This window comes from Saccharopolyspora hattusasensis (assembly GCF_050972075.1).
In the GTDB taxonomy this organism is placed as follows: Bacteria; Actinomycetota; Actinomycetes; order Mycobacteriales; family Pseudonocardiaceae; genus Saccharopolyspora; species Saccharopolyspora hattusasensis.
Map to the genome: position 1 here is coordinate 2,287,041 of NZ_JBPCDC010000001.1, position 228,344 is coordinate 2,515,384.

General features: G+C 69.2%; 212 protein-coding genes, 4 tRNA genes and 3 riboswitches (2 of these 219 cut by a window edge). Of the genes, 95 read left to right on the forward strand and 121 right to left on the reverse strand.

Annotated features, from left to right (window positions below; genetic code table 11):
• The 3 genes in view from ACRXBZ_RS10020 to ACRXBZ_RS10030 are tightly spaced (at most 19 nt apart) and all read left to right on the forward strand, a layout consistent with a single transcriptional unit that may run on beyond the window.
• Positions 1-104, forward strand: the final stretch of a protein-coding gene (locus tag ACRXBZ_RS10020; RefSeq protein ID WP_433878864.1) for an IS607 family transposase. Its footprint begins 514 nt before the window's first position; 104 of the gene's 618 nt are visible here — the last part of the coding sequence; its start codon lies beyond the left edge, outside the window; the stop codon is at positions 102-104.
• Positions 101-1,507, forward strand: a complete 1,407-nt coding sequence (locus ACRXBZ_RS10025; protein ID WP_433878865.1) for a zinc ribbon domain-containing protein — start codon at positions 101-103, stop codon at positions 1,505-1,507. Before ACRXBZ_RS10020 ends, ACRXBZ_RS10025 begins: the two co-directional genes overlap by 4 nt.
• A gap of 19 nt (positions 1,508-1,526) precedes the next feature.
• Entirely contained in the window at positions 1,527-2,939 is a 1,413-nt protein-coding gene (locus ACRXBZ_RS10030) for a lipase maturation factor family protein (protein ID WP_433878866.1), read from the forward strand.
• Between the two features lie 163 nt (positions 2,940-3,102).
• Here ACRXBZ_RS10030 and ACRXBZ_RS10035 read toward each other — a convergent pair whose 3' ends face one another.
• The 5 genes from ACRXBZ_RS10035 to ACRXBZ_RS10055 form a co-directional block, all read right to left on the reverse strand.
• Entirely contained in the window at positions 3,103-7,071 is a 3,969-nt protein-coding gene (locus ACRXBZ_RS10035) for a tetratricopeptide repeat protein (RefSeq protein WP_433878867.1), read from the reverse strand.
• A gap of 22 nt (positions 7,072-7,093) precedes the next feature.
• Positions 7,094-7,576, reverse strand: a complete 483-nt coding sequence (locus ACRXBZ_RS10040; RefSeq protein WP_433878868.1) for a VOC family protein — start codon at positions 7,574-7,576, stop codon at positions 7,094-7,096.
• A gap of 137 nt (positions 7,577-7,713) precedes the next feature.
• Complete coding sequence (locus ACRXBZ_RS10045) at positions 7,714-8,943, reverse strand: class I SAM-dependent methyltransferase (RefSeq protein ID WP_433878869.1); 1,230 nt, start codon at positions 8,941-8,943, stop codon at positions 7,714-7,716.
• A 127-nt stretch (positions 8,944-9,070) separates the two neighbouring features.
• Positions 9,071-10,450, reverse strand: a complete 1,380-nt coding sequence (locus tag ACRXBZ_RS10050) for an FAD-binding oxidoreductase (protein WP_433878870.1) — start codon at positions 10,448-10,450, stop codon at positions 9,071-9,073.
• Positions 10,451-10,818: 368 nt separating this feature from the next.
• Entirely contained in the window at positions 10,819-10,965 is a 147-nt protein-coding gene (locus tag ACRXBZ_RS10055) for a hypothetical protein (RefSeq protein WP_433878871.1), read from the reverse strand.
• A 185-nt stretch (positions 10,966-11,150) separates the two neighbouring features.
• Here ACRXBZ_RS10055 and ACRXBZ_RS10060 point away from each other — a divergent pair, with 185 nt between their 5' ends.
• From ACRXBZ_RS10060 to ACRXBZ_RS10070, 3 genes are all read left to right on the forward strand, one after another.
• The gene (locus ACRXBZ_RS10060) at positions 11,151-12,602 is read left to right on the forward strand and encodes an amino acid permease (protein ID WP_433878872.1); all 1,452 of its coding nucleotides are present in this window, start codon (positions 11,151-11,153) and stop codon (positions 12,600-12,602) included.
• 422 nt (positions 12,603-13,024) lie between these two features.
• On the forward strand, positions 13,025-13,957 hold the full coding sequence (gene coaA / locus ACRXBZ_RS10065; protein WP_433878873.1) for a type I pantothenate kinase: 933 nt from the start codon (positions 13,025-13,027) through the stop codon (positions 13,955-13,957).
• A 119-nt stretch (positions 13,958-14,076) separates the two neighbouring features.
• Complete coding sequence (locus ACRXBZ_RS10070) at positions 14,077-14,340, forward strand: hypothetical protein (protein WP_433878874.1); 264 nt, start codon at positions 14,077-14,079, stop codon at positions 14,338-14,340.
• 67 nt (positions 14,341-14,407) lie between these two features.
• Here the strand turns inward: ACRXBZ_RS10070 and ACRXBZ_RS10075 are convergent, their stop codons facing one another.
• Positions 14,408-16,063, reverse strand: coding sequence for a PucR family transcriptional regulator (locus tag ACRXBZ_RS10075; protein ID WP_433878875.1), 1,656 nt, complete (start codon positions 16,061-16,063; stop codon positions 14,408-14,410).
• A gap of 147 nt (positions 16,064-16,210) precedes the next feature.
• On the opposite strand from ACRXBZ_RS10075, the gene pruA reads away from it, so the two are divergent.
• From pruA to ACRXBZ_RS10100, 5 genes are all read left to right on the forward strand, one after another.
• Positions 16,211-17,839, forward strand: coding sequence for an L-glutamate gamma-semialdehyde dehydrogenase (gene pruA, locus ACRXBZ_RS10080; protein WP_433878876.1), 1,629 nt, complete (start codon positions 16,211-16,213; stop codon positions 17,837-17,839).
• A gap of 173 nt (positions 17,840-18,012) precedes the next feature.
• Positions 18,013-18,942 carry a proline dehydrogenase family protein gene (locus ACRXBZ_RS10085; protein WP_433878877.1) on the forward strand — a complete coding sequence of 310 codons (930 nt, stop codon included), beginning with the start codon at positions 18,013-18,015 and terminating at the stop codon, positions 18,940-18,942.
• 78 nt (positions 18,943-19,020) lie between these two features.
• Positions 19,021-19,479 carry an IS3 family transposase gene (locus ACRXBZ_RS10090; protein ID WP_433878878.1) on the forward strand — a complete coding sequence of 153 codons (459 nt, stop codon included), beginning with the start codon at positions 19,021-19,023 and terminating at the stop codon, positions 19,477-19,479.
• Positions 19,480-20,144: 665 nt separating this feature from the next.
• On the forward strand, positions 20,145-22,895 hold the full coding sequence (locus ACRXBZ_RS10095) for a DEAD/DEAH box helicase (RefSeq protein WP_433878879.1): 2,751 nt from the start codon (positions 20,145-20,147) through the stop codon (positions 22,893-22,895).
• The gene (locus ACRXBZ_RS10100; protein ID WP_433878880.1) at positions 22,892-23,665 is read left to right on the forward strand and encodes an SWIM zinc finger family protein; all 774 of its coding nucleotides are present in this window, start codon (positions 22,892-22,894) and stop codon (positions 23,663-23,665) included. The genes ACRXBZ_RS10095 and ACRXBZ_RS10100 overlap by 4 nt, the downstream gene beginning before the upstream one ends.
• Positions 23,666-23,673: 8 nt before the next feature.
• Here ACRXBZ_RS10100 and ACRXBZ_RS10105 read toward each other — a convergent pair whose 3' ends face one another.
• Entirely contained in the window at positions 23,674-23,874 is a 201-nt protein-coding gene (locus tag ACRXBZ_RS10105; RefSeq protein WP_433878881.1) for a Clp protease/crotonase-like domain-containing protein, read from the reverse strand.
• Between the two features lie 236 nt (positions 23,875-24,110).
• Between ACRXBZ_RS10105 and ACRXBZ_RS10110 the strand changes: the two genes are divergently transcribed.
• The 4 genes from ACRXBZ_RS10110 (at position 24,111) to istB (ending at position 27,439) form a co-directional block, all read left to right on the forward strand.
• Positions 24,111-24,401, forward strand: coding sequence for a hypothetical protein (locus tag ACRXBZ_RS10110; RefSeq protein ID WP_433878882.1), 291 nt, complete (start codon positions 24,111-24,113; stop codon positions 24,399-24,401).
• A gap of 475 nt (positions 24,402-24,876) precedes the next feature.
• A complete protein-coding gene (istA, locus tag ACRXBZ_RS10115) occupies positions 24,877-26,382 on the forward strand; it encodes an IS21 family transposase (protein ID WP_433878883.1) in 1,506 nt (501 codons plus the stop codon).
• A 2-nt stretch (positions 26,383-26,384) separates the two neighbouring features.
• Positions 26,385-26,669: a hypothetical protein gene (locus ACRXBZ_RS10120; protein WP_433878884.1), complete on the forward strand. Its 285-nt coding sequence runs from the start codon at positions 26,385-26,387 to the stop codon at positions 26,667-26,669.
• Positions 26,666-27,439: an IS21-like element helper ATPase IstB gene (gene istB, locus ACRXBZ_RS10125; protein ID WP_433878885.1), complete on the forward strand. Its 774-nt coding sequence runs from the start codon at positions 26,666-26,668 to the stop codon at positions 27,437-27,439. The genes ACRXBZ_RS10120 and istB overlap by 4 nt, the downstream gene beginning before the upstream one ends.
• A gap of 335 nt (positions 27,440-27,774) precedes the next feature.
• On the opposite strand, the gene ACRXBZ_RS10130 is transcribed toward istB, so the two are convergent.
• The 5 genes from ACRXBZ_RS10130 to ACRXBZ_RS10150 form a co-directional block, all read right to left on the reverse strand.
• A complete protein-coding gene (locus ACRXBZ_RS10130; RefSeq protein WP_433878886.1) occupies positions 27,775-28,200 on the reverse strand; it encodes an SsgA family sporulation/cell division regulator in 426 nt (141 codons plus the stop codon).
• Between the two features lie 370 nt (positions 28,201-28,570).
• Positions 28,571-28,645: transfer RNA gene (locus ACRXBZ_RS10135), tRNA-Val, on the reverse strand.
• A 1-nt stretch (position 28,646) separates the two neighbouring features.
• A tRNA-Cys gene (locus tag ACRXBZ_RS10140) sits at positions 28,647-28,718 on the reverse strand.
• Between the two features lie 47 nt (positions 28,719-28,765).
• Positions 28,766-28,838: transfer RNA gene (locus ACRXBZ_RS10145), tRNA-Gly, on the reverse strand.
• 140 nt (positions 28,839-28,978) lie between these two features.
• The gene (locus tag ACRXBZ_RS10150) at positions 28,979-29,404 is read right to left on the reverse strand and encodes an SsgA family sporulation/cell division regulator (RefSeq protein ID WP_433878887.1); all 426 of its coding nucleotides are present in this window, start codon (positions 29,402-29,404) and stop codon (positions 28,979-28,981) included.
• Between the two features lie 979 nt (positions 29,405-30,383).
• Between ACRXBZ_RS10150 and ACRXBZ_RS10155 the strand changes: the two genes are divergently transcribed.
• Both ACRXBZ_RS10155 and ACRXBZ_RS10160 read left to right on the forward strand, forming a co-directional pair.
• Positions 30,384-30,734 (forward strand): TIGR02611 family protein, encoded by a 351-nt coding sequence (locus ACRXBZ_RS10155; RefSeq protein ID WP_433883839.1) that lies wholly within the window; start codon positions 30,384-30,386, stop codon positions 30,732-30,734.
• A gap of 57 nt (positions 30,735-30,791) precedes the next feature.
• A tRNA-Val gene (locus tag ACRXBZ_RS10160) sits at positions 30,792-30,863 on the forward strand.
• 373 nt (positions 30,864-31,236) lie between these two features.
• On the opposite strand, the gene ACRXBZ_RS10165 is transcribed toward ACRXBZ_RS10160, so the two are convergent.
• The 7 genes from ACRXBZ_RS10165 to ACRXBZ_RS10195 form a co-directional block, all read right to left on the reverse strand.
• Positions 31,237-32,187 carry a C39 family peptidase gene (locus ACRXBZ_RS10165; protein ID WP_433878888.1) on the reverse strand — a complete coding sequence of 317 codons (951 nt, stop codon included), beginning with the start codon at positions 32,185-32,187 and terminating at the stop codon, positions 31,237-31,239.
• 519 nt (positions 32,188-32,706) lie between these two features.
• The gene (locus ACRXBZ_RS10170) at positions 32,707-33,393 is read right to left on the reverse strand and encodes a LysR substrate-binding domain-containing protein (RefSeq protein ID WP_433878889.1); all 687 of its coding nucleotides are present in this window, start codon (positions 33,391-33,393) and stop codon (positions 32,707-32,709) included.
• 154 nt (positions 33,394-33,547) lie between these two features.
• Positions 33,548-33,952, reverse strand: a complete 405-nt coding sequence (locus tag ACRXBZ_RS10175; RefSeq protein WP_433878890.1) for a type II toxin-antitoxin system VapC family toxin — start codon at positions 33,950-33,952, stop codon at positions 33,548-33,550.
• A complete protein-coding gene (locus tag ACRXBZ_RS10180; protein WP_433878891.1) occupies positions 33,945-34,223 on the reverse strand; it encodes a type II toxin-antitoxin system Phd/YefM family antitoxin in 279 nt (92 codons plus the stop codon). Before ACRXBZ_RS10180 ends, ACRXBZ_RS10175 begins: the two co-directional genes overlap by 8 nt.
• A 148-nt stretch (positions 34,224-34,371) precedes the next feature.
• Positions 34,372-35,115, reverse strand: coding sequence for an ESX secretion-associated protein EspG (locus ACRXBZ_RS10185; RefSeq protein WP_433878892.1), 744 nt, complete (start codon positions 35,113-35,115; stop codon positions 34,372-34,374).
• Positions 35,116-35,237: 122 nt separating this feature from the next.
• Positions 35,238-35,627, reverse strand: coding sequence for a phage holin family protein (locus tag ACRXBZ_RS10190; protein WP_190822645.1), 390 nt, complete (start codon positions 35,625-35,627; stop codon positions 35,238-35,240).
• Positions 35,628-35,741: 114 nt separating this feature from the next.
• A complete protein-coding gene (locus tag ACRXBZ_RS10195) occupies positions 35,742-36,707 on the reverse strand; it encodes a Ppx/GppA phosphatase family protein (RefSeq protein ID WP_433878893.1) in 966 nt (321 codons plus the stop codon).
• 250 nt (positions 36,708-36,957) lie between these two features.
• Between ACRXBZ_RS10195 and ACRXBZ_RS10200 the strand changes: the two genes are divergently transcribed.
• Positions 36,958-38,004 carry an LLM class F420-dependent oxidoreductase gene (locus ACRXBZ_RS10200; protein ID WP_433878894.1) on the forward strand — a complete coding sequence of 349 codons (1,047 nt, stop codon included), beginning with the start codon at positions 36,958-36,960 and terminating at the stop codon, positions 38,002-38,004.
• 217 nt (positions 38,005-38,221) lie between these two features.
• The gene (locus tag ACRXBZ_RS10205; RefSeq protein ID WP_433878895.1) at positions 38,222-39,001 is read left to right on the forward strand and encodes a cupin domain-containing protein; all 780 of its coding nucleotides are present in this window, start codon (positions 38,222-38,224) and stop codon (positions 38,999-39,001) included.
• Here ACRXBZ_RS10205 and ACRXBZ_RS10210 read toward each other — a convergent pair.
• Positions 38,949-39,368, reverse strand: a complete 420-nt coding sequence (locus ACRXBZ_RS10210) for a hypothetical protein (RefSeq protein ID WP_433878896.1) — start codon at positions 39,366-39,368, stop codon at positions 38,949-38,951. The two genes, ACRXBZ_RS10205 and ACRXBZ_RS10210, sit on opposite strands and share 53 nt — an antisense overlap.
• A 405-nt stretch (positions 39,369-39,773) precedes the next feature.
• On the opposite strand from ACRXBZ_RS10210, the gene ACRXBZ_RS10215 reads away from it, so the two are divergent.
• Positions 39,774-40,181 carry a hypothetical protein gene (locus ACRXBZ_RS10215; protein ID WP_433878897.1) on the forward strand — a complete coding sequence of 136 codons (408 nt, stop codon included), beginning with the start codon at positions 39,774-39,776 and terminating at the stop codon, positions 40,179-40,181.
• A 217-nt stretch (positions 40,182-40,398) separates the two neighbouring features.
• Positions 40,399-41,898, forward strand: a complete 1,500-nt coding sequence (locus tag ACRXBZ_RS10220) for an amino acid permease (RefSeq protein WP_433878898.1) — start codon at positions 40,399-40,401, stop codon at positions 41,896-41,898.
• 65 nt (positions 41,899-41,963) lie between these two features.
• Here the strand turns inward: ACRXBZ_RS10220 and ACRXBZ_RS10225 are convergent, their stop codons facing one another.
• Positions 41,964-42,233, reverse strand: a complete 270-nt coding sequence (locus tag ACRXBZ_RS10225) for a UBP-type zinc finger domain-containing protein (protein WP_433878899.1) — start codon at positions 42,231-42,233, stop codon at positions 41,964-41,966.
• A gap of 104 nt (positions 42,234-42,337) precedes the next feature.
• Here ACRXBZ_RS10225 and ACRXBZ_RS10230 point away from each other — a divergent pair, with 104 nt between their 5' ends.
• Positions 42,338-43,903: a Na+/H+ antiporter gene (locus ACRXBZ_RS10230; protein WP_168584670.1), complete on the forward strand. Its 1,566-nt coding sequence runs from the start codon at positions 42,338-42,340 to the stop codon at positions 43,901-43,903.
• 307 nt (positions 43,904-44,210) lie between these two features.
• On the opposite strand, the gene ACRXBZ_RS10235 is transcribed toward ACRXBZ_RS10230, so the two are convergent.
• Positions 44,211-44,954 carry an IclR family transcriptional regulator gene (locus ACRXBZ_RS10235; protein ID WP_168584671.1) on the reverse strand — a complete coding sequence of 248 codons (744 nt, stop codon included), beginning with the start codon at positions 44,952-44,954 and terminating at the stop codon, positions 44,211-44,213.
• Between the two features lie 219 nt (positions 44,955-45,173).
• Here ACRXBZ_RS10235 and ACRXBZ_RS10240 point away from each other — a divergent pair, with 219 nt between their 5' ends.
• Positions 45,174-46,361: an NAD(P)/FAD-dependent oxidoreductase gene (locus tag ACRXBZ_RS10240; RefSeq protein WP_433878900.1), complete on the forward strand. Its 1,188-nt coding sequence runs from the start codon at positions 45,174-45,176 to the stop codon at positions 46,359-46,361.
• Between the two features lie 36 nt (positions 46,362-46,397).
• On the opposite strand, the gene ACRXBZ_RS10245 is transcribed toward ACRXBZ_RS10240, so the two are convergent.
• The 4 genes from ACRXBZ_RS10245 to ACRXBZ_RS10260 form a co-directional block, all read right to left on the reverse strand.
• Positions 46,398-47,027 (reverse strand): sarcosine oxidase subunit gamma, encoded by a 630-nt coding sequence (locus ACRXBZ_RS10245; protein ID WP_433878901.1) that lies wholly within the window; start codon positions 47,025-47,027, stop codon positions 46,398-46,400.
• A complete protein-coding gene (locus ACRXBZ_RS10250; RefSeq protein WP_433878902.1) occupies positions 47,014-49,848 on the reverse strand; it encodes a 2Fe-2S iron-sulfur cluster-binding protein in 2,835 nt (944 codons plus the stop codon). Before ACRXBZ_RS10250 ends, ACRXBZ_RS10245 begins: the two co-directional genes overlap by 14 nt.
• The gene (locus tag ACRXBZ_RS10255) at positions 49,845-50,111 is read right to left on the reverse strand and encodes a sarcosine oxidase subunit delta (protein ID WP_433878903.1); all 267 of its coding nucleotides are present in this window, start codon (positions 50,109-50,111) and stop codon (positions 49,845-49,847) included. Before ACRXBZ_RS10255 ends, ACRXBZ_RS10250 begins: the two co-directional genes overlap by 4 nt.
• Positions 50,112-50,328: 217 nt before the next feature.
• Positions 50,329-51,552: a sarcosine oxidase subunit beta family protein gene (locus ACRXBZ_RS10260; RefSeq protein ID WP_433878904.1), complete on the reverse strand. Its 1,224-nt coding sequence runs from the start codon at positions 51,550-51,552 to the stop codon at positions 50,329-50,331.
• Between the two features lie 84 nt (positions 51,553-51,636).
• On the opposite strand from ACRXBZ_RS10260, the gene ACRXBZ_RS10265 reads away from it, so the two are divergent.
• The 5 genes from ACRXBZ_RS10265 (at position 51,637) to ACRXBZ_RS10285 (ending at position 59,090) form a co-directional block, all read left to right on the forward strand.
• Positions 51,637-52,293 carry a GntR family transcriptional regulator gene (locus ACRXBZ_RS10265; RefSeq protein WP_433878905.1) on the forward strand — a complete coding sequence of 219 codons (657 nt, stop codon included), beginning with the start codon at positions 51,637-51,639 and terminating at the stop codon, positions 52,291-52,293.
• 224 nt (positions 52,294-52,517) lie between these two features.
• Complete coding sequence (locus ACRXBZ_RS10270) at positions 52,518-54,989, forward strand: GcvT family protein (protein ID WP_433878906.1); 2,472 nt, start codon at positions 52,518-52,520, stop codon at positions 54,987-54,989.
• 329 nt (positions 54,990-55,318) lie between these two features.
• On the forward strand, positions 55,319-56,515 hold the full coding sequence (locus ACRXBZ_RS10275) for a glycine cleavage T C-terminal barrel domain-containing protein (RefSeq protein WP_433878907.1): 1,197 nt from the start codon (positions 55,319-55,321) through the stop codon (positions 56,513-56,515).
• A 38-nt stretch (positions 56,516-56,553) separates the two neighbouring features.
• The gene (locus ACRXBZ_RS10280; RefSeq protein WP_433883840.1) at positions 56,554-57,396 is read left to right on the forward strand and encodes a methylenetetrahydrofolate reductase; all 843 of its coding nucleotides are present in this window, start codon (positions 56,554-56,556) and stop codon (positions 57,394-57,396) included.
• Entirely contained in the window at positions 57,393-59,090 is a 1,698-nt protein-coding gene (locus ACRXBZ_RS10285) for a formate--tetrahydrofolate ligase (protein ID WP_433878908.1), read from the forward strand. The genes ACRXBZ_RS10280 and ACRXBZ_RS10285 overlap by 4 nt, the downstream gene beginning before the upstream one ends.
• Before the next feature lie 62 nt (positions 59,091-59,152).
• Here the strand turns inward: ACRXBZ_RS10285 and ACRXBZ_RS10290 are convergent, their stop codons facing one another.
• Together ACRXBZ_RS10290 and ACRXBZ_RS10295 are read right to left on the reverse strand one after the other, a co-directional pair.
• Positions 59,153-59,350 (reverse strand): DUF397 domain-containing protein, encoded by a 198-nt coding sequence (locus tag ACRXBZ_RS10290; protein WP_433878909.1) that lies wholly within the window; start codon positions 59,348-59,350, stop codon positions 59,153-59,155.
• Positions 59,351-59,355: 5 nt separating this feature from the next.
• Positions 59,356-60,207, reverse strand: coding sequence for a helix-turn-helix domain-containing protein (locus tag ACRXBZ_RS10295; protein ID WP_433878910.1), 852 nt, complete (start codon positions 60,205-60,207; stop codon positions 59,356-59,358).
• 135 nt (positions 60,208-60,342) lie between these two features.
• On the opposite strand from ACRXBZ_RS10295, the gene ACRXBZ_RS10300 reads away from it, so the two are divergent.
• The 7 genes from ACRXBZ_RS10300 (at position 60,343) to ACRXBZ_RS10330 (ending at position 64,139) form a co-directional block, all read left to right on the forward strand.
• Positions 60,343-60,567, forward strand: coding sequence for a hypothetical protein (locus ACRXBZ_RS10300; protein WP_433878911.1), 225 nt, complete (start codon positions 60,343-60,345; stop codon positions 60,565-60,567).
• Positions 60,564-60,905, forward strand: coding sequence for a hypothetical protein (locus tag ACRXBZ_RS10305; RefSeq protein ID WP_433878912.1), 342 nt, complete (start codon positions 60,564-60,566; stop codon positions 60,903-60,905). The genes ACRXBZ_RS10300 and ACRXBZ_RS10305 overlap by 4 nt, the downstream gene beginning before the upstream one ends.
• A 125-nt stretch (positions 60,906-61,030) precedes the next feature.
• The gene (locus ACRXBZ_RS10310) at positions 61,031-61,432 is read left to right on the forward strand and encodes a helix-turn-helix domain-containing protein (protein ID WP_433878913.1); all 402 of its coding nucleotides are present in this window, start codon (positions 61,031-61,033) and stop codon (positions 61,430-61,432) included.
• A 179-nt stretch (positions 61,433-61,611) separates the two neighbouring features.
• Positions 61,612-61,710 carry an alpha/beta hydrolase gene (locus ACRXBZ_RS10315; RefSeq protein WP_433878914.1) on the forward strand — a complete coding sequence of 33 codons (99 nt, stop codon included), beginning with the start codon at positions 61,612-61,614 and terminating at the stop codon, positions 61,708-61,710.
• Positions 61,711-62,102: 392 nt separating this feature from the next.
• Positions 62,103-62,681 (forward strand): hypothetical protein, encoded by a 579-nt coding sequence (locus ACRXBZ_RS10320; protein ID WP_433878915.1) that lies wholly within the window; start codon positions 62,103-62,105, stop codon positions 62,679-62,681.
• A 32-nt stretch (positions 62,682-62,713) separates the two neighbouring features.
• On the forward strand, positions 62,714-63,502 hold the full coding sequence (locus ACRXBZ_RS10325) for a hypothetical protein (protein WP_433878916.1): 789 nt from the start codon (positions 62,714-62,716) through the stop codon (positions 63,500-63,502).
• Between the two features lie 298 nt (positions 63,503-63,800).
• Complete coding sequence (locus tag ACRXBZ_RS10330; protein ID WP_433878917.1) at positions 63,801-64,139, forward strand: YnfA family protein; 339 nt, start codon at positions 63,801-63,803, stop codon at positions 64,137-64,139.
• A gap of 9 nt (positions 64,140-64,148) precedes the next feature.
• Here ACRXBZ_RS10330 and ACRXBZ_RS10335 read toward each other — a convergent pair whose 3' ends face one another.
• From ACRXBZ_RS10335 to ltrA (ACRXBZ_RS10345), 3 genes are all read right to left on the reverse strand, one after another.
• The gene (locus tag ACRXBZ_RS10335) at positions 64,149-64,493 is read right to left on the reverse strand and encodes an ArsR/SmtB family transcription factor (RefSeq protein WP_168584687.1); all 345 of its coding nucleotides are present in this window, start codon (positions 64,491-64,493) and stop codon (positions 64,149-64,151) included.
• 134 nt (positions 64,494-64,627) lie between these two features.
• Entirely contained in the window at positions 64,628-65,902 is a 1,275-nt protein-coding gene (gene ltrA, locus ACRXBZ_RS10340; protein ID WP_433878272.1) for a group II intron reverse transcriptase/maturase, read from the reverse strand.
• Between the two features lie 657 nt (positions 65,903-66,559).
• The gene (gene ltrA, locus ACRXBZ_RS10345; protein WP_433878918.1) at positions 66,560-68,068 is read right to left on the reverse strand and encodes a group II intron reverse transcriptase/maturase; all 1,509 of its coding nucleotides are present in this window, start codon (positions 68,066-68,068) and stop codon (positions 66,560-66,562) included.
• A gap of 476 nt (positions 68,069-68,544) precedes the next feature.
• Here ltrA (ACRXBZ_RS10345) and ACRXBZ_RS10350 point away from each other — a divergent pair, with 476 nt between their 5' ends.
• Positions 68,545-70,443: a heavy metal translocating P-type ATPase gene (locus tag ACRXBZ_RS10350; protein WP_433878919.1), complete on the forward strand. Its 1,899-nt coding sequence runs from the start codon at positions 68,545-68,547 to the stop codon at positions 70,441-70,443.
• Positions 70,444-70,516: 73 nt separating this feature from the next.
• A complete protein-coding gene (locus tag ACRXBZ_RS10355; RefSeq protein WP_433878920.1) occupies positions 70,517-72,244 on the forward strand; it encodes a hypothetical protein in 1,728 nt (575 codons plus the stop codon).
• On the opposite strand, the gene ACRXBZ_RS10360 is transcribed toward ACRXBZ_RS10355, so the two are convergent.
• From ACRXBZ_RS10360 to ACRXBZ_RS10370, 3 genes are all read right to left on the reverse strand, one after another.
• Positions 72,239-74,320 (reverse strand): tetratricopeptide repeat protein, encoded by a 2,082-nt coding sequence (locus ACRXBZ_RS10360; RefSeq protein ID WP_433878921.1) that lies wholly within the window; start codon positions 74,318-74,320, stop codon positions 72,239-72,241. The genes ACRXBZ_RS10355 and ACRXBZ_RS10360 overlap by 6 nt on opposite strands.
• 145 nt (positions 74,321-74,465) lie before the next feature.
• Positions 74,466-75,125, reverse strand: a complete 660-nt coding sequence (locus ACRXBZ_RS10365) for a DUF1349 domain-containing protein (RefSeq protein WP_433878922.1) — start codon at positions 75,123-75,125, stop codon at positions 74,466-74,468.
• A 130-nt stretch (positions 75,126-75,255) separates the two neighbouring features.
• Positions 75,256-77,784 (reverse strand): DEAD/DEAH box helicase, encoded by a 2,529-nt coding sequence (locus ACRXBZ_RS10370; protein WP_433878923.1) that lies wholly within the window; start codon positions 77,782-77,784, stop codon positions 75,256-75,258.
• 157 nt (positions 77,785-77,941) lie between these two features.
• On the opposite strand from ACRXBZ_RS10370, the gene ACRXBZ_RS10375 reads away from it, so the two are divergent.
• From ACRXBZ_RS10375 to ACRXBZ_RS10405, 7 genes are all read left to right on the forward strand, one after another.
• Complete coding sequence (locus tag ACRXBZ_RS10375) at positions 77,942-78,142, forward strand: DUF8847 domain-containing protein (RefSeq protein WP_433878924.1); 201 nt, start codon at positions 77,942-77,944, stop codon at positions 78,140-78,142.
• Between the two features lie 67 nt (positions 78,143-78,209).
• Positions 78,210-78,470: a type II toxin-antitoxin system Phd/YefM family antitoxin gene (locus ACRXBZ_RS10380; protein ID WP_433878925.1), complete on the forward strand. Its 261-nt coding sequence runs from the start codon at positions 78,210-78,212 to the stop codon at positions 78,468-78,470.
• Positions 78,467-78,727 carry a type II toxin-antitoxin system RelE family toxin gene (locus tag ACRXBZ_RS10385; RefSeq protein WP_168584693.1) on the forward strand — a complete coding sequence of 87 codons (261 nt, stop codon included), beginning with the start codon at positions 78,467-78,469 and terminating at the stop codon, positions 78,725-78,727. Before ACRXBZ_RS10380 ends, ACRXBZ_RS10385 begins: the two co-directional genes overlap by 4 nt.
• Positions 78,728-78,895: 168 nt before the next feature.
• Complete coding sequence (locus ACRXBZ_RS10390; protein ID WP_433883841.1) at positions 78,896-80,815, forward strand: methylmalonyl-CoA mutase subunit beta; 1,920 nt, start codon at positions 78,896-78,898, stop codon at positions 80,813-80,815.
• A complete protein-coding gene (gene scpA / locus ACRXBZ_RS10395) occupies positions 80,812-83,031 on the forward strand; it encodes a methylmalonyl-CoA mutase (protein ID WP_433878926.1) in 2,220 nt (739 codons plus the stop codon). Before ACRXBZ_RS10390 ends, scpA begins: the two co-directional genes overlap by 4 nt.
• Before the next feature lie 2 nt (positions 83,032-83,033).
• Positions 83,034-84,020, forward strand: a complete 987-nt coding sequence (gene meaB, locus ACRXBZ_RS10400) for a methylmalonyl Co-A mutase-associated GTPase MeaB (RefSeq protein WP_433878927.1) — start codon at positions 83,034-83,036, stop codon at positions 84,018-84,020.
• 24 nt (positions 84,021-84,044) lie between these two features.
• Positions 84,045-84,401 carry a GntR family transcriptional regulator gene (locus ACRXBZ_RS10405; protein ID WP_433878928.1) on the forward strand — a complete coding sequence of 119 codons (357 nt, stop codon included), beginning with the start codon at positions 84,045-84,047 and terminating at the stop codon, positions 84,399-84,401.
• A gap of 968 nt (positions 84,402-85,369) precedes the next feature.
• Here ACRXBZ_RS10405 and ACRXBZ_RS10410 read toward each other — a convergent pair.
• Complete coding sequence (locus ACRXBZ_RS10410; RefSeq protein ID WP_433878929.1) at positions 85,370-86,005, reverse strand: DUF305 domain-containing protein; 636 nt, start codon at positions 86,003-86,005, stop codon at positions 85,370-85,372.
• Between the two features lie 141 nt (positions 86,006-86,146).
• Between ACRXBZ_RS10410 and ACRXBZ_RS10415 the strand changes: the two genes are divergently transcribed.
• Positions 86,147-87,592: an LVIVD repeat-containing protein gene (locus tag ACRXBZ_RS10415; protein ID WP_433878930.1), complete on the forward strand. Its 1,446-nt coding sequence runs from the start codon at positions 86,147-86,149 to the stop codon at positions 87,590-87,592.
• Positions 87,593-87,884: 292 nt separating this feature from the next.
• On the opposite strand, the gene ACRXBZ_RS10420 is transcribed toward ACRXBZ_RS10415, so the two are convergent.
• The 10 genes from ACRXBZ_RS10420 to ACRXBZ_RS10465 form a co-directional block, all read right to left on the reverse strand.
• On the reverse strand, positions 87,885-89,840 hold the full coding sequence (locus ACRXBZ_RS10420) for a putative bifunctional diguanylate cyclase/phosphodiesterase (RefSeq protein ID WP_433878931.1): 1,956 nt from the start codon (positions 89,838-89,840) through the stop codon (positions 87,885-87,887).
• Positions 89,841-90,007: 167 nt separating this feature from the next.
• Complete coding sequence (locus ACRXBZ_RS10425) at positions 90,008-90,910, reverse strand: oxidoreductase (RefSeq protein ID WP_433878932.1); 903 nt, start codon at positions 90,908-90,910, stop codon at positions 90,008-90,010.
• Between the two features lie 46 nt (positions 90,911-90,956).
• On the reverse strand, positions 90,957-91,664 hold the full coding sequence (locus tag ACRXBZ_RS10430) for a M50 family metallopeptidase (RefSeq protein WP_433878933.1): 708 nt from the start codon (positions 91,662-91,664) through the stop codon (positions 90,957-90,959).
• A gap of 55 nt (positions 91,665-91,719) precedes the next feature.
• Complete coding sequence (locus ACRXBZ_RS10435; RefSeq protein WP_433878934.1) at positions 91,720-93,051, reverse strand: M20 family metallopeptidase; 1,332 nt, start codon at positions 93,049-93,051, stop codon at positions 91,720-91,722.
• Positions 93,052-93,086: 35 nt separating this feature from the next.
• Positions 93,087-93,854 (reverse strand): EI24 domain-containing protein, encoded by a 768-nt coding sequence (locus tag ACRXBZ_RS10440; RefSeq protein WP_433878935.1) that lies wholly within the window; start codon positions 93,852-93,854, stop codon positions 93,087-93,089.
• A 144-nt stretch (positions 93,855-93,998) separates the two neighbouring features.
• A complete protein-coding gene (locus ACRXBZ_RS10445) occupies positions 93,999-95,243 on the reverse strand; it encodes a dihydrolipoamide acetyltransferase family protein (RefSeq protein WP_433878936.1) in 1,245 nt (414 codons plus the stop codon).
• A 164-nt stretch (positions 95,244-95,407) separates the two neighbouring features.
• On the reverse strand, positions 95,408-96,403 hold the full coding sequence (locus tag ACRXBZ_RS10450; RefSeq protein WP_433878937.1) for an alpha-ketoacid dehydrogenase subunit beta: 996 nt from the start codon (positions 96,401-96,403) through the stop codon (positions 95,408-95,410).
• Positions 96,404-96,514: 111 nt separating this feature from the next.
• The gene (pdhA, locus tag ACRXBZ_RS10455; RefSeq protein WP_168584709.1) at positions 96,515-97,615 is read right to left on the reverse strand and encodes a pyruvate dehydrogenase (acetyl-transferring) E1 component subunit alpha; all 1,101 of its coding nucleotides are present in this window, start codon (positions 97,613-97,615) and stop codon (positions 96,515-96,517) included.
• A 241-nt stretch (positions 97,616-97,856) separates the two neighbouring features.
• Positions 97,857-99,317, reverse strand: a complete 1,461-nt coding sequence (gene lpdA / locus ACRXBZ_RS10460) for a dihydrolipoyl dehydrogenase (RefSeq protein ID WP_433878938.1) — start codon at positions 99,315-99,317, stop codon at positions 97,857-97,859.
• A 367-nt stretch (positions 99,318-99,684) separates the two neighbouring features.
• Positions 99,685-101,022 (reverse strand): PucR family transcriptional regulator, encoded by a 1,338-nt coding sequence (locus ACRXBZ_RS10465; protein WP_433878939.1) that lies wholly within the window; start codon positions 101,020-101,022, stop codon positions 99,685-99,687.
• 80 nt (positions 101,023-101,102) lie between these two features.
• Here ACRXBZ_RS10465 and ACRXBZ_RS10470 point away from each other — a divergent pair, with 80 nt between their 5' ends.
• Together ACRXBZ_RS10470 and ACRXBZ_RS10475 are read left to right on the forward strand one after the other, a co-directional pair.
• The gene (locus ACRXBZ_RS10470; protein WP_433878940.1) at positions 101,103-101,837 is read left to right on the forward strand and encodes a GntR family transcriptional regulator; all 735 of its coding nucleotides are present in this window, start codon (positions 101,103-101,105) and stop codon (positions 101,835-101,837) included.
• A gap of 97 nt (positions 101,838-101,934) precedes the next feature.
• Entirely contained in the window at positions 101,935-102,087 is a 153-nt protein-coding gene (locus ACRXBZ_RS10475; protein ID WP_433878941.1) for a hypothetical protein, read from the forward strand.
• Here the strand turns inward: ACRXBZ_RS10475 and ligD are convergent.
• A complete protein-coding gene (gene ligD / locus ACRXBZ_RS10480) occupies positions 102,084-103,079 on the reverse strand; it encodes a non-homologous end-joining DNA ligase (protein ID WP_433878942.1) in 996 nt (331 codons plus the stop codon). The genes ACRXBZ_RS10475 and ligD overlap by 4 nt on opposite strands.
• A gap of 173 nt (positions 103,080-103,252) precedes the next feature.
• On the opposite strand from ligD, the gene ACRXBZ_RS10485 reads away from it, so the two are divergent.
• The 4 genes from ACRXBZ_RS10485 (at position 103,253) to ACRXBZ_RS10500 (ending at position 105,987) form a co-directional block, all read left to right on the forward strand.
• On the forward strand, positions 103,253-104,011 hold the full coding sequence (locus tag ACRXBZ_RS10485) for a DsbA family protein (RefSeq protein ID WP_433878943.1): 759 nt from the start codon (positions 103,253-103,255) through the stop codon (positions 104,009-104,011).
• Between the two features lie 35 nt (positions 104,012-104,046).
• Positions 104,047-104,637, forward strand: coding sequence for a vitamin K epoxide reductase family protein (locus tag ACRXBZ_RS10490; protein ID WP_433883842.1), 591 nt, complete (start codon positions 104,047-104,049; stop codon positions 104,635-104,637).
• 94 nt (positions 104,638-104,731) lie between these two features.
• Entirely contained in the window at positions 104,732-105,172 is a 441-nt protein-coding gene (locus tag ACRXBZ_RS10495) for an ATP-binding protein (RefSeq protein ID WP_433878944.1), read from the forward strand.
• The gene (locus ACRXBZ_RS10500; RefSeq protein ID WP_433878945.1) at positions 105,169-105,987 is read left to right on the forward strand and encodes an RNA polymerase sigma factor SigF; all 819 of its coding nucleotides are present in this window, start codon (positions 105,169-105,171) and stop codon (positions 105,985-105,987) included. The genes ACRXBZ_RS10495 and ACRXBZ_RS10500 overlap by 4 nt, the downstream gene beginning before the upstream one ends.
• A gap of 168 nt (positions 105,988-106,155) precedes the next feature.
• On the opposite strand, the gene ACRXBZ_RS10505 is transcribed toward ACRXBZ_RS10500, so the two are convergent.
• On the reverse strand, positions 106,156-106,941 hold the full coding sequence (locus ACRXBZ_RS10505) for a M23 family metallopeptidase (RefSeq protein ID WP_433878946.1): 786 nt from the start codon (positions 106,939-106,941) through the stop codon (positions 106,156-106,158).
• An 865-nt stretch (positions 106,942-107,806) separates the two neighbouring features.
• On the reverse strand, positions 107,807-108,976 hold the full coding sequence (locus ACRXBZ_RS10510) for an NAD-dependent epimerase/dehydratase family protein (RefSeq protein ID WP_433878947.1): 1,170 nt from the start codon (positions 108,974-108,976) through the stop codon (positions 107,807-107,809).
• A 171-nt stretch (positions 108,977-109,147) separates the two neighbouring features.
• Between ACRXBZ_RS10510 and ACRXBZ_RS10515 the strand changes: the two genes are divergently transcribed.
• Positions 109,148-109,639, forward strand: coding sequence for a GtrA family protein (locus ACRXBZ_RS10515; protein ID WP_433878948.1), 492 nt, complete (start codon positions 109,148-109,150; stop codon positions 109,637-109,639).
• A 24-nt stretch (positions 109,640-109,663) separates the two neighbouring features.
• On the opposite strand, the gene ACRXBZ_RS10520 is transcribed toward ACRXBZ_RS10515, so the two are convergent.
• From ACRXBZ_RS10520 to ACRXBZ_RS10550, 7 genes are all read right to left on the reverse strand, one after another.
• Positions 109,664-110,260 (reverse strand): hypothetical protein, encoded by a 597-nt coding sequence (locus ACRXBZ_RS10520; RefSeq protein ID WP_433878949.1) that lies wholly within the window; start codon positions 110,258-110,260, stop codon positions 109,664-109,666.
• Positions 110,257-111,213, reverse strand: a complete 957-nt coding sequence (locus ACRXBZ_RS10525; RefSeq protein WP_433878950.1) for an NAD-dependent epimerase/dehydratase family protein — start codon at positions 111,211-111,213, stop codon at positions 110,257-110,259. The genes ACRXBZ_RS10520 and ACRXBZ_RS10525 overlap by 4 nt, the downstream gene beginning before the upstream one ends.
• 55 nt (positions 111,214-111,268) lie before the next feature.
• Positions 111,269-111,706 (reverse strand): SRPBCC family protein, encoded by a 438-nt coding sequence (locus tag ACRXBZ_RS10530; RefSeq protein WP_433878951.1) that lies wholly within the window; start codon positions 111,704-111,706, stop codon positions 111,269-111,271.
• Positions 111,707-111,717: 11 nt separating this feature from the next.
• Positions 111,718-112,548: a phosphoenolpyruvate hydrolase family protein gene (locus ACRXBZ_RS10535; RefSeq protein ID WP_433878952.1), complete on the reverse strand. Its 831-nt coding sequence runs from the start codon at positions 112,546-112,548 to the stop codon at positions 111,718-111,720.
• On the reverse strand, positions 112,545-113,759 hold the full coding sequence (locus ACRXBZ_RS10540; protein WP_433883843.1) for a Tm-1-like ATP-binding domain-containing protein: 1,215 nt from the start codon (positions 113,757-113,759) through the stop codon (positions 112,545-112,547). Before ACRXBZ_RS10540 ends, ACRXBZ_RS10535 begins: the two co-directional genes overlap by 4 nt.
• Positions 113,760-113,769: 10 nt before the next feature.
• Positions 113,770-113,967, reverse strand: coding sequence for a ribbon-helix-helix domain-containing protein (locus tag ACRXBZ_RS10545; protein WP_433878953.1), 198 nt, complete (start codon positions 113,965-113,967; stop codon positions 113,770-113,772).
• Between the two features lie 120 nt (positions 113,968-114,087).
• Positions 114,088-114,243 carry a hypothetical protein gene (locus tag ACRXBZ_RS10550; protein ID WP_168584725.1) on the reverse strand — a complete coding sequence of 52 codons (156 nt, stop codon included), beginning with the start codon at positions 114,241-114,243 and terminating at the stop codon, positions 114,088-114,090.
• Positions 114,244-114,658: 415 nt separating this feature from the next.
• A riboswitch (glycine riboswitch) is annotated at positions 114,659-114,767 on the forward strand.
• A riboswitch (glycine riboswitch) is annotated at positions 114,768-114,869 on the forward strand.
• 115 nt (positions 114,870-114,984) lie between these two features.
• Between ACRXBZ_RS10550 and gcvT the strand changes: the two genes are divergently transcribed.
• The 3 genes from gcvT (at position 114,985) to ACRXBZ_RS10565 (ending at position 118,987) form a co-directional block, all read left to right on the forward strand.
• Positions 114,985-116,088 (forward strand): glycine cleavage system aminomethyltransferase GcvT, encoded by a 1,104-nt coding sequence (gcvT, locus tag ACRXBZ_RS10555; protein ID WP_433878954.1) that lies wholly within the window; start codon positions 114,985-114,987, stop codon positions 116,086-116,088.
• A 25-nt stretch (positions 116,089-116,113) separates the two neighbouring features.
• Positions 116,114-117,394, forward strand: a complete 1,281-nt coding sequence (gene glyA, locus ACRXBZ_RS10560; RefSeq protein WP_433878955.1) for a serine hydroxymethyltransferase — start codon at positions 116,114-116,116, stop codon at positions 117,392-117,394.
• 210 nt (positions 117,395-117,604) lie between these two features.
• Positions 117,605-118,987, forward strand: coding sequence for an amino acid permease (locus tag ACRXBZ_RS10565; protein WP_433878956.1), 1,383 nt, complete (start codon positions 117,605-117,607; stop codon positions 118,985-118,987).
• Between the two features lie 60 nt (positions 118,988-119,047).
• Here the strand turns inward: ACRXBZ_RS10565 and ACRXBZ_RS10570 are convergent, their stop codons facing one another.
• From ACRXBZ_RS10570 to ACRXBZ_RS10585, 4 genes are all read right to left on the reverse strand, one after another.
• Complete coding sequence (locus tag ACRXBZ_RS10570) at positions 119,048-120,400, reverse strand: HNH endonuclease signature motif containing protein (protein ID WP_433878957.1); 1,353 nt, start codon at positions 120,398-120,400, stop codon at positions 119,048-119,050.
• Positions 120,401-121,292: 892 nt separating this feature from the next.
• Positions 121,293-121,964, reverse strand: a complete 672-nt coding sequence (locus ACRXBZ_RS10575) for a DedA family protein (protein WP_433878958.1) — start codon at positions 121,962-121,964, stop codon at positions 121,293-121,295.
• Positions 121,965-122,085: 121 nt separating this feature from the next.
• On the reverse strand, positions 122,086-123,687 hold the full coding sequence (gene dacB, locus ACRXBZ_RS10580; protein WP_433878959.1) for a D-alanyl-D-alanine carboxypeptidase/D-alanyl-D-alanine endopeptidase: 1,602 nt from the start codon (positions 123,685-123,687) through the stop codon (positions 122,086-122,088).
• Between the two features lie 113 nt (positions 123,688-123,800).
• Entirely contained in the window at positions 123,801-124,409 is a 609-nt protein-coding gene (locus ACRXBZ_RS10585; protein ID WP_433878960.1) for a LysE family translocator, read from the reverse strand.
• 91 nt (positions 124,410-124,500) lie between these two features.
• Between ACRXBZ_RS10585 and ACRXBZ_RS10590 the strand changes: the two genes are divergently transcribed.
• The gene (locus tag ACRXBZ_RS10590; protein ID WP_190822475.1) at positions 124,501-125,013 is read left to right on the forward strand and encodes an Lrp/AsnC family transcriptional regulator; all 513 of its coding nucleotides are present in this window, start codon (positions 124,501-124,503) and stop codon (positions 125,011-125,013) included.
• Here the strand turns inward: ACRXBZ_RS10590 and tesB are convergent, their stop codons facing one another.
• Together tesB and pyk are read right to left on the reverse strand one after the other, a co-directional pair.
• Positions 125,014-125,952, reverse strand: coding sequence for an acyl-CoA thioesterase II (tesB, locus tag ACRXBZ_RS10595; RefSeq protein ID WP_433878961.1), 939 nt, complete (start codon positions 125,950-125,952; stop codon positions 125,014-125,016).
• Between the two features lie 70 nt (positions 125,953-126,022).
• Positions 126,023-127,444 (reverse strand): pyruvate kinase, encoded by a 1,422-nt coding sequence (gene pyk, locus ACRXBZ_RS10600; RefSeq protein ID WP_433878962.1) that lies wholly within the window; start codon positions 127,442-127,444, stop codon positions 126,023-126,025.
• A gap of 74 nt (positions 127,445-127,518) precedes the next feature.
• Here pyk and ACRXBZ_RS10605 point away from each other — a divergent pair, with 74 nt between their 5' ends.
• Entirely contained in the window at positions 127,519-127,881 is a 363-nt protein-coding gene (locus tag ACRXBZ_RS10605; protein WP_433878963.1) for a VanZ family protein, read from the forward strand.
• On the opposite strand, the gene ACRXBZ_RS10610 is transcribed toward ACRXBZ_RS10605, so the two are convergent.
• Positions 127,859-128,524, reverse strand: coding sequence for a DUF2461 domain-containing protein (locus ACRXBZ_RS10610; protein ID WP_433878964.1), 666 nt, complete (start codon positions 128,522-128,524; stop codon positions 127,859-127,861). The genes ACRXBZ_RS10605 and ACRXBZ_RS10610 overlap by 23 nt on opposite strands.
• Positions 128,525-128,780: 256 nt before the next feature.
• Between ACRXBZ_RS10610 and ACRXBZ_RS10615 the strand changes: the two genes are divergently transcribed.
• The 5 genes from ACRXBZ_RS10615 (at position 128,781) to ACRXBZ_RS10635 (ending at position 137,915) form a co-directional block, all read left to right on the forward strand.
• The gene (locus ACRXBZ_RS10615; protein WP_433878965.1) at positions 128,781-129,641 is read left to right on the forward strand and encodes a lamin tail domain-containing protein; all 861 of its coding nucleotides are present in this window, start codon (positions 128,781-128,783) and stop codon (positions 129,639-129,641) included.
• A gap of 140 nt (positions 129,642-129,781) precedes the next feature.
• Positions 129,782-132,130: a LuxR C-terminal-related transcriptional regulator gene (locus ACRXBZ_RS10620; protein ID WP_433878966.1), complete on the forward strand. Its 2,349-nt coding sequence runs from the start codon at positions 129,782-129,784 to the stop codon at positions 132,128-132,130.
• Between the two features lie 101 nt (positions 132,131-132,231).
• Positions 132,232-133,023, forward strand: coding sequence for a transglycosylase SLT domain-containing protein (locus ACRXBZ_RS10625; protein ID WP_433878967.1), 792 nt, complete (start codon positions 132,232-132,234; stop codon positions 133,021-133,023).
• An 80-nt stretch (positions 133,024-133,103) separates the two neighbouring features.
• A complete protein-coding gene (locus ACRXBZ_RS10630; protein ID WP_433878968.1) occupies positions 133,104-135,449 on the forward strand; it encodes a HelD family protein in 2,346 nt (781 codons plus the stop codon).
• Positions 135,450-135,500: 51 nt separating this feature from the next.
• On the forward strand, positions 135,501-137,915 hold the full coding sequence (locus tag ACRXBZ_RS10635) for a helicase-associated domain-containing protein (protein WP_433878969.1): 2,415 nt from the start codon (positions 135,501-135,503) through the stop codon (positions 137,913-137,915).
• A 136-nt stretch (positions 137,916-138,051) separates the two neighbouring features.
• On the opposite strand, the gene ACRXBZ_RS10640 is transcribed toward ACRXBZ_RS10635, so the two are convergent.
• Together ACRXBZ_RS10640 and gltB are read right to left on the reverse strand one after the other, a co-directional pair.
• Positions 138,052-139,554, reverse strand: a complete 1,503-nt coding sequence (locus ACRXBZ_RS10640) for a glutamate synthase subunit beta (RefSeq protein ID WP_433878970.1) — start codon at positions 139,552-139,554, stop codon at positions 138,052-138,054.
• A complete protein-coding gene (gene gltB / locus ACRXBZ_RS10645; RefSeq protein ID WP_433878971.1) occupies positions 139,547-144,097 on the reverse strand; it encodes a glutamate synthase large subunit in 4,551 nt (1,516 codons plus the stop codon). The genes ACRXBZ_RS10640 and gltB overlap by 8 nt, the downstream gene beginning before the upstream one ends.
• Before the next feature lie 540 nt (positions 144,098-144,637).
• Between gltB and ACRXBZ_RS10650 the strand changes: the two genes are divergently transcribed.
• From ACRXBZ_RS10650 to ACRXBZ_RS10670, 5 genes are all read left to right on the forward strand, one after another.
• On the forward strand, positions 144,638-145,663 hold the full coding sequence (locus ACRXBZ_RS10650) for an ABC transporter substrate-binding protein (RefSeq protein WP_433878972.1): 1,026 nt from the start codon (positions 144,638-144,640) through the stop codon (positions 145,661-145,663).
• Positions 145,660-146,691 carry a FecCD family ABC transporter permease gene (locus ACRXBZ_RS10655; RefSeq protein WP_433878973.1) on the forward strand — a complete coding sequence of 344 codons (1,032 nt, stop codon included), beginning with the start codon at positions 145,660-145,662 and terminating at the stop codon, positions 146,689-146,691. The genes ACRXBZ_RS10650 and ACRXBZ_RS10655 overlap by 4 nt, the downstream gene beginning before the upstream one ends.
• 136 nt (positions 146,692-146,827) lie before the next feature.
• Positions 146,828-147,601 (forward strand): ABC transporter ATP-binding protein, encoded by a 774-nt coding sequence (locus tag ACRXBZ_RS10660; protein WP_433878974.1) that lies wholly within the window; start codon positions 146,828-146,830, stop codon positions 147,599-147,601.
• Positions 147,602-147,853: 252 nt separating this feature from the next.
• A complete protein-coding gene (locus ACRXBZ_RS10665) occupies positions 147,854-148,156 on the forward strand; it encodes a type II toxin-antitoxin system RelE/ParE family toxin (RefSeq protein ID WP_433878975.1) in 303 nt (100 codons plus the stop codon).
• A gap of 1 nt (position 148,157) precedes the next feature.
• On the forward strand, positions 148,158-148,502 hold the full coding sequence (locus tag ACRXBZ_RS10670; protein ID WP_433878976.1) for a helix-turn-helix domain-containing protein: 345 nt from the start codon (positions 148,158-148,160) through the stop codon (positions 148,500-148,502).
• A gap of 23 nt (positions 148,503-148,525) precedes the next feature.
• Here ACRXBZ_RS10670 and lgt read toward each other — a convergent pair whose 3' ends face one another.
• From lgt to ACRXBZ_RS10700, 6 genes are all read right to left on the reverse strand, one after another.
• A complete protein-coding gene (gene lgt, locus ACRXBZ_RS10675) occupies positions 148,526-149,647 on the reverse strand; it encodes a prolipoprotein diacylglyceryl transferase (protein ID WP_433878977.1) in 1,122 nt (373 codons plus the stop codon).
• An 82-nt stretch (positions 149,648-149,729) separates the two neighbouring features.
• The gene (trpA, locus tag ACRXBZ_RS10680; protein WP_433878978.1) at positions 149,730-150,524 is read right to left on the reverse strand and encodes a tryptophan synthase subunit alpha; all 795 of its coding nucleotides are present in this window, start codon (positions 150,522-150,524) and stop codon (positions 149,730-149,732) included.
• Positions 150,521-151,789, reverse strand: a complete 1,269-nt coding sequence (trpB, locus tag ACRXBZ_RS10685) for a tryptophan synthase subunit beta (RefSeq protein ID WP_433878979.1) — start codon at positions 151,787-151,789, stop codon at positions 150,521-150,523. Before trpB ends, trpA begins: the two co-directional genes overlap by 4 nt.
• Positions 151,790-151,840: 51 nt before the next feature.
• A complete protein-coding gene (gene trpC, locus ACRXBZ_RS10690) occupies positions 151,841-152,650 on the reverse strand; it encodes an indole-3-glycerol phosphate synthase TrpC (RefSeq protein WP_433878980.1) in 810 nt (269 codons plus the stop codon).
• Between the two features lie 277 nt (positions 152,651-152,927).
• A complete protein-coding gene (locus ACRXBZ_RS10695; RefSeq protein ID WP_168584752.1) occupies positions 152,928-153,548 on the reverse strand; it encodes a Trp biosynthesis-associated membrane protein in 621 nt (206 codons plus the stop codon).
• On the reverse strand, positions 153,526-155,103 hold the full coding sequence (locus ACRXBZ_RS10700) for an anthranilate synthase component I (RefSeq protein WP_433878981.1): 1,578 nt from the start codon (positions 155,101-155,103) through the stop codon (positions 153,526-153,528). The genes ACRXBZ_RS10695 and ACRXBZ_RS10700 overlap by 23 nt, the downstream gene beginning before the upstream one ends.
• An 89-nt stretch (positions 155,104-155,192) precedes the next feature.
• On the opposite strand from ACRXBZ_RS10700, the gene ACRXBZ_RS10705 reads away from it, so the two are divergent.
• Entirely contained in the window at positions 155,193-155,816 is a 624-nt protein-coding gene (locus ACRXBZ_RS10705) for a TetR/AcrR family transcriptional regulator (protein WP_433878982.1), read from the forward strand.
• Positions 155,817-155,819: 3 nt separating this feature from the next.
• Here ACRXBZ_RS10705 and hisI read toward each other — a convergent pair whose 3' ends face one another.
• From hisI to ACRXBZ_RS10740, 7 genes are read right to left on the reverse strand one after another with little or no spacing between them, the layout of a single operon-like run.
• Positions 155,820-156,170, reverse strand: coding sequence for a phosphoribosyl-AMP cyclohydrolase (gene hisI / locus ACRXBZ_RS10710; RefSeq protein ID WP_168584755.1), 351 nt, complete (start codon positions 156,168-156,170; stop codon positions 155,820-155,822).
• Entirely contained in the window at positions 156,167-156,940 is a 774-nt protein-coding gene (gene hisF, locus ACRXBZ_RS10715; RefSeq protein ID WP_168584756.1) for an imidazole glycerol phosphate synthase subunit HisF, read from the reverse strand. The genes hisI and hisF overlap by 4 nt, the downstream gene beginning before the upstream one ends.
• Positions 156,941-156,986: 46 nt before the next feature.
• Positions 156,987-157,718 (reverse strand): bifunctional 1-(5-phosphoribosyl)-5-((5-phosphoribosylamino)methylideneamino)imidazole-4-carboxamide isomerase/phosphoribosylanthranilate isomerase PriA, encoded by a 732-nt coding sequence (gene priA / locus ACRXBZ_RS10720; protein ID WP_168584757.1) that lies wholly within the window; start codon positions 157,716-157,718, stop codon positions 156,987-156,989.
• A gap of 32 nt (positions 157,719-157,750) precedes the next feature.
• Positions 157,751-157,951, reverse strand: a complete 201-nt coding sequence (locus ACRXBZ_RS10725; RefSeq protein ID WP_433878983.1) for a hypothetical protein — start codon at positions 157,949-157,951, stop codon at positions 157,751-157,753.
• Entirely contained in the window at positions 157,948-158,577 is a 630-nt protein-coding gene (gene hisH / locus ACRXBZ_RS10730) for an imidazole glycerol phosphate synthase subunit HisH (protein ID WP_168589784.1), read from the reverse strand. Before hisH ends, ACRXBZ_RS10725 begins: the two co-directional genes overlap by 4 nt.
• A 51-nt stretch (positions 158,578-158,628) precedes the next feature.
• Positions 158,629-159,561, reverse strand: coding sequence for a transketolase family protein (locus ACRXBZ_RS10735; protein WP_433878984.1), 933 nt, complete (start codon positions 159,559-159,561; stop codon positions 158,629-158,631).
• A complete protein-coding gene (locus ACRXBZ_RS10740; protein ID WP_433878985.1) occupies positions 159,558-159,995 on the reverse strand; it encodes a thiamine pyrophosphate-binding protein in 438 nt (145 codons plus the stop codon). Before ACRXBZ_RS10740 ends, ACRXBZ_RS10735 begins: the two co-directional genes overlap by 4 nt.
• A 95-nt stretch (positions 159,996-160,090) precedes the next feature.
• Here ACRXBZ_RS10740 and soxR point away from each other — a divergent pair, with 95 nt between their 5' ends.
• The gene (soxR, locus tag ACRXBZ_RS10745) at positions 160,091-160,549 is read left to right on the forward strand and encodes a redox-sensitive transcriptional activator SoxR (RefSeq protein ID WP_168584758.1); all 459 of its coding nucleotides are present in this window, start codon (positions 160,091-160,093) and stop codon (positions 160,547-160,549) included.
• A gap of 89 nt (positions 160,550-160,638) precedes the next feature.
• Here soxR and ACRXBZ_RS10750 read toward each other — a convergent pair whose 3' ends face one another.
• Together ACRXBZ_RS10750 and ACRXBZ_RS10755 are read right to left on the reverse strand one after the other, a co-directional pair.
• A complete protein-coding gene (locus tag ACRXBZ_RS10750) occupies positions 160,639-161,319 on the reverse strand; it encodes a response regulator (RefSeq protein ID WP_433878986.1) in 681 nt (226 codons plus the stop codon).
• Positions 161,316-162,950 (reverse strand): sensor histidine kinase, encoded by a 1,635-nt coding sequence (locus ACRXBZ_RS10755; protein ID WP_433878987.1) that lies wholly within the window; start codon positions 162,948-162,950, stop codon positions 161,316-161,318. The genes ACRXBZ_RS10750 and ACRXBZ_RS10755 overlap by 4 nt, the downstream gene beginning before the upstream one ends.
• A gap of 142 nt (positions 162,951-163,092) precedes the next feature.
• Between ACRXBZ_RS10755 and ACRXBZ_RS10760 the strand changes: the two genes are divergently transcribed.
• Positions 163,093-164,463: a cation:dicarboxylate symporter family transporter gene (locus ACRXBZ_RS10760; RefSeq protein WP_433878988.1), complete on the forward strand. Its 1,371-nt coding sequence runs from the start codon at positions 163,093-163,095 to the stop codon at positions 164,461-164,463.
• Between the two features lie 134 nt (positions 164,464-164,597).
• On the opposite strand, the gene ACRXBZ_RS10765 is transcribed toward ACRXBZ_RS10760, so the two are convergent.
• The 3 genes from ACRXBZ_RS10765 to ACRXBZ_RS10775 all read right to left on the reverse strand — a co-directional run bounded on the left by ACRXBZ_RS10765 (position 164,598) and on the right by ACRXBZ_RS10775 (position 166,133).
• Complete coding sequence (locus ACRXBZ_RS10765) at positions 164,598-165,023, reverse strand: Imm1 family immunity protein (protein ID WP_433878989.1); 426 nt, start codon at positions 165,021-165,023, stop codon at positions 164,598-164,600.
• Positions 165,024-165,090: 67 nt separating this feature from the next.
• Positions 165,091-165,267, reverse strand: a complete 177-nt coding sequence (locus ACRXBZ_RS10770) for a DUF397 domain-containing protein (protein WP_433878990.1) — start codon at positions 165,265-165,267, stop codon at positions 165,091-165,093.
• Complete coding sequence (locus ACRXBZ_RS10775) at positions 165,267-166,133, reverse strand: helix-turn-helix domain-containing protein (RefSeq protein ID WP_433878991.1); 867 nt, start codon at positions 166,131-166,133, stop codon at positions 165,267-165,269. The genes ACRXBZ_RS10770 and ACRXBZ_RS10775 overlap by 1 nt, the downstream gene beginning before the upstream one ends.
• 144 nt (positions 166,134-166,277) lie before the next feature.
• Here ACRXBZ_RS10775 and ACRXBZ_RS10780 point away from each other — a divergent pair, with 144 nt between their 5' ends.
• On the forward strand, positions 166,278-166,490 hold the full coding sequence (locus ACRXBZ_RS10780) for a hypothetical protein (RefSeq protein ID WP_433878992.1): 213 nt from the start codon (positions 166,278-166,280) through the stop codon (positions 166,488-166,490).
• A gap of 59 nt (positions 166,491-166,549) precedes the next feature.
• On the opposite strand, the gene hisB is transcribed toward ACRXBZ_RS10780, so the two are convergent.
• The 3 genes from hisB to hisD are packed head-to-tail and all read right to left on the reverse strand — an operon-like array spanning position 166,550 to position 169,627.
• Positions 166,550-167,167: an imidazoleglycerol-phosphate dehydratase HisB gene (gene hisB, locus ACRXBZ_RS10785; protein ID WP_190822400.1), complete on the reverse strand. Its 618-nt coding sequence runs from the start codon at positions 167,165-167,167 to the stop codon at positions 166,550-166,552.
• Positions 167,164-168,282: a histidinol-phosphate transaminase gene (locus tag ACRXBZ_RS10790; RefSeq protein WP_433878993.1), complete on the reverse strand. Its 1,119-nt coding sequence runs from the start codon at positions 168,280-168,282 to the stop codon at positions 167,164-167,166. Before ACRXBZ_RS10790 ends, hisB begins: the two co-directional genes overlap by 4 nt.
• Positions 168,283-168,310: 28 nt before the next feature.
• On the reverse strand, positions 168,311-169,627 hold the full coding sequence (gene hisD, locus ACRXBZ_RS10795; RefSeq protein WP_433878994.1) for a histidinol dehydrogenase: 1,317 nt from the start codon (positions 169,625-169,627) through the stop codon (positions 168,311-168,313).
• A 208-nt stretch (positions 169,628-169,835) separates the two neighbouring features.
• Between hisD and ACRXBZ_RS10800 the strand changes: the two genes are divergently transcribed.
• From ACRXBZ_RS10800 to ACRXBZ_RS10810, 3 genes are all read left to right on the forward strand, one after another.
• Positions 169,836-171,101 carry a M14 family metallopeptidase gene (locus tag ACRXBZ_RS10800; protein ID WP_433878995.1) on the forward strand — a complete coding sequence of 422 codons (1,266 nt, stop codon included), beginning with the start codon at positions 169,836-169,838 and terminating at the stop codon, positions 171,099-171,101.
• A 79-nt stretch (positions 171,102-171,180) separates the two neighbouring features.
• On the forward strand, positions 171,181-171,864 hold the full coding sequence (locus ACRXBZ_RS10805; RefSeq protein WP_433878996.1) for a YqeB family protein: 684 nt from the start codon (positions 171,181-171,183) through the stop codon (positions 171,862-171,864).
• A gap of 237 nt (positions 171,865-172,101) precedes the next feature.
• Positions 172,102-173,394, forward strand: coding sequence for a hemolysin family protein (locus ACRXBZ_RS10810; RefSeq protein WP_433878997.1), 1,293 nt, complete (start codon positions 172,102-172,104; stop codon positions 173,392-173,394).
• A gap of 116 nt (positions 173,395-173,510) precedes the next feature.
• On the opposite strand, the gene ACRXBZ_RS10815 is transcribed toward ACRXBZ_RS10810, so the two are convergent.
• The 7 genes from ACRXBZ_RS10815 to ACRXBZ_RS10845 all read right to left on the reverse strand — a co-directional run bounded on the left by ACRXBZ_RS10815 (position 173,511) and on the right by ACRXBZ_RS10845 (position 179,527).
• Positions 173,511-173,669, reverse strand: coding sequence for a hypothetical protein (locus ACRXBZ_RS10815; protein ID WP_433878998.1), 159 nt, complete (start codon positions 173,667-173,669; stop codon positions 173,511-173,513).
• Positions 173,670-173,736: 67 nt separating this feature from the next.
• A complete protein-coding gene (locus ACRXBZ_RS10820) occupies positions 173,737-174,378 on the reverse strand; it encodes an ABC transporter ATP-binding protein (protein ID WP_433878999.1) in 642 nt (213 codons plus the stop codon).
• Entirely contained in the window at positions 174,372-175,316 is a 945-nt protein-coding gene (locus ACRXBZ_RS10825) for an ABC transporter ATP-binding protein (RefSeq protein ID WP_433879000.1), read from the reverse strand. The genes ACRXBZ_RS10820 and ACRXBZ_RS10825 overlap by 7 nt, the downstream gene beginning before the upstream one ends.
• Positions 175,313-176,203: an ABC transporter permease gene (locus ACRXBZ_RS10830; RefSeq protein ID WP_433879001.1), complete on the reverse strand. Its 891-nt coding sequence runs from the start codon at positions 176,201-176,203 to the stop codon at positions 175,313-175,315. The genes ACRXBZ_RS10825 and ACRXBZ_RS10830 overlap by 4 nt, the downstream gene beginning before the upstream one ends.
• Before the next feature lie 14 nt (positions 176,204-176,217).
• Positions 176,218-177,192: an ABC transporter permease gene (locus ACRXBZ_RS10835; RefSeq protein ID WP_433879002.1), complete on the reverse strand. Its 975-nt coding sequence runs from the start codon at positions 177,190-177,192 to the stop codon at positions 176,218-176,220.
• Positions 177,189-178,778 carry an ABC transporter substrate-binding protein gene (locus tag ACRXBZ_RS10840; protein WP_433879003.1) on the reverse strand — a complete coding sequence of 530 codons (1,590 nt, stop codon included), beginning with the start codon at positions 178,776-178,778 and terminating at the stop codon, positions 177,189-177,191. The genes ACRXBZ_RS10835 and ACRXBZ_RS10840 overlap by 4 nt, the downstream gene beginning before the upstream one ends.
• Positions 178,779-178,900: 122 nt before the next feature.
• The gene (locus tag ACRXBZ_RS10845) at positions 178,901-179,527 is read right to left on the reverse strand and encodes a GntR family transcriptional regulator (protein WP_433879004.1); all 627 of its coding nucleotides are present in this window, start codon (positions 179,525-179,527) and stop codon (positions 178,901-178,903) included.
• Positions 179,528-179,757: 230 nt separating this feature from the next.
• On the opposite strand from ACRXBZ_RS10845, the gene ACRXBZ_RS10850 reads away from it, so the two are divergent.
• The 3 genes from ACRXBZ_RS10850 to ACRXBZ_RS10860 all read left to right on the forward strand — a co-directional run bounded on the left by ACRXBZ_RS10850 (position 179,758) and on the right by ACRXBZ_RS10860 (position 181,528).
• On the forward strand, positions 179,758-180,549 hold the full coding sequence (locus ACRXBZ_RS10850) for a carbon-nitrogen hydrolase family protein (protein ID WP_433879005.1): 792 nt from the start codon (positions 179,758-179,760) through the stop codon (positions 180,547-180,549).
• A gap of 269 nt (positions 180,550-180,818) precedes the next feature.
• The gene (locus ACRXBZ_RS10855; RefSeq protein ID WP_433879006.1) at positions 180,819-181,394 is read left to right on the forward strand and encodes a Uma2 family endonuclease; all 576 of its coding nucleotides are present in this window, start codon (positions 180,819-180,821) and stop codon (positions 181,392-181,394) included.
• Positions 181,391-181,528 carry a hypothetical protein gene (locus ACRXBZ_RS10860; RefSeq protein ID WP_433879007.1) on the forward strand — a complete coding sequence of 46 codons (138 nt, stop codon included), beginning with the start codon at positions 181,391-181,393 and terminating at the stop codon, positions 181,526-181,528. Before ACRXBZ_RS10855 ends, ACRXBZ_RS10860 begins: the two co-directional genes overlap by 4 nt.
• Here the strand turns inward: ACRXBZ_RS10860 and nadC are convergent, their stop codons facing one another.
• The 3 genes from nadC to nadA are packed head-to-tail and all read right to left on the reverse strand — an operon-like array spanning position 181,529 to position 184,991.
• Complete coding sequence (gene nadC, locus ACRXBZ_RS10865; RefSeq protein ID WP_433879008.1) at positions 181,529-182,377, reverse strand: carboxylating nicotinate-nucleotide diphosphorylase; 849 nt, start codon at positions 182,375-182,377, stop codon at positions 181,529-181,531. It lies immediately after the preceding gene.
• Positions 182,374-183,978: an L-aspartate oxidase gene (locus ACRXBZ_RS10870; RefSeq protein ID WP_433879009.1), complete on the reverse strand. Its 1,605-nt coding sequence runs from the start codon at positions 183,976-183,978 to the stop codon at positions 182,374-182,376. The genes nadC and ACRXBZ_RS10870 overlap by 4 nt, the downstream gene beginning before the upstream one ends.
• On the reverse strand, positions 183,975-184,991 hold the full coding sequence (gene nadA / locus ACRXBZ_RS10875) for a quinolinate synthase NadA (protein WP_433879010.1): 1,017 nt from the start codon (positions 184,989-184,991) through the stop codon (positions 183,975-183,977). Before nadA ends, ACRXBZ_RS10870 begins: the two co-directional genes overlap by 4 nt.
• A gap of 151 nt (positions 184,992-185,142) precedes the next feature.
• On the opposite strand from nadA, the gene ACRXBZ_RS10880 reads away from it, so the two are divergent.
• The 3 genes from ACRXBZ_RS10880 to ACRXBZ_RS10890 all read left to right on the forward strand — a co-directional run bounded on the left by ACRXBZ_RS10880 (position 185,143) and on the right by ACRXBZ_RS10890 (position 187,637).
• Positions 185,143-185,793 (forward strand): NUDIX hydrolase, encoded by a 651-nt coding sequence (locus ACRXBZ_RS10880; protein ID WP_433883844.1) that lies wholly within the window; start codon positions 185,143-185,145, stop codon positions 185,791-185,793.
• A 63-nt stretch (positions 185,794-185,856) separates the two neighbouring features.
• Entirely contained in the window at positions 185,857-186,534 is a 678-nt protein-coding gene (locus ACRXBZ_RS10885) for an LON peptidase substrate-binding domain-containing protein (protein WP_168589788.1), read from the forward strand.
• 113 nt (positions 186,535-186,647) lie between these two features.
• The gene (locus ACRXBZ_RS10890) at positions 186,648-187,637 is read left to right on the forward strand and encodes a DUF8017 domain-containing protein (RefSeq protein WP_433879011.1); all 990 of its coding nucleotides are present in this window, start codon (positions 186,648-186,650) and stop codon (positions 187,635-187,637) included.
• A 93-nt stretch (positions 187,638-187,730) separates the two neighbouring features.
• Here the strand turns inward: ACRXBZ_RS10890 and ACRXBZ_RS10895 are convergent, their stop codons facing one another.
• A complete protein-coding gene (locus ACRXBZ_RS10895; RefSeq protein WP_433879012.1) occupies positions 187,731-188,351 on the reverse strand; it encodes a DUF2567 domain-containing protein in 621 nt (206 codons plus the stop codon).
• Positions 188,352-188,503: 152 nt separating this feature from the next.
• Here ACRXBZ_RS10895 and ACRXBZ_RS10900 point away from each other — a divergent pair, with 152 nt between their 5' ends.
• Entirely contained in the window at positions 188,504-190,495 is a 1,992-nt protein-coding gene (locus tag ACRXBZ_RS10900; protein ID WP_433879013.1) for an arabinofuranosyltransferase, read from the forward strand.
• Here the strand turns inward: ACRXBZ_RS10900 and ACRXBZ_RS10905 are convergent.
• From ACRXBZ_RS10905 to ACRXBZ_RS10915, 3 genes are read right to left on the reverse strand one after another with little or no spacing between them, the layout of a single operon-like run.
• Positions 190,471-191,340, reverse strand: a complete 870-nt coding sequence (locus tag ACRXBZ_RS10905) for a hypothetical protein (RefSeq protein ID WP_433879014.1) — start codon at positions 191,338-191,340, stop codon at positions 190,471-190,473. The genes ACRXBZ_RS10900 and ACRXBZ_RS10905 overlap by 25 nt on opposite strands.
• 37 nt (positions 191,341-191,377) lie before the next feature.
• Entirely contained in the window at positions 191,378-191,542 is a 165-nt protein-coding gene (locus tag ACRXBZ_RS10910) for a response regulator transcription factor (RefSeq protein WP_433879015.1), read from the reverse strand.
• Between the two features lie 17 nt (positions 191,543-191,559).
• On the reverse strand, positions 191,560-191,685 hold the full coding sequence (locus ACRXBZ_RS10915; protein WP_433879016.1) for a hypothetical protein: 126 nt from the start codon (positions 191,683-191,685) through the stop codon (positions 191,560-191,562).
• A 241-nt stretch (positions 191,686-191,926) separates the two neighbouring features.
• Here ACRXBZ_RS10915 and ACRXBZ_RS10920 point away from each other — a divergent pair, with 241 nt between their 5' ends.
• On the forward strand, positions 191,927-193,237 hold the full coding sequence (locus ACRXBZ_RS10920) for an IS701 family transposase (protein WP_433877961.1): 1,311 nt from the start codon (positions 191,927-191,929) through the stop codon (positions 193,235-193,237).
• Between the two features lie 60 nt (positions 193,238-193,297).
• Here ACRXBZ_RS10920 and ltrA (ACRXBZ_RS10925) read toward each other — a convergent pair whose 3' ends face one another.
• The 3 genes from ltrA (ACRXBZ_RS10925) to ACRXBZ_RS10935 form a co-directional block, all read right to left on the reverse strand.
• Positions 193,298-194,782, reverse strand: a complete 1,485-nt coding sequence (gene ltrA, locus ACRXBZ_RS10925; RefSeq protein ID WP_433879017.1) for a group II intron reverse transcriptase/maturase — start codon at positions 194,780-194,782, stop codon at positions 193,298-193,300.
• A 7-nt stretch (positions 194,783-194,789) separates the two neighbouring features.
• Complete coding sequence (locus ACRXBZ_RS10930) at positions 194,790-195,005, reverse strand: hypothetical protein (protein WP_433879018.1); 216 nt, start codon at positions 195,003-195,005, stop codon at positions 194,790-194,792.
• A 242-nt stretch (positions 195,006-195,247) separates the two neighbouring features.
• Positions 195,248-195,574, reverse strand: a complete 327-nt coding sequence (locus ACRXBZ_RS10935) for a hypothetical protein (RefSeq protein ID WP_433879019.1) — start codon at positions 195,572-195,574, stop codon at positions 195,248-195,250.
• Between the two features lie 119 nt (positions 195,575-195,693).
• Here ACRXBZ_RS10935 and ACRXBZ_RS10940 point away from each other — a divergent pair, with 119 nt between their 5' ends.
• Positions 195,694-196,830 carry an IS630 family transposase gene (locus tag ACRXBZ_RS10940; protein ID WP_433879020.1) on the forward strand — a complete coding sequence of 379 codons (1,137 nt, stop codon included), beginning with the start codon at positions 195,694-195,696 and terminating at the stop codon, positions 196,828-196,830.
• Between the two features lie 32 nt (positions 196,831-196,862).
• On the opposite strand, the gene ltrA (ACRXBZ_RS10945) is transcribed toward ACRXBZ_RS10940, so the two are convergent.
• Together ltrA (ACRXBZ_RS10945) and ACRXBZ_RS10950 are read right to left on the reverse strand one after the other, a co-directional pair.
• Positions 196,863-198,179 carry a group II intron reverse transcriptase/maturase gene (gene ltrA / locus ACRXBZ_RS10945; protein ID WP_433879021.1) on the reverse strand — a complete coding sequence of 439 codons (1,317 nt, stop codon included), beginning with the start codon at positions 198,177-198,179 and terminating at the stop codon, positions 196,863-196,865.
• A gap of 671 nt (positions 198,180-198,850) precedes the next feature.
• Entirely contained in the window at positions 198,851-200,065 is a 1,215-nt protein-coding gene (locus ACRXBZ_RS10950; RefSeq protein ID WP_433879022.1) for a cytochrome P450 family protein, read from the reverse strand.
• Positions 200,066-200,323: 258 nt separating this feature from the next.
• Between ACRXBZ_RS10950 and ACRXBZ_RS10955 the strand changes: the two genes are divergently transcribed.
• From ACRXBZ_RS10955 to ACRXBZ_RS10970, 4 genes are all read left to right on the forward strand, one after another.
• Positions 200,324-201,355 carry an Lrp/AsnC family transcriptional regulator gene (locus tag ACRXBZ_RS10955; RefSeq protein ID WP_433879023.1) on the forward strand — a complete coding sequence of 344 codons (1,032 nt, stop codon included), beginning with the start codon at positions 200,324-200,326 and terminating at the stop codon, positions 201,353-201,355.
• Between the two features lie 249 nt (positions 201,356-201,604).
• Complete coding sequence (locus ACRXBZ_RS10960) at positions 201,605-202,705, forward strand: NAD(P) transhydrogenase subunit alpha (RefSeq protein ID WP_433879024.1); 1,101 nt, start codon at positions 201,605-201,607, stop codon at positions 202,703-202,705.
• A gap of 76 nt (positions 202,706-202,781) precedes the next feature.
• Entirely contained in the window at positions 202,782-203,087 is a 306-nt protein-coding gene (locus tag ACRXBZ_RS10965) for an NAD(P) transhydrogenase subunit alpha part 2 (protein WP_433879025.1), read from the forward strand.
• A complete protein-coding gene (locus tag ACRXBZ_RS10970; protein WP_433879026.1) occupies positions 203,084-204,463 on the forward strand; it encodes an NAD(P)(+) transhydrogenase (Re/Si-specific) subunit beta in 1,380 nt (459 codons plus the stop codon). Before ACRXBZ_RS10965 ends, ACRXBZ_RS10970 begins: the two co-directional genes overlap by 4 nt.
• Before the next feature lie 48 nt (positions 204,464-204,511).
• Here ACRXBZ_RS10970 and ACRXBZ_RS10975 read toward each other — a convergent pair whose 3' ends face one another.
• The 12 genes from ACRXBZ_RS10975 to ftsZ all read right to left on the reverse strand — a co-directional run bounded on the left by ACRXBZ_RS10975 (position 204,512) and on the right by ftsZ (position 217,414).
• Positions 204,512-204,811, reverse strand: coding sequence for a hypothetical protein (locus ACRXBZ_RS10975; RefSeq protein ID WP_433879027.1), 300 nt, complete (start codon positions 204,809-204,811; stop codon positions 204,512-204,514).
• 43 nt (positions 204,812-204,854) lie between these two features.
• Positions 204,855-205,739: an RluA family pseudouridine synthase gene (locus ACRXBZ_RS10980; RefSeq protein WP_433883845.1), complete on the reverse strand. Its 885-nt coding sequence runs from the start codon at positions 205,737-205,739 to the stop codon at positions 204,855-204,857.
• Positions 205,740-205,780: 41 nt separating this feature from the next.
• Positions 205,781-206,431 carry a signal peptidase II gene (gene lspA, locus ACRXBZ_RS10985; protein WP_433879028.1) on the reverse strand — a complete coding sequence of 217 codons (651 nt, stop codon included), beginning with the start codon at positions 206,429-206,431 and terminating at the stop codon, positions 205,781-205,783.
• A gap of 116 nt (positions 206,432-206,547) precedes the next feature.
• The gene (locus tag ACRXBZ_RS10990) at positions 206,548-207,885 is read right to left on the reverse strand and encodes an aminotransferase class V-fold PLP-dependent enzyme (protein WP_433879029.1); all 1,338 of its coding nucleotides are present in this window, start codon (positions 207,883-207,885) and stop codon (positions 206,548-206,550) included.
• A gap of 39 nt (positions 207,886-207,924) precedes the next feature.
• Positions 207,925-208,040: riboswitch (SAM riboswitch) on the reverse strand.
• A 412-nt stretch (positions 208,041-208,452) separates the two neighbouring features.
• Positions 208,453-211,623 (reverse strand): isoleucine--tRNA ligase, encoded by a 3,171-nt coding sequence (gene ileS, locus ACRXBZ_RS10995; RefSeq protein WP_433883846.1) that lies wholly within the window; start codon positions 211,621-211,623, stop codon positions 208,453-208,455.
• A 354-nt stretch (positions 211,624-211,977) separates the two neighbouring features.
• On the reverse strand, positions 211,978-212,397 hold the full coding sequence (locus ACRXBZ_RS11000; RefSeq protein WP_433879030.1) for a hypothetical protein: 420 nt from the start codon (positions 212,395-212,397) through the stop codon (positions 211,978-211,980).
• A gap of 130 nt (positions 212,398-212,527) precedes the next feature.
• Entirely contained in the window at positions 212,528-213,361 is an 834-nt protein-coding gene (wag31, locus tag ACRXBZ_RS11005; RefSeq protein WP_168584794.1) for a DivIVA-like cell division protein Wag31, read from the reverse strand.
• 47 nt (positions 213,362-213,408) lie between these two features.
• Positions 213,409-213,693 carry a YggT family protein gene (locus tag ACRXBZ_RS11010; protein WP_010306574.1) on the reverse strand — a complete coding sequence of 95 codons (285 nt, stop codon included), beginning with the start codon at positions 213,691-213,693 and terminating at the stop codon, positions 213,409-213,411.
• Between the two features lie 19 nt (positions 213,694-213,712).
• Positions 213,713-214,345: a cell division protein SepF gene (locus tag ACRXBZ_RS11015; RefSeq protein WP_433879031.1), complete on the reverse strand. Its 633-nt coding sequence runs from the start codon at positions 214,343-214,345 to the stop codon at positions 213,713-213,715.
• Between the two features lie 68 nt (positions 214,346-214,413).
• Positions 214,414-215,148 (reverse strand): YggS family pyridoxal phosphate-dependent enzyme, encoded by a 735-nt coding sequence (locus ACRXBZ_RS11020; protein ID WP_433879032.1) that lies wholly within the window; start codon positions 215,146-215,148, stop codon positions 214,414-214,416.
• Complete coding sequence (gene pgeF, locus ACRXBZ_RS11025; RefSeq protein WP_433879033.1) at positions 215,145-215,864, reverse strand: peptidoglycan editing factor PgeF; 720 nt, start codon at positions 215,862-215,864, stop codon at positions 215,145-215,147. The genes ACRXBZ_RS11020 and pgeF overlap by 4 nt, the downstream gene beginning before the upstream one ends.
• A 107-nt stretch (positions 215,865-215,971) precedes the next feature.
• Positions 215,972-217,414, reverse strand: a complete 1,443-nt coding sequence (ftsZ, locus tag ACRXBZ_RS11030; protein ID WP_433879034.1) for a cell division protein FtsZ — start codon at positions 217,412-217,414, stop codon at positions 215,972-215,974.
• A gap of 563 nt (positions 217,415-217,977) precedes the next feature.
• Between ftsZ and ACRXBZ_RS11035 the strand changes: the two genes are divergently transcribed.
• Entirely contained in the window at positions 217,978-218,895 is a 918-nt protein-coding gene (locus ACRXBZ_RS11035; protein WP_433879035.1) for an SDR family oxidoreductase, read from the forward strand.
• A 49-nt stretch (positions 218,896-218,944) separates the two neighbouring features.
• On the opposite strand, the gene ACRXBZ_RS11040 is transcribed toward ACRXBZ_RS11035, so the two are convergent.
• Positions 218,945-219,931 carry a helix-turn-helix transcriptional regulator gene (locus ACRXBZ_RS11040; protein WP_433879036.1) on the reverse strand — a complete coding sequence of 329 codons (987 nt, stop codon included), beginning with the start codon at positions 219,929-219,931 and terminating at the stop codon, positions 218,945-218,947.
• Positions 219,932-220,344: 413 nt separating this feature from the next.
• Entirely contained in the window at positions 220,345-220,659 is a 315-nt protein-coding gene (locus tag ACRXBZ_RS11045) for a hypothetical protein (protein ID WP_433879037.1), read from the reverse strand.
• A gap of 493 nt (positions 220,660-221,152) precedes the next feature.
• Here ACRXBZ_RS11045 and ACRXBZ_RS11050 point away from each other — a divergent pair, with 493 nt between their 5' ends.
• From ACRXBZ_RS11050 to ACRXBZ_RS11080, 7 genes are all read left to right on the forward strand, one after another.
• Positions 221,153-221,461: a helix-turn-helix domain-containing protein gene (locus ACRXBZ_RS11050; protein WP_433879038.1), complete on the forward strand. Its 309-nt coding sequence runs from the start codon at positions 221,153-221,155 to the stop codon at positions 221,459-221,461.
• 69 nt (positions 221,462-221,530) lie between these two features.
• Positions 221,531-223,057 (forward strand): aromatic amino acid ammonia-lyase, encoded by a 1,527-nt coding sequence (locus tag ACRXBZ_RS11055; protein WP_168584802.1) that lies wholly within the window; start codon positions 221,531-221,533, stop codon positions 223,055-223,057.
• Positions 223,058-223,915, forward strand: coding sequence for a 3-methyl-L-tyrosine peroxygenase-related protein (locus ACRXBZ_RS11060; protein ID WP_433879039.1), 858 nt, complete (start codon positions 223,058-223,060; stop codon positions 223,913-223,915). It abuts the gene before it with no gap.
• On the forward strand, positions 223,912-224,595 hold the full coding sequence (locus tag ACRXBZ_RS11065; protein ID WP_433879040.1) for an O-methyltransferase: 684 nt from the start codon (positions 223,912-223,914) through the stop codon (positions 224,593-224,595). Before ACRXBZ_RS11060 ends, ACRXBZ_RS11065 begins: the two co-directional genes overlap by 4 nt.
• The gene (locus ACRXBZ_RS11070) at positions 224,519-225,016 is read left to right on the forward strand and encodes an AMP-binding protein (RefSeq protein WP_433879041.1); all 498 of its coding nucleotides are present in this window, start codon (positions 224,519-224,521) and stop codon (positions 225,014-225,016) included. The genes ACRXBZ_RS11065 and ACRXBZ_RS11070 overlap by 77 nt, the downstream gene beginning before the upstream one ends.
• Positions 225,017-225,043: 27 nt before the next feature.
• The gene (locus ACRXBZ_RS11075) at positions 225,044-225,454 is read left to right on the forward strand and encodes a hypothetical protein (RefSeq protein ID WP_433879042.1); all 411 of its coding nucleotides are present in this window, start codon (positions 225,044-225,046) and stop codon (positions 225,452-225,454) included.
• 8 nt (positions 225,455-225,462) lie between these two features.
• A complete protein-coding gene (locus ACRXBZ_RS11080) occupies positions 225,463-225,663 on the forward strand; it encodes a hypothetical protein (RefSeq protein WP_433879043.1) in 201 nt (66 codons plus the stop codon).
• 98 nt (positions 225,664-225,761) lie between these two features.
• Here ACRXBZ_RS11080 and ACRXBZ_RS11085 read toward each other — a convergent pair whose 3' ends face one another.
• The 3 genes in view from ACRXBZ_RS11085 to murG are tightly spaced (each overlapping or abutting the next) and all read right to left on the reverse strand, a layout consistent with a single transcriptional unit that may run on beyond the window.
• Positions 225,762-226,508, reverse strand: coding sequence for a cell division protein FtsQ/DivIB (locus tag ACRXBZ_RS11085; RefSeq protein ID WP_433879044.1), 747 nt, complete (start codon positions 226,506-226,508; stop codon positions 225,762-225,764).
• The gene (murC, locus tag ACRXBZ_RS11090) at positions 226,505-227,974 is read right to left on the reverse strand and encodes a UDP-N-acetylmuramate--L-alanine ligase (protein WP_433879045.1); all 1,470 of its coding nucleotides are present in this window, start codon (positions 227,972-227,974) and stop codon (positions 226,505-226,507) included. Before murC ends, ACRXBZ_RS11085 begins: the two co-directional genes overlap by 4 nt.
• On the reverse strand, positions 227,971-228,344 hold the final stretch of the coding sequence (murG, locus tag ACRXBZ_RS11095; protein WP_168589793.1) for an undecaprenyldiphospho-muramoylpentapeptide beta-N-acetylglucosaminyltransferase. The gene runs 742 nt beyond the window's last position; only the last 374 of its 1,116 coding nucleotides appear in the window; its start codon lies off the right edge, out of view; it ends in the stop codon at positions 227,971-227,973. Before murG ends, murC begins: the two co-directional genes overlap by 4 nt.

A 228,344-nucleotide genomic window follows, 5' to 3' on the forward strand; every position in this document is an offset into this window, starting at 1 on the left:
TGCTGGCGATCGTGCACACCTTCTCCTGTCGTCTGTACGGCCTGCGCCGCTACGAGAAGCAGATCAAGGCCGACCGCGACCTCACCGACGGTGGTTCGTGGTGAAGGTCACCAGGATTGCCTACTCCGACAAGCTCAACGCGGGTAAGTACGCCACGTTGGATGAGCAAGCGCGTCGTCTTGGTCGTGTGCGGTCAATGGTGTGGAACCAGTTCGGTTCCGTCGCCGGGGTCGGAGTCTCGGACCGCACCGTCCGCGACAAGTGGATGGCCGACGGAACTGCAGCGTCTTTCGGTGTCCCCGCCAACGCATGGAAGGAAACCGTCCGCGACGCGGTGGCTGACATCCGCGCACACCGCGACGCCGCCAAGGTCGAAGTGCGCCGGAAGATCGCCCGCCGCGACCTCACCGACGCCGAGAAAAAGCACCTGTACACGCTGCTGAAGCGCGACCGGTGGACCGACGATCCGATGCTGCGCCGGTGGATGCGGCAATGCTGGAAACGCGGCCACAGCCACACCACGAACCAGATCATCATCCGTTCCGACAAGGTGCGCACCTACACGCTCACCAACGGTGGCAACGTGTGGCTGAAAGTCCCCGGAATCGTGGCACGTGAGTCGATCGCGGTACCGCTGAACACCACCATCGCCCCCGAGAGGACGCTGCGTCTGATCCTGCGCGGTGGTCGGGTCGAGGTGCACCACCAGATCGACGACCAAGCCATGAAGTCCAGCCACCGGCCCTCCGGAGACCGGACGATCGGCGTCGACAAGGGATACACCGAAGTACTCACCGACTCCGACGGACGCCACCACGGCACCGAGTTCGGCGAGATGCTGCGCATCCGATCCGACGAACTCAAGGACCGCAACGCCCGGCGAGCGAAGCTGCGCTGGGTCGCGAACACCGCCGAGAAACGCGGCAACCACGCCAAGGCCGACCGGATTCGCCGCAACAACCTAGGAACGGTCAAAAAGCACCGCCAGGACCGGGCGTGGAAAACCCGCGTTCGGGACACCACGTACCGGGCGGTGCACGCTGTCGCTGACGACGCCGCCGTGATCGTCGCGGAAGACCTGACTCGGCGCATCAGTGGCCGGAGCTTAGGCAAAAACACCAACCGGCGGTTGGCGGCCTGGACAAAGGGCGTTACCGCGCAAGCACTTCACGACGTGTCGGAACGACGAGGTTCGTCGTTGCGGCTGGTCAACCCTGCCTATACGTCGCAAGTCATCCCCGGAACGTCGACCCTCGGTCGTCGTGCTGGGGACCGGCTTCACTGCCCCCACGGGGGCGGGGTCGTGTGGCAAGCCGACCATGCTGCCGCGATCAACATCCTGGAACGAGACGGAGACCCCGACATCTCCCTGTGGACCCCGCATAAGCAGGTCAAGCAGATCATCCAGGAGCGAGATCGCCAACGGTCCAGACTGCCGGACCAGGACTCCAACACCGCAGGTCAATGTAGGTGTGGAGAGCGAATTATCCGTTCTGATCAACAGTGATCAACGAATAGGAAGCAGGATGTGGGACTGGGTTTCGGCACCCGACTACTGGGCCGCGCGGTTCGCGGTCCAGCACCTGATCGCGGTCGGATACCTGCTTGGTTTCACCAGCGCGCTGCGCCAGTTCCGGGGCCTGCTGGGAGAGCGCGGCCTGACGCCGATCCCCCGGTTCCTGGCCCGGGTCCCGTTTCGCGGCTCGCCGAGCCTGTTCCACCTGCACTACTCCGACCGGTTCTACGCGGGCGTCTGCTGGGTCGGGGTCGTCGGGAGCCTGTTGGCGCTGGTCGTCGACCTCGCGCCGTTGTGGGCGTGGATCGCGCTGTGGCTGGTGTTGTGGCTGCTGTACCTGTCCATCGTCAACGTCGGGCAGGTCTGGTACTCGTTCGGCTGGGAATCGCTGCTGCTGGAAGCGGGATTCCTGGCGATCTTCCTCGGCCCCGGATCGGTCGCCCCGCCCGCACCGGTGCTGTGGCTGCTCACCTGGCTGCTGTTCCGCGTCGAGTTCGGCGCCGGGCTGATCAAGCTGCGCGGCGACTCCTGCTGGCGGGACTTCACCGCGCTGTACTACCACCACGAGACCCAGCCGATGCCCGGCCCGTTCAGCCGCTGGTTCCACTGGTTGCCGCGGCCGCTGCACAAGGTCGAAGTCATGGCCAACCACGGCACGCAGCTGGTGGTGCCGTTCATCCTGTTCGCCCCGCAGCCCGCCGCCACGGTGGCCGCGCTGATCGTCGTGGTGACGCAGGGCTGGCTGATGCTGAGCGGCAACTTCGCGTGGCTGAACTGGTTGACCATCACGCTGGCGTTCTCGGCGATGGGCTCGTGGCTGCTGCGCTGGGTGACGCCCACCCCACCGCCGCTGACCGCCCCGCCGCCGTGGTTCGTGGCCGCGGTGCTCGCCGTGACGGTGGGTTTCGTGGTGCTCAGCTACTGGCCGGTGTGGAACATGCTGGGGCGGCGGCAGGTGATGAACCGCAGCTTCAACCGGCTGCACCTGGGCAACACATACGGCGCCTTCGGCAGCGTCACGCGAACCCGCTACGAGGTGATCATCGAGGGCGCGGCCGACGCGGACGGCGGCTGGCTGGAGTACGAGTTCAAGGGCAAGCCCGGCGACCCGGGCCGGCGTCCGCCGCAGGTCGCGCCCTACCACCTCCGCCTGGACTGGCTGATGTGGTTCCTGGCGATCTCCCCCAGCTACGGCCGGACGTGGCTGCCGAACCTGGTGGCAGCGTTGCTGCGCAACGAAGAACACGTGCTGCGCCTGCTGCGCCGCAACCCGTTCCCGGAGTCGCCGCCGATGTTCGTGCGGGCGCACCTGTACCGCTACCGCTTCGCGACCCGCGCCGAACGCCGCGAGACCGGCGCATTCTGGATCCGCAGTCGCGTCGGCGACTTCATCCCGCCCCTGACCCTGGAGGACCTGGTGTAGCGGCTGCGCGGATTGGCGTGAGTATCGCCGCGGTCCCGCTCCTCACGGGGTCGCTGGGTGGCGCGAACGGACCATTCGCCTCGTGGGGCGGCGCGAACTGTCCGTTCGCTCCGCCCCACCAACATCGCGGCGCGGGGCGATCCCATCCTGCGCGCCCTCTTCGTCAGCTGCGGCCGGAGAGCTCCCCGCGCGGACCTTCGCTGAGCGATGCCGGGCGGGAGCGCGCCTGCTCGTTGCGCCGACCCCCGTAACGCCCGGCGCCGAGGGTGACCTCACCGGTCGGCCCGGAGGAAACCTGGTGCAGGCTCGCGGAAAGATCGGCCTCCAGACCGCCCGGCAGCTTCAGCCGGACCAGCAGCGGCAGCAGGAAACCGATCGCCACCATCGCCACGAGCACCGGCGTCAAGGTGCCGAGCAGCACGGTCGGCACCTGGTACCGCAGGAAGAACGCGCCCCACATCAACGCCAGCATCACCAGCGACACGGTGATCAGCGCGGTGCTGCCGACGACGCTCGAGCGGGCCCGCCGGATGCGCTGCTGCGCGAGCACCCGGACCCGGTGCGCCTCGGAGTGCCGGCTGTCGAACTTCTCCACCCGGCGCAGGTAGCGCATCGCCCGGCGGAAGTGCAGCGACGAGAGTTGCACGTCGCCGCTCTCCCCGATCTTGTACGCCGCGACACCGGCCACGAAGTACGGTTCGGCCTGGTCCGAGGCCGAACCGATCGCTTCCCGGGCTACCGCCAGCGCCTCCAGGTAGAGGTCCTCGCTGCCGGTCGCGTCGCCGCGCTGGACCAGCAGCCGGGCCAACTCGACCTGCAGGCGCCAGTTCGGCAGGTCGCAGTCGGACCGGTCGAGCACGTAGCGCAGCGGCTCCTCCGCGCTCACCAGGTCCCCGGCGGACCGCACCACCGAGCGCGCCAGGCCGATCGCGGCCGTCCCGTTGCCCGGATCCAGCACGGTCGCCTGGCGGAACTGCTGCGTAGCCCGCCCGGCCCACTCCCCCGGCTCCCCGCCGTCGACGTCCCGCTGGAGGTAGACGTTGCCCAGTTCGACGTGCGCCTGCACGTCGTACCAGTCCCGTTCGACGGCCTGGTCCAGCAGCTTCTCGGCCTCGTCGAAACGCCCGAGCTGGCTGTACAGCGCGGCGAGGTCGACGTGGGCGCCGGCGTAGGGGTCGAGTTCGGTGGCGGTGCGCAGGTGGTGCTCGGCGGCGGCGTGGTTGCCGCGCCGGAAGTTCAGCACGCCCAGCAGCGCATGCGCCTCGTCGTCGCACGGGTCGTCTTCGATGACGCCCAGGCACAGCCGTTCCACCTCGTCGTGCTGCGCTGTTCCGACGTCGCGCAGCAACGCGGCGGCCAGCGAGAGCCGGGTTTCGTCGTCGCGCGGGTCGATCTCCAGTGCGGCCCGGAAATGCCGTTGCGCCTTCTGGATGTCGTTGCCGCGCAACGCCACCCGGCCCAGGCCCACGAGCGCGTCGCCTCGCTCGTCCGGTCCGAACGCGTCGTCGAGCAGTGCCGAGAAGTGCTTCTCCGCCTCGGTGAACCGCTGCTGGTCGAGCTCAATCCAGCCCAGCTCGACCAGCAGCGACCGATCACCCGGGAATCGCCGCAGGTAACCGCGCACGACGTGCTCCGCTTCGCGATACCTGCGCTGCTTGCGCAGCACACCGGTCTTCAGCACGACGGCGTTCAGGCTGAGCGGCCTGAACGCCAGAATCTTGGCCACACAGGACAGCGCCTGATCGAGGCGGTAGGTGTCGACGTAGATCTCGCCCAGCAGGCGCAAGAAGTCCAGGTCGTGGGGGAACCGCTCGATCGCGGCCAGCGTGGCTTCCTCGGCCTCCGCGGCCAGGCGCATCCGCCGCAATGCGACGATCTCGTCCCACATCGCCACCCGGGAATGCGGCTCCGCCCGCTTCGCCCGGCGCGCCAGCCGCAAGGCGTCCTCGAACAGACCGGCTTGCCGGAACGTCCGGCTCAGTTCCACCAGGAGGAACCGCGAATCCGGGTCCTGCGCCAGCTCCCCGCGCAGCAACGCGACGGCTTCGTCGTAACGATCGGCGATGCGCAGCGCCCTGACGTGATCCTGCAAGGCAAGCTTGGAATCGTCGCTGCTGGAATTGCGACGGAAGAACTCGATCGCCGCATCGATGCGGCCGAAGCGAACCTCTCGCCATCCGAGGGTGCGGATGACGTCCTCATCCGCACCGAACTCCTCGGCCATTCGGGCGGCGACGGCCTCGGCCTCGCCGAACCGGCGCAGCTCCATCAAGACGTCGTAGCGTTCCAGCAAGGCCGGCACGTTCCCGGTGTCCGATCGCAACGCATGATCGGTGGCCTGCAACGCTTCCTCGTAGCGGCCCTGGCGGACGTACTCCGCGATCAGCGCCTGGCGCAGGTACCAAGTCTCGCCGCATGCCTCGAGCCCGTCTTCCAGTGCAGCGACCGCAGCGTCGTACCGGCCCTGGCAAGACAGCGCCAGGGAGAGTTCCTCATGCAGTTCGGGGGCGAGCGGGGCTTCGCGCAGCCCCTCCCGGGCGGCCTGTTCGGCTCGGTCGAACCGGCTGGTCAGGCGGAGGACGATGGCCTTGGACTCCAACGCCCCGACGTGGCCCGGCGCCACGTCCAGGGTGCGTTCCACCCACGGAAGTGCGGCGTCGTAGTCCGCCCGGGCCCGGTGGATTCGCCCTAACAGGTAGCGCAGCGCCGGTACGTCCGGGAACCGGCGCTGTGCTTCGTGCGCCGCCGCCAGCTCTTCGTCGTAGCGGTACAACCCGTTGAGCAGGTTGCACCTGGCGAGGATCAGGTCGATGTCGTACGGGTCGTCGTCCAGGAAGCGGACGCACTCCTGCAACGCCTCATCGGTCCGGCCCTGGGCGTTGAGCGAGTTGACCAACCCGAGCCGCAGCGGTCGGTGGGTGGGGAACTGCCGCAGCGCTTCCCTGGCCGCTTTCCCGGCGTCTTCCGGCCGACCTGCGCTGCGCAGCAGGATGACCTCCATGCTGCGGGCTCGTGGCAGGTACTGATCAATCCGCGCTGCGGTCCGCGCCAGCTCGATCGCCTCGTCGAGGCGGCCCTGGGCGTCGCGCAGCCACACCTGCTCGAGCAGCAGCCGGGGAGATTCCGGGTTCGCGGCCAGGGCCGCGTCAAGCACGGTTTCGGCGTCTTCGGGCCGCTTCGCGTCCCGGAGCAACGTCGCGTACCAGTCGGCGAGGAACGGGTTGTCCGGGTCCGCTGCGGCGGCCCGCCCGATGCGCTCGACGGCCAGCTCGTCCTGGCCTCGCCGACTGGCGACCAGTGCGTGCTCGCAGACCAGATCCGGGGAATGCGGCAGCCGGGTGAGCGCCTCGGAGGCCGCCTGCTCGGCTTGCTCGAACCTGTCCAGCAGCCGCAAGAGGAAGATCTTGCGTTCATGGGCGAGCTCGTGCCACGGGTCCAGTTCGAGCGCGCGGTCCACGGTGCGCAACGCCGCCTCGTAGCGGAGCTCCTCGACCTCTAGGAAGGCCAGCAGGTCCACGAGATCTGCCTCGTCCGGGAATCGGCGCAGCGCTTCGCGCGAGGTGGCAACGGCGGCGTCCAGGTCGCCGGCCGCGTGCAGCGCGAAGCATCGCCATTCGATGGCATTGACGTCATCCGGGGCGATCGCGAGCGCTTTCTCCAGGTGGCGCGTCGCATCGTCGGGCCGTTGCATCTCGATGAGCAGGCGCCCGATCGCCACGCGGACGAACACGCCTTCCGGGAACCGCTCAAGCGCGGACTCGGCGAACTCCAGCGCCTCGGCATAGCGGTAGCTGCGCTCCAACGCGGCGATGCGCCACGCGTGCGCGCGTTCGGATGCCGGGTCGAGTTCGAGCGCGCGCTCGAACTCCTCCAGCGCGGTTCGGATGGCGATCCGGCCCAACGCCACCCTGCCTCGCAGGATGCGCAGTTCGGCGCTGTCGCCCCGGGCGAGGGCCGAATCGGCGGCCTGCTGCGCCGCGCCGAAGTCGCAGCGGCGTCGGAGCAGGTCGATATCGCTGAAGTCGCGCACTTCCCTGGAAATCTCGCTCACCCCTCGCCCCGCGTTCGCTGCCAGCGGCAGTTTGCCAGCACCGAACACCAGCCCGGGGAAGAACGCGCAGATCGCCGTCACCCGTCGCCGACGCTGGGGGCGCTCAGCCTTCGGCTGCTGCTTCAAGGGTGGCGATGTCGAGCTTGCCCATGCTCAGCATCGCCTTCATCGCTCGCTGGGCCTTGGCCTCGTCCGCAGCGGTGATCAGTTCGTACAGACGGCGCGGGACGATCTGCCAGGACAGGCCGTACTTGTCCTTCAGCCAGCCGCAGGGGCCGGGCTCGCCGCCCTCGCCGAGCTGCTGCCACAGCCGGTCCACCTCGTGCTGCGAGTCGCACAGGACCTCCAGCGAGATGGCCTCGGTGAACTTGAAATGCGGCCCGCCGTTGATGCCCACGAACTGCTGCCCGGCCAGCTCGAACAGCACGGTCATGACCGTTCCCGGCTCGCCCGGCCCCGCCTCGCCGTAGCGCTGCACGTGCACGACGCGCGAGTCGTCAAAGATGCCGGCGTAGTACCGCGCGGCCTCCTCGGCCGCGGTGTCGAACCAGAGGTTGGTGATGATCTTCTGCTTGATCTCGTACATGCCCGTCTCCCGTCTCGTCGCCATCATGCTGGCCGCAGACAGGTAGACCGGCCGCCGCGGCAGAACTCATCGCGGATGCGAAGTCCGTCCTTCCCCATGTCCTCACGGGCACTGCATGGATGACCGGCATGGAGCGGTTACCAGGTCGGACGTAGCGGGTAGTGGGCGTCGGTGCCGTCCAGGCGGACGCCGAGGACCTGGTGCAGTTGGACCATGTTGCGCTCGAAACCCAGCTGGCAGGCCGCCATGTAGAGCCGCCACACGCGCGCCCGGTCGAAGCCGACCTCGACGACCGCCTCGTCCCAGTGCTCCTCCAGGTTCCGGCACCAACCGGCCAGCGTCAGCGCGTAGTGCTCCCGCAGGTTCTCGTCGTGCCGCACCTCGAAGCCGTTGTCGTTCATCGCCGACACGAGCGTGCCCACCGGCTCCAGCTCGCCGTCCGGGAAGACGTAGCGGGCGATGAACTTGCCCGGCCGCGACCCGTGGCTGCCGTCCGGCCGGGTGATGCAGTGGTTGAGCAGCCGACCACCGGGGCGCAGCTTGCCCGCCAGGAACGAGAAGTAGCCCGGCAGCTGCGCCAGGCCGATGTGCTCGGTGAGCCCGATCGAGCTGACCGCGTCGAATCCGGTCTCGGTGACGTCGCGGTAGTCCAGGTGGCGGATCTCGGCGAGGTCGGCCAGCCCGCGTTCGGCGATGGTCTTCTGCGCCCACTGCGCCTGCTGCCGGGACAGCGTCACGCCGAGCGCCCGCACCCCGTAGTGCTCGGCCGCATGCATCACCATGCCGCCCCAGCCGCAGCCGACGTCCAGCAGCCGCATGCCTTCCTGCAGTCCGAGCTTGCGCGCCACCAGATCGTGCTTGGTGAACTGCGCCTCCTCCAAAGTGGACGTCGCCTCGGGGTACACCGCGCAGGTGTAGGCCATCGACGGACCCAGCACCCACTCGTAGAACCGGTTGGACACGTCGTAGTGGTACGAGACCGACTTGCTGTCGCGGCGCTTCGAGTGCCGCCAGCCGCGCGGGCGGTGTTCCACCGCCGGCGGTCGCACCGGCCACCACAACCGGTACCCGGCCAGCTTCACCGCCAGTTCGCGCCGCAGGCTCGGCGAGATGTCGTTGAGCGCCACGCTGGGGAACGCGGTCAGCGCGGTGTACATGTCGCCGTGCACCTCGATCGCCCCGGTGACGTAGGCGCGCGCCAGGCCGAGCTCGCCCGGCGCGGCGGCGAGATGCGAAAGTGCGAGCGGCGAACGGATTTCCACGCACACATCCGCCCCGGCACGTCCGGCGCGACTGCCGTCGAACGCGCGGACCTCTACCGAGACGTCGCTTCCGAGGATGCGCGTGAACGCCTCTGCCCAGCCCATCAGCGGATCTCCTTCCTGCCGCTCAGTTCGAGGGCCGCGTGGGATTTGCTTTTATGCCCGAAGGGCATTCGAGCGATGTGCCCGGCCTGCCAAAAACGACGTGACCATGACTCAAGCTGCGTAGAAATCATCTTTCCCCCACGCATTTCTCGTATAGCCCGGGAAGCCGGTCCTTCGGGTCGTACCTCTCCTTCAACTGCTGGTAGGCGGGGCGGTTGTAGAGCTGCCAGAACTCCGCTTCCTCGAAGTAGGAGTTGGAGTACAGCGACTTGTGCCCGCCGAGTTCGGTCACCGCGCGCTCGATAGCCCGGTTGTGCCGCCCCGGCGCCTCGCCCGGCTTCAGCGGCACCGTGGCCCAGAAACCGACGTTGACGTACAGCGTGTCCGGGTCCATCGGGTACAGCGGCCAGCCCTCGCGGTCGCGCAGTTGCACCGGGCACAGCCAGACCGGGGAGATCCCGATGTCGCGGTGGAAGAACTCCAGGAACTCCGGCAGCCGGACCACCGGGATCTCCACGTCCTGGATCACCGGCTCGTTGAGGCCCTTGCCGCGCAGCACCGCGATCCGGTCGGTGACCGAGTGGCGGCGGTCCCAGGCCACGATCCGGCGGTAGACGTCGGAGCGGCGGTACTGCTGCGGCCAGAAGCGGCGGACCAGCGGGTGCTGCGCGCCGAGCGCTCGGGAGCACCAGAACCAGTCGGTGTCCCAGCGCCACAGGTAGTCGTGGATGCCCAGGTAGTCGACCTGCCGCTGCTGGATGGACCGGTAATAGACCTGCTGCCCGGTGTAGTCGCTGGTGAACGGCGCCTTGTCCACATAGGACCCCAGCGTCAGATACTGCTCGCGTGGGCTGAACACGGTGCCGTCGAGGAAGTCGACCGGCTCCCCGTCGAAGCTGCGGTCGCGGCAGATGTCGGCGATCGCCGTGGCGCATTCCCGCGCCGAGCCGAAGCGCACGTGCCGCAACCGGACGTACGGCTTGACCTGCTCCAGCTCTATCTCCAGCCGCAGCGCATAGCCCAGCGTGCCGTAGGAGTTCGGAAATCCCCGGAAGAGGTCGGCGTGCTCGTTGTCCGGCCGGGCCCGGACCACCTCACCGGCGCCGGTGAGGATCTCCATTTCCCGCACGGATTCATGCGGGAGACCGCTGCGGAAGGAGGTGGATTCGATGCCCAGCCCGGCGACCGCACCGCCGAGCGTGATCGTCTTGAGCTGGGGCACCACCAGCGGGATGTGCCCGGACGGCAGCAGCGCGTCGACGATGCTCTCGTAGGTCGCCATGCCCTGCACCTGCGCGGTGCGGCCGGCGGAATCCAACTCCAGCACCCGGTTGAACCGCCCGACGTCCAGTCCCGGCCCCTGCGACGGCGCGCGGAAGCGGAAGAGGTTCGAGGTCGGTTTGGCTAGGCGCACTGGCGCGCCGGCCGGCAACCGGCCGTACTGCACCACCAGAGCGGATACTTCGTCGGAATGGCTTTCTGCCACGACTGTTCCCCGATCGGCCATGCCTCGACTCTATTGCTGGTCCAGCCCCCAGGCATCCCGTTTTACGTGGACCGAACGTGGCCGCAACGCGGGTGAAAGGGGTAAATCAACCAGGCAGGACCGTCGGCGACGGTCGTCGAGGATCGCAAAACGCCAGGTGATCGACGTAGAACCGGTGCGCTATCAAAGATTCTTGCTTGCCGCATGCAAATGCAGCGGGATTTCGGTCACATCGGCACCGGGCCGGTGCCGCACGCCGACCGTGAGCCTTCTGGGCGGCAACAGCAACCCGAAAGACTCATGGCCGACGATGCGACTTCACCACGAACGGCGCAGCGCCCAGGCGCGCAGGCCGCGGAAGCCCTGCACCTTGGTCGGCCCCACCGAGATCAGCCGGTACTCCGGGTGCCCCGCAACGCGGCCGCCAGCTCCCGCTTCACCAGCACCGAGGCCGGGCGCGCCACCGACGCGAAGTTCTCGATCTTCGTCGCCTCCGCCCCGCGGGCCGACCACCGGCCGTTTGTCCGCTCGACCAAACGAGGCTCGAAACTCTCATCCGACCCCACAACCAAGTGACGCGTCGGCGGCGCGTAGGTTTCGCCGCGACGTGCAATCCCTTCGGTGATGCAGGACACGGACGACGTTGCGCGGGACGTCCACCGGGCCGGATCACGCGATGTACGTACCCTTTCGCGCAGGACGAACGCATTCGGGAGAATCCGTGACCACACCAAGCCTGACCCCAGGGCGGGGGATATTCCGCCGCAAGCCGATCGACTCGATCGTCGAGGACGACGGAGAGACCGGGCTCAAGCGCTCGCTGGGCCTGTGGCAGCTCACCGCGATCGGCGTCGGCGGCATCATCGGCGCCGGCATCTTCTCCCTGGCCGGCGCCGTCGCCAACGAAAAAGCCGGACCCGCGGTGTTGATCTCCTTCCTGATCGCGGGTATCGCCAGCGCGGCCGCGGCGTTCTCCTACGCGGAGTTCGCGGGCATGATCCCCAAGGCCGGTTCGGCCTACACCTACGGATACGCGGTGCTCGGCGAGGTCGTCGGCTGGCTGATCGGCTGGGACTTGCTGCTGGAGTACACCGCGATCGTCGCGGTGGTCGCCATCGGCATCTCGGGTTACTTCAACGAGTTGCTCGGCTTCCTGCACATCGATCTGCCGCTGTGGATGATGGGTGCGCCGGGCACCGAGGACGGCGCCGCCCCAGCGGGTAGCTACAAGATCAACCTGTTCGCGGCGCTGCTGTGCCTGCTGATCGCCTTCATCCTCAACCAGGGCATGAAGAGCGCGGCGCGCTTCGAGACGCTGCTGGTGTACCTGAAGGTCGCCGTGGTGCTGGTCGTGATCGTCGTCGGCGCGTTCCACATCAACACCGGCAACTACAACCCGTTCTTCCCCTTCGGCATCAGCGGCGCGTTCGCCGGCGCGGCAACGGTGTTCTTCGCGGTGTTCGGCTACGACGCGATGAGCACGGCGGCGGAGGAGTCCAAGGACGCCCAGCGGCACATGCCGAAGGCGATCATGTACTCGCTGGCCATCTCGATGGTGCTCTACGTGCTGGCCTGCCTGGTGCTGACCGGCATGATCCCGTACCAGCAGATCAGCGCCGAGAGCGCGTTCGCCACGGCCTTCGCCGACGTCGGTCTGCCGGTGCTGGGCGCGGTCATCGCCGTCGGCGCCATCCTGGGCATCCTCACCGTGCTGTTCACCTTCATGCTCGGTGTGACCCGGGTGGGCTTCGCGATGAGCCGGGACGGCCTGCTGCCGAAGTGGTTCTCCAAGACCCACCCGGTGCGCAAGGTGCCGAGCCGCTTCACCTGGCTCATCGGCATCGCCTCGGCGCTGATCGCGGGTCTGCTGCCGATCGGCGAGGCCGCGGAGCTGACCAACATCGGAATCCTGCTGGCGTTCGTGATCGTGTGCGCCGCGGTCATCGTCCTCCGCTACAAGCGGCCGGAGCTGCCGCGCGCGTTCAAGTGCCCCGGCATGCCGATCGTGCCGGTCATCGGGATCGTGTTCTCGATCTGGCTGGTCACCTTCCTCGACCCGGTGACGTGGTTGCGGTTCGCCGTCTGGTTCGCCATCGGCCTGGTGATCTACTTCGCCTACGGCTACCGGAAGTCGAAGCTCAACGAGCTCTCGTCCACCGACCCCCAGAAGTGAGCCGTTGACCCCGGTCGGAGGACCGGGAACCCGGAACTCGGAACGCCGGACGTCGTCCCCCTACGACGTCCGGCGTTCCGGCGTTCCGACGTCGTTCCTACGTCCCGGCGTCCCGGCGTCCCGACGTTCCGGCGTTCCGGCGTTCCGGCGTTCCGGCGTTCCGGCGTTCCGGCGTTCCGGCGTTCCGGTAGTGCGATTTCAATGGAAATCGAAGGTCCGATTTCCATTGAAATTGCTGGAAATGGAATTTGGTGTCCGCGAAGCGGAAGACCTCGCGATCGATCAAGGGTGTTCGCTGCGTCTCAGCGTGCACTGGGTCACAGCGTCGCACGGCATCGGCGTCCTAGGGTTTTTCCCAGCGCCGCCGGAAATCTCCCGGGGGCGTCTGAGTTCCTACCGGGCCTCAATGCCGAGGGGTGCCTGTGACGCGCGTTCGCGAACTGAGCCCGTATGTCGAGTTGCACCGCGCGCAGTGGCGGGAACTACGCGACTCCCTTCCCCTGCCGCTGACCGAGGACGAGCTCGTCGCCCTGCGCGGGCTCGGCGAGCCGGTTGACCTCGCCGAAGTCGCCGACGTCTACCTGCCGCTGTCGCGGCTGATCAGCCTCCAGGTGGCCGCCCGCCAGCGGCTGCACGAGACCACCACGACGTTCCTGGGCGAGGAGACCCGCGGCACGAAGGTGCCGTTCGTGATCGGCATCGCGGGCAGCGTCGCGGTCGGCAAGTCGACCACCGCGCGGATCCTGCGCACGCTGCTGGCCCGCTGGCCCTACCACCCGCGGGTCGACCTGGTCACCACCGACGGCTTCCTGTACCCGAAGGCCGAGCTGGTGCGCCGCGGCCTGATGCACCGCAAGGGCTTCCCCGAGAGCTACGACCGGCGGGCACTGCTGCGCTTCGTCACTGAGGTGAAGTCCGGGGCGCCGGAGGTGGCCGCGCCGGTCTACTCGCACGTCGCCTACGACATCCTGCCCGGCGAGCAGCACGTGGTCCGCAAGCCGGACATCTTGATCATCGAAGGGCTTAACGTGCTGCAGCCCGCGCCGAGCCTGGCCGTGTCGGACCTGTTCGACTTCTCGATCTACGTCGACGCGCACACCGACCACATCGCCCGCTGGTACACCGACCGCTTCCTGACGCTGCGCAGCACGGCGTTCGCGAACCCGAACTCGCACTTCCACCACTTCGCCGAGCTCTCCGACGACGAGGCGCGCGCCGAGGCCGAGCACCTGTGGCGCACGATCAACGAACCGAACCTGGTGGAAAACATCCTCCCGACCCGCCCCCGCGCAACCCTGGTGCTGCGCAAGGACATCGACCACTCGATCAACCGGGTCCGCCTCCGCAAGCTCTGACGCCGGATGCCGACCCCCAGATAGCGCAACGAAAAGCCCAGGTCACCGCGTTTGCCGCCGGTACGATCATGAGATCGGCGGTGGATCTGGAGGTCCGGCGATGATACGGCAACGGGTTCATGTTCAGTTCGTTCAATCCGCGCAACGCACGACTGCACCTCGCCGACCAGGAACACCAGCGCAGGGAGCGGGCCCGAGCTCGGGGGCTGGCACGCATCCGCGCGGACAAGGTGGCCTTGGTGGTGCTGCTGGTGCTGATCGTCATGACCTCAGTCCTCGCCTTCCTGTGGCCCCGGTCAGGTCGTGAGTGCATAAACGGGTGGGAGCCCGCTTGCGCACTCACGACTGACCGCGTACGGCTGGTGGCCCGGCGACGGTGCTGATCCGGCGCCCTACGACGACTTCGCCTTGCTGGTGGCGAGCATCCGCGAGGACGCCGTCGAGCGGCCGTCAGCGGCGGGCGGTCCGGCGGGCGAGCAGTAGTTGCAGGTGGGCGCTCAGGCGTTCTGTCGGGTTGGCGAAGTCGATGCCCGTGATCTCACCGGCCCGGCGGACCCGGTAGCGGAGGGTGTTCGGGTGGACGTGCAAGCCGTCGCTGGCCGCGCGGACGTCGCCGAACGCCTCCAGGTACGCCAGCAGCGAGCGAGCCAGGTCGGTTCCGTGCTCACCGTCGTGCTCGTGCAGAGCCGCCAGGCGGGAGTCGCGGAACTGCTCGTTGCTATGCAGCACCGTCAGGATCTCGCTGATCACCACCTGCGCCCGCACATCCGAGATGGTGGCGATCTCCGCGTGCAGGTCGTGGGTCATCGCGTCGAGGACCCGGTCCGCCTCGGTGCGCGACTCCGCCACCTCGTCCAGCGTCCGGACCGCCGATCCGACGCCCACCTGCACCCGCGCCCGCAGGTGCTGCTTGGCCGCCGCCACGATCTCCCTGGTCAGGCCCAGCGCGGACGCCACCGCCGAGCGTTCCGGCAGGTCCGGCAGCAGCACGTACACCCGTGAACCGATCGTGGTGACCAGCGCGCTGCGCCGGTAGGCCGAGGCGTGCACCGAGATCAGGCCGGTCATCTCGGACCGCTGCAACTCCAGTTCGGAGCGGTCCGCGCTGGCGTCCGACGGGCGCAGCGTGAACACCACGACCACCGCCGGCTTCGCCGGATCCGCACCGATGTTGCCGGCCACCGACTGGGCGTCGATGAGGCCGTCCAGCAGACCCGTCAGCAGGTTCTCCCGGAACCGTGGCCCGGCCGTGGCCTCGGTGCGCTGCCGGATCAGCTGCAGCGCCGCCACGCGCGCCGCGCCCAGCAGCGCCCGCTCGGAATGCTCGGACAGCGGCCGCTTGCCCTCCTGCACCCAGATCGTGCCCAGCGGTTGGGCGCCCGCGTGGATGCCGACCGCCATCCGGCGGCGGATGCCCAGGTCCGGCCGCTCGTCGATGCGCACGACGTCCTCACCGGCGCGCAACCGCTGGTAAACGCCCCATTCCCGGAGCATCGCCAGGTACGGCTCCGGCCCCTGCCGCCCCAGGATCGACAGGCGGCGCAGCTCGTCGACCTCGTCGTCGGAGCGCGAATACGCCAGCACGCGGCTCGCGGTGTCCTCGATCGCGACGATGCCGTCGGTCATCGCCGCCACCGTTTGGGCCAGCGAGAACAGGTCGCCCAGCGCCTCGCCCAGGTCCGCGTCGGTGGTCAGCCGGGCGTTATCGACGGCCGAACGCGCGAAGGACTCCAGCTGCTCCCAGCGGACCTCGGGCCGCACGCCGAGCAGCGCGATCCGGCAGTCGATCGCGGTGTCGCGCAGGGCCCGCGCGTCGGTTTCGGAATCGACCTTCACCGCCACGGCAGCCGCCCCGTCGCGGGCCGCGGCGCGCACCAGCCGGGCGGCCGCCCTGCCCCGCGCGCCGATGACCAGCACGAAATGGCCGCTGCGACCGCTGCCGGACTCCTCCTCCGGGTCGACAATTACGACGTCGCGCACCTCGACGTCGAAGCCGCGCGGCGCCGCGAGCACGTCGACCAGCGGTTCCCCCACTGCGATCAGGAGTTGGCGCAACGGCACGCCCACCACGGCAACGCCCACGGCGTCAACTTCGACCTCGTGCAACCCAAGGACCCCACTTGTCCAACCGAACAATCCAACAATGTCAACGATAGCCGAACGGACAAGCCCGGGGCGCTAACGAAACCTTAACCTCCCAAGTGAGAGACCCTTTCCCCGACAGCGACTTCCCGCAAGGAGGCGAAATTGGCCATGGACGCCATCACTTCGGTACCGGTGCCTTACAACGAGCCGGTCAAGGGCTATGCGCCCGGCTCGCCGGAGCGGGAGTCGCTGCAGAAGCGGGTCGCGGAGCTGGAGTCCGAGCGCATCGACCTGACCCAGACCATCGGTGGCGTGCAGCGGCTCGGCGGCGGCGAGCGCTTCGACGTCGTTCAGCCGCATGACCACCAGCACGTGCTGGGCACCGCCGCGCAGGCCACCACCCAGGATGTCGCCGACGCCGTGCAGGCCGCCAAGGACGCCGCCCCCGCCTGGGCCGCGACGTCGTTCGACGAGCGCGCCGCGGTACTGCTGCGCGCCGCGGACCTGTTGGCGGGGCCGTGGCGGGACACCATCAACGCCGCCACCATCCTGGGCCAGTCCAAGTCGGCGCAACAGGCCGAGATCGACGCCGCGTGCGAATTCATCGACTTCCTGCGGTTCAACGTCCACTACGCCCGGCGGATCATCGCCGAACAGCCGCGGTCGGTGCCCGGCGAGTGGAACCGCATGGACTACCGCCCCCTGGACGGGTTCGTCACCGCGATCACGCCGTTCAACTTCACCGCCATCGCCGGCAACCTGCCCACCGCCCCGGCGCTGATGGGCAACACCGTGGTGTGGAAGCCGACGCCCTCGCAGCAGTTCGCCGCGCACTTCACCATGCGCCTGTTCGAGGCCGCCGGCCTGCCGCCCGGGGTGATCAACCTGGTCACCGGCGACGGCCAGGCCGTCAGCGAGGTCGCGCTGACCGACCCCGGCTTCGCCGGCCTGCACTTCACCGGCTCCACCGCCACCTTCAAGAAGCTGTGGCGGATCATCGGCGACAACCTCGACGCCTACCGCTCCTATCCGCGCATCGTCGGCGAGACCGGCGGCAAGGACTTCATCGTCGTCCATCCCTCGGCCAACCCCACCCCGCTGGCGGCGGCGTTCGCCCGGGGCGCGTTCGAGTACCAGGGCCAGAAGTGCTCCGCCGCCTCCCGCGCCTACGTGCCGCGCTCCATCTGGGAGGGCGGGCTGCGCGATGAGCTGGCGGAGCTGACCAGCACCATCCACTACGGCGACGTCACCGACTTCTCCCACTTCGGCGGCGCCGTCATCGACCGCCGCGCCTTCGCCAAGCACAAGGCAGCGCTGGACCGAGCGGCCAAGACCGACTCCATCGAGGTACTCGTCGGCGGCGGCTACGACGACGCCACCGGCTACTTCGTCGAGCCCACCGTGCTGGTCTGCGACGATCCCGGCGACGAGGTGTTCACCACCGAGTATTTCGGGCCGATCATCGCCGTGCACGTCTACGACGACGCCAAGTACTCCGACATCCTCGACGTCGTCGACGCCTCCAGCCCCTACGCGCTCACAGGTGCGGTGTTCGCCACCGACCGCAGCGCCATCGGGCTGGCGCACCAGAAGCTGCGCGGTGCGGCCGGCAACTTCTACGTCAACGACAAGCCCACCGGATCCATCGTGTCCCGCCAGCCCTTCGGCGGCAGCCGCGGCTCCGGCACCAACGACAAGGCCGGTTCGCTGCTGAACATCCAGCGCTGGACCAGCCCCCGGGCCATCAAGGAAACCTGGGACGCCCCCACCCACATCGGCTACCCGCACATGGGCTGAGGACTGGCCGGAACACGATTCACTCCGGACCCTTCGCCGGTGCGCCTCCGGCGAACCGCGGCACGCAATTTCGACTGCAGCCAACTTCGATTGCAGCCAACTTCGATTGCAGCCAACGCGGAAGGCAGGAGATTCCCGAACACCGAGCACAGCTGCGAAGAAGGAGACCGACGATGCTGCGCAGCACCCTGCTGGCCGCGGCCCGTTCCCGGGGCGTGCGCCGACTCGTGGAGGCCAACCCGCTGACCAAGCCGGTCGTAGCGCGGTTCGTCGCCGGCACCACGCCCGAGGACGCGGTCCGGGCTACCCGAGCCCTGCGTGACCAGAACATGTACGTCACGCTCGACCACCTCGGCGAGGACACCCTCGCTGCGCAGCAGGCCTCCGACACCGTTCGCGCCTACCAGCAGATGCTGCAGGTGCTCTCAGCCGAGGGCCTGGCCGACCGGGCCGAGGTCTCGGTGAAGCTCTCCGCGGTCGGGCAGTTCCTGCCCGCCGACGGCGAGAAGATCGCCCTGGACAACGCCCGCCTGATCTGCGAGGCCGCGGCCGCCGCCGGGACCACGGTGACCCTCGACATGGAGGACCACACCACCACGGACTCGACGCTGGGCATCCTCCGCGACCTGCGGGTCGACTTCCCGTGGGTCGGCGCGGTGCTGCAGGCCTACCTGCATCGCACCGAGCAGGACTGCCGCGACCTGGCGGGCGAGGGCTCCCGGGTGCGGCTGTGCAAGGGCGCGTACTCCGAGCCGGCTTCCGTCGCCTACCAGGACAAGGCCGGGGTGGACCGCTCCTACGTCCGCTGCCTGAAGATCCTTATGGAGGGCGACGGCTACCCGATGGTGGCCAGCCACGACCCGCGAATGGTGGCGATTGCCGCCGACCTGGCCGCGCGGTCCGGGCGCAGCGCGGACAGCTACGAGTTCCAGATGCTGTACGGCATCCGGGCCGAGGAGCAGAAGCGGATCGCGTCCGAAGGCAACAAGCTGCGGGTTTACGTGGCCTACGGCGACGAGTGGTACGGCTACTTCATGCGTCGCCTCGCCGAGCGCCCGGCCAACCTCGTCTTCTTCCTGCGCTCGCTGCTGTCCCAGAACTGACCCGGGCGCCCCGGAAGGCTGAACTGCTTCCCGGAAGTTGGACTGAGAAATTCAGTTCTGACCTTCGGGAACAGTTGCATGGCAGGGCCAAGTTCGTTGACCGTGGAGCAGCGTGCCGCGGCGATAAAGTTGTTCGATGACGGTTGGGCGAGGAGGTCGGTCGCGACCAGGCTTGGTGTGTCTGTCTGGGCGGTTGGCCGGTTGTATGACCTGTGGCGGGTGCGCGGGGGTGCGGCACTGGTGAGGAAACGTCGAAGCGATCGTTCTCCTTCGAGTTCAAACTCGAGGTGGTGCAACGGTTCCTGGCTGGTGAGACGAAGCTCGACCTCGCCTGTGAGTTCGACCTATCGTCGCCGTGATCGAAAGCTTCTTCGGACACCTCAAGGTGGCAATGTTCCACCACACCCGCTACCTCAACCTCGAGGCTTCACGACCACGCTGGACGACTACATCACCTGGTTCAACACCAGCCGGGGCCACTCACACTGTGAGGTTCTGAGCCCGGTGCAATACCGGGCCCAGACCCTGGCGGCCTAGACTCTTACTTAACGAGTCCAACTCCCGGAGACCCCAGCCCGAGGCCTGAACGGGCAGCGTGAGCTTCGAGGACACCCGCGAGGTGGTGGCCCGGCTCGACCCCCGAGGACGAACCGCGGGGAACCTCGTTGGCATTGCTCGAATTTTTTTCGGGTAGTCCGAACCCGTCGGCGACGGCCCACAGATCGTCCGCTTCCAGCGAGCACGACTCGCGCCGCTCACGATCAAGTGCCGTGAGTACTTTTCGGTGCTATAGCGCCGAAAAGTACTCACGGCCGTTCACCAGCCAATCGGATCCGTAATCACCAGTCCGCCAAAATTGTCGAAAACGAGCGTTAACGCCCTCAAAAGGGAATCCACGACACGCCAGGGCGAGACGGAACCGCAGGTCAGCGACACCCTTGGAAGGCATCGGAGGTGATTTGTCAAGTCGGTCGCGGCAACAGGATCGGCGAGTTGTCAAATAGCGCGCTGAACTGGATTTCTGGGCAGCACAATGATTTTTGTGTACCGTTTGCCGGCAGCGGGGAAATCGTGACATCGCGGTCGGGGACAACTGCGCCCATCGACCGGCCTGAACGGAGGACACCATTACGGCTCCGGCACGCACCAGACGATCCGGTATCCCGACCCGGCTCCAGGCGACCTTCCACCCGGACGGCCCGTTGCCGTCCGCCGGGCACCTGGCCCTGTGGGGCACCGACGACCCGCCCGCAGCGGCGAGCGACCTCGGGTTTCCGCTTGGGGCGCAAGGAGAACTGCCGACCGTCCGGAAAGCCGGGCGCAAGGTCGCGGCGGCCGACGTGCCCGCCGTACTGGTCCCGATCGGCGACGCGCTCGCTCCCCTCGCGGCCCTGCCGACGCCGGATCGGTGGCTGGGCTGGCGCCGACCCGGCGACTCACTGATCGCCTGGAGCGTTGCCACGAAACTGGCCCTGGAGCACGTCGCCGCCGGACATCTGGTGCCCGAGGTGCGCGACGACGTCGCACGCTGGCGGCTGGCGAACCTCCACGACGGCCGGCTTGCCGCGCTAGCCGAGGCCATGCCACCGGCCGCACACGCGCTACGCCGCGACGACGGACTTTGGACCGCACCGGCGTTGCTCGCCGCCTTCGGCGACGCCGTCGCGGATGTGTGCGCGCGAGGCACTGCCATCGCCGGCAACGGCTCCTGGGGCGGGACGTGGGTCACCGCGCTGACCGGCCCCGACGCGACCGTGCGTCTCGACGAGCAGGTCAGGGCCGAGCTCCAGGAATGGGCCCGCCCGCTGCCGGCGGGCCCGGCCGGTCCGCTCGGCGGTCGGCTCCGGCTGCGCCTGGAAGTCCCCGCCGATGGCGAAACGCCGTGGGCGCTGAGCTTCCACCTCCACGCCGCGGCCGACCCGAAGGTGGCGGTGCCCGCCGAGCGTGCTTGGTCCGCGGGCAGCGCGACCCTCCAGTTGCCGGGCTGTTCCATCGGCGCACCGCAGGATTCGCTGGTGCGTGGGCTGGCCGAGGCAGCCCGCATCTTCCCGCCGCTGGACGCGGCGCTGTCGGAACGGCAACCGACCGAGGCCCGGCTGGACGTCGCGCAGGCGGCGGAGTTCCTGTCCACCGGCGAACCGGCGCTGACCGCGGCGGGCATCGCGGTCGACGTGCCGACGGACCTCACCGGGGTGGGCCGCCTGCGGGCCCGGCTGCGGTCCCTGGATTCCGCCCAGTTCCGCTGGGAGGCCGCGATCGGTGACCATGCGTTGAGCGCGGACGAGCTCGACGAGCTGATCGCATCGGGCCGGCCGCTGGTCCGCTGGCACGGCCGGTGGGTGCGCATCGACCTGACCGAGGCGAAGAACGTCCGCGCCGTGCTCGGGAAGACGCAGTCGCTGTCGGAGTCCGAGGCGCTGGCGGCGGTGCTGGAAGGACGTCGGTCAACCGAGCTCGGCGAGGTCGAGGTGTCGGCCGGCGGACGGCTGCGGATGCTGGTGGAGCGGCTCGGCAAGCCCGCGCGGGAGCCGCAGCTGGTCGGCATCGAGGCGACCCTCCGCGACTACCAGCATCGCGGCGCGGCCTGGCTGCAGGACATGGCGGAGCTGGGTTTCGGCGCGGTCCTCGCCGACGACATGGGCCTCGGCAAGACGCTGCAGACCATCACGCTGCTGGCGGCCCGAACCGGTGCCCGCCCGCAGTTGGTGGTTTGCCCGACCTCGGTGGTGGACAACTGGCAGCGCGAACTCCACCGGTTCGCCCCGAAGCTGCAGGTGGTCCGGCACCACGGCCCCCGGCGCCCCACCACGGCCGGCGCGTTCACCCCCGGCTCGGTCGTGATCACCACCTACCCGCTGCTGCGCGCCGATGCCACTCTATTGTCCGAAGTGGACTGGGACGTCGTGGTGCTGGACGAGGCGCAGCAGATCAAGAATCAGGCCGGGCAGACCGCGCAGGCCGCAGGCCGGCTGCGCGCCGGAGCCCGGGTAGCGTTGACCGGCACCCCGGTGGAGAACCGCCTCGCCGAGCTGTGGTCGATCATGCACTTCGCGAACCCCGGACTCCTGGGCCGTTTCCCCCGCTTCAAGGAGCGGTTCGCGATACCGATCGAGCGCTGGCACGACAACGACGCCGCACGGCGGCTGCGCTCGGTCGTCGCCCCGTTCCTGTTGCGCCGCCTCAAAACCGAGGTCGCCACCGACCTGCCCCCGAAGGTCGAGTCGGTGGTGGCCTGCGCGCTGACCGATGAGCAGGCCCGCCTGTACCGGAGAACGGTGCGGGACACCTTCGACGACGGGCTCGGCAGCGGCATCCGGCGGCGCGGACGCATCCTCAGGCTGCTGACCGCGCTCAAGCAGATCTGCAACCATCCCGCGCACTTCCTCCGCGAACCCGGGCCGCTGCCCGGCCGCTCCGGGAAGCTCACCCGCGTCACCGAGATGCTCGCCGAGGTGGTGGCGGCCGACGACCGGGCGCTGGTGTTCACCCAGTACCGGGTGATGGGCGGGCTGCTCGCCGCACACCTGGCCGCCGAGCTGGACCTGCCCGCGGTCCCGTTCCTGCACGGCGGCGTCGGCACGGCACATCGGCAGGCGATGGTGGACGCCTTCCAGCACAACGACGCGGCCCCACCGCTGCTGATCATCAGCCTGAAGGCGGGCGGCACCGGCCTGAACCTGACCCGCGCCACGCACGTCGTGCACTACGACCGGTGGTGGAATCCGGCGGTGGAGGACCAGGCGACCGACCGGGCGCACCGGATCGGCCAGTCCCGCCGCGTGCACGTCCACAAGCTGGTCACGCACGGCACGCTCGAAGAGCGGATCGCCGATCTGCTGGAGCAGAAGAGAGCCCTGGCCGACTCGGTGATCGGCAGCGGCGAGACCTGGCTGACCGAACTGACCGACGACGCGCTGCGCGAAGTGGTCGAACTGTCCACGGAGGACTCATGAGCGGCACGGGCTTCGGAGCGACATGGTGGGGGCGGCGCTGGCGGCGCACGCTGGAGTCGCTCGGCGCCACCTACCCCAATCCCCGGCTGCCGCACGGACGAACGCTGGCGCGAAGAGGCGCGGTGCAGGACCTGGCCGTCGAGCCGGGAACGATCCGTGCCCGGGTGCACGCGCGCAGCCAGGTCCACGATGTCGTCCTGACACTGCCGGTTTTCACCGACGCCGACTGGGAAACCGCCGTCGAAGCGCTGGCCGGTCAGCTCCGGCATGCCGCCGCCCTGCTGCAAGGCGAACTACCGGAGGATGTCGACGACACCCTGCGCAACGTGGATCTGTCGCTGTTCCCACAAAGCGGCGAGCTCGACTCGACGTGCGCCTGCACCAGCAAGATCGAGCCCTGCGCGCACGCCACGGCGATGCATTACGTGCTCGCTCCGATGCTGGACACCGACCCGTTCCTGCTCACCAGGCTGCGCGGCCGGGACCGCGAGCCGCTGCTGGCCGCGTTGCTCGCGGCGCGCTCCGGCGGCGCGGTCGAATCGGAGCCAGAGCGGTTGACGATCGACCAGCTCGACCCGGAAGCGCTGTTCACGGCGCGCGGAGACCTCGCCGCCATCGCGGTCCACCCGCACCAGCCCGACGGCCGGGTGCCGGAGGCATTGCGAGTGCTCGGCGAGATCCGTGGCATCGACCGGGAAACCTGGCAGCACCTGGTTGCGGCCGGCCAACGCGCCCGAACCCGCGCATGGGACCTCGCCGAGGGCTCGTGACAGCTGGCTCAAGAACGCTTGCGGTTGAGGAACTCCGTTATGAACCGCTGCGGTTCACCGGTGTCGAAGGCCGCGCCGAACTCGGTGACGCTGTTCGCGACGGCCTGGTCGATCGGCAGATCTTCCCAGGAGCGCAGGAGTTTCTTCTGCTCGGCCGCGGCCGGGCCGAACTCGACACGAATCGACCATGGCCAGTCCCCTCGGAGCACGAGACATGCGCACCCCGTCAAGTTTCGGGCGCTTTCCGTAGCAATTGCGTCAAGACCCCTGGCCACGGGTTCCCGGCGAGCTTGACTGGGTTGGTAACCGCCTGCGAACGAAGGCAGGGGACGTGGTGATGCGAAGTTTCCGGAGTTGGGGCCCGGCTCGTCGGTGCGTGGCAGGGCCCGCGACGTCGTCGGCAGTGGGCTTCTTCGTCGTAGCGGCCGGGACGGTGGCTGCCGGCGTGACTGCTTGGTGGTCGGGCGCGTCGGTGGCCGGGTTGGTCGTGCTCGGCCTCGTCGTCGGCGGATACGCCGCCGCGATCCGCAATGCCCCGGGCGCACTGGGCACCGCGGTGTTGGGCTGGATGTTCCTGAACGGCTTCGTGTTTACAGTCGCGGGGATCTCGCATGGGAAGGCTTCAGCGACGCCGTGCGGCTGGGCGCGCTCGCGGGTGCCGCGCTGGCGGTCACGAGCACGGCCTGGCCGGGTGGGTTGCCTCGAAACCAACCCCGACCGCCTCGCCACCTGCTGACCGAAGCCGGCATGGGCTACCGCTTCCAACCCTGAGAAACCGAGCGTGCGCGGGGAATCCCAGCTTGGGCCTCCGGGCCGGCGATGCGCGGGATGGGGCGGGCAACCCCCAACGGTCACCCGCCCCTTTCCCGACTCCTGGCGATGTCCCCGAAACCTCACCAGGCACATGCGCCCCCTGGTCCCGAAATCAGCGACGCATGTAGAAACAGCGTGGCGAGCTGCCAGCCGGTCGCGCAACCGGCGGAAGAAAACTCTGCGTTTCGCTGAACCACGCCACCTGTCGGCGGCCACGAGAAACTGCCCAGTGACGGCCATTTAACTGCCCGCTGGCGGTCATGAAACCTGCTCGTTGGCGGTCACGAGATCTGCCCATGTCTTGTTGATTTACCCGCGCGCCTTCGGGGTGTGGGGTCCCTCCTCGGGTGTGCTCGCCCTCGTCTGTGTTGTTCGAGCACGTTCCCGAGGAGGGATGCGTGAAGTCTGACGAGGAGATCATGGAGATCTTGGAAGCGTATGACTTGACCGGCTCGTGTCGCGCTGCGGCGGAGTTGGCGGGGTGTTCGCATCACACGGTCGCGCAGTATGTGGCGGCGCGTGAGGAGGGCCGGTTGACGCCGGGTCGGGCGCAGCCGCGGCCGATGCTGATCGATGCGTTCCTGCCGAAGATCGAGGAGTGGGTCGAGCGGTCGAAGGGCAAAGTTCGCGCCGATGTGGTGCATGAGCGGTTGCTGCCGCTGGGCTATGCGGGCTCGGAGCGCACCACCCGTCGGGCGGTGGAGCGGGTGAAACGGTCCTGGCGGGCTGGTCACCGGCGGGTGCACCGGCCGTGGGTCCCGGAACCGGGTATGTGGTTTCAGTATGACTACGGCACCGGCCCACTCGTGGCTGGGACGGCGACGCAGCTGTTTTGCGCGTGGCTGGCGTGGTGCCGGTTCCGGGTGGTGCTGCCGCTGCTGGACAAGACGCTGCCGTCGGTGATGGCCGCGATCGACCAGGCCCTACGGGCGTTCGGTGGTTGTCCGACCTACGCCCTGACCGACAACGAGAAGACCGTCACCGTGGAGCATGTGGCCGGGATCGCGGTGCGCAACCAGCAGATACTGGAGTTCGGCAAGCATTACGGGCTGACCTTCGCGACGTGTGTGCCAGCTGACCCGGCCAGCAAGGGCGGCAGCGAGAACGCGGTCAAGATCGCCAAAGCCGATCTGGTGCCCACCGACGCGAACCTGCTGCCCGCCTACGGCAGCTTCGCCGAACTCGAAGAGGCCTGCCGGGTGTTTTGCGAGCAGGTCAACACCCGTCCGCACCGCATCACGCGGCGTGCGCCGGCCGAGATGCTGGCCGAGGAACAACAGCGGCTGCACCCGTTGCCGGAACACCCGTACACGGCGGCGTTCGGGGTGACCCGCACCGTGCCGACCAACACCCCGATGATCGCGTTCGACACCTGCCAGTACTCGGTGCCACACGAGTTGCTCGGCGAGACGGTGTGGGTGCGGCCCCATGGCGATCAGGTGGTGATCGTGCACGTCAGGGTGGACGGCCCGGTCGAGGTCGCCCGCCACGTCCGCACCACCCCCGGCAACCCACAAGTGGTGGACGAGCATTTCCCGCCGCAGCCGGAGGGTCCGCTACACCGTAGGCCACGCGCAAGGACGGTCGCGGAGGCGGAATTCCTCGCGCTGGGTGAGGGTGCCGGGTTGTGGCTGGTTGAGGCCGCCGCAGCGGGCGCGCATCGGATGCGGGTCAAGATGGCCGAGGCGGTCGATCTGGCCGCGCTGCACGGCCGGGCCGCCGTGGACTGGGCGCTGGGGCATGCGGCCACCGCGGGCCGGTTCGGGCACGGTGACTTGGCCGCCATCCTCACCCACGGCGTCACCGCGGCCGGTGACGCAGGCGTGCAGCGGGCCGGTGAGGGCAACAGCCTGGCCCAGGGCACCGCCGGGTGGGCCGGGCTCGGCGAGCAGGGGGTGAACTGACCATGCGCACCGTCAACTCCCCGTCGAAGATCGCCCAGATCATGCGCAGTCGCGACGGCGCCGCCGACCCTGACCAGCTCGTCGGCGTCGCCGCCGGGGAACTGTTCGAGTGGCACTGGCTGCTGGCTGAGCTGGCCGACTGGCTCGACCACTCCGACCCGGCGACCCGCGCGGACTTCGACCGGTTCTTCGGCGGGTTCCGTGCCCCGGAGAAGGTGACGCTGTTCCTGGCGATGATCAGCGAACGCATCGGCAACCTGCTCGACGGTGATCGGGGACAACCATGACCGCCCCCACCGCGCCGCCGCTGGATTCGGAGCTGGAACGGCTACTCAAGCGGATGCGGCTGCCCTACATCCGCAAAGCCGCGCCGGAGGTGCTGGCCACCGCCAAGGCACAACGCTGGGACCCGACCGAGGTGCTCAAAGCGCTGCTGGCCGAGGAGGTCGCTGGTCGGGACCGGTCCTCGCTGGCCACCCGCCGCGCTCGGGCCGGGTTCCCCACCGGCAAGACGTTCGACGCCTGGGATGAGAAGCTATCGTCGATCCCGGCACCCACCCAACAGGCGCTGCGCACCCTGGAATGGGTGCACCGGCGGGAGAACCTCGTGGTCTGCGGCCCCTCGGGCACCGGCAAGACTTTCCTGCTCGAAGCGCTCGGCCAGCAGGCCGTCGAGACAGGGCTGAACGTCGCCTGGTTCACCCTGGAATCGCTCGGGGTGCTGGTGCGGCGGCACCGCGCCGATGACACCGTCACCAAGGCCATCGGCCGCATCCTGCGCGCCGACATCGTCATGGTCGACGACATCGGGCTGCTCCCGGTCGGCGCGGACGCTGCCGAAGGGCTCTACCGGTTGGTGGATGCCGCCTACGAGAAGCGGGCCGTCGCGGTCTCATCAAATTTGCACCCGGCCGGCTTCGACGAGCTCATGCCCAAAACGCTGGCCACCGCCACCGTCGACCGGCTGCTCCACCACGCCCACGTCTGCCAGACCAACGGCGACAGCGTCCGGCTCTCCCAAGCCATGAACGGACAAGGGGTGATCGCGTTGAACTAGCCAGCCCGGGCACATCTGGTGGCCACGAGCGGGCAGATCTCGTGGCCACCACCGGGCAGCTTTCGTGACCGTCTATGGGCAGATCCTCATGTCCCTTGACAGCCACCAACCAAAACACACAGAAAACCACTCTTTTTCGGCGAGAAACAAACCGAACGAAGTGCTCTGCTGTCCCAGAAAAACATCAACACAACACTCGAGCAACAGCGCTGCGCCTCCGGGCCGGGCGGATTCCCGGCTCGGAGGCGCAGCGTGACGGAGTTTTCAGGTGGTGTTCAGCGCCGCCAGGTCCCGCGGCTGGGCCGCCTGGCGTGCGGCGCGGGAGAACCGGGCCACTACAGGTTGTGCGAGAGCAGCCGGCTCAGCGCCTCGTCGACGTTCATCCACCGGTGTTCGTCACCGGGTGCGACCGCGTCGTAGGTGTCGTTCAAGAACTCCGCAAGCTGATCGGCATTCACTTCGAAGGCGGCCTGCCCTGACGGCGAGCTCAACTCGATCACGACCAGCCCCGGATCGTCCAGTCGAGGGCGGATTCGCACGTCGCCTTCGCCCGCCTCGGCGACCAGCCCGTCGGCCAGCAGGTCGCGGGCGATCACCCAATCCACCTGACCGGCCTTGCCCACGTTGAGCTTCATGCTGACCTCGTACGGGTTGCGGCTGTCGTACCCCAGTTCCACGCCAACCGGCGCGATCACACCCGCCGGGGCTACCAGGTTGAAGACCATGGTGGCGAGCACCGTGCCGTGATCGTTTGCCATCATGTCCGCACTCCCAAGCGTCGGCTTCACTTCCTAGATACCAGCATGCCCAACCCGGGTTCATGTCTTCTTCACGATGTCTTCAGATCCCTGGTGGCAATCCACCCCCGGGCTCCCAGCGAGGAACCTTCACTCGCACCGAACCCACGGGACTCGATGCGTCCCGGCAGCAGACGCCGGGCGACCACACTGACCAGGTGCTGCGGGCACTCGGTGACGACCAGACGACGAACCGCCAACAGCCCCGGTCCCGGTCCCGGTCCCGGTCCCGGTTTCTCCGCGCTGATGCTGCCTTTTCGCTGCCTCAACAGCTTATAACGATCAAAGCCCCTGCCGGAAGATCACCGACAGGGGCTTTGACCTGCTGAAACAATGGTGCGCGATACTGGGATTGAACCAGTGACCTCTACCGTGTCAAGGTAGCGCTCTCCCACTGAGCTAATCGCGCGAGGCGGAGGCGGGAATCGAACCCGCGTACAGGGCTTTGCAGGCCCTTGCCTAAGCCACTCGGCCACTCCGCCGGACTCCGCATCCATACCGAAGCCGGCTGGACCGCCAGAGAATCCAGAGCGGACGACGGGATTCGAACCCGCGACCCTCACCTTGGCAAGGTGATGCGCTACCAGCTGCGCTACGTCCGCCTGCCTGCGACTTCAAAGTCCGGGATCTTCCGGCCCGTCCGCCGCGTTGCACAGTGAACTCTAGACCACTCCCACGACCACGATCAAAGGGGGGTCCACCCGGCCGGAACGAGACCAAGCCGAGTTGGCGTTCGCCCAGATCAGCCCAGGTCGTGGGGCAGCAGCCGGGTCAGCGCCTCATCCACGTCGACCCACAGGTTCTCGTTGCCCGGCACCACGACGTCGTAGGTGCGGTCAAGGAAGTCGGCCAGCTCCTGTGCCGAGGCCTCGAACACCGCGTGGCCCGACGGCGAGCTCAGCTCGATCGCCACGACCTCCGGGGCGTCGAGGGCCGGGCGGATCGTCACGTCGCCCTCGCCGGCGTGCGCGATCAGACCGTCGGCGAGCAGGTCGCGGGCGAACACCCACTCGACCCAGCCGACGCGCCCGGTGCGGAACGCAGCCACCACCGCGTACGGGTCCCGGGTGTCGTAGCGCAGCTCGACCTGGACCGGCACGGCCGGTGTCTGCGGAGCCAACAGATCGAACACAGCTGTCGAACGCAGTGCCACATGATCGTTACGCATTGTCCTCCCCTTCCTGCTCCTCCCGGTCCCCTTATCGACCGAGCAACATAGTTGTGACGCCTCATCGGGCCGATACGCTCGCAACTACCGCATAGACCACCCATACGGGGCAGGCCCAACTTCGCTGGGCAATCACGCGAACGCACAGCGTGTTCAACCCGGCTCCGGTACCGGAGCGGACCGCAGGTTGGCCGCCCCATTGCGAGACGGACCGGATCCGTTGTCCACACCGGAAGAAGATCCGTCGCGAACAAACCCGACAGAGGACGTTGAGTCGCAGGACCGGCACCTACCAAGTGACCAAGCTCCGCTACATTCCATAACCGAACGAACCGCGGGTTGCACCGAGCCTTCGATTCCGCCGCCCTCGCCTTGCGGAACTCGCCGCCGCGCCCGGCTGACCACCGGGTTTCCCACTTCGTCGAGCTCGCCTGACGTCCACTCGAGAATAGGCGACCGAACCGCTCGCCATTCTCGCAGCGCGACCAGCCGGTGAGACGCTCGCCACCACAGTTCCCCATATCGGGCTAATGGCTTGCATCTCCTCCGTAACCAACCACGCGTACGTCGAACAGCCTGTCGAGAGCGACGTCACAATGTGACCAGGATCGAAGGACCACAACAGGGCCGAAAGGCCCAACGTCGAGCACAACCGTCGATGATCCCGATCACACTTCGGAGGGCCTGGCAAAGCCGCGGCGCCCGAGTGCCCGCTTGACACGCGGTGACCCACGGCACGGTCCCCACCCGGACAAGGCCCGTATTCTGGCCCTGACCGGACACCGCGAGCGGCGCGGTTACAACCGGCAGAACATGACGAACGTTCGTAACCGGCAGGTGGACAACCCTGAACGAGACAGCCGAGTCGGACCCCCGCAACACCAGGACGGAACCCGCCGACCGCCAGCACACGCCCCGGCTGCACGCCATCCGGGAAGGCCTGCACGCCTTCCGCGAACGCATCCGCCGCAAGCCCGGGCTGAACACCAGCTACCGGATCGCGCTCGGCGTCTTCGGCACCTTCGTGCTCGTCGCCGGCATACTGATGATCCCCTATCCCGGCCCCGGCTGGCTCGTCGTCTTCGCCGGCCTCGGGATCCTCGCCACCGAGTTCCACTGGGCCCACCGCGTCAACACCTTCGCCAAGCGCCACTACCAGCGCTGGGTGCGCTGGCTCGGCCGCCAACACCTCGCCACCAAGCTCGCCGTAATGGGCGCCACCTGCCTCGTCGTCCTCACGACGCTGTGGTTACTGGGCGTGTTCAACACCGTCGGCGGCTGGCTAGGCCTGCACTGGACCTGGTTGGCCTCCCCCCTGTTCGGGGCCTGAAAACGATCGTGTATTGTTCTTCTCGTCCCCGGGAACGGGGACGAAACAACAGAACAAGGGCGATTAGCTCAGGGGGAGAGCGCTTCGTTCACACCGAAGAGGTCACTGGTTCGATCCCAGTATCGCCCACGCGAAAATTGGAAAGGCCCCGCCTGCCGAGCGCAGACGGGGCCTTTCTTGTTGATCATTCTGGGGTCGACCCCCCAAGCCCCCCACAGTGCGGTGGAGATCCCAAGTGGCTTTCTCGGATGAAAGATCAGGCAGGCTGGTCCTTGTCCGACGCGAGCCAGACAACTTGAAGTTTTGCCGGGTGACCGGAATCGAGATACCCCGAGAATTGTGACCGCAATCGGCTCTTCTGGCGACGGTCCCGGCGATTTCAACAATCCGACGGCGCAGGCTGCTGGAATGCGAGGTCTCGCGACGGCCTCGCCCGCGCACCGAGGAGTGAAGGCCCGCCGGACGGGCGGGCCTTCATTTCTTACGCGGCATGCGGTTTTCGTCAGGCGGCGTAGCCCTTGGACTGGATCAGCGAGGCGATCTGGTCGAGGCTCAGCCAGTAGTCCTCGATTCCGCTGAACCGGGCGGGGTCGGAGATGTGCACCGTCTTGTCCGCCGCGTTGTAGCCGATGATCGCCACGTAGTGGTAGATCGTCTCGCTCGACGGGTAGCCGGGTGGCTGGTTGCCGGACTTCGCGACGATGTTGGCGACCATCGCCTTGCCGGCGTCGATGTCGCGGACCGTGTCCGACCACAGCTGCTGGGTCATCTCCGGAGTCAGTGGGCGGTCGCCCCAGTCCCGGGTGACGTATTGGATGCCGGTTCCTGCCAGCTCCCTGTTGAGCCCGTCGACGACCTGGCCGATGTGGTCCGTGCCGTTCTCGGTGGTGCCGAGTTCGGTCGCGAGCGAACCCTGGTCCGGCAGCTTGTCGGTCTTGCTGGACAGCGCGATCCGGGTCGCCGTGGGGCCACACCAGTAGCTGGTCTGCTGCGCCTGGTAGTCCACTGGGACGGACTTGGAGACGGCCTGGGGAACGACCGCTGGAGCGCTCGGTGCCTCCGCTGCCGCCGGGGCCGGAGGAGCCGCCGGAGCCGGAGCATCAGCAGGAGCCGGAGGAGCCGGAGCATCAGCAGGTGCCGGCGGAGCCGCCGGCGCTGCCGGAGCGGGAGGCGCTGCCGGAGCGGGAGGCGCTGCCGGAGCGGGAGGCGCTGCCGGAGCCTGCACCGCGGTGTCGGCGGCGCGGACCTGGGCGGGCGCCGGAACCGGAGCCGCGCCCGCTACCAGCGGATGGCCGACCGCCACGATCGCGCCACCGGCGACGACCACCGAGAGGACCTTGCCGGACACCTTGCGAGACGGAGCGCCACCGCCCGAGTTCGGGTGGAACCTGTCAACGAGTGCGCGGATCGCGGCCTTCGGGGTGTGACCGCCCGCGTTGCGATGCTTGTGCACGTATGCCTTTCCACGTCGGGGAGATCCGGTCGCCACCGCCGGGGGTGCGGTGTCCTCTCGCGGGTCGAGACCTCGTGACCGGATCGTGATGCACTGCCGCTGACCGTAACTAAGTGTTATGGATGCTTCAACCGCTTCACCTGATCGGACCAGCGATTACCTCTTGATTGGCTCCTCTCCGTAGCAATCGCCGCTGATGCGGGAAATCGCCGAACGGGAGCCGAGCAGGCGCCGGAGCAAGCGCGCCAGATCCGGCCACCGAGCCTTTTACCGCTACGGATCCGGGCGGCATTTACGCTGATAACGGGCGTGCACGCGACGTGGGGACAATCAAGGCGCACCGGGCGAAACCGGCACCCGGCAACGATGGGCGGCACCTGCCCTCAAGCCATCCGGGCCCAGATCGACTTCCCGCTCACCCCTTCGCGAAGATCGGCTAAAACGCGACCGTGAGGCTCGGCACAAGGCCCCGAGCAGCTAGTTGATGATATTGGGAGCCCCCGGCAGCCGCTCTCGGCTTCAGGTTGCGCGGGCTGTTTCCCGGAGCTCTCTCGTGAAGGCCCGGGCTTGGGGCGTTTCGTCGGCCTTCTTCGTCGCCGCCAGGATGTTTCTCGTTGCTGCCGGTTCGCAAGGGAGCAGCGTTACGCCTGGTGGGGTTGGGGTCGCGACCATCTCCGGGATCAGGGCTACCGCTAGGCCTGCCGCCACCAGTCTCAGCTGAGTAGCACCGTCCGCCACGTAGTAGCGGACGTCGATCTCGTGGTGGTCGTTCGTCCGCAGTAGTTGGACCAGGGCCTCGTAGGTGTCCGTGTCTGGTGGGCACGTGGCCCACAGCTGGTCTTGCAGGTCCGCCAGGTTCGCCGACCTCAGGTTGGCGTGCGGGTGGTCTGCTGGGACCGCTAGCAGCGCGTGCTCGTGCAGCACCCTTTTGACTTGGACTCCCTTCGGGATCGGCGTCGGGCAGTGGGTCCAGCTCTCCAGGACCACAACGTCAAGTTCTCCGTTGCACAGCGCGGGAAGCATCTGTACCGCTTCTCCGTCGTGCACCTCCGGGGCGACGCGCTCGCGCCCAGGTACGGCGTGCCGCCGCGGACGGCTTCGCGCAGCGCGGTGACCAGGCCGCCCGTCGCAGCTGATCAGGCCGGCACGCCACCAGAAGTCGAATCCTGCCAACCGCAGGCACGCCGCGTCCAGGTCGTCGCGCACCTGGCCGCTTGGCGATCTCCTGGGCGGCGGCCCAGAACTCCTGCTCGGACGGCAGTTTCCCGGCCAGCGCGGGCGTGGCGCCGGTGATCCCGATCGGCATCACCGGGGCGACCCTCAGCACCGCACCAGACGACCGAGGCCTCACAGGCACAGGTCAGACTGCTACCACGGCGACCATGCTCTCCAGCCCCTTGAAATCATCAGCATTGCGCGTATATAGCGGCAAACCATGCGCTGACGCGATAGCAGCGATCATCAAATCCATCTTGCGCGGACGGGGATTTCGGTTCGCCGCCAACATCAACGCGACCAACGTTCCATAGCGCGCAGCCGCTTCACCATCGAACGGCAGCGGATCGAATCCGAGAATGGCTACCCCCAGCCTCTCCATTCGAGCCGCCCTGTCCAAGGGACCCTTCGCCATCGCTACGCCCTGATGCAGCTCGGCCATCGAGACCGCGGTGAGCTCCGGCTCCACGGGCAGGACAGCAGGATCGAGCAGCTCAAGATCGATGAAAGTGCAGGTGTCCAGCACGCCCGAGTGATGGCGGTCAACCACGGCTGCGCTCCCAGGGGTCATCGTCGCCAACCCGGTCCTCGCTGCCGAAGAACTCGTCGGTTTCCTGCCGCATGCGCGCGTAGTCGACACGAGGTAGCTTCCGAAGCCGCTCGATCAGTTCTTCCGTGGTCAAACGACGCCGACGATGAAGAGGACGCAGCTCCGCAACTTCCACACCATTGCGAGTGATGTGATAAGTCTCCCCCGCCTCCACCGCATCCATCACGCCAGCAGAGTTATTGCGGAACTCCCGCTGCGAAATAATCTTCACGCCGCTAGGGTAGCGCGGCGTAGCACACGGGGCTACGACGCGGCGCCGGGGAGTCCGAAGGTTTCGGGGCCGAAGGCGCCCAGGGCTTCCGGCGTCCACATCGCCGGCGGCGTGGCGATCGGCCGCCGAGAGGAAGGTTCGGACGGGCCTAGCGCGGCCGCGGTTGGGTGCGTTCGCTGGTGTTCGCCCACAGGCTCTCGACGTATTCCTGGAGCGTCCGGCCGAGCAGGTAGGCACCGGCCGGGGCGACCACGGTGAACTTGTCGTCGGGTGTCTCCGGGATCAACGCGGCCCGACCGGTCGGCGCGTGGTGCACCTCGATCTCGGACGGTCCGCTGCGGACCGCGCCGGCCGCCACGCGCAAGCCCACGGAGAGCCTGGCGGCCATCCCATCCGCCCGCCGCATCAGGCCCCCCACGGCTTGCGCGTCCGCCGGGGGAACCTGGCGGCGCTTGAGCTCGTAGGCGAGCCAGTCCACCTGGCGGTCCTCGCGCTTCGCGGCCTCGGCGCGCGCCTCGGCCAGCACCCGGGTGGGCACGGTGACCTCACAGCCCCCGGCCGGTTCGCGGTCCGGCAGGCAGCCCACCAGCGCGGGCCACGGCGCATCGGGGCGAACCTGCTGTGCGGTCACCGACTCGCCCCGCACCAGCACACGCGCCGCATGGTGGTTGCCGACCGCCACGACGGCCCGCAAGTCCGCTTCGCCGGGGTTGCTGACCTGCGCGAATCCGAACACCGATGCGCGGGCCAGGTTCGCGGCCAGTCCGGCCCACCGCTCGTCCCGCGGCCCGGCGGAGGCCGCCTGCGGCTCCGCGATCAGGAACGCCGCGATCTCCGGCCCGACCTCGCTGTCACGCAGCAGGCCGTCGAACTCCCGAAGGCTGCATCGCATCGCCGGCTCCGTGGTTCACCGAGATCCCCTGAAGTCGGAGATCCCCTGTGGTCGGACTTGATCAGCAGGATATCCGGCGCGCCGCCCGGTTCGCTGCGTTTTGGCAGCGGTCCACTCCAACGTCAGCGTTCCTCCACCCGCGGCCTGGTGCGGCGCACGATGCCGGCCAGCGCGCTGCTGACGATCGTGACTATCAGCGCGCCCCAGAACGCCGGCCAGAAGCCGTCGACGTGGAACGGCAGGCGGAGCTCCCCGGCCAGGTAGCTGGTCAGCCAGAACAGCAGCGCGTTGACCACCAGGCCGAACAATCCGAGAGTCAGCAGGTAGAGCAGGCAGCCCAGCGTCTTGGCGATCGGCTTGAGCACCACGTTGACGATGCCGAAGATCACCGACACCGCCAGCAGCGTGAGGATTTTCGCCGTGGTGTCCTCGCCTTCCAGGGTGATCCCGGGCAGCGCGGTGGTGATCCACACCGCCACCATGGTGATCAGGATGTGCAGCAGAAGTGCCACTACGCGTCCCCTCCCTGCGGGTGTCCGCCACGAACATCAGACGCTACCGGCGTCCAGGGGTGCTGCGCTCACAGCGCGGTGCGATCTCCGGGTGATCCCGGGGTGATCTCAGGGTCAGCTGAAGAGCGTGGCCACCAGCTGGAGAGCGTCGCCGTCGGTGTCGTCGTGCGCTTCGGCGAACCGGAAGACCAGGCCTTCGCGCAGCCCCCACGGGCAGATCTCCAGCTCGTCCACGCCGATGGTGCGCAGGATCAGCTCGGCGACGATGGCGCCGGCCAGGATGCGGCGGGCGCGGCTGCGCGACACGCCGGGCAGCGCCGCCCGCTGCTTCTGGTCCAGCTCGGCGAGCTTCGGGATCCAGGGGCGGAGCTTCGCGCGGGACAGCCGGTCGGGGTGGCGGGCCACCTTGCCCGGCGAGCTTTCGGTGAGCACCGCGAGCTGGCGCAGCACCTTGGACAGCGCCACCGGGTGCCCGAGGTCGCGGTCGGCGAAGGTGCGCAGCGAGGACGGGATGGTGCCGCGGACCGCCGCGACGAGCTTGTCGACGTGCCTCGACCGCGGCGGGTCGTCCGGCAAGTACTGCCTGGTCAGCCGGGCCGCGCCGAACGGCAGCGAGACCACGTCGGAGGGCTCGCCGCCGATGCCGGTGGCCACGTCGATGGTGCCGCCGCCGATGTCCACTGTGGTCAGCGTCGGGCCGCAACGGCCATGCCAGCGCCGGGCGGCGTGGTAGGTGACGGCGGCTTCGTCGCGCGGGCTGAGCACGCCGATCCGCTCCCCGGCCGCATCGCTGAGCCGCTGCCGCAGTTCCGCGCCGTTGGCCGCGTCCCGCACCGCCGAGGTGCCGTAAGCGACCAGCGCGTCGGGGCGCTGATCCGCGGCCGCGTGCACGCAGTGCTGCACCGCCCGAACCGCGAACTCGACGCCTGCCTCGGTGACAAGTCCGTCCGCCCCGGTGTGCTCGGCGAGCCTGGTCCGGGCCTTCACGCTCCAGTCGGCGCGCGGCATGCGGGACCGGTCGAGGTCGACGATCTCCAGGCGCGCAGCGGTGGACCCGATGTCCAGCAGAGCCAACTTCATGCCGCGACCACCCGCGCGCCACGCGGCTCGTGGAGCGGCGCGGTGGACTCGATGGACGGCATGTCCCCATTGTCGGGGTCATTTCGACCGAAAATCCCGCTACACCGGGGTTTTCTTGAGATGTGTGTCACAAATTGGGGTCCTAGTGAGACTCCCGGCGACGTTTACCCGGCGGTAACCTCGGGACACTCTCGGCGGCGCGGCCGACGCCCCGGCATCGCCGCTGCCACAGACCGGAAAGGTTCGGCCCATGCGCATCGGGATGCCGCTGAACTACAGCGGAGGTTTCAAGGAGACCGTCGACGACCTGGCCACCTACGAGAAGGCCGGGCTGGACATTGTGTACGTCCCGGAGGCCTACTCGTTCGACGCGGTGAGCCAGATGGGCTTCATCGCCGCCCGCACCGAACGCCTGGAGATCGCCTCCGGCATCCTGCAGATCTACACTCGCACGCCGACGCTGACCGCGATGACCGCGGCGGGCATGGACTTCGTCTCCGACGGCCGCTTCACGCTCGGCATCGGCGCGTCCGGACCGCAGGTCATCGAGGGCTTCCACGGGGTGCCCTACCACGCGCCGCTGGGCCGCACCCGCGAGATCGTCGACATCTGCCGGCAGGTCTGGCGCCGCGAGAAGGTGCAGCACGAGGGCAGGCACTACAGCATCCCGCTGCCCGCCGACCGGGGCACCGGGCTGGGCAAGCCGCTGAAGCTCATCAACCACCCGGTGCGCGACCGGATCCCGATCATGATCGCCGCGATCGGTCCGAAGAACGTCGAGCTGGTCGCCGAGATCGCCGAGTCCTGGGAGCCGATCTTCTACCTGCCGGAGCGGGCGGCCGAGGTGTGGGGCGAGCCGCTGGCGGCTGGCAAGGCGAAGCGCGACGCGTCGCTGCCGCCGCTGGACGTGGTCGCCCAGGCACCGCTGGCCATCGGCGAAGGCCTCGACGACCTGCTGGACTTCGCGCGGCCGTACCTGGCGCTCTACGTCGGCGGGATGGGCGCGAAGGGCAAGAACTTCTACAACAACCTGGCCCGCCGCTACGGCTTCGAGGCGGAGGCCGAGCTGATCCAGGACCTCTACCTCAGCAGCAAGAAGGAGGAGGCCGCCGCGGCGGTTCCCCGCGAGCTGCTGGAGAAGACGTCGCTCGTGGGCCCGGTGGGCCACGTCAAGGAGCGGCTGGCGGCGCTGAAGGAGTCCGGGGTCACGACCCTCAACGTCACGCCGCTGGCGGGCGACGCGGCCGGCCGCGCCAAGCTCATCGAGCAGGTCAAGCAGCTCGCCGCCGACGTCTGATCGGCACGAACGTTGAAGGGCACCTCCGAGCAGCAGTCATCGACAGACTCCCGCCGGCTTTGGCGACTGGAGACCAAGATCAAATTCAGCCGACTGGTTGGTATGCCCGTGATGTGTGTCGCCGCCTCAGTGCCCCATTTGCACTATCAGCTGGTTACGTCGGAGCAACGCGGGTGGTAGATCGCGTCGACCCAACCAATCAGGAGAGACTGTCGGGGTGACTGGATCGACGCTGCTGCACCTGTTGCCGCTGAACACGTTCCACGCCGACCGCGATTCCCCGATCCGCGCCGCGAGCCTCGACACCGAGGGGTTCGTGCACTGCTCCCCGGACTTGCGCACGACGCTCGCCGTGGCGAACACCCTCTACCGCGACGAGACCGAACCGATGATCGCGCTGGAGCTGGACCCGGCGAAGCTGTCCGCGCCGGTGCGATGGGAGGCGGCGAACCCGACGCCTCCCGAAGGCGTGCCGGCGGACGCGCTGTTCCCGCACGTGTACGGGCCGCTGGAGCGGGAATCGGTGATCGGCGTCCGCTACGCGCGGCGCGATGTCGCGGGCCGGTTCCTGAGCTTGGAGACGCGCAGCCGCACCGCCGAGGAGTTCGACCTGCTGCCGCATCCGGAGGGCGGCTGGTACCGGCGGACCTGGGCCAGCCCGGCCGGGATCGAGCACAACGGTGGCCTGCGGCCGACCGCCACGATGATCTACTTCCTGCTCCCGCCCGGACAGCAATCCGCATGGCACACCGTCGCTTCCGACGAGCTGTGGCTGTGGCACCGGGGCGGGCCGCTGACGCTTTCGCTAGGCGGGGACGGGCCGAACCCGGTCGCCGAACCCGAGCAGGTGGTGCTCGGCGCGGGTGCCGGTCAGGCGCCGCAGGCGGTCGTCCCGGCCGGCACCTGGCAGCGCGCGTACGCGGCGGCGACCGTGGAAACGCTGGTCAGCTGCGTAGTTTCGCCCGGTTTCGACTTCGCCGACTTCCGCGTCCGGTAGGCCGGTCGAACGAGTGCCGGGGTCCGGGGCGGCGCATCGCGCCCGGCCCACCGGCCGCCGCCATGCGCCGGGCCGGCATCCGCACCGCGTTTCCGGCGGAGCAGCGGGCGAGCAACGCCGTGACCACGGTGAAGAGCACCGGAACGTTGCGCCGGATTCGCGGGCGCGCACCGAGAACGGCGCGCTGCTGCCGGTATTCGGCGACGAGCCTGCTGGTTTCGCGATGTCGGCCGTGCACGGATTCGCGGCGCGGCACGCCGGACCCGAGCATCCTCCGCTCCACCCAGGACATCGCGATCAACATTCCGATGATCGCCCCGATGCCGACCGTGGCCGCCAATGCGAACCCAGCCAGTGAATTGATCACCGGCACCACCCCCCCGAAACGCAGCGGACCACCACTTCCGCGCGACTTTTGCCGTCGGCGCGAACCGGCACCGCACCAATGCCGGTTTCGCTGTGGCCCTGGGGATTCACCGTAATTCGTGACTCTCATGACCGCCGGGCGCTAACGGCGCTGCTCGCCCGAACAGGTGAAAAGTGATCAGATCAGGTTGCGCCGTGCTGTGATCGGGCGTACTGGTCTTGATCGGGCAAACCGCGCTGATCCGCAGCTACCATCGGATTCGGTCCGACCACTTCCGGCACGCAACCGCGTGACCCGGCGCATGCCCGGGCAACCCGCCGCGAACGGCGCGCGTGTTCCGCAGAGGTCCGGTGCTCGCAACCGGAATCGTCGACGGACCGCGATTTCAGGGGAGGTTGTCGGGCCGTGAGGGGTTACGCCGTCCATCTGCTGTTCCATCTGCTGGCGATCGCAGCCGGCGCCGCCTGCGGGGTCGCGGGCTGGCTGTGGTGGTTCGGCGGTGACCCGAGCAGCCTGCGGCTGGCGATCGGCGCGCTGGTCGTCGGGATCATCGTGCTGGTGTTGGAAGCCCTCTACATCCGCGCCGAGCAGCCGCCCGCGCCGCCGCGTTCCCGACCGCGGCCGCAACAGCCGCAACGGCCTCGCGAACGCACCCGACCCGATCTCGAACCCGTGGCGGCACCGTCGTCGGACACCTTGCTCCAGCCGTCCCCCGACGCCGGCAAGGCCATCGACCAGGAGACCAAGACCTCGGCGCTCGACGCGCTCAACGAGCTCGGGAGGAGCACCAACCCGCCGGGCCGCCAGAACTGATCGCTCGGCGAGCTGGCGTCTACAGCAGCCGTCGGCGGCAGCCCCGGACCGGCCCGCAGCGCCCGCGCCGCCGCGGCCGTGCTGATCACGGCCGCCCCACGGAGCGCCGCGCCGCCTTGCCCGGAGTGATTTGAGACACAATCCTGTCCTAAGGTACGCGGATGCAGCGCGAGCGGGCCAACAGGCCCACCGTGGCACTCGGGTGGGGAGGTCACTCATGTCAATCATGCGTGTCAAATCGGTCGAACAGTCCATCCGCGATGCCGAAGCCCCGGAATTCCGCCTGCGCCGCGTGCTGCGCGCGGTGGACCTGCTGGGCATTGGCATCGGCGCGATCATCGGCACCGGCATCTTCGTGCTCACCGGCGTGGCCGCGGCCACCGACGCCGGGCCGGGCATCGCGATCTCGTTCGTCTTCTCCGGCATCGCGTGCGGTCTGGCGGCGCTGTGCTACGCCGAGTTCGCCTCGGTCGTGCCGGTGGCCGGCTCGGCGTACACGTTCTCCTACGCGTCGATGGGCGAGTTCCTGGCCTGGATCATCGGCTGGGACCTGATGCTGGAGTTCGTCGTCGGCGCTTCCACGGTGTCGGTGGGCTGGTCACGATACTTCGTCGCGGCGCTCAACTCGATCGGACTGGGGCTGCCCGAGGCGCTCACCGCCGCCCCGGGAGCCGGGGGCGTGGTGAACCTCCCCGGCGCGATCATCGCGCTGATCCTGACCGGGGTCCTGGTGGTCGGCATCCGGCTGAGTGCTTCGGTGACCAACGTGGTCGTGGCGATCAAGCTCGCCGTGGTGCTGTTCTTCATCATCTTCGGCGCGTTCTTCATCAAGGCCGCCAACTGGAGCCCGTTCATCCCACCGCACCAGCCCGCGGCGCCCGGTGCCGCCGGGGCGGCGCTGGAGGAACCGCTGGTCAACGCGATCTTCGGGCAGACCGGCTCGTTCGGGCTCAGCGGCCTGGTGGCGGGTGCCGCGCTCGTGTTCTTCGCCTACATCGGCTTCGACATCGTCGCCAGCGGCGCGGAGGAGACCCGCCGGCCGCAGCGCGACATGCCGATCGGCATCCTCGGCTCGCTGGCCATCTGCTCGATCCTGTACGTGCTGGTGTCCCTGGTGATGACCGGCATCGTCAAGTACGACCAGCTGGACACCGCGGCGCCGATGGCCACCGCGTTCCAGGCGATCGGCGCGTCGTGGGCGGCCGGGCTGGTCTCGCTGGGCGCGATCGCCGGGCTGACCACGGTGATCCTCATCCTGATGCTGGGTCAGGCCCGGGTCGGCTTCGCGATGAGCCGGGACGGCCTGCTGCCGGTGTGGTTCGCCAAGGTGCACCCGAGGTTCCGCACGCCTTACCGGATCACGGTGATCACCGGGATCGTCGTGGCGGCCGTCGCCTCGCTGACGCCGATCAACGTGCTCGCCGAGATGACCAACATCGGCACCCTGTTCGCGTTCGTCCTGGTGTCCATCGGCGTCCTGGTGCTGCGCCGCACCCGGCCGGACCTGCCGCGGGCCTTCCGGGTGCCGTGGGTGCCGGTGGTCCCGATCCTGGCTGCGGCCGCCTGCCTGTACCTGATGCTGAACCTCGTCGGCTGGACCTGGATCCGGTTCGGCATCTGGATGCTGATCGGTTTGGTCGTCTACTTCATGTACAGCAGGAAGAACAGCAGGCTCGGCAAGAGCGAGACCGTCGGGGAGGGCGCCGACGAGGCCTGAGTCTCGTGAGTGGTCGTTCCGGTTCAAGACCGGTTCTTCCCGGAACGACCACTCACGAGCCCGGCTCACCCGAGCTGTTCGTCCAGGTAGCACCAGCTCCAGGACTCGCCCGGTTCGAAGGAGCGGATGACCGGGTGGGCGGTCTGGTGGAAGTGGGCCGTGGCGTGCCGGTTCGGGCTGGAGTCGCAGCACCCCACGTGCCCGCACTGCGTGCAGACCCGCAGGTGCGCCCACACGTGCAGGCCGGCCGCGAGGCAGTCCTCGCAGCCGTCCTCGCGACTGGGCACAGGCTTGCGGTCGGCCGCGGCCTGCAAGTGCGCACAACTGCCGGACATTCGGAACCTCCAGGTGGTGAGCGCGCGGTCTGAGGCTCGAACGACAATGTGCTTTCGAACGTAACCATCGGCTGCGGCATCCGCAGACGTTGACCGGAGAGAGCATGCACGACCTACCCGCGTTGATGGCCCTGCTCGCCGGGGCGCTCGCCGTGACCGCCCTCGCCCGCCGGATCGGGTTCTCCGCGCCGCTGGCGCTCGTCGTGGTGGGCCTGGCCGTGTCGTCCATACCCGGCGTGCCGGACTACACCATCGATCCGAACGTGGTGCTGCTGCTGATCTTGCCGCCGCTGCTGTACTCGGCCGCGCTGAACAGCTCCACCATCGGGATTCGCGCCAACCTGCGGCCGATCGGGCTGCTCGCGTTCGGGTTGGTGCTGTTCAGCACGGCCGTCGCCGGGGTGATCGCCTGGTGGCTGGTGCCGGGCATGCCGCTGAGCGTGGCGCTGGTGCTCGGCGCGGTCATCGCGCCGCCGGACGCGGTCGCGGCCACCTCGATCGGCCGCCGGCTGGGGCTGCCGCGCAAGATCATGACGGTGCTAAGCGGCGAGAGCCTGGTCAACGACGCCACCGCGCTGACCGCCTACCGGGTGGCCGTGGCCGCCGCGATCGGCACCGGCTATTCCCTGCTGACCGGGGTCGGCATGTTCCTGCTGGCCGCGGTCGGCGGCGTGGTGATCGGCTACGTCATCGGCTGGGTGGTGCACCGGGTCCGGCGGCTGCTGCGCGACGACATGCTGGAAAGCGCGGTAGGACTGATCGTGCCGTTCTTCGCCTACCTGCTCGCCGAGGAGGTGCACGCCTCCGGGGTGCTGGCCGTCGTGGTGGCCGGGCTGTACCTGGGGCATCGCTCGCCGTCCGGCAGCGCCGCGACGCGGCTGCAGGACCGGGCGGTGTGGAACGCGGCGGACACGCTGCTCGAAGCGGTCGTGTTCGCGTTGATCGGCCTGCAGCTGCGCAGCGTCGCGGAGAGCGTGTCGACCGACTTCGGGCCGCTCGTCGCCGCCGGGCTCGCGCTCACCGCCGGGGTGGTGCTCGCGCGCGGCGCATGGGTTTTCCTGGTGATGTACCTGCCGGAACTGCTCCGCCGCCGCAGCCCGGACTGGCGGCTCAAGGTGATCGTGTCGTGGGCGGGGATGCGGGGCGTGGTGTCGTTGGCCGCCGCCTCCGCGATCCCCACGGTGACGCTGACCGGTGCGCCGTTCCCGCACCGCGACGAGGTCCTGTTCCTGACGTTCTTCGTGACGCTGGCGACGCTGCTGCTGCACGGCACGACGCTTCCCTGGCTCATCGGCTTCTTCGGGGTGCGGGGCACCGAGGACTACACCGACGCGCTCGCCGAGGCCGAAGCCCAGCACAACGCGGCCCGCGCCGGGCGGGAGCGGCTCGACGAACTCACCGCGGAAGCCGAGCCGCCCGGCGACGTCGCGGAGCGCCTGCGCCGCTCTGCGCAGCAGCGCAGCAACCAGGCGTGGGAGCGGCTGGGCCGGTCGGCCGACGAAGTCGGCGAGAGCCCGACTGCGGCGTACCGCCGCCTGCGGGGCGAGATGCTGGCCGCGGAGCGGGCGGTCTTCGTCCAGTTCCGCGACAACCGCCGCATCGACGACGAGGTCCTGCGCCGCGTCATGCACCAGCTCGACCTAGAAGAACTCTGGCTCTCCCGCGAGTAAAACGAATATCCGGCTCATTTTGCGTGGCGGCGCGGGTAGCGGAACCTCAGCCGAACCGGCACGTGGGCACTTCCCGGTTCGGGCCACGCCGCTAAGGCCTGTTTCGAAAGTGGTTTGCGTAGGGGTGCGGGTAGCGGAACCTCAGAGGCCTTCTCGCTGCGGGATCCCCGACATCATGAATGCCAATTCACCACGTCGGGGACTGGCCTCGCCGAGAGCCCTTCGGCGGGCACAGCCCCTGAGACCCCGCGGCGGTGCCAGTTGAGTCCCACACCGCAAGCGGCTGCCGCCGCTTATAAAACACGTCCTAGGCCAGAAAGCCGAGTTGGGACGAGAGTTCCTTGGCGGCGATGCGCATCGCGCCCACGACTTCGCGCATGCGCTTGCGGGAGAAGCGGTAGGACGGGCCCGAGGCGCTGAGCGCGGCGATCACATCGCCCTCGTGGTTGTAGACCGCGACCGCCGCGGCATTGAGCCCGAGCTCCAATTCCTCGTAGCTCGTCGCATAGCCGTCGCGGGCGATCAGCTCGAAGTCCTTGCGCAACTCGCCGGCATTGGTGACAGTTCGCGTTGTGTACCGCTCCAGCGGCCTGACGAGAAGTTCCTCCTGGTCCTCCTGCGGCGCGTACGCCAGCAGCACCTTGCCGCTGGACGTCGCGTGCAGCGGGGTGCGCTGCCCGACCCAGTTGTGCGCCGTTACGGCGGCGGTGCCGCGGGCCTGGCTGATGTTGATGGCGACGTCGTTGTCCCGGATCGCGATGTTGACCGTCTCGCCCAGGTCCGCGGCGAGCGACTCGCAGAACGGACGGCCCAGCCTCGGCAGGTCCATTCGCTCGGTCGCCGCCCCGGCCAGCCGCACGATGCCGAAGCCGATCGCGTACTTGCCGCGCTCCCCCAACTGCTCCACCAAGCCTCGTGCTTCCAGCACGCTCACCAGCCGGGAGGCCGTCGACTTGTGCACTCCCAGCTCCCCGGCGATCTCGGTGATACCGGCTTCTCCGTTGCGCGCCAGCAGTTCCAAGACGGTCACAGCCCGATCGACGGACTGCACAAGAGCGCCAGAACTCCTTCCGCGTGACTCAGCTGCGCTACCCACCGGTCAACCGTATCCGTTCGAGGTGCACATATCGGAACCATCCGTTGTCCCTCTTGACGTTGTCGCAACAAAAGGGTCAGATTTGTTGCACATGCTACGCGGTGTTCCTCATTGTGCAACGGAGGTTGGCTTGTTGTCATTCATCGGGGCCACCGCACCGGCCGCGGTCGAGGCATGAACACGGTCGCAGTCGTCGGCTCGTCGGTGGCGGGCTGGCGCGCCGCGCAGGAGCTGCGCGAACAGGGCTTCGACGGGCGGCTGGTGATCATCGGGGCGGAACCGCACCGCCCGTACGACAGGCCGCCGCTGTCCAAGGAGTTCCTGGCCGGGAAGCTGCAGCTGGAGGAGCTCGCGCTGGGCAGCGAGCAGGAGGAAGCCGACCTCGCCGCGGAGTGGCGGTTGGGGGTTCCGGCGGCGCGGCTGGACACCAGGCGCGGCGCGGTGGTGCTCGCCGACGGCAGCGAGGTCCGCGCCGACGGCGTCGTGCTGGCCACCGGGTCGGCCCGCCTGAGCCTGCCGGGCACCGCGGAAGCCCCCGGCTGCCACCGGCTGCGGACCGTCGACGACGCGTTGGCGCTGCGCGGCGATATCCGCGCCGGGGCGCGGGTTGTGGTCGTCGGTGGCGGGCTCATCGGCACCGAGATCGCCTCGACCTGCCGATCCCTGGGCGCCGAGGTGACACTCGTCGACGCCCAGCACCTGCCGCTGGCGCGCACCCTGGGCATCGAGCTGGCGCCGCTTTGCTTCGCGCAGCACGAGGATTACGGGGTGCGGGTGCGGTGCGGGACGCCCGCAACGCGCGTTCTCGCGGAGGGCCGGGTCACCGGCGTGGAGCTCGCCGATGGCCGGGTTATCCCGGCCGATGCGGTGGTCGTCGAGGTCGGCGCCGAGCCCGCCACCCGTTGGCTGCGCGGCTCCGGGCTGAAGCTCCGCGACGGCGTCGTGACCGACTCCGGGTGCGCGACCTCGCTGCCGAACGTGGTGGCGGTGGGCGACATCGCCCGGTACCAGCCGGTGCACTGGTCGCGCACCGTGCGCAGCGACCACTGGTCGACGGCGATGAACCAGCCGCCGGTCGCGGTGCGCAACCTGCTCGCCGGGCAGACCGTCGACACCTACGCGGGAGTGCCGCACTTCTGGTCGCGGCAGTACGATTCGACGCTGCAGTTCGCCGGCTACGCCGGGCCGAAGGACCGGATCACGGTGGTGGACGGCTCGTTGAAGGCCCGCCGCTTCGTCGCGACCTACCAGCGCGGCGGCCGGACGATCGCGGTGTTCGCGATGAACAGCCTCAAGCAGTTCGCGGTCCACCGCCGCCGCCTCGTCGCGTCCCTGTCGGCGCCGGTCCTGTCGCGCCGCTGATCCGCCGCGGTCAGCTCTTGAGGAACGCGCTCACCGTCAGGGCGCGGCGAACTCCCGCATGGCGTCGAGGAGCAAGTCCGCCAGGTAGTCGGCGAAGGAACCGCGGACGAGGATCCGGTAGGTGGGTTCCGGGTCGAGTTGCCAGAGGATCGCTTGGGTTCGGCCGAGGAGGGTCTGGGCGCAGCGGCCCGGAGTGAAGGCGCGCGGGTGCAGGTCCAGCGAGCAGATCTTCTCCAGGACCTCGCGGGCCGCCGGGCCGGAGAGGCGCAACGTCGTCCGGTTCGCCGACACGTCCACTGTGGATCCCAAGGAGTCCGACAGGGCGCTTCGGACCGAGCCGACCAGCCGGTCCGCGTGGCCGTCCGGGGCGACCAGGAGCCATTCGTCCGGGCCGAGCCACAGCGCCGCGCCGTTCTCGTCGCCCGAGACCAGGTTCGGTTCCTGATGCGGGAGCGCCAGGTCCAGGGCGTGCTCGATGCGCGCCACCGCCGGGCTGCCCGGGTGCACCCGCAGGTTCACCTGGGTCAGGAACGTCTCTTCGGCCAGCCGGACACCGAGCGGACCGCCGGCGCCGTGCGCGGCGAGCTCCGCCGCGCGGTCGGCCAGCGGGCTGCGGCGCAGGGACAGGGCACCGACCCGGGAGTGGGCGGGGCTAGCGACCGTCACGGCGGGCTCCTTCCACGTCGTAGAACACCGGTTGGGTCACCTCGACCGGGATCGACCGGCCGTCTACCGGCACGTGCAGCACCTCGCCGATGCGCTGCTGTCCGTTGCGCACCAACGCCATCGCGAACGTCCGGTCCAGGATCGCGCTGCGGTAGCTGGAGGTGACGTGCCCGAGCATCGGCACCGGCGGCTCCAGCGGGATGCCGGGCTCCACCAGGTGCGCGCCCTCCGGCAGCAGCTCCGCCGGGTCCACCGGCAGCAGCCCGACCAGCTGCTTGCGGTCGGCGCGCGCGGTGTCGGGGCGGGCGAACGAGCGCTTGCCGACGAAGTCCTTGCGCTTCGAAACCACCCAGTCCATGCCCAGGTCGTGCGGGGTCACGGTGCCGTCGGTGTCCTGCCCGACGATCACGAACCCCTTCTCGGCCCGCAGCACGTGCATGGTTTCGGTGCCGTAGGGCGTGATGCCGAAGTCCTGGCCGGCCTCGTGCACCGCCTCCCACACCGCCATGCCGTACCAGGCGGCCGCATTGATCTCGAAGGCCAGCTCGCCGGAGAACGAGATGCGGGAGATCCTGGCCGGAATCCCGTTGCCCAGCACGGTTTCCCGGAACTCCATGAACGGGAAGGCCTCGGCCGAGACGTCCAGGTCCGGTGCCACGCGGCCCACCACTTCGCGGGAGTCCGGCCCGACCACCGCCACCGCGGCCCACTGCTCGGTCACTGAGGTGCAGTGCACCGCCAGGTGCGGCCACTCCGTTTGCAGCCACTCCTCCAGCCACTCCAGCACCGCCGCCGCGTTGCCGGTCGTGGTGCTCATCAGGTAGCGGTCCTCGGCCAGCCGCATCGACACACCGTCGTCGAGGACCATCCCGTCGGCCCTGCACATGACGCCGTAGCGGGCCTTGCCGACCGGGAGCTTGGCGAAGGCGTTGGTGTAGATCCGGTTCAGGAACTCCGGTGCGTCCGGGCCGACGATCTCGATCTTGCCGAGCGTGGTGGCGTCCTGCATCGCCACCCCGGTGCGCGCCGCCAGGCATTCGCGGCGCACCGCGGCGGCCATGTCCTCGCCCGGGCGCGGGTAGTACCAGGGCCGCTTCCACTGGCCGACGTTCTCGAACTCCGCGCCGTGCGCGACGTGCCAGGAGTGCATCGGCGTGGTCCGCACCGGGTCGTGCAACCGGCCCCGGTCGCGCCCGGCCAGCAGCGCGAACGACACCGGCGTGTAGGGCGGCCGGAACGTCGTGGTGCCAACCGCACCCGGCGATTCGGCCAGCAGCGCGGCGGCGATGACGCCGATGGCGTTGACCGCGGCGGTCTTGCCCTGGTCGCTGCCGGTGCTGATGGTGGTGTAGCGCTTGACGTGTTCGACCGAGCGCATCCCCGCGCCGACCGCGCGCCACACGTCGGCGACCGTGGAATCCCGTTGCAGGTCAACGAAGTGATCTGTCCACTGTGCCGGGTCACCGGACTCCGCAGGGACCAGCCACAGCGGGCGCGGCTGGGCGACCGGCCGGTCGCCGGTCACCGGCGGCACGGGCGGCGCGGCGACCCGGAAGCCGCTCGCGGTCGCCGCCTCGGCCCCGGCCGCCAAGCCCTGGGCGAGGCATCCGGCCAGGTCGTAGGTGCCGCGGGCGGCCCCGATCACCTTGGGCAGCCCCGTTTTCTGCACCGGCACGAACGCGGACACCAGCTGGTCCCAGCGCACCTCGCCGCCGGCCTGGCTGAACAGGTGCACGGCGGGGCTCCAGCCGCCGCAGACCGCCAGCAGGTCGCAGTCGACGTCCACCGGCGTGCCGGTGAGCAGCCCCTCGTCGTCGATCCCGGCGATCCGCGCGGACGACACCCGCCGGTCCCCCGCCGTGCCGATGACGGCCGAGCCGGTGAACACCTGCGCGCCCAGCGAGCGGGCTTGCTCGACGAGCCGCTGCGGCGGTTGCGGCCGGGTGTCGACGACGGCGCGGACGTGCCCACCTGCGGCGGCCAGGTCGAGGGCGGTCAGGTAGGCGCTGTCGGAGGTGGTGACCACGACGGCCGCCCGGCCCGGCAGCACCGCGAAGCGCTTGAGGTAGCTGCGAACCGCCGAGGCGAGCATGATGCCGGGCCGATCGTTGTCGGCGAATACCATCGGCCGCTCGTGCGCGCCGGTGGCCAGCACGACCCGCTGGGCGCGCACGTGCCACAGCCGCTTGCGGTCGCCCCGGTTCTCGGCGACGAGCAGGTAGTTGTGGTCGTAGTGGCCCACGGCGGTGGCGCGGGTCAGCACCCGCACCTCCGGTGAGTCGACGAATTCCCTTGCCGCGCGCGAGATCCACTCGCTCGCGGGACGGCCGTCGATGAGCTCGCCGCCGTCGAGCAGCGACCCGCCGAGCTCGCGGCCCTGCTCGACCAGCACCACCCGCGCGCCGCCGCGCCCGGCGGCGAGCGCGGCGGCGATCCCGGCGGGCCCGGCACCGACCACGACGACGTCGGCGTGCACGTACTTCTTGTCGTGGACCGCGGAATCCGGCGCGTCGCTGAGCCAGCCGACGCCGGAAAGGCTCGCGACCTGCAAGCCGTCGTAGAGCTCCAGCTGCGTGGCGGGCACCAGCGGCTCCGGCCTGCCACCCAGCACCTGCACGAGCGCGTTCGGTTCGGTGCAGTCGGCCGTGACGATGCCGCGCGGCCGGTCCCGGTAGATCGACGGGCCGACCTCGATCCGGCCGCTGGCCAGCAGCGCGGAGGCGAGCGTGTCGCCGGGGTGCCCGGTGAGTTCGATGCCGTCGAAGGTGAACCGCAGCGTTCGGGTCCGGTCGATGCGACCGCCCGTGCCGAGGCGTGTCATGGCGCCACCTTTCCGGCGGTCTCGGGGTGGATCTCGTTGGTCGCGGTGTCGCGGACGACGTTGAACCAGCGCCGGCAGCCAGCGGTGTGCGACCAGCGCTCGTGGAACAACCCGCGCGGGTTGTCGCGCAGGAACAGGTACCCGGCCCAGTCGGCGTCCCCCATGTCGTCCGGGTTGTCCGGGTAGTCGACGTGGGCCTGGCCGCCGTAGTGGAACTCCGTCTCATCCCGATCCCCGCACCAGGGGCAATGGATCAGCAGCATCAGGGACTCCAAACCTGATCAAGATCTTTGGGTCCGCAATTTCCATTGAAATCGAAGATCCGATTTCAATGGAACTTGCGGAAAACTGGGGACCGGGCGACCTCCTCTGTGGGCGACCTCCTCTGTGGGCGACCTCCTCAGTGGGCGACCTCCTCAGTGGGCGACCTCCTCAGTGGGCGACCTCCTCAGTGGGCGACCTCCTCAGTGGGCGACCTCCTCAGTGGGCGACGGCGGCTGCGCCGTGTTCGTCGATCAGGGCTCCGGTGGTGAACCGGTCGAGTCCGTAGGGCTCGTTGAGCGGGTGCGGACGGCCGGTGGCGATGGTGTGCGCGTACACCCAGCCCACGCCGGGAGTCGCCTTGAAACCGCCGGTCCCCCAGCCGCAGTTGAGGAAGAGGTTTTCGTACGGGGTCGGCCCGATGATCGGCGACGCGTCCGGCGTGACGTCCACGGTGCCCGCCCAGGTCCGGATCACATGCGCCTGCGCGAAGATCGGGAACAGCTCCAGCGCCGCGGCCATCTGGCGTTCGATCACGTGTACCGAGCCGCGCTGGCCGTAGCCATTGTAGGTGTCGATGCCCGCGCCCAGCACCAGTTCGCCCTTGTGCGCCTGGCTGCAGTAGACGTGCACGTGGTTGGACATCACCACGCACGGGTGGATCGGCTCCAGCAGCTCCGACACCAGGGCCTGCAGCGGATGGCTCTGCAACGGCAGCCGAAGCCCGAGCGTGTCGGTCAGCAGCGTCGTCCGCCCCGCCGCCGCGAGCGCCACCCGCCCCGCGCCGATGGGTCCGAGCGAGGTCTGCACCCCGGTCACCCGGTCGCCGTCGGTCCCGAATCCCGTTACCTCGCAGCCCTGGACGAGGTCCACACCCATCTCGTCGGCCTTGCGCGCGAACGCCCACGCCACGTGGTCGTGCTTGGCGATCCCGCCGCGCCGCTGCAGCGTCGCGCCCAGCACCGGGTACCGGATGTCGTCGGAGAGGTTCAGGATCGGGCAGAGCTCCGCGATCCCGGCCGGCTCCACCCATTCCGCGTCGACCCCGTTGAGCTGGTTGGCGAACACCCGCCGCCGGGAGTCCCGGACCTCCTGCTCGGTGTGCGCGAGGTTGAGCACGCCCCGCTGGCTGAACAGGAAGTCGTACTCCAGCTCGGCGGGCAACTGCTCCCACAGGTCCAGCGCGTGGTTGTAGAGCGCCGCGCTCTCGTCGAAGAGGTAGTTGGAGCGGATGATCGTGGTGTTGCGGGCCATGTTGCCGCCGGCCAGCCAGCCGCGTTCGAGCACCGCGACGTCGCGGATGCCGTGGTTGCGCGCCAGGTAGTAGGCCGTCGCCAGACCGTGGCCGCCGGAGCCGACGATCACCACCTCGTAATGGCGCTTTGGTTCCGGACTGCGCCACAGCCGCGGCGGCGGCTGCGGCAGGACGGGAAGTGGGGCCATGCCAGCCTCCGGGACGCCCGGGAAAATCTAGGGTAGAAGTTCGACGACAACTGGTATATCAGTCTTTCGGGTAGGCTACGAGACGTGTCCGCAGCCGTCAATTCCCGATCCGGCGACAGCCCGCCCCAGGCTGAGCGCGCGTACCTGACCCTGCGCGACCTGATCCTGACTTTGGAGCTGCCGCCCGGCGCACCGGTACGGGAGGAGCCGCTGATCACCGAACTCGGCATCGGCCGCACCCCCTTCCGGGAGGCCGTCAAGCGACTGGAGGCCGAGTCGCTGGTGGCGATCTACCCGCGCCGCGGCAGCTTCGTCACCGAGGTCAACATCACCGATCACGCCCTGATCGCCGATGTGCGGCGCCGCCTGGAGGGCCACGCCGCCCGGCGCGCCGCGGAGCGCGCCACCGACGCCGAGCGGGCCGAGCTCGACGAGCTGCGGGCACTGGTCGAGGACCTCGGCGGCGAGCAGGCGGCGATCATGGACGTCGACTCGCGGGTGCACCGCACGATCTACCGCTGCACCCACAACCGCTACCTCGAAGGCACCCTTAACCAGTACTACAACCTGGCGCTGCGGATCTGGCACCTGTTCTTCGACCGGCTGCCGAAGGTCTCCGATCACGTCGGGGAGCACGCCGAGCTACTCAAGGCGCTCATCGCCGCCGACGCCGACCGCGCCGACCGCATCGCGGTCGCGCACGTCGACCACTTCGAGCGGGCCATCCGCCAGTTGATCTGAGCCGAACCCCCTTTGCCCGCAACGAGATCCGGTTGATCCTTTCGGGCCCGCCGTCCCCCGGACGGCATCTTCGGCAAACACGCTACGTCGCCAATCGACCACTCCGCGCCGCGGTCGGCCCCACGTCGAAATTGACTCGCGCGTGTCCTTGACGCGGCCCCGGGACGAAGTGCACTGTTGCGTTTAACGCAGAGAGTTGTCGTAGGCGCAACAAGGCGGCAGCGATGGTTTCGAGCGTCCGAGTTCTCCTCGTCGGGGCCGGCATCGTGGGATGCAGCACCGCATATCACCTTGCGCGCCTCGGGATCACCGACGTCCTGGTCGTCGAGCAGGGCCCGCTGTTCGCCACCGGAGGCTCCAGTTCCCATGCGCCGGGCCTGGTTTTCCAGACCAACCCGTCGGAGACGATGAGCCGCCTGGCCGCCCGCACGGTCCAGTGCTACTCCGGGCTGGAGCTCGACGGGCAGCCCTGCTTCTACCAGGTCGGCGGGATCGAGGTCGCAGCGACGCCGCAACGCTGGGACGACCTCAAGCGCAAGCTCGGGTTGGCCACCGCGTGGGGAATCCGGGGCGAGCTGCTCGACCCGCAGCAGGTGCACGACCGCATCCCGCAGGTCGACCCGGCGCGCATCCACGGCGGCCTGCACGTGCCCACCGACGGGATCGCCAAGCCGGTCCGCGCGGCGGAAGCCATGGCCCGCGAAGCGAAACGGCTCGGCGTGCGGTTCGCCGGTAACACCGAGGTGATCGGCTTCGATGTCCAAGGTGGAAGGGTCCGCGCCGTTCGCACCTCGCAGGGCGAGGTGCCGGTGCAGACCGTGCTGTGCTGCGCGGGGATCTGGGGCCCGAAGATCGGCCGGCTGGCCGGGGTGTCGATCCCGGTGCAGCCGCTGGCGCACCAGTACGCCGTGACCGGCCCGGTGCCGGGCCTGGAACCGGGCACCGACGAGGTGCGGCAGCCGATCCTGCGACACCAGGACAGCTCCATGTACTTCCGGCAGATCCGCGACCGCTACGGCATCGGCTCCTACCAGCACCGCGCGATTCCCGTGCACAGCAACGATCTGCTGCCCACCGCCGCGCCGGGCGCGGGCGCCGAGGCGCCGTCGGAGGGCGGCGGTTGGAAGGGCATGGCGTCGGTGCAGCCGTTCACCCCCGAGGACTTCGCCGGGCCGTGGGCGGACGCCCGTGAGCTGCTGCCCGCGCTGAACCGCACCGATATAGCCGAGGGCATGAACGGCCTGTTCCTATTCACCGCGGACGGGATGCCGGTGCTGGGGCCGTCCAACGAGATCGACAACTTCTGGGTCGCCGAGGCCGTCTGGATCACCCACGCCGCCGGGGTCGGCCGCGCGATGGCGCAGTGGCTGGCCGGCGAGGTGCCCGACATCGACCTCCGGCAGGCCGATCTCCGCCGCTTCGAGGACTTCGCGCACAGTCCGTCCTATGTGGGCGAACGCGGTGCGCAGAGCTTCCGCGAGGTCTACGACATCATCCACCCGCAGCAACCGCCGGAACACCCGCGCCCGCTGCGCACCAGCCCGTTCCACGACCGCCAGCGCGAGCTCGGCGCGGTGTTCCTGGAAGCCGCCGGCTGGGAACGACCGCACTGGTACGAGAGCAACAAGCCCCTGGTCAACGGCCGGGAAATCGTCGAGCCCGGGCCGTGGGCGGGACGCTACTGGTCCCCGATCGTCGGCGCCGAACACCAGGCCACCCGGGAGCGAGTTGCGATGTACGACATGACTTCCCTCCCCCGAGCGGAAGTCCGCGGTCGCGGCGCGCTGGACCTGCTGCAGCGGCTGACCACCAACCAGCTCGACCGCCCGCCCGGCTACGTCACCTACACGCTGATGCTGGAACCGACCGCGGGCATCCGGGCCGACATCACGGTCGCCAGGCTGGGGCGCGACTCCTTCCAGGTCGGCTGCAATGGTCCGCGCGACATCGCCTGGCTGCGCCGGCACGCCGACGAGACCGTGCAGGTCCGCGACATCACCGGCGGCACCTGCTGCATCGGCCTGTGGGGCCCGCGGGCCCGGGACGTGCTCGCCGAACTGGCCGACCGGGACGTCTCGCACGAGGCCTTCCGGTTCTTCCGCGCGAAGCGGTTGTACGTCGGCGAGGTCCCGGTGCTCGCCCTGCGACTGTCCTATGTGGGCGAACTCGGCTGGGAACTGTACTGCTCGGCGGAGTTCGGCCGGCGGCTGTGGGACCTGCTGGCCGCCGCCGGTGCCGAGCACGGCATCTTCCCCGGCGGTCGCGGCGCGTTCAACGGACTGCGCCTGGAGAAGGGATATCGAGCCTGGGGGGCGGACATGTGGAGCTTGCACGACCCCGATGAAGCCGGTCTGTCCTTCGCCGTGAAGGCCGGCAAGGGCGAGTTCATCGGACGAGACGCGCTGCTGCGGCGCCGGGAAAGCGGCCCGCGGCGGCGGCTGTGCTGTCTGACGATCGACGACGGCACCGTGTTGATGGGATCCGAGCCGGTGTTCGCCGACGGCACCCCCGTCGGTTTCACCACGAGCGCCGGTTATGGGCACAGCGTCGGAGCGAGCCTCGCCTACGCGTGGCTCCCGGCCGACCTGTCCGATCCGGGCACCCCCGTGCGGGTGTCCTACTTCGACCAGCGACATCCGGCCACGGTCGTCGCTGACCCCGTGTTGGACCCCGAGATGAGCAGAATGCGCCGCTGATCGGCGCATTCCACCCGCCAGACCTGCAGAACGCCCGGCCGAGGCGATCGGCCAGCGGTGTGGGTGCCGTCTACCCACCCGCACCCCGCACTTAAAGGAGTTTGCCGTTGAAATCGACTTGGCTCTTGTCTTTGAAGCGGCGAAGCCGCTTAGCCCACCCTCGCACCCGGCACCGCCGCGGGTTCTCAGGTGGTGTCTCGCGAGGACAGCCCCGACGTGGCGTATTGGACATACATGAGTCGGGGATCCCACAGCGAGACGCCACCTGAGGTTCCGCCACTCGCACCGCCAAGCAAAACGACCACGAACCAGTCAAGGAGGAACCAGCCATGAGCATCAGCCCGAACTCCGGCGTCCTGCTCTACCCGCGCCTGCGCAAGTCGCCGTTCTTCTACGCGTCGCGGCGGCACGGCGTCGGCCTCTACAGCGTGTACAACCACACCTACCACGCCCGCCACTACGGCGACCCGATCGGCGAGTACTGGGCGCTGCTGGAAGGCGTGACGTTGTGGGACGTCGGCGTGGAGCGCCAGGTGGAGATCACCGGACCCGACGCGTTCGAGTTCACCAACATGCTGGTGCCCCGCGACCTGACCAAATGCAAGGTCGGGCAGTGCAAGTACGTGTTCGTCACGGCGGAGGACGGCGGCATCATCAACGACCCGGTGCTGCTGCGGCTCGGCGAGAACCACTTCTGGCTGTCGCTGGCCGACAGCGACGTGCTGCTGTGGGCGAAGGGCCTGGCGCACAACCTCGGGATGGACGTTCAGATCCGGGAACCGGACGTCGGACCCGTGCAGGTCCAGGGGCCGAAGTCGCGGGACGTGATGGTCGACCTGTTCGGCGAGTCCATCCTGGACGTGCCCTACTACTACGCCATCGACCGCGAGCTGGACGGCATGCAGGTGGTGGTGTCGCGCACCGGCTACACCGCCGAACTCGGCTACGAGATCTACCTGCACAACGCCGGCCGCGACGGCGTGAAGCTGTGGGACACCATCTGGGAGGCCGGGAAACCGCACGACCTCAAGGTGATCGGGCCCTGCCACATCCGGCGCATCGAGGCCGGCATCCTGTCCTGGGGCTGCGACATCACCTACGACACCAACCCGTTCGAGGTGGGCTACGGCTTCGAGAAGACCTGGATGGTCGACCTGGACCAGGAGACCGACTTCATCGGCAAGGCCGCCCTGCGGCGGATCAAGAGCGAGGGCATCAGCCGCAAGCTGGTCGGCGTGGAGATCGGCGGCCCGAGCGTGGGCTCGTTCAACGACGGCGAGATGATCGACACCTTCGCCGTGCACGACCCGCACGGCCTGCACATCGGCGAGGTCACCTCGGCCTGCTACTCGCCGCGGCTGGAGCGCAACATCGGCTACGCGATGGTGCCGATCGCCTACCACGAGCTGGGCACGGAACTGGTGGTGGACACCCAGCACGGCCCGCAGGAAGCGGTGGTCGTCGAGAAGCCGTTCCTGGACCCCACCAAGGACATTCCGAAACGACTGATCCGCGCGACGGCGTGACGGACGAGAGGATTGATCCAGGAGAGGTGGTGATCGCGATGAACGCCAACGCCGAGCGACTGGAGCAGTACCTGATGAACGCCAGGTTCGAGGTGCTGCCGCTGCGCGGCGCGGTCGAGCAGGCCGAAAAGCTGCCGCCGGGGACGACCGTGACCATCACGTCGTCGCCGACGAAGGGCACCGAGGCGACGCTGGACGTCGCCGCCCAACTGCTGGGCCGCGGCCTGCACGCGGTGCCGCACCTGGCCGCCCGGCTGATCGCCGACACCGCGCACCTGACGGCGCTGCTGGATCGCGTGGACGCGTTGGGGTTGTCCGAGGTCTTCGTGGTGGCCGGGGATTCCCCCCAGCCCCGCGGCGAATTCCCGGACGCGTTGGCGCTGCTTCGCGCGATGGACCAGCTGGGGCGGCGGCCCGCACGGGTGGGCATCACCGGTTACCCCGAGCGGCACGCGTTCATCTCCGACGCTTCGACCATCCGCGCGATGACCGAGAAGTCCCGCTACGCCGACTACGTCGTCTCGCAGATCTGCTACGACCCGCACACCGTTGCGTCCTGGGTGAAGGACGTGCGCGCCCGCGGCCTGGCGCTGCCGATTTACATCGGGGTGCCGGGCGTGGTGGACGCGCACAAGCTGCTGCGGATCTCGCTGAAGATCGGGCTGGGCGACTCGATGCGCTTCCTGCGCAAGCAGCACGGCGTGGTGTCGAAGCTGCTCACCCGCTACACGCCGGAGGAGCTGTTCGACGGGCTGTCCCCCTACCTCGTCGACACCACCTGCGGAATCGCGGGCTGGCACTTCTTCACCTTCAATGAGATCGCGAAGACGGTGCAATGGCGCCACGACCTGGTCGCCAGACTCCGGGAGGTCCCAGCATGAGCATCCCGTCCGATTTGGACATTTCGCGCGCCACCGCGCTCCTGCCGCTGGAGGACGTCGCAGCGCAGCTGGGCATCGGCGCGCACCTGCTCGAACCGTACGGGCGCAGCGCCGCGAAGATCTCGCTGGACGCGCTCGACGAGCTGCCCGAGCGGCCGACCGCCCGCTACGTCGTGGTCTCGGCGATCACACCTACCCCGCTGGGCGAAGGCAAGACGACCACGACGGTGGGACTCGGCCAAGCCCTGCGGCACCTCGGCAAGCGGTCCGCGGTGGCGATCCGGCAGCCGTCGATGGGCCCGACGTTCGGCATCAAGGGCGGCGCCGCCGGCGGCGGGTACAGCCAGGTGGTGCCGATGGAGGCGCTGAACCTGCACCTCACCGGCGACATGCACGCGGTCACGGCGGCGCACAACCTGCTGGCCGCGATGCTGGACAACCACCTGCACCGAGGGAATTCGCTGGGCATCGACCCGCACCGGATCACCTGGCGCCGGGTGCTCGACGTCAACGACCGGGACCTGCGCAACATCGTGACCGGCCTCGGCGGTCGGCTCGACGGCATGCCGCGGCAGACCGGTTTCGACATCACCGCGGCCAGCGAAGTGATGGCGGTACTGGCGCTTTCCACGTCGCTGCAGGACATGCGGCAGCGCCTGGGCCGGATCGTGGTCGGCTACACCCGCGATGGCGAGCCGGTCAGCGCCGAGCAGCTGCGGGCGGCCGGGGCGATGGCGGTGATCATGCGCGAGGCGATCAAGCCGAACCTGATGCAGACCACCGAGAACACGCCGGTGCTGGTCCACGCGGGACCGTTCGGCAACATCGCGCACGGCAACTCGTCGGTGGTGGCCGACCGCATCGCCAGCCGGTGCGCGGACTACGTGGTCACCGAGGCCGGGTTCGGGGCCGACATGGGCGCGGAGCGGTTCTTCAACATCAAGTGCCGCATCTCCGGCCTGCGCCCGGACGCGGCGGTGCTGGTGGCGACGGTGCGCGCGCTGAAGGCCCACTCCGGCCGGTACAAGGTGGTGGCGGGCAAGCCACTGCCCGCGGCGATGCTCGCCGAGAACCCCGACGACGTGCTGGCCGGGGCAGCGAACCTCCGCAAGCAGATCGACAACATCCGGCTGCACGGGGTGTCTCCGGTTGTCGCGATCAACGCGTTCCCAACCGACTACTCCAGCGAGCACGAGGCGATCCGCCAGGTCGCCGAGGCCGAAGGCGCGCGCGTCGCGGTCAGCAACCACTTCCTGGAAGGCGGCAAGGGCGCGCTGGAGCTGGCCGAAGCGGTCGCGGCGGCGGCCGAGGAACCGAGCGGATTCCAGCTGCTCTACCCGGATTCGGCGGACCTGCGGGCGAAGATCGAAACCATCGCGACCAAGGTGTACGGCGCGGCAGGGGTTTCGTACCTGCCGGCGGCGGCCCGCGCACTGGACGGCTACGAGGCCAACGGCTTCGGGAACCTCCCGGTGTGCATCGCCAAGACCCACCTGTCGCTGAGCTCGGACCCGACCCTGCTCGGCGCCCCGACGGGCTGGACCCTCCCGGTCCGGGAAGTCCGGGCCTCAGTGGGAGCGGGCTTCATCTACCCGATCTGCGGAGAGATGCGCACGATGCCCGGCCTCGGCTCCCACCCGGCAGCGGGATCCATCGACATCGACGACCACGGCCAGATCATCGGCCTCAGCTGAGCGGTCAGGGCTCGTGAGTGCCTGATCCGGTTCTTACCGGAACCACCACTCACGACCCCACCTCAGCCGTCGAAGCGACCCGACTTGATACTGCCGATGAACCCCGCGAAAGCTTTGGGGGACAAGACCATGATCGGAGACGAATCGCCGAGCTTGCTGTCACGGACCAGGGCGGTATCCATCATGTTCGTGGCGACCTCAACGCAGTTGCCTGCCTGAGCGCTGCGGCTGGATTTACGCCATAAGGGTGTCGGGCTCACGTCTCTCACTCCTTCGAACCGGTGTGCGCATCCGCGATGCTACCCAGCAGACGCCTCGACTCCTTGGCCGAAAGAGCTTGCGCCTGGAGAGTGCCGAACAACCGCGAAAGCTCTGCCACGTCGCGCAGATCATCAATCACGTGCCCACCGAGCGGGGTGTCGCTGAACGCCACATCGTCGCGAGAGGCGTCCTCGAACCGCAGAACGGTGATCGGACCGACCGAGCCAGCATTGGCACCTGCTTCGAAGGGCAAGACCTGGAGGTTGACACTCGGCCGCTTCGCCACGGCCGCAAGATGCCGAAGCTGCTCGGCCATAACGGCTCGGGATCCGACAACGCGCTGAAGGGCTTCCTCGGCGACCACAGCGTGCAGCGTTAGACCGCCACCTTCATTCAGCCTCTCCTGCCGCTTGAGGCGGACATCAACCCAGCTCTGCAGTTCCGACTCAGACAGCTTGAGTCGGCCAACCTCGTGCACCGCTCGCGCGTAGTACTCGGTCTGCAGCAGCCCTGGAACCAACCCGAGCTCGAAGTGGAAGATCTCGCTGGCCTCGGCCTCGAATCCGACGAATGGAGCGAGGTAGGACGGCAGCTTGTAGCTGTGCCACCAGCCCCGCTGACCACTCTCCCGGCGGAGCTGCTGGAGCTGTTCGACCAACTCCTCCGGAGCGTTGTAGAGCTCCAGCAGCGCGTCGAGATCTTTCGCGGACACCCTGGAGCGCCCGCGCTCCCAATGTCCCACTGTCGCTCGCGATCGCTCCAGATGCGCGGCTGCTTCGTCCAGGGACAAGCCCGCTTCGGTCCGCAGCTGCCGGAGCTGGCGTCCCAAGTGCACCTGTCGTGCGGTTCCTGCCATGCGTCCAGCTTCGCACGGAAGTGCGAGCGGACAAGATCGCCCGATCAGGCAATCGCCCTAGGTACCGTATACAGATTATCGTCTACTTTGTAGTCGTCAACCGATGACTCAACGCAGCTGGGAAATGAGGTCGGCATGACACAGGCATGTCAGCGCTACTACTGGCTTCCCGTGGTGGACGAGTCGAGCAGCTACGGACTGACCCGCCACGCCTTCGCCGGTCGGCGAATCGACGCGGGCGCGAATGGCGATTCGTTCTGCGGCAATAACTTTGCCCTCGCAACACCATCCGAAGTGGACTGGATCCACGCCCCGTCCTGCCAGGAATGCAACTCGAAGCTGAAGGCCCTGAAGGGATGAGCGCGCAAACCGTGATGGCCTGGACCATCATCGCTGGCATCGTCGCTCTTGCGGCCCTCACCTGGTATCTGCGTGCCTACTTCATGTGTCAGCCGCAGCATGCCGGGGGCGGCGAAGGTGCGTTGACGGTTCGGTATCTGGCCATGCGGATCGAGGCCGAGACCAGTAGTGGAGGCCGCCACCGACTCCGCGAACCGGCCACTATCCGCGGGGCTCCAGCTGACGAACAACGCCGGACGCCCCTGTCACTTCCCGAAACCCGAGCGCCAATGCCGGACGAGTGGGCGCGCGATCCCGCGGCGCTGCACCGCATCCTCGCCGGCCTGCAGCGCTGCTAGACCAGCTCGGTACCGGCCACTCCCCCTCCCCGGCACCCGGCACCGAGCCACCACCGGCCGGGCGGCCAACGCCCCCAAGCGCCGCCCGGCCGGCCCCAACAACGCGAAGCATCGAAGGAAACGGCATGCCGAGCTACCTCACCACCCGTACCGAAGAAGCCCTCGCACGGCGGATGGCAGCCGATTACCTCGGACACGGCGCGTCGATCCGCGTCCTGATGTTCCAGGAGGGCCTGTCCTACGGTGCGGCGCATCGGCTGCTGACCAAAGTCGCCGGTGTCGAGATGCGGCGACGCGGCAGCCCGGCGAATCAACGCGCGATGCGCAGCGAGTTTGACGACCTCGATCCCGATCGTCGCGACAAGCTCGCCGCCGAGTGCGCCGACGCTTTCGCGCGGGGAACTCGGATCACCGAACTTGCCCAGCAGCTCGACCTGTACCAGTTGACCGTACTGCGCCTCCTCGGACACGCCGAGGTCGCCCCACCGCGCCTGCTCAATCGGGCACCGCGCCATCGACGTTTCTGAAACGGCCCCAAGTCCGCGGGCAGGTGTTCAGCCCCGAGACACCTGCCGCAGGGCTACGAGTCACCGCCGAACTTGGCTGAAGCCGGGAAGGAGTACTACGCGAAGAACGCCAAGGAGGATCTGTCCGAGTTCCAGCAGGGGCTGCGGGCCACTCACGACGGCCCCCGTCTCACAACACGGTGTTGGGGCACAGCTACGGATCCACGGTCGTCGGGAACGCCGCTCGCGATCACGGTGTGTACGCCGACGACATCGCGTTAAGAGCTGGGAGAGCCTGAGCCTGAAGACTGCTGAACAGCCTCGAAAGCTCGGCCACGTCTCGAAGATCATCAATTACATGGCCGCCAAGCACCGTGTCGCTGAACGCCACCAACTGTTGTTCAAAAATCTTCTCAGGTTATCTGAACGGAGCGGCGCAGTTTTGACGACGAGTCCGTCAATGACCCAGATCTCACTCGACTGCGATGTATCCGCATTGATCCACCGAGATGGAACGCAACACGTAGCGGCCTTACCTGCCGTTTGGGCGGAATTTCGGATCGCACTCCGCGATCTGCGTGTCCGCCTCTAAGGTCTATCCCTGGGGGCTTGCCGGGCAAAGCGTCTTCCGGAGTGGCGGAGGTCGCACTGGCGCCAATGTGTTCTATCCAAAGGATGACCCTCGTTGTGGATGTTTTCCGCAGACAATCGAAAAGGGGACAGAAAACTGATGAGGAAACGCGCACGTCTCTTCGTCGGCGCCGCCGCGGCCGCGCTCATGCTGACGGCGATACCGGTGCCGGGAGCGGTGGCAGCGCCGGTCGTGTCGTACGAGGAGGCCGTTCCAGGTCTCGCGCCACACGGCGTGACCAGCGGTGTCTACACGGACGAGAACGGCGACGCGCTGGCCGGATGCACGCCCGACACGGGGGTCGACAACCCCCACCGCTCGGGCACCGGCGTCGCGGTGTCGGGCCACGGCTGGTGGAACAAGGGAGATTGCACGGGGGACACCGCGACGGTGAAAACGTGCCTGTACGAGTACTACACGGACGGCACCTGGCGCCGAAAGGCATGTGGCGAGAACGTAAAACTCAAACCGGGTGGTGGTAGCGCCAGGCGGGTGCCCGCGCGACGTGACTGCGACACCACGCAGATGACGTCTTGGCGCAATCACGTGGACGTCGACGTAAACTGGGAGGTCGACAGCGGAGAGGTGCGCAACCGCCAGGCGGACGTGGCGTGCCGGGTTACCGGACCCGACCAGTGAGCTGACGCGATCATGACCAGGCAAGAGGTGAAATGACGAGCAACAGCGAGGAAGTCGGCCCTGGCCTGGCACATGGTGCTCGCGAGTTCGCGGGCACCATGTTCACGGCCTTCTATGGCGAGTTCACACCGCACCCGTGGCGCGCCCCGGACACGGACCGTGACGCGTACCTGCTGTTCTACGAGCGGTCGGTCGCGATGAGGTGGCTGCGCGACGACGGCCCGGCTGGTTTGTGGGGTATGAACGACGCCGGTCAGGAGCACCCGCTCGCCGACGCGTCGCTCGCGGCGTGGTTCCAGGTGGAGGCCGAATCGGTGCCTGGCGATCGGCCGCTGCCGGTACAGCCGTTCCTGAGTTGCGCCGGCGACGCGGTGGCGCGCATCGGCAGTCTGGCGTTGGACGTGGTGCAGGTGCTGCTGCCTGTCCAGTGCCTCGACACGGCGTCGCGACCGGAGACTCTCCGGTCGCCGTCGCTGCTCACCGCAGCTTGGTTCGACGACAGCGACCCAGCGTTGAGGACGCCCGTCCGCGTGACGCTGGACGGCGGGCAGTCTCCGGCCGTCCTGTCGATCGCGGACCGGCTGGCCGCGCTGAACCAGGTCGTGTTCGCGTGCGAGTCGCACACGGCCGATCAGGCGGGCATCCAGCCTCCTTTCGACGACAGCTTCTGGAACGGTCCGTCCCAGCACGCGGTCACCTTCCACGGGACGCTAGCCGAGTGGTCACTGGATGCGGTCGGCTGGCTTGCTGGTCTCCTGGCCGACCTGAGCGCCCGGCACGACGTCGCCACCCCGCTGCTGTTCACCGCGAGCCGGGTGTAGCACGCCCGCGGCGGATGCCCTTGGTGGGAACCCGAGGGTGCAGGCAAGACTCAACCCACTAACGGCGTCGTTATCTTCGGTGTCGCCTCTGCAATCGGACTAGGTCTGCTCGCTGCCGCGATGGGCATTCGGCACTCCCTTACGCCTTGGTCGCCTTCTCTGGCACCAATTAGATCGCTATGGGGGCAGCTGCCCCGACTGCTGCCCGCACCCCTAGTCCTTCAATCTTTGGCGAGCTCGAGTAGTGACGGGCACTCTCCCTTCACGCATCACCGAGTCGGGCGGCTAGCGTTCGGGTATGTCCGTGTTGCGTTCCGTAGTCCTGTTCGTGCTGGCCGCCGTCGCCGAGATCGGTGGGGCTTGGCTCGTTTGGCAGGGGGTTCGGGAGCAGCGCGGCCTGCTGTGGATCGGTGCTGGCGTTATCGCTCTCGGCATCTACGGATTCGTCGCCACCTTCCAGCCCGATGCGCACTTCGGGCGGATCCTCGCCGCCTACGGCGGGGGGGTGTTCGTAGCCGGGTCGCTGCTCTGGGGCGTTTTCGTCGACGGGTTCCGGCCCGATCGTTGGGACATCATCGGGGCGCTGATCTGCCTGGCCGGCGTCGCCGTGATCATGTACGCGCCGCGCTCAGCCTGACGGCGCATGTCAGTCGCGGATGCCGAGACGCAGGTGCTCGATGTGGTAGACCGCTTCGTCGAGGAGTTGGGCGACGTGGTTGTCGTACAGCGAGTAGACCACGCTGCGGCCGGACCGGTTGCCGACGACCAGCCCGAGCGAGCGCAGCAGCCGCAGCTGGTGCGAGACCGCGGACTGCTCCATGCCGACGGCCTCCGCCAGTTCGCCCACCGCCATCGCGCGCTGGCGCAGTTCGCTGAGGATCAGCAGCCTCGACGGCGTGGCCAGCGCCTGCAGCGTCTCGGCGACCGAGGCCGCTGACGCCGCGTCCAGCCGCGCGGCGGGCGTGACCTCGCGATTGACTACGTGACCCATTGGTAGTCAGGGGCGCGGTGCCGTTGCCGGCCCGTTTCCCCATCCCCCTTTCAATCCGTACGTGCGGTTTTGGTGAGTAGCGGGAGGGAATCTCACCCTCCCGCTCTCGCAGGACCGGACGTGACAGTCTCCCGTCATCCGGCCCCCACAGATCGGCTGTTGATGAACGGGAGCATGTACCAGTGCGCGAAAAGCCGAGGCCGGTACTGTCGAACAGCGTCCAACCATGCCCATGCCCTGGCCGGCTGCCCCCTCAATCGCTTGAACTTCTGCATTGCCCACCGAACGATGTGCTCGTTGATGCGCATTACGAGGGAGTACAACTCGGAGCGATAGAAGGCCCCATAATAATTGATCCAGCCTCTCACCTGGGCGTTGATTTCCCGGGCAAGACTGGACAGGTCCGTGCCACTACGACGGTTAAGATGCCATGCCCTGATCTTCTGGCCAACCGCTCTCCTCGCCTTTTGACTCATGGCCGGCAGAAAGCCCACAAAGAACCCTTGCCGACCATGGGAGCAGCGCGCCCGGAAGGTATAGCCGAGGAAGTCAAAGCTGGTGTGCTCTGCCATCCCTCGACGGCGGCCGTCTTTGCAATACACGACCTTCGTCTTGTCGGGGTGCAGTTCAAGGCCAAGAGCCCCGAGCCGGGTAGCGATAGCAGCCCTCAGATTCCGGGCTTGCCTCTCGGTGTTGCAGTGGGCAACAATATCGTCAGCGTAGCGCTCGAAGGGGCAGCCAGGATACTCCTGGCCCATCCAACGATCGAACGCATAGTGCATGAACAAGTTGGCCAGCAGGGGCGAGATCGGGGAACCTTGCGGGGTTCCTTTCTCCCTTCGCACGAGAGTCCCGTCCGGCATCTGCATAGGGGCGCTCAACCACCGTCGGATGCAGAGCAGGACCCAACGCTCGTCTGTATGGTGGGCCACAGCTTTGAGCAACAGATCATGCGGAACACTGTCGAAGAAGGCCCGAATATCGAGATCGACAATCCAGTCCTGCTTCCAACAGCGCTTTCTCGCCGCGGCCAGCGCGTCGTGGGCCGAACGCCCCGGACGATAGCCGTAGCTGTCAGGATGGAAGATCGGCTCCAGCTTTTCTTCCAGCAGCATCGCCGCTGCGGTCTGAGCGATTCGGTCGCCCACGTTGGGCACGCCTAACACCCTGACACCCGCCCCATGATCCTTTGGTATCTCCACCGCCCGCACAGGCCCAGGAAAGTAACTTCCCGAACTCATCCGGTTCCACAGCTTGTAGAGGTTAGGCTTCTCGTTACTGGCGAACTCGGTGATGCTGACAGCATCCACACCCGGCGCACCCTGATTGACCCGAACCTTCTCCCACGCCTCGAATACGAGGCGCTTCGAAATGTCAAACGACTTCACCGTCAACTGTGGTCCACTCATCGGCTCATCCCCCGAAAGGTTGACCGTTGGGCGACCTGATCTGCCCGACCCCTTCGCTCTAGTCCCATTACAGGACCTTCATCACTACTACGAGTCGGCCCGCCCCTGTGCCTCGCATCGGTACTCTGCCGCTCGCGGTTGTCGCCGCTCGCGGTCCTCCCTGTCGACCGCCAGAGGCCGGATAGCGGCCCTGTCAACTGGCCGTCGGTATCGAGACGACAGGTTCTCCTGTTCCATGCCAGCGCCTGCAACGAGCTCACGCCACCTATACGCCGGACACCACCAGGGCCACACGCAGGCAGCTCCCTGGCTGAGGGAACACCCCGAAGAGCGCTCCTTGATCCCGGGATATGCGGGCTTCCCGGTTTCGATGTCATCAGAAGCCTTTCGACGCGTCAGCAGTGGTTCACACACGTTCGTCTTCTCGCCGCCTACCTGACCCGCTGATAACGGGCCGTTTCCGCAGTCGCTTCCCACCCCGGCTCTTGACCGACATGACACTGCGGCGGTTTGGGACCTCCGCCTGCACGGCGATCCCGGAGGGCCTACCTCCATCACTGGCACAGCACGGATCATGCTGGCGATCTTCTACACCGTCACCACTTCCCTTTCAGGACACACCCCGCATACGGCTTACCGATGATCTTCTTGGCATGGTTACGCCGCCTTCGGATAACGGATGGTGCCGCGAAGTCGGTGCAGGCCGTGCCCGTTGAACCAGTCCTCGTTCCACTGCGCAGCCTGACCTGCATGGAGGTTTCGGCCCCGCTTCTTGACCATGAGGCCACGAAGCCGCGTCACCACGTAGTTGTCACCCTGCCGGAACTTCTTGGCGGCGTTCCCGGTGCGAAAGTAGTTGCCCCAGCCACGCAGGACCGGATTCAGATCCGCGATCACGATGCGAATATCCGTTCCTGCGCGGTTGCGGCCGGTGCGATCCCGAACCTTGCCCCTTAGCCGCTTCATCGCCTGCTGACCCGGCCAGCGGTGCAGGTAGTAGCGCACGATGCGCTTCCGTTCCCACAACCGCCCCGACATACAGGCACGGAAGTGACAGCCGAGGAAATCCAGGCCCTCGCGGCCCTGCCTGAGGTCCACTACTCGCGTCTTGTCCGGATGCAGCTGCAACCCCAGTCCGCCGAGGATCTCTCCCACCGCGTTCAGGGCCGCCCTGGCCTGCCGCTCATCGCGGCAGAGCACCATGCCGTCGTCGGCGTAGCGCACCAGCTCACCCACCCCACGGCGGGTGAGTTCGGTGTCCAGAACGTGCAGGAAGACGTTCGCCATCAACGGTGAAATCACACCGCCCTGCGGGGTGCCCGCGACCGTCCGCTCCAGCGCCCCATCAGCCTGCATCACTCCTGCTTGCAGCCACAATCGCAGCAGTTTGAGCACCCGCCGATCCGAGACTCTCCGGCCGAGCTCCGCGAGCAGCCGCTCATGGTCGATCCCGCCGAAGAAGTTACGGATATCGAACTCCGCAACAAACACGTGGCCCTCGATGAACCCGGTCCGCAACCGTTCCATCGCCTGCGTGGCCGACCGCTTCGGCCGGAACCCATACGAGCACGGCAGAAAATCCGCCTCGAAGATTGGTTCCAGCACGATCTTGGTCGCCTGCTGGGCCACCCGGTCCCGGACCGTGGGAATACCCAACGGCCGTTTACCGCCCTGTGGTTTCGGGATATCCACACGCCGCACCGGCGCGGGACGATACCGACCTGCCCGGAGGTCATCACGCAACTCACGCAACATGCGGTCCACGCCATAGGCCTCCACCACGTCCAGGGTGATCCGATCGACCCCGGCCGCGCCCTTGTTCGCTTTCACCCGTTCCCACGCCTCCCACAGGACGTCACCCCTGTGGATACGGTCAAACAGGGCGTGGAAACACCGACCCGAAGACTGCTTGGCCGCAGCCCATAGCTTGCGTTGCAGTTCTCGCACCTTCACCGGCGACGGCCGCTCCAGCGGCCCTTCCCCAGCTACGACCGGCTGTGACCGGCCGGGGTTGTTGGACCGGACCAAGCCGGTCATGCCCTGACGCTTACCCACTTCCCAAGCATGATCAAAGCCGGGGTCCTTCCCTCCCGGCGTGTTCCTCACGCCGCTCAGCGGTACTACGACCCCGTCGGACTCCCGCTGGCCTCCCTCGGATTTCACCATCGGCTTATACCTCGGGTCTTTGCCGGACGTCGGCGGGCCAGACGGGCCTCTCCACTTCCGCATCGAACTATGCGCACGTGCCGCTCCCCGTACCCCGGAGAGACCCACCAAGCTTGACCCCGGAACGAGGCTTGGCGGGCATGGCCTTCACCGTGACATGAGCGGCTCGGCTCTCCCATTGTGAATCTGACGAGGCTGCAGGACTCGCACCTGATGGCACTACGGCCCGCGCGCTTGCTCCCTCCAAAGAGGCTTTTGACACCCCGCTCAGCCCGCCGCTTCTCAACGACGAACCGGGGCCTGCTACCCGGCGCTCCGATACCTACCGGGACGGGACTCCCACCCGCAAGCTCGACGCAGCTTGGTGGACGCAACATGCCCGGCATTCTAACGACTGGGACATATGAATAGCTGATCACTCATTCATGTATCGTGCTCGCCCGGACCCGCAAACCGACGCCGGAAGGGTGCTCGCGATGACCGCCGCCACAGACCGCACGACCCCGCCGATACCCGCGCTGCCGAAGACCGGGCGCGGCCTGTTCGCGCTGCCGGAGGCGCGCTGGGCCGCCGCTGCGCTGGTGGCGTTCCTGCTCGGCCTCGCCGTGCAGCTCACCGCCGGCCCGGCCGGGCTCTACTGGGCGCTCTACCTGGTCTGCTACGCCACCGGCGGCTGGGAACCGTGCCTGGCCGGGCTGCAGGCGCTGCGCGAGAAGACCCTGGACGTGGACCTGCTGATGATCGTCGCGGCCATCGGCGCCGCCGCCATCGGGCAGATCACCGACGGCGCGCTGCTGATCGTCATCTTCGCCACCTCGGGCGCCCTGGAGGCCTACGCAACCGCCCGCACCGAGGACTCGGTGCGCAGCCTGCTCGACCTGGCGCCGGAGACCGCAGTGCGGGTGCGCGACGGCGTCGAGGAGACCGTCGACACGGCGAAGCTGCAGGTCGGGGACGTGATCGTGGTGCGCCCTGGGGAGCGGATCGGCGCCGACGGCGAGGTCCTCGACGGCGCGAGCGACGTCGACCAGGCGACCATCACCGGCGAGCCGCTGCCGGTGGCGAAGCAGCCGGGCGACGAGGTGTTCGCGGGCACCCTCAACGGCACCGGCGCGCTGCGGGTGCGCGTCGCGAAGGACGCTTCCGAATCGGTGATCGCGCGCATCGTGGCACTGGTCGCCGAGGCCGGCGAGACGAAGGCGCCGACGCAGCTGTTCATCGAGAAGGTCGAGCAGCGGTACTCGATCGGCGTCGTGGTGGCGACGCTCGCGGTCTTCGCGATCCCCCTGCTGCTCGGCGACGACCTGCAGAGCGCCCTGCTGCGCGCGATGACGTTCATGATCGTCGCCTCGCCGTGCGCCGTGGTGCTGGCCACGATGCCGCCCCTGCTGTCCGCGATCGCCAACGCCGGGCGGCACGGCGTGCTGGTGAAGTCGGCCGTGGTGATGGAACGGCTCGGCGAGGTCGAGCGGGTCGCGCTGGACAAGACCGGCACCCTCACCGAAGGCACGCCGCGCGTGGTGCGGATCGACCCGGCCGAGGGCTGGGCGACCGACGAACTCCTCGCGCTGGCCGCAGGCGCGGAGCACCTCAGCGAGCACCCGCTGGCGCGCGCGATCGTGGCCGCCGCGCACGAGAAGGAGATCGCCATTCCGCACGCCGAGGACTTCCACGCGACCCCGGGGCACGGCGTTTCGGCCACTGTGGACGGACGCGCGGTGGAGGTCACCAGCCCGCGCGACTCGGACTTCGCCGCCGGCCTGGAGGCCGCGGGCCACACCGCGGTGCTCGTGACCGTCGACGGCGCGCCCGCCGGGGTTCTCGGGATCGCCGACCGGCTGCGCCCGGATGCCGCCGAAGCGGTGCGGGAGCTGCGAGAACTGACCGGCTCGGAACCGGTGCTGCTCACCGGCGACAACAAGCGCGCGGCCGCGCAGGTCGCCGCCGAAGTGGGCATCGACGACGTGCGCGCCGGGCTCCTGCCTGCAGACAAGGTCGCGGCGGTGCGGGAATCCGGGCAGCGGACGATGGTGCTGGGCGACGGCATCAACGACGCGCCCGCGCTGGCCGCCGCGCACTGCGGGGTGGCGATGGGTCGCACCGGCTCCGACCTGACGCTGCAAACGGCGGACGTGGTGGTCGTCCGCGACGAGCTGGCCGCCGTGCCGAAGGTCGTGGACCTGTCCCGCCGCGCCCGCCGCCTGGTCAAGCAGAATCTGGTCATCGCGGGCACCTTCATCACCGTCCTCGTGGTGTGGGACCTGGTCGGGCACCTGCCGCTGCCGCTGGGCGTGGCGGGCCACGAGGGTTCGACGATCATCGTGGGCCTCAACGGCCTGCGCCTGCTCGGCGAACACGCCTGGCGCCGCCGCTGACCGCCCGCGGCTAGGGTCGTGAGTGCGCAACCGGGCTGGAGCCCGGTTGCGCACTCACGACAGAGGGGACCGCATGCCCACCGTCCGGACCGCGAAGCACGTCCTGGTGCTCGTCGACAACGTCACGGCGATGACCCGTCTGCTTGACGTCGTGGACCTGTTCGAAGGCGACTTCCGCGTCGGGCTGCGGTTCGTCTGGAACAGCGCCGACCCGACACCGAACGGACTGGCCGAGTTGTTCGCGGCCAAGGGCGTCTTCCCGCTCTCCGCAGACGAGATCGATGATCGTCCTTTCGACCTCGCCATCACGGCAGGCCACAGTGGACTGCTGCGCATCAAGGCACCGATTCTGTCGCTACCGCACGGAATTCGGTACACTAAGATAGTTGCCGAGCCGAGCCGAGCCGAGCCGAGCCGAGCCGAGCCGAGCCGAGCCGAGCCGAGCCGAGCCGAGCCGAGCCGAGCCGAGCCGAGCCGAGCCGAGCCGAGCCGAGCCGAGCCGAGCCGAGCCGAGCCGAGCCGAGCCGAGCCGAGCCGAGCCTTCGGCTTGTCACCTGAGCTGCTGCTGGCCGGCGGCCGTCCGATCCCGTCGGCGATCGTGCTCTCGCACGATGAGCAGCTCGCGCGGTTGCGCGCCTCGGCACCGCAGGCCGCCGAGGTAGCGGTCGTCACCGGGGATCCCTGCTACGACCGGCTCCGCGCCAGCATCCCGTGGCGGCCGCACTACCGCCTGGCGCTAGGCGCCGACGGCGACCAGACCGTCATCGCCGTCAGCTCGACCTGGCGGAAGAATTCGCTGCTGGGCGAGGTTTCCGAACTGTACGAACGGCTGCTGGCCGAACTGCCGGTCGACGACTTCCGCGTGGTGGCGATCCTGCACCCGCACATCTGGTACGAGCACGGCCCACACCAGGTGCACCGCTGGCTGGCGCCGCACCAGCGTTCGGGCCTGATGGTCGTGCCGCCGGAGCACGGTTGGCGCGCCGCACTGGTCGCCGCCGATCTGCTCATCGGCGACCACGGCTCGGTGACCGCGTACGGCGCGGCGCTGGGTCGGCCCACGTCGCTGGCGGCGTTCCCGGAGTCCGCGGTCGCCCCCGACTCGGCGGTCGCGCTGCTCGGATCGCATGCGCCCCGGCTGGACCTGACCCAGCCGATCCTGCCGCAGCTGTGGAAAACCGTGGCCGAGCACACCCCGGAGAGGTCCGCCGCCCTGCACCAGATGATCACCTCACGCCCAGGCGAGGCGGCGGAGCACCTGCGGACGTTGTGCTATTCGATGCTCGGCTTGGCGGAACCGCGCACCGAACCAGGCGTGCCACCCGACACGGCGCGGGGACTCCCGGACGGAGACTGGCCGTGGCGGCCAACCGCCATGCACGTCACCGGAAAGGTCCACGGCGGATGCGAGATCTCGTTGGACCGGCATCCCGCGGAAATGATTCCGGCAGGGCGAATTCCGGAACGGAGCCACCTGGTGGTGGCGGCGGACCACCCCGGTCGGCGACTTCGCGCCGTCGCCGACGTGCTCGTGCTGACCGACGCCGAGCGCTGGGGGCGCCACGCCGAAACCTGGCTCCGGGAAGCCATTTCGTCCCATCGGGGCCTGCAACTCGCCGCCGCGGTGTGCGGCGACTCGTGCATCGTCCGGACCCGAAGCGGCGACCAAGCACGCCTCAGCGGAACCGACGACCCGGCGCTCTACGCCTCCGCGATGTTCGAGTGGCTGGCGACCGGACGCGAGCTCGCCGACATCTCCGCCGGCCTCACCGTCAACGGCCGACCGGTCGCGGTGTCATGACTCGCGCGCCAGCAGCGCCTGAGCACGCCGATTCCCCAGCACGGTGAGGATTTCCGCCGCCTCCCGGCGCTGATCCGCCGCCGCCTGCACGTTCCCGCTGCGGGCGCTGAGCTCGGCCAGCAGCTCCAGTGCCTCGGCCTGGTCGGCCGCCATCCGCGCCGCGCGGCACAGTTCGAGGGCCTTGCGACCCCACCGCAGCGCCTCCGCCAGGTCGTTGCGCTGCAAGTGCGCTTCGGCCAGCGACAGCGCCACCTTCGCGCTGTTGGCCTGCTCCCCGAGCCCGACGAAGAAATCGAACGCCTCCGCCAACCGCGGCAGCGCCTCCGGTGCCCGCCCGGAGCGGGTCAACACCCGCCCCGAGTGCATGCGGTAGAGCGCCAGCGGACGGGGCCGCCGGTCTGCTGCGAAGTGCTTCTCCACGATGCCGCGGGACCGTTCGAAGCAGCGCAGGGCCTCGTCGAACTCGGCGCGCCGCTCGTGGATGAGACCGAGCCATTCGATAGCGCTCTGCTGCCCCCAATCGTCGCCGTTCGCCTCGGCGATGTCGTACGAGAGCTCGAATTGTTCTTGTGCCGCGCGGTATTCCCCCACCGCGTAGTACGCCGAACCGGAGTGCGAGTGCATGCGCACCAGCGCCCGGGGATCGCCCAGCCCCTCGGCCGCCGCGATCCCGAGCGGAAGGATCTCGATCAGGTCGACGAAGTAGTTGCGATCGGTGTAATAGCTGAACAGGCTCTCGCACAGCTGCCAGGCGCGGTCGTCCAGCCCGACTCCGACCGCGATGCCCACCAACGCCGGCAGCGTCTCGCGTTCCGCCTCCAGCTCGTCCAACGCCCGCTCCGACGCGCGCTCCCCCTCATGCGCCGGAACGACCTTCTCGTACCGCGCACTGAGCCGCCGCCGCTTCGACAGCACGACGTCCCGCGCCATCACGAAGTGGTGGTAGTGCTCGACGGTCCGGCGCAACGCCGACCGCGAATCGTCGTCAGCGGACAGCTTGGCCTTCGCATGCTGCCGCACCAGCGCATGGATGCTGTACCGGCTGCGATCGACCGGAACCACGAGGTGGGCCCGGGACAGCGCCCGCAGCAGATCCTCGGTGTCCGCGACCGGCTGGTCGAGCAGCGCCGCAGCCGCCTCCAGGGAGAACTCCGTCGCGGGATGGCATCCCAGCATCCGGTAGGCGTGCTGCTGATCCGCCGACAACGCCTGGTAACCGAACTCGAAGGCACCGTCGAAGGGCCGTTCCCCGTCCACCTCCAGGCGGCGCAGCAGATCCGGCGCGATCCTGTCCACATAGGACGATATCGACGACCGGCCGGGCAGCTGCGCGGCTGCCACCTGCAACGCCATCGGATGCCGGCCGCACGCATTGCTCAGCTTCCGCAGCGCGTCCGCTTCCGCCTCCGCGCCGTCGCCGAGCGAACCCGCCAGCAGCGTGATCGCCGCATCCTCCTCGAACGGCGCCAGCCGCATCGGTACGACGCCGCCGCCCAGGAACGTGAGCTCGCGGCGGCTGGTGACGAGCACCGCGCTGGTCGGTGACGACGGCAGCAGCGCCCGGACCTGCGCGGCAGTCGCGGCGTCGTCGAGGATCACGAGGATCCGGCGGTGCGCGGTGATCTCGCAGAACGCATCGCCGCGCTCCTCCTCCGTCGCGGGCAGCGCGGCGCCGGTCAGCCCGAGCCGTCCGAGGAACCTGCCCAGCACCTCGCCCGGGGACCGAGTCTCGGCGGGATTGGATCCGTGCAGCTCACCGAAGAAAATCCCGCCCGAGAACTCGTCGCGCATCCGGTGCGCCCAGCGCAGCGCCGTCAACGACTTGCCGATGCCCATCATGCCGCTGAGCACCACGACCAGTGGTTTTCCGGCACGCTCCGCGTCGCGCCACAGCCGGTCCAGTTCGGCGAGTTCCGCGGTCCGGTTGGTGAAGCCGAAGTGGGAGGGGTCCTTTCTGAGCATGTCCGGGCACACCGGCTCCGAGTGGCCGCCCAGGTTCATCACGATGTGCTCGGCGCGTCCGACCTGGAGCAGGTTTCCCACCCGAGCGCTGTTGGCGTTGTGCCACGCTTCCATCCCGACCCCCACCGGTGCTGTCGATCTCTCCCCCGCGACGATACCGGGTGGGCCATCGGAGCGTGACAGCTTCGGCACTCGCTGCCAACGGCGGGACATCGCGAGAAACCCCCGAGAACCCGTCGCGGTGCGATGTCCGAGAAGACTACGAGCCCTCCACGAGGGACAGTTCGGCGAAGCGGATCGGGAAACCCGCGCCGTCCGGGGAGGCACACATCAGCCCGGCCTCGGCCGGGACCTCCGGCGGGAAGTACGCCACCCGAAGCAGCGTCTTGGGCTCGTCGCCGTCGGCGCCGTAGCGGATCGTTGCGGTGTCGCCGGCCCGCTCCAGTTGGAGGGTGATCGACTCGACCGGGCCGCACACCGCCTCCAGCGGCACCACGTTCCAGTCCGAGACCTCGCGGGTCACCACCGCGCCGAGCAGCTGCTCGCCGTCGACGAGCTCGATGCCCGCCTTGATCCAGTTCTGCTCGTCCAGCCGCAGCAACAGCCCGGCCTGGTCGTACTGCTCCCGGTAATCGCCGAAGAACCGGGTCGTCAACGTGAACCGCGGCCCCACCGGGCGAAGCAGCGCGTGCCCGCTGTCGCGCACGAAGCCGTAGTGGGTCGTCCGCCAGAAATCCGTGCCGGAGTCGGCGGTCACCGTCAATCCCGCGTAGGACAACCAGTTCACCGGCTGGTTGAGCCACCGCCAACCGTCGAGCCCGAACAGTGTGATGTCCTCAGCCTGCTGCATGCCCACCTGTTTCCACTTGTCCGGGGTCGGCAGACGATATCCGAACTGGACCGTTTGATGCCAGACCATGATCACGCCGGTGATCCGCAAGTTCCATTGAAATCGAAGGTCTGATTTCAATGGAACTTGCGGTCGGACACGGCGGCCGCAGGGGGCCGCTACCCGCACCCGCTGCGCGAAACGAGGCTGGAAACATTCCTCAGAGCTGGTTGACGTCGGTGATCCGGATGACCGCGGTGCCCGCTTCGTCGGAGGCGGCGAGGTCGACCTCGGCGCTGATGCCCCAGTCGCGGTCCTCGGCCGGGTCGGCGAAGATCTGCCGGACCAGCCAGCGTTCCGGCTCCTCGGTGATGATCAGCAGCGCCGGGCCGCGCGCGTCCGGGCCGGTGCCGATCTCCTCGTGCTGCTCGAAGTACTCCTCCAGCGCGTCCTCCCATGCGTCGGCGTCCCAGCCGCCTTCCGCGTCCAGCGCGCCGAGCTCGTCGTAGCGCCGCCGCGCCGCCAGCTCCACGCGGCGGAACAACGCGTTGCGCACCTGCACCCGGAAGGCCCGCTTGTTCAGCGTGATCCGCTCCGGGTCCTTGTCCATCGCCACGGCCGTCGGCCCCGCGCCCGGGTGGCGCAGCTTCTCCCACTCGTCGAGCAGGCTGGAGTCGACCTGGCGGACCAGCTCGCCGAGCCACTCGATGATGTCGGTGAGTTCCTCGGTCTTGGCGTCGTCGGGAACCGTGTGCCGCAGTGCCTTGTAGACGTCGGCCAGGTAGCGCAACACCAGCCCCTCGGAGCGGGCCAGCCCGTAGAAGTTGACGAACTCGACGAAGTTCATCGCCCGCTCGAACATGTCGCGGGCCACCGACTTCGGCGACAGCTCGTGCTCGCCGACCCACGGGTGCCCCTTGCGGTAGGTCTCGTAGGCGGCTTCCAGCAGTTCGGCCAGCGGCTTGGGGTGGGTGATCTCCTCCAGCAGTTCCATCCGCTCGTCGTACTCGATGCCGTCGGCCTTCATCTGCGAGACTGCCTCGCCGCGGGCCTTGAACTGCTGCTGCGACAGCACCTGCCGCGGATCGTCCAAAATGGACTCTATGACGGACAGCACGTCCAGCGGGTAGCCCGGCGACCCGGAATCCAGCAGCTCGATGGCGGCCAGCGCGAACGGCGAGAGCGGCTGGTTGAGCGCGAAGTCGAACTGCAGGTCCATCGTCAGCCGCACCCGGCGGCCCTGCTCGTCGGGCTCGTCGAGCTGCTCGACCACCCCGGCGGCCAGCAGCGCGCGGTAGATCGCGATGGCGCGCAGGATGTGGCGGCGCTGCGTCGGCCGGTCCTCGTGGTTGTCGGTGAGCAGGTGCGACATTGCGGAGAACGCATCACGGTGCCGACCGTTGGAGGGACGGTTGATGACGTTGAGCAGCATCGCGTGGTTGACGGTGAAGCTGGACCGCAGCGGCTCCGGCTCGGCGGACTCCAGCTTCTCGAAAGTCTTCTCGCTCCAGGACACGAAGCCCTCGGGCGCCTTCTTGCGCACCAGCTTGCGCTTCTTCTTCGGGTCGTCGCCGGCCTTGGCCAGCGCCCGCTCGTTCTCGATCTCGTGCTCGGGCGCCTGCACCACCACGTAACCGGCGGTGTCGTACCCGGCGCGGCCGGCGCGACCGGCGATCTGGTGGAACTCCCGCGCCTTCAGGTGCCGGGTGCGAACCCCGTCGTACTTGGTCAGCCCGGTGATCAGCACGGTGCGGATCGGCACGTTGATGCCCACCCCGAGGGTGTCGGTGCCGCAGATGACCTTGAGCAGCCCGCCCTGCGCGAGCTGCTCCACCAGCCGCCGGTACTTCGGCAGCATCCCGGCGTGGTGCACCCCGATGCCGTGCCGCACCAGCCGCGACAGGGTCTTGCCGAACCCGGCGGTGAAGCGGAAGTCGCCGATCGCCTCGGCGATCTCGTCGCGCTGCTCGCGGGTGGCGACCTTGACGCTCATCAGCGCCTGCGCCTGCTCCAGCGCCGAAGCCTGGTTGAAGTACACGACGTACACCGGGGCCTGCTGGCCGGCCAGCAGCTCCTCGATCGTCTCGTGCAGCGGCGTCTTGGCGTAGCGGAAGGTCAGCGGGATCGGCCGCTCCGCCGAGGTGACCACGGCCGTCTCCCGGCCGGTGCGCCGGGTCAGGTCCTCCTGGAAGAAGGTGACGTCGCCGAGCGTCGCCGACATCAGCACGAACTGGGTGCGCGGCAGCTCCAGCAGCGGCACCTGCCACGCCCAGCCGCGGTCGGGCTCGGAGTAGAAATGGAACTCGTCCATCACGACCTGGTCCACGTCGGCGCGGTCGCCGTCGCGCAGCGCCATGTTGGCCAGGATCTCCGCCGTGCAGCAGATGATCGGGGCGTCGGCGTTGACGCTGCTGTCGCCGGTCATCATGCCGACATTCTCGGCGCCGAAGATGTCCACCAGCGAGAAGAACTTTTCCGACACGAGCGCCTTGATCGGTGCGGTGTAGAAGCTGCGCTTGCCTGCGGCCAGCGCGGTGAAGTGCGCCCCAGTGGCCACCAGGCTCTTGCCGGAGCCGGTCGGCGTGCTCAGGATCAGGTTCGCCCCGGTCACGACCTCCATCAGCGCTTCTTCCTGCGCCGGGTAGAGCTCGATGCCCTGGTCGGTGGTCCAGGACACGAACGCGTCGAGCACCGCGTCGGGGTCCGGGGAGTCGGTCGAGAGGGCTGGGAGCTGGTCGGTGAGCTTCATCGTGCCCTCCATCGTCCCTGCCCAACTCCGGCCGAATCGACCCGGGGTGGCCGGATGCGGGCTCATCGGCCACGTCTTCGTGGGCACGCCGGTTTGCACGCTGGTGTTAGGCGCCGTCGATCGGGGACCATGGGGCACGTGCGGGAGGAGGGATGTCATGACGAGCCGGAACGTGCGCTTCGTCGGCGGGCCGCTGGACGGCCGGATCCAGGACCTTCGCGACTCCGAGGCGGTCGCGGGACGGCTGCTGCGGCACATCCACCTGCATGACGGCCCGAAGATCGAAACCCACTACGAACTCCACTACACCCCGGAATCCGGCTGGGTCTACCACCTCTGCGGCCACTCGCGGCAGTAACAGAGGGTGATCTATCGACTACTTGTACCGACTGTACAATTCGTGCATGAGCGTCGAAGCTGTACACATGGACGACAGCGCCGCCATTGAAGTCAATGTCTCGTCTGCCCGCGCCCACCTGCCGAGCTACATCGAGCTGGCGAGCGAGGGCCAGTACGTCTACCTGACCCATCGAGGCAAGCGGGTTGCCGCACTCGTGGCAGCGGACGTCGCCGAGCACTGGGAAGCCGAAGAAGACGCGCACTGGGCGCGCCGCGTCGCCGAAGCAGAGGAGTCCGGCACGGTTTCCTGGGAAGCTGCGATCGTCGCGTTGGAACGGGATCGGTGACCTACCAGATCGAGATCACCCGCGACGCTCTGAAAACCCTGGCCAAGCTTGACAAGCCGATTCGGCGACGGCTACAGATCGCGATCGACCAGCTCGCCGACGATCCACGGCCCGCCGGAGCCATCGCGCTCAAGGGAGTCTCCGGTTACCTGCGGATCCGAGTCGCCGACTACCGGGTGATCTACCGCGTCGAAGACGGGCGTCTCGTCGTCGTGGTGGTCGCAGTCGGCCACCGCCGCGAGATTTACGAGCGCTGACAACCGCCCCCTCGCACCGACGGGTCAGGTGACTGGCGAAGAGCTCGCCGAACCGGCGGAGGCCCACCGCAGAGCGGGGCTAAGTGAATCCTGGCTAGTACAACCAGCGATGCGAGTTCCAGGTCACAGATGGTTCCAGAACCGGCGGATCGGCTTACCATGACGTTCATGGTGGCTCACTCGACGACGAGCGGCGGCGGGCTGGACCTCTCCTCGGCCAGGCCCGTGGACCGCGAGCAGTGGCGGGCTCAGGTCAAGAAAGTGCTGCAGCGGTCCGGGCTGATCGGCGAGCAGGATCCCGCCGGGCCGGTGGAGGACGTGCTGGCCTCGACGACCTACGACGGCATAGTCGTGCACCCGCTGTACACCGAAGGCCCGCCGGAGGCCGGTGCGCCGGGGCTGGCGCCGTTCGTGCGCGGCAGCCGCCCACAGGGCAGCGTCGCCGAAGGCTGGGACGTGCGGCAGCGGCACGAGAACCCGGACGCAGCCGAGACGAACCGCGAGATCCTGGCGGACCTCTACAACGGGGTGTCGTCGCTGTGGCTGCGGCTCGGAGCCGGCGGGCTGGCGGTCGACGACCTCGCCGACGCGCTTACCGGCGTGCACCTGGACATGATCGGCATGACCCTCGACGCGGGCGCTGATTTCGGCGCGGCGGCGGACACCTTCCTGGCGCTGGCCGCCGAGCAGGACCTGCCCGGCACCGCGCTGCGCGGCAACCTCGGCGCCGACCCGCTGGGCGTGCAGGCCGGGACCGGCCGGCCCGGCGACCGGGACGCGGCGGTGTCGCTCGCCCGCCGCTGCGCTGCGGAGTTTCCGGAACTGAAGGCGCTGGTCGCGGACGGGTTGCCGTACCACGACGCGGGCGGTTCGGACGCGCAGGAGCTCGGCTGCTCGCTCGCGGTGGCCACGACCTACCTGCGGTGGCTGACCGAGGCCGGGCTTGACGTCGACACTGCCGCCGGGCTGCTGGAGTTCCGCTTCGCCACCACCGCCGACCAGTTCCTGAGCATCGCCAAGCTGCGCGCCGCGCGGCGCCTGTGGGAGCAGGTGACCCGGTCCAGCGGCGCATCGGAGCCGGCGCGGGCACAGGTGCAGCACGCCGTGACGTCGGCGGCCATGCTGACCAGGCGTGACCCGTGGGTGAACATGCTGCGCACCACGATCGCCACGTTCGCCGCCGGGGTCGGCGGCGCGCAGGCGGTGACCGCGCTGCCGTTCGACGCCGCGATCGGCCTGCCAGACGACTTCGCCCGCCGCATCGCGCGCAACACCCAGTCGCTACTGCTGGAAGAGTCGCACCTCGCGCAGGTGATCGACCCGGCGGGCGGATCCTGGTACGTCGAGTCGCTGACCGAGGAGCTGGCGCGGGCCGCCTGGCGGTGGTTCCAGGAGATCGAGGCGGCAGGCGGGCTGCCCGCCGCGCTGGAGTCCGGCCTGGTCGCCGACCGGCTCGCGGCCACCTGGGAAGAGCGCCGCGCCGCGATCGCGCACCGCGAGGACGCGATCATCGGCGTCAGCGAGTTCCCGAACCTGGACGAGCCGCCGCTGGAGCGGGAGCCCACGCCGGAACGGCCGTCCGGCGGCCTGCCGGCGTACCGCTACGCAGAAGACTTCGAGCGGCTGCGCGACGCCGCCGACGCGCAGCTGGAAGCCACCGGCCAACGCCCTGCGGTGTTCCTCGCAACGCTCGGCTCGCTCGCCGCGCACAACGCGCGCGCCTCGTTCGCGCGGAACCTGTTCGCAGCGGGCGGTATCGAATGCACGGACGCCGGCGCGACCGAGTCCACAGCGGACGTTCTCGCGGCCTACACCGGCGCGCCGGTGGTGTGCCTCTGCTCCAGCGACAAAGTTTACGCCGAACGCGCCGCGGAAACCGCTGCGGCGGTCAAGCGGGCCGGCGCGAAACACGTGCTGCTGGCCGGAAAACCGAGCGATCCGGCACCGGACGGCGTCGACGGGTTCGCCTTCGCCGGATGCGATGCGCTGGCCGTCCTGACCGACGTCCAGAAACTGTTGTCCATCAAGACCGATGCGCCCATCAAGACCGATGCGCCCATCAAGACCGATGCGGGAGTGGGACGATGACGCAGATCCCGAACTTCGCCGACATCCCGCTGGACAGCGCCGATGTTCGCCGGCCGCCCGCCGCGGCCCCCGAGCGGTGGCAGCAGGAGCTGCTGTCCGCCACCGGCAAGGACTCCGACGCCCTAGTGTGGGAAGCACCGGAGGGCATCGGGATCAAGCCGCTCTACACCTCGGCCGACGTCGCGGGGCTCGACTTCCCGCACACCTACCCGGGTTTGGCGCCGTTCCTGCGCGGGCCGTACCCGACGATGTACGTCAACCAGCCGTGGACGGTGCGGCAGTACGCCGGGTTCTCCACCGCCGAGGAGTCCAACGCCTTCTACCGCCGCAACCTGGCCGCAGGCCAGAAGGGCCTGTCGGTGGCGTTCGACCTCGCCACCCACCGCGGCTACGACTCCGACCACCCGCGCGTGGCCGGTGACGTCGGCATGGCCGGGGTGGCCATCGACTCGATCTTCGACATGCGGCAGCTCTTCGACGGCATCCCGCTGGACAAGATGAGCGTGTCGATGACCATGAACGGCGCGGTGCTGCCGGTGATGGCGCTCTACATCGTCGCCGCCGAGGAGCAGGGTGTCGCGCCGGAGAAACTGGCGGGGACCATCCAGAACGACATCCTCAAGGAGTTCATGGTCCGCAACACCTACATCTACCCGCCGCAGCCGTCGATGCGGATCATCTCCGACATCTTCGCCTACACCTCGCAGCGGATGCCGAAGTTCAACTCCATCTCGATCTCCGGCTACCACATCCAGGAGGCCGGGGCGACCGCCGACCTGGAGCTGGCCTACACCCTGGCCGACGGCGTCGAATACCTGCGCGCCGGGCGGCAGGCCGGGCTCGACATCGACGCCTTCGCGCCCCGGCTGTCGTTCTTCTGGGGCATCGGGATGAACTTCGCGATGGAGGTCGCGAAGCTGCGCGCGGCCCGGCTGCTGTGGTCGAAGCTGGTGGCGGCCTTCGAGCCGCAGAACCCGAAATCGCTGTCGCTGCGCACCCATTCGCAGACCTCCGGCTGGTCACTGACCGCCCAGGACGTCTACAACAACGTGGTGCGCACCTGCGTCGAGGCGATGGCCGCCACCCAGGGGCACACGCAGTCGCTGCACACCAACGCGCTCGACGAAGCGCTGGCGCTGCCCACCGACTTCTCCGCGCGCATCGCCCGCAACACGCAGCTGGTGCTGCAGCAGGAATCCGGTACCACGCGGGTGATCGACCCGTGGGGCGGCAGCTACTACCTGGAGCGTCTCACCGCGGACCTCGCCGAGCGCGCCCGGGCGCACATCACCGAGGTCGAGGACGCCGGGGGCATGGCGCAGGCCATCGACGCCGGAATCCCCAAGCTGCGCATCGAGGAGGCCGCGGCCCGCACCCAGGCCCGCATCGACTCCGGGCGGCAGCCGCTGATCGGCGTCAACAAGTACCGCTACGACGGCGACGAGCAGATCGACGTGCTGAAGGTCGACAACGCCGGGGTCCGCGCGCAGCAGCTGGAGAAACTGCGGCGGCTGCGGGACGAACGCGACAGCGAGGCCTGCGAGGACGCGCTGCGCCGGCTCACCGCCGCGGCCGAGGCGTCGATGTCGGACGAGCGGCCCGCCGACCTGGCGCACAACCTGCTGACGCTGGCCGTGGACGCGGCGCGGGAGAAGGCGACCGTCGGGGAGATCTCCGATGCGCTGGAGAAGGTGTTCGGCCGCCACTCCGGGCAGATCCGTACGATCACCGGCGTGTACCGGGACGAGTCGGGGCCGTCGGAGCAGCTGGACGCGGCCCGCCAGCAGGTGGCGGACTTCGCCGAGGCGGAGGGCCGCCGCCCGCGCATCCTGGTCGCGAAGATGGGGCAGGACGGCCACGACCGCGGTCAGAAGGTGATCGCGACCGCGTTCGCCGACCTCGGCTTCGACGTGGACGTGGGCCCGCTGTTCCAGACCCCGGCCGAGGTGGCCCGCCAGGCCGCCGAGTCCGACGTGCACATCGTCGGTGTCTCCAGCCTCGCCGCCGGGCACCTCACCCTGGTGCCCGCGCTGCGCGACGGGCTGCGGGAACTGGGCCGCGACGACATCATGATCGTCGTCGGCGGGGTCATCCCGCCAGCCGACTTCGACGCCCTCCGGCAGTCCGGTGCCAGCGCGATCTTCCCGCCGGGCACGGTGATCGCCGACGCCGCGCTGGGCCTGCTCGCCGAACTCCGCACCCAACTCGACCACTGATCATGCCGCGAACGATCGACGTCCAGGACTACGCCAAGGGCGTGCTCGCCGGTTCCCGCACCAAGCTGGCGCAGGCGATCACGCTGGTCGAATCGACCCACAAGGACCACCGGGCGCTGGCCCAGGAGCTGCTCGTCGAACTGCTGCCGCACAGCGGCGGCGCGCACCGGGTCGGCATCACCGGCGTGCCCGGCGTCGGCAAGTCGACGTTCATCGAGTCGCTGGGCTCGATGCTGACCGCGGCGGGGCACCGCGTCGCGGTGCTCGCGGTCGACCCGTCCTCGACGCGAAGCGGCGGCAGCATCCTCGGCGACAAGACCCGGATGGGCCGGCTGGCCAGCGACCCGGCGGCGTTCGTGCGGCCGTCGCCGTCGGCGGGCACGCTCGGCGGCGTCGCGCGCGCGACACGCGAGACGATCGTGCTGATGGAGGCAGCCGGTTACGACGTCGTGCTGGTCGAAACGGTCGGCGTCGGCCAGTCCGAGGTGACCGTGGCGGGCATGGTGGACTGCTTCCTGCTGCTCACCCTGGCCCGCACCGGCGACCAGCTGCAGGGCATCAAGAAGGGCGTGCTGGAGCTGGCCGACGTCATCGCCGTCAACAAGGCCGACGGCGATCACGCCGCCGAAGCCCGCAAGGCCGCCCGCGAACTCCGCAGCGCCCTGCGCCTGCTCACCCCGGTCAGCGCGACCTGGACGCCGCCGGTGCTGACCTGCAGCGGCCTGCAGGGGCTCGGCCTGGACACGTTGTGGGAGCAGATCGATCAACACCGGGCGGCGCTGGCCGAGACCGGCGAGCTGGCGGACAAGCGCAGCCGCCAGCAGGTCGAGTGGACCTGGGCGCTGGTCCGCGACCAGCTGATGTCGGAGCTCACCCACCACCCCGGGGTGCGCGCGATCGTCGGCGAGGTGGAAACCCAGGTGCGGGCGGGAGAACTCACCGCCAGCCTCGCGGCGCAACGACTGCTAGACGCCTTCCGGAAATCCTGAACGCGACCTCGACCCAGGAGAGCCATGCGGATCAGCGTTGACCCGAACTCCAGCGTGCCGCCCTTCGAACAGGTGCGGTCGACCCTCGCCGAGCAGATCAACAGCGGCGAACTGCCGGTGGGCAGCAAGCTCCCGACGGTCCGGGCACTGGCGGCGGACCTGGGCATCGCGGCGAACACGACGGCGAAGGCCTACCGGGAGCTGGAACAGGCCGGCCTGCTCGAAACCCGCGGCCGCGCAGGCACTTTCGTCAGCGACGCGGGAAATCAAGCAGCGGCCCGAGCCGCCGAAGCGGCAGCGACCTACGCCCAGATCACCCACGCCCTGGGCATCCCGGCCACCGAAGCCCTAGCGATCGCGAAAGCAGCCCTCAAGGCGTGATCTTTTCCGGATCCGAAGGGCACTGTTTGGAACCTGTTGATGTACTCCGGTGCGACCGGTACTGAGTGCCGTTGCCGCAGGTCGGGTGTCGTGAGTGCGAAAAAGGGCTCCAGCCCGGTTTCGCACTCACGACTGGTGCAGGCCACCCCGTTGGTTCCCGTGACCACGCCGTAGCGTAAGGAGGCTGCGATCATGGAGGTCAACTCCGTCCACGGCCACCTCGGCGAACGCGGCAGTAACGCGGGCCCAGCTGCGCAGTGCATATAGAGGTCAGCCGGTAGGGCGTCGTTGGCAATCGCGACGACGCTCGGCTTGGCATGTCCGAAACCACTCTTGCGGCAGGGGCGTGGCCGATAACATCCCCCTCGTTGATCGACAGGCCAGGGGGGAGGCGACTGTGACTCAAGGTGGTTTCCAAGCCGCAGCGGAGGGACTTCAAGCCGTCCGGCAGCAGACACAGTGGGTCAACCAGCAATTCAGGGGGCAAGCTCGCCTTGGACCCCGAAGTGGCGGAGAAGGCTGCGAAGCGCTGCGAGGAAGAGATCCGCGAGCTGGCGAAGCTCGCGCGAAATGCCCAGCAGATCAGCCGCGTCCAAGGCTTGGGGAACTATCCAGACGGGCAACAGCTGGCCAAGCGCTTTGAAGAAGTGCGGCCGTCCGGGCTGAACGCCATGGTGGTGATGCGGTCGCTCCCCAGCAGCACCCGCCCCATGCCGCCCCGCCCCAGCTCCGCGAGCACCCGGTACTGCCCGACCTCACGCGGGCCCGATGGACCTAACGGCCGCACAACAACCCCCTTCCAGCCAGTGCCGAAACGGCGGCCAGAACACCGCCGGGCATCGCATCGCCTGCCATGATCCCCTCTCCAGGATCGCCGGATCCAGATCATGGATCTTCGCAGGAAGGCCCCTTGCTCGGAAGCAGAACAGCGCACAATACGCTGTCCTCTTAGGACGAACCGGGACGACTCAGCCCACTTCGGCCTGCAGCGCGCGCATGGTGTCGATCTCGTCCTGCTGGGTCACGAGGACGTCTTGGGCCATCGCGTGGGTCTGCTCGTCCAGGCCGTTGGCCAGGACGTCCGTGGCCATCGTCAGGGCGCCCTCGTGGTGGGCGATCATCAGCTGCAGGAACAGGCGGTCGAAGTCCGCTCCTCTGGAGTTCCCGAGCTGCTCCAGCTGTTCCGGCGCCGCCATGCCCGGCATGCTCGCGTGATCGTGACCGCCGTGACCGCCGTGACCGCCGTGTCCGCCGTGGGCTTCGCTCTCGGGCAACCCGCGGGTGGCCAACCAGCCCCGCATGGCACCGATTTCCGGGACCTGCGCGCCGCCGATGCGGTCCGACAACGCGCGGACTTTGGGGTTCTGCGCTCGTTCCGGAGACAGCGCCGTCATCTCCACCGCCTGCTGGTGGTGCGCGATCATCATGCGCACGTACTCCGCCTCGACGTCCACCGGCGTGCTCCGCTCCGGCGCCGCGCTCGCCACCACCCGCGGCTGGTCGCCCGGCGCGCCCGGCAGCACCACTGGTGGCGGCGCCTGCTCGGTCGCGCACCCGGCGAGCGCTCCGACCGCCAGGAGCAACGCGGCTGTTGACCGGCGCATCGAATCCTCCTTATTCCGCAGACAAATACCGCCAGATGGCCGATAGGGACACGATCCGGACATAACAATACTGATCTCCAGTGGTACTCGGTACCGCCCTTTTCGACTGCCCGGACCGGGCAGCGACGAGCATGGGAGTGGATGATCTTGAAACCGAGCCCCAGGGGTAGATGGCGCGCGCTGGGCGCCGCGATCGGCGTGTTGACTCTCGGCTTAGCGCTCGCCCCGGCATCAGCGGCGACCCCGCCGAACAACGGCCCGGAGCAGCTCTCCGCGCAGACCGTCGCCGCGCCGTCCGGCGACATCAGCAAAAGTAAGAACATCGAGCACGTCGCGAACCTGCCGAAGCAGGCGCCGTTCAACACTCTCGATGCCTTCGGCACGGACATCGCGTTCAAGCAGAACTACGCGTACGTCGGCAACTACGACGGTTTCGTCGTCTACGACATCAAGAACCCGAAGAAGCCGAAGATCGTCACGCAGGTGCTGTGCCCAGGCGGCCAGGGCGACGTCTCGGTCTCGGGCAACCTGCTGTTCGTCTCCACCGACTACCCGCGCACGAACAACACGTGCACCAGCGAGAAGACCGACGCCGCGGACCCCAACGGCTGGGAAGGCATGAAGGTCTTCGACATCAGCGACCCGGCCAAGCCCCGCTACGTGTCGGCGATCGCCACCGACTGCGGCTCGCACACCCACACCCTGGTACCGGACAAGACCGGCGAGGCGGTGTACCTCTACATCTCGTCCTACGGCCCGCGCGCTGAGTTCCCCAAGTGCCAGCCGCCGCACGACAAGATCTCGATCATCAAGGTGCCGCTGGCCAACCCGGCCGAGCCCGTGCTGGTGGACGCTCCGGTGCTGTTCCCGGACGGCGGCAACCCGGGCACGCCGAACACGCGCGAGACCACCGGTTGCCACGACATCACCGCGTTCCCGGAGAAGGACCTGGCCGCCGGCGCCTGCATGGGTGACGGTGTGCTGCTGGACATCTCCGACCGCGAAAAGCCGCGGATCATCAACCAGGTCCGCGACGACGAGAACTTCGCGTTCTGGCACAGCGCCACGTTCAACAACACCGGCACCAAGGTCGTCTTCACCGACGAGCTCGGCGGCGGCAGCGCGGCCACCTGCAACGAGGCGACCGGCCCGACCCGCGGCGCCAACGGCGTCTACGACATCATCGGCACCGGCACGGACTCGAAGCTGGAGTTCCGCAACTACTTCAAGATCCCCCGCTACCAGGCCGACACCGAGAACTGCGTGGCACACAACGGTTCACTGATCCCCGTCGACGGCCGCGACATCATGGTGCAAGCCTGGTACCAGGGCGGCGTCTCGGTGTGGGACTTCACCGATTCCACGCAGCCACAGGAGATCGGCTTCTTCGACCGCACCGCATTCGACCCAGCGAAGCTGCAAGTGGCGGGCTCCTGGTCGGCGTACTACTACAACGGCTACATCTACTCCAGCGGCATCCAGGAAGGCCTGGACGTACTGGACATCCGCGACAAGCGAACCGACTCAGCGAAGAGGGTCCGCTTCGAGGAATTCAACCCGCAAACCCAACCGATCTACCAGAACTGACCCGGAAGCAACCTGATGCGGCCCCCGCCGGGACTCCCGGCGGGGGCCGTCATCGCCGCTGGGCGGGTTTACGTGGCGGAAGAACAGCCGTGAGCGTTTTTGGGTGCCATAGCACCCAAAAACACTCACGGGCGTCCTGCTTACCGAAACGCTCGTCGCGACCGCATAACCGCGAACACGCCCCCGCCGCCCCCCGCCATGACGCGGCCAGGCGTTGTTCGATAGCGCGGATTGCCCTGGTGAGACTGGTTTTCTGGGCCTCTTCGCTGTTCTACCAGAACTGACCCGGAAGCTACGCGCCGCGGAGGTAGCCGGGGATGTCGAAGGACAGCAGCGGTTCTCCGAACAGCGCTCCCGCGCCGACTTCGCAGTCCATGCCGCGCCAGATCCGGGCCTGCTCCTCGGTGTCGACGCCGCGGACCCACAGGCGCGCTCCGCAGGCGTGGACCAGCGGGATCAGGCCGTGGATCGCCTGCACCTCCGGCAGGTCCGCGGAGTCCGCAGCGTGCACGAGGTCGACCAGTTCGCTCGCCAGGAGCACCGCGTCGATCGGCAGGTCCCGCAGCAGGCGCAGTTCGTCCGGGGAGCCGTGGAAGCTGTGCAGCGAGGTCTTGATGCCGCGGCTGTTGAGGTAGCGGACGTTGTCGCGGGCTTCCTCGTTGTCACCGCGGATGGCCGCCAGCGGCAGGCACAGCCGCAGCCAGGTCGCGTCGACGTCGCATGCGTCCAGCACCTGGTGGATCACCGCCGCCAGGTCCGGGTCCTGGCCCTGGTTCGGGCTCAGCGCCAGCTTCAGCTGCACCTGGTGCCCGTCCGCGTGCCATTCGCACAGCTGCTGCCACGCGGTTTCCAGCATCCAGTCCCGCAGCGACAGGGTGACCCCGGAGCGTTCGGCCAGGCGCAGGCACTCGCCGTGCTCGAGGGTGCCGTAATCGCTGGTCTCCCAACGGAGTTCGGCTTCCAGCACGACCAGCTCGCCGGTGTCCAGGTGCACCAGCGGCCGGTAGACGACGTCGAACTCGCCCATTTCCAGGCCGCCCGGCATCACCGCGGCCAGCTTCGACTCGATCCGCTCCTCCGGCGCCTTGTCCGGGTCGAACAGCGCCCACTGCCGCTTGCCGGCGGCCTCCGCGCGGCGCAGCGCGACGTCGGCGGCCCACAGCATGTTCGACGCGTCGGCGTCGGCCACCGCCCGCTGCACCACGCCGATCCCGGCCGACGCCGCGATGCCGTGGTCGTCGACGTGGACCGGTTCGGCGAGCAGCTCGTTTATCTGCTGGGTCAAGGTGGGCACCGGTGGGGTCTCCTCCTGCTCCAGGAGCAGGATCGCGAACTCGGTGCCGCCGAAGCGTGCGACGATCGCTTCCTCGTCCCCGAACAGCCGCTCGAGCCGCCGGGCCACCGCCTTGATCACCTGGTCGCCGACCTCGTAACCGAGGCCGTCGTTGATCAGCTCGAAGCCGTCCAAGCCCAGGTGGTAGAGCGCCAGCTGGGCGTGGCCGGGCAGGTTCGCCAGCGTCGCCTCCAACCGGGTGCGGAAGAACTGCCGGTTCGGCAGCCCGGTCAGCGCGTCGTGCAGGGCCTGGTACTGGAGACGGTCCTGCAGCAGTTGCAGCTCGGTGATGTCCTCGACCATGGTCAGGAAGTGCCGCGGCGCCCCGTCCGAGCCCTGCAGCGCCGACACCGCCAGGTAGGCCCACGCCTCCTCACCGTTGGCGCGCAGCAGCCGCTTGCGGTCGCCGAGCCGCTTCGAACTGCCGCCATCGGCCAGCTCGCGGTAGGCGGCCGCCAGGTACTCCGCGTCGTCAGAGTGGAACAGGTCGTGGATCGTCATCGACGCCAGGTCCTGCGCCTGGTAGCCCATGGCGACCTCGAATGCCGGGTTGACCTGGGTGAACTTCCCCTCGATGTCGCAGATCGCGACCCCGATCGGGGTCGCGGTGAACACCTCGCCGAATCTCGCCTCGCTGGCCGCGAGCTCGCGGTCGGCCTTCAGCTTCGAGCGCAGCAGCGCCTCGGCGCGCCCCACTTCGTCCACTGTCGACGGATCGTCGAGCGCCCCGATGGCGCGGTCTACGAGTTCCAGCAGCGTCTGCTCGACGACCTCGCGGGCGAGCGGGATGTCGGACGCAGTGCTGAGCCGCGCCGCCCAGCGGCGTGCGACCGCGCCCCTCCAGTCGGCGTCGTACCGCTGCGGGACCGACACATCCGGCATCCCCTGCGGGGCGTCCGGAGTTCCCTCGCTCATCTCACCCGTCCGTCAACGTTCGCCGGCAGATCGCCCTGGTGCACCGCCGGGCTCGTCGGCGGCCTGTTCGGTCAAGGTTCATCTCGCTCTCCGCGCCGTTGCGTGCCGGTAAGACTACTGGGTGACACCAGACGGGTCGTAAAACACGAGAGGCGCGGTGAACCGCGTCAGTGGGCTTCTTCGAGGGTTTCTCCCTCGGCGACTAGGGCGTTCAGTTCGGCGATGTCCTCGGCGGTGAGCGCCACCCCGGCGGCCGCGGTGTTCTCCTCGAGGTGCTTCGGCGACGACGTGCCCGGGATCAGCAGGATGTTCGGCGAGCGCTGCAGCAGCCAGGCCAGCGACACCTGCGCCTGGGTCGCGCCGCGCCGCTCGGCCACCGCGCGCAGCACGCCGTCCTCGCGGGCGCGGCTGTCCGCGAATCCGGAGCCCAACGGGAAGAACGGGACGAAAGCCGCGCCGTCGTCCGCGGTCACGCGGAGCAGTTCAGCCGACGTGCGGTTCACCACGTTGTAGAGGTTCTGCACGGCCGCGATCTCGGCGTGCCGCCGCGCCTCGGCGTACTGCTCGACGGACACATTGGACAGGCCGATGTTGCGCACCAGGCCCTGCTCCCGGAGTTCCGCCAGCGCACCGAGCTGGTCGGCCAGCGAGATGCCTGTGTCGGCGACGTGCCGCAAGTAGACCAGGTCCAGCGCGTCGAGCCCCAGGCGGCGCAGGTTGTCGTGCACCTGGGCGCGCAGCGCGTCGGGGTGGTTCAGCGGCAGCCACGCCGCCTGGTGGTCGCGGTAGGCACCGATCTTGGTGGCCAGCACGAGGTCGTCGCCGTATGGCCGCAGCGCCTCCGCGATCAGCTCGTTGACCACCCACGGCCCGTAGAAGTCGCTGGTGTCGATGTGGTCGATGCCCAGTTCCACGGCGCGCCGCAGCACCCGGATCGCCCGCTCGCGGTCGGCGGGCGGACCGTAAACGCCGGGGCCGGCCAACTGCATCGCGCCGAAACCGAGCCGGTTCACCGTCAGGTCCGCGCCCAGCTGAAACTCGCCACCAAGGGCGGTCGAAGCACTCGTCACGCCGCGATGCTGCTAGAAAACCGCCCCGACAGCAACAAGCCCTTCCTCACACCTGAGGCATCAGCAGGAGCCAGCGCGCGCCGAAGACGAGGGCGGCCAGGCCGATGAGGAACCAGCAGGCCAGCCACAGCGCGGCGGGCAGCCCGGTGAGCCTCGCGAGCTGGTCGGCGTCGGAGTCAGGTGCGCGGCCGCCGACCCGCTTGCGGCGCAGCTCGGCGATCGGACGCAGGCCGCCGAACAGCAGGAACCAGCTGAACAGCGCGCAGCACAGCGCCTGCCACACCGGAGTCGCGAACCAGGACACGGCGAAGATCAAGCCACCGGTGACCACGATCGACAGCACGCCGTAGGCGTTGCGGATCGCCAGCAGCATCGCGGCGAGCAGCGCGACGCACACCCAGAGCATCACGTGGGCCAGGTCCGCGGTGACCAGCCACGCGCCGCCGAGCCCGAGCAGCGATACCGCCGGATAGCCGGCCACCAGGGTGAACACCATTCCCGGCCCGGTCGGCTTGCCGGTCGAGACGGTCAGCCCCGAAGTGTCGGAGTGCAGGCGGATGCCGTTCAGCCTGCGCCCGCTGAGCAGCGCGACAACCGCGTGGCCGCCCTCGTGGGCGATCGTCACGACGTTGCGCAGCAGCAGCCAGGTGTTCCGGCCGAGCACCAGCATCAGCGAGATCACGCCGGCGATCAGCGCGGCGACGTTGCCGGAATCCGGCAGCTGCGCGGTCCACTCCCGCACTAAATCGTCCACAATAGACACCCGAAGCTTTGGGGACAGGCCGCCGCCAGCCTAACCGGGGGCGCTGTCAGTCGAAGTAGGTGGCGACGTCCAGGGCGCCGCCCGCGGCCTGGAATTCGGCCCGGACCGCTTGGCGGAGGTCAGCGTCGACCAGATAGTCCACTGTGGTCAGTGCCAGGCCGGTGGCGCCGTCGAGGACCGCTCGGTCGCCCGCCGGAGAGCCCGCCGCGGCGGCGAATTCCTCGGTGTGCAGCGAGAGGTTCGGATCGCCGAGGCCGATCATCGGGTGGATGGCAGGGAGCCGGTAGCTGAGGTTCCCGAGGTCCGTCGAGCCGGTGAGGTACTCCGGCACGACTCCGCGCGGCAAGGACGTCCGGCCCCGGCGGGCCTGGTGCTCGGCCCAGCGGGCAGCCAGCACGTCGTTGTGCCGAATGGGCAGGTAGGCGGGGTTGTTGTCCCAGCGCAGCTCCACACCGCAGCCCGTCATGGACGCCGCGCCGTGCGCGATCGCCTCGATCCGGGCGGCGAGGTCCTGCAACGAGCCCGGCTCGGCGGAACGCACGTAGAACAGCGCCGCGGCGCGGTCGGGCACGACGTTGGGGCGCTTGCCGCCGTCGGTGATGATCCCGTGCACGCGGTCCGTGGACGGCATGTGCTGCCGCATCGCCGCAACGCCCTGGTAGGTCGCGACGACCGCGTCGAGCGCGTTGCGGCCCATGAACGGCTGTGCGGCGGCATGCGCGGCCACGCCGTGGAAGATCACCTCGACCTGGCGCCGCCCCAGGAACGGGTGGGCGGCGATGTCGTGCGAGAACGGGTGCAGCATCACGACCGCGTCGACATCGTCGAAAAGCCCGGCCCTGGCAAGGTGCTCCTTGCCGCCGCCGCCCTCCTCTGCAGGGGTGCCGAACAGGCTCACCCGGCCGCCGGTGGCCGACACCGCAGTGGCCGCGGCGAGGAACCCACCGACCGCCGCCGAGCAGATGATGTTGTGCCCGCAGCCGTGCCCGATGCCCGGCAGCGCGTCGTACTCCGCCAGCACCGCGACGTGCGGGCCGTCGCCGCCGCTCTCGGCGCGCAACGCGGTGTCCAGCCCGCCGACGCCCACCTCGACGTCGTGCCCGTGGCGCCGCAGCAGCTCGGCGGCCTGAGCTGCGGAGCGGTGCTCGGCGAACGCCTCCTCCGGGTGCGCGTGCAGATCCCGGCTCAGTGCGACGAGGTCCTCGGCATGACCGTCCACCCACCGCTCCACGCCGGCGCGCAGCGCCTCGTCGGCGCCGGCGAAATCGGAGCGGACCGGCTCGGCCGCGGCCACCGCCCGCTCGGTGGCCGCGGAGACGGCACGCAGATAGGAGTCATCGGGCTGGGTCGGCAGCACTGGCTGTGTCGGCTGTGTCACAACCCAACTCTAGGCCGAACGAGTTACCGTGCGGATCATCGCTGCGTAACGCCGTCCTGCCGGGGAACCGGCCCCAGCACCCGGTGCGCCAGCAGCGTGCCGCCGACGACGGCCGCCGGGATCACGACGAGCTGCGCGACCGGGATCAGGCACAACAGGTAGGCCGGCAGCCCGAAGCCGAACACCACGGCCCGGTGCCGCCGCAGCGCCCTGCGCCGGTCGCCGAGGCTCAGGCCGCGCCGCTGGAACACCAGCCCGACCATCTCCAGGGTGACCAGCCACGACCCGAACAGCGCGCCCAGCACCAGAGCCGCGATCTGCCCGGCCACCGGGATGAATCCGATGGCGAACAGCACGATCGCGCCGATCAGCGCGACGCCCACCAGCTTCAGCGAATCCCGCAGCCCGCGGCCGAGCTGGCGCGCGAAACCGGCGCCGTCGTCGGAGGCGTCCAGCCCGAGCTGCTGCTCCGCCTGCTCGGCGATGTGCTCGTAGAACGGGCCGCCGACGAGCAGCGTGACCGCGATGAACGACACCGACGCCAGCAGGCCGGCGGCGGCGACCAGCGCCACGCCCACCAGGATGCGCAGCGCCTGGCGGGCGGCATCGCCCCAGCCGTCGGCGAACGGCGTCATCCAGGTAACCAGGTCCGGGCTGAAGTAGATCAGCGCGCCGAGGCCGCCCAGCAACAGCACGGCGCTGATCAGCGCCGGTAGCGCGCCGAGGAGCAGCAGCCTCGGGCTGCGCAGGATGATGCCGAAACCAGTGCCGAGCGTGCGGACTCCGGCGAAGAACGAACTCATCAGGATTGGTCTCCCGTGCGGTGGCGATCAACGCCCATCGTATCGGCCGCGGTCCCACCGCCGGGCGGGAACCGCACACGGCATGAAGAAGGCCCCTCCCGCGAGAGTCGAGGTCGTCGCGGAAGGGGCCCAAGTCGCCGGTCGTCAGGCGATGATGCGGATCGGGTCCTCCAGGAGCCCCGTCAGCAGCTGCAGGAACGCCGCGCCGACCGCGCCGTCCACCGCCCGGTGGTCCGCCGACAGCGTCGCCCGCAGGATCTTGCGCGCCACGAACTCGCCGTCGCGCACCTGCACCTCGTCGCGGGCCGCGCCGACCGCCAGGATCGCCGCCTCCGGCGGGTTGATCACCGCGCTGAACTGCTCGATGCCGAACATGCCCAGGTTGGAGATCGAGAAGGTGCCGCCGGACATTTCGTCCAGCTTCAGCTTGCCCTCGCGGGCCCGCCCGGCCAGCTCCCGGCTTTCCGCGGCGATCTCCGAGACGCTCTTGCGGTCGGCGTCCTTGATCACTGGCACGACCAGGCCGTTGTCGATGGCCACCGCGACGCCGAGGTTGATGCGCTTGTGCTGCAGCATCTTGTCGCCGGCGAACGAGACGTTCACCGCCGGGTTGGCGCGCAGGGCCGTGGCCACCGCCTTGACGATCAGGTCGTTGACGCTGACCTTCGGGCCGCCCGCGGCCTGCAGGCGCTCGTTGAGGGTCGCCCGGAAGGCCATCAGGTCGGTGACGTCGATGGCGCTGGTCAGGTAGAAGTGCGGGGCCTGCTGCTTGCTCTCCGTGAGGCGCTTCGCGGTCACCTTCCGGATGTTGCTGAGCGGGATCTCCTCGACGTCCTCGCTGGACACCGCCACCGGGGCGGCGGCAGGAGCGGCGGCAGCCGGAGCGGCAGCGGCCGGTGCGGCCGGTGCGGCCGCGGCCTCGATGTCGGCGCGGATGATCCGCCCGCCGGGCCCGGTGCCCTGCACCGCCGACAGGTCGACGCCCTTCTCCTTGGCGACCGCCTTGGCCAGCGGTGACGCCTTCGGCTTCGCACCCGGCTCGGCGGCCTCGACCGCAGGCGCGGCCGCAGCGGGCCCGGCCGGGGCCTCGGCAGCAGCCGGGGCCGCAGCGGCGGCGGGCGCCGCGGCCGGGGCGGCTTCCGCCGCGGCACCGGAGCCGTCGCCGAGGATCGCGATCGGGGTGCCGATCGGCACCGTCGCGCCCGCCTCGACGAGGATCTTCTCCAGCACCCCGTCGTCGTAGGCCTCGAGCTCCATGATGGCCTTGTCGGTTTCGATCTCGGCCAGCACTTCGCCGCGGCTGACCTGGTCGCCGACGTTCTTGCGCCAGGTCGAGATCACGCCCTCCTCCATGGTGTCGGAGAGCCTCGGCATCTGAATCTCAGTCATGGTCTTCCTCAGCAGATACGTTTGGATCGGAAAGCTCCACGTGCTCAGCCGCGCCGAACGTCAGGCAAGCGGCATCAGCCGCTTTCCACCACCCTCGCAACCGGCACCGCCGCGGGTTGAGGTTCCGCTACCCGCACCGCCACGCAAAGCAACCGAAAACTCTCCTAGCGGCGGCGGCCGACGGCGTCCAGCGTCTGGTGGACCGCCGTCGTCAGGGACTCTGCCGACGGCAGCGCGGCGCGCTCCAGCGGCTTGGCGTAGGGCAGCGGGACCTCCGCCGCCGCGACCCGGCGCACCGGGGCGTCCAGGTAGTCGAACGCACCGTCCGAAATGGACGCGGCGATCTCCGCACCGATGCCGTAGGTCAGCCAGTCGTCCTCGGCGATCACGGCGCAGCCAGTCTTGCGCGCCGACTCCACGACTGTCTCGCGGTCCAGCGGCCGCAGGCTGCGCAGGTCGACGACCTCGGCGTTGATGCCCTCGTCCGCCTGCAGCTTCTCCGCGACCTGCTGGGCGACCATCGCCATCCGCGAGTAGCCGATGATGGTGATGTCGGTGCCCTGCTTGGTCACCTTCGCCTTGCCGATCTCGGCGGGCTCGACGACGTCCGGGACCTCGCCCTTGGTGTTGTACAGCGCGAGGTTCTCCAGGAACAGCACCGGGTCGTTGTCCCGGATGGACGCGAGCAGCAGCGCCTTGGCGTCGGCCGGCGTGCTCGGTGCGACGACCTTCAGGCCCGGCACGAACGCGTAGTACAGCTCGATGTTCTGCGAGTGGGTGGCGCCCAGCTGCTGACCGCCGCCGCCCGGGGTGCGCAGCACCATCGGCACGCTGGTCTGGCCGCCGAACATGCCGTAGATCTTGGCCGCGTGGTTGACGATCTGGTCCAGGGCGATCAACGAGAAGTTGATCGTCATCAGTTCCACGACCGGCCGCAGGCCCAGCATGGCCGCGCCGACCGCGGCACCGACGAAGCCCTCTTCGGCGATCGGGGTGTCGCGCACCCGCTTCTCGCCGAATTCCTTCAGCAGCCCGGCGGTGATCTTGTAGGAGCCTTCGAAGACCCCGATTTCCTCGCCGATGAGGAAGACGTCCTCATCGCGCAGCATTTCGTCGCGAAGCGTGTCGTGCAACGCTTGGCGATACGTGATGACGGCCAAGGGTGTTTCTCCTGCACAAAAGCATTGGGGATCCCGTGGATCTCTCGAATTGGCGTCGGAGAGATCCACGGGTCTCAGTGGCGGGGTGTCGCTAGATCGCGGGCGGGTGCCTCAGAAGACCGGGTCGGCCGGCAGGCGCCGCGAGTCGTTGGCCACCGGGGTGGCGTAGGTGTAGTCGAACAGCGTCGAGGGGTCCGGGTGCGGGCTGTCGTCGGCGAACGCGACCGCCGCGTCGGCCTCGGCCTGGGCCTTGCGCTCGATCTCCACGGCGACGTCCTCGTCCAGGACGCCCGCCTCGATCAGCTCGGCCCGGAAGTTCGCCACCGGGTCGGCCTGCTTGGCCTGCTCGACCGACTCCTCGCTGCGGTACTTGCCCGGGTCGACCACCGAGTGGCCCTTCAGCCGCTCGCTGACCGCCTCCAGCAGCGCCGGGCGACCGGTCTCGCGGGCCTGCTCGACCAGCCGGGTCGCCGCGTCGCGGACGGCCAGCACGTCGTTGCCGTCCACCCGCTCGCCGTGCATCCGGTAGGCCGCGGCGCGCTTGTACAGCTCCGGCTCGGCGGAGGACTTGTCGACCGTGGTGCCCATCCCGAGCTGGTTGTTGATCACCACGAACACCACCGGCAGGTTCCACAGCGCGGCGATGTTCAGCGCCTCGTGGAAGGCGCCGATGTTGGTCGTGCCGTCGCCCATCTGGCACATCACGACCTGGTCGCCGCCGCGGTAGTCGATGGCCAGCGCGGCACCGGTGGCCAACGGGATCTGGCCGCCGACGATGCCGTAGCCGCCGAGCAGCCCGGCCTCCACGTCGAACATGTGCATCGAGCCGCCCCAGCCCTTGGAGGTGCCGGTGGTGCGGCCGTACAGCTCGGCCATCACGCGGCCGGGCTCGATGCCCTTGGCGATCGCGTAGCCGTGCTCGCGGTAGTTGGTGAACAGCAGGTCGCTCTTGCGCAGCGAACGCATCAGGCCGACGACGGTGGCTTCCTCACCGAGGTTGAGGTGACAGTAGCCGCCGATCTTGGCCTGGGTGTAGCCCTGCGCCGCGCGCTCCTCGAAGCGGCGGATCAGGGTCATCTCGTAGAAGTAGTCCTTCAGGAGCTCCGGCGACTCACCGGCGAACCGTCCGCCGCCGGAGCCGCGTACCGAGCCGCTGCGGCGCGACTTGGTGGCGCGCGTGGCCGGTTTGGTGCGGGTAGCAGTCTGTGCCATCACAGATCCCCTCTTCGATTTGCCGTTTCAGAAGCGGCGGCAGCCGCTTGCGGTGCGGGACTCAACTTGCACCGCCGCGGGTTCTCAGGCTGGTCCCACCCCGAAGGGGTTCTCTGCGAGGACCTGCCCCGACGTGGTGAATTGGCATTCATGATGTCGGGGATCCCGGAGCGAGACGGCGCCTGAGGTTCCGCTACTGGCACCGCTACGCAAACTTCTGAAACGCTCATTGGTCGTTCGCTCAGCGCTTCTTCGGCGGCGCGACGTGGATCGGCAGGCCCAGCGCAGCCATCGCCGCCTCCATGCCGATCTCGCCCAGGGTCGGGTGCGCGTGGATGGTCTCGGCGAGTTCGTCGAGGGTGGCTTCCAGCGCCATGGCCAGGGCGCCCTCCGTGATCAGGTCGCTGGCGGAGTGCCCGATGATGTGCACGCCCAGGACCTCGCCGTACTTCTTGCCGGCGACGATCTTCAGGAAGCCCTCGGTGTCGCCGTAGCTCTGCGCACGACCGAGCGCGGCGAACGGGAACTTGGCGGCGACCACTTCGTGGCCGGCCTCGATCGCCTTGGCCTCGGTGAGCCCGACGCTGGCGATCTCCGGGTGGGTGAAGGTGGCGGCCGGGATGACGTTGTAGTCGATCGCGGCGTGGTGCCCGGCGATCGTCTCGGCCGCGACCACGCCCTGGTGCGACGCGACGTGCGCGAGCAGCGCCTTGCCGGTGACGTCGCCGATCGCGTAGACGTGCTCGACGTTGGTACGCAGCTTGTCGTCGACGGTGATGAAGCCGCGCTCGCTGGTGGCGACGCCGGCCTTGGCCAGGTCCAGGTTGCCGGTGTTGGGCTTGCGGCCCACGCCGACCAGGACGACGTCCGCGTCGATCTGCTGCGGCTTTGCGCCGTCCACGGTGACCTTCAGGCCGCCGGCGGCCTGGTCGACGCGGGACACGGTCGCCTCGGTGAGGACCTTGATGCCGCGCTTGGTGAACGAGCGGCCCAGCGCCTTGCCGACCTCGACGTCCTCGGCCGGTACCAGGGTCTTCTGCATCTCGATGATGCTGACCTCGCTGCCGAGGGTGGCGAAAAGCGTCGCCCACTCGGCGCCGACCGCGCTGCCGCCGATGATCGCGATGCGCCCCGGCACCTCGGTGAGGCCGAAGGCGCCGTCGGAGGTGATCACGCCGGGCAGGTCCGCGCCGGGCAGCGGCAGCTGCACGGGAACCGAGCCGGTGGCGATGATGACGTCGCGGGCCTTGACCTGCTCGATCGGCTGCGCGCCGGCCGGTTCGGCGGCGTAGCGCGGGCCGTCGGCGCCCAGCGGCGACTCACCGGTGGCGTAGACGTCCACGGTGGTCGGGCCGGTGAACCGGGCGTGGCCGTTGATGACGGTGACGCCGTTGGTCTTCAGCAGGCCCGCGACACCGTCGGTGAGACCCTTGACGACGCTGCTCTTGCGGCGCGTGATCGTGTCGTAGTCGATGGTGACGTTCTCGACGTTCACCCCGAAATCGGCCGCGTGCAGCACGGTTTCGTACACCTCGGCCGAGCGCAGCATCGCCTTGGTCGGGATGCAGCCCCAGTTCAAGCAGACCCCGCCGGGCCGCTCCTTTTCCACCACGCCGACCGCGAGGCCACGCTGCGCGGCCCGGATCGCGGCGACGTATCCACCGGGACCGCCGCCTACCACGAGAAGGTCGAACTCCTGCACTTCGCTGTGCTCCTTTGACTGCACGCGCCGGTTACGGAAAGCCTGGATCGAGCGGGCAATTCTTACTCTGAGTGTCGTGAGCACAACCACTTCTGCGCTATGCCCGCTCGCCCAGACTTCTTTAAACGCGGGTGTGCAGACCGCACATTTCCGGGCGTGACGTACACAACATGTAACGAGAACGTCACGCACAGTGTTCGAGACGGCCGTAACCCGGTCGCGGTCACGCCTGGGCACAAAATGGCAAGAGGGCGGTGCCGGTTCGACCCAGACACCGCCCCGCGAAGCGCGAAAAGATCAAGTTGTCCGAATGACGCCTTTGCACAACCGACGCCGCGTCCAGTCTTAGTCCTGCCCTAGTCCTGCCCTAGTCCCGCAGGCCGTCGCGGAGCCGCAGCGCGGACAGCGCCAGCGACAGGGACACGTAGGCCGTTCGGCCGTAGAGGGGCAAGCCGATCAGGGACGTGATGCGGTGCAAGCGGTTGAGGACCGTGTTGCGGTGGCAGTGGAGGCGGACCGCCGCGTTGGCCGTCGAGCAATTCTCCTCCAGCCAGGCCGTCAGGGTTTCCAGGAGCATGTCTCGCTCCTTGACCGGCAGCTCCAGGATCGGGCCGAGCTGGGACTCCAGCAGCCGCTGCGCCAGGTCCGGCGACTGCACCAGCAGCGCCTCCGGGAACCGCTCCTCCAAGGTCACCAGCTCCGCCGCCCCGTACGACGAGGTGCCGAGCGTGGTGAGGGCGAGCTGGTGGGCGAGGCCGACCTCCGCGAGGCCGCGCACCGACGGCGACACCGCGACCCGGCCCCGTGCCAGCGGCCGCAGCGCGTCCAGCGCGAGGTCCTTCTTCCCCTGCTCCAGCGCCACCAGCCCCACCAGCGAATCGGCGCGCACCTGCCACACCGAGCGGAAGTGCAAGGCGCTCAGGGCGTCCTGGTGCCCGCGCAGCGCGAAACCGCCGTCGTTGGACATCTCGGCGACGATCACCAGGTACAGGCCACCGGTGGGCAGGTCGAGCTCCTTCGCGGTGCGTTGCGCGAAGGCGGTGTCGCGCGCGCGGCCCGCGAGCAGGTCCTCCACCAGGGCATGGCGCCGCTGGTCGTCCCGGCGCAGCCGGTCCAGCTCGGTGTTGCGGTAGGACGTCGACAGCGTCGAGGACAACCCGTCGATCACGGTCCACACCGAGGTAGCCACGCTCAACATCGAGTCCGGATCGGCGCCGTCCTGGTACGCCTGGTCGACTAGCGCCTCCCAGGCGATCCGGCCGCCCAGCCGGAACGTCCGCAGCATCACCTCCAGCGGCACGCCCTGCTCGGCGCGGCGGCGGCCGATGGCGGCGGCCACGTCGTCGCCGTCGGGCGCGGGCACCTCGCCGCTGAGTATCTGCAGGATGCGTTCGAGGTACTGCCGACAGCCCTCCCAGAGGTCCTCCTTGGGTACAGGGCTGTAGTCGGTCCACTCCGGGTTGTCGGTGAAGATCGCGGCCATCAGCCGCTCGGTGAGGGCGGGCACGTCCGCAAGGCGAGCTCTGGCCAGCGCATGCGTGACTTCGGCGGCGGAGTCGGCAGGATCGGCTACCACGCCCTGGACGATACCGGCCTGCCAACCCCCCGAGCCCGGAAACGGCCCGCTGGCGGAACGGTCGAAGACGTTGCCGCGTCCAAGCATTCGACCGCCCGCCGCAACCGGGCAGTCCATGATCAGAATCAACTACTCCCGGCAGGTGGTATCAAGTTGCACGTGACAGGCGGCACAACCGGTACATCGGCGTCGCGCGGGGCGGCCGAGCGGTGATCGACGCGGCGATGCGGGCACGCTCCCCCCGGCTTCCCGACGAACTGGCCGGCCGGCTGCGGGAACGGATCATGACCGGCCGGCTGCGGCAGGGCGAGCACCTGCACCTGGAACGCCTCGCCGAACAACTCGGCGTCAGCGTCACACCGGTGCGGGAGGCGCTGCTGGCACTGCGCGGCGAGGGCTTCGTCGACCTCGAACCGCGCCGCGGGTTCACCGTGGCGCCGCTGAGCCGGCAGGACTTCGAGGACGCCCACTGGCTGCAGGCCACCATCGCGGGCGAGCTCGCGGCCCGCGCGGCGCACCAGATCGACGCCGAGCGGCTCGCCGAACTCGTTGTGCTGCAAGAGGAAATCCAGACCGCGTGCCAGTTCACGCTGCTCGACATGGGCGAGCTGGTGACCCGCTTCCACGCCGTGCTCTGGATGGCCGCGGATTCGCCGAAACTGGCCTGGTTCCTCGGAATCGCGATGCACTACACGCCGCGCCGCACCACCGTCGACGTGCCGGGCTGGCGGGAGATGGCCGCGACCGACCATCAGACGCTGCTTTCCGCGTTGCGGCTCCGAGACCAGGCAGGATCACGCGCCGCGATGCACCAGCACGTCACCCATACCGGACAGTTACTGATCCATCACCTGCAGCAACAGGGGATGTGGGCCGAGTCGCCCGGAAACCCACCCCCACCAGGGAGTTCCGCATCACACTGGGAAGATGGGCCGGGTCGCTAACGTTGTGCCCCCTCGTGGCGACACCCAGGGTGGGACGCCTGAGTGACGTTCGCCGCATTCACCTTGTTTCTACGCGAGAAATTCGGGGGCACTTGCCATGCAGAGCAACAGCCGCACCTTCGTGTCGGTTGTCGGAACGGTATTGATGGTCGTGACGACCGTTCTGCTCGCGACGTGGAACCCCCCGCAATCGCAATCCTCGGTGCAGCCGGCGGCGAACCAAACCCTCATCAGCAGCGTCAACCGCTAGGCCTCGCGGCCCACGTCCCGCGGACGTTTGTCGTTGCGCAGCCCCGAAAAGCGGGGATGCCGCAGCTTGCCGTCGCCGGTCCACTCGGTGAAGCCGACCTGCGCTACCAGCTCCGGCGCCACCCAGTGCACGTCGCGCTCGGCCACCGGGTCGGCGAACGGTGAGCCGTCGCGGGCCAGCTCGTCCAGCTTGCCGCGCAGCTCGCGCAGCGTCCGCTCGTCGTAGCCGGTGCCGACCTTGCCCGCATAGCGCAGCCGCGAGTCCGCGTAGTAGCCGACCAGCAACGCTCCGAAACCGAACCGGGAGCCCTTGGGGTCGGTGTAGCCGCCGATGACGAATTCCTGGTCGGCGACGCACTTGAACTTCAACCAGTCGCGGCTGCGCCCGCCGCGGTAGGGCCGGTCGGCGCGCTTGGCGATCAGGCCCTCCCAGCCGCGGCGGCACGCTTCGCGATAGAACTCCTCGCCGTTGCCGGCCCGGTGCGCGCTGAACCGCAGCGGATCGGTGAAGTCGAAGCACTCGCGCAACAGGCGTTTCCGGGTGCGCAGCGACAGGTCCGTCAGGTCCACGCCGCCGAAGGCGATCAGGTCGAACACGTAGTAGTAGACCGCCACGCCCGTGCGGCGCGCCGCGCGCGGATCGGTGAGGTTGATGCGCTTCTGCAGCCGGGCGAAGCTCGTCTGGCCGCCCTCGAAGGCGACCATCTCGCCGTCCAGCACGAACCGGTCGGCGCCCTGCTCGGCGAGCGCGTCGATGATCTCCGGGTACGCGGCATCGACCCGCTTGTGGTTGCGCGACCACAGCACCGGCCGGTCCGCGTCGCAGCCGGCGATCACCCGCGCCCCGTCGAGCTTGCGCTCGAAGATCCAGTCCGGGTCGGAGAACCGGTGGTGGGTCAGCGTCGCCAGCGCCGGCTCGTGCCAGGTTCCGCCGGGCCAGGACCTCAGTTCACCGCGTTCGGCGTCGTCTAGCAGGCACGAGGGATCGTTCATTGATTGATGAATACCCGTTCTTCTCGATCGGGCAAACCAGCCGAGCTGAGAACGAGCTGTGAACGGACTGTGAGTTTCACCCCGCCAGAATCCCCATTCAGGTTAATGCGGGAAACTGGGCTTGCCGTCCCCGCCGCGCGAGCGGGCCCGAGCGCCGAAGGTGAAAGCACGCGATGTCGAAGAACAAGAACCCGGTAACCCAGAAGAGCGGGCTGTCCACGAACATAATCCTCACCATCGTGGTGGTGGTCGTCGCCGTCGTGGTGATCGGCGGCGTCCTGCTGTTCAACCGCGGCGGCGCAGACAACACCTCCTCCGGTTCGTCCGGCGGCGGGAACGCGGTGGCCGCCGAGATCCTGCGCAAGCCGGACAGCAACGTGCTGACCTCGGCGCCTGACGACAGGGTCACCGTCGTCGAGTTCCTCGACTACCAGTGCCCCGCCTGCCACACCTATTACTCGGTGCTGACCAAGCAGGTCGAGAAGGACTACGCGGGCAAGATCACCTTTGTCGTCCGCAACTTCCCGCTGAGAATGCACCCGCTGGCCCGGCCGGCCGCGCAGGCCGCCGAGGCCGCCGCGCTGCAGGGCAAGTTCAACGAGATGTACCACGCCCTCTACGACAACTACGACGCCTGGGCGCTCGCCGCCGACGGCCAGAACGTCAGCACCGACGAGGCCAAGGCCCGCGGGCTTTTCGACCAGTACGCCCAGCAGATCGGCCTGGACCTGGACAAGTTCCACCAGGACATGAACTCGCCTCAGGTCAACGCCAAGATCGACGCCGACGTTGCCGACGGCAACAAGGCCGGGGTGTCGGGCACGCCGACGATCTTCATCAACGGCAAGCAGTTCGACCAGGGCAACATCGAGACCGTCGAGCAGCTCAACAACGCCTTCCGCGGCGAGCTCGACAAGGAGCTCGTGAAGTGACCGTCGCCCACGCCGTCGAACCGGCACCGTCCCGGATGCCCGAATCGAGCGACGTCCCGCGCGGCCTCGGCTGGCTGTACGTCGTGGGTGGCGTGATCGGGTTCGCGGGCTCGTTCGCGCTGACCCTGGAGAAGCTGCAGAAGCTGGCCAACCCCGGCTACGTGCCGACCTGCAGCATCAACCCCATCATCTCGTGCGGTTCGGTGATGGACAGCGCCCAGGCAGCGGTGTTCGGGTTCCCGAACCCGCTGATCGGGGTGGCATCATTCCCGGTCGTGGTCGCCGCCGGGGTGGTAGTGCTGGCCGGATTCCGGCCGCCGCGCTGGTTCTGGCTGGGCATGCAGCTCGGCACCACCCTCGCGGTCGCCTTCATCCACTGGCTGGTGGTGCAGAGCCTCTACGAGATCGGCGCGCTGTGCCCGTACTGCATGATCGTGTGGATCGTGACGATCCCGCTGTTCTGGTACACGACGCTGCACAACCTCGAGGCCGGCAACTTCGGGGGCGGCAAGTCCCTCGGCGCGGCGCTGCGCCGGTTCCACAGCGTGGTGCTCGCGGTGTGGTATCTGGTGATCGTGGTCCTGATCCTGCAAGCGTTCTGGGACTACTGGACCACCTTGGTGTAGTCCCGCGGGCGTCCGTTTGTTCGGTGCGGCCCTCGGGTACCAGGTGACTGTGAGTGAGGTGCGCCCCGCACCGACCGAGACGAGGTGGCCCGGGATGAGCGTGGAACGCGAGCTCGCACACGTCGAGCCGGAGACAGCCGCGACGAACCTGGTCGAGGTCCGCATCGCCGCCGAAGCCGCCCAGCTGGCGGTGATGCGAGCCGTCGTAGGTGACCTCGCGATGCGCGCCGACTACGACATCGACTCGATCGCCGACCTGCGGTTGGCCGTCGACGAAGCGTGCTCGTCGCTGGTCCGGCTGGCCGCCCCGGAGGCGACGCTGGTCTGCCGGTTCCGCACCGGCGGCGACCGGCTGTCGGTCACCGCCGAAGTGCTCAGCGACGATGCGTTCGGACCCCGCAAGGACACCTTCAGCTGGCGCGTGCTGAGCGCGTTGGCCGACGTTGTGTCAACCTCGGTCGAGTCGGATCCGGCTGCCAACGGCAGCCACCTGGTGCGGATCGAGTTGACCAAGGGACGGACGGCCCACGTGTGAAACGAGCGGAATCCAAGCCGACCACGCATTCGCGCAACGAGCGCTACGACCGGCTGGCGCCGCTCTTCCGCGAGCTCGCGAAGCTGGGCAAGCAGGATCCGCGGCGTTCCGCGCTCCGCGAAACGCTGGTCACCGAGCACCTGCCGGTGGCCGAGCACATCGCGCGGCGCTTCAGCCACCGCGGCGAGTCCCAGGAGGACCTCACCCAGGTTGCCACGCTGGGCCTGATCAACGCGGTCGACCGGTTTGACCCGGAGCGCGGGGTGGACTTCCTGTCCTACGCGGTGCCGACGATCATGGGCGAGGTCCGCAGGCACTTCCGGGACACCGGCTGGGCGGTGCGAATGCCGCGCCGGTTGCAGGAGCTGCACCTGTCGGTGTCGGCGGCGATCGCCCGGCTGTCGCAGGAGCTGGGCCGGGCGCCGACGCCGAGCGAACTAGCCAGACACCTGGGGATCAGCACCGACGACGTCTACCGCGGCCTGGAGGCGGGCAACGCCTACCGCAGCGCCTCGCTGGACGAGCTGCTCACCGACACCGACGAGATCCCGCTCGGCGACGCGATCGGCTCCGACGACACGGAGCTGGCCGAGGTGGAGAACCGCGAGATGGTCCGGCCGCTGCTGGCGGACCTGCCGGACCGGGAGCGCCGAATCCTGGTGATGCGGTTCTTCCGCGGCATGACCCAGACGCAGATCGCCGAGCAGATCGGCATCTCCCAGATGCACGTCTCCCGGCTGCTCGCCCGAACCCTCGGCTGGCTGCGCCAACGCCTCGAAGAAAAGCAGCCCACCGAAAAGGCCGGCAAGAATTAGAACGTGTTTTATAAGCGGCGGCAGCCGCTTGCGGTGTGGGACTCAACTGGCACCGCCGCGGGGTTCCGCTACCCGCACCGCTACGCAAACTACTTTCGAAACAGGCCTTAAAAAACCGCCCGGGGCCCGTCGGGGGTTTCGGGTCCCGGGCGGCGGCCTTGGGGGCGGTCACACCTCGATGCCACGCTCGTTCAGCCAGGGCACCGGGTTTATCTTGATGCCGTTCTTGATCACCTCGAAGTGCAGGTGCGGACCGGTGGACTCGCCGCGGTTGCCCATCGTGGCGATCTGCTCACCGGCATCGACCCGCTCGCCGACGCTGACCCCGACGGTATTGATGTGGCCGTAGACGGTGATCGTGCCGTCGTCGTGCTGCACCCGGATCCACAGCCCGAAGCCGCTGGCCGGGCCGGCGTCGATGACCTTGCCGGCGGCCACCGACCGGATCGGGGTGCCGATTTTGTTGGCGATGTCGATGCCCCTGTGGCTGGTGCCCCAGCGCGAGCCGAAGCCGGAGGTGAAGGTGCCTTCGGCGGGCTTGACGAAGCCGCGCGCCTTCCGCTCCCGCTCCTCGGCCGCTCGCTTGGCCTCGGCCGCGGCGCGCTCCGCCGCCGCCACGCGGGCCGCCTCCGCGCGGACGGCCTCCGCGCGAGCCTGCTCGATCGCCTCGCTCTTCTGGACCTTCTGCGCCTCGGCGTAGGAGTCGTTCACGATCTGGCTGGCGAGCAGCCGGACCGTGGCCGGCCTCGTGTCGGTCCCGGTGACGGCCAGGCTCAGGTTCTTCGAGCGGGCCAGCGGGTGCACGAGAAGCTCTTGCTCGGGGCCGGCGGAGGCTGCCATCGGCTGACCGACCGCGGCGAAGGCGCCGCCGGCGACCACCGTCGCGACAAACTTGTTGCGGACCAGGAGGGCGGCCTTCGGGGGATGGCCGCCCTCCTTGCGGTGCTTGCCCATCTTCACCTTCCGTCTCGGGGGGATCCGGTCGCTGCCCGCCGGGGGATTGCGGGTGATGCCTCTCGGGGGCGAGACATCGACGTGATCGAACCGTGACGTACGAGCAGTGAAAGTAGCTGAGGGTTATCGGCAGGCGCAACCAGTAACCCGTTTAGCGGGAAAAAGGCGCACAGTTCCCGCCCAAACAAACACTCTCAGTGTTTGACGAAGATGACCATCAAATAACGGCCGCCCGGAAGATTCTTTGCTGGGCCGAGCGGCGCCGACGGCCCGCCGGAGACCCCCCAAAAAGATCAAGACGCGTCCCGTTTTCGCTGGTCCAAAACGGCGACGCGAAGGCCGGGCGCCCCGGACGCAGCCGACACCGGCGCCGCCGCCGCGACCCGGTCAGTGCACAATGGACACCGCGGCGAGCCGCCACCCGACCGCGTCGATCACACCGTCGGCGAGATCAATCCGCCCCGAAAGTGGCCTTGGGCACACACTGCGCGAGACCGCGCCGGAGCCTTCCCGAGCCCTGGGTGGAGGAGTTGGACAAGGCGGACGAGTTGAACAAAGTAGACAAGGCGGCAAGCAATCCGCCGAAGCGGTCGGAAGTTGACGCACCGCGAAGATTTACCCACGTGCCGTATCGCAGGGATCAACCGAACGAGTTACTGTTCGGTAGACCGTGTGGAAGCCCCCCGACACACGGTAGGTGCCCCGGGTTCGGAGTTCACACTCCGCGCCCGGGGCACCGCTCCCCGAACACCACGTCCGATGGCGGTGGCCGCGGCGTTAGCGACAATTGTGCCCGGCCTCGTTGGTATATTCCAGTCACCACGCGGCGCAGTTTTGGTTGCAATTGCAGCACTGCCGAGACCGGTCAGCGGTCCTCGCGCAACGGGCTGGTGGCCTGGCGCCAGTTGACGGTGGGCCGCAGCGCGGCGAGGTCGACCCGCTCCTTGTGCTTGTCCGCCACCCGGAACAACGACTCGATGAGCGTGTTCGACAGCAGGTGCGGCCGCAGCCCCAGCTCCACCAGGCCGGTGTGCTTGACGTTGTAGTAGTGCTCGCCCTGCTCGACCCGCGGGTTGTCCAGGTACTCGATCTCCACCGACCCCGCGAAGCTGTTGGCCACGATCTTGGCGATCTCCCCCACCGAGTACTTCTCGGTCATCTGGTTGAACACCCGGAACTCGCCGCGGTCGGCCGGGTTCTCAGCGGCCAGCCGGATGCACTCGACGGTGTCGCGGATGTCGATCAGGCCGCGGGTCTGCCCGCCGGTGCCGTACACCGTCAGCGGTTGGCCGAGCACGGCCTGGATGACGAACCGGTTGAGCACGGTGCCGAAGATCGCGTCGTAGTCGAACCTGGTCGCCAGCCGGGTGTCGCGCGCAGTCTGCGGGGTTTCCTGGCCATAGACGACGCCCTGGTTGAGGTCGGTGGCGCGCAGCCCCCAGATCCGGCAGGCGAACTCGATGTTGTGGCTGTCGTGCACCTTGCTCAGGTGGTAGAACGAGCCCGGCTTCTTCGGGTACAGCATGCGGTCGGTCCGCCCGTTGTGGGTGACCTCCAGCCAGCCTTCCTCGATGTCGATGTTCGGCGTCCCGTACTCGCCCATCGTGCCGAGCTTGACCAGGTGGATGTCCGGGTCGACCTGCTGGATCGCGAACAGCACGTTGAGGTTGCCGATCACGTTGTTCTGCTGGGTGTACACCGCGTGCCGGCGGTCGATCATCGAGTACGGCGCGGCCCGCTGCTCGGCGAAATGCACGATCGCGTCGGGCCGGAAGCCGGCGATCATCTCCGCGGTGAACTCGCCGTCGACCAGGTCGCCGTAGTAGCACTTGATCGACTTGCCGGAGACCTCCCGCCAGGCGTCCAGGCGGACCTGCATCGGCTCGATCGGCACCAGGCTGTCCACGCCGAGCTCGTGGTCGTAGCCCCGGCGGGCGTAGTTGTCGGCGACGGCGACATCGTGGCCGCAGTCGGACAAGTGCACAGCGGTCGGCCATCCGAGGTAGCCGTCTCCTCCAAGGACGAGGATTCGCACGCCTTCACTCCCCCTGTATTCACCCATTGGATACAAACATCCGGCATGGTCTCATCCCGCGACCATTTCTCGGCGGGCTCCCCTTTTCCTTTCCTAACACTGAGAATTCGCTGAGACCGGACTCTGTATGGTGCGTCGGGAGCAAACCGCGACATCCCGAACGGAGACGGCATGGCGACAAGGGCCACCGAGAGCACCAGCGCTCGGCGCCGCTATTGGCGGTTGCTCAGCCGTTTCGCGGCCGCTTCCGCGGTGGCCACCGGAATCAGCCAGCTCGTTTTCCTGCTGTCGTACTCGCTCGGCGCCACACCGGTGCCGGCCACCGTGCTGGCCTGGCTGGCCGGTGCGATTCCGAACTTCGTGCTGAACCGGCGGACCTGGGGCGGCGGCGGCCGGGCCGCGCTGCGCGGCGAGATCCTGCGCTACGGCGCGATCTCGGTGGGCACCGCACTGCTCGCCGCGCTGGCCACGCACAACGCAGAAGTGCTCGCCCACGCGCTGTTCCCGGAGGCCCGGGCGGCGCAGGTCGCCGTGGTCTGGGGCGCTTTCCTCGGTACTTACGCGGTGATGTTCGTGGTCAAGTTCTTCCTCGTCGACCGGTTGGTGTTCACCGCCCGGCGTTCCCGCCACCAGGTTTCGAGCACCACCCGCGCGAAGCGGTAGCCATAGCGGAAGTTGTTGCCCTTCTTACTGACACCGGCGGTGCGCGCCAGCATCCGCATCGGCTGCTCCCGCACCCGGTAACCGCGGCTGAGGACGCCGACCAGCAGCTCGGCGGACTGGTACTGCGGCTGCTCCAGGGCCACCGAGTTGGCCGTCACGCGGCCGCCAACCGGTGGCCAGCAGCACGAACACGGCCGCCGGAACCACCAGCGTCACGCCCACGACGCGCACCACCACCGCCGCGGCCAGCACGATCCCGGCCAGCGCGGCGAGCTTGGGGCCGGGCGCGGCGGCCAGCGCCGCGATCCAGGCCCGGACCTCGAAACGACGCAGCAGCGCGTAGATCCCGGCGCCGAGCCCGAGGCCCAGCAGGTGCTGCACCGCCGCCACGCTGGTCAGGCTGCCCACCGCCAGCAGCGGCCACAGGAAGAGCTCATAGCCGATCGGGTTGATGCCGCCGGGGAAGAACGCGCCGACGTCGTCGAGGTAACGGAACGAGTCGATGTAGAGCAGCGCGGGCCGGTAAGCCAGCTGCACCACGATCCGCAGGGCCAGTCCGGCGAGCAGCAGCAGCGCCAGCAGCCAGTGCCGGCGGAGGACGCGCGTGAGCGCGGTGCTCATCGCGCCCCGCGGAAGTCCGCCCAAACGGTGCGCAACCCCTCGGTGAGCTCGACGTTCGGGGCGTAGCCGAGTTCGCGCTGCGCCTTGGCCACGTCCACGATCACCGCGGGCATCTCGCCGTTCTTGGCCGGCACGTGGTTGACCGGCACGGGTTCGCCGGTGGCCGCGCGGACCGCGTCGATGAGCTCCAGCACGGAGATCGACCGCCCGCGGCCGATGATCGCGGTGCCGGTGTACTGCTTGTCCCACGCGGCGAGGACGCCCTGCACCACGTCGTCGATGTGCACGAAGTCGCGGGACTGCGAGCCGTCGCCGTAGACCTCGACGCCGCGGCCCGCCAGCGCGGCGCGCATCAGCCTCGGGATGAAGCTGTCCTTGTGGCCCATGCCGGGCCCGTAGATGTTGGTGAAGCGCAGCGCGCAGGTGGCCAGCCCGTAAGCGCCGGCGTAGCCGGAGAGCAGCATCTCGCACGCCGCCTTGGTGGCGCCGTAGGGCGTGAGCGGGCGCAGCGGCAGCGCCTCGGAGATCGTGCCGCGGCCGATGTCGCCGACCACCGCGTTGGTGGAGGCCAGCACGAACCGGCGGACGCCGCGGGCGCGAGCCAGTTCGAGGAGTTCCTGGGTGACCGCGACGTTGTTGGCATAAGTCTCGGCGGGCTGGTCCACCGAGCGCAGCACCGAGGTGATCGCCGCCAGGTGGATGATCCCGGCCGAGTCCGCCGAGACCGCGGCCTCCCGGACCGCGGCGTCCCGCAGGTCGCCTTCGACGTGGGTCACCAGGTCACTGCGCAGTTCGGCGGGCGGGGCCTGGGTGTCCACGATTGTCACCCGGGTGCCGCGCTCCAGGAAGGCGCGAACCACTGCTCTGCCGACGAAACCGGAACCACCCGTGATGGTGACGGTGTCTGCTGCGTTAGCTGCATTTGCGGCGGAAGGATTAACGCTGCTTGGCACGCGCGGACTCTAACCGCCACCGGATTCGCTCCGGTTCACGCCCATCCCGGCCGGATTAACCGCCCAGATGTTCCCGAAGTCCGTTCAGCCCGGTTCGGTAAACGCCCTTGGCGAAGGTCTTGTCCATCTTCTCCTCGTCGGCGGCATCGGCGTCCCAGTGCGAATACCACTCGACGAAGCTGTGCCCGGTGTCGGTGATCGGCGCGATCCGGATGGTGGAGCGGTAGCTGCGCACCGGGAACGGGCTTTCCACGAATTCGTAGGCGTAGCTGCGCTCGGTGTCGTCCAGCGCCACCAGCCGCTCCCGGACCGCCCCGCCGTCGGCGAGTATCAGGTGCCGGACGCACCCCACCGCGTCGGCCGCGCCCCCGCCCTCGATCTCGCTTCGCTCGATCGCCGGGTGCCACGTCGGCAACCCGTTGAAGTCGCGCACCGCCTGCCAGACCTGCTCGGCCGACACCTCGATGACCGCGCTCGTGTAGGACTTCGCCACCGCTTGCCTCCTCAGAACCTGAGTTTCTTGAACGCCTTGGCCTGTTCGGTCAGTGCTTGTTCGGTGGGCAACCGCTCCATGCTGCTCGCACCGTAGAACCCGTGGCAACGCTTGGTCCGCGAAAGCACGTACGAGGCGTCTTCCGGCATCGAGACCGGCCCGCCGTGGCAGAGCACCAGCACGTCCTCGCGGACCTCGGTCGCCGCCTGCGACCACTCGTCGATCAGCGCCACGCAGTCGTCCAGCGACTTTGCGGTCCCGGCGCCGATCGCGCCGCCGGTCGTCAGCCCCAGGTGGCACACGATGATGTCGGCGCCGGCCTCGGTCATCGCCCGGGCGTCGGCGCTGGAGAACACGTACGGAGTGGTCAGCAGGTCGGCTTCGCGCGCGGCGGCGACGAGTTCGACCTCCAGGCCGTAGCCCATTCCGGTCTCCTCCAGGTTCGCCCGGAAGGTGCCGTCGATGAGCCCGACGGTCGGGAAGTTCTGGATCCCGGCGAACCCGAGGTCGCGCAGCTCGCGGAGGAACCGGTCGCGCAGCATGAACGGGTCGGTGCCGTTGACGCCGGCCAGCACCGGGGTGTGCCGCACCACCGGCAGCACCTCGCGGGCCATCTCCACCACGACGTCGTTGGCGTTTCCGTAGGCCAGCAGCCCGGCCAGCGAACCGCGCCCGGCCATCCGGTAGCGGCCCGAGTTGTAGATGACGATCAGGTCGATGCCGCCGGCCTCTTCGCACTTGGCGGACAGGCCGGTGCCCGCGCCGCCGCCGACGATCGGCTCACCGCGCTCGGCCTTGGCGCGGAACCGGCGCATCAGTCCGGCGCGGTCGAATCGGCTCATCGTGCCTCCTGCCTGGTTCGCTCGGCGGATCCGGTGATCTCCCGGAACGCCGCGACCAGCGCGGCGGCGAACTCCGGATTGTTGATGTTGTGCGGCACCCGCTCGACGCGCCGGTCGGCGGTCTGCCGCACCCGGCTCTCCAGCGTCTCGAAGAGGACCGCGTCCGCGCCGGGATCGCAGAAAGGCTGCCCCGGTGAGTCCAACATGGACACTCCGCCGGCCGGGAGCAGGAACCGCACCGGGCCGTCGCAGGCGTTGAGCTTGCCTGCGATGAACTCCGCGATCCGGCGGCACTCCCCTGCGGACGTGCGCATCAGCGTGACCTGCGGGTTGTGCACGTACAGGTTGCGGTCCCGGTACTGCGGCGGAACGGTTTCCAGCGCGCCGAAGTTCACCATGTCCAGGGCGCCGCACGAGCCGACGTAGGGCACTCTGGTCCGGGCGATGGCGTCCAGGCGCTGCTCCCCCGCGCTCATCACGCCGCCGGCGATCAGGTCGCAGACCTCGGTGGTGGTGATGTCCAGGACGGCGCGCACCAGGCCGTCGTCGACGAGCTTCTCCATGGCCCGACCGCCGGTTCCGGTCGCGTGGAACACCAGCGGGTCGTGGTCGGCGGCCAACTGCTCGGCTACCGCGGTCACGCACGGCGTGGTGACGCCGAACATGGACAGCGCGACGGCGGGCTTGTCCTCGGCCGCTGGCAACGGGTGGGTCACCGCGCCCAGCAGCGCGTGCGCGGCGTTTCCCAATACCTGGCGGGAAATCCGGTTCAGCCCGGCGACATCGGTGACCGACGGGAACATCGCGATGTCGGTGGCGTCCACGTAGGGCGAAACGTCGCCGGAGGCCACTGTGGACACCATGACCTTGGGCACGCCGACCGGCAGCGCGCGCATCGCGGGCGTGATCAGCGCGGTGCCGCCCGAGCCGCCGAGCCCGATGACCCCGTCGACGTCCTGCGCGACCAGGAACCGCTCGAACGCCGCGGCCATCGCGGTGACGGCCGATCCCCGCTCGCCGGTGAACACCGCGTCGGCCCCGTCCGGGTGGTGCGCGGCGACCTCGGCGGCCGACACGTCGGCGTCGGAACTCCCACCCGCGGTGGACAGGTCCACGGTGATCACGGGGTGCCCGCGGGCGATCAGCCCGGCGACGTAGAGCAGCTCAGCGGCCTTAGTGTCGAACGTCCCGGCGACGTACGCGCTGCCCACCACTAGTGCGTCACCGGGACAGCAACTCCAGCAGCTCAGCATCTTCCGCGAGGAATCGGCGCACCTGGTTCGCCCGGAACTCCTCGTGGCGGGCAAAGTACTCGCGCAGCGCTGCCACCGCGATCTCGTGCATCGACCGGCCCTCTCGCTCGGCTACATCGCGGAGCTTCGCGTTGTCGTCGTCGTTAAGCCGCAGAGTCGTGGCCATTCCGGCATGGTATCGCGTGGTATCCGCTGATACCACATGCCCTTGGGGCACGAGAAGACCCCCGGCGCCTGGGGTTCTTGGGTTCTAGCGGGCACCGGGGGCCTTCGTCGGGGTTTTCGGTCAGTGGCCCTTGCCGCCCTTGCCGAAGAACTTGTTCTTGACCTGGTCGATCTTCTCCTTGTTCTTCGGGTCGGTGGCGTACTTCTTGGCCTGGTCGATCACCTTGCGGCCCTGCGGGCTGCTGGCGAAGTCGGCGACCTTCTTGAACAGAGACATCGTCGCTCCCGGCGGTTCGGAGTCACGGCTGTCACCAGGCTACCGACAAAACGGGCAGAGGTCTTCTCGCGAGGACAGCCCCGACGTGGCGTATCCCGCACCGCTGCGCAAAACGAGCCCGGAAACAGAGTGAGTGGAGCCCAAGAGCCGAGTTCCGCGGAAGCACGGAAGGTTTGAGCGAAGTCCAGGGAGAACTCGGAGCGTTCACCGGACGGCAGCAGGGCCACCCAGGGGAACTCCTCGGAGAGCATGTCGATCAGTTCGTCCGGCGACAACCGCGCAAACGCGGCACGCACCGCGCGCGCCGCCGTCACGGCGCCTTCCGACGCCCCGACGGCCCGGTCCTACCCGCCCGGTTGACTGGGTCACGTTCAGTTCGTAGCGTCGGCGTTCGCACAACCGAATACCGCGCCGATGACGTCGTGCGGGAGAGACTCCGGCCCCCGAGCAACCTCGGGAGACCGGAGCGCCGAAGGAGCAATACTCCCCAGCAAACTCTCAGGCACCGGCACCGCACGGCACCAGGCGAACACGGAGAAAAGCAGGAGCAACGCGCTTCTCGCCCACGGTGCAAGCCGCCCCTCGCGGGGTGGCGAAACTCTCAGGCCAATGACTCCGGGGAGACCGCCCGACCAGCGCAAGCCCGCGCAGGTCGGGGTCGAGGTGTCCCCGATAAGGTTGGGCGCAGTGAGCTGACCGGCCCTCGACTGCCGACCGGCGCCCACCAGGAGGAGTCGCACCATGTCGTCGCCACGACAGACGCCCTTGCACCGAGTACACGAAGCCCTCGGGGCGACATTCACCGAGTTCGCCGGTTGGCGGATGCCGCTGCGCTACTCCGGCGACACCGCCGAGCACAACGCGGTGCGCAACAGCGCCGGCCTGTTCGACCTAACCCACATGGGTGAGATCCGGATCAGCGGCCCGCAGGCCGCCGAGGCGCTGGACTACGCGTTGGTCGCGAACGCCTCCGCGATCAAGCCCGGCCGCGCCCGCTACACGATGATCTGCAACGCCACCGGCGGCGTGCTGGACGACCTGATCGTCTACCGGCTCGGCGAGCAGGAGTTCCTGGTCGTGGCCAACGCGGCGAACGCCGCCGTGGTCTCCGCCGAACTGGCCGAGCGGCTCGGCGGCTTCGACGCCGAGCACCAGGACGTCTCCGACGACTACGCGCTGATCGCCGTGCAGGGCCCGAACGCGGTCGCCATCCTCGCCCCGCTGACCGACACCGACCTCGCCGAGGTCAAGTACTACGCGGGCTACCGCAGCCAGGTCGCAGGCAAGGACGTGCTGCTGGCGCGTACCGGCTACACCGGCGAGGACGGCTTCGAGCTGTTCACCGCGCCCGGCGACGCGGAGGCCGTCTGGCAGGCGCTGACCGAGTCCGGCGCGCAGCACGGCCTGCAGCCCGCCGGGTTGTCCTGCCGCGACACGCTGCGGCTGGAGGCGGGCATGCCGCTGTACGGCAACGAGCTGTCCGCCGACCTCACGCCCTTCCAAGCCAGCCTCGGCCGGGTGGTCAAGCTGGACAAGCCCGGCGACTTCGTCGGCAAGGACGCGCTGGCCGCCGCCGCGGAGAAGCCCACCGAGCGCACACTGGTCGGGCTGAGCACCGACCAGCGCCGGGCGCCCCGGCACGGCTACCGCGTGCTGGACGCCGACGGCGCCGAGATCGGCGTCGTGACCAGCGGTGCCCCGTCGCCGACCCTCGGCCACCCGATCGGCATGGCCTACGTCGACCGCGACCACAGCGAACCCGGCACCCAACTGCAGGTCGACATCCGCGGCAACAACGTCGCGGTGCAGGTCGTCGAGCTGCCGTTCTACCGCCGCAATGCCTGACGAGATCGAACCAGGAGGCAACACCATGTCGACACCGGACCTGTTCAATGACCAGCTGGCCGCGGTGGATCCCGAGGTGGCGGCGGCGGTCGGCGCCGAGCTCAACCGCCAGCAGACCACGCTGGAGATGATCGCTTCGGAGAACTTCGCACCGCAGGCGGTCCTGGAGGCGCAGGGCTCGGTGCTGACCAACAAGTACGCCGAGGGCTACCCGGGGCGCCGCTACTACGGTGGCTGCGAGCACGTCGACGTCGTCGAGCAGTTGGCCATCGACCGCGTCAAGGAGCTCTTCGGGGCCTCCTACGCCAACGTGCAGCCGCACTCCGGGGCGCAGGCCAACGCGGCGGCGATGTTTGCGCTGCTCAAGCCCGGCGACACGATCATGGGCCTGGACCTGGCCCACGGCGGTCACCTCACGCACGGCATGCGGATCAACTTCTCCGGCAAGCTCTACAACGTGGTGCCCTACCACGTGCGCGCCGACGACCACCGCGTGGACATGGACGAGGTCGCCCGGCTGGCGCGGGAGAACAAGCCGCAGCTGATCATCGCCGGCTGGTCGGCGTACCCGCGGCAGCTGGACTTCAAGCGGTTCCGCGAGATCGCCGACGAGGTCGGCGCGTACCTGATGGTCGACATGGCGCACTTCGCCGGTCTGGTTGCCGCCGGGCTGCACCCGAACCCGGTGCCGCACGCGCACGTCGTCACCACCACCACGCACAAGACCCTGGGCGGCCCGCGCGGTGGCGTGATCCTGTCCTCGGACTCGGAGTTCACCAAGAAGTTCAACTCGGCGGTGTTCCCCGGCCAGCAGGGCGGGCCGCTGGAGCACGTGATCGCCGGCAAGGCGGTGGCGTTCAAGATCGCCGCCGATGAGGAGTTCGCCGACCGGCAGCGCCGCACCGTGGAGGGCGCGCAGATCCTGGCCGAGCGGCTGCTGGCCGACGACGCCGCCAAGGCCGGTGTGCAGCTGGTCTCCGGCGGCACCGACGTGCACCTGGTGCTGGTGGACCTGCGCGACTCCGAGCTGGACGGCAAGCAGGCCGAGGACCGGCTGCACGAGATCGGCATCACGGTCAACCGCAACGCGGTGCCCAACGACCCGCGGCCGCCGATGGTGACCTCCGGCCTGCGCATCGGCACCCCGGCCCTGGCCACCCGCGGCTTCGGCAAGGACGACTTCACCGAGGTCGCCGACATCATCGCCGAGGCACTCAAGCCCGGCTTCGACGAAGCCGCCAGCGGCAAGCTCCGGGCCCGCGTCGAAGCCCTCGCCGCCAAACACCCCCTCTACCCGAACCTCTGATCGGAAAGCTTTGCCAGGAGAAGAACGCCGCATTTCGGCCACGATGACCGAAAAGCGGCGTTCTTCCTGTTTTCGATCCTAAGTGGACCATGATGGAACGGGAAAAGGCCGTATTCCAACTGGTTCAACCCCCCTTGCGGGCCCTCGCCGGATGCCGGATTATCTGCGCAGTTTCGGCGAAACACGCTGGCGAGTAAGGGGTCCACTTCGATGAGCCAACCAGTGGCCGAGGAGTACCGGAAGGATCTGAGTTCCCGGCACATCAACATGATCGCGATCGGCGGGGCGATCGGGGTCGGCCTGTTCCTCGGTTCAGGCAAGGCCCTGCACCAGGTCGGCCCCGGCCTGATCCTGATCTACGCCATCGCCGGGCTGATGATCTTCTTCGTGATGCGGGCGCTCGGCGAGCTGTTGATGTACCGACCGGTCAGCGGGTCGTTCGCGGAGTACGCGGGCGAATTCGTCGGCCCGTGGGCGAAGTTCGCGGTCGGCTGGGGCTACTGGCTGGTGTGGATCGTCACCGGCATGGCCGAGATCACCGCTGTCGGCAAGTACTTCCAGTTCTGGTTCCCGACGATCCCGCAGTGGATCCCCGCGCTGGGAGCACTGATCGTGCTCAGCGGGGTGAACCTGATCGCGGTGAAGCTCTTCGGCGAGTTCGAGTTCTGGTTCGCCCTCATCAAGGTGCTGGCCATCATCGGGCTGATCGTGCTGGCCGCGGCGATCCTGGTGTTCGGCTTCAGCGACCTTGGCGACACCGCGGCGCTGAGCAACATTTGGTCCCACGGCGGGCTGTTCCCCAACGGCATGGCCTCGTCGCTGCTGGCGTTCCAGATCGTCATGTTCGCCTTCGTCGGCGTCGAGATGGTCGGCCAGACCGCCAGCGAGAGCAAGAACCCGCAAAAGGTGCTGCCGCGGGCGATCAACTCGGTGATGTGGCGGATCCTGATCTTCTACGTGGGCGCGCTAACCGCGCTGACCGCGCTGGTCCCGTGGTTCCAGTTCCCGACCAGCGGTAGCCCGTTCGTGCAAGCGTTCACCCTGATCGGTATCCCGGCGGCGGCCGGTGTGATCAACTTCGTGGTCACCACCGCGGCGCTGTCGTCGTGCAACAGCGGCATCTACTCCACCGCGCGGATGCTGCGCACGCTGTCCGAGGACAGCCAGGCGCCGCGCTCGGTGGGGGTGCTCAGCGGCCGGGCGGTGCCCTCACGGGCCATCGGCGTCACGTTCGGCGCGATGCTGATCGGCGTGGTGCTCAACTACTTCGTGCCGGAGCAGGCGTTCACCTACATCACCAGCGCCAGCACCGCCGGTGCCATCTTCACCTGGGCGATGATCTTGATCGCGCACCTGGGCTACCGGCGCAAGGTCGCCCGCGGCGAACTCCAGGCCGCACCGTTCCGGATGCCGCTCGCACCGTACTCGAACTACGTGGTGCTGGCCTTCCTCGCGTTCGTCGTGGTCCTGCTGGCCTTCGACGCCGAAACGCGCATCGCGCTGTACATCACACCCGTGCTCGCGATCGCGTTGGTGATCGGCTACCTGGCCGCGCGCAACAAGCAGCCGCGGAGCGAAGTCACGCGCAGTTGACGAACCGGGTCATGGCCTGGAGTCGCATGAACCCAACGCGCCACCACCCCAATCTGAGCGTCACGAATCGCCCGCCGGGCCCCGTGGTGCGGGGATGAGGTCCCGGAGGTATTCGCGGTGCTGGGCGGGTAGCGCTCTGCCACCTGGTCGTGGTGTTCGTTTGGGGTCCACTGTGGGTGGTGGGATGAACGCGGGTCGCCCACCGCGCATGGTGATTTCCCATCGCTGGTTGTGCAGGGTCCGGTGGTGGTGACCGCAGAGCATCACCATGTTGCCCAGCTCGGTGGCTCCACCGTCGGCCCAGTGGGCGAGGTGATGTGCTTCCGGGGTTCCCGGCGGCCGGTCGCACCCCGGGAACGCGCACACCCCGTCCCGCTGCAGCAACGCCGCGCGCAGATGGGCGGGCGCGGTCCGCTTCGCCCGGCCCACGTCCAGCGGGAGCCCGTCCCCGTCGAGGACCATCGGCAACACCTCGGCATCGCAGGCGATCCGTCGGGCGTTCTCGGCGGTGATGGCCCGTTCGGTGTTGAGGGTCCCGGGCATACCGGTCTCGGCGGCGACGAACCCGAGCCCCTTCTTCAAATCCTCGAAATCGATAGAGATCGTCAGGTGCGGGCGCTGCCCACCCGTGCGCGGAACCCTGTCATGATCCAGCGCCAGGTCCAGGATCGCGGCGAACCCGTCGGCGTTGCGCTGCCCCACCGTGCGCGGGTCCTTCTCCCCCTCCACCTCCGGACGGGGAGCGGCCAGCGGCTGCATCAGCGCTGCGAACTTCGCGCCGGTCTCGCGGTCGAGGCGGGCTTTGACGACGGTCATCCCGTCCCGGGCAACGGTGTAGTGCAGCTCCCGTGACTCGTGCTGGTCTTCCTCGTCGTCGTAGGCGCCGTCCTGGTCCAGCAGATAGCGGATGCGCTCGGCGAGCTTCTCCAGCTCACGAGGCGTCATCATCCGCGCATACCCGGCCAGGGTTGATTCGACCTCACCGACCTGATGGCAGCGGGCATACTCCGGCAGGCGACGGACCCCGTCCACGATCACCCGCGCATGCTCCAACCCGATCGCACCCTCGGCCAAAGCCGCGGCGGTCTCGGGTAGGTCGGCGGGCATGACCTCGCCATACAAGCTCTGCCGGTCCTCAACATTGCGGGCGACCTTGACCCGGGTTTTCGCATCACGCGCATCGATGTTGAGCAGCCCCTGCAGCCACACCTGCGTCGACCGGAACCCCAACTCGGCATACACACCACGGTGGTCGGCTTCGGCGATGCACAGCAACTGCTCCATCATCAACACCCGCATCCCCTCCTCCAGTTCACGGATACGGGCGGCGAGTTCAGCATCCGTGCACGACACCGCCGACCGGGCACCAGCGGTGCCGACGGCCGGATCCTGGGTGTTCAACAGCGGTGTCATACCAAGTATTCTCCCGCATTAGAACGCCTGTTCGCACGTCTTTTATGGTCACTTGATCAGGTGAAACACCCGCCCCAAAGCCCAAAAACCCAACCCGAGCGGAAGCGAAACCACCGAAAACCACGACACAGCACCGAAAACCAGGGCACGCCGAAGGCGCCACCCACCCACCACCACACCACCAGCACGAGCATCGTGAGCGATTTCATGCGCTACAGCCCCGAAAACCACGCACGGACCACCTCGGGAACGCAGCGATCACCACCACCCCCACCCCAAGCCGAATGCCCAACCGAGACGAACCCCCGAACCCCGCACCCCGCACCCCGCACCCCGCACCCCGCACCCCGCACCCCGCACCCCGCACCCCGCACCCCGCACCCCGCACCCCGCACGAGCATCGTGAGCGATTTCATGCGCTACAGCCCCGAAAACCACGCACGGACCACCTCGGGAACGCAGCGATCACCACCACCCCCACCCCAAGCCACCCCCAGTACCCCGCCACCCCGCAACGCAAAGCCCCACCCCGCCAGACCACTCCTGGCCATCCCCGTGACACAAAGCCGAACAGGGGCTGCGGGACGGATGTCAAGCCGTTCACCCCCGAAGGGGCGGCCGAAGGCCGGGCTTGACCTCCGGCCCGCAGCCCCCACACTCCACCGACACGGGGATGGCCACCTACAACAGAACCCCAAAAGCCCCAACCCCCACCAAACCGGCCAACCCCAACCCCGCCCAACCCCTCCAAACCCGCCAAACCGGCCAACCCCAACCCCGCCCAACCCCTCCAAACCCGCCAAACCGGCCAACCCCCACCCCCACCAAACCGGGGCCCTCACCCCCAAAAGAAAGAGACACCCCCAACCCGGGTGCCCCTCACCGACGACCCTCAAGCCGCGGACTCAACGTCCGCCAGCTCACCGCCGGCGCGCTCCTCCTCGACAACGGCCCGCCGCGCCCGGTTCCGCCGAAGCAACCAAACCCCAACCCCAACGGCCACGACGAGCACGATCAAAACCCAACTGGCCCGCCCCAACATCTCCTCGATGTACTTGGCCGAAGCCCCGGCGGCCCATCCGATGCTCACGTGCGTCGCGGACCAAGCAACAGCTCCAGCCAACGACGAGACGAAGAACCGCCCGTAGGACATCCCGCTGGACCCGGCGGCAGCGGGCATCAAGGTCCGGACCACGGGCAGGAACCGGGCCACCAGAACGGCCCCGATACCCCACCTGCACAACAACGTCCCGGCCCGATCCCAATGCTGCTGACCAAGCTTGCGCACAACCTTGGTCTCGCGCATCTTCAGCCGATACCGACGCCCCAACCAGAACCCGATGTTGTCGCCAACAGCCGCGCAAACCGCGACGACCGAAGCTAGCACGATGAAGAACCCCACATCGGTCACCGCGGCGGAGGCGACCAGCAAACCGCTCTCCCCGGGCACCAGGAAGCCGAGCCCGATGGTGCATTCGCCGAGCACCAATGCCCCGGTCACCAGTACCAATAGCGGCTTCGGCAAGCCTGCGACGACTGCCAGAATGTCGCTGATGAAGGTCACGGGGCGGGCTCCTACGCTCGCGTGCTGGCTGGACGCTTTCACGCTACCGGCGTAACCGCACCCCGGTCTCCGGAATGTCCCTTAGCCTCACCTGAGACCGGGCCCACACCGCCCCTCAGGGTCAGCAGGCCTTCACCCACGAGCATTCGAGGGCGCTTTCGTCCACCCGCGTGCCCGGATCGTCCACCCGCGTGCCCGGATCGTCGACGTGCGTGTGCGACTGCGGCACGTGCACCCGGCCGCGCGGCTGGTCGTCGGCGCCGTTGTACTCGGCCAGCCGGATCGCGATCGCGTCTTCCAGGTCCTTCGGCGAGCTCGTGAGGAAGTCGTTGAACACCACCGAGAAGACCAGGTCGCGGCCGTTTGCGGTGGTGACGTAACCGGACAGCGACGTGACTCCGGTCAGTGAGCCGGTCTTGGCGTGCACGTTCTTCTCGGCCGCGGTTCCAGCCATCCGGTTGCGGAGCGTTCCCCCGACCATGCGGTCCGCGACCCCGGCCACCGGCAGCGCGTCGTACCAGGGCCGGAACCAGGCCCGCTCGCGAGCGTTGTCCAGCAGCACCGTCAGCTGTTCCGGCGTCACTTGGTCCATCGTGGACAGTCCCGAGCCGTCCACCATGCGCAGTACCGCGGGGTCGATGCCCAGACCGCTCAGCTTGCCGGTCAGCACTTCGAGCCCGGCCGACCAGCTGCCGTCACCACGAATCTCCCGCCCCATCGCCTTCACCAGGACTTCCGCATGCCCGTTGTTGCTCAGCTTCAGGAACGGCACGAGGAGTTCCCGCAGCGGGATCGACTGCCGCGAAGCGAGCTTCCGCCCACCAGCCGGCACGGTGCCCTTCCCCACTCCCCGGATCGTCACGCCGTGCGCGGCCAGTGCACGCGCGAAGACGTCCGCGGCGTACCCGGCGGGGTCCGGAACCGTGGTGAAGTCCTCGAACGGCTGCGCGCCGACCGGGACGGTCCCGCTCACGACCACCCGGGAACCGCCGTGCTCGCGCGCCACGGTCACATCGGGTTCGCCAGCCGCGGCCGAGGTGGTGGTCCGGTTGTCGATCTGCACCACCCCGGTCGCCGGTTCCAGTTGCACCGCTGCGGGCTGGCCTTCGGCGGTCGGGCTGACCCGCACGATCGCGGTTCCGGCGTCGAAATCGGTGTTCGGCGCCACCGTCAGCGCCGAGACCGGGGCGGCGTAGTAGTACGGCTCGTCGTCCCAGGCCCAGCCCGTGCCCAGCGGCACGTCGTCGAACCAGCTGGAGTCGGTCAGCAACCTCCCGCGCACCAGCCGGATCCCGGACGCCACGACCTGTTCCGCGAGCCGGTCGTAGTCGGCCGCGAGCAGCGTCGGGTCACCGGTTCCGCGCAAGTAGAGGTCGCCGCTGAGCACCGGACCCAGCTGCGGAGCATCGGTCACCACATCGGTCTGGAACCGGTATTCCGGCCCCAGGGCTTCCAGAGCCGCGGCAGAGGTGAGCAGTTTCGCGTTCGACGCCGGGGTCGCGCGGTCCGCCGCCTGCCGGCTGTAGAGCACCTCGCCGGTGGCCGGGTCGCGCACCACTACGCCGGCGTGCGAGCCGTTCAGCCGCTGGTCGGCGAGGATGTTGTCGAGGTCGATGCGGAGCGCGTCCGGCCCGCTGGGCGCAGCACCGGACGGCGCCACGAGGACGACCGATGCCCCCAGGGCCCATGCAAGTCCGAACGCCACTCCCCACCGTCGACGCATCGCGCAGCTCCCTCGGCTCGCCCGACCAGATCATGCAGCGTAGGCACGGTCGTCACGGACGGTCAACGGATTTACACGGACGGTGCCGAAACGCGGTCCCGCGGAAACGGGCCTCAGCCGACGGCGATCGCGGTCGCCATGGCTAGGAGTGCCCCTCCGCAGCACCGCTCGAAGGCCTTGCGGCGACGCGGATCCGCCAGGAAAGCGGACAGCCAGCGCACCGAGGGCACCACAGCCAGCCACCACGCCGCGAACGCGGACACCGCGACGCCGCTGAGCAGCGCGGCCTGCGTCACCGGGTCCGCCGCCGGGTCCATGGCCTGTGGCAGCAGCGTCAGGAAGGTCAGCATGACCTTGGGGTTGAGCACGTCGGTCAGCAGCCCGCGCAGGAAGACCGCGCCGCCGGAGCGCGGCACGTCGGCCTCGGGTCCCGCCGGCACCATGCCGGAGAACCGCAGGATCTGCAGGCCCATCCAGGCCAGGTAGGCGACGCCGATCACCTTCACCACCAGCAGCGCCGCGGGCACGGTCACGACCAGCGCGGACAGCCCCGCGGTCGCCGCCGTCGCGTGCAGCAGCAGCCCGCAGGTCACACCGGCCGCCGCGAGCCAGCCCCAGCGCGCGCCGTTCGCGGCGTTGCGGGTCACCAGCACGAAGTCGGGCCCCGGTACCAGGACGATCACCAGCAGCGCCAGCAGGAACGACCCCCAGGCGATGTGCACGACGGCTCCTTCGAATCGGATCAGCGGTGGGATACCGAAATCTTCGATGCTCGTTCGCCATCACGCCAGTCACGCCGTAGCATATTCGGTTGTGCAGGAATCTGTAGAACTCGATTCGGTGGACTGGCGGATCCTGGAGGAATTGCAGAACGACGCGACCTTGCCGAATCGGGTGCTCGCCGAGCGGGTCGGGTTGGCGGCGTCCAGCTGCCTGCAACGGGTTCGGAGGTTGCGGGAACAGGGCGTGATCACCGGGTCGCACATCGACGTCAACCCCGCCGCGACGGGGCTGGCGCTGGAGGCGGTGGTGGCGATCAACGTCCGCCCGCACACCCGCGAAGTCGTCGACATGTTCCGGGAATTCGTGATGGCGCAGCCGGAAACCCGCTCCCTGCTGCACGTCAGCGGGCAGGCCGACTTCCTGCTGCACGTGGCGGTCGCCGACACCAAACACCTGCAGGAGTTCCTGGTGGACAAGCTCGCGTCCCGCACCGAGGTCCGGCACTTCACCAGCTCGATCGTGCTGGAGCAGCTGCACACCCGGGCCTTGACGCCGCCGCGGCACCTGCGCCCGAAGCGCCGCCGCCGGTCCGGCCAGGCGTGATCAGTCGGTTACCCGGAGCAGGCCTTCCTGCACGACGGTGGCGACGAGTTGGCCGTCGCGGGAGAAGAACCGGCCGGTGGCCAGGCCGCGAGCGCCGGAGGCGCTGGGCGAAGCGCAGTCGTAGAGCAGCCACTCGTCGGCACGGAAGCGCCGGTGGAACCACATCGCGTGGTCCAGGCTCGCACCGTTGACCTTGTCCAGCCCCCAGTACACGCCGTGCCGCGCCAGCACCGCGTCGAGCAGCGTCATGTCGGAGGCGAACGCCGCGATGCACACGTGCAGCAGGTCGTCGTCGGGCAGCACGCCGTCGGCGCGCATCCACACCTGGCTGCGGGCCTCGCGCGGGCCGCGGTCGCGGCTGACCCACGGCGGCTCGGTCACGTAGCGCACGTCGATCGGCCTCGGCTGGGCGCGCCCGAGCTTTTCGATCATCGGACCGATCTGCTCGCCGAAGGTCGGCAGCGTCTCGGGGTCCGGCACCTCGGGCATCGGCTCGGCGTGGTCGATGCCGTCCTCGTCCACCTGGAAGGACGCGGATAGCGAGAAGATCGTCTTGCCGCGCTGCACGGCGACCACGCGGCGGGTCGTGAACGACCGGCCGTCGCGGGTGCGGTCGACCTCGTAGACGATCGGGATGCTCGGGTCGCCCGGCCGGATGAAGTAGGCGTGCAGCGAGTGCACCCGCCGCTCCGGCGGCACGGTGCGACCGGCGGCGACCAGCGCCTGGCCTGCGACCTGGCCACCGAACACGCGGACCGGCGAGGAGGCCGGGCTGACGCCGCGGAAGATGTTTTCCTCGATGCGTTCGAGGTCGAGCAGCGCGACCAGGCTGTCGAGCACCGGTTGGCCGTGCGGCATGCCGTTGACGTCGCGCGGGACCTCGCCCTTCAGGCGGGTTCCCGCGGGATCGGCCGCAGCGGCTCGGGCAGCTTCGGTCACTGCGCTCCTCGGAGTAGTACGCTGGCTTGCCGGACGGGAGCGCCGGGTGGCTCCCGTCCGAGAATGCGGATCAGACGTGGTCTTCCTCGCCCAGCCGGTGCACGCGGATGAGGTTGGTGGAACCGACCGTGCCGGGCGGCGAGCCCGCGACGACGACGACCATATCGCCGCGCTGCGACCGGCCGATCGACAGCATCGCCTGGTCCACCTGCCGCACCATCTGGTCCGTGGTGTCCACCTTAGGGACCAAGAACGTCTCCGTCCCCCAAGTGAGAGCGAGCTGACTCCGCACGGATTCCTCGGGGGTGAACGCCAGCAGCGGCAGCCTTGTGTGCAACCGGGCCAACCGGCGCACGGTGTCGCCGGACTGCGTGAAGGCGACCAGCGCCTTGGCGTTGAGGCGTTCGCCGATGTCGCGCGCCGCGTAGGAGATGACGCCGCGCTTGGTGCGCGGGACGTGGCTCAGCGGCGGCGGTGCCGTCGATCCCGCCTCGACCGCTTCGACGATGCGCGCCATCGTCTGCACGGTCTCGACCGGGTAGCGGCCGACGCTGGTCTCGCCGGAGAGCATCACCGCGTCGGTGCCGTCGAGCACCGCGTTGGCGACGTCGGAGGTCTCCGCCCGCGTCGGACGCGAGTTGTTGATCATGGAGTCCAGCATCTGGGTCGCGACAATGACCGGCTTCGCGTTCTCCCGCGCGATCCGGATCGCCTTCTTCTGCACCAGCGGCACGTGCTCGAGCGGCAACTCGACGCCGAGGTCACCGCGGGCGACCATGACGCCGTCGAAGGCCAGCACGATGGCCTCCAGGTTGTCGACCGCCTCCGGCTTCTCCAGCTTCGCGATCACCGGGATGCGGCGGCCGACCCGGTCCATCACCTGGTGCACCAGGTCGATGTCGGCCGGGCTGCGGACGAAGGACAGCGCGATGAAGTCCACGCCCAGCTCGAGCGCGAACTCCAGGTCCTCGATGTCCTTTTCGGACAGTGCTGGCACCGAAACATCCATGCCAGGCAAGGAAATTCCCTTGTTGTCCGAGACCGGACCACCCTCCGTCACCTCGCAGATGACGTCGTTGTCCTCGACGCCGGTGACGATCAGCCCCACCTTGCCGTCGTCGACCAGCAACCGGTCGCCGACCTTGGCATCGCTGGCGAGGCCCTGGTATGTGGTGGACACCCGGTCGTGGGTGCCCTGGACGTCGTCGACCGTGATGCGCACGATGTCGCCGGTTCGCCACTCGACCGGCCCGGCGGCGAACTTGCCGAGGCGGATCTTCGGCCCCTGCAGGTCACCGAGGATGCCGACGGCGCGACCGGACTCCTTGGCCGCGGTCCGCACCATCTCGTAGACCTGCTGGTGGTCGGCGTGGCTGCCGTGGCTGAAGTTCAGCCGGGCGACGTCCATTCCGCTGCTGACGAGCTCGGCCACCTTGTCCGGTGTGGCGGTGGCTGGGCCCATGGTACAAACGATCTTGGCTCGTCGACTCACGTTATGCCAGCGTAGTCTGTTGACCGACGTGCGCAGCACTCAGCCATGCCTGTCGACGCCGATAGGAGAGATCGTTGCTGGATCATTACAGAACGCGGCTCACCCGGATACTGTTCGGGGTCGCGGTGCTGGCCAGCCTGATGATCATCTTCATGCCGGACTCGGGGGTGCCGACCGCGCCGCCGGGCACCGACAAGGTGGTGCACTTCGTGCTGTTCGGCGCGCTGGCAGCCACCGGCCGCATCGCCGGATTCCGGACGTCGAGGCTGCTGCCGGGCCTGGTGGGCTACGCGGCCGCCTCGGAGATCTTGCAGGGGCTGCTGCCGATCGGCCGCAGCTGCGAGGTGGCCGACGGGCTCGTCGACGTGGCGGGTGCGGTGGCGGGCTGGGCGGCCGTGCGGCGGATGCGGCAGGTCAGCGGCGCTTCTTCTCGGTGACTCCGATGTGGTCGGCGCACCACTGGTTCAGTTCGCGCACCGCGACCCAGGACTGCCGAACCCGGTCCAGGCAAGCGCGCTCGTAGAGGATGTCATCGGACGCCCAGGCGCGGAATGCGTAGAGCGTGCGGTGCCGCAGCAGGTCCAGCCGCGGGTGGTCGGCGGCGAAGCCGCGCGGCCGGCTCTTGAGGGTCTCCCCCGCGATCTCCCACCCCTGCCCGACGAGCGCGGCCAGCAATGCCCGCAGCCGCTCGCCGTGGATGTCGGTGTCGACCGCGGCGCGGAACCTGGCCAGCTGGTCGGACTCGGTGTGGTAGCAGCCCCCGGCGACGAGCATCCCGTCCGCGCCGACCTCGACGTAGTACGCGCCGCTCCCGCGCCCCTGCTCGATCACGGCGCCGCAGTGCGTCTTGTAGGGCGACTTGTCGGCGCTGAAACGCACGTCCCGGTACGGCCGGAAGACCTTGCCCTTCCCGAACCCGGGCGCGAACTCGGGCTCCAACTCGGAGAGCAACGCCTCCATCGGAGCCCGAACGTGCTCCTGGTAAAGAGCGAGGTTGTCGCCCCAATAAGCCTTGGAGTTGTCGGCCCGGAGGCCGTCGAAGAACTCCAGCGCACCATCCCCGAAACCGTTGAACCGCACGCCGCCACCCTATGACCCCCTATGACCGGCCGTTGACAGCGCCTTCGGGCTCTTGCGGCTTGGCTTTCATGCGGTTGTGCGCTCCCGGAACCACGTTAGTGGGCGTGCAGTGGTGACCATGAAGCTGCGACCAGACCGTAGATGACGAGCCTGTCGAGAACCCTCCAACACGTGCGCCGCCGGAATCACCGAGAACTCGGCGCTTCTCTTCAGGTCACTCCTGAACGAATTCTGCTCGCATTTAGGAGACAATGCTATGAGCACTGCTACCACTTCGGGCACCTGGTCCTTGATCAGCCTCCCTTCCTCTGAAGCATCAGGCCTGGACACCGAGCACGTGACGTGGGGCGACGGCGGGAGCGGGTACGAGTTCCGCGGCGGCAGGGTCGACGTGCGGCTCGACGGCCAAGAATTCACGTTGGGGACCTTCACGCACAAGAACTTCCCGACCACACCGATGTCGTCGAACCAGTTCGACGTGGATCTCAAGGTCAAAATCAAATTCGACGACGGAACCAAGAACGACTTCAGCTTCCGCTTCCACCACTTCGAAACGCCGAACAACTCTGCGGCTCCGGACGACCTGGTCGACCTACCGACGTTCGTCTCTCCCGAGACGGTGAAGGTCAACGGTGCTGAATATGCCGTTGTGATCAGCGGGTTCAAGCAGGACGGGCAGATCGTCAGGCAGTTCAAGAGCCCCGAGAACGGATCGAACAGCGCTCACATAGTCGCGATGTTCTCCCGGGTGGGCAAGCCTGATGTCGTGGTGACCGAGGTGGTCTACAAGGGGAAGGTGAAGGGAACCCAAGCAGACGAGTACGTCGAGATCCAGAACCGGGGCACCGTGAGCGCTGAGATGTCCGGCTGGGTGCTGGGGGCCGACGACCCCGGGCAGGACTTCACCTTCCCGCCCGGGACGGTGCTGCAGCCGGGGCAGCGGATCCGCGTCTACACCAACGAGATGCACCCCGGCTACGGCGGCTTCTCCTACGGCAGCAAGCGACCGATCTGGAACGACAAGGGCGATGTCGCCAGGCTGCGCGACGCGAACGGGCACCCCGTCTCCGACTTGTCGTACGGCGACAAGGCACTCGTTGGGGTGCCAAAGCCCTGACCGGCCGTCGGGGTCGTGAGCACTTTGGGCTGCCGTAGCAGCCTGCCGTAGCAGCCCAACGTGCTCACGAGTCAAGATCCCAGGTCAGGGGCCGCGCAGCGGGTTAAGCTCGAAGCGTGGTCTCCACTGCGCGAGCCCGTGTGCGGGAGCCAGCGGGCAACCTCCCGGCCGACGTCACGAGCTTCGTCGGCCGACGCCGCGAGATCACCCACACCAAGCGACTGCTGGCCGAATCCCGGGTCGTGACCCTCACCGGCCCCGGCGGCGTGGGCAAGACCCGCCTGGCGATGCGGGTCGCGGGCAACATGCGCCGCTCGTTCCGCGGCAAGGCGTGGTGTGTCGGACTGGAGGACATCCGGGACGGCTCGCTGGTGGTCGACGCGGTCATCGAGCAGCTCGGCATCGGCGGCCCGTCCGGCGGGGAGGACATCGATACCGTCATCGAGCAGCTCAAGTCCCGCGAGATGCTGCTCGTGCTGGACAACTGCGAGCACATGATCGAGGACGTCGCGCTGCTGGTGGACGCGGTGGTGCGCTGGTGCCCCGGGGTGCGGGTGTTGGCCACCAGCAGGCAGTCCCTCGGCGTCGCCGGTGAGGCGACCATGGTCGTCCCGCCGCTGCAGGTGCCCGACATCGAGCACCTGCCGTCACCGGAGTCCTACGAGCAGTTCGCCTCGGTGCGGCTGTTCGTCGAGCGGGCCAAGGCCGCGGTCCCCGAGTTCGAGGTCACCAACGACGAGAACGCCATCGCCCTCATGCGGCTGTGCCATCACCTCGACGGTAACCCGCTGGCGATAGAGCTGGCGGCGGTCCGGCTGCGGTCGCTGTCGCTGCAGCAGCTGGAAGGACGCCTGGCCGAGCGCTACGACCTGCTCACCGAGGGCCGTCGCGGCGCTCCCGCCCGTCAGCAGACGCTGCGCGCGTTGATCGACTGGAGCTACGAGCTGGCCACCACCCAGGACCGGATCACTTGGGCGCGGGTGTCGGTGTTCTCCGGGTCCTTCGACCTCGCGGCCGCCGAGCACGTGGCCGGCAACGGGCTGTCGGACTCTGATGTGCTGGGCGCCATCCACTCGCTGGTGGACAAGTCGGTGCTGATGCGCGAGGAGGAAGGCGGCGAGGTCCGCTTCCGGCTGCCGCACACCCTGCGCGAATACGGCCAGGACAAGCTCGTCGAGTCCGGCGAGCTGGCGACAATGCGGCAGCGGCACTGCGCCTGGTACTCCGATCTGGCCGGGCGCTTCGCCGCGGAGTGGATCGGCCCGGACCAGGTCGCCTGGGTCAACCGGTTGCGCAGCGACCAGGGCAACCTGCGCGTCGCGCTGCACACGGCCGCGGCGAGCCCGGAAACGGCCGGGGTAGCGCTGCAGATGTGCACCGACCTCTGGCAGTACTGGGGCATCCGCGGTCTCAACGGCGAGGCCCGGCACTGGCTCGACCAGGCGTTGGCCATCGCTCCCACCGAAGTGCCCGAGAGGGTGCGCGCGTTGTGGGTCAGCGCGTGGTTCGCCCTGCTGCAGGGCGATCTCGACAAGGTCCTGCCGACGGCGGAGCAGGCCACGGTGCTGGCCGCTCAGCGCGGCGAGGAGACGGAGAAGGCGTACCTGGCGCTGGTGCGCGGGCTGGCGGCGTTCTTCCTGAACGACTCGCCGCGCGCCGCCGGGCTGGCGGAGGACGCGCTCAGCCGGTTCCGCAAGCACGACGTGCTCGTCGGCGAGCTGTTCGCCCTGTTCGGGCTCGGCCTGATCAAGGGCTTGGGCGGAGATCACGAGTCCGGGCTGGAGCTGCTCTCGGAAGGCATCCGGTCGTCGACCGAGCTCGGCGAGCTTTACTGGCGCTCCTACTCGCTGTGGGCGTCGGCGCAGGTCGAGGTGCGGCGGGGCCAACCGGAGCGGGCCGAGGCCGCGGCGAAGGAGGCGCTGCGGCTGCAGCGCGAGCTGGACAACCGGCTGGGCATGGCCTTCAACATCGACACCCTCGCCTGGATCGCGCAGCAGCAGGGCAGGAACGACCGCGCCGCCCGGCTGTTCGGCGCGGCCTCGGCGGTGTGGGACGCCTTGCGAGCGGCACCTGGCTTCTGGGCGAGGTTCGCTGGAGACCATGACGAGCACGAGGCGCAGACCAGCTCGGCTCTCGGGGATTCGGCCTTCCAGGCGGCGTTCGACCGCGGCCGTCAGCTGTCGTTGGCGGACACCATCGACTTCGCGCTGGAGGTCAAGCGGCACGCGCGGCCGCGCGCCGACGACAACGTGCACCCGATGCCGTTGACCCGGCGCGAGCGGCAGATCGCGGAGCTCGTCGCGCAGGGCAAAACGAACAAGGAGATCGCCGAGAGCTTGGTGATCGCGCAGCGCACCGTCGAGGGCCACGTGCAGAACATCCTGACCAAGCTCGACTTCTCGTCGCGGGCGCAGATCGGCGGCTGGGTGGCCGCGCAGAAGACGAGTGATACGAGCGACACCATTTCCAGGCAATCTCACTTTCTGTAGTCGATCCACCTCGGATCCTCGCCCAATTGGTCGAACCTAGGTACCGGTGTACGTACAAACCTCGGTGCGCGTGCACTCTCCGTCCCGGATTCTCGGTTCTCGTGACCCCCGACCAACCGAACATCCCCGACCAGAACCTCCCCGACCGAAATACCCGCTGCCCCGACCGGCACCGCTGGGAGAGGGCAGTCCCGCAGGCGGCGAGCTGGATCCGCGCCGCGTTCGCCGGCGACTCGGCGAACCGGCAGCACCGCGTTCCCCCGAAGTCGCGGTCCCTGCAGCTCGGTGCCGCCGTGGCCGCGTTCGGCGTGATCGCCGTGTTCACCTCCGCCGGCACGAAGACCGAGAACCCCCAGGTGCAGGCCGCCGCGGACGTCACCTCGCTGGCCGCTGAGCAGCTCCCCGTCCCGGCGGCGCCGGCGCAAGCCCCCGTCCTTGAGATCGCCCCCGCTCCCGCCGCGCAGCCCGCCCCCGAAGCTGTCCCCGAACCGGCGAAGCAGGAGCCGCCCGCCGAGCAGGTGGCCGAGAAGCCCAAGGACCAGATCGGCGGCTGGATCAACGAAGCGATCGGCGTTCTGGAGAAAAACGGCATCCCGCGCGACCAGGTCGACGCCGACGCGATCCGCACGATCATCATGCACGAATCCAACGGAAACCCGAACGCCACCAACAACTGGGACTCCAACGCGGCGGCCGGCACCCCGTCGATCGGTCTGATGCAGACCATCGAGCCGACCTTCCAGTCCTACGCGCTGCCCGGCCACGGCGACATCTACAACCCGGTCGACAACATCGTCGCGGCGACCCGGTACGCGATCACGACCTACGGCTCGCTCGGCAACGTCCCCGGCGTCGCAGGCCTGAGGTCCGGCGGCAGCTACTCGGGCTACTGAGGCGGTATATTGGCGGGTCGGGTCTGCGCGCAGGTCGCAAGCCCGCCCCCAACGAACCCGCCCAGGCACGAGGTGGCGAATTGTCCAACGCCCGAGTAGATCGGGACACCGTCCGCGCCCAGGAGATCGCAGCCGAGCAGCAGTATCTCTCGATGCTGTACGCGAAGCTCGACGCCCTGCGGCAGGAAACCACGCAGCGGCTGAAGGAAACGCTGCGGGACAGCGGCGGCCCGCCGCAGGCCCGCACCGAACGCGACATCTCCACCCGGATGTACACCGACAGGCTGACCCAGCTGAGCGCGGTGGAGCACGGGATGTGCTTCGGGAGGCTGGACCTCGACAGCGGCGAGACGTTCCACGTGGGACGGCTCGGGTTGTTCGACGAGGACCACGAGTACGAGCCGCTGCTGGTGGACTGGCGGGCCCCGGCGGCCCGGCCGTTCTACCTGGCCACCGCGGCAGCGCGGGACGGCGTGCGCCGCCGGCGGCACCTGCGCACCAGCTGGCGGAAGGTGCTGGACTACGAGGACGAGGTGCTCGACCTCGACACCGCCGAGCAGGGCAGCGACCTGGGGCTGGCCGGGGAGGCCACGCTGCTGGCCCGGCTCGACGCCCGCCGCACCGGACAGATGCAGGACATCGTCGCCACCATCCAGGGCGAGCAGGACCGGATCATCCGCGCCGGGATGAACGGCGTGCTGGTGGTGCAGGGCGGCCCCGGCACCGGCAAGACCGCCGTCGCGCTGCACCGCGCCGCCTACCTGCTGTACACCTTCCGCGAGCAGCTGTCCAAGCGCGGCGTGCTCGTGGTCGGGCCGAACCCGACGTTCTTGCGCTACATCGGGCAGGTCCTGCCGTCGTTGGGTGAAACCGGCGTCCTTCTGTCCACTGTGGGCGGTCTGTACCCGGGGATCACGGCCACCGGCGGGGAATCCGCGCGGGCGGCGGAGATCAAGGGCCGCGCGAGCATGGTCGACGTGCTCGCCGCCGCGGTCCGCGACCGGCAGCAGGTGCCCGCGGACTACACCGAACTCACCTTCGACGGCGAGGCGCTGCGCATCGACCGGCGCACCGCGACCCAGGCTCGCACCCGCGCCCGCCGGTCCCGCAGGCCGCACAACCTCGCCCGGCGGGTCTTCCGCAACGAGATGTTCTCGGCGCTGACCCTGCAGGTCGCCGACCGGCTGGGCCGCGACCTGCTGGACCGCCGCGACCTCGACGACATCAACCGCGAACTGCGCGCCGATGCGGTGGTCAGCAAGGCGCTGGACGAGCTGTGGCCGGAGATCACCCCGCAGGAGCTGCTGGACGACCTGTTGTGCTCGCCCGACCGGTTGGCCACCGCAACCCGCAAGCACCTCGACGATGACCAGCGCGACGAGCTGCTGCGCCTGCCGGGCACGCCGTGGGCGCCCACCGATGTGCCCTTGCTGGACGAGCTCGCCGAGCTCCTCGGCGAGGACGACGCCCAGGAGCGGGCCGAGCGCGAACGCCAGCAGCGCGAGGAACTCGCCTACGCGCAAGGCGTTCTGCACATCATGGAGCAGGACGAGGAGCTCGCCGACGAGGAACGGCTGCGGGTCTCCGACGTGCTGGACGCCGACCTGCTGGCCGAGCGGTTCCGCGCCACCAGCGACCTGACCGCGGCCGAACGCGCGGCCGAGGACCGCACCTGGACCTTCGGCCACGTCATCGTCGACGAGGCGCAGGAGCTGTCCCCGATGGCGTGGCGGGTGCTGATGCGGCGCTGCCCGAGCCGGTCGATGACGCTGGTCGGCGACGTCGCCCAGACCGGCGCGCTGGCCGGGGCCGACTCCTGGCACGACGTGCTGCATCCGTACGTGCAGGACCGCTGGAAGTTGGTCGAGCTGACCGTCAACTACCGCACCCCGGCCGAGATCATGGCCATCGCCGCCGACGTGCTGTCCGAAATGGACACTGAGCTGGTGGCACCGCGCTCGGTGCGCACCAGCGGGCACCAGCCGTGGACCCGCCAGGTCGACGACCTCACCGCCGCGCTGCCGGAGGCGGTCGCCGAGGAACTGCGCGGGGTCGGCGATGGCCGCCTCGCGGTGCTGATGCCGCCGGAGCTGCTGGCCGAGATCGGCCCCCAGCTGGCGGCATCCCTGCCGGACGCGGTGATCGGCACCCGCCCGGACGACCTGGAATCGCCGTGTGTCCTGCTGACCGTCGACCAGGCCAAGGGCCTGGAGTTCGACTCGGTCCTGGTGGTCGACCCGGCGGCGATCGTGGCGGGATCCGAGCGCGGGCTCAACGACCTCTACGTGGCGCTGACCCGAGCCACCCAGCGCCTCGGCGTGGTCCACCCCGACGAGCTCCCGGCGGTGCTGCGCGGCAGGCGAACCGATGGTCGGGCACTGACCGCCGGGGGCACCCACAGTCCGGGGAAGCTCGGGTTCAGCTAAGCGACCACCCACCCAGACCATTCACCAGTAGCCTCTGCGAGACTCGACCGGGTGGATTCCGATTTCGTCCAGTGGCTCCGCGACCTTGGCCAAGACGGCCTGGCAGCAGTCCTGAAGAACCGCCCCGAGTCAGCGGGCGCCCAGTCACTGCCCCACCTGGCGGCCGTGCTCGACTCCCCTGGCGCCGTGCAGCGCGGGTTGGAGAGGATCGACGCCGGGTCCAGCGCGGTACTCGCAGCGCTCTGCATTCTCGGGGACGGCTGCACCCGCGACGCGATCGAGCAGTTGCTTGGCAACGATCCCGAACTCGATCGCGCGCTGCGAGTGCTGGAGGAACATGCCCTCATCCGGCCGAGTTCGCAGGGAGGGTTCCAGCTTGCCGTACCGCTGCGCGATCTTCGCACTGCGGGGCTGGGCCGCCCGGTGGCGACGCTCCTCCGCCCTCATGTGAGCAATACCATCCGTGGGATCGCCGAAGCGCTCGGGTTGGCGCCCGCCAAGCGGAAGGCCGACACGGTACAGCGGATCGAAGAGTTCATGCGGGACCCGGCGAAGGTGTCCGCCGAGCTCGCGAAAGCCCCCGGCCCGACCGTTGAGCTCGCGATGCAGTTGGCCCACGATGACTCGGTGCTCGGTTACGCTCTCGGCGGCCCGTCGCTACAGAGCCCGGAGGTGCGCTGGCTGCTCGACCGGGGTTTCCTCATCAACCAGAGCCAGTTCACGAGCTACGGCGGCCCAGTCGAAATGCCCTGCGAGATCGGGCTGGCGCTGCGCGAATCCGCCGACCAACCGGCGCTTCGGCCCGAACCCGCGACGCCGGCGATTCACCTGGTCGACTCCATCGAGATCGACAAGGCGGCAGCGTTGGCCGCGATCGGTTTCGTCGACGGGGTGGCTCGACTGCTCGAATACTGCGCCGCCAATCCGCTGGCGCAGCTGCAGAACGGCGGTATCGGTCTTCGGGTGCTCAAGCAGGTCGCGAAGGCCCTACGGACCGACCAGCACGAGGTTCGGCTGTGGTTGGAGACCGCCGCCGCAGCCGAGCTGCTCAGCATCGACGGAACAGGCTGCGTCGTTCTGTCGAACCTCGCCGACGCCTGGCAGCAGGCAACACCCGCACAACGCTACGTCCAACTGGTGCGTGCCTGGTGGAAGCAGCCTGCCGCAGCCATGGTCAGCAAAGTCATGGAAAAGCCCGAACCGGCTCTGCTCCCGCGCCACGACACGTTCTACCGGCTGTTCCGCATGGACCTGCTGGCCGAGCTTTCCGGCTGGGCAACCGGTTCCGCGTTGAGCGAGCCCAACCTGATCGGCGAGAAGCTGGCCTGGAAGCGACCGGGGCGCTACTGCTGCGCGGACTGCCTGGTCGATCTCATCGAGGTCACCTGGCCCGAGGCCGAAGCTGTCGGCGCGATCGCTCGCGGCGCGGTGTCCGCACTGGGCCGTTGCGTGGCCGACGAGGCAGCGTTGCTGGCGGCCGCCACGCAGCTGTTGCCCCGAGCGCAGGAAACCGTACTCCTGCAGGCGGATCTGACCGCAGTGGTGGCTGGTACGCCCAGCGGCCAACTCGCTGCCGCGCTGAACCTGATGGCCGACCCCGAAGGCCGGGATACCGCATCGACCTGGCGGTTCAGCCCCGAATCCGTCCGACGGGCAATGGATCAGGGCCATACCACCGAGGACCTGCTCGGCAAGCTCACCGAAATGGCCCACACGGGCGTGCCGCAACCGCTGGAATACCTGATCAAGGATGTCGGACGGCGATTCGGCCAACTTCAGGTCCGAAACGTGCACTGCTGCGTGCTCGGCGAAGAGGCCCTTCTGTTGGAGGTCAGCCGGCACCGCGCGCTGCGCGAGCTGTCGCTGCACGTCTTGGCACCGACCGTGCTCGCGTCGAGCAAACCGGTGCAGGAGACCTTGGCCGCGCTGCGGAAGGCGGGATACGCCCCGGTGCAGCAGCAGGCCGACGGCACCGTCGCAGTCGAACGCACCGTCGTCGACCGCCCGCCGCTGCACGTGGAGCAGCCCTACTACCAGGCTGCGCCGGAACCGCTGTCGCAAGCCGAACTCCGCGGACTCGCCGAGCACTTGCTGGCCCAACCGGACAAGGCTCCGTCCGGCGTTGCACTGCCGGGGAATCCCTGGATCGACATCCAGATCATGTCGCCGGGCTCGCTGGACGAAATGACGGATCCGTTCGAGGACCTGGTTCCCTTCCTCGCCGAACGGACCGCACTTACGGGGCCCGAACTCGCACTCCTCGCGAAGGCACTGGAAGCAGGCACCGACGTGGAGATCGAATACCGGGACCAGAACGGCCATCCCACGTCGCGTGTCATTACGCCGGACGACGTAGACGAGGTCTACCTGGACGCCTTCTGCCACCTACGCGAAGACGACCGCCAGTTTCGCCTGGACCGAATCCGCTCCGTCGCCGCAGTGAAACGCCGCCGCACGAAAAGGTGAAGTGAGGGGCGGCCGTGACCAAATAACCGGGTCACGGGTGCCCCTCGCCCCCGAGCGCGATCAAACGCCCGTGAGCGTTTTTCGGTGCTATGGCACCCAAAATCACTCACGGCGGGTGCCCCTCGCCTCGGAAAAATCACACCGCCAGGGGAAGCGCAGTGGGGTGGACCGGGGACGGGAGGCGGGAGTCGCCGGTGAGGTGGGCGTCGACTGCGTTGGCCACCGAGCGGCCCTCCGCGATCGCCCACACCACCAGGGACGCGCCGCGGTGCGCGTCGCCGCAGACGAACACGCCCGGGGCCGTGGTCTCCCAGTTCGAGCCGCAGCCGATGGTGCCGCGCTTGGTCAGCTCGATGCCCAGGCCGTCCAGCAGCCGCATGTGCTCGACGCCGTCGAAACCGATGGCCAGCAGCGCCAGATCGCAGGGCAGCTCCTGGACCTCGTCGGACATCGGCACGACCTGCCGGCGGCCCTCCGCGTCGCGCTGCACCTTCACCTCGCGCAGCCGCACAGCGCGCACGTTGCCTTCGTCGTCGCCGACGAACGATTCGATCGCCACCGCGAACCTCCGCTCCCCAGCCTCCTCGTGCGCCGGGTAGGTGCGCAGGATGTACGGCCAGGTCGGCCACGGCGACCGGTCGTCGTCGCGGGACGTCGGCGGCTGCGGGTAGTTGTCCAGCTGCGTCACCGAAAGCGCGCCCTGCCGGGTCGCGGTGCCGTAGCAGTCCGCGCCGGTGTCGCCGCCGCCGAGGATGATGACGTGCTTGCCCTGCGCCGAGATCGGCGTCGGACCGTCGCCCTCGCACTCCTTGTTCGCCGGCACCAGGTGCTCCATGGCCAGATGCACGCCCTTGAGGTCCCGCCCCGGGATCGTGGTGTCGTCGCGGCTACGCAGCGCGCCCACCGCCAGCACCACGGCGTCGTAACCGGCGCGCAGTTCCTCGACGGTCAGGTCAACGCCGACCTCGCAGCCGGTGATGAACCTGGTGCCCTCGGCGCGCATCTGCGCCAACCGCCGGTCCAGGACGGACTTCTCCATCTTGAACTCGGGGATGCCGTAGCGCAGCAGCCCGCCGATGCGGTCGTCGCGCTCGTACACGGTCACCTCGTGCCCGGCGCGGGTCAGCTGCTGAGCCGCGGCGAGCCCGCCCGGCCCGGAGCCGACCACGGCCACCCGCTTCCCGGTGTGCGCCTCCGTCACCTGCGCGGTGACGTACTCGTTCTTCCAGCTGACCTCGGCGATGGTCTCCTCGACCCGCTTGATGGCCACCGCGCCGCCGGCCTCCGGCGAGATCGCCAGCACGCAGCCGGCCTCGCACGGGGCGGGGCACAACTTGCCGGTGAACTCCGGGAAGTTGTTGGTGGCGTGCAGCCGCTCGCTGGCGTCCTGCCACTGGCCGCGGCGGACCATGTTGTTCCACTCCGGGATCAGATTGCCCAGCGGGCACCCGGCCGAACCGGAATGGCAGAACGGGATGCCGCAGTCCATGCACCGCGCGGCCTGAGTGGCGGTCTCCGCCTTGCGGCCCTCGGCGGACAGCGCGGCATAGACCTCGTGCCAGTCGCCCAGCCGCTCGTCGACGGGACGCTTGGGGGCGTCGGCCCGCGCGTGCTTCAGAAATCCCCTCGGGTCAGCCACGGGAAGCCTCCATGATCGCCTCGTCCACGTCCCGGCCTTCGATCTTGGCCATTCGCATGGCATCCAGGACTCGCTGGTAGTCGCGCGGCATCACCTTGGTGAACGCCGCAGAGCGCCGCGGCCAGTCGCCGAGCAGCGAGGCCGCCACCGCCGAACCCGTCAGGTCGCGGTGCTGCTGCACGACCTCGTGCAGCCACTTCAGTTCCTTGGCGCTGGGCCGCTGCAGGTCCACCATCGCGGTGTTCACCCGCACCGGGTCCAGGTCGAGCACGTAGGCGATGCCGCCGGACATCCCGGCGCCGACGTTGCGGCCGGTGCCGCCGAGCACCACCGCGCGACCACCGGTCATGTACTCGAAGGCGTGGTCACCGGCGCCCTCGGCGACCGCGAGCGCACCGGAGTTGCGCACGCAGAACCGCTCGCCGACCTTGCCGCGCAAGAAGATCTCGCCGCGGGTCGCGCCGTAGCCGATCACGTTGCCCGCGATCACCTGGTCCTCGGCGGCGAACGCCGAATCCGGGTGCGGGCGCACGACGATCCGCCCGCCGGAGAGGCCCTTGCCGACGTAGTCGTTGGCGTCGCCGACCATGTCCAGCGTGATGCCCGGCGGTAGGAACGCGCCCAGCGACTGCCCTGCCGAACCCTCCAGTTGCACGTGAATGGTGTCCGCCGGCAGGCCCTCGCCGCCGTAGCGGCGGCTGACCTCGGCGCCCAGCAGCGTGCCGACGGTGCGGTTGACGTTGCGCACCGGCAGCTCCAGCCGCACCGGGCGGGCGTCTTCCAGCGCCGCCTCGGCGAGCTGGATGAGCGTGCGGTCCAGCGCGTGGTCCAGGCCGTGGTCCTGCTCGCGGACCCGGCGCCGCACCGGCGAGTACGGGGTCTGCGGCTCGGTGAACACCGGGGTCAGGTCGAGGCCGCGCGCCTTCCAGTGCGCCATCGCCTCGTCCCTGCCCAGCGCCGAGACCTGGCCGATGGCCTCGTCCAGGGTGCGGAACCCGAGCTCCGCCAGGTACTCGCGGACCTCCTGGGCGATGAACTCGAAGAAATTCACCACGTGGTCGACCTGGCCGGTGTAGCGCTTGCGCAGCTCCGGGTTCTGGGTGGCGACCCCGACCGGGCAGGTGTCGAGGTGACACACGCGCATCATCACGCAGCCCTCGACCACCAGCGGCGCGGTGGCGAAGCCGTACTCCTCGGCGCCCAGCAGCGCGGCGACGACCACGTCGCGGCCGGTCTTGAAGCCGCCGTCGACCTGCACCGTGATCCGGTCGCGCAGGCCGTTGAGCAGCAGCGTCTGCTGCGTCTCGGCCAGGCCGACCTCCCATGGTGTGCCGGCGTGCTTCAGCGACGTCAGCGGCGCCGCACCGGTGCCGCCGTCGTGGCCGGAGATCAGCACCACGTCGGCGTGCGCTTTGGAGACCCCCGCGGCGACGGTGCCGACGCCGATCTCGGAGACCAGCTTGACGTGGACCCGGGCGTGCTCGTTGGCGTTCTTCAGATCGTGGATGAGCTGAGCCAGGTCCTCGATCGAGTAGATGTCGTGGTGCGGCGGCGGGGAGATCAGCCCCACACCCGGCGTGGAGTGCCGGGTCTTCGCGATCCACGGGTACACCTTGTGCGCGGGCAGCTGCCCGCCCTCGCCGGGCTTGGCACCCTGCGCCATCTTGATCTGGATGTCGGTGGCGTTGACCAGGTATTCGCTGGTCACGCCGAACCGGCCGCTGGCGACCTGCTTAACCGCCGAACGCCGCTGCGGGTCGTAGAGCCGGTCGACGTCCTCGCCGCCCTCACCGGAGTTGGACTTGCCGCCGATCCGGTTCATCGCGACGGCCAGCGTCTCGTGCGCCTCCGCGGAGATCGCGCCGTAGCTCATGGCGCCGGTGGAGAACCGCTTCATGATATCCGAGACCGGCTCGACCTCGTCGATGTCGATCGGTGCCCGGCCGCTGTCCAGCTTGAACAGCCCGCGCAGCGTGCCGCCCTCGGCCGCCAGCCGGTCGCACTCCGCCGTGTACTTGCGGAACACGTCGTACTTGCCGGTCTTGGTGGAGTGCTGCAGCAGGAACACCGTCTCCGGGGTGAACAGGTGCAGCTCGCCCTCACGCCGGTAGGCGTAGTCGCCACCGATCTCCAGCTTGCGGTGCACCCGCTCGGTCGGGTTGTCCGGGTGGGCCCGGCGGTGCCGCTGCGCGACCTCCTCGGCCAGCACGTCCAGTCCGACGCCGCCGAGCTTCGAGGTGGTGCCCTCGAAGTACTCGTCGACGATCTCGCCGGACAGGCCGACGGCCTCGAAGACCTGGGCGGCGGTGTAGGCGCCGACCGTGGAGATGCCCATCTTGGACATCACCTTCAGCACGCCCTTGACCAGTGCCTGCACATAGTTGCGGATCGCGACCTTCGCCCGCGTACCGGTGATCTGGCCGGTGGCGATCATGTCCTCGATGGTCTCGAACGCCAGGTACGGGTTGACCGCCGCGGCGCCGTAGCCGAGCAGCGTGGCGATGTGGTGCACCTCGCGGGCGTCACCGCTCTCCACCACCAGCGCGACCTGCAGCCGCTCCTTGGTGCGCACCAGGTGCTGGTGGACCGCCGAGACCAGCAGCAGCGACGGGATTGGCGCCATCTTGTGGTCGGAGTCGCGGTCGGAGAGCACGAGCACGCGCGCCCCGGCGGCGATCGCCTCGGACGCATCCTGGCGCACCCGCTCGATGGCCTCGGCCAGCGCCTCGCCGCCACCCTCCACCTCGTAGAGGCCGGACAGCACGGCGGAGGCGAAACCGGGCAGGTCGCCGTCGTCGTTGACGTGGATGAGCTTGGCCAGCTCGTCGTTGTCGATCACCGGGTTGGGCAGCACGATGTGCCGGCAGGACGCGGCCGACGGGGCCAGCAGGTTCTGCTCCGGGCCCATCACGCGGGCCACCGAGGTGACGATCTCCTCCCGGATCGCGTCCAGCGGCGGGTTCGTGACCTGCGCGAACTGCTGCACGAAGTAGTCGTAGAGCATCCGCGAGCGCTGCGACATCGGCGCCGTCGGCGTGTCCGAACCCATCGAGCCCAGCGGCTCGCCGCCGCCGGTGGCCATCGGCGCCAGCAGCAGGCTGAGCTCTTCCTCGGTGTAGCCGAAGGACAGCTGGCGGCGCACCACCGACTCGTGGGTGTGCACCACGTGCTCGCGGTCCGGCAGCTCGTCGAGGTTGAGCAGCCCGGAGTGCAGCCACTCGTCGTAGGCGTGCTCCCCGGCGAGACCGGCCTTGACCTCCTCGTCGTCGACGATGCGGCCCTGCGCGGTGTCGATCAGGAACATCCGGCCCGGCTGCAGGCGGCCCTTGGCCACCACCTCTTCGGGCTTGAGGCTGAGCACGCCGGTCTCGCTGGCCAGCACCACCCTGTCGTCGGCGGTCCGCCACCAGCGGGCCGGGCGCAGCCCGTTGCGGTCCAGCACCGCGCCGACCAGCGTGCCGTCGGTGAAAGTGACGCACGCCGGGCCGTCCCACGGCTCCATCAGGCTGGCGTGGAACTGGTAGAAGGCCTTGCGCTTGGGGTCCATCTCGGCGTGGTTCTCCCACGCCTCCGGCACCATCATCAGCACCGCGTGCGGCAGGCTGCGGCCGCCCAGGTGCAGCAACTCCAGCACCTCGTCGAAGGAGGCGGAGTCCGAGCCGTCGCCGGTGCAGATCGGGTACAGCCGGGAGAGGTCGCCAGCAATCACGTCGGAGGCAAGCAGCGCCTCGCGGGCCCGCATCCGGTTGCGGTTGCCGCGAATCGTGTTGATCTCGCCGTTGTGCGCGACGTAGCGGAACGGGTGCGCGAGCGGCCACGACGGGAAGGTATTCGTGGAGAACCGGCTGTGCACCAGCGCGATCGCGCTGACCAGCCGCTCGTCGGTGAGGTCCGGGAAGAAGGCGGGCACCTGCTCGGTGGTCAGCATGCCCTTGTAGACCAGGGTGCGGCTGGACAGCGACGGGAAGTAGAGCTCCAGCCCTTCCCGAGCGGCCTCCCGCTCGGCACGCTTGCGCAGGCAGAACGCCAGCCGATCAAGCTCGACGCCGGCCTCGTTGTGGTGCCCGGCGACCAGCAGGATCGCGAAGTGCGGCATGCACTTCACGGCGGTGGCTCCGACGCCGGCCCGCTCCGGGGTAACCGGCACGTCGCGCCAGCCCAGCACCCGCAGGTTCTCCTCGGCGGCGACCCGCGCCACCAGCTCCTCGGTCTGACGCCGCTGCTCGGCGTCCGTGGGCAGGAAAGCCATACCGGCCGCGTAGCGGTTCTGGCCGGCCTCGTCGGGCTCCGGCAGCTCGACACCAGACTCGGCGCGCAGCAGCTCGTCCGGCAGCTGCAGCAGGATGCCGGCGCCATCGCCGCTGGTCGGTTCGGCACCGGCAGCACCCCGGTGCTCCAGGTTCGCGAGCGCGGTCAGCGCGTCGGCGACGATGCCGTGGGAACGGCGGCCGCGGATGTCGGCGACCATGGCGACACCGCAGGAATCCTGTTCCGCTGTTGGGTCGTACAACCCCTGGGCTGCTGGGACGGCGGAGAAGACCACTGCACAGACCTCCCTCGTCATTTCTCGTGCTGGAAGCCCACGGTCAAACGTTGACCTGACGGTCAATCGCTGACCTGACTTCATGACTTCTGAGCACGGGACGACGCTGGCCCGCAGATTGGCTACCGGTGGCATGACAGGAGTTTTCGGGCTTTCTAAAGCCCGCTCGTGACCGGAGCGTTTAGAGAACTTTAACAGCCGCGATACTTGGAAGCAGCACTCTGGACGTGATGCTGACCATCTTGTAGTAACGCACCGGGTTGGGTTACCCACGCCTGCGGACGCGCGCCGCCGAACACAGTCCGCCGTCAAATTTAACCGCTGGGTCGCACCTGGGGTACCCCCCGTGCGGTAGGACACTCCCGCGCGGCGCGGACGGCCGATCTTCTCCTGATATCTTTCCAGCTCAGAGCGCCCGCGCTGCGGGTGCTCGCGGGACGCCAGCGCCAAGCGAAACCGGTGTGAACCCGGTGCTGTGCCGCAACTGCGATGGCCCGCCCCCGGGCGGGCACGAGCCAGGTCGCCTTGCGCGTGGCGTCGATGTCCGCCACCCCCGGTGCAGGGGTGCGGCGTCGGCTGCCCGGCCACGCCTGCCCAACCGCACCGGCCGAACGTAGGGAAGACATGACCGGGTTCCGCCGACTCGCCACCCTGCTGCTCGCGATGCTCGCCCTGCTCGCCGGGGTCACCGCGTGCGCCACCCGCCCCCGCTCCGATGCCCCCGCCCCGGCCGACGACCCGGCCGCTGCTTTCCCGGTTAAGGTCGAGCTGCCCGGCGCGCCGCCGGTGACGCTCCCGCAGCAGCCGAAGCGGATCATCTCGCTGTCCCCGACCGCCACCGAGACGCTGTACGCGATCGGCGCCGGCGACCAGGTCATCGCGGTGGACCAGTACTCGAACTTCCCGGCGCAGGCGCCGCGCACCGACCTCTCCGGCTTCACCGCGGACGCGGCCGCCGTCGGCGCGCACACCCCCGACCTGGTCATCGCCCCGGACAACGCCGCGAAGCTGGCGGAGGGGCTGAAGGTGGTCAACGTGCCGACGCTGCTCACCCCGTCGGCGGCGACGCTGGAGGACGCCTACCAGCAGATCGAGGTCCTCGGGCAGGCCACCGGGCACACCAAGCAGGCCGCGCAGCTGGTCGACCGGATGCGCTCGCAGATCGACGAGATCGTCCGCAACACTCCGCGCCCGCCGCAGCCGCTGAGCTACTTCCACGAGGTCAGCCCGGACTACTACACCGCGACCTCGCAGAGCTTCGTCGGCAGCGTCTACGGCCTTTTCGGGCTGCACAACATCGCCGACCCGGCCGGCGGCAAGTTCCCGCAGCTGTCCGAGGAGCACATAATGCAGGCCAACCCGAACCTGATCTTCGTCGCGGACACCAAGTGCTGCCAGGTCAACGCGGCGGCGGTGGCGGCCCGGCCGGGCTGGAACACCCTGGACGCGGTGCAGCACGGCCGCATCATCGGACTCGATGACGACATCGCCGGCCGCTGGGGCCCGCGGGTGGTCGACCTGGTACGCGCGATCGGCGGCGGCGTCGCCAAGGCGCAGCACGGGTGACCGAAGCGCTCAGCCCGGCCCGCGCGCCCCTGCGGCAGACCAAGCTGCGCCCGCGCCACCTGCTGGTCGCGTTGGTGGTGCTGCTGGCGAGCATCCTGCTGTCGGTGCTGCTCGGCGCCGCCGAACTCGGCTGGCAGCGGGTGCTCGGGGAGATCGTCGCGCAGCTGACCGGCGGCATGTCGCCGCTGTCCGAGCGGGAGGCGGCGATCCTCTGGCAGCTGCGGGTGCCCCGGGTGGTGCTCGGCGTGCTGGTCGGGGCCGCGCTGGCGGTGTCCGGGTCGGCCTTCCAGGGCGTGTTCCGCAACCCGCTGGCCGACCCGTACCTGCTGGGCGCCGCGTCCGGGGCCGGGTTGGGCGCCACCCTGGTGATCACCACCGCGCCGTCCGTCCCGGTGCAGCTCGCGGCGTTCGCCGGCGCGCTCGGCGGCGTTGGCCTGACCTGGCTGGTCGGCCGCTCCGCCGGCCGGGACACCGCGACGCTGGTGCTGGCCGGGGTCGCGGTCGGGGCGTTCCTCACCGCCGGGCAGACGTTCGTCCAGCAGCTGCGCGTGGAGACGCTGGAGCAGGTCTACATGTGGATCCTTGGGCGGCTGACCACCACCGGCTGGCGGGAAGTGCTGGTCGTGCTGCCCTACCTGGCGATCTCGGCGGTCGTGCTCTGCACCTGCGCGCGGCTGCTGGACCTGCTGGGCACCGGCGACGAGGAGGCGGCCGCGCTGGGCGTGCGCCCGGGCCGGGTGCGGCTGCTGGTGCTCACGGCCGCGTCGCTGGCCACCGCCGCGGCGGTGTCGGTGGCCGGGCTGATCGGGTTCGTCGGCCTCGTGGTGCCGCACCTGGTGCGGCTGGCGGTCGGCGGCAGCTTCCGGATCATCGTGCCGCTGTCGCTGCTGTTCGGCGGGGCGTTCCTGGTCGTCGCGGACATGCTCGCCCGGACCGTGCTGGCCCCGGCCGAGATCCCGATCGGCGTGATCACGGCGTTCACCGGCGCACCGTTCTTCGCGGTCCTGCTGCACCGTAGGCGCGCATGAGTAGCCCTGTGTCAACCCGAGTCCTTCTCAACCGCACCTCAGGGGAACGTGACGCAAACCAGCCACAAGAAACCGCGAAACGCGAGATTGAGCCGGACGTAACCACAACTGTGAAACGCGGAGAGGCGGAACTGGCATGAGCACCCTGGAGGTGCACGAGCTGTCGGCCGGATACCGCCGCAGCACGGTGCTTTCCGACGTTTCGACCACTGTGGACAATGGCGGCTGGCTGGGCATCATCGGGCCCAACGGGTCGGGCAAGTCGACGCTGCTGAAGGCCGTCGCGGGACTGGTGCGGCACCACGGCCGGGTGCTGGTCGACGGCCGCCCGCTGGCCTCGCTGCGCCGCCGCGAACGCGCCCAGTCGGTCGGCTACGCGCCGCAGATCCCCCAGCTGCCGATCGGCCTGACGGTCACCGACTACGTCCTGCTCGGCCGCACCCCGCACCTGGGCGTGCTGGGGCGGGAAGGGCCCGCGGACCTGGACGTGGCCGGTTCCCTGCTGGAGCGGCTGGACCTGACGCGACTCGCGGACCGAGCCCTGTCGACGCTGTCCGGCGGCGAACGCCAACGGGCCGTGCTGGCCCGAGCCCTCGCCCAACGGGCCGGCGTCCTGCTGCTCGACGAGCCGACCACGGGCCTGGACGTCGGACACGCCCAAGCCCTGCTCGACCTGGTCGACGAACTGCGCCGGGAGCTGGGCACGACGGTGGTCATGACGCTGCACGACCTGACCCTCGCGGCCCAGTACGCCGAGCGCCTGCTCCTCCTCGACGAGGGCCGCGTGGTGGCCGAGGGGACCCCGGCGGAGGTCCTGACCCCGACGGCCCTGGCGGAGCGCTACACGGCCCGGGTCGCGGTCCTGCACACCCCCGACGGTTCCCCGGTCATCGCCCCGATCCGCGCGTGACGGACTCCCGTCGCCACGCGGCCTCCCGATCGAGCAGCGGAAAGTAGCTCAAGATATCCAATGCGGCGTCGGCCTCCTCCTTCGATCCGACAGCCCCGGCTCCCAGATCTCCCAGATCTCCCAGATCGGAATCTGTGCCACTTCCGTAACCCGATGTGATCACGCCCGGATAATAGCATCGACACGATATCTCGCGCTCGCTATATTCGAGCCGTGCCCCAGGAAATCGGAGGTGGACAATGGATCATCGTGGTGTCGCCAGAAGTCGAACGCTGGTACTGCAGCTTGAAGAACCGAGAGCGTGCCGTGGCAGACCGAATGTTCAACCTGCTCGCGGAGTTCGGCCCTCTGCTGGGCATGCCGCACAGCAGGCATCTCGGTGGCGGATTGCGCGAACTGAGGTTCCATTGCCAAGGAGTCGACCGCCGGGTGACCTACTTCGTCGACCCCGACCATCTCGCAATCGTCTTGACGACGTTCCGGAAGCAGCGATCGAACGAACGACGCGAGGTCGCTCGCGCTCGAGTAGCTATGAGGCACAAGCGGAGGCCATAAGATGACCTGGAAGAAGCTCGATCAGATTCGCCGAGAGAATCCGGTTACCGACCAGCAGGAGTACGACGAGTCGTACGCGGAAGCCTCGCTGGCATTCGAGCTTGCGCGGCTGGTGTACGGGCTGCGCACGAACGCGGGGCTGACTCAGACCGAGCTCGCGAACCGGATGGGCACCACGCAGTCCTCGGTCGCGCGCTGGGAGAGCGGCGGCAGCCTGCCGACCATCGACCTGCTCGACCGACTCGGGCAGGCCGTCGGTGTCCGGCTGGAACTGGTGGCATCGCAGCACGACCCCACCGGTTCCAAGGATTCGCTGAGCGGCGCGGTCGCCTTCGGCGCCCGGTAGGCGCGTGCCGGGCGCGCCAAAGGTCAGTCCTTCGCGTCCTTGGCGCCGTCGGCGCTTTGCGCCTCCGCGCGCTCGCCCGCCGGGCCGTCGTCCTTGCCAGCCGGGCCGTCGTCCTTGCCGACCGGGCCGTCGTCCTTGCCCGTCGGGCTGTCGTCCTTGCCCGTCGGGCTGTCGTCCTCGCCGGCGTCGGTCGTCGCCTTCGGCTCCTCGGCGTCCGCCTGCTCCGGCGGCGCGGCGGTGTCGTCGTCGCCGGGCATCGGCTTGCCGCGCAACAGCTCGGGGTCCTCGCGCTTGCCCCGCACCAGCACCAGGTACAGGACCGCGAGGACGAAGACGATTAGGGAGGTGAAGACGTTGATTCGGATGCCGAGGATGTGCGTGGCGTCGTCGGTGCGCATCATCTCGATCCACAGCCTGCCCGCCGTGTAGCCCGCGACGTAGAGCGCGAACACCCGGCCGTGACCCATCCGGAACTTGCGGTCCGCCCAGATGACCAGGAGGAAGACACCGAGATTCCACAGCAGCTCGTACAGGAACGTCGGGTGCACGACCGTAATCGGCGTGCTGTCAATCGCCACACCTGTGATGGGGTCCGCGAGCCCGGTCGCCGGGTCGATGCGCCGGTAGATCTCCAGGCCCCAGGGCAGGTCCGTCGGCGCGCCGTAGAGCTCCTGGTTGAACCAGTTGCCGAGGCGGCCGATCGCCTGCGCCAGGATGATGCCGGGCGCGACGGCGTCGGCGAACGCGGACAGCGGCACGCCCCGGCGGCGGCAGCCGATCCAGGCGCCGACCGCGCCGAGCGCCACCGCGCCCCAGATGCCCAGGCCGCCTTCCCACACCTTGAGGGCGTCCAGCGGGTTGCGGTCCGGCCCGAAGTACTTGTACCAGTCGGTCGCGACGTGGTAGAGCCGACCGCCGACCAGCCCGAACGGCACCGCGAACACCGCGATGTCGATGACCGTGCCCTCGCGTCCGCCGCGCGCCACCCAGCGGCGGCTGCCGATCCATACAGCCGCGATGATGCCAGCGATGATGCACAGCGCGTAGGCGCGCAGCGGGATCGGGCCGATGAACCAAACCCCCTGCGGCGGGCTGGGGATGTTGGCCAGGAACGGACTCGCCAAGGCTGCAACCGGGGCACTCACGCCGCTAACCGTATCGGTCGCTCGACGAAAGTTGAGCACCACCCGGTCTCGACGAGGTGAACAGGCCGTTCGCTTCAGGAAGTCAGCGCGACCGGACGCCGCGGGCGAGCTCCGCCGCGAGCTCGCGGACGCCCGCCGGGCCGTCCTGCTCGGCGCGGGTGACGAAGGCGGAGCCGACGATGACGCCGTCGGCGAAGCCCGCCACCTCGGCCGCCTGCTCGCCGGAGCGCACCCCGAGCCCGACGCCGATCGGCAGGTCGGTGTGCGCGCGGGTGCGCTGCACCAGTCCGGCCGCGGCCGCGCCGACGCTCTCGCGCGCGCCCGTCACGCCCATGACGGACGTGGCGTAGACGAAGCCGCTGGTGGCCTTGGCGGTCAGCGCCAGCCGCTCCTCCGTCGACGACGGGGCGACCAGGAAGATCCGGTCCAGGCCGTGCGCGTCGGTCGCGGCGATCCAGTCCTCGCCCTCGTCCGGGATCAGGTCCGGCGTGATCACGCCGAGCCCGCCGGCCGCCTTGAGGTCGCGGGCGAACGCGTCCGGGCCGTAGTGGTGCACCGGGTTCCAGTAGGTCATCACCACGGCGTGGCCACCGGCGTCGGCGATCGAGGACACCACGTCGAAGACGTCCCGCAGCCGGAAGCCGGCGCGCAGCGCCTTGTCGCTGGCGGCCTGGATGGTGGGTCCGTCCATCACCGGGTCGGAGAACGGGATGCCGACCTCGACGATGTCGCAACCGGTCGAGCCGTCGGTGCCGGTCAGCATCGCCGAGAACAGTTCCTTGGACTCCTCGACGGTCGGGAACCCGGCCGGCAGGTAGCCGATGAGGGCCGCCCGCTGCTCTTCCCGGCAGGCCTGGAAAACCTCGCGCAGGTTCACCGCGACTCCTCCTTGCTCTCGTCGACGAGCCCGAAGTACTTCGCCGCGGTGTCCATGTCCTTGTCGCCTCGACCGGAGAGGTTGACCAGAATGATCGCGTCCGGGCCGAGCTCCTGGCCGAGCTTGATCGCGCCGGCCAGCGCGTGCGCCGACTCGATGGCCGGGATGATGCCCTCGGTGCGCGACAGCAGCCGGAACGCCTGCATGGCCTCGTCGTCGGTGATCGAGCGGTACTCGGCGCGCCCGATGTCCTTCAGGTAGGAGTGCTCGGGCCCCACGCCCGGGTAGTCCAGTCCGGCGGAGATCGAGTAGGCCTCGATGACCTGGCCGTCGTCGTCCTGCAGCAGGTACGAGCGGGCCCCGTGCAGCGTGCCGGGGGTGCCCTCGCAGAGGGTGGCGCCGTGCTCCCCGGAGGAGATGCCGTGCCCGCCGGGTTCGAAGCCGACCAGCCGCACGCCCGGGTCGTCGATGAATCCGTGGAAGATGCCGATGGCGTTGGAGCCGCCGCCGACGCAGGCCGCGACCACGTCGGGCAGCCGACCGGTCAGTTCGAGCACCTGCCGGCGGGCCTCGTCGCCGATGACCTTGTGGAAGTTGCGCACCATCATCGGGAACGGGTGCGAACCGGCGGCGGTGCCCAGCAGGTAGTGGGTGTGGCCGACGTTGGTGACCCAGTCGCGCAGCGCCTCGTTGATGGCGTCCTTGAGGGTCGCCGAGCCGCTGTTGACCGGGATGACCTCGGCGCCCAGCAGCCGCATCCGGGCGACGTTGAGGGCCTGCCGCTCGGTATCCACCTTGCCCATGTAGATGACGCATTCGAGGTCGAGCAGCGCGCAGGCCGTCGCGGTGGCGACGCCGTGCTGCCCGGCGCCGGTCTCGGCGATGACCCGGCGCTTGCCCATCCGCTTGACCAGCAGCGCCTGCCCCAGCACGTTGTTGATCTTGTGCGAGCCGGTGTGGTTGAGGTCCTCGCGCTTGAGCAGGATGCGCGCGCCGCCGGCGTGCTGGGCGAAGCGCTTCGCCTCGGTCAGCAGCGACGGCCGCCCGGCGTAGTTGCGCAGCAGGTCGTCGAGTTCGGCGAGGTACTGCGGGTCGCCCTGCGCCTTGGCGTACTCGGCGGCGAGCTCGTCCTGGGCGGCGATCAGCGCCTCGGGCATGAACCGGCCGCCGTAGACACCGAAGTGCCCGCGCTCGTCCGGGTCGTGCCCCTCCGGCACGGGCTTGCCCGGGCGGTGTGCGCGCGCGGTCTCTGCGCCTACGGTCATTGCCTTACCTCCTGTGCCTCGCCGACCCCTGAACCCGTGGAACCGGTCCGACTACCGGCTCGGCCGCGGGCACGCGGGGTGCGACCCGGCGGTCACCAGCTGGGTGACTGCCGTCTTGGGATTGTCGCTGGTCACCAGGCCCTCACCGACCAGCACCGCGTCCGCACCGGACCCTGCGTAGGCCATCAGGTCGCTCGGCCCGCGGACCCCCGATTCGGCGATCTTGAGGATCTCCTGCGGCAGTCCCGGAGCGATCCGGCCGAACACGTCGCGGTCGACTTCGAGCGTATGCAGATTGCGCGCGTTGATGCCAATTACTTTCGCGCCGGCCACCAGCGCGCGGTCGGCTTCCTCGGCGGTGTGCACCTCGACGAGCGCGGTCATGCCCAGGGACTCGACCCGGTCCAGCAGCGCTTCGAGCGCGTTCTGCTCCAGGGCCGCCACGATGAGCAGCACCATGTCCGCGCCGTGCGCCCGGGCCTCGTGCACCTGGTACGGGCTGACGATGAAGTCCTTGCGCAGCAGGGGCGTGTTGACCCTGGCGCGGACCGCGTCGAAGTCGGCCAGCGAGCCGCCGAAGCGGCGCCGCTCGGTGAGCACGCTGATCACGCGCGCACCGGCGGCGGCGTAGTCGGCGGCAAGTTCGGCCGGCTCGCCGATCTCGGCCAGCTCGCCCTTGGACGGGCTGCGCCGCTTCACCTCCGCGATGACGCCCACGCCCGGCGCCCGCAGCGCGGCGAGCACGTCGTGCGGCGGCGCCGCGGCAGCTGACAACTGCTTGATCTCGTCGAAGGAGATCGCGGATTCGCGAACTGCAAGATCTTCGCGAACACCTTCGATGATGGATTCCAGAACGGTCACGCGAACACCTCGCCGGCCGTGCCCCGCACACTCGCCTTCACGTCGGTCCGCAAGCAACTGGATGCGCAGATGAACTCATTGCGCTCGATCACGACACTCCCCTTCCCGCCGTGCCGTCGCATGGCCGATGCTAAACCTCACCGGCCACGGGTCCCACCAAGGGGGTGGCCCAACGTCCCTGCACAACAAGGACCTTCGGCCCTGGCGGCGTTGTCGGGCACCCGTTCGGAACCGTCCCGAACTGGCTTTTCCACCCTTCGGTTAATTTGAAATACTTTCAACGATCCTGTTCATCAGTTGGATCGCGCCCGGCGTCCAAGTCGTTCCACATCTGGCGCTCCGGATCGTGGGATCTTTGCTTCGCGGCACCCGGGGCCGAATACTTCGCACCCATCGCAGGCATTCTGCCCGCGCGGAACGCCACCAGCAGCCCGGCGACGAACAGCAGCAGCGCGCCCGCGGCCATCAGCAGCGGCCCGTACGGCTGGCTGGGCAGCTCACCGATCGGCGTGCTGCCCGGCGGCACGTCAGCGGGCTTCCCGGTCGCAAACCAGCCGGAGGTGTAGAGCTGGACCGCCCGCCAGGCCAGCAGGCCGCCCGCGACCGCGATGAGGACACCCACCACGCGCCGGAACAACCCGCCGGTCGCCAGCACCGCCGCGACGGCGGCGAGTGCCGCGAGCGCCATCGGCACCAGCTCCGGGCGCAGGTCCTCGCCGGTGAACCCGCCCGTGACCTCGGTACCGAACGGCGTGCGGTAGCGCTGACCGGCCCAGGTGAGCGCGCTGGCGCCCCACAGCAAGCCGGCTGCGACCAGCGCCAGCAGCACCACCGACCACAGCAGGCCCTTCGACCGCGCGGGCCGCGCAGTCGTCTCAGATCCCGGCTCTGTGGTCAACCCGCTCCCCCGTCGCCTGATCGCCGGCCGGCCGCGACAGCGTCTCCGCCGTCGCCACCGCGTTGAGCACCGCGCGCGCCTTGTTCAGGCACTCCTGGTCCTCGGCCACCGGGTCGGAGTCGGCCACGATGCCGCCGCCGGCCTGCACGTACGCGGTGCCGTCGCGCACCAGCGCGGTGCGGATCGCGATCGCGGTGTCGGCGTCGCCGGCGAAGTCCAGGTAGCCCACGACGCCGCCGTACTGGGCGCGCCGGGTCGGCTCCAGCTCCTCGATCAGCTCCATCGCGCGCGGCTTCGGCGCGCCGGAGAGCGTGCCCGCCGGGAAGCACGCGGCGATCGCGTCGAACGCCGTCTGCCCTTCGGCGAGCTGCCCGGTCACGGTGGACACGATGTGCATGACGTGGCTATAGCGCTCGATGCGGAAGAAGTCGACGACGTGCACCGAACCCGGCTTGCAGACCCGGCCCAGGTCGTTGCGGCCGAGGTCGACGAGCATCAGGTGCTCGGCGCGCTCCTTGTCGTCGTTGAGGAGCTCCTTCTCCAGCGCCGCGTCCTCGTCCTCGTCGGCGCCCCGCCAGCGGGTCCCGGCGATCGGGTGCGTGGTCGCCTGCCCGTCGCGCACCGTGACCAGCGATTCGGGGCTGGAGCCGACGATGTCGAACGGCGTGCCGCCGTCCGGTGCCTCCAGCCGCAGCAGGTACATGTACGGGCTGGGGTTCGTCGTGCGCAGGACCCGGTAGATGTCGAGGGCGTCCGCGCTGGTCGTCATCTCGAACCGCTGCGAGACCACGACCTGGAACGCCTCGCCGTCCCGGATCGCCTCCTTGGCCTTCTCCACCGCCGCGTAGTGCTCGTCGGGCTGGCGCCGCCGGACGAACTGCGGGCTCGGCCGGGAGAACGAGGCGATCGTGGGCGCGGCCGACGTGCACAGGCGCTCGGTCATCTCGTCCAGCCGGCGCACCGCGTCGTCGTAGGCCGCGTCCACCCGCTCCGGGCTGTCGTCCCAGTTCACCGCGTTGGCGATGAGCGTGATGCTGCCCTCGTGGTGGTCCAGCGCGGCGAGGTCGGTGGCCAGCAGCATCACCATCTCGGGGATCTGCAGGTCGTCCTCGGTCAGGTTCGGCAGCCGCTCCAGCCGGCGGACCGCGTCGTAGCCGAGATAGCCGACCATGCCGCCGGTCAGCGGCGGCAGCCCGGGCAGCGGATCGGTGTGCAGCAGCCGGACCGTCTCGCGCAGCGCCTGCAGCGGGTCGCCGCTGTCTGGCAGCCCCACCGGCGGCTTGCCCGTCCAGTGTGCTTGGCCGTCGCGGACGGTCAGCGCGGCCGCGCAGTGCGCACCCACGAAGGACCATCGCGACCAGGAGCGACCGTTCTCGGCGGACTCGAAGAGGAACGTTCCGGGGCGGTCCCCGGCGAGCTTGCGGTACACCCCGAGCGGGGTCTCGTCGTCCGCGAGCAACCGCCGCACCACCGGGATCACCCGGCGGCCCGCCGCCAGGGCGCGGAACTCCTCGCGTCCAGGGCTGATAGTGCCGATTTCACCGTCGCCGACCATGTCGTCATTGTGCCGCCCACCCGTTCCGGTCCGCGCGGGACCTCCACACCGCTTTGCCCCCGGGCCGCGGCGGCGGCCAGGATGGGCGGGTGAGCAGTGGAATCGACCAGAGCGGAACCGAGCCGAAGCGCCGCGGGCGGCGGCGCAGCGGAACCGACACCAGGGCTGCGCTGCTCGCGGCGGCGCGCGAGGTGTTCACCGAGCAGGGCTACGACTCGGCGACGGTGCGCGCCATCGCGGGCCGGGCCGGGGTCGATCCGGCGATGGTCAACCACTGGTTCGGCGGCAAGGAGGGGCTGTTCACCGCGGCGGTGCAGATCCCGGTCAACCCGGCCGAGGTGGTGCCGGAGTTGCTGGCGGGCGATCGGGAGCAGCTGGCCGAGCGGTTGCTGCGGCGGTTCCTGACCGTGTGGGACAACGCGGAGGGCGGCCAGTTCGCGGCCCTAATCCGCAGCATCGCGGCCAACGAGAACGCGGTGGCGATGCTCCGGGAGTTCATCCAGAACGTGATGTTCAACCGGCTGATCAAGGTGCTGGGCGTGGACCAGCCGGAGCTGCGCACGGCGCTGTGCGGGTCGCAGATCGTCGGGCTGGGAATGGCCCGCTACGTCGTCCACCTGGAGCCGCTGGCCTCGGCCGACCACGACACCGTCGTGTCAGCGATCGGCCCCAACCTTCAGCGCTACCTCACCGGCGACATCTCCGGCCGGTGACCATCAGCCTTCCGCTTCGAGCAGCACGTCCGCGTCGAAGCAGGTGTGGTCGCCGGTGTGGCAGGCCGCGCCTTCCTGGTCGACGACCAGCAGGATCGTGTCGCCGTCGCAGTCCAGGCGGACCTCGTGCACGTACTGGGTGTGGCCGGACGTCTCGCCCTTGATCCAGTACTGCCGGCGGCTGCGGGAGTAGTAGGTGCCGCGGCGGGTGGCGAGGGTGCGGTGCAGCGCCTCGTCGTCCATCCACGCCATCATCAGCACCTCGCCGGTGCCGCGCTGCTGCGCGACCGCCGCGACGAGCCCGTCCGGGTTGCGCTTGAGCCGGGCCGCGATCGCCGGGTCCAGACCGCTCATCGAACCGTGATCCCTTCCGCCCGCATGGCGTCCTTGACCTCGCCGATCCGCAGCTGTCCGAAGTGGAACACGCTGGCGGCCAGCACCGCGTCGGCCCCGGCGCGCACCGCGGGGGCGAAGTGCTCGACGGCGCCGGCCCCGCCGCTGGCGATCAGTGGCACGTCGACGACCGCGCGCACCGCGCGGATCATCTCCAGGTCGAAACCGGCCTTGGTGCCGTCGGCGTCCATCGAGTTCAGCAGGATCTCGCCGACGCCGAGCCGCTGGCCCTTCGCGGCCCACTCCACGGCGCAGATCCCGGTGCCGCGCCGACCGCCGTGCGTGGTGACCTCGTAGCCGGACGGCGTCGGCTGGCCGCCTTCGGGCACGCGCCGCGCGTCGACGGACAGCACGATGCACTGGGCGCCGTAGCGCTGCGAGGCCTCGCTGAGCAGCTCGGGCCGGGCGATCGCCGCCGTGTTCAGGCTGACCTTGTCCGCCCCGGCGCGCAGCAGCCGGTCGATGTCGTCGGTGCTGCGCACGCCGCCGCCGACGGTCAGCGGGATGAACACCTGCTCGGCGGTGCGGCGGACCACGTCGAAGGTGGTCTCCCGGTCCGCCGAGGACGCCGTGACGTCGAGGAAGGTGAGCTCGTCGGCGCCCTCCGCGTCGTAGGCGCGGGCGAGCTCCACCGGGTCGCCGGCGTCCCTGAGGTTGGTGAAGTTGACGCCTTTGACGACCCGCCCCTGATCGACGTCCAGGCAGGGGATCACACGCACCGCAACGGCCATGTCTCCAGGGTAGAGACTCGGCCGTGCGGTGCGGTGGACGGGGCGCTCAGCGCACGGCGGCGAGGGCCTCTTCGAGCGTGAAGTTCCGGGCGTAGAGCGCCTTTCCGACGATCGAGCCCTCCAGGCCGACCGGCGCGAGCTTCGACAGCTCCACCAGGTCGTCCACACTGGACACACCGCCGGAGGCGATCACCGGAGCTTCGGTGCGGGCGCAGACCTCGCGCAACAGCGCGATGTTCGGACCCTGCAGCGTGCCGTCCTTGCTGACGTCGGTGACCACGTAGCGGCGGCAGCCGGCGGCGTCCAGCCGGGCCAGCACCTCCCACAGGTCGCCGCCGTCCTTGGTCCAGCCGCGCGCGGCCAGCCGGTGGCCCTGCTCGGTGATCCGCACGTCCAGCCCGACCGCGACCCGCTCGCCGTACTCGGCGACCACCCGGTCCGCCCACTGTGGGTTCTCCAGCGCGGCGGTGCCGAGGTTGACCCGCGCGCAGCCGGTGGCCAGCGCGGCCTCCAGCGAGGCGTCGTTGCGGATGCCACCGGAGAGCTCCACCTGCACGTCGAGCTTGCCGGTCACCTCGGCCAGCAGCGCCCGGTTCGAGCCCCGGCCGAACGCGGCGTCCAGGTCGACCAGATGGATCCACTCCGCCCCCGCGCGCTGCCAGGCCAGCGCGGCCTCCAGCGGGTCTCCGTAGGAGGTCTCGGTACCGGCGGCACCCTGCACGAGGCGCACTGCCTGACCGTCGGCGACGTCAACAGCGGGAAGTAGCGTGAAAGTCACGCCCCAACCCTACGACGCCGCACCTGCCCTGCTCAGCGGCGGGTGCGGTCGCCTCGGGCCACGGCGACGACGGGCACCGCAAGCACGATCAGCACCAGCAGCAGCACCGCCCACAGCGGCACCCCGGCCTGCAGCAGGTAGGGCGCGCCGAGCCCCGCGGTCATACCCAACGCCAGGACCAGGGCGATAAGCCGGACCGCCCGCGGCCCCAGTAGGCCGTGCCGCCGCGTCACAGGCTGTCCAGCCAGTTCCGCAGCAGCCGCGCGCCCGCCTCCCCGGACTTCTCCGGGTGGAACTGGGTCGCCGCCAGCGGCCCGTTCTCCACTGCGGCGACGAACGGTTCGCCGTGCTCGGCCCAGGTCACCAGCGGCGGCGCGATCGCGTCCGACGGCGGCAGCTGCCACTCGCGGACGCCGAAGGAGTGCACGAAGTAGAACCGGGTGCCCGGCTCGATCCCGGCGAACAGGGTGCTGCCCGCCGGCGCTTGCACCTCGTTCCAGCCCATGTGCGGCAGGATGTCGGCCTGCAGCCGCTCGACGGTGCCCGGCCACTGGCCGCAGCCGTTGGCCTGCATGCCGTGCTCGACGCCCTCGTCGAAGAGCACCTGCATGCCGACGCAGATCCCCAGGACGGGGCGGTCGCCGGCCAGCCGGTGGTCGATGATCTTGTCGCCGCCGACGTGGAGCAGGCCCTCCATGCACGCGGCGAACGCCCCGACACCGGGAACGACCAGCCCGTCGGCCTCCATCGCGGCACGATGGTCGGCGGTCACCTCGACGTCGGCCCCGACGCGCTGGAGGGCGCGTTCGGCGGAGCGGAGGTTGCCTGATCCGTAGTCCAAGATGACGACTCGTGCCACGGCCCCAGGCTACCGGGATGGCGCATCAGGCCACGTCTCGGGCGGCGCAGGTCACCTCGCCGCAGCGTCCAGGAAGTCCCGCACCGCCGCGCCGATGCCGGTCGGGCCCAGGCCGTGCGCGGCTTCGTGCTCGTCGGGGGTGCCGTAGGCCCGCAGTTCCACCTCGCGGCGGACGCCCAGCGCCAGCACCCGGTGCGGCGTGTCGGTGAGCGCGTCGTTGACCGCGTGCGTCGACGTGCCACGCAGGTAGGGCTCCACCAGCACCACGTCGGCGGTCGCCGACTGCACCGCTTCGCGTAGCCCGGCGGCGTCGAACGGCCGGATGGTGGCGGTGTAGAGCACGGTCATGTCGAGCGTCGCGGTCGCGGCCAGGACCGGGTCGAGCATCGGGCCGACGGCGAGCACCACGCCCCGGTTGCCGCGCCGGATAGTGCGCCAGCCCGGCCCGGTCACCAGCGGCTCGGCGTTGACCCGCTCGGAAAGCCGCAGGTAGACGAGATCGTCCCCGGGCAGCGCGGACCGCAGCAGCGCTTCGGCCTCGGCCGGGTGGCCGGGAATGTGCACGGTCCAGCCGGGCAGCGTGTCGATCAGCGCGACGTCGCCCGGCGCCAGGTGGGTGCGCCCCGAGGACGGGTAGTCGTAGGAGGCTCCGGTGCTGACCACGAGCGCGCCGACGCCCTGGTGGTTGAGGTCCAGTTTGAGCTGCTCGAAGGGCCGCTCGACGAGGAACGGGGTGATCGTGTGCACCACCGGCCGCAGCCCGGTCAGCGCCAGCCCGCCGGCCACGCTCACCAGCGCCTGTTCCCGGATGCCGACGTTGAGCACCCGCCCGGGATGGCGGGCGGCGGCGTCGACGAACCGGTCGGCGGAGATCTCGGCGAGCACGAGGGCCACCCGGGGATCGGTGTCGAGCGCTTCGGTGACGGTGTCGACGAAGGTTTCCCGCATCGTCGACCTGGTCGTTCCCGCGGCCAGTGCGGTCATGACAGCTCCTCGGTCTCGACCTCGGCGACCACCGCGAGCGGGCGGTCCGGGTGGGTGTCGGTCAGTGCCTGGTGCAATGCCGCGTGGTCACGTCCGTCGACGGTGTGCGCGGCCCAGCCCTCGCGGGCGAACCGGTCGGCGAGGCGGGAGTCGAACTCGCCGAAGTGGGACAGTTCCGCCGGGTCCAGGAAGCCCTTGGCGGCCAGCACGGAGTAGAACGCCATCGGGCCGTGGCCCTTGGAGAGCAGGAAGCGATCGCGGTCGGGATCGTCGAGGCGCCGCGGGTCGACCGACAGGACCTGGTCGTAGAGCACCCACAGCACGTCGAGCGTGGAAGTGGCGGCGAAGGAGTGCTTCTCGTCGCCCGTCATTTCGCTCATCAGGGGCCGGAGATCGGGGTAGCCGAACCCGGCCGGCGGTGCGGTGATCGTCATGCCGACCAGCATGGAACTTCGAGCGCGCTGAAAGTCAAGGCCGCAGAAGGGAAAATATCTGCACCATGCTCTAAGTTTCGGCTAACCTGGCGGACGTGTCCAAGCTACCGAAACTGCTGACCATCGGAGAGGTCGCACACCGCAGCGGGATCGCCCAGACCGCGCTGCGCTTCTACGAGCAGCGCGGCCTGATCGCCACCACCCGGACCTCCGGGAACCAGCGCCGTTACGACCGCTCGGTGCTGCGCCGGCTGGCGTTCATCCGCTCCGCGCAACGGGTCGGCCTGAGCCTTGAGCAGATTTCCGAGGCGCTCGCGACGCTGCCCGAGGACCACGCTCCGACCAAGGCGGACTGGGCGCGGCTGTCCCGCCGCTGGCGGGACGAGCTGGACGCCCGGATCGACGGCCTGCAACGGCTTCGCGACCGCCTGACCGGCTGCATCGGCTGCGGCTGCCTCTCGCTGCGCACCTGCGCCCTGCACAATGCCGACGACAAGCTGGCGGAATTCGGCCCTGGAGCACCCCTCCTCCGCCCCACAGCCGACCGCCGCTGACCGTCCGCGCGCCACGGGTTCCCGCAATTTCAATGGAAATCGAAGGTCCAATTTCCATTGAAATTGCGGTATCGGGAAAGGGCTTCCGGTCAGGCTTCGCCGATCCAGCGGTAGGCCATCTCGGGGCGGCCGACCGCGCCGTAGAGCGGGCGGCGCTCGGCCATGCCCTTGTTGATCAGGTATTCCAGGTACCGGCGGGCCGTCACCCGCGACACCCCGATGGCTTCGCCGACCGCCCCCGCCGGAGCTCCCTCGGGGTTTGCGCGCAGCGCCGAGACGACCGCCGCGAGCGTCTCCTCGCCCATGCCCTTCGGCAACGCCGCTCGGTCGACGCCGCGCAGCGCAGAGAACGCCCGGTCGATCTCGGCCTGGCTGCTGACCTCCCGATCGTGGCCCAGGCTGGCCCGGAAACGCGCGTAGTGCTCCAGCTTCTCCCGCATCGCCGCGAACGTGAACGGCTTGAGGAGGTACTGCACCACGCCGCTGGAGACCGCGGCCCGGACCACCTTGAGGTCGCGGGCCGAGGTCACCGCGATCACGTCGGCGTTGCTGCCCGCGGTGCGCAGCGCCCGCGCGACCTGCAGCCCGTCCATGTCGGGCAGCCGCAGGTCGAGCAGCACCAGGTCGACCGAGGTGCGTTCGACGAACCGCAGGGCTTCCTGGCCGGTGCGGACCCGGCCGGCCACCGCGAAGCCGGCAACCCGGTTGACATAGGTCTCGTGCGCCTCACCCACCAGCGGGTCGTCTTCGACGACGAGGACCGAGATCACCGAGCCACGTCCGATCCCCGGCACCCCGAACGGCCGGGCAACAGCACGGTGAACACCGCGCCGCCCTCGTTGTGCACGTCGATGCTGCCGCGGTGGCGGCGCACGCTCTGCCCGACCAGCGCGAGCCCGAGCCCGCGGCCGTCATCCTTCGTCGACCAACCGCGCTGGAAGACCCGCTGCGCGCTCCCCGGATCGACCCCCGGCCCGTTGTCGGCGACCTGGATCAGCACACCGTCCTCAGTGGACCGGAGGGTCACCTCCACTCGCGGGCGCGCGCTTTCCATCGTCGCCTCGACGGCGTTGTCGATCAGGTTCCCGAGGATGGTCACCAGGTCCCGGGAGTCGATGTGCCCCACGTCGACGTCGTCGATCTCGGTGTCGGCGCTCAGCACGACCTCCACGCCGCGCTCCCCTGCCTCGGCGCTCTTGCCCAGCAGCACCGCGGCGAGCACCGACTCGCCGACCGCCCCGACCACCCGATCGGTCAGCTGCTGGGCGAGCCGCAGCTCGGCGGTGGCGAACGCGACGGCTTCCTCGGCGCGGCCCAGCTCGATCAGCGACACCACGGTGTGCAGCCGGTTCGCCGACTCGTGGGCCTGGGAGCGCAGCGACTCGGCGAACCCGCGCATCGAGTCCAGCTCGCCGCTCAACGCCTGCAGTTCGGTGTGGTCGCGCAGCGTGACCACGGTGCCCAGGTCGCGCTCGCCGCTGCGGATCTGCGAGACGTTGACCAGCAGCACGCGGTCGTCGGTCAGGTGGACCTCGTCGCGCACCGCCCGCCCCGTCGCGAGAGTCTCCACAAGGGACTGCGGGAGGCCGAGCTCGGACACGTGCTTGCCTTCGGTTTCGACGGGATCCAGCGAGAGCAACACAGCGGCACCATCGTTGCACAAGGTGATCTGCCCGGACGGCGCCACCAGCAGCAATCCCTCGCGCACCGCGTGCAGGATCGCGTCGTGGTACTCGTACATGCGGCTGAGCTCGGCGGGCCGCAGCCCGTGGGTGTGGCGCCGGATCCGGGCGCTGACCAGGTACGTCAGCAGCCCGCCGACCAGCAGCGCCCCCACCGCGACCACGACCAGCACGGTCACCTGCTCGCGCAGCTCGGCGCTGAGCATCTGCACCGTGATGCCGTCCGACACCAGTCCCACCAGCCGGTGCGCGTCGTCGTAGACCGGCACCACCGCGCGCACCGACGGGCCGAGCGTGCCGGTGTAGGTCTCGGTGAACACCTGTCCGGCCACGGCCTGCTCGATGTGCCCGATGAACGGCTGCCCGATGCGCGTCGGGTCCGGGTGCGTGTAGCGGATGCCGGCCGGGGACATGATCGTGATGAAATCGACGCCTGTCTCGGCCCGGACGCGTTCGGCCAGCGGCTGCAGCGTGGCCGTCGGGTCCGGCGCGGTCAGCCCGTCGCGCACCGCGGGCTGCGCGGCCAAGACGCGGGCCACCGTGACGACCTTGTCCGTGGCCTTCTCCTCGTTGCGCTGCCCCGCGTCGTACCAGGCCAGCAGGGCTCCGGTGAGCACCACGACGGCCACGACGACCACCTGGAGCACGAACAGCTGGCGGGCCAGGCTCCAGCGTGGCCGGACGCGGCCGAACCAGTTCCGGTCATCGGCGGAAGGCATGACAAATCCGTGTCGGATAGGTGAACACAATGAACAGAAGCGTGACGCAGACGATACCTGGCGCAGATAGTCTCATCCGGCCGGACCGTGACCTGGGACACGGCTGGTACGAGTGACCCGGTATCCCAGTAGGAGTGCAACAGTGGCAAGCAAAGACGCTGCGCAGACACACCGTCGGGATCGAACGCATTACCTGTACATCGCGGTGATCGCCGCAGTCGTGGCAGGGATCGCCGTTGGCTTCCTCGCGCCCGACCTCGGCAAGGCCCTCAAGCCGCTGGGTACCGGGTTCGTCAACCTGATCAAGATGATGATCTCGCCGGTCATCTTCTGCACCATCGTGCTCGGCGTGGGCGGCGTGCGGAAGGCCGCCAAGGTCGGGAAGGTCGGCGGCCTCGCGCTGGCCTACTTCATGGTCATGTCCGTGGTGGCGCTGGTCATCGGCCTGCTGGTCGGCAACGTGCTGCACCCCGGTGAGGGCCTGCACATCACCGACTCGCTGCGTGGCCAGGGTGCCCAGCAGGCCGGTGACGGCGCCGAGAGCACCACCGACTTCCTGCTCGGGATCATCCCGCACACCCTCGTTTCCTCGTTGACCGAGGGACAGGTGCTGCAGACGCTGCTGGTCGCGTTGCTGGCCGGTTTCGCGCTGCAGGCGCTGGGCGACAAGGGCGCACCGGTCCTGCGCGGCATCGAGCACATCCAGCGGCTGGTGTTCAAGATGCTGGCGATGGTCATGTGGGCGGCGCCGGTCGGCGCGTTCGGTGCGATCGCCGCGGTCGTCGGTGCGACCGGGGTGCAGGCGCTCAAGGGCCTGGCCGTGATCATGCTGGGCTTCTACACGACCTGCCTGCTGTTTGTGTTCCTGGTGCTGGGCCCGGTCCTGTGGATGTTCGCGCGGGTCAACATCTTCTCGCTGCTGCGCTACCTGGGACGCGAGTTCCTGCTGATCGTGTCCACCTCGTCGTCGGAGGCGGCGCTGCCGCGGCTGATCGCGAAGATGGAGCACCTCGGGGTGAGCAAGCCGGTGGTGGGCATCACGGTGCCGACCGGCTACTCGTTCAACCTGGACGGCACCATGATCTACCTGACCATGGCGTCGCTGTTCATCGCGAGCGCGCTGGGTGACCCGCTGGCGCTGGGCGAGCAGGTCGGGCTGCTGCTGTTCATGATGATCGCCTCGAAGGGCGCGGCGGGCGTCAGCGGCGCCGGGCTGGCCACCCTGGCCGGCGGGCTGCAGTCGCACCGGCCGGAACTGCTGGACGGCGTCGGCCTGATCGTGGGCATCGACCGGTTCATGTCCGAAGCGCGGGCGCTGACCAACTTCGCGGGCAACGCGGTCGCGACCGTCCTCATCGGCGCGTGGACCAAGGAGATCGACCGCGACCAGATGAAGCAGGTGTTCACGGGCGAGAGCCCGTTCAACGAGCAGTCCTTCGTCGACGATGGCCACGGCGGCGCCACCCCGGCCGACGAAGAACCCGAAAAGGTCGCGGCGGCAACGAAGAGCTGACGCCAAGCAGAAGGTGCCGTGCGTGTTTTCGGGTGCTGTAGCACCCGAAAACACGCACGGCACCTGACCGGCGGGGTCAGCCGGTGAGGCCCGGTGCGCCGTTCTCGACGCGGCCGGTCCGCGCGAGGCCGCGTTCACGCATCCAAATCGAACTCACGCCACTGCACGTTCGTCGGCCGCTCCCGAGTCTGTAGCCACTCGGTGAGCGCAGCCGTGAATGTGTCCAAGGGGAGCCCGGCCCCAGGCGGAAAGTCGTCGTCTTCGAACTCGCACCCGGGCGACTCCGCTTCGCCCACGGGATACGCCTTGTCATGATCCCTGTCCTGATACGACAGGTAGCCGAAGCCCTCGACCACGGTGGCGTACACGTCATGGTCGAAAAAACCTTGCTGTTCGTCCCAGAGCGGCCGCTCGCGGTGGATGAGCCGCGCGAGGTCGGCCGCCGGGTCGGCGAGCCGGTCGACTAGCCGGGGCAGCGCGGATTCGTCGGCGACGAGCATGTTCTCCCCTCGCTCCGAGCCGTCGTCGCTGAACACCGACCACCGAGCGTCGATCGTCATCGCTTGCCTTCCTCACCTCGGTACAGCCTGCCCCGGACGTTCCGTCTGCCGCAGCCGAGGAGCCGGTTCAGCGGAGCCGGTTCAGGAATGCACGCCAAGCGGCGTGGCTGACCGTGATGTGGCCAGCCTCCGGGACCTTCGAATCCCGTACCGCCACAGATAAGTCTGTGATCCGCACCTCGACACATGCGTCGCTGGCGGCGGCGCTCCGAGTGCTCTTGAACCAACCGGTGTCGTAGCCCATCACTGCACGTCCTTCAGCTTCTCGATAAGCAATGCCCTGGTTGCCGCCTGGTCCAGCGCGAGTCCTTGAGCGCGGTCGTAGGCACGGAACATGGGCTCAGTGTCCGCCTCTTGATCGTGGTATGTCGATGGCCCATAGAGCACCGGAACGAAAGCGATCCGTGGCGCTGAGTCGTCGAAGTCAAGCGTAATGAGCCCACCACCAGCAAGCGGGTTGTCCTGCACCGTCTTCGGCAGCACTTGCACCGCAACGTTGGGGCGCTCACCGAGCTGGAGGAGATGCAGAATTTGCCCACGCAGCACGGAGATACCACCGATGATCTCGTCAAGAGCACCTTCGGCAATGACGAAGGAGATGTCCTTGGGTTCGCTGGCTTCCAGGACACGCCGCTGCAACTCCGTGCGGAAGGCAACGCGATTCGCAACCTCGTCTTGAGACGACTCCCACCAGACTCCGTCACCTGTTGCGATCACTGCCCGCACGTAGTCGGGCGACTGCGCCAAGCCGGGCACGATGCTGGATTCGTAGAAGCCGATCGACTTGGCATCCGCCTGGAGGTCTGCGAGGCGTTCAAAGGAATGCGGCAGCTGGTCCGTGTATGTCCGGCCGCGTTGGCGTTTCCTCGTCTGCACACCGAGTTCAAGGACAGTCTGGCGTTCCGCCTCGTCGACACCGTAGAAGTCCAGCAAGGCCGTCAGCTCGTCGGCGCCGAAGGAACCTTTGGCCGTCTCGACCTGGCTGATCCGGGCCGTGTCCCGGCCGATGGCGCGGGCAGCCTGCTGCTGAGTCTTGCCCGCGCGATCGCGTAGACGGCGGAGCATCAGGCCAAGTTGACGACGTTCTACGGTTTGCCGTCCGGCTGCCACACGCCCTCCCGATGATCACCCACTTCGGGCAATGCAAAAGGTCACAATGACCCTTAATCTTCAGTAAAGCCTCATAAGAGACTTGAGGTTTCCGTCCACTGAACCTTATCTAGTTCGGGTCTTGTGCCCGGAGGGGAGTCGGCTGTGTACCGAGGGCAAGGAGTTGAGACCGCCACGCTGGCCTGGACCTCGGAGAACGTCGAGGTCACGCACGAATACGACGAGGGCGTCGACGAGGTGAACCTGATCTTCCGCGGCAACGACGAGCTCGTGCTCAGCTGCACCCGCCGCGGCTTCGCCACGCTCAGCGACGCAGTCGACGCCGTCAACCGGGATCTGGTTACCCGACCGGTTTGAGGGGGGTCGGGTCGTGAGTGCGTAACCGGGCTCCGGCCCGGTTACGCACTCACGACCTCCTACAGGGCGCCCTTCGTGGACGGGACCACGCCGGCGAAGCGGGGGTCGGGTTCCACCGCCGCCCGCAGGGCTCGGGCGATCGCCTTGTACTGGGCTTCCGCGATGTGGTGCGGGTCGCGGCCGTGGATCACCCTGGTGTGCAGGTTGATCTGGGAGTGGAACGCCAGCGACTCGAACACGTGGCGGTTCAGGACGAACGGGTAGTTGCCGCCGATCGTGAAGCTGTTGAACTGCTCCGGTTCGCCCGTCATCACGCAGTACGAGCGGCCCGAGACGTCCACCGCCGCGTGCGCGAGTGTCTCGTCCATCGGGATCCAGGCGTCGCCGAAGCGGCGGATGCCCTTCTTGTCGCCGAGCGCCTGGCGCAGCGCCTGGCCGAGCACGATCGCGGTGTCCTCCACCGTGTGGTGCGCGTCGATGTGGATGTCGCCGGTCGATTTCACCTTCAGGTCGAAGGCCGCGTGGGTGCCCAGCGCGGTGAGCATGTGGTCGTAGAACGGCACCGTGGTGTCGATGTCGACCTGCCCCGTGCCGTCGAGGTCGAGTTCGACCAGCACCGAGGATTCCTTGGTGGTGCGTTCGACCCGGCCGACCCGGGTCCCGGGCTGGAATGTCACTTGCTGATCTCCTCGCTCACGACCTTGCTCGCCGCCAGGAAGGCGTCGTTCTCCTCCGGCGTGCCGATGGTGACCCGCAGGTGGCCGGGGATCCCGACGTCGCGGATCAGCACGTCGGCGTCCAGGTAGCGCTGCCACGCGCGGTGCGCGTCCGCGAACCGTCCGAAGAGGACGAAGTTGGCGTCGCTGAGCACCGGCGAGAAACCCTGCTCCCGCAACGCTTCCACGACCCGCTCGCGCTCGTCGACCAGCGCCCGCACCGAACCGAGGGTGGCCTCGGCGTGCCGCAGGGCCGCCCGCGCGGCGGCCTGGGTGACCACCGACAGGTGGTACGGCAGGCGCACCAGCAGCAGGGCGTCGATCACGGCCGGGGCCGCCGCCAGGTAGCCGAGCCGACCGCCGGCGAACGCGAACGCCTTGCTCATCGTGCGGCTGACGATCACCTTCGCCGGGTACTGCCGGATCAGGTCGATCGCGCTGGGCCGGGCGGAGAACTCGGCGTACGCCTCGTCCACCACGACCACGCCGGGGGCGACGTCCAGGATCGCGCGCAGGTCGTCCTGCGACACCGACTGCCCGGTGGGGTTGTTCGGGCTGGTCACGAACACCACGCTGGGCCGCTTCTCCGCGACGATGCGGGCAGCCTGCGCGCCGTCCAGGCTGAAGTCGTCGCGGCGCGGCGCGGGCAGCCAGTCGGTGCGGGTGCCCGCCGACAGGATCGGGTGCATCGAGTACGACGGAACGAAGCCGAGCGCGGTGCGGCCGGGCCCGCCGAAGGCCTGCAGGATCTGCTGCAGGACCTCGTTGGAACCGTTGGCCGCCCACAGGTTCCCGGTCGCCAGCTGCACGCCGGTGGCCTCGGTCAGGTACGCGGCGAGGTCGGCGCGCAGCGCCGTGGCATCGCGGTCCGGGTAGCGGTGCAGCGCCGTGGCGGCTTCCTGCACCGCGGCGGTCACGTCGTCGACGAGTTCCTGCGGCGGCGGGTAGGGGTTCTCGTTGGTGTTGAGCCGAACCGAGACGTCCAGCTGCGGCGCGCCGTAGGGGCTGCGGCCGCGCAGATCGTCCCGAAGCGGCAGGTCGGCCAGCGTCGTGTCGGCGCCGAGCACGTCACTCATGGGTTCTACCTTCGGTTGTTCCGGGCGCTCAGCGGGAGAAGCGGGCGGTGACCGCCTGACCGTGCGCGGGCAGGTCCTCGGCGTTGGCCAGCGCCACCACCTGGTCCGCGACGTCACGGAGCGCCTGCTCGCTGTAGGAGATCACGTGGATGCCGCGCAGGAAGCTCTGCACGCTCAGGCCGGACGAGTGCCGCGCGCAGCCACCGGTGGGCAGCACGTGGTTGGAGCCCGCGCAGTAGTCGCCCAGCGACACCGGCGCGTACGGGCCGACGAAGATCGCGCCCGCGTTGCGCACCCGCGCGGCCACCGCTTCGGCGTTCGCGGTCTGGATCTCCAAGTGCTCGCCGGCGTATGCGTCCACCACCCGGAGGCCGTCCTCCACAGTGGACACCAAGATGCAGCCGGACTGCTCACCGGCCAGCGCGGTGCTGATCCGCTCGACGTGCTTGGTCTGCGCCACCTGGCGCTCCAGCTCGGCGTCGACCGCGTCGGCCAGCTCGACCGAGGTGGTCACCAGCACGCTCGCCGCGAGGGTGTCGTGCTCAGCCTGGCTGATCAGGTCGGCGGCCACGTGCGCCGCGTCGGCCGTCTCGTCGGCCAGCACCGCGATCTCCGTCGGCCCGGCCTCCGAGTCGATGCCGATCAGGCTGCGCAGGTGCCGCTTGGCGGCGGTCACGTAGACGTTGCCCGGCCCGGTCACCATGTCCACCGGCGTCAGCTCGGCGCCGTCGGTGTCGTGCCCGCCGTAGGCGAGCAGCGCCACCGCCTGCGCGCCGCCGACCGCCCAGACCTCCTCGACGCCGAGCAGCTGCGCGGCGGCCAGGATCGTCGGGTGCGGCAGGCCGCCGAACTCCGCCTGCGGCGGGCTGCACACCACCAGCGACTCCACCCCGGCGGCCTGCGCCGGGACCACGTTCATCACCACGCTGGACGGGTAGACCGCCAGCCCGCCCGGCGCGTACAGGCCGACGCGGGCGACCGGCACCCAGCGCTCGGTGACCGTGCCTCCGGGCACGACCTGCGTCGTCGTGTCGGTGCGCCGCTGGTCGTCGTGCACCCTGCGGGCGCGGGCGATCGACTCCTCCAGGGCCGCGCGCACCGCCGGGTCGAGATCGTCGAGGGCCCGCCTCAGCTCGGCGGCCGCCACCCTCACCCGTTCCGGTCGGACGGAATCAAACTTCTCGGTGAATTCGAGGACGGCTTCCACCCCGCGGTCGCGGATCGACTCGATCACCGGCCGGACCCGATGCAGCACGTGCTCGACGTCCATCTCGGCGCGCGGCAGCGTCGCGCGCAGCTCGACGGTGGACGGAACGCGACCGCGCAGGTCGGTACGGGTGAGCATGTGCGTCCTTCCAATACCCGGGGGCTACACGACCAGGGTAATCGCCGCGGGACGCGGCCGTCCTCGAACCCGGTCGCAGGTCACCCCGGACGACGAGGGCCTGAGTGGGAAAATGTCAACATGCGGCCATTGTTCGCCAGTGGCTTGCCAACATCGGGCGACTCCTAGAACCTGCCAACATCACTACCAGTGATCGATCGGAGACCCGATGTTCAGCTCACGGCGCAAGGCAGTGACCGTGGCGACCGCAGCGTGCCTGGTCCTGCTGGGCCCTATCCAGGCCGGCGTGTCCGCGGAGCCGACCGGAGCGACCGCCGCCCGGGACTTGGCCACCTACCGCGTTCCCAACACCGACAGCAAGACGCGAACCGAGATCAACCGCACCGGCGCCCAGGTCATCGCGGTGTCCGGCGCGGTGGCCACCGTGGAGGCCACCCCGGCGCAGGCCGAGCAGTTGCGCGCCGCCGGGTTCGTGCTCAACGCCGAGACCAAGGTCGCCGACGCGCTCAAGCGGATCAACCCGGCGCAGCGGGTACCGGGCGACTTCCCGCCCGGGTACGAGGGCTACCACAACCTCGACGAGATGAACGCCGAGCTCGACGCCGTGGTGAAGGACCACCCGGACATCGCGGCGAAGTCCAGCATCGGCAAGTCCTTCGAGGGCCGCGACATCCCGGTGCTGAAGATCAGCGACAACGTCGGGCAGGACGAGGACGAGCCCGAGGTGCTGTTCGACTGCAACCAGCACGCCCGCGAACACCTGACCACCGAGATGTGCCTGCACATCGCCAACCGGCTCACCGATGGCTACGCCGGCGACCAGGGGATCAAGGACGCGGTCGACAACCGGGAGGTCTGGATCATCCCGGTGGTCAACCCGGACGGCTCGTCCTACGACGTGGAGTCCGGCGAGTTCCAGGGGTGGCGCAAGAACCGGCAGGACGCCGGCACCGACCTCAATCGCAACTGGGGTTACAAGTGGGGCTGCTGCGGCGGCTCCGACGACGACCCGAACGGCGAGACCTACCGGGGCCCGGCCGCGTGGTCGGCGTCGGAGACCGCGGCGATGCGCCACTTCATCGACTCGCGGGTGGTCGGCGGCGCGCAGCAGATCAAGGCCGCGATCGACTTCCACACCTACTCCGAGCTCGTGCTGTGGCCCTTCGGGCACACCAGTGACGACGTCACCGAGGGCATGACACAGGAGGAGTACGACCGGTTCGCGCGGGTCGGCGGCGAGATGGCCAAGACCAACGGCTACACCCCGCAGCAGTCCAGCGACCTCTACGTCACCGACGGCGACAGCCTGGACTGGATGTGGGGCCAGCACAAGATCCTGGCCTACACCTTCGAGATGTATCCGGCCAACGGCGACGGCATCGACGGCTTCTACCCGCCCGACGACGTCATCGAGAAGGAGACCGCGCGCAACGACGCCGCGGTGGACATCCTGCTCCGCGAGGCAGGAGCCTGATCCGGCAGGAGGGAGAACGGGGCATCAACCGCTGCCGCACCAGCGGCCCCAGCGCTCGGCCGGTGGCGATAATGGCGGAATGGCTGCAGAACCCGCCGCGACGACCGTCACCGAGCACCGCCTGGTCCGGCACGGTTCGTGGATCGTCTGCCCGTTGTTGGGAGCGCTGGTCGTCTGGTTGTTGCGGCTGGCGTCCGCCTGGGTCGCCGGGTTGCCGTGGGCGCCGTTTCAGGGCGTGTTCCAGCTCGCCGCGTCGGTGCCCGACCCGTGGGGCTCGGTAGGCGCCATCGCCATCGGCGCGATCCTCGGGCTCGGCTTCGCCGGGCTGATGGCGCAGGAGCGGCTGACTGTCACCGTCGAACCGGAGCAGGTGGTGCTGACCGTCGGGCGGTCGCAGCAGCACATTGCGCGCGCCGGGATCGGTTACGTGTACGTCGATGGCAAGAACCTCGTGGTGCTGGACGAATCCGGCGGCGAGCACATCCGGCAACCGTCCGATTTGGACAGGTTTGCGCTGCGCAGGGCCTTCACCGACCACGGCTACCCGTGGCGGGACAAGGACCCGTTCACCGGCTCTTACAGCCTGTGGGTCGAGGACACGCCGGAGCTGTCGCTGCGGATCAACTCGCTGATGGCGGCCCGCGAACGCGCGCTGCGCAAGCGCGACGGGAAGGAAGCGGCGCTGCTGCGCACCGAACTGGTCAAGCACGGAATCCTCGTGCGCGACGTGAAGAAGCGTCAGTTCTGGCGAACCACCGACTGAGCTCGTGAGTGCCTCTTCCGGTAAGAACCGGAATTCGCACTCACGAGCCTTCGCGCGCTGCTGGTCCCGCACCGCCGACGACGACCTTGCTGACGCCTTCGACGGCCATGTGATCTCCTTTCGCCTGATCGTGCCCGTCATGGCCGTTCGTCCGAGCGACCGCAGCGAGATCGCGGAAACCGTCTCCGGAGGGCCGCGTGGAGGGCTCGCGAACGCCGGGAATGGAACAATCGGAAGATGGACGGTGTCGCTTGGAACATCGCGCTGGTGCTGCTGTTCGTGCTGCTCGGCGGCTACTTCGCCGCCGCGGAGATCGCGCTGGTGTCGCTGCGCGAGAGCCAGGTCCGCAAGCTCGCCGAACGCGACCGCCGCGGCGCGCGGGTGGCCAAGCTGCGCGCCGACTCCAACCGGTTCCTGTCGGCGGTGCAGATCGGCGTCACCTTCGCCGGGTTCTTCGCCTCCAGCTACGGCGGCGCGACGATCGCGGTGCGCCTGGAGCCGGTGTTGGCCGGCTGGGGCCTGCCGATCGGCGTGGCCGCGTCGGTGGCCCTGGTGCTGGTGACGCTGTTCGTGTCGTACCTGTCGCTGGTGCTCGGCGAGCTCGCCCCCAAGCGGCTGGCGCTGCAGAAGTCCGAGGGCGTCGCGATGGTCACCGCCGGGGTGCTGGACCGGGTGGCGACGCTGTCGCGGCCGTTGATCTGGTTGCTGTCGAAGTCCACCAACGCGGTGGTCCGGTTGCTCGGCATCGATCCGCGCGCCGACGAGGACAAGGTCAGCGAGGAAGAGCTGCGGGACATGGTGCGCACCAACGAGCAGCTGACCATTGAGGAGCGGCGGTTGCTCAGCGATGCGTTCCGGGCCACCGACCGAGTGCTCGGCGAGGTCATGGTGCCGCGCACCGAGGTCGATTTCCTGGACCGCACCATGCCGCTATCCGAGGCGATCGCCGAGGTGGCCGGCAAGCCTCACTCGCGGTACCCGGTCATCCGGGACACCGCCGACGACATCGTCGGTTTCATCCACGTCCGAGACCTGCTCGCCACGATGCACGACGGCCGCGAGGAGGCGCGCACAGTCGGCGACCTGACCCGTCCGGTGACGGCGCTGCCGGCGAGCAAGCCGGTGCTGGCGGCGCTGTCGCAGATGCGGCGGCGGGGCGGGCACCTGGCGGTGGTGGTCGACGAGTACGGCGGGACCGCGGGCATCGTCACCGTCGAGGACCTGGTGGAGGAGGTCGTCGGCGAGATCTGGGACGAGTACGACCCGAGCACGGCCCCGGTGCGCCCCAAGGGCAACGGCAGCTTCGAGACCGACGGGCTGCTGCACCGCGCCGAGTTCGAGCAGCAGACCGGGATCGCACTGCCCGACGGTCCCTACGACACGGTGGCCGGGTTCGTGGTCAGCCGGCTCGGGCGCGTCCCGGCCGAGGGCGATTCGCTGGAGGCCCTGGGCCACCGCTTCACGGTCCGCGCGATGGACGGCCACCGCGTGTCCCGCCTGCTGGTCACCAAGCTCGCTGCCCAGGAGTGACCCAACCCGGGTTTCGACTGTGGATAACTTCCGCAATTTCAATGGAAATCGGACATGGAAATCGGACATTCGATTTCCATTGAAATTGCGGACGACCGCGTCAGGACAGCAGCAGGTCAGGACAGCAGCAGGATCACGGATCCCACGATGATTCCGACGAGCACCACGACCGCCGCAGTGATCATGATCGCCCGCATCTTGGGCCGGTCGTCGCGAACCTCGGTCTGGGCCCGCTCCCGCCACTGCATGAAGGTGGTGCCTTCGCCCTCGCTCAACGTCGACTCCTCGGGTCCGTCGTCAGTACCGAGCGGTCCCCCGCGACCGCGTTTCGGCCCCACCATGTCATATCGACCCGCCGAGGCGAACCACGTGCACCGCCCAATGCCGCAGCAGGTCCTCGTCGTGGCTGATCGCGAGCACCCCCGTGCCGTGCTCGTTCACCCGCCGGTCCACGACCTGCACCAGCGCCGCCGTGGTGGACGCGTCCAGCATCGCGGTCATCTCGTCGCAGATCAGGTAGCCCGGCCACAACGCCAATGCCCGCGCCAGGCAGGCCCGTTGCAGTTGCCCGTCGCTGACCTCGTGCGGCCGCCGCGACAACAGCTCCGCGGTCAGCCCCACCTCGTCGGCCAGCTCGTCGACGTCGCCGGCGGCTCCGGTGGCCCGCAGCGGTTCGGCGACGATCTCGCGGAGCGTGAAGCGCGGGTCGACGGCGGGCCGCGGCTGCTGGAAGACGATGCCGATCGCCTTGCGCTGCTCCCGCGGCGTCGCGTGCCGGAAGCCGCTGACCGGCTTGCCGTCGAGCGACACCTGCCCGGACCACGGCTCATGCAGCAGCCCGATCACCCTGGCCAATGTGGACTTCCCGCACCCGCTCGGCCCGGCCAGCCCGACCACGGAACCGCCCGGGACGTCCAGGTCGACCCCGTCGAGCACCGGTTCGCCGCGCCGGTAGCCGGCGACCAGGCCGGTCGCGCTCAGCACGGCGGGTGCGCGGCGACCCACCGGTCGCCGAGGTCGAGCAGTTCCGGATCTCCCGTGCACGGCCCGAATCCGGGCACGTCCGGGCAGCGTTGGCAGAACACGCAACCCCATTCCTGTTCGATGCGGGCCAGTTCGGTGAGGGCCGGCGGGTGGCCGGGGATCGGCCGGAAACCGCCGTCGGGCAACGCCGCGAGCAGCCTCGCGGTGTACGGGTGCCAGGGGTCGGCAAGCACCTGCTCGGCGGGCCCGGCCTCGACGATGCGGCTGGCGTACATCACCGCGATGTCGGTGGCCACCCGGCGGGCGGCGGCCAGGTCGTGGGTGATCAGCAACACCGCGCGGTCGTCGGTGGCGGCTTCGGCGAGCAGGTCGACGGTGCGATGGACCAGCGGCCGGTCCAGCCCGGTGGTCGGCTCGTCGGCGAGGATGATCCGCGGGTTGCCGGCCAGCGCTAGCGCCACCGCGACCCGCTGAGCCATCCCGCCGGAAAGCTCGTGCGGATAGCGGTCGAGGTCGGCCGGAGCGAGCCCGACGCGTTCGGCGAGTTCGTCCGGCCCGGCGGCGCCGCCCAGCGCCCGGATCGCCTCGACGAGCTGGCTGCGCGCGGTCCGCACCGGGGTCAGGTGGGTGCTCGCGGACTGCGGAACCAGGCCGACGAGCCGGCCACGGACCTGCCCGGACAGCACCGGCTCCGGCGCCGACAGCAGCTCGATGCCGCCGCGCAGCACGGCTTCGCCGCGAACCTGCGCGTTCCCGGGCAGCAGCCCCAGCAGCGCCGAGGCCAGCACCGACTTGCCGCAGCCGGACTCCCCGACGAGCGCGAGTACCCTGCCCGGCCGCAGTTGCAGCGTCGCGTCGGTCACCGCCCGAACTTCGGCGCCTCGCCCCAGCAGGAAGCGCACCGAGAGCCGGTCCAGTTCGAGCAGCGGTTCGCTCACAGCGCCAACTCCGATCGCCGTCGCGGCAAGACCCGATCGCGCCAGGTCGCGGCCAGTCCGGACACCGCCAGCGTCGTCGCCACCAGCAGCACCGACGGGAAAAGCACGATCCACCAGGCGCCGAGCAGCACCGCTTCCCGGCCGTCGCCGAGGATGTTGCCGATGCTGGCCAGGTGCGGCGGCAGGCCGAGGCCGAGGAAGCTCAGCGCGGTCTCGTGCCACACCGCGTGCGGCACGAGCAGCACCGCCGAGAGCGCCGCCTGCGGCACGATCGCGGGCAGCAGGTGCCGCAGCAGGACCCGCGACCGCGACGAACCGCCCGCGATCGCCGCGTCGATGTAGGGCCGCTGGCGCAGCGACAGGACCTCCGAGCGCACGATGCGTGCCACGGTCGTCCAATGCGTGAGGGCGATGGACAGGATCACCGCGACCAGGCTGCCCCGGTACAGCGCGACGATCACGATGCCCAGCAGCAGGTGCGGCACCGAGTTGATGGTGTCGACCAGCCGCATCAGCAGCCGGTCCGGCCAGCCGCCGACGCCGCCCGCGACGGCGCCCACCAGCGAACCGAGCACAGTGGACACCACCGCGCTGAAACCGGCCACTAGTAAGGAGATCCGCAGCCCGGCGAGGGACTGCACGAACAGGTCCCGGCCGCCGGAGTCGGTGCCGAACGGGTGCGCCGGGCTCGGCGCGAGCCGAATCGAGTCGTAGCGCACCGATTCGCTGCCGAACAGCGTGGGCACCGCGATCGCCGCCAGCACGAGGACCGCGAGGCCGCCCAGCGACACCCACAACCGCGCCCGGGTCCGCGACACCCCGGCGCGCTTGCGGCCGGCGAATCGCCACGGTCCGACCGATGTGGACTCGTTGGATGTCTCAATCATGTTGCGTATCTTCTTCAGCCATCGGTCGCCACCCTCGGGTCTAGCACGATCGCCGCGATGTCGGCGAACAGCGAGCCGATCAGCACCGCCGCGGTGGCCACGAGCGTCAGGATCGCCAGTAGCGGGTAGTCGACCGCCGTCGCGGCGGTGACGACGGCGGCGGCCAGGCCCGGCCAGGAGAAGACCTCCTCGACCAGCACGGCTCCGGTGACCAGTTCCGGAACCCGCGCGCCGATCAGCGTGACGAACGGCAGCAGCGCGGTCGGCAGCGCGTGCCGCAGCACGACGGCGCTCTCCGCGAGGCCGCGCGCCCGCGCCCCGGTCACGTGGTCCTCGGACAGCGACGTCAGCATCGACTGCCGGACGTGCAGCACCAGCCACGGCGACTGGGAGATGCCCAGCACCAGCGCGGGCAGTGCCAGGTGCTCGGCGACCTGCCCGAACGACACCGGAGCGCCCGCGTCGGTCAGGCCCGCCACCGGCAGCCAGCCGAGCCCCAGCGAGAACACCGCGATCGACAGCAGCGCCAGCACGAACGGCGGCACGCCCTCCAGCGCGTGGCCGATGGCGGTGACGAACCGGTCGATCCAGCCGCCCTGCCGCCAGGCCGCGACGGTGCCCAGCACCAGGGCGATCACCACGGCCAGCGCGAGCCCGGTCGCGGTCAGCAGGAGCGTCCACGGCAGCCGTTGCGCGACGACCTGCACGACCGGCTGCCGGAACGACCGCGACACCCCGAGGTCGCCGCCGAACACGCCGGTCGCCCAGTGCCAGAACTGCACCAGCACGGGGTCGTCGAGCCCCAGCCGGGCCCGCACCTGCGCGACGTCGGCCGCAGACGCCCCGAAGAGCTCCACACCGTAGTACTGGTGGACCGGGTCGAACGGGGACGCCGCGGCCAGCACGAACACCCCGAACGCCACGACCACCAGCACCGGTACCACGAACCCGATTCGCCGCAGCACCAACCGGCCGATCGCGCGGCTCATGCCTGCGGTTTCCAGGTCTCGACGTTCCACCACGGGCCCCAGGTGGTCCCGTGCACGTGCGGCTCGACCGGTGGCTGGTAGCCGGACCACTTGCCGTCGCGCATCACGTAGCTGTGGTCGATGAACGCCAGGTACACCAGGCCCGGGTCGGCGACGTAGGCGCGCTGTGCCTGCTTGTAGAACTCCGCCCGCTTCGCCTGGTCGACCTCCTGCCGGCCGTCGTCGAGCGCGGCGTCCACCTTGGCGTTGCGGTACTGGCCCGGGTTGTTGTAGGTGCCGGTGCCGATGACCGAGGAGTGCAGGCTGGTGTAGACCTGCGGGTCGGGATCGATGGTGTTGCCGCCGCCGAGCACGATCCCGTCGGTTGCCAGCCGAGCGGGCACGGCCGAGCGGTCCACCCCGGCGAGCTCGACCTGGATGCCGACCGCCTTGGCGTCGGAGGCGAACGCGCGGGCGAGGTCCTTGCGGAGGCTGTCGTCGGCGAAATACATCACGGTGAACTGGGCGCGGACGCCGCCCCGCTCCCGGATGCCGTCGCCGCCGACCCGCCAACCGGCCTCGTCGAGCAGCTTCTTGGCGCGCTCGGGATCGAAGTCGAAGCGGGCCGTGGGCTCGAAGTTGGCACCCATCGACTCCGGGATCGGCGCGTAGGCGGGCTTTCCGTGCCCGCCCAGCAAGCCCTGGATCATGCCCTGGCGGTTGACTGCGAGATTCAGCGCGAGCCGCACGGCTCGGTCGCCGGCGACCGGGTGCGTGTTGGGCAACGCGATGCTGCGGAAGTCGGCGGTGCGGTGGTGCACCGTCCGGTAGCCGTCGCGGCCGACGCTCTCGGCCAGCACCGGCGGCAGCACGGTGCCGTCGAACTCGGCGGAGGCCAGGCGCTGGGCGCGGGTGTTGTCGTCCTTGGCGAAGACGACGGTGACCTTGCCGACGGCGGGCGCACCGGCCCAGTAGCCGGGGTTGGCCTCCCAGGTCATCTGGTCGCCCTGACGCCATTCGACGAGCTTGTAGGGCCCGGTGCCGACCGGCTTGGTGTTGAGCGGGGAGCTCTCCTGCGACTTCGGCTCGGCGAGCTGCTCGTTCGGCATGATGCCGAGCACCAGTCTCGACGGCCAGGCGGCGTAGGGGATCTTGAGGTCGAACCGCACGGTGTGCGGGTCGAGCGCGCGGACGTCGGCGAGCATGTCGAAGTCCGAGGACACCGTCGAGGCGTAGGCGGGGTCGATCGCTGCCTGGTAGGTGGCGACGACGTCTTCGGCGTCGAAGGGCGTGCCGTCGTGGAAGCGGACGCCGTCGCGGAGCTTGACCGTCCAGGTCTTGGCGTCGGGGGTGGATTGCGGTGCCTCGCCGGCCAGCGCGGGGCGCAACGCGGACTGGCCGTCGAAGGCCAGCAGGCCGTCGTAGAACTTCGCGGCCCCCTCCACGCCGTAGCCCAGCAGCGGGTTCAGGCTATCCGGCTCGTAGCCGTCGGCGAGCAGCATCGACCGGGGGTCACCGGTGCCCGGCGCGGTCGGCGCGGCGCACCCCGCCCCGAGCAGGCCCAGGGCGACCGGCACAGCGACGAACAAAGCACGACGTTTCAGCACTCCTGAACAATAGGTGCTATTGCAAGTTTTTCTCAATAAGTTGAGATCTTGCTCGCGCCCCCGTGAGCGTTTTCGGGTGCCAGGACCCCCGAAAACGCTCACGGACCCTGAGCAGCTCGGCCTCAGCCCGCCAGCAGGACCTGCTGCGTCGCGGACAGGTGCTCGGTGATTGCCGCAGCCGCGGCCTCCGCGTCTCCCGCGGCGAGCGCGGCCACGATCGCCTCGTGCTCGACGAGCACCGCCTTGCGCCGCCCGCCGCTGCTGAACAGCGCGACGATGCCCGCGCGGATCTGGCGTGCCCGCAACGCGTCGTAGGTCTTGCTGAGCATGTCGTTGCCGACCGCGCACACCAGCGTGGCGTGGAACCGGTGGTCGCGGTCGATGAACGCGCGGGCCTGGTCGTCGCCGCTGAGCTCGCGCTGGGCCGCCAGTTCGGCGCGCATCTGCTCCACCGGCACCGCGTCCAGCTCGATGGCGCGGCGGGCGGCGTAGCACTCGATCATCGCGCGTATCTCGAAGAGCTCGCGGATCTCCCGGCCGCCGACCGGGGCGATGTAGGCGCCGCGCTTGGGCACCAGCTGCACCAGTTCCTCGGCGGCGAGCAGCAGCAGGGCCTCGCGGATCGGCGTTCGGGACACCCCGATCTCGTCGGCCAGCGCCTGTTCGTTGACGAACTGCCCCTGCATCGCGGGGTTGCTGAGCACCGTGTCCTTGAGATGGTCGTAAGCCAGTTCTCGTCCCGACGGCAACGAAGACCCCCTGTGTGAATCTAGCCGGTGCATATCGCTGGTATACAAAAATAGTAACGGGTGACCGCTGGAAGGTGTTCGTTGCCTTCGAAGCGGCGCAGCCGTTTGGCGTCGCCACTCGCACCGCCGCGGATTCTCAGGGGGCGTCTGAGGTTCCGCCACATGCACCGCCACATGCACCGCCACGCAAAACGAGTTTGGAAAAAGTCCCTGGAAGGATGGTTGTGGTTATGCGGATCGCTTTGTGCCAGATCGTGTCCGGCCCGGACCCCAAGGCAAACCTGGAACTCGTGGCCGACGGCGTCCGGAAGGCCGCCGAGGCGGGTGCCGACCTCGCGGTGTTCCCGGAGGCGACGATGGCCTGCTTCGGGACCAGGCTCGGGCCGCTGGCCGAGCCCCTGGACGGGCCGTGGGCCACCGAGGTGCGGCGGTTTGCCGAGGAAGCCGGCATCGCGGTCGTGGCGGGCATGTTCACGCCCACCGAGGACGGCCGGGTGACAAACACGCTGCTGATCACCGGCCGCGGCCTGGACACCTCCTACGACAAGATCCACCTGTTCGACGCCTTCGGCTTCGCCGAGTCGAACACCGTCGCGCCGGGCGCGCAGCCGGTGGTGGTGGACCTCGACGGCACCAAGATCGGCCTGACGACCTGCTACGACGTGCGGTTCCCCGGCCTGTTCACGACGCTCGCCGACCAGGGCGCGTCGGTGATCGTCACCTCGGCGTCCTGGGGTTCCGGCGAGGGCAAGCGCGAGCAGTGGGAGCTGCTGGTGCGCGCCCGCGCGCTGGACTCGACGTCGTGGGTGGTGGCCTGCGGCCAGGCCGACCCGCGCAGCATCGGCCGGGAGCCGAGCGGCAAGGCCCCGACGGGCATCGGCTACAGCCTCGTCGCCACCCCGCTTGGCCAGGTGCACGCCCAGCTCGCCGACGCCCCCGAGGTCCGGGTCGTCGACATCGACCCGGCGGCGGTCGACCAGGCCCGCCAAGCGGTCCCGGTCCTCGCAAACCGCCGCTTCTGACGCGATCGTCCCGAGGCGAAGGGCGCCTGCTGCCGACTCGCTCGGCTGCCGACTCGCGCGGCAGGCAGAACCCGCTCGGCCTGCACAGTGCTCACCAGTACCTCACCCCAATCAGCTCCAGCCATGACCAAATCATCCCAGTCATCCACAGTACGAACACCGTTGGTAGCATTACGTAACTCCAGGTGAAGGAATCGTCGCGCGAGGTCCCCGGCGACGAGGCGCTACAGCTACGCTGGTCCAGTACCCGTAGGGAGAGGGGCTCGACAATGACCGCACTTCCTGACTGGATGGCGCTACCACCGGAGGGGCTGAGCGCCGCGGAGTACGAGGCGCTGCCCGAAGAAGTGTGCCGCCGCATCGAGATTGTCGATGGAGCCATCGTCGTGACTCCTGCCCCCCGCCGCTCGCATCAGATCATCGCACGGCGTCTCGCGAACGAACTTGAGCTCGCCGTTGGACCCGAGCTCACCGTTGCCACGGATGTCGATCTGCGACTGCGGGACGTGCCGCTACTCAACCGCAGACCAGACGTCGTCGTGTACGACTCCGCCTTGCCGGAGGACGCCGACCTGCGTCCCCAGCACTGCCTGCTGGTCGTCGAGGTGATGTCACCGGGCTCGGTCACCGCCGACCAGACCGACAAGCCCGCCGAGTACGCCGCTGCGGGCATCGAACACTTCTGGCGTATCGAAAGCGACCGCCAAGACGACCGGCGTTTGACTGCGTTCCGCTACCGCCTCGATCCCACGACCCGGACTTACGCACCCTCCGGGGTCGACACCGACAAGCTGGCGGTGTCTGACCCCGTCGAGTTGCGCATCGACTTCGAATCGCTGCTGTGACCGGGCACGACGCGCTGGGTGGGGCCGACACGCTTCGGCGCGGCCTTGAGCACAATGAGTGGCACCGCACTCATCGGGCACTCGTCGAGCAGTGGGACGCGGACCTGTTCAGCGAGGTCTTCGCTACCGAGTGACTACATGTCCAGGCCGAGGTCGAGGGCCGGGGAGGAGTGGGTCAGGCCTCCTACCGCCAGGTACTGGACTCCCGTTTCCGCGTAGGCGCGGGCCACGTCGAGGGTCAGGCCTCCCGATGCTTCGAGTTCCGTGGCCGGCGACGTCTCCCGGACCCGGCGGACCGCTTCCGCGCACTGCTGCGGGGTGAAGTTGTCCAGCAGGACCAGCTCCACGTCCTCCGCCAGCACCTCATCGAGTTCGTCCAGCGTGGACACCTCGACCTCCATCGGCAGGTCCGGCGCGTGCTCGCGGCAGGCCCGCACCGCCGCCACCGCCGAGCCAGCCGCCACGACGTGGTTGTCCTTGATCAGCACCGCGTCGCCGAGGCCCATCCGGTGGTTGACCCCGCCGCCGCAGCGGACCGCGTACTTCTGCAGCTCCCGCAGGCCGGGCAGCGTCTTGCGGCTGTCCCTGATCCGGCAGCCCGTGCCCGCGACCGCCTCGACCCACGCCGCCGTCGCGGTCGCGATGCCCGACAGGTGGCACAGCAGGTTCAGCGCCGTGCGTTCCGCCGTGAGCAGGCCGCGGACCGGGGCTTTCACCCGCAGCACGCAGTCGCCGGGCGCCAGCACATCACCGTCGGAACGTTCGGAGAGCACGGCGTAGGCGCCCGCGCCCAGCACCTCGTCGAGCACGAGGCGCACCAGCGGCAGGCCCGCGACCACCCCGGCCCGGCGGGTGTTGAATCCGGCCTCGGCTATCGCGCCGACCGGGACCGTCGCCTCGGTCGTCGCGTCCGGCCCGTAGCGCAGGTCCTCGGCCAGCCCCGTGCGGACGACCTCGCGGGCCTTCTCCAGATCGATGCTCATGCCGCTGTCCTCGCAATCCCGGCCGCGGTGTGGATGAGGCACCCCGAGGCGTCCAGCCGGAGCACCGTACTGCGCCGCCAACGCAGATCGTCGGTGTCCGGGAAATCCGTTCGGCGGTGGCAGCCGCGCGACTCGGCGCGTTGCCTGGCCGCCGCCAGCAGCGCCTGCGCGGCCAGCGCCAGCGACGAGTCCTCGACCGCCTGTCGAGTCCGAAGTGGACGGACGATGGCCGCCCGGTCCAGGATCCGGGTCGCTTCCGCGAGCCCCTCGTCGTCGCGCCCGATGCCGGCGTAGCGGCTCATCGTGCGCTGCAGCAGGTCCCGGTCGACCACCGCCATCGCCGGTTGCACCGCCGCACCGGGGGCCTTGCGGTTCAGCAGCCCGCAGCACAGGTCCTTGGCCACCGCCTCGGCCGCGCGCCCGCCGGCCACGAGGCCTTCCAGGAGGCTGTTGGACGCCAGCCGGTTTGCGCCGTGCAGCCCGGTGCACGCGACCTCACCGGCGGCGTAGAGCCCGGTCACGGTCGTTCGACCATCCACACTGGACACCACGCCGCCGCACGAGTAGTGCGCCGCGCTGGCCACCGGGATCGGCTCGCGGACCGGGTCGATGCCGGCCGCCTGGCACGCCGCGTACACCGTCGGGAACCGCTCGACGAACCCCGGACCGATGCTCGTCGCGTCGAGGAACACGTGCTCCGCGCCGGTTTCGGCGGCCCGCTTGTTGATCGCCGCGGACACGACATCGCGCGGGGCGAGGTCGGCCAGCGGGTGCTCCCCCTCCATCACGCGCCGCCCGTGCACGTCGACGAGCACCGCGCCTTCCCCGCGCACCGCCTCGGTGATCAGCGGCCGCCGCCCTCGCGGCGCACCCGGTGTGTAGAGCACCGTCGGGTGGAACTGCACGAACTCCAGGTCCGCGACGGACGCACCGGACCGCAGCGCGAGCGCGATACCGTCCGCAGTGGACACTTCGGGGTTCGTGGTGGCGGAATAGAGCTGGCCGAGGCCGCCGGTGGCCAGCAGCACCGCCGGGGCGTGCAGCACGCCCGGCCTGCTCTCGGAGTCCATCGCCAGTGCCCCGACGACGGCGCCGCTGTCGCCGCGCAGCAGCTCGACGACGCAATGCTGCTCCAGCACCGGAATCCCGCCGCCGCGCACGGCTTCGGACAACGCGCGCTGCACCTCTGCACCGGTCGCGTCGCCGCCGGAGTGGATCACGCGGAACGCGCTGTGCCCACCCTCGCGGGTCCGCGCCAGCTCACCGTCCGCGCGCAGGTCGAAGCGGGCACCCGCCGCGCGCAGCCGCGCGATCGCCTCGGCACCGTCGGCGAGGATGTCCCGCACGGCCGGGCGCGAGCACAGTCCGGCGCCGGCGGTCAGCGTGTCCTCGACGTGTTTGCGCAGGCTGTCGCCCGGGTCGAGCTCGTCCGGCCGGACCACGGCGATACCGCCCTGCGCCCAACTCGTGTTGCCCGCCGACGCGCTGTCCTTGCTGACCACCAGCACCCGCAGGCCCAGCTCGCGGGCCCGCAGCGCCGCCGTCAGGCCGGCGACGCCGGTGCCGACGACGAGTAAGTCCGCACCTGCTTCCCAGCTCATTCGCCGCCTCCGGGCTTGCCGATGGCGATCATCCGCTCGACCGAGGCCCGCGCCCGGTCGGCGACGTCCTTCGGCACGTGCACCTCGTCGGCGCCTTCGCGCAGGCAGCGCAGCAGGGCCGCCGGGGTGATCATCTTCATGTAGCGGCAGGACGCGCGGTCGTTGACCGCCCGGAAGTCGATCTCGGGTGCGGCGCGGCGCAACTGGTGCAGCATGCCGACCTCGGTGGCCACCAGCACCGAGCGGGCGCCGGTCTCCTTCGCCGCGGTCAGCATGTCGCCGGTGGACAGGATCTTCACCCGTTCCTTGGCGACGGTGCCCTCACCGGCCAGGTAGAGGGCCGAGGTCGCGCACCCGCACTCGGGGTGGATGAACAGGTCGGCGTCCGGGCTGGCCGCCGCCCGCTCGGCGAGCTCGGTCCCGTTGATCCCGGCGTGCACGTGGCATTCCCCGGCCCAGATGTGCAGGTTCTCCCGGCCGGTCTCGCGCCTGACGTGCGCACCCAGGAACTGGTCCGGGCAGAACAGCACCTCGCGGTCCGCCGGGATGGAGCGGACCACGTCCACCGCGTTCGACGAGGTGCAGCAGATGTCCGTCTCCGCCTTCACGTCGGCGGTGGTGTTCACGTAGGACACCACGACGGCGCCCGGGTGCTCGGCCTTCCAGGCCCGCAGCTGGTCGGCGCTGATCGAGTCGGCCAGCGAACATCCCGCCCGCGCGTCCGGGATGAGCACCGTCTTGTCCGGGCCGAGGATCTTCGCCGTCTCGGCCATGAAGTGCACGCCGCAGAAGACGATCGTGCCGGCGGAGCTGTTCGCCGCGATGCGGCTCAGCGCCAGCGAATCGCCGGTGTGGTCGGCGACGTCCTGGATCTCCGGAAGCTGGTAGTTGTGCGCCAGCAGCACGGCGTCCCGTTCGTCGGCCAGCTTACGTACCTCGCGCGCCCATTCGGCGGTGGGTGCCACCCCGGTGTAACCGGCGTCGGTCCGCTCCCAGGTTGCAGTCGCGGCCATGTCGTCCTCCTCGCCGGACCTCCGGGAGAACCCGCCCGGAAGCTCCGCTAGCACCCCGGATCAAGCTCCCCGAGGTTTTCGCCTTAGAATCGAAAACGTGACACATCCTAACACCGCGAGCTGTGCGGACAAGGGCGACGCTCGTCACGAAGTGCTCGCCGGCGTCCTCCAGGTACGCGACGACCGACTGCAGGTGCTGCTCTGGCAACGCGCACAGGAACCAGACGTGCACCGCTGGTCACTGCCCGGCGGGCGGCTGGCCGCCACCGAGGACGTGGAGACATCGATCCGGCGGCAGCTGGCCGAGAAGGTCGACGTGCACAAGCTGACCCACGTCGAGCAGCTCTCGGTGTTCAGCAGCCCGGGCCGGGTGCCCGGCCGCCGCGTCGTCGCCACCGCCTTCCTCGGGCTGGTGCCCTCCGACATCGACCCCGAGATCCCCGCCGACACGGCGTGGCATCCGGTCGACGCGCTGCCGCCGACCGCCTTCGACCACGAGCTGATCGTGCTGGCCGCGCGGGACCGGCTGCGCGCCAAGCTGTCCTACACGAACATCGGTTTCGCGCTGGCCCCCGCCGAGTTCACCGTCTCGGAGCTGCGCCGGATCTACTCCGCCGCGCTCGGCTACCAGGTCGCGGCGACCAACCTGCAGCGCGTGCTGTCCCGGCGCGGCGTGCTAGAACCCACCGGCCGCACGGTGCCCGCGGGTCCGGCCGGCGGCCGCCCTCCCGCGCTGTTCCAGTTCACCTCCCGGGATCTGCAGGTCACCGACCCATTCGCAGTGTTCCGGCCCCCGAGCTGAAGGGAGTGCATCCATTCCTTGAACGCTGCTTCCGGGGCATTCGCGACGTAGGTTTGGGGCGTGATGAACGTGCTGCCGCTCTTCCCGCTCGGTTCCGCCCTGCTGCCGGGCAGCCACCTGCCCTTGCACATCTTCGAGCCGCGCTACCGGCAGCTGGTCACCGATCTCGTCGGCGAGGACCTGCCGCACCGCCGGTTCGGCGTGGTCGCCATCCGGCAGGGCTGGGAAACCGGCGAGGACAACGTTGATTCGATGTACGACGTCGGCTGCTCCGCGCTGCTGGACCAGGTTCGGCAGCTGCCCGGCGGGCGGTATGACGTCAGCGCCAACGGGGAGCGCCGGTTCCGGCTGCTGCAGATCGACCGGAGCGCGGCGCCGTACCTGATGGCCGACATCGAATGGCTGCCGGACACCGCCCCGGAGAACGACTCGCCGGCGCGCCGCGAGCACCTGACGACCGCCGCCCGCGCGGCGTACCAGCGCTACCACGACACCGGATTGCGCGGCGGGCAGCGCGAAGCCCCGGCCGAGGACACCGACGCCGCGACGCTTTCGTACCTGCTGGCCGACGATTGCGTGCTGACCGTGGAGGACCGGCAGAAGCTGCTCGAAGAAACCGACCCCCTGGAACGGCTGCGCAACATCCGGCGGCTGCTGCTGCGGGAAACCGAGTTCCTCCGCGAACTTCGCGCGGTTCCGGCGCCCCTGACGGATTTCGCCCAGCACACCAGCGTGAACTGAGCGGGACGATGCACGGCTGGTCCCACGCGCGGTGCGAGCTGCGTGCGGCTGCGCCGCTTCGAAGGCGAAAGACGTGGCGCTGGGCTGTCTTGCGGCATCGATAGGATCTCCGCATGTCGTCACCTGGTAATTGGGGCTCCAACGAGTTCGGGCACTACGATCCGAACACCAGGCAGCCCGGCGCATCGGGGTCCCAGCCCGGCATGCAGTACCAGGGTTTCGGCACGTTCTCCCAGCCCCAGCAGCCGCCGCAGTCGCCACCACCGCCACCGCTGTCCCAGCAGCAGCCCTATCCCGGCATGGTCAGCGGCTACCCGGCGCAGCCCGCGCCGACCCCGCCGGGGAAGAGCCGCGGGCCGATGATCGCGGCGATCGCGCTCGCCTCGGTGGCCGTGATCGCGATCGTCACCACGATCGTCGTGCTCAGCACCTCCGACGGCGGATCGCAGGCGGCACCGCCGCCGCCCGCGGTAACCAGCACGCCGTCCAAGCCGACCCCCAGCGCGACGTCCGCCGCGCCGCCGACGGCGGCCAACCCGCAGCTGACGCCGCTGGTGCCCGGCTGGCAGGTGGCGACGGTGCCGAAGCGGGGCGCGGTCTACGACGTGCCGATGAACTGGAAACTGGACTCCAACCCGGAGGGCGTGCACGGCTTCGGCCCGCCCGACGACCCGGTGACGATGACCGGCGTGGCTGAGTACCAGAAGGGCTTCTGCACCGGCGCTCCGACCAGCTACCGGGCGGTCTCGGGCGCGACCGCCCGCAGGGGCCCGGACGATACCGCGGTGGCCACCGAAACGCTGCAGAAGTTCGCCGCGGTGGCCTACACGCGCGCCGGCCAGGCACCCGTGGTCCTGCCGGGCCCGCCGGAGCAGCTGCAGCTCACCGGCGGTGTTCCTGCCGTCCGGATCACCGCCCAGATCACGATGCCATCTCCCGAGACCTGCGACTCCGCGACGGTCGCGGTCAGCGTGCTCGCCACCAACAACGACGGCCAGAGCTCGGTGGTCTTCATCGCCGCGTCCGATCAGAACGTCCCGGACTCGGTTCCGGTCGACACGCTGAAGCAGATCACCCAGTCCTTCCGCGGCGCCCCGAAGTGATCGGCGGGAACATTTCCACTGGTCAGCGCCCGTGAGTGATTTTGGGTGCCATAGCGCCCGAAAACGCTCACGGCACCTGGCCAGCGGAAACGCTTATCCGAGGCGGCGGCCCAGGTCGTCGAGGCCGTTCCAGGAGGCGGCGAGGCCGTAGCCGAGCGCGAAGGCCAACGGCTGCACCAGCAGCACCCAGAAGGTGCCGACCTCCGGGGCAACCGTGATCAGGTCGCCCAGCTGCGGGTTCGCCGGCATCGCGTACAGCCCGCCGGCGAACGACGCGCCCAGCTGCACGCCCAGCCAGGACGCGACCACCGACCCGAGCGCACCCGCGATGAGCAGCACCGGGCCGCGCCGCCTGCGCACCAGCCACAGCACCGAGGACGTCAGCAGTCCGGCCGCGAAGGCGAGCAGCGCGAAGATCGCGATCGCGTCGAAGCCGTGGTAGCCCTCCACCAGCAGCGGGGTCAGCCTGCCCTGCAGGCCGAGCACGCTCTCCTGCGGCGGCGCCAGCCGCGACCACACCCAGCCGATCGGCAGGCCCAGCAGCGAGATCAGCGATACCAAGCTCACCGCGGGCAGCAGGTCGGCCTTGACCACCACGCGGGGCGGCGGCGCGACCAGCTGCAGAACCACCGGTTCCGCCTCGGCTCCGGCCGCGGCTTCGATCCGCTCCGGGGCGGCGCGCGTGCCGCCGGGCTCCACCGGGCTGTCCGCCACCCGCCAACCTCCTACCGGCTGCCACGACCGTTCTGCTGCGTCACCCTAGCGCTCCAACGCCTCGTGCCCGCATCACCCGAGGGCGGGGTGCGCAGCGCACATCAACTATTCTGCGCGAGCCCCCATGTCAGCTACGCCGAAGGACGCGCGAAGTGGCGGGAATCCTGCCGAGTCCGCTGTTGACCGGACCGAGCCCGATCGACGAACCGCGCCGGGCTTCGGCCGTTCGGCTACCGCTGCGCAGCACCGTCGTCGAGCTGCTGCTCAGCGCGTTCGTCGCGGCGGTCGTGAGCCTGGTGCTGCAGTTCGGCATCGCCCGGCTGAGCATCAGCGAGCCCAGCTTCGCACCGGAAGCGCTCGCGGCCACCAGCAGCGCGCTGGTGCTGGCCCTGCTGTTCCTGCTGCTGGCGTTCGGACATCGCCGCTCGCCGCGCTGGCTGCGATTGTTCGGCGCCTGGGTGGCGCTCAGCGCGTTCAGCACGTTCGCGCTCGCGATCCCCTTGCAGGCCACCAGGTTCTACTACGGCGGCTCGTCCGTGGACAACGGGTTCCGCCTGCAGTACATGACCCGGATGGCCAGTACCCCGGGCCTGGCCGACCTGAACTACGCCGACACCGCTCCCTACTACCCGGGCGGCTGGTTCTGGCTGGGCGGCCGGTTCGCCAACCTCATCGGCTGGGAGGGCTGGGCGGCGTACAAGCCGTACGCGCTGGCCTGGGTGGCGGTGACCACAGTCGTCGCGTTCACGCTGTGGAGCGTCGTGGTGCGGCGCCGGCTGGCGCTGCTCGCCGCGGTCGTGACGGGGCTGGCCGGGATGCTGCACGGCATCGAGGAGCCCTACGCCTGGCCGTCGGCGGCGTGGCTGGCACCGATCGCCGTACTGGCCTGGCACGCGCTGCGCCGCCGGGACCACGCTCCACGGTGGACACTCGTCTGCATCGGCGGCTACGTCGGTTTCGCGGCCATCACCTACACCCTGCACTTCGGGTTCGCGGTGCTGATGGTCGTGCTGATGGCGGTCATTACCGGAGTGTTCCGGGTGCACCAGGGGGAACGACTGTGGCCGACGGTGCGGCAGCTGTTCTTGCGGCTGCTGCCGATCGGCATCGTCAGCCTGGTCATCGCGCTGCTGGTCTGGCTGCCCTACCTGCTCTCCACCCACCTCCTGCTGGCCAACCCGCGCAGCGCGGCGCAGCACTACCTGCCCGAGGACGGCGCGTTCCTGCCGGTGCCGATGATGGAAGGCACCGCGTTCGGGGTGCTGTGCCTGGCCGGTCTGGTGTGGCTGCTGCTGCGGTGCCGGCGCAACGAGGTCGCCGCCTCGATGCTGAGCATCGTGCTCGCGGTCTACGGCTGGTTCGTGCTGTCGACGCTGGCGCTGGTCGCCAAGACCACGCTGCTGGCGTTTCGCCTCAACGTGATCCTCGACGTGACGCTGGCCGTCGCCGGCGTCTTCGGCCTGCTGGAACTCGTCGGCTACCTGCGGCAAAAGCTGGACACCCGGCACGCGCTGCGGATCAGCATGGTCGCCACCGCGCTCGGGCTGCTCGGGGCGATCACCATCAACCAGGGCGCGATCGGGTTGGCGCTGCAGCCGTCCGTCGAACGCGCCTACGCGGACTACTACCCCACCGGCGACAACGCGATGGGACAGCGCGACCCGGCCAAGCCCGGCTCATGGACCGATGACGAGATCCGTGCGATCGCCGAGCTGACCGGCCGCAAGCCGGTGGACAACGTGCTGCTCACCACCGACTACAAGCTGATGTCCTTCCAACCGTACTGGGGCTTCCAGCAGGAGACTCCGCACTACGCCAACCCGCTGGCGGACTACGAGGCGCGCGCCGCGGAGGTCCAGGAATGGACCACCGCGAAGACCCCCGACGAGCTGCTGGGCATGCTGCGCAAGAGCCGGTTCAAGACGCCCAACGTCTTCGTCCTGACCAACCCGGTGAGCCCGCACTCCGATGTGGAACTCCCGGCGGACCAGTCGGGCAAGCTGGTGCTGCAGCTGAAGGGCGACGCCTTCCCACAGCTGCCGAACGTCCGGGACTACGACGTCTACTTCGACCCGGCCGTGTTCGACTCGCCCGCGTTCGCTAAGCGCGAGGTCGGCCCCTACACCATCATCGCGCTGCGCTGACGGGTTCCGCCGCGGTTCTGCGGCGGATGCGGTAGTTCACGGCGGCCAGCGCGAGGGCGACCGACCACAGTGGCCAGAGGTAGACGGGCAGCACGATCAGCACGTCGTCGGGGCCGAACGCCTCGGTGAAGGTCTGCATCAGGAGCAACTTGGATGCCGCCATCACCAGCACAGACACCCGAGGGCCGGTGCCACAGCGAGGTCGACCGGAACCCTCCTGCCGGCCGCCCGCGGGATCCAGCGCGGGAACCGTTGCCCCACGGACGGATCAACCCCCAGGTGAGCACCGCGCCCCCGGTCGCCGCCGCGGCGAGCCCGGACGGAGCGAGCGTTCCTACGGAGCCGTCGTCCAGGGCGAACCCGGGCACCTGCAGGACCATCAGGAACCTCGAGATCGCGTAGCCCAGCGGTACCGCCATGGCGATCACCGTCCACCTCCGGGTCCGTGCCGCGGCCCGCTCGTGCGCTGCCTCCGGCTCCTTCCCAGGGGCGTTGGCCGTCGCGCGAGCCACCTGCATCCACAGCAGGCTCGCGGCCCCGGCGGCAACGCCGAGTTCTACCAGCAGCGAGGGGGATGCCAGCAGGCTCAAGCGTTCGGCGTGCCCGGTCAGCAGCGAGATGGTCAGGAACGGCACGTATCCGAACACCGCCAGCACACTCGCGTCCAGCAGCAGGATCAACCCGCCGATGGCGGCCACCCGGACCGCGCTGGCAGTTCGCCCGCCGCGCCGGGCGAAGACTGACGCAGCGGCGGTTAGCGCGCCGACCGCGACCAAGACCAGGTGCGCGGCGGTTTGCGGGAGGCATTCGAGGGATCGCCCGAAGTTGTCGGCGGAATCGGCCATCGGATTCGTGCTGCCCGACGCCCAGCAGACAAGAGACTCAGACCACGCCGTTCTCGTACGCCCAGATAACCGCGTGCAGCCGGTCGCGGACCGCGAGCTTGCGCAGGATGCTGCCGACGTGGGTCTTCACCGTCGTCTCCGCGAGGTGCAGCTCTGCGCCGATCTCGGCGTTGGAGGAGCCCCGTGCCAGCGAGACGAGCACGTCGCGTTCCCGGCCGGTCAGCGCCTCCCACCCGGGCCCCTTCCGACGGGGCGGACCAGCGAAGTGCCGCCCGCCAGCGCGAAGACCAGCAGCGCCAACACGCCGTCCAGCACCAGCCGGCGGTCCGGCCACGAGATCCGCATCTGACCACGGTAGCCGCGCGGACCTGGGCGAAACCTCCTCCTCGCGGAGGAGTTCTTGCCTGTGGGCCGGCTTGCTCTCGTTAAGGAAGCCGCAATTTCCATTGAAATCGGACCTCCTGAGGTTTCGCAGTTTTGGTGGTGACACGATCGGTTGATCTTGGTGTCGGGTGGGGGTGGCGGGGCCGGAGATAGCGGAAGCATCGGCGTGCTACTAACCGCCCGCTGATGGGGAGATTCGCCGATGCTTCCTGCTGGAACCGTACTCGCGTCCTTACTGTCTGTGCTGGAGGGGGTGCGGTTGGTGTTCACCGCGCCGACGTTCATCACGTTCACGCAGCTGGTGACGGGGCTTTTGGCGGCCACGGGCCCGCGGACGGTGACCGGGATGTGGGGCGCGGCGGGGCTGGCGGGGGTGTCGCATCACGCGCGGGCGCACCGGTTTTTCTCCGATGCCCGCTGGAGTCCGGACGCCCTGGGGCTGGCGCTGGCCCGGCTGGTGGTGGCCCGTCTCGTCGATGACGGCCGGCCGTTGCGGGTCGGCATCGACGACACACTGTTCCACCGCTACGGTTCCAAGACCCACGGGGTGTTCTGGCAGCACGACGGCTCGGCCAAAGGCCGTGACGGTATCGGCCGCGGTAACTGTTTCGTGGTCGCCGGGCTGATCGTGACACTGCCGTTCATGGCACGCCAGGTGTGCCTGCCGGTGCTGTTTCGCTTGTACATCCCCAAGAACAAGTCCGGGATCTCCAAACCCGATCTCGCGCGGGAACTGGTAGGGCTTGTGGCGGCAGCGTTTCCCGGACGCCAGATCGACGTCGTCGTCGATGCCGCCTACCGTGGCCCGGCCTGGCGCACCCCGTTCCCGGCCAAGGTCACCTTCACCACCCGCCTGGCCTCCAACGCCGTGCTGTACGGCCCGCGCCCGCCGCGCACCGGCCGGCGCGGGCGCCCCCGGCTCAAAGGCGACCGGCTGGGTACCCCCGCGGACCTGGCCGCTACCGCCACCTGGCGGCGCACCCGGGTGCGCCGCTACGGCAGTACCGACACCGTGCTGATCGCGGTGATCCCGTGTCTGTGGTGGGGATCGCTGTACACCACCCCGGTGGTCGTGGTGCTGGTCAAAACCCCCGACTCCACCAAGCCCTACGACATCGCTGTGGTCTCCACCGACACCACCGCCACCGGCGAAGCCCTCATCGCCCGCTACGCCGACCGCTGGTCGATCGAGCAAACGATCAAGGACTGTAAAACCCTCCTCGGCACCGGTGAGACCGCCAACCGGGTACCCGCCGCCGTGCAGCGCAGCGTGCCCTTCACCATGCTGGGCCTGACCATCCTTATCCTCTGGTACGCCCAGCACGGCAACGCCGTGACCGACCTGGCCATCGCCCACGCCGGCCGACCCTGGTACCGCCGCAAGACCCACATCAGCATCGACGACATGCTCATCGCCTTCCGCCGAGCCCGAATAACAACGATCAGCGCAGGTCACAACACACCTGATCAAAACCCGACCAGTCCCCCGACCAGCACCCCCACCGCCGCATAACCGATCGCGGTAGGGACCGCCCTCGCGGGCGGCCCCCCGCACAGATCCCAGCGTGCGCTACTAACGCACTGGGCTCCTGCCTCGGGTCCTGGCATCAAAGCGCCTCTCAGGGAAGGGATGCTTCACGCGGGCGGGTGGTAGCCATCGAGTCTCGAGGCGGTGCATCCGCGTCCAGTCAAGGCGAGTGCGTTGGCTTCGGCACCGCAGCGCCTTGTACCAGTGCCGCGTTGCCTGGGTGCGGAAAGCCGCAACCGCGTCGGTGTTGCCGGGCACGGCGTAGTAGGCGAGGTGTCCGCTTACCACGCTGGCCAGCCACAGCCCCTGTTCCGGGATGGGCAGATGCCGACGTCGCTTGAGCTGGTCTTTGACCTCGGCCAGCTTCGCCCGCATCCGTTTCGAGATGGTCTTACGCTTCACCCAGAACCGCCCGGTCCTCGTTTTACCGCAGATGTGCGTGAATCCAAGGAAATCGAACGTCTCGGGCTTCCCGACACCCCGCGCCGCTCGGGCTCGGGCGGCGTGCCGACCGAACTCGATCAACCGGGTTTTGTCGGGGTGCAGCTCCAAACCAAACTTCGCGAACCGCTCGCGAAGACCGGCAAGGAATCGCTGCGCGTCCTCCTGATACTCGAATCCCGCAACGAAGTCGTCCGCGAAGCGCACAATGATCATGTCACCGCGCGCATAGCGGCTCCTCCACCACTGGGCCCACAAGTCGAAGACGTAATGGAGGTAGACGTTCGCGAGCAGCGGCGATGCCGATGCCCCTTGTGGTGCTCCCTCCGAGGTCTCCGACAGTTCCCCGTTCTCGATGACCCCTGCGCTCAGCCACTTGCCGATCAGACGCAGGACCCGCTGATCCGCAATCCGGTGCTCCAAGAACTTCACCAGCCAACGATGATCAAGATTGGTGAAGAACTCGCGGATATCCGCGTCGAGCACCCAGTTCACCTTCTTCCGCGAAATCCCGACCGTGAGCGCGTCCAACGCGTAATGCGGGCCGCGCCCTGGCCGGAACCCGTAGGAAAAACCCAGGAAGTCCACCTCGTAGACGGCGCCGAGCACCTCGACAACGGCCCGTTGGAGGATCTTGTCCTCCAACGTGGCGATGCCCAACGGTCGTTGCCGCCCATCCGCCTTCGGGATGTATACGCGCCGCGACGGACTCGCCCGGTAAGCGCCGCTGTGCACCCGCACGAGCAGGTCCCGGAGGTTGGCCTCCAACTCCTGCCCATAGTCCTCCCACCTCACACCGTCCACTCCCGGCGCGGCCTGTGGGCGAATCGCCCAGTAGGCCGCCCGAAGACGATTCAGGTCGACGTGGTGCAGCAGCGCGGTGAACCGCGCTTCCTTGTCCCTTCGAGCTACTTCACGCACACGAGCCAGCCCGTGTGGCACGCCTGGCCCGGCCCTGTGTCCGGGACGTGTCGGCCTGGCCGTGTTCCCCTTGGCCAGCCCCCTTTCCTCCACCACCTCCGCGACCGAAGTCTTGTTCGGCGGCTTCGCAGGTACTACGGGGCTGTCAGACTCCCCACGCTCGTTCATCTCAGGCTTACCGCCTCAGCGTTTCCTGAGCGGCCCGCCCGGCCATCACACCGACGGGCGAGCGTGGGATCTCCCGGTTCTCGCGCATGACGATTCCGTACATGCACAGGTTCTCCGACCGCGCGGGGTCCCCTGACGACTCGCGCATAACGTCGCCAGCGATGTTGCCTTCCGCCTGTTTCGACGACGTCGGCACCCCGGACACCTTGATTTCGCGGCTCAATAGCCCAGCCTGCACGTACCCCTGTCAACGCTTCGCCGACGCCCTCACGGACGCCAACGCATGACTCGGGGCCACCGTGGGTCGCTGGCCCTTCGATGGTCGCGGTAGGGACCGCCCTCACGGGCGGCCCCCCGCACAGATCCCAGCGTGCGGAACTACCGCACTGGGCTCCTGCCTTAGTGGTCGAGTTCAGAATTCCTTCGGGGGTTGACTTCAGGTCCGGTGTTGTGTGTGTCGCCCGGTCAGATGTCGGGTGCGGAGAGGTGGAGCTGGCAGGCGCAGTCGAGGGCGTTTTCGGGGGTGCCGGCGATGCCGCCGGTGGGCAGGAGGGAGTCCTCGTAGCGGTCGCTGCTGGCGTAGTAGAGGGCGAAGCCCCACCTGCTGGCGGTTCCGCCGTAGCGCAGGCGCATCAGCTTGACTCGTTCGCCGTCTGCACGTTCTGCCTCCACGTAGGCGAAGGCTCCGCGGTGGCGGACGTGCAGCCGCCTGATCTGCGGCCAGGCGGTGCGGGCGTGCTCGCCAAGGCGCTGTTCGAGCGAGAGTCGGGTGGACTCCGAAGGTGTGGGCATGTCAGCCATCCTGTCTGATGGGCCGTGGGGTGGGGTACGGCAGGATACGGGCTGTCGTGATCCACTCCTTCTCGATCGGCCCTCGCCTGATGCCTGTTGCCCCGGCCCGCCCGATAACCTTGACCGCTGCCGAGCGTAAGCGGCTGAAGACGATGGCCTACGGCTATAAGACCGAGTACCGGCTGCGGGTGCGCGCACAGGTCGTGCTGCACGCGGCACGCGGACGTTCCAATGCGCGGGTCTCCCGTGAGACGGGGCTGCATCTGGACACAGTGCGCTGTTGGCGGGGCCGGTTCGCCGAGCACGGCCTGCCTGGCCTGTCCGACCGCGAACGCAGCGGACGCCCGCCGTCGTTCAGCGCGCTGCACGTCGCCGAGGTCAAAGCCCTCGCCTGCCAGCTGCCCGCCGAGACCGGTACTCCGTTATCGCGCTGGTCATGTCCGGAACTGGCCCGTGAGGTAGTCGCCCGGGCCATCGCTGGATCGGTCTCCGCTTCCACCGTGCGGCGCTGGCTGGCCGACGACGCGCTCAAGCCCTGGCAGTGCCGGTCGTGGATCTTCATCCGTGACCCGGACTTCCGCGCCAAGGCCGGCCGCGTCATGGACCTGTACGCCCGCACCTGGGGCGGCGTCCCGCTGGGCGAGGACGAGTACGTGATCTCCGCGGACGAGAAGACCTCCATCCAGGCCCGCTGTCGCTGCCACCCCACCCTGGCGCCAGGCCAGGCCAGGGCGATGCGCGTCAACCACGAGTACGACCGCGGCGGTGCCCTGGCCTACCTGGCCGCCTACGACGTCCACCAGGCCAAGGTGTTCGGCCGTACCGAACCCACCACCGGCATCGTGCCCTTCATGAACCTGGTCGCCCAGGTCATGAGCCAACAACCGTACGCCAGCGCCAAACGCGTCTTCTGGATCGTCGACAACGGCTCCTCTCACCGAGGGCAGAAGGCCATCGACCGCCTGACCAAGGCTTTTCCGAACGCCGTCATGGTCCACACCCCCGTCCACGCCTCGTGGACCAACCAGATCGAGATCTTCTTCTCGATCGTCCAGCGCAAGGTCGTCTCACCCAACGACTTCACCGACCTCAACGAGATCAAGGACCGGCTCCGAGCATTCGAAGACCGCTACAACGCCATGGCACAGCCGTTCCAGTGGAGGTTCACCACCTCCGACCTGGACGATCTGCTGGCCAGACTCGACCGGCACACCGCCGATCACCAGACAGAATCCTCCGTCGCGCTGGCAGCATGATCAACCCCCGAAGGACTTGCGAACCCGACCACTTAGGTTCTGGCGGCGAAGCGCTCGCTGGGCCAAGGATGCGTGATACGAGCCTGCGGTAGCCACCGGTTGGCCAGCCGGTTCATCCGTTCCCAGGTCAAGCGGGTGCGCTGGCTACGTCGCCGAAGCGCCCGATACCAGTGCCGTGTCACCTGATCCCGGAAGTCGTTCACCGCTGCGCTGTTGCCGGGCACGGCATAGTAAGCAAAGTGCCCGCGCACCACGCTGGCCAGCCATGTGCTCTGTTCGGGGACGGACAGATGCCGGCGTCGCATCAGCTCGGTCTTCACCTCACCATGCTTCGCCCGCAACCGCTTCGAGATCGTGAACCGCCGCAACCCGAAGCGTCCGGTCCGGGTCTTTCCGCAGATATGCGTAAAGCCCAGGAAGTCGAACGTCTCCGGCTTGCCCAGTCCCTGCTTCCGTCGATTCCCGGCGGCGAACCGGCCGAACTCGATCAGTCGCGTCTTCTCCGGGTGCAGCTCCAGCCCAAACTTCGCGAACCGCTCGCGAAGCTCGCCGAGGAACCGCTCGGCGTCCTGTCGATACTCGAACCCCACGATGAAGTCATCCGCCCACCGCACGATGATCACGTCACCGTGCGCGTGGTGGCTTCTCCACCAGTCAGCCCACAGGTCGAGGACGTAGTGCAGGTAGACATTGGCCAAAAGCGGGGACGCCGATGCCCCCTGCGGTGAGCCCTTGTCGCTCTGCGTCCACGTCCCGTCCTCGACGACCCCCGCAGCCAACCACTTGTCGATCAGCCGCAAGACCCGCTTGTCCGCAATCCGGTGCTCAAGAAACTTTCTCAGCCAAGCCCGATCAAGCTGACCGAAAAAGTCACGGATATCCGCGTCAAGCACCCAGTTCACCTTCTTCCGCTCGATCCCGACCGCCAACGCATCCAACGCGTCGTGAGGCTTACGCCCCGGCCTGAACCCATAGGAAAAGCCCCGGAAGTCCACCTCGTAGATCGCGTTCAACACCTCGACGACCGCCCGCTGGACAATCTTGTCCTCCAACGCGGCGATCCCGAGCGGCCGCTGCCGCCCATCTGCCTTCGGGATGTACGCCCTCCGCGAGGGTTTCGCCCGGTACCCGCCGCTATGAACACGGGCATGCAGATCATGAAGATTCGCCTCCAGATCCTGCCCGTAGACCTCCCATGTCACCCCGTCCACCCCCGGCGCGGCGTTCGGGCGAATCGCCCAATACGCCTTCCGCAAGCGATCCAGGTCGACATGGTGCAGCAGCGCGGTGAACCGCGCATCCCTATCCCGTCGTGCCACTTGCCGCACACGAGCCAGCGCACTGGGCACACCCGATCCGGCTCTGTGTCCGGGGCGTGTTTTGCTGGCCGTGTTCCCCTTGGCCGACCCCCTTTCCTCCCCCACCTCCGCCACCACAGGCGCGGCTTTGTTCGGCGGGTTCGCAGGTACTACGGGGCCGTCCGACTTCCCACACTCGTTCATCCCAGGCTTACCGCCTCAGCGTTCCCTGGACGGCCCGCACACAGATCAGGTGAACGGGCGAGCATGGGATCTCCCGGTTCTCGCACATGAGGACTCCGTACATGCACAGGTTCTCCGACCGCGCGGGGCCCACTGGCGACTCGCGATAACGCCGCCAGCAGTGTTGCCTTCCGCCGCTCCAACAACGTCAGCACCCCGAAGTGGGGATTTCGCGGCTCCATAGCCCGGCCTGCACGTACCCCTGTCCAACGCTTCGCCACGCCCTCACGGGTCGTCGACGCATGGCTCGGGGCCACCGTGGATCGCTACTCCTTCGATGTCGGGCGCTTTCATCCCTTTCCTCATGCCGGTTTACCCCGGCGCTTCCTAGAGCTCTCTCATCTCCTTCTCCATGCCGGTTTATCCCGGCGCTCCGAAACCTCAGGAGGTCCGATTTCAATGGAAATTGCGTAGGTCGGAGACGAGACGGCGTCCGGGGTTCTGCCACCTGCGCCGCCACGCAGAACCGGGCCTGAAGATCAGCGCAGGCGGACCGGGAGGCTCTGCAGGCCGTGGATCAACGTGCTGAAGCGCCACCGCACGTCGTCCAGCGAACCGGCCGCGCGGAGGTTCGGGAAGCGCTCGACCAGGTGCCGCACGGCGATCTGCGCCTCCAGGCGGGCCAGCTGCGCTCCCAGGCAGAAGTGGATGCCGTGGCCGAACGCCAGGTGCCCGTGCGCGTCGCGGGTGATGTCGAAGCGGTCCGGCTCGGGGAAGCGGTCCGGGTCGTTGTTCGCCGACGCCAACCCCACCCAGACGATCTCGCCCGCCGGGATCTGCACGCCGCCGTATTCGACGGGTTCGGCGGTGTGCCGGTACGTCCCGTGCATCACCGGGCCGTCGAAGCGCAACATCTCCTCGACCGCGGCGGGCACCAGCCCCGGGTCCGCCACGAGCGCCGCCCACTGGTCGGGGTTGCGCAGCAGCGCCAGCACCCCGTTCCCGATCAGGTTGACCGTCGTCTCGTGCCCGGCGACCAGCAGCAGGAACACCATCGAGACCAGTTCTGGCTCGCTGAGCCGGTCCTCGTCCTCGGTGGCCTCGATCAGCGCGGTGACCAGGTCGTCGGCGGGTTCGCGGCGCTTGGTCTCGATGAGCTGGACCAGGTACTGGGCCATCGCCATGGCGGCCTGCTCCGAATCCTCCGGTGCGTCCACCAGGGCGTTGGTCCAGGCCCGGAAATCGTGCCGTCGGCTCTCGTCCACCCCCAGCAGCTCGGAGATCACCTGGATCGGCAGCGGGAAGGCGAACGCGTCCAGCAGGTCCACTTCGGACTCCTCGGCCATCGCGTCGAGCAGCCCTTCGCTGATCTTCTCGATGCGCGAGCGCATGCCTTCCACCCGGCGCGCGGTGAACGCCTTGACCACCAGCTTGCGCAGCCGGGTGTGGTCCGGCGGGTCCATGTTCAGCATGTGCTCGAGCAGCCCGTCGACGAACTCCCGGCGGTCCACGTCCGGCGGCAGCTTCGCCTGGATCACCTCTTTCATGCGGGCGTTGTTCTTGCTCAGTCGGGGATCCGCCAGCGCGGCGCGGGCATCGTCGTACCGGGTGATCACCCAGACCTCCAGGCCGTGTCCGGTGACCATGCGCTGGACGGGCGTGGCGGCCCGCATCCGGTCGGACCAGGCGTGCACGTTCTGCACGAAGTCGTGGTCGAAGACGGGAAGATCGGCGTGCGCCTCGGTGGTGGACATCGGATTCCTTCGCGTTCGGCAGCGTTGACCGTGACTCCAGTGAACAGCTTTCACATTGAGCTGTCACGCCGATCTGAGAACCACCTCAGCCAATGCGTTCCACCAGACCCATGCGCACGTTGGGCCCTAGGAGCTCTTGAGTCCGATGAGCTGTGTCCTTGGTCGACGCCCGTCCCGGCGCGGTGCGGCCGGACGTGCGGGATCAAAACCACGTGCCGTTTACGCTTGGGTTGACCCGAGCGGGTAGCGTGGCACGACGTGGCTGGCCCTGATCCCGTGGACGTACGTCTGCTGAGCGTCGTCGCCGAGATGGGCCGTGCGGCGGTTCCCGAGATCGCCGGTCGGCTCGGCATGGACGTGCGTGACGTCGCCGCACGTCTTGCTGCCCTTTCCACGACGGGCCTGCCGCTGATCGTCGGCGTCGAATGCGATCCGCAGGCCATCCGCAACGCGGTCGCCGCCGCGCAGCACTGGGCGGCGCAGCAGAGCATGGCCAGCGGGCCGTACCAGGTGCCCGCGCCGGGCACCGGCGCCCACCCGGTGCAGCAGTCCGGCCCCTACCCGCAGCCGACCGGCGGCTACCCGATGCCCAGCGGCAGCTACCCGATGCCCAGCGGCAGCTACCCGATGCCCAGCGGCGCCTACCCGATGCCCAGCGGCGCCTACCCGGGACCCGCCTACGGCGGCCCGAGCGGCCCGCAGCCGTTCGCCCCGCAGGGTCCGCCGCCGACGTCCTTCCAGCAGCAGGCGGCCCCACCGGGGCCGCCGAACCCGATGAACGTCTGGGGCCCACCGGGGTCGGCCGCGTGGGCGCGCGGCGACCAGCAGGGGCCGGGCGTCCAGCCCGGGCCGCTGCAGCAGCCGGTGCGCAGCGGCAAGGTGGGCACCAAGCTGGACGTCGAGGGCCTGGAAGGCGAGCGGATCACCATCCTCCTCGTGGAGGTCGTGGACCCGGCCGACTTCCTGTTCACCGCCGCGGGCTACGAGCTGCAGGACGGCGAGCGCGCGGTAGTCGTGCACACCGAGCTGACCAACCGCGGGGCGACGCCGTTCGCCTCGCTGCCCGACCTGTACCTGGAGCTGATCGCCAAGGACGGCTCCGCGGTGTCGAAGGCGCCGGTGTCGCTGTCGTCCCGTCCCCCGCACCGCATCGGCGTGCAGCCGGGCGAGACCGCGGGCGGGCACACGGTGTACGTGCTGCCGGAGTCCACCGAGCTCACGACGGTGCGCTGGACGCCCCGCCCCGGGGACGAACAACGCACCCTCACCTGGGACATCACCGACCTCTGACGAGCGGTCAAGCGCGGCGACTTCGGTCCCGCTCAGCGATTTGCCGCGATTTCGCGCGAAATCGCCGCTCCTCCTTCAGGCGAGGTGTCGATTTCGCGCGAAATCGGCGCCCAGCCGACGGTGGAGCGCGGTCCAAGCCAGGCGCTCGGCCCGTAATTCTGGGACGGCCTTGCGTCTGTCCTAGTGATCCGCCGGGGCGAACGGGCGTGTGGTCTTGCGATTTGCGCTGCGGTGTGGAGAGCTGGAGTCATGACCTCTCCGGAGAGCGGTCGCACCAGCGTCGGTGTCCCACGCGAGACGATGCCCGGCGAACGCCGGGTCGCGCTCGTCCCGGGCGTGGTGGAGCGGCTGTGCGCGCTGGGGCTCGGCGTCGTGGTCGAGGCCGCCGCCGGGCAGGCCGCGCTGATCCCGGACGAAGCGTTCGTCAAGGCCGGCGCGACCATCGGTGATCCGTGGTCCGCCGATGTCGTGGTCAAGGTGAATGCGCCGACCGAAGCGGAGACCGGCCGGCTGTCCCCTGGCTCGGCGCTGATCGGCTTCCTGGCGCCGTTGACCGACCCGGACATCGCCGGACGGCTGCGGGCCGCCGGGGTGCTGGGCTTCGCGCTGGAGTCGGTGCCGCGCATCTCCCGGGCCCAGTCGATGGACGCGCTGTCCTCCCAGGCCAACGTCTCGGGATACCGGGCTGTGCTGCTGGCGGCGAGCGAGTGCACCCGGTTCTTGCCGATGCTGACCACCGCGGCGGGCACCGTGAAGCCCGCGTCGGCGCTGGTGCTCGGCGTGGGGGTGGCCGGGCTGCAGGCGCTGGCGACCGCGAAGCGGCTCGGCGCCCGCACCACCGGCTACGACGTGCGACCGGAGGTCGCCGACCAGGTGCGCTCGGTGGGCGCGAAGTGGCTGGACCTGGGCGTTTCGGCGGTCGGCGAGGGCGGCTACGCCCGGGAGCTGACGGCCGACGAGCGCGCCGAGCAGGCCCACCGCCTCAACGCGGCGATCGCGGGCTTCGACGTCGTGATCACCACCGCCCTGGTGCCGGGCCGGCCGGCCCCGATGCTGGTCCCCGCCGAGGCGGTGCGCCGAATGCGGCCGGGCAGCGTGATCGTCGACCTCGCGGGGGCGGCCGGCGGCAACTGCGAGCTCAGCGAGCCCGGCAGCACCGTGATCAGTCACGAGATCACCATCGCCGCCCCGCTGAACCTCCCGGCCGCGATGCCGGAGCACGCCAGCGAGCTCTACGCCCGGAACGTCCAGGCACTACTGGAGCTGACGCTCGTCGACGGGCGCTTCGCCCCGGACTTCACCGACGAGATCCTGGCCGCCACCTGCATCAGCCGACCGGACCCGACATGACCTTCGACGACGAGGCGAGGGGCACCCGCCCGAGGGCCCTCAACCGACCACTTCCAGGCGAACGGGAGGAGGAGCGATGTTCCTGGCTGATCTGGCCGTTCTGGTGCTGGCGGGGTTCGTCGGCTTCGCGGTGATCTCTAAGGTGCCGAACACGCTGCACACCCCGCTGATGTCCGGCACCAACGCGATCCACGGCATCGTGCTGCTCGGCGGCGTGCTGGTGCTCGGGTCCGGTGTCGACAGTGTTGTGTCGCAGCTGCTGGCGCTGCTGGCCATCGTGTTCGGGACCATCAACGTGGTCGGCGGTTTCCTGGTCACCGACCGGATGCTGGGCATGTTCAAGCGGAAGCCGGACGCGGTGCGCAAGGGTGCTGGCAAGTGATCACGCTGCGATCGGTGCTCTACATCCTGGCGTTCGCGCTGTTCATCTACGGCCTGATGGGGCTGACCGGCCCGCGCACCGCGGTGCGGGGCAACGCCATCGCCGCGGCCGGCATGGTGGTCGCCGTCGTCGCCACGCTGCTCACCCCGGGCCTGAGCAACTGGTGGCTGATCGTGTTGGGTCTGGTGATCGGCACGGTCATCGGGGTACCGGCCGCGCGGCGGGTGAGAATGACCGCGATGCCGCAGATGGTCGCGCTGTTCAACGGCGTCGGCGGCGGCGCGGTGGCGCTGACCGCGTGGGTGGAGTTCCGGGAGACCACCGGTTTCCAGGGCGAACCCGCCAACGTGGCAATCGCGACGCTGTTCGCGGCGATCATCGGATCGATCTCGTTCTGGGGCTCGCTGGTCGCCTTCGGCAAGCTGCAGGAGATCGTGCCGGGCCGCCCGATCACCGTCGGCCGCCTGCAGATGCCGCTGAACGTGCTGCTGCTGGCCGGGGCGATCGGCTGCGCCGTGGCGATCGGGCTGGGCGGCAGCGCCGAACTGCTGCTGGTGGCGGTGCTGGTGCTGGCGGGGCTGGCCGGGATCGCGGTGGTGCTGCCGATCGGCGGGGCCGACATGCCGGTGGTGGTGTCGCTGCTCAACGCGTTCACCGGGCTGTCCGCGGCGGCGGCCGGGCTGGCGTTGAGCAACACCGCGATGATCGTGGCGGGCATGCTGGTTGGCGCGTCCGGTTCGATCCTCACCGACCAGATGGCCAAGGCGATGAACAGGTCGATCCCGGCGATCGTGGCCGGTGGGTTCGGCGGCGGCGAGGCCGCGGCACCGGCGGTCACCGGCGGCACGGTGCGTTCGGTCAGCGCGGCGGACGTTGCGGTCCAGCTCGCCTACGCGGGTCAGGTGATCGTGGTGCCCGGCTACGGCATGGCGGTCGCGCAGGCCCAGCACGCGGTGCAGGACATGGCGAAGTTGTTGGCGGACAAGGGGGTCGTCGTCGACTACGCGATCCACCCGGTCGCGGGCCGGATGCCCGGCCACATGAATGTGCTGCTCGCCGAAGCGGACGTGCCCTACGAGCAGCTGAAGGAGATGGACGAGATCAACGACGAGTTCGCCCGCACCGACGTCGCGCTGGTGATCGGCGCCAACGACGTCACCAACCCGGCGGCCCGAACCGACCCGAACTCGCCGATCTACGGCATGCCGATCCTCAACGTCGACCAGGCGAAGGCGGTCATCGTCCTGAAGCGCTCGATGCGAGCGGGCTTCGCGGGAGTGGACAACCCGCTCTACACCGACCCGAAGACCACGATGCTCTTCGGCGACGCGAAGTCCTCGGTCCGAGAAGTGGTCGAAGAGCTCAAAGCGCTGTAGGGGTCCTGAGCCGTGAGCCTGCTGGGCCGCTACGGCTGTCCAAAAGACTCACGCGTCCTTGCCGCGGCGGAAGAAGTTCAGCGGGTTGTTGCGTTTGGGTCGTTCCGGCTTGTTGCGGCTGCGGTACTCAAGCCTCGGCCAGTCCCCCGCGTCGCCCCGCGAACCCTCCGGTTCCGGGGCGCCGTACACCGACGGCGGCGCCGTGCCGATGTCCTCCGCGCTGATGACGTCGCCGAGGCTGGTGAAACCGGTCGGCGGGGTCTGCGCGTCGGCTCCCGGGTCGACCACCGGGATGCCGGTGGGCGGCGTCGGCTCGTCCGCCCCCTCGAACGATCTCGACTGTGCCATCAAGCTCCCTTGCTCGTAACAGGCTTCCGACACCGTACCCGGCTCAACCGTCCTGGTCGCGGAGCTCGTCCAGCGCGTGCTGGAGATCGGCGGGGTACTGGCTCTCGAAGCTGGCCCAGCCGCCGGACGGGTGCTCGAACGAGAGGCTGCGCGCGTGCAACCACTGCCTGGTGATGGCGAGCCGCCGGGCCAGCACCGGGTCCGCGCCGTAGGTCAGGTCGCCGACGCAGGGGTGCTTGATCGCCGCGAAATGCACCCGGATCTGGTGCGTGCGCCCGGTTTCGAGCTTCACGTCCACCAGCGATGCCGCGCGGAATGCCTCCACCGTCTCGTAGTGGGTGATGCTGGGCTTGCCGCCGGTGACGACCGCGAACTTGTAGTCGTGGCGCGGATGCCGGTCGATCGGCGCGTCGATGGTGCCGCGGCTCGGGTCCGGGTGCCCCTGCACCACGGCGTGGTACCGCTTGTCGACAGTGCGTTCCTTGAAGGCGCGCTTGAGCACCGAGTATGCGTGCTCGCTCTTGGCGACGACCATGACACCGGTGGTGCCGGCGTCCAGCCGGTGCACGACGCCCTGCCGTTCGGCGGCCCCGGAAGTCGCGATGCGCACGCCCGCCGCGGCGAGCCCGCCGACCACCGTCGGTCCTTCCCAGCCGGGGCTCGGGTGCACCGCGACGCCGATCGGCTTGTCCACCACGACGATGTCGTCGTCCTGGTGCAGGATCCGCAGGCCCTCTACCGGCACCGCGACGACCTGCAGCGGCTGTTGAGCCGGCGGCAGCGTCACCTCCAGCCACGCCCCGGCGGCCAACCGGTCCGACTTGCCGGCCGGGTTGCCGTCGACGAGCACGTCACCGGATTCCGTCAGCGAGGCGACGGCGCTGCGGGACAGGCCCAGCAGCTTCGAGAGGCCCGCGTCCACCCGCATGCCGTCCAGCCCCTCGGGAACCGGCAGCGTTCGGAGGTCGCTCACGACTCCGAAGCCTTCTTCTTGCGGTGCACCGTGCCGTCGTAGTCGCGGCCCAGCAGCGACATCAGCACGACCAGGATGCCGCCGCAGACGATGCACGAGTCGGCGACGTTGAACACCGGCCACACCGCGCCACCCGGGGCGAAGACCGAAAGGAAGTCCACCACGTGCCCCTGCAGGGGGCCGGGGGCGCGGAAGATCCGGTCGACCAGGTTGCCGCAGGCCCCGCCGAGCACCAGGCCGAGGCCCACCGCCCAACCCGGCGAGCGCAGCTTCGGAGCCAGCCAGATGATCACCCCGACGACGGCGATCGCAAGCAGCGCGAGCAGCCACGTCATGCCGGTGGCCAGCGAGAACGCGGCACCGGGGTTACGCAGCACGTCGAGGTAGAGCAGGCCGCCGAACAGCTCGACCGGCGGGTTGCCCTCCAAGTTCGCCACGACGGCGACCTTGGTGAGGATGTCGACGCCCAGGGACACCACGGCGACCCCGCCCAACAACCCGAGCAGCTTCCCAGACCCGCGCTTGGGCGACTGCTGCGTCGCCCCGGTCTGCGTCTCGGACGCCTGTTCTGCGGCGGTCGGCTCGGTGCCCGCCTGCTCTGCTGAGGACTCCCTCGGGGAGGACTGCTCGGTGCTCACGACCGCCATTGTCCCTGAACCCGCCCGCACCCGGTTCGGCAGGACCACTGCCCGCAATAACAGGACCCGTGAGTACTTTCGGGTGCTATGACGCCGCAATTCACTCACGGCCTTTCCAGCCCTGGTCAGTCGAGGAAGGCGGGCGCGGGGCGCGGGTCGTCAGCGGGCACCCAGTGGCCGTCGACCTGTTCGTAGCGCCAGGCCGGGCCCTCGGCCACCAGCCGCCGCAGCGCGTTCACGAGGCGGTCGACGTGCTCCGCGGTGCTGCCCAGCCCGACGCTGACGCGGACCGCGCGCTCGGTGTCCGAGCCCGCCCGCGAGAGCAGCCGCCGGGTGGCCACGTGTGCGCAGAACAAGCCGTCGCGGACGCCGATGCCGTGCTCCGCGGAAAGCGCCGCGGCCAGCAGGCCCGGGTCCCGGCCGTCGACCGTGAAGCTCACCACGCCGACCCGGTCGTGATCGGCGTCGAACAGGCGGAGCTCGCGCAGCCCCGACACACCGCGCAGCCCGGCCCGCAGCCGGTGCAGCAGCGCTTCCTCGTGCTCGATGACGTCCGTCCAGTTCGCCGCCAGCGTCGCGCAGGCCTTGGCCAACGCGTGCACTCCGACGGTGTTCGGCGAGCCCGCCTCGTGCCGCTCCGGCCCGGTCGTCCAGCTGACCGACCGCTCCTGCACCGACCGGGTCGCGCCGCCACCCGCCAGGTACGGCTCGGCGGCGTTGAGCCAGTCCGCGCGGCCGATCAGCGCGCCCGCGCCGAACGGCGCGTAGAGCTTGTGCCCCGAGATCGCCACGTAGTCGATGTCGAGCTCGCGGATCCGGACCGGCCGGTGCGGCGCGAGCTGCGCGGCGTCGAGAACCGTGCGGGCCCCGCGACGGCGAGCCACCCGCGCCAGCTCCGCGACGGGCCACAGCTCCCCGGTGACGTTGGAGGCACCCGTGATCACCGCGAGCCGCGGTCCCTCCGGACAACCGGCCAACGCGGCATCGAGTGCGGCGATGGCGTCCGCCGGCGTCTCCGGCGCGGGCAGGCGGCGCACCCGCGGGCCGGTCCAGGGCAGCAGCGCGGCGTGGTGCTCGGTGTCGAAGACCACGACGGACGTGCCGCGCGGCAGCGCGCGTCCCAGCAGGTTCAGGGCGTCGGTGGTATTGCGGATGAAGATCACCGAGTCGGTGTGGCGGGCGCCGACAAAGTTCCGCAGCTCGTCGCGCGCTCCCTCGTAGACCCGGGTGCACACCTGGGAGGCGAACCCCGCGCCGCGGTGCACGCTCGCGTACCAGGGCAGCAGCTCGTTCACCGCCGACTGCACGGTCTCCAGGCATGGCGCGCTGGCCGCGTGATCGAGATTCGCGTATCCGATGCGCTGGCCGTTGACCAGCGGGACCTGCAGCGCACCGCCGACCACGGCGGGAATCCGGTAGTCCACATCGGACTGCGCCGGGATTTCGATGACGGCAGACGACACGACGGCCTCCTCGGGGGCCTCATCGGACCCGCCCAGAGGGGTCCGCGCTTGCCGGATCGCCCTGCACGACCGGCCAGGTCTTCACCCGGGGCACCCCACCGCGGTTGGAGGGTTGCCGGCCAGCAAGCCGGGGCTTGACGCTGGCGCTCATGACCTTCGTTCCAGCACTCTAGGAAACCGCCCGCACTGCGGGCAACACCATTCCCAAACCGTGGGAGCGGTCTCCGTCACACGGCGCCGGCGCGGCGATCCCGACGCAGGCACGGCCACCACAACTGCACGTACGGATGCACGCCCGGGTGGCACCGAGTTCGACGGTGCCACCCGGAACAGCAGCTCAGAGCCTGTCGGCGAATGCCGTCCGCGCCTTTGGAAGCGGCGTAGCCGCTTGCATTCACCTTGCCAAGACGACCATCGGCGGGTTCTGAGAGGTTTTCTGGCGAGGACGGCCCCTCCGCCGCGTATTGGACCATACGTCAGGAGGGGCACCCGCAGTCCAGGGAACCGCTCAGGTTCCGCTAAGCGACCACCCACCCAGACCATTCACCAACAGGCGCTGAGCTCAGGTCAGACCCTGGTGACGGCGACCTTGATCTCGGTGCCCTCCCCGACGCTACCGGTGAAGCCGTCCGCCACATCGCCGGATTCGACGGCGTTCGCCAGGGTTTCGCCCGCGATGAAGTCGCGGTGCGACTCGACGGCCGCCAGAACCTCGGCCGGCGCCGAGATCGCCACCGTGATCCGGTCGGACACCTGGAAGTCCGCCTCCTTGCGGGCCTGCTGGACGACCCGGACCACGTCGCGGGCCAGACCTTCGGCCGCCAGCTCCGGGGTCACCTCGGTGTCCAGCACCACCAGCCCCTTGCCGCCGGGCAGCGGCGAGGCCGCGCCGGGGTCGGTGGAGACCAGGCGCTCCTCGAACTCGCCGTCCTGCAACTCGATGCCCGCCGCGACCACGGTGCCCCCGGTGCCCCCGGTGCCCCCGGTGCGCTGCCACTCGCCGGATTTCACCGCCTTGATCACCTTCTGCACGTCGCGGCCCAGCCGCGGACCCGCGGCCCGCGCGTTAACCGCGATCTCGAAGTGACAGTGCGCGGCGACGTCGGTGCTCAGCTCGAGCTCCTTGACGTTGACCTCGTCGCGGATCAGGTCCGCGAACGGCCGCAGCGCCTCCGCGTCCGGGGTGGCGACCACGAGCTTGGCCAGCGGCAAACGCACCCGCAGCTTGTTGGACTTGCGCAGCGCCGACGCGGCCGAGCACACCTGTCGCACCTCGTCCATCGCGGTCACCAGCGCGGCGTCCGCGGGCAACTCGTCGACCAGGGGCCAGTCCGCAAGGTGCACCGAGCGGCCGCCGGTCAGCCCGCGCCAGACCGCCTCGGCGGTCAGCGGCAGCAGCGGCGCCACCACCCGGCAGGTCACCTCCAGCACGGTGTGCAGCGTGTTGATGGCATCCCGGTCACCGGCCCAGAAGCGGTCCCGGGACCGCCGCACGTACCAGTTGGTCAGCACCTCGAGGAAGTCGCGCACCTCCGCGCAGGCACCGGCGAGGTCGAAGGTGTCCAATGCGGACTGAACATCGCCGACCAGCTCGTGGGTCTTGGCCAGGACGTAGCGGTCCAGCACGTGCTTGCTGTCCACTTCGAACTCGCCCGAGATGCCTTCGGCGTTGGCGTACAGCGCCAGGAAGTACCAGGAGTTCCACAGCGGCAGCACCGCCTGCCGCACCGCGTCCCGGATGCCACGCTCGGTGACCACCAGGTCGCCGCCGCGCAGGATCGGGCTGGACATCAGGAACCAGCGCATCGCGTCCGAGCCGTCGCGGTCGAAGACCTCGTTGACGTCCGGGTAGTTGCGCTTGGACTTCGACATCTTCAGGCCGTCGTGGCCCAGCACGATGCCGTGCGCCAGCACGTTTGCGAAGGCCGGGCGGTCGAACAGCGCGGTCGCCAACACGTGCAGCGTGTAGAACCAGCCGCGGGTCTGGCCGTTGTACTCGACGATGAAGTCGCCCGGGTAGTGGTGCTCGAACCACTCCGAGTTCTCGAACGGGTAGTGCACCTGGGCGAACGGCATCGAGCCGGACTCAAACCAGCAGTCCAGCACCTCCGGCACCCGGCGCATCGTCGACTTCCCGGTCGGGTCGTCCGGGTTCGGCCGGGTCAGCTCGTCGATCTCCGGGCGGTGCAGGTTGGCCGGGCGCACCCCGAAGTCGCGTTCCAGCTCGTCCAGCGAACCGTAGACGTCGGTGCGCGGGTAGGCCGGGTCGTCGGAGACCCACACCGGGATCGGCGAACCCCAGTAGCGGTTCCGGGAGATGTTCCAGTCGCGGGCGTTCTCCAGCCACTTTCCGAACTGGCCATCGCGGATGTGCTCCGGCGCCCAGTTGATCTGCTGGTTCAGCTCGACCATCCGGTCCTTGAACTGGGTGACCGACACGAACCACGACGACACCGCCCGCTGGATCAGCGCGTTGTCGCAGCGCCAGCAGTGCGGGTACGGGTGGTCGTAGGTCTCGTGCCGCAGCAGCAGGCCCGTCTCCTTGAGGTCCCGGATGATCTGCTTGTTGGCCTCGAAGACCTGCAGCCCCTCGTACGGCGGGGCCTCGGTGGTGAACTTGCCGTGCGCGTCGACCGGGATCACCGGCTCGATGTTCGCGGCGTCGGTGACGACCTTGTCCTCTTCACCGAAGGCCGGCGCGATGTGCACCAGACCGGTGCCGTCCTCGGTCGTGACGTAGTCGGCCGCCAGCACCTGGTGCGCGTTCTCCCGCCCCACGAAGAAGTCGAACGGCGGCGCATACTTCGTGCCGAGCAGCTCGGTCCCCTTGAACCGGGCCACGACGTGCTCGGCGACATCCTCGCCGAGCTCCCGCGCATACGCGCCGAGCCGGGCTTCGGCCAGCACGTACCGCTCGGCACTATTGGCCGGCGCGACGAGCACGTAGTCGACCTCGGGGTGCACCGCGGCGGCCAGGTTGGACGGCAGCGTCCACGGCGTCGTCGTCCAAACCAGGGCCAGCGCGCCGTCGAATGCCTTGCCCGGGGCGTCCAGCCGCAGGCCCACGGTCACCGCCGGGTCCTGCCGCTGGCGGTAGACGTCGTCCATCCGCGTTTCGGTGTTGGACAGCGGCGTCTCGCAGCGCCAGCAGTACCAGAGCACCCGGAAGCCCTCGTAGACGAGACCCTTGTCCCAAAGGGTCTTGAACGCCCACATGACGCTTTCCATGTAGTCCAGGTCGAGCGTCTTGTAGTCGTTCTCGAAGTCCACCCACCGGGCCTGCCGGGTGACGTAGGCCTCCCAGTTGGAGGTGTAGCGCAGCACCGAGGTCCGGCACGCCTCGTTGAACGCCGCGACGCCCATCGTCTCGATCTCGGACTTCGAGGTGATGCCGAGCTGCTTCTCCGCCTCGACCTCCGCGGGCAGCCCGTGGCAGTCCCAACCGAACCGGCGCTCCACCCGGCGGCCGCGCATCGTCTGGTAGCGCGGCACCACGTCCTTGACGTAGCCGGTGAGCAGGTGCCCGTAGTGCGGCAGTCCGTTGGCGAACGGCGGCCCGTCGTAGAAGACGAACTCGTTGGCGCCGTTCGCGCCGGCCTCGCGGGCCTGCACCGAGGCCTGGAAGGTCTTGTCGTCGGCCCAGAAATCCAGCACCTGGCGCTCGATCTCGGGGAACGCGGGCTGGGCAGCCACGCCGCGCTCGCCGGCGTCGCCGAACCGAACCTTGGGATAAGCCATCGCGGATGCGCTCCTCGCGGTGTGTTGTTTCCGCCGCACGGTCACCGAAACCTCGGTGTCCACGCGGGGACGACACCTCGCGCGCATGCCCGCACGAGATCCGCGGTACCACCCCGCTTGCCGCCGATCAACGCCGACGACCACTCGTTGCCAGCTGTGACGGGCTGGACCCGTCCGGTTCTACTGAGGTGCCGACCGGGCACCCGTTCTTCCGGAGGCTCCCCGGTGATAACCGGATCATCGCCTGGTCGCTCCAGAGTACCGGGCGCCCGCCACCGGCTTTCACCGGTGCGCATTTTCAGTTGAAACTGCGCCCAGGAACCCGGGGACCACGGTTTCCATTTCAAACCGCGGTCAAACGCGGCGGACCTCGGCGGCCAGCGTGGCGTTCGGCGCGCAGCGCGCACACGGCGTGAAGCCGAGGTCCCGCGCCTCGCGCAGCGGCAGGGCGATCGTCTTCCGCTCGCCGAGCCACTCGCAGGTCCGCACGTGGTAGCGCGGCCGTTCGTCGAGCACCAGCACCTCGGCGTCCGGATCCGCAGCTGCCGCGGCGTTGCTGCGTTCCTCGCCCGGCTCCCTGCCATCGGCAGAAGCCGGCGCGGCCGGCGGACGCTCGCCCGCTCCGGTCCGGCGCCGCCGATCTGCGACCAGCAGGCCCACGCCGACGGCGCTCGCCAGCACCGACAACCATGCCAGGTCCGGTTCGCCGGCGACGACCGCGCCGGCCAGGACACCGCCGGCTACCAGGACCAGCGCCAGCACGACCAACAGCACGCGATCTCACGTCCCTCGCCGAACGGTCCGGATGCACGCCGGCGGCAACGGTTCGGATCTGCTTTTCACAAGCGGCGTAGCCGCTTCGCAACAGTCCCTTTCCCGTCGCCGCCGACGCGAACGAACTTGATCAGCCGGCTTCGGCCGCGCGCGCCCCGAAGCTGTAGCTGGCCTGCTGACCGGACGACCGGCCGCCGCTGCTGTCGGCGGGCGCGGCCGAGCCCCGGTCCTGCAGTTCGCGCAGCTGCGACTCCAGGTAGGTCTGCAGTCGAGTGCGGTACTCGCGCTCGAACGTGCGCAGGGTCTCGATCTTCTTCTCGAGGGCGTTCTTCTCCGATGTGATGTTGCCCATCACTTCGGCGTGCTTGCGCTGCGCGTCGCGCTCCAGGCTGGCGGCCTTGTCGCGCGCCTGCCGCTCCAACGTCTCGGCCCGGGTGCGGGCGTCGTTGAGCATCGTCTCGGCCCGGGTCCGGGACTCGTTGACCATGCTGTCGGACTTCGAGCGCGCTTCGGACAGCAGCTGCTCGGACTTCGTCCGCGCCTCGGACAACATGCCGTCGGCCTCGGCCTTGGCTTCGCCGGTAAGCCGGTCGGCCATCTCCTGCGCGAGGCCCAGCACCTTGGCGGCCTGCACGTGATGATCACCGCCCGGGGAAGTCTGCTCGACGGCGGTCGGCGCCGGAACCGGGGTGAGCCGGCGCGGTTCCTCCGGTGGGGCGGCTGGGGTCGAGGGAACGGACGCCGCCTGGCTGCGGGCTTCGTCCAGGTCGACCTGCGCGGCCTGCAGCTGGGACTCCCGCTGCTCCACCTGGCTACGCAGGTCGCTGTTCTCCTCCACCAGCCGGGCAAGCTCGGCTTCAACCAGGTCGAGGAATGCGTCCACCTCGTCCTCGTTGTAGCCCCGCTTACCGATCGGCGGTTTGCTGAACGCGACGTTATGCACGTCCGCGGGGGTCAAGCCCACAAGATCACCTCACGCACTCCTCGGCTGCGGGCAGCCCGGGTTCCCCGTCACCCAGGTTGCACCAGTCGCATCAGTATGAACACGACCAGCAGCAGCACCATAATCGATAGGTCCAGTCCGACTCCGCCGATCCGGACGGTCGGAATCACCCGACGCACCAACTTTACGGGTGGGTCGGTCACTGTGTAGATGCTCTCCAACGCGATTGCAACCCCCCCAACGGGCCGCCAATCGCGAGCGAACACCCGAACGAGTTCGATCACAATACGGGCCGTGAGCAGCAGCCAGAAGAAGAACAGAACGTAAAACAGGACGATCTGCACCAGGTTCACGCTTCAACTGTGCCACCACTCACCCGTAGTTGAAAAAGGCACCCTCGGCCAAGCGCCGCTTGTCCTCCGCCGCGACGTCCACGTTCGGCGGTGAGAGCAAGAACACGCGGTTCGTGACCTTCTCTATCGAGCCCCGCAGCGCGAATGCCAGACCGGCGGCGAAGTCGACCAGGCGCTTGGCGTCGGCCTCCTCCATCTCGGTCAGGTTCATGATCACCGGCGTGCCATCCCGGTACTGCTCGCCGATCGTGCGGGCCTCGCTGTAGCTGCGCGGGTGCAGGGTTGTGATCTTACTCAAGTTGAACTGGGTGCCCGTGTCGGTCACCGCGCGCAGCCGCGAGACCGACTCCCGTGGCGGATCCGCAGGTGCCGCACTGCGCACCGGCGAGTCCGGTGTCCACTGCCTGCGCGGCCGTGGCGCCGGTTCGCGGTATTCCTCGACGAAGCTCTCCGATTCCGCTTCGGCTTCCGCCTGGTAGCCGCCGCGGGTGCCGACCCGCCGGCGGGTCGGCACCCGCTCGGCCGGGCCGTCGTAGGCGTCGCGGTCGGCGTCGGAGTACCGGTCGCGGTATCCGGCCTCGTCGTCGTATTCGTCCACCTCGTCGGCCGGGACCATGCCGAAGTAGGCCTTCAACTTGTGCAAAGCGCTCATCGGCATGCCCTTCCTCTGAGACTCCTAGCACCGGGCACGAGGCCAGCCTTCGACCCCCCTGTTCACGGCTACGGCGAGGTTAACCGCCGCCCACCGAGCAACGCGGTTCCGACACGCACCCGGGTCGAGCCGTGGGCAACGGCACTTTCCAGGTCGCCGGACATGCCCGCCGACACTTCGACAGCTTCGGGGTGATCTCTGCGCAGCCGCTCGGAGATCACGGAAAGTGTGGCAAAAGCCACATCGGATTCGCCACCCAACGGGGCGACGGCCATCACACCCCGCAGCCTAAGATCACTCGTCCGCGTGATCATATCGGCCAGCGCGGGCACGTCCTCCGGTCGGCAGCCCCCGCGCCCGACCGCCTCATCCAGGCTCACCTGCAACAAGACGTCCAACGGCCGCTGCCGCTCGCCCGCGTCCAGGGCGTTCGCGGTGGCGCGGCCCAGCGCCTCGGCGAGCCGCTCGCTGTCCACCGACTCGACCACGTCGGCCCACCGGACCACCGCCCGGGCCTTGTTCCGTTGCAGCTGCCCGACCATGTGCCAGCGCGCCGTCGCCTCCGGCCGCAGCGCGACGAAATCGGCGACCTTGCCGCGCGCCTCCTGCTCCCGGTTCTCGGCGAACTCGGTCATCCCGAGATCGGCCAGCAGGGCCGCGTCCGACGCCGGGAAGGTCTTGGTCACCGCGAGCAGCTCGACCTCTTCGGGCTGCCGCCCGGCCGCGCGGCAGGCCCGGTCGACCCGGTCGCGGACCTCCCGCAGCGACTCCGCCAACTCGGCCCGCCGCAACTCCTCGCTCACTCGGTCTCCTCCGGCTCGGCCCAGATCACCGCGGCGAACCGACCGGTGCGTCCTTGGTCGCGGCGATGGCTGTAGAGCTCCGGGGATTCCATGGTGCAGCGCGGGTCGACGCCGATCTTGGCGATCCCGGCGGCGGCCAGCTGCTCCCAGAGCCCCGCCCGCAGGTCGAGCCCGGTGGTGCCCTTGCGGGTCTTGCACGCGCTGCCGGGCAGGTGCTTCTCGACGTCAGCCTGCATCTCGGCGGGCACCTCGTAGCACTCGCCGCAGGCCGCCGGGCCGAGCAGCGCCTCGATGCGGTCCAACCGGGCGCCGGCCTCCTGCATCGCCTTCAGCGCCGCGACGAGGACTCCGACGCGAGCGCCGACCCGCCCGGCGTGGACCGCGGAGACCACGCCGGTTTCCGGGTCGCCGAGCAGCACCGGCACGCAGTCCGCGGTGAGCGCGATCAGCGCCAGGTTCGGCTCCGCGGTCACCAGCGCATCGGTGGCTTCCACCGGCTCGGGCTGCGGCCCGTCCACGACGGTCGCGGTGCGTCCGTGGATCTGCTCCATCCACACCAGACGGTCCTCGGGCAGGCCGATTCCGTCCGCCAGCTTGCGCTGGTTCGCCGCCAGGGTGCCGGGGTCGTCGCCGACCCGGCCACCCAGGTTGAAGGAGTCGAAAGGCGGCCGGGAACTCCCGCCCTCCCGCGTGGTGATCACGCGCCGAATCCGCACTGCTGCTCAGCCTCCCGCACACACAAGTCGACACCGGAAACGAAGGCGTTTCCGGTGTCGATTCTCGCTCATGTGCCGCACGGCGCGGGGACGCACCTTCTCGTGCTTCAGCGGCGCATGAAAGGTGGTATGTCGACGTCGTCGTCGGTGTCGTCGTTCACCGGGATGCCTCGGTTGGACAGCGCGCCGGTGCGACCGGTGGCGGCGGCGCCGCCATGCGTCGGGTAGCCGCCGCTCGCGCGGGTTGGCACCGAGACGCTCTGCTGCCCGGTCGAGGAGCCGTCGCCACCGAACAGCCCGGGCCGCTGGCCCAGGTTCGGCCGCTGCTGCGGTTCCGGCGCGGGCTCCGGCTGCACCGGGGTCTCCGGGATGGGCGGCGCCGCCGCCTGGGCGACCGGCTGTTCCGCCTGCGGGACTGGGGCCGGGGCCGGTTGCGCCATTGGGACGGGCTGCGGTGCCGGAGTCGGCTGGTGTGCGGGTCGCGGCGGCTCGGGCCGGGCTTCCACCACCGGCTGCGGCACGGGCGTCTCCGCGGCCGGAGCGGGCTCGGGTTCCTCGGTGCGCGCGCCGACCTTGGTCGGTTCGAGCTTCTTGTGGGTGGGCGTACCGGCGTCGAACCCGGCGGCGATCACGGTCACCCGCACCTCGTCGCCCAGCGAGTCGTCGATGACCGTACCGAAGATGATGTTGGCTTCGGGGTGCGCGGATTCCTGCACCAGCGACGCCGACTCGTTGATCTCGAACAGGCCGAGGTCGGAACCACCGGCTATGGCCAGCAGCACGCCGTGCGCGCCCTCCATGGACGCTTCCAGCAGCGGCGAGTTGATCGCCTTCTGCGCGGCCTGCACCGCTCTGCCCTCACCGCGCGCCGAGCCGATGCCCATCAGGGCGCTGCCCGCGCCGGACATGACGCTCTTGACGTCGGCGAAGTCGAGGTTGATCAGACCCGGCGTGGTGATCAGGTCGGTGATGCCCTGGACACCGGAGAGCAGCACCTCGTCCGCGGACCGGAAGGCGTCCATCAGGCTCACCCCGATGTCGCCGAGCTGCAGCAGCCGGTCGTTCGGGATCACGATGAGGGTGTCGCAGCACTCGCGGAGTTGCTGGATGCCCTGCTCGGCCTGGGCCGCGCGGCGCTTGCCCTCGAAGGAGAACGGCCGGGTGACCACGCCGATGGTCAGCGCGCCGAGCTTGCGCGCGATCGACGCCACGACCGGTGCGCCGCCGGTGCCGGTGCCGCCGCCCTCGCCGGCGGTCACGAACACCATGTCGGCGCCCTTGAGGACCTCTTCGATCTCTTCCTTGTGGTCTTCGGCGGCCTTGTGGCCGACCTCCGGCGCGGCACCGGCCCCGAGGCCGCGGGTCAGCTCGCGGCCGATGTCGAGCTTGACGTCGGCATCCGACATCAGCAGGGCCTGCGCGTCGGTGTTCACCGCGATGAACTCGACACCTTTGAGCCCGACCTCGATCATGCGGTTCACGGCGTTGACGCCGCCGCCGCCGATGCCGACGACCTTTATCACCGCGAGATAGTTGTGCGGGGGCGTCATCGGATCCGCCTTCCTGATCGTGGCTCTGTGCTCTCTGCGTCGACCGCCGGGACGGCCGCAGTACCGGTCGTCGCCGACGCGGGTTCCCCCGGTCGCTGTCGGCGCGGGATGCGAGGTGCGGCCGATCCCGTGCCCGATCCGGACGGTAGGCAAGCAACTGCCTCCGCGTCCAGCAGCCACGCCGGGAGCCGTAGCAGGTGTTTTGTGCCGCGCACCTCGTCGCTTCCGTCCCGACCGCTTTCGCCGTCGCCCAGCGGGTCCGTCCGCCGCAGCGAGCCCAGTCTTGTTCCTCCCCTTGGGTGGTGATCACGTCGCGGACGTGATCACCACCAACACCGTACCCCGAGCCCCGCTCATCCGGTCGAGGCAGGCAGAAATGCCTGCCCATGCGCTCCTTCCGCGCGGCGGTGCGGGTGGCGAAAGCTCAGCCGCCGCCTGGCCAGCGGGATCCCCGATACGAGCGAGTCCAGATTCGAACTCGCCGGAAAATCACGACCACAGGTGTCCGGATTCGCTGTCATGGTCTCTCCTCGACCGATTCGGGAACAGGAGGAATCCCAGGCATGACTGGACAACTGCACGGCAAGGTCGCGCTGGTGGCCGGGGCGACCCGCGGCGCGGGGCGCGGCATCGCCGTGGAACTGGGGGCGGCCGGCGCGACGGTCTACGGGACCGGGCGCAGCACCCGGGAGCGGCGCTCGGACTACGACCGGCCGGAGACCATTGAGGACACTGCCGAGCTGGTGACGCAGGCCGGCGGCCAGGGCGTCGCGGTCCGCTGCGACCACACCGATCCGGACCAGGTCCGCGAGCTGGTCCGGCGGATCGAGGCGGAGCAGGGGCGGCTGGACATCCTGGTCAACGACCTCGGCGGCGAGCACCTGATGGACTGGCACAAACCGGTCTGGGAGCAGGACCTGGACAAGGGCCTGCAGCGACTGCGGGTCGGCATCGAGGCGCACCTGATCACCAGCCACTTCGCCCTGGATCTCCTGCGCAAGCAGCCGGGCGGGCTGGTCGTGGAGCTCACCGACGGCACCGCCGAGGTGCACGAGCAGTACTACCGCAGCGAGGGCGGCGCGTTCTTCGACATCGTCAAGGTCGCGGCACACCGCCTCGCCCGCGCCCAGGGCGAGGAGTTGAAGGAGCACGGCGGCACGGCGGTCTCGCTGACCCCGGGCTGGCTGCGTTCGGAGATGATGCTCGAACTCTTCGGCGTCACCGAGGAGAACTGGCGGGAGTCCACCACGGCGCCGGAAGGTTTCGGCATCTCGGAGTCGCCGCGATTCGTCGGCCGGGCCGTGGTCGCGCTGGCGACGGACCCGGACGTGGCCCGCTGGAACACCCAGTCGTTCTCGAGCGGCTACCTGGCGAAGGTCTACGGCTTCACGGACGTGGACGGCTCCCGGCCGGACGCCTGGCGCTACATCCTGGAAGTCGAATGGCCCGGCAATTCGGGCAAACCCGAGGACTACCGCTGACGAACGGCGTGCCGGGCACCTCCGACCGGCTTCGCCGGTTCTTCGCCGGTCAGGGGTGCCCTTCGCCCGGGTCGCGGTAGAGGGCGGCGAGGCGGGTCGCCGCTCCGGCCAGACGGTTTCGGAGGTCCGGTGGGGCCAGGACTTCGGCTTCCGGGCCCAGGTTGAGGATCTGGTCGTAGGCGACGTCGAGGGACTCCACCGGGAAGTCCGCGGTGACCCAGCCCTGGGCGTCGGGTTCGCCCGCGGCCGCTTCGGCCTCGCGGGCTGCGGTGCCCTCCGTGGTCGCGTGCAGTTTCCGCAGGCCCGCCGGGCTGATCCGGATCCGGATGCGCTCGGTCAGCAAGGAGCGGTTGAACTCGTCCGACTTCTCCTCCCAGAAGGCCGGGAGGTCGAAGGTCTCGTCGCGGGTGAATTCCTCGTCGGCGACCTCGACGTGGCTGAAGCGGTCGACCCGGTAGGTCAGGAACCGCTGGTCACAGCGGGCCGCCAGGTACCAGACACCGGCCTTGAGCACGAGCCCGTGCGGTTCCAGCTCGCGCCGCACTTCCCGGTCGCGGCGCCGGTACCGGGCGACGACCTTGCGGTCGCGCCACACCGCGCGGCTCAGCTCCGGCAGCACCGCAGGGGTTTCGGCCTCGCGGAACCAGCGGGGCGCATCCAGGTGGAACCGCTGCCCCACCCGTTGCGGCGCATCGCGGAACGGCGGGGCCAACGCCGCCGAGGCCTTGAGCCGCGCGGCGGTAACGGCTTCGCCGAGGCCCATGTCGATCGCCAGGCCCGGCACGCCCGCCAGGAACAACGCCTCGGCTTCGGCCTGGTGGAGCCCGGTCAGCTTCGCGCGGTAGCCCCCGAGCAGCCGGTATCCGCCGGTCCGCCCGCGCTCGGCGTACACCGGAACCCCGGCGGCGGCCAGCGCGAGCACGTCGCGGGCCACGGTCCGCTCGGAAACCTCCAGTTCCCGGGCCAGCTCCGGCCCGGTCATGACCTCCCGGACCTGCAACAAGCACAGCAACGAAACCAACCGCGACGCTCGCACTCCCCAACCCTACGGCGAGCCGACGACTGCCCGCCGCACACGCGGCATCACCACTCACGACCCGACGAACCCCCCTCGTGAGTGACAACTCCGGTAAGAACCGGCATCACCACTCACGACCGGATGGACACCCGTCGTGAGTGTTAGTTCCGGTCCAAACACCCGAGTGGTCGCGAGATCCAGCGCCCGCCACCGACGACGCCCGCCACGGCACGCCATAAACCGGCCTTCGGCACGCCATTCTCCACTCGTCGGTTCCTGACCCTGGACAAGCCAGAAACTAGACGAAGCAACGGCGTGCCCCCGTCTCCGGACCCAAAAACCAGCTCAAACCACCCACGGATCAGTCACAAGAACTCAATTTCAATGGAAATCGGAGCTCTGATTTCCATTGAAATTGCGGAAATCCCCGGTCAGGTCAGCTCGTCGGCCCATCGCCGACACACGACCGTCCACAGTGTTCCGAGCGGTGTGCGGCCGTCCATCCGGTGCCGAGCTACGGCCTCACGCCGGTGCTTCAGGTGCTGCACGCGGTTCTCGGCGTGGAACAGCCGCAGGAACTCCTCGGCCTCCCGGATGTCCACTGGCCTCCCGGATGTCCACTGGCCTCCCAGATGTCCACCGGCGTCGCGGAGCGGGGCGGCGTTCGACGAACCGCGGCAGCCGCCTGGTCCGCTGAGCTTGCCCGAGAGGACCGGCTCCGGCGCCTCGCCGCTGACCCTGAACACATCCACACGTTAGCCCAACGTGCTCACCACCTGGCCGCTCACCACTCCTGCAGTGCGCGGTCGAGCACTGCGAGCGCGTGTTGCGCTTGCGAACGGCTCAGCACGCCCGAAACGGACAGATCACCACCAAACAAGATAAATGCCTGCTAAGCGCAGGTTGGATCTGGAGTTGGAGTATTGACTGCTGCTGCCTTCCAGCGGCACGTGCGACACCTGCTTGGGACGCCTGGACCAGCGCAAGAAGGACATTGGAAGCTGTCCTTTCAGGCAGCCTCCAATGTATCGATGGACATCGTTGCCTACTTGACGTTGGTCCTATCGCGACACAGTACTGCAAATTACGGTATCGGTGATCCCATGCACGCCCAAACACCGAAACGTCCAAGACGACCTGAAGGCAGAGCATTTCGACCGGATCGCGGACGAGATCGAAGGCTTCTTCAAGGTTCATCGGGCGCTCACTACATAATCCCGGGAGGGTCGCGCCGCCGCCATGAAGGTGTCAGCCGTGCTGCAGGCGTTCGGCGCCTACGAAGAACCGGTATCACTGACTGTGCTCGCCCGCCACACCGAGTTGCCGAAGTCCACTACTCATCGGATGGTCTTCCTGCGCAACCTCAAGATTACGGGTGGTCTGGCGCCCGCCCGCGTCATCATCCCATGGCTGATCGACCGGGTGCTGGACGGCCGCATCGACGCCTCGCCGGTGTTCGATCTCACCGTTGGCCTGGAAGCCGTGCCGGAGGCATACCGCCAGATGGACAATCGCACCGCCATCAAAGCACTGATCCGAATCTCTTGACCCCGTAGCGATTGGTCGGCGCTCGCCGAATCTTATCCTTGGGTCTCGTTCGCAATGTGGAGGTCTTTCATGCTGGCCGGGACCAGTGCGCTGTCAACCCCGATCGTCGACGTCTCGGGAGAACTAACTCCGGAAATGTTGGCGTCGGCTGCACAGCCGCTAAACATCCGAATCGATGAGGTAACAAGAGACCGCGTCCTCGCCTGCAGGGCCTTCATGATGCAGTCATTGGCCGAAGGTCAGGCGGTTTACGGAGCGACTACAGGATTCGGACCGCTGGTGGATTTCAGCGGACGCGTCAACTCCGCTGACCAGTGCGAGAACACGCTCAGCCATCTGAGCACCGGGCAAGGAGACGACCTGAAGCCCGCAGTGGTACGAGCAGCGCTGCTGATCAGGCTGCGATCGCTCGCACAAGGACGCTCGGGTGTTTCCTACACCGTGTTGGAAGCACTCGCGGCGATGTTGCGCACCGAATTTTCCCCCGCCGTGCCGCGAATCGGTTCGGTCGGCGCGAGTGGTGACCTCGTCCCGCTCGCCCATGCCGTACAAGCGTTGCGCGGCATCGGCGCCGCCTATCACCGAGGGCAGCGGATGCCTGCGGGGCAAGCTTTGGCCGAAAGTGGGTTGCCAGCCTTGGAGCTGGACGGACGGGACGCGCTAGGCCTAGTAAACGGTACGTCGCTCACGGCTGCGGCGGCCGGGTTGGCACTTGCCTCAATCCGGCGATCTCACGTCGTCGCGTGGACGTTGTCGGCGGTGATGGCGGACGTGCTGGGATGCGCCACCGGTTACCTCTCGCCTCACCTGATGGGCGCATTCGCGCATCCAGGAGCCGCTGAGGTCGCGCAGCACATGCGTAACCTCTTGCAGGGCACCGTGCCAACCGGTGACCGTGGTCTGCAGGAGCCGTACAGCATCCGGTGCGTGCCGCAACTGCTCGGCGCCGCTGCGGCCTCGATCGCTCATGCGGACCAGGTTGTGCGGACGGATCTGAACGGTATCAGCGACAACCCGCTGTTCTTTCCGGAGCACGGCGAAGTTGTCCACGGCGGCAACTTCTTCGGTCAGCCGGTCGCGTTCGCGGCGGATCTGTTGTCGCTCGTGACAGTGCAGATCGCGAACCTCGCTGAGCGGCAGCTGGATCTGATGGTCGATCCGCACCGCAACGGAGGTCTGCCCCCAATGCTTGCGACGACACCCGGCGAGCAGCACGGGGTGCAGGGCGTTCAGCTGGTTGCCACGTCGACCGTCGTGCACATGCGCCGCACTTGCACGCCTGCGTCAATGCAGAGCGTGCCGACGAATCTGCACAACCAGGACGTCGTGCCTTTCGGCACTCAAGCCGCACTGAGCGCGCTTGATCAGGCGGAATCCTTGCGGTGGCTGCATGGTTCGCTAGCCGTGGCGTTGCGACAGGCCGTCCACGTAGGCCGGGCGCCGACCGCCCCGGCATGCGTCAACTTGCTCGACCGGCTGATCGAGGCCGTTCCGGCCATCGAACCGGACCGCCCGCTGCGCGCGGATGTCTTGCGCGCCGCCGAAGTGCTCGACGAGTTCGCGGACGAGCTAGAAAACCGGACTCAGGTGAACTGAATGACCTCCGTTGGTGAGCTGGCCCGCGTCTCTGCCTTTGGCCAGGGCGTGCAAGGCCTTGAAATCCTCCGGCTTCCTTATCCCGACGTCGGCTTCGCCTCCGTCGACTGCGACGTGCACCCGCCCCCAGGCTGGGGACCGTCACCGGTGGGCGACGAGTGTGCGCTGGCGAGGTACCGCTGGTGGATCGGGCACCAGACAACCTTCTGTGTATGGCGAGTCCTCGCCGACTGCTTGAAAGAGCTGACCAGGCAGCGACGGCCCTCCTCGGAGCTGATTCGCGGTGCGGCACTGACGTACGACGTCTACTCGCTTCTGTTGCTGTACGCAGGAAGCTGCTCGGTTGATGTGTACGACCGCACCATCAGGCCGGAGATGGCCGCGGCCGAAAGCGCTTTCAGCGGACGCTGGGCACGCGACTACGATCTCGTGCCCGCGTTGCTGCGCGAGGTCAGGAAGCAGCACCCGGCGCACGCGACCGCGCCACTCACCGCGGCGAGCAAGGCGAACCTGGTGGTGCACATGGCGGTAGCGCACCGGCTCGCCCGTGGCGGGGAGTCGCTGTTGCGCATGGCGAGCCAGGAGGCCGACATCGTCACGGATCAAAGGCGCGATCTATATGATGCCTACTTCCACGTGCGGCGCACGGAGATCTGCCGCCAGGGGTTCGCCATGCAGTTGCTGCGCCTTTGCATGGTGGTGCTCGACGACCTGAGTAGCACGCCGCTGGTCGTTCCCACCGACTGGGCCGGGGCCCGCCCCGCCGAGATCGACGCGGTCGCTCGAAGCGTGACCGATAGCTCCATGAACCTCTGGAACCTCGTCACGTCCAACTTCCTCGGAAGGCTCCTCCCATGACTGACCTGCAATCGCCCGAGCTAAAGACCATCGTGATGAACCAACGACGGTACGAATATCTATTGCGCCAAACCGAACCCCCCACGCAGGCCCAGCAGTGGCTCATCGACCAGACGAACGCGCTCGGCGCATCTGCGGAGATGCAGATCCCACACGAGCAGGGTGTGCTGCTCACCCTGCTCGTCCAGCTCACCGGCGCCCGCCGGATCGTGGAGATCGGCACTTTCACCGGCTACTCCACGCTGGCCATGGCTCGGGGATTGGGAGCCGGCGGGCAGATCGTCACCTGCGACGTATCCAGCGAGTGGACCGAGATCGCCCAGCAGGCCTGGGAAAAGGAGGGTGTCGCCGACCGGATCGAGGTCCGGCTCGGACAAGCCGCGGACACGCTGAGGGCGATGCCGAAGACCGAGCACATCGACATGGTCTTCATCGACGCTGACAAGGTGAGCTACCAGCAGTACTGGGAGCTCCTCGTGCCACGCATGCGACCCGGCGGCCTGCTACTCGCCGACAACACGTTCTACTACGGCGAGGCGGCGGACGACTTCCCGACTGGCAACGCGAAGGCCATCGACGAGTTCAACAGCCACGTTCGGGCGGATGACCGCGTCGAGTCGGTCATGCTTCCGATTGCCGACGGTCTCATCGTGGCACGCAAACGAACCGAATTATCATGAGCACGTAGTCGCAGTCGCGCAGTGGACGCGCAACCTCTCGGATTCGGTCTGGACTGCCTCACTATCGGACCAGACAGCGTTTGTGGAGCATCGAACCGGGCGCGCCTACAAATATGCGGAGCTTCGTGATGCGGTCCACCGTTTCGCGGCAGCTTTGGTGCGGCGCGTGCATACCCCTAGCGAAGTGGTCGCGTTGGTGTGCGACAACAGCGCCGAGTTCATCGGCGCCTACCACGGCACGCTGTTGGCAGGTGGGGTCGTACTGCCACTGGAGCCGTTCGCCAGCGTGCACGAATGGCAACATGTTCTCGCCCGATGCGCGGCACGCCACGTCGTAGCGGACACTGCGCCGTGGGAAAAACTTGCCGCCGTTCCCGCTGCGGCGTCGTTGCGGACCGCGATCGTGCTCGGCAAGACATGAGTGCCTCAGGGGCGGGCTAACGTCGACGTGTTGCAATCCGGCGCCGCTTCACCGGTCGACGCGCTGGACGCCGCCATCAAGTCCACCAGCAGGAAACGCCTCGACCGCTGGAAGCGGTTCTGGCGCGTCGTAGACGCGGGCCAGGCGGAGCGGGCCGGCGACTGGGCGCACCTGCGTGTCGCGCACCCACTCCGATCGGGCTTCGCGGTCTCAGGTCTACGCATTCCAGGTCAGCTAACCTGGAACGGCCGCCCCTTCGAAGAGGCGATTCCACTGCCGTGGCTGCCACCCGGTGGCAGTTGCTTCACGTTGCTGACGTCTTATCGAGGCACAACGACGATGTCAGTGCTCACACACGGCGGGACATTCGAACCCGCTCTCCTGGCCGAGCTGTGGAAGGACGCGGTGATGAAGCTGGACACAACACTAACCAGCTGACGAAGGCGGTGCTGGAGCACGTCTACGCCGACCTCGTCACCGCCGACCTGGCCGAATGCAACCAAGACCCCGAGCTGCTCAACTGGCTCGAACTCGGTCAGAATTCTGGCTTTGAGGAATGCTTTCACCGGCGCCAGTACGTGTTTGTCCTTGACCCGCATCCGCACCCGATCCATGAGAGCGCGGAGTGTGAAATAGAGTCATTGTAGGGCCGCAACTGACCTGGGAACTCGTACGGCACCCGCCGGACCGACATCTCCGGCACGGCTTTCGAAGGGTGTTCAGTCCACTTCGGACTACCGGCTGCTCAGGCCACCGTCGGGAGGGCTGGGGTGGTCACGTCGTAGACCTTGCCCGGGCGGGTGAGCAGGGGTGGGAGGATCGCCGCCTTCCGGGGGGTTTCCTCCAGCGAACCCCAGTCGACCTCGCGGTCGCCCGTCAGCAGCAGGCGGACCTCGTTCGGCCGCGCCGCGATCACCGCCGTGACCTCCGCGCGGACCGGCTGCGAGAGGGCCATCAGGACCGTCATCGCCGCCTTGGTCGCCGCGTCGTCTTGCGACGCCGCCTGCACCTGGAGTTCCGGCAGGTCTGCCGGGCGTTCCGGGACCGCCTCGAACGGCACGCCGCCGGCGTCGACGAGCCGTATCCCGTTGCGGGCCACCATGAACGCCACCGGCACCCGCTCGGTCACCTCGACCTGCACCGTCGACGGCCAGCTCAGCGACACCTGCGCCGCCGCGATCTCCGGCAAGGCCTGCAGGCGGCTGCGGATCTCATCGACGTCGACCTGCAGCATCGGCGTGCCCGGCTCGATGCCCGCCGCCTGCACCACCTGTTCCCGGCCGAGCGTCGCGTTGCCGGCGACCTGCACCGTCCGGACGCCCAGCAGGGGCGTGAAGTACAGCAGGAGCGCCACCACGGTCACCGCGGCCAGCACGGCAGGGAGCGCCCAGCGGCGCCACTTCGGCGGCGCCGTCGCGCCGCCCCGCACCGGGCGGCCCCGGGTGCTGCGCAGCCCGGGACGCTCCGTTGCGGGGCGGCGCGTGGGGGTCACCCCTGCTCCTCCGCGGTGTCGCAGTCGATCTCGCGGAGGATCTCCGGGCCGAGCATGGTCACGTCCCCGGCCCCCATCGTCAGCACCAGGTCACCGGGCCGCGCCAGGCCCGCGACCAGCGGCCCGGCCGCCGTGAATGACGGCTCGTAGTGCACCTTCCCGCTCGGCAGCGGAACTTCGCCGGCGATCAGCTCGCCGGTGACGCCGGGCTGCGGGTCCTCCCGCGCGCCGTAGACGTCCAGCACGACGACCTCGTCGGCCAGGCCCAGCGCCGTCGCGAACTCGCTCGCGAACGCCGCCGTGCGGGAGAACAGGTGCGGCTGGAACACCACGATCAGCCGGCCGTCGCCGACCACCGGCCGGGCCGCCCGCAGCTGCGCCTCCACCTCGGTGGGGTGGTGGGCGTAGTCGTCGTAGACGCGGACGCCGTCGGCGCGGCCCTTGAACTCGAACCGCCGCCGGACCCCGCCGAAGGCGGCAAGCCCCTCGAGCAGGCCGTCGAGGGGAGCGCCGAGTTCCAACCCGGCCAGCAGCGCCGCGACGGCGTTGCCGGCCATGTGCTCGCCCGGCACCGAAACCTGCACGTCGATGGTCTTGCCGCCGAGTTGCACGGTCGCGACGCCGGAACCGTGCTCGGGCCGGTAGCCGACCAGCCGCGCGTCGGCGTCTCCGGTGACCGACTTCCCGTAGCGCCGCACCCGGACGCCGGACTTCTCCGCCCGGTCCGCCAGCTCGGCAGCGCCCAGGTCGTCGGCGCAGGCGATCAGCACCCCGTCCGGCTCGATCCGCCGCACGAACTCGTCGAACACCGCGACGTACGCCTCGGCGGTGCCGTGGTGGTCCAGGTGGTCCGGCTCGACGTTGGTAACCACCGCCACCGACGGCGCGAACACCAGGAACGAGCCGTCGCTCTCATCGGCTTCCGCGACGAAGATGCTGCCGTCGCCATGGTGCGCGTTCGCGCCCGATTCGTTGAGGTCGCCGCCGATCGCGAAGGACGGGTCGAACCGGCAGTGCTGCAACGCCACGGTCAGCATCGACGTCGTGGACGTCTTGCCGTGGGTGCCCGCCACGCAGGCCACCCGGTGCCCGGCCATCAGCGCGGCCAGTGCCTCGGCCCGGCGCAGCACGGTGATCCCCCGCCGCTGCGCCTCGACCAGCTCGGCGTTGTCCGGCTTGATCGCCGTGGACACCACGACCGCCGTCGGGTCCGCGTCGAACTGGTCGAGGTTCTCCGCCTGGTGGCCGATGCCGATGTGCGCGCCCTGCGCTCGCAGCGCCAGCACGGTGCGCGAGTCGCGGGCGTCCGAGCCGGACACCTGCTGCCCGCGGGCCAGCAGGATGCGGGCGATGCCGCTCATCCCGGCCCCGCCGATGCCGACCAGGTGCACCCGCGCCAGCACGGCGTCGAAGTCCGCGGTGTCGAAGTTTGTGGTGTCGAAGTTTGTGGGGGACGGTCCGGTCATCGTCCGGCAACCTCCAGCACGATCTGCGCCAATACCTGGTCCGCCTCGCGGTGGCCACTGCCCAGCGTCGCCCGGCTCATCTCCTGCAACCGCTGGGCGTCCAGCGCCAGCGGCAGCGCCTCGTCGATGACCCGCTGCGTGGTCAGGTCCGCGTCCGCCACCAGCCGCGCGCCACCGGCGGAGACCACCGGCTGCGCGTTGAGGGCCTGCTCGCCGTTGCCGTGCGGCAGCGGCACGAACACCGCGGGCAGCCCCACGGCCGAGACCTCGGCGACGGTCATCGCGCCGGACCGGCACACCACCAGGTCCGCCGCCGCGTAAGCCAGGTCCATCCGCTCCAGGTACGGCACGGCCGTGTACGCCGGTGCGC

Coding starts and splice junctions, on each gene's coding strand:
- ACRXBZ_RS10130 (WP_433878886.1), bottom strand. CDS start 28,200: ATGATGGCAAACGATCACGGCACGGTGCTCGCCACCATGGTCTTCAAC.
- ACRXBZ_RS11035 (WP_433879035.1), top strand. CDS start 217,978: ATGACTGGACAACTGCACGGCAAGGTCGCGCTGGTGGCCGGGGCGACC.
- ACRXBZ_RS10310 (WP_433878913.1), top strand. CDS start 61,031: ATGCCGAGCTACCTCACCACCCGTACCGAAGAAGCCCTCGCACGGCGG.
- ACRXBZ_RS10050 (WP_433878870.1), bottom strand. CDS start 10,450: ATGGCCGATCGGGGAACAGTCGTGGCAGAAAGCCATTCCGACGAAGTA.
- meaB (WP_433878927.1), top strand. CDS start 83,034: ATGCCGCGAACGATCGACGTCCAGGACTACGCCAAGGGCGTGCTCGCC.
- ACRXBZ_RS11060 (WP_433879039.1), top strand. CDS start 223,058: ATGACCTCCGTTGGTGAGCTGGCCCGCGTCTCTGCCTTTGGCCAGGGC.
- hisD (WP_433878994.1), bottom strand. CDS start 169,627: ATGCTCACCCGTACCGACCTGCGCGGTCGCGTTCCGTCCACCGTCGAG.
- ACRXBZ_RS10185 (WP_433878892.1), bottom strand. CDS start 35,115: ATGCGATGCAGCCTTCGGGAGTTCGACGGCCTGCTGCGTGACAGCGAG.
- ACRXBZ_RS10855 (WP_433879006.1), top strand. CDS start 180,819: ATGACCGCACTTCCTGACTGGATGGCGCTACCACCGGAGGGGCTGAGC.
- ACRXBZ_RS10100 (WP_433878880.1), top strand. CDS start 22,892: ATGAGCGGCACGGGCTTCGGAGCGACATGGTGGGGGCGGCGCTGGCGG.
- scpA (WP_433878926.1), top strand. CDS start 80,812: ATGACGCAGATCCCGAACTTCGCCGACATCCCGCTGGACAGCGCCGAT.
- ACRXBZ_RS10240 (WP_433878900.1), top strand. CDS start 45,174: ATGAACACGGTCGCAGTCGTCGGCTCGTCGGTGGCGGGCTGGCGCGCC.
- ACRXBZ_RS10445 (WP_433878936.1), bottom strand. CDS start 95,243: ATGACTGAGATTCAGATGCCGAGGCTCTCCGACACCATGGAGGAGGGC.
- ACRXBZ_RS10960 (WP_433879024.1), top strand. CDS start 201,605: ATGACCTCTCCGGAGAGCGGTCGCACCAGCGTCGGTGTCCCACGCGAG.
- ACRXBZ_RS10350 (WP_433878919.1), top strand. CDS start 68,545: ATGACCGCCGCCACAGACCGCACGACCCCGCCGATACCCGCGCTGCCG.
- ltrA (WP_433878918.1), bottom strand. CDS start 68,068: ATGGTGAAATCCGAGGGAGGCCAGCGGGAGTCCGACGGGGTCGTAGTA.
- ltrA (WP_433878272.1), bottom strand. CDS start 65,902: ATGAGTGGACCACAGTTGACGGTGAAGTCGTTTGACATTTCGAAGCGC.
- ACRXBZ_RS10250 (WP_433878902.1), bottom strand. CDS start 49,848: ATGACACGCCTCGGCACGGGCGGTCGCATCGACCGGACCCGAACGCTG.
- ACRXBZ_RS10800 (WP_433878995.1), top strand. CDS start 169,836: ATGTTCAGCTCACGGCGCAAGGCAGTGACCGTGGCGACCGCAGCGTGC.
- ACRXBZ_RS10905 (WP_433879014.1), bottom strand. CDS start 191,340: ATGGCCGATTCCGCCGACAACTTCGGGCGATCCCTCGAATGCCTCCCG.
- ACRXBZ_RS10300 (WP_433878911.1), top strand. CDS start 60,343: ATGACACAGGCATGTCAGCGCTACTACTGGCTTCCCGTGGTGGACGAG.
- nadC (WP_433879008.1), bottom strand. CDS start 182,377: ATGAGCATCGATCTGGAGAAGGCCCGCGAGGTCGTCCGCACGGGGCTG.
- ACRXBZ_RS10890 (WP_433879011.1), top strand. CDS start 186,648: ATGTCGTCACCTGGTAATTGGGGCTCCAACGAGTTCGGGCACTACGAT.
- ACRXBZ_RS10305 (WP_433878912.1), top strand. CDS start 60,564: ATGAGCGCGCAAACCGTGATGGCCTGGACCATCATCGCTGGCATCGTC.
- ACRXBZ_RS10700 (WP_433878981.1), bottom strand. CDS start 155,103: ATGGTCGGCGACGGTGAAATCGGCACTATCAGCCCTGGACGCGAGGAG.
- ACRXBZ_RS10360 (WP_433878921.1), bottom strand. CDS start 74,320: ATGGAAGCGTGGCACAACGCCAACAGCGCTCGGGTGGGAAACCTGCTC.
- ACRXBZ_RS10150 (WP_433878887.1), bottom strand. CDS start 29,404: ATGCGTAACGATCATGTGGCACTGCGTTCGACAGCTGTGTTCGATCTG.
- ligD (WP_433878942.1), bottom strand. CDS start 103,079: ATGAACGATCCCTCGTGCCTGCTAGACGACGCCGAACGCGGTGAACTG.
- ACRXBZ_RS10260 (WP_433878904.1), bottom strand. CDS start 51,552: ATGGCCCCACTTCCCGTCCTGCCGCAGCCGCCGCCGCGGCTGTGGCGC.
- ACRXBZ_RS10475 (WP_433878941.1), top strand. CDS start 101,935: ATGCAGAGCAACAGCCGCACCTTCGTGTCGGTTGTCGGAACGGTATTG.
- ACRXBZ_RS10810 (WP_433878997.1), top strand. CDS start 172,102: ATGGACGGTGTCGCTTGGAACATCGCGCTGGTGCTGCTGTTCGTGCTG.
- ACRXBZ_RS10415 (WP_433878930.1), top strand. CDS start 86,147: ATGATCTTGAAACCGAGCCCCAGGGGTAGATGGCGCGCGCTGGGCGCC.
- pdhA (WP_168584709.1), bottom strand. CDS start 97,615: ATGGCACAGACTGCTACCCGCACCAAACCGGCCACGCGCGCCACCAAG.
- ACRXBZ_RS10285 (WP_433878908.1), top strand. CDS start 57,393: ATGAGCATCCCGTCCGATTTGGACATTTCGCGCGCCACCGCGCTCCTG.
- ACRXBZ_RS11065 (WP_433879040.1), top strand. CDS start 223,912: ATGACTGACCTGCAATCGCCCGAGCTAAAGACCATCGTGATGAACCAA.
- ftsZ (WP_433879034.1), bottom strand. CDS start 217,414: ATGACGCCCCCGCACAACTATCTCGCGGTGATAAAGGTCGTCGGCATC.
- ACRXBZ_RS10280 (WP_433883840.1), top strand. CDS start 56,554: ATGAACGCCAACGCCGAGCGACTGGAGCAGTACCTGATGAACGCCAGG.
- ACRXBZ_RS10040 (WP_433878868.1), bottom strand. CDS start 7,576: ATGTACGAGATCAAGCAGAAGATCATCACCAACCTCTGGTTCGACACC.
- ACRXBZ_RS10085 (WP_433878877.1), top strand. CDS start 18,013: ATGCTGCGCAGCACCCTGCTGGCCGCGGCCCGTTCCCGGGGCGTGCGC.
- ACRXBZ_RS10070 (WP_433878874.1), top strand. CDS start 14,077: ATGTTCAGTTCGTTCAATCCGCGCAACGCACGACTGCACCTCGCCGAC.
- ACRXBZ_RS10670 (WP_433878976.1), top strand. CDS start 148,158: ATGACCTGGAAGAAGCTCGATCAGATTCGCCGAGAGAATCCGGTTACC.
- ACRXBZ_RS10330 (WP_433878917.1), top strand. CDS start 63,801: ATGTCCGTGTTGCGTTCCGTAGTCCTGTTCGTGCTGGCCGCCGTCGCC.
- ACRXBZ_RS10805 (WP_433878996.1), top strand. CDS start 171,181: ATGGCTGCAGAACCCGCCGCGACGACCGTCACCGAGCACCGCCTGGTC.
- ACRXBZ_RS10335 (WP_168584687.1), bottom strand. CDS start 64,493: ATGGGTCACGTAGTCAATCGCGAGGTCACGCCCGCCGCGCGGCTGGAC.
- ACRXBZ_RS10405 (WP_433878928.1), top strand. CDS start 84,045: ATGCGGATCAGCGTTGACCCGAACTCCAGCGTGCCGCCCTTCGAACAG.
- ACRXBZ_RS10660 (WP_433878974.1), top strand. CDS start 146,828: ATGAGCACCCTGGAGGTGCACGAGCTGTCGGCCGGATACCGCCGCAGC.
- ACRXBZ_RS10535 (WP_433878952.1), bottom strand. CDS start 112,548: ATGAGCCGATTCGACCGCGCCGGACTGATGCGCCGGTTCCGCGCCAAG.
- ACRXBZ_RS10770 (WP_433878990.1), bottom strand. CDS start 165,267: ATGGGCTACGACACCGGTTGGTTCAAGAGCACTCGGAGCGCCGCCGCC.
- ACRXBZ_RS10755 (WP_433878987.1), bottom strand. CDS start 162,950: ATGCCTTCCGCCGATGACCGGAACTGGTTCGGCCGCGTCCGGCCACGC.
- dacB (WP_433878959.1), bottom strand. CDS start 123,687: ATGCGTCGACGGTGGGGAGTGGCGTTCGGACTTGCATGGGCCCTGGGG.
- ACRXBZ_RS10650 (WP_433878972.1), top strand. CDS start 144,638: ATGTCCGCCACCCCCGGTGCAGGGGTGCGGCGTCGGCTGCCCGGCCAC.
- ACRXBZ_RS10410 (WP_433878929.1), bottom strand. CDS start 86,005: ATGCGCCGGTCAACAGCCGCGTTGCTCCTGGCGGTCGGAGCGCTCGCC.
- ACRXBZ_RS10520 (WP_433878949.1), bottom strand. CDS start 110,260: ATGAGCACCGCGCTCACGCGCGTCCTCCGCCGGCACTGGCTGCTGGCG.
- ACRXBZ_RS10255 (WP_433878903.1), bottom strand. CDS start 50,111: ATGCTGCTGATCCATTGCCCCTGGTGCGGGGATCGGGATGAGACGGAG.
- ACRXBZ_RS10980 (WP_433883845.1), bottom strand. CDS start 205,739: ATGCGGGTGGACGCGGGCCTCTCGAAGCTGCTGGGCCTGTCCCGCAGC.
- ACRXBZ_RS10390 (WP_433883841.1), top strand. CDS start 78,896: ATGGTGGCTCACTCGACGACGAGCGGCGGCGGGCTGGACCTCTCCTCG.
- istB (WP_433878885.1), top strand. CDS start 26,666: ATGACCGCCCCCACCGCGCCGCCGCTGGATTCGGAGCTGGAACGGCTA.
- nadA (WP_433879010.1), bottom strand. CDS start 184,991: ATGGCCGCGACTGCAACCTGGGAGCGGACCGACGCCGGTTACACCGGG.
- ACRXBZ_RS10325 (WP_433878916.1), top strand. CDS start 62,714: ATGACGAGCAACAGCGAGGAAGTCGGCCCTGGCCTGGCACATGGTGCT.
- hisI (WP_168584755.1), bottom strand. CDS start 156,170: ATGAGCGGTCTGGACCCGGCGATCGCGGCCCGGCTCAAGCGCAACCCG.
- ACRXBZ_RS11015 (WP_433879031.1), bottom strand. CDS start 214,345: ATGAGCGCTTTGCACAAGTTGAAGGCCTACTTCGGCATGGTCCCGGCC.
- ACRXBZ_RS10045 (WP_433878869.1), bottom strand. CDS start 8,943: ATGGGCTGGGCAGAGGCGTTCACGCGCATCCTCGGAAGCGACGTCTCG.
- ACRXBZ_RS10950 (WP_433879022.1), bottom strand. CDS start 200,065: ATGTCCACCACCGAGGCGCACGCCGATCTTCCCGTCTTCGACCACGAC.
- ACRXBZ_RS10835 (WP_433879002.1), bottom strand. CDS start 177,192: ATGAGCCGCGCGATCGGCCGGTTGGTGCTGCGGCGAATCGGGTTCGTG.
- ACRXBZ_RS10090 (WP_433878878.1), top strand. CDS start 19,021: ATGGCAGGGCCAAGTTCGTTGACCGTGGAGCAGCGTGCCGCGGCGATA.
- ACRXBZ_RS10975 (WP_433879027.1), bottom strand. CDS start 204,811: ATGGCACAGTCGAGATCGTTCGAGGGGGCGGACGAGCCGACGCCGCCC.
- ACRXBZ_RS11055 (WP_168584802.1), top strand. CDS start 221,531: ATGCTGGCCGGGACCAGTGCGCTGTCAACCCCGATCGTCGACGTCTCG.
- ACRXBZ_RS10120 (WP_433878884.1), top strand. CDS start 26,385: ATGCGCACCGTCAACTCCCCGTCGAAGATCGCCCAGATCATGCGCAGT.
- ACRXBZ_RS10790 (WP_433878993.1), bottom strand. CDS start 168,282: ATGAGTGACGTGCTCGGCGCCGACACGACGCTGGCCGACCTGCCGCTT.
- ACRXBZ_RS10440 (WP_433878935.1), bottom strand. CDS start 93,854: ATGAGTTCGTTCTTCGCCGGAGTCCGCACGCTCGGCACTGGTTTCGGC.
- murC (WP_433879045.1), bottom strand. CDS start 227,974: ATGACCGGACCGTCCCCCACAAACTTCGACACCACAAACTTCGACACC.
- ileS (WP_433883846.1), bottom strand. CDS start 211,623: ATGGCTTATCCCAAGGTTCGGTTCGGCGACGCCGGCGAGCGCGGCGTG.
- ACRXBZ_RS10195 (WP_433878893.1), bottom strand. CDS start 36,707: ATGAAGTTGGCTCTGCTGGACATCGGGTCCACCGCTGCGCGCCTGGAG.
- ACRXBZ_RS10485 (WP_433878943.1), top strand. CDS start 103,253: ATGTCGAAGAACAAGAACCCGGTAACCCAGAAGAGCGGGCTGTCCACG.
- glyA (WP_433878955.1), top strand. CDS start 116,114: ATGTCGACACCGGACCTGTTCAATGACCAGCTGGCCGCGGTGGATCCC.
- ACRXBZ_RS10270 (WP_433878906.1), top strand. CDS start 52,518: ATGGTTTCGAGCGTCCGAGTTCTCCTCGTCGGGGCCGGCATCGTGGGA.
- ACRXBZ_RS10230 (WP_168584670.1), top strand. CDS start 42,338: ATGCACGACCTACCCGCGTTGATGGCCCTGCTCGCCGGGGCGCTCGCC.
- ACRXBZ_RS10380 (WP_433878925.1), top strand. CDS start 78,210: ATGGACGACAGCGCCGCCATTGAAGTCAATGTCTCGTCTGCCCGCGCC.
- ACRXBZ_RS10320 (WP_433878915.1), top strand. CDS start 62,103: ATGTTTTCCGCAGACAATCGAAAAGGGGACAGAAAACTGATGAGGAAA.
- ACRXBZ_RS10885 (WP_168589788.1), top strand. CDS start 185,857: ATGAACGTGCTGCCGCTCTTCCCGCTCGGTTCCGCCCTGCTGCCGGGC.
- ACRXBZ_RS10200 (WP_433878894.1), top strand. CDS start 36,958: ATGCGCATCGGGATGCCGCTGAACTACAGCGGAGGTTTCAAGGAGACC.
- lspA (WP_433879028.1), bottom strand. CDS start 206,431: ATGGCGGTCGTGAGCACCGAGCAGTCCTCCCCGAGGGAGTCCTCAGCA.
- ACRXBZ_RS10735 (WP_433878984.1), bottom strand. CDS start 159,561: ATGACCGCACTGGCCGCGGGAACGACCAGGTCGACGATGCGGGAAACC.
- ACRXBZ_RS10920 (WP_433877961.1), top strand. CDS start 191,927: ATGCTTCCTGCTGGAACCGTACTCGCGTCCTTACTGTCTGTGCTGGAG.
- ACRXBZ_RS10355 (WP_433878920.1), top strand. CDS start 70,517: ATGCCCACCGTCCGGACCGCGAAGCACGTCCTGGTGCTCGTCGACAAC.
- ACRXBZ_RS10420 (WP_433878931.1), bottom strand. CDS start 89,840: ATGAGCGAGGGAACTCCGGACGCCCCGCAGGGGATGCCGGATGTGTCG.
- ACRXBZ_RS10370 (WP_433878923.1), bottom strand. CDS start 77,784: ATGAAGCTCACCGACCAGCTCCCAGCCCTCTCGACCGACTCCCCGGAC.
- gcvT (WP_433878954.1), top strand. CDS start 114,985: ATGTCGTCGCCACGACAGACGCCCTTGCACCGAGTACACGAAGCCCTC.
- ltrA (WP_433879017.1), bottom strand. CDS start 194,782: ATGAACGAGCGTGGGGAGTCTGACAGCCCCGTAGTACCTGCGAAGCCG.
- ACRXBZ_RS10030 (WP_433878866.1), top strand. CDS start 1,527: ATGTGGGACTGGGTTTCGGCACCCGACTACTGGGCCGCGCGGTTCGCG.
- ACRXBZ_RS10295 (WP_433878910.1), bottom strand. CDS start 60,207: ATGGCAGGAACCGCACGACAGGTGCACTTGGGACGCCAGCTCCGGCAG.
- ACRXBZ_RS10375 (WP_433878924.1), top strand. CDS start 77,942: ATGACGAGCCGGAACGTGCGCTTCGTCGGCGGGCCGCTGGACGGCCGG.
- ACRXBZ_RS10275 (WP_433878907.1), top strand. CDS start 55,319: ATGAGCATCAGCCCGAACTCCGGCGTCCTGCTCTACCCGCGCCTGCGC.
- hisF (WP_168584756.1), bottom strand. CDS start 156,940: ATGGCCGTTGCGGTGCGTGTGATCCCCTGCCTGGACGTCGATCAGGGG.
- ACRXBZ_RS10870 (WP_433879009.1), bottom strand. CDS start 183,978: ATGAGCTGGGAAGCAGGTGCGGACTTACTCGTCGTCGGCACCGGCGTC.
- ACRXBZ_RS11050 (WP_433879038.1), top strand. CDS start 221,153: ATGAAGGTGTCAGCCGTGCTGCAGGCGTTCGGCGCCTACGAAGAACCG.
- ACRXBZ_RS10550 (WP_168584725.1), bottom strand. CDS start 114,243: ATGTCTCTGTTCAAGAAGGTCGCCGACTTCGCCAGCAGCCCGCAGGGC.
- ACRXBZ_RS10570 (WP_433878957.1), bottom strand. CDS start 120,400: ATGACACCGCTGTTGAACACCCAGGATCCGGCCGTCGGCACCGCTGGT.
- trpB (WP_433878979.1), bottom strand. CDS start 151,789: ATGACCGTAGGCGCAGAGACCGCGCGCGCACACCGCCCGGGCAAGCCC.
- ACRXBZ_RS10495 (WP_433878944.1), top strand. CDS start 104,732: ATGAGCGTGGAACGCGAGCTCGCACACGTCGAGCCGGAGACAGCCGCG.
- ACRXBZ_RS10765 (WP_433878989.1), bottom strand. CDS start 165,023: ATGACGATCGACGCTCGGTGGTCGGTGTTCAGCGACGACGGCTCGGAG.
- ACRXBZ_RS10515 (WP_433878948.1), top strand. CDS start 109,148: ATGGCGACAAGGGCCACCGAGAGCACCAGCGCTCGGCGCCGCTATTGG.
- ACRXBZ_RS10915 (WP_433879016.1), bottom strand. CDS start 191,685: ATGCGGATCTCGTGGCCGGACCGCCGGCTGGTGCTGGACGGCGTGTTG.
- ACRXBZ_RS10220 (WP_433878898.1), top strand. CDS start 40,399: ATGTCAATCATGCGTGTCAAATCGGTCGAACAGTCCATCCGCGATGCC.
- ACRXBZ_RS10830 (WP_433879001.1), bottom strand. CDS start 176,203: ATGATTGAGACATCCAACGAGTCCACATCGGTCGGACCGTGGCGATTC.
- ACRXBZ_RS10740 (WP_433878985.1), bottom strand. CDS start 159,995: ATGACGATCACCGCACCGCCGGCCGGGTTCGGCTACCCCGATCTCCGG.
- ACRXBZ_RS10545 (WP_433878953.1), bottom strand. CDS start 113,967: ATGGCCACGACTCTGCGGCTTAACGACGACGACAACGCGAAGCTCCGC.
- ACRXBZ_RS10565 (WP_433878956.1), top strand. CDS start 117,605: ATGAGCCAACCAGTGGCCGAGGAGTACCGGAAGGATCTGAGTTCCCGG.
- ACRXBZ_RS10365 (WP_433878922.1), bottom strand. CDS start 75,125: ATGGTCTGGCATCAAACGGTCCAGTTCGGATATCGTCTGCCGACCCCG.
- ACRXBZ_RS10615 (WP_433878965.1), top strand. CDS start 128,781: ATGAGCACTGCTACCACTTCGGGCACCTGGTCCTTGATCAGCCTCCCT.
- ACRXBZ_RS10225 (WP_433878899.1), bottom strand. CDS start 42,233: ATGTCCGGCAGTTGTGCGCACTTGCAGGCCGCGGCCGACCGCAAGCCT.
- ACRXBZ_RS10965 (WP_433879025.1), top strand. CDS start 202,782: ATGTTCCTGGCTGATCTGGCCGTTCTGGTGCTGGCGGGGTTCGTCGGC.
- ACRXBZ_RS10850 (WP_433879005.1), top strand. CDS start 179,758: ATGCGGATCGCTTTGTGCCAGATCGTGTCCGGCCCGGACCCCAAGGCA.
- pruA (WP_433878876.1), top strand. CDS start 16,211: ATGGACGCCATCACTTCGGTACCGGTGCCTTACAACGAGCCGGTCAAG.
- ACRXBZ_RS10935 (WP_433879019.1), bottom strand. CDS start 195,574: ATGCCCACACCTTCGGAGTCCACCCGACTCTCGCTCGAACAGCGCCTT.
- ACRXBZ_RS10490 (WP_433883842.1), top strand. CDS start 104,047: ATGCCCGAATCGAGCGACGTCCCGCGCGGCCTCGGCTGGCTGTACGTC.
- ACRXBZ_RS11070 (WP_433879041.1), top strand. CDS start 224,519: ATGACCGCGTCGAGTCGGTCATGCTTCCGATTGCCGACGGTCTCATCG.
- ACRXBZ_RS10505 (WP_433878946.1), bottom strand. CDS start 106,941: ATGGGCAAGCACCGCAAGGAGGGCGGCCATCCCCCGAAGGCCGCCCTC.